The organism is Pedobacter suwonensis (assembly GCF_044762335.1).
Classification (GTDB): domain Bacteria; phylum Bacteroidota; class Bacteroidia; order Sphingobacteriales; family Sphingobacteriaceae; genus Pedobacter.
This window is the reverse complement of record NZ_JBIWEB010000013.1, coordinates 1-164,747: the sequence shown is the minus strand read 5'-3', so window position 1 is coordinate 164,747 and position 164,747 is coordinate 1. Positions and strand designations below refer to the sequence as shown.

Genomic DNA, 164,747 nt, shown 5'->3' with positions numbered 1-164,747 from the left:
TTTTGCACAACAACTTCTGCTTTTTTCAAGCAACAACTCTGGGGGTCAATTTGAAATTGGCGAAAGGGGGTCAAATTTATTGGTATATGCACTCATAGTTTAAATCCATGATTGGTTAAAGAGATATGTAGGCTTCCAAATTTTTCGATATCTACATATCTCAATATGCTTATTTCTCAACCTTGGCTGTTTCACACCACCAGACCAAACTCCCCTTCTTTGGATGATAGGAAGGCTTATATTGGATATAACCATAAGCAATAAGCTGTTGCATGCACTTATGGTAGGTCGCAATTGAGGCAACTTTCGAGAATGCCATCAGTTTTCTCCTTGTAACTGAAAATGGCTCCCGATACTGATTATTCTGCCAGCATAGACAGATTGCTGTCAGCATACTGATATGAGTTGGAAGCAATCTGCCGTCCAATTCTAATCGTAAAACAATGACCTCAAAACCTCCCCTTAGGTGGGTTTCATCGTTAATCATTGATTTCCCTCAAGCAGCTTTGTGATATCCTCCATTTTGTAATACATCATTCCTCCAATCTTGGTGTAATGCAGCGTTCCGTTGATTCGCAGATTCTGCAATGTACCAGGCGAGATACCCAGCAGTTTACGTACATCAGCGCTCTTTAACCATTGTTTGTTTTCGGGTTGTCCGGGCTTCAGGAGCTGCCTAATCTCGCTGAGCATTTCGGTTTTCAGATTTTTTAGATCATCCTTTGTGATTAATTCTACATTCATTTTCCTTGATTTATTTTATCATAACACTATTTGTCAGCTCACAATACCACTAAGAAGGCCCTTTATTGAAAAGGCAAACTCAAACTTCCGTAGCTGTATTTTTTGAGCTGGGACAAAGAAAAATAAAGGAAATTGCATTTCGCTACCATACAAAATTGTATGGTAATGGATTGGTTAATAATAAAATGTATTATTCAGGAATTGGATAAGTATCGAATGATATTCTTATCAATCTTTTGGATGTATTTGTAGATTTTTAGCTATCGCTATTTTCTTATAATGCTCTTAATCTCGAAAAGATGTTGGTCCGCCGGAATGGATGAAGAGCGGGTACCTGGATTGCGCCTGTCCTTGGGGAAATATCTCCGAACACGGTTAAAGTCAATTTCTTTGTTGTCTTCCCGGAAATATTTGCAAATCATTTTTACCCACACAATTTGGAATTCCGCAAAAACTAGTTGTTTGTCAGAAGGTAATTTTATCTCTTCCATTTGGATAACTAAATCTACAAAGCTTAGAAACCCTCCTTTAGGAATATTGATGAATTGAGTAGTTTCTAATTCGGTTGCATTCTTAAGTTCAGCCTTAAGTGAATTTATTTGTCGCTTAAGCGTTAAAATATGAGATTCCTGATTGGCAACTATGTCATCGAAGGATTTATGAATATTCCATCTATCAAACGATACAAGCAGAATTTTTAGCTGTGAAAGATGAGCAATTTCACGCTGCGTTTTGGGATGGTTTTTGGCGTAAACATCCCTGCTATTTAGTACTTTTAATTGTCTATCGACTATCTCGAAAAGGTTTTTGAAGAATAATTTTTCAGTACTATCGATAACATTTTTTTGGTAGTAATCCCAATGATGTCTATAGAATTCCTCAAATCTTGTTGGTGGTATTGCGAAAATTCTTTTAAAGAGATGCTTTAAAAAGTGTGATTGGTTCCATGTTATTGGGTTTCCAATATCCAAAGTACTGAGAGAAAAATCAAAGCGATCACGGGGCTTGAAATAAATGATGCTCATAATGTATCGATTTAATCAAAGATAACATTTCCATTCGATAGTTTAATTTGATAATAAATAAGACATGAAGTTGAATAAGGAGGGGCAATTGAAATAGATGGCTGGGACGGGCCTACAATGCATACAAAATTTATAACTTGATGCGATCACCTTCTGAAATGCCAGCGGTTCAGATGTTGGGTCATAACTCCTTTAATTTAATTCTATTGATGATGTCTTGTCTAAGATATATTAATACGCGATTTTGGTAAAATATTGTTACAAAGCTCTTTACAACAAATTTAAGTTTGGTTAAACCAATTTTCGCCTTTACGATGATAGCAAAGAGCACAAAATCGTAGAGCTAACCTAAAAAAATCTTATGAGAAAACTGTTATTATCCCTGGCGGTCATGGCCATAATTGCCTCAAACGCCTGTAAACAAGAGCAGATCAACCCAGAGCCCGCTCTAACTAATCAAAAAACCGAGGTCAACCAGCAAAACACCTCCGCTGCTTTAGTCACCAACCCAACAGTGACCATTGGGGGCAACAAATTTTATGTCGAAGGCAAAGAAATCTTTTTCAACGGCATTAACACGGCATGGCAAAAGCAGGCCGATTACACTCTGGACTTCCTCGGTCGTAACTTTGACCGAAACTGGTGGATAAATGAATTCCAGCGATATAAAGATAACCGTATCAACCTGGCCCGTGTCTGGATACATGGTGCAGGTGAATACAGCCCAAGCCTCAATGGCGGTGGTGTTACTACAGGTGCAAGTCCGCAATTCTGGAAAGATATGGACAGTCTGGTAGCCATCGCCACCCGCAAAAAGATCTACATTATGCCAACCCTGTGGTCATTTGACATGGTCAAAGACAACCACCCCAAATACAATCAATATCGACAGATTATCAATGATGTTAATAAGACCCAGTGGTATACAGAATATTTCTTAATCCCATTTGTGCAACGATACGCCAATAGTCCTTATGTGATGGGTTACGACATTTGCAATGAGCCGGAACATATGTGGCGGGATGCCAATTGCGGCAACTTATCAAGGAATAACGTTGTTCGGTTCGTAGCCTGGTGCGCAGCTGCCATAAATCAATATACCTCAAAACCCGTTACTCTAGGTTCTATGTGGATAATTTTCAACAGTAACCGTTTCCCTGGATGGGATACCAACGCAGGTAATAACTACAGTGACGCTTCGCTCCAGACCCAGTATAATAACAGCAATGCCAAACTGGATTTTTATTCCCCGCATTGGTACCAATGGCAAACCTCCGGTGGTCCTTTTAATACGTCCATCGGATACTGGCTAGACAATGGCAATAAACCCGCTCTAATCGGCGAAACTTACGGAGGCAACGTAACCGGATCCAGCTCAGCTAATAATATCACCATGGAAAACTTTTACAAAAATTCCTACCTTAATGGTTATGCTGGTGTCTGCGCTTGGAAAAACCCGCGGGAGAATGACGGTTACGGAACTTTCAACGGTATTATCCAAGGAACAAATGCTTTTTACAATGCTTATCCAAATTTGGTGTACCCGTAAATTCGTTATTGCCCAAATAAAGCTAGACCGTGGATTCTACTCCATACGCGAATTTCCTTTTTTCAAAGGGAGCGGTCTTGCGGAATAGTGATGATATACTAAGCAAATTGATTTGCCTGCTATTCACCTTGGAAGCAAGGCTGTTCGCCTTTTTTATGCCCTTGCGCTATATTTAATAATATAGCCAACATATTCTAATCTACTAGAGATCAGTATCTTTATTCTTTCTATTCACAAAATAATATATATTCGAAAGATTCATCTACAAAACTAACCAAACCGCGTGTACTGCAGCAGTTGTGAAAAAGTACTCAATTAAAAAGAATGAGGGCAGCTACTAACAACGTCTGTCTCAGATGGCCACAGCAAGTATATAATTTTGGTAAAATAATATTGATGAGAGTAACATTCCCTACCAACATATTATTCAGTTTGTTAAAATACCATAGCCTGAATAAATCCCAGGAATATGAGTTTTTGCATCTTGTATGCATCTTATTTCCGTAGCCGTAAAGTATAAGTATGCTTTTAAAATACAAGCATTAGATAAAATAGTATTAACATACTATTCTTTTCAAGACTACTTTTGATACATAAACAAGCAGTAACGAATCTTATATTCGCCATGTACTAACCAACCATTATATGAGACACATTCCAGTTTTAATTGAGGACTGTTTTAATCTTCAATTTCCAATATCAACCCTAATTACCCTAACTAAACAAGCGATAAACGACTAAGATGAAGCTGCACCTAATCGATATTTTAATCTTGGTCTTTTATTTAATCATGATGGTCTTCATTGGCTGGTATTACCGCAATAAAGCCCGTTTAAATAAAGAAAGCTACCTGATGGGCGGCAAAAAATTGCCATGGTATATGCTCGGCTTAAGTGATGCTTCAGACATGTTCGATATCAGCGGAACCATGTGGATGGTATCGCTTTGCTTTGTGTATGGACTCAAAAGCATCTGGATTCCGTGGTTATGGCCTGTTTTCAATCAGGTTTTCAACATGATGTTTCTTGCAAAATGGTTAAGACGATCAAATGCTGATACTGGTGCGGAATGGTTGGCCACACGTTTTGGTTTAAAGGGCCGCGGTGTTAAGGCATCACATAACGTTACGGTCGTTTTCGCTCTAATCGGTTGCTTGGGGTTTTTAGCATACGGTTTCATTGGTCTTGGTAAATTTGTCGAAATTTTCATACCATGGAATATAGTAGAGCCCTACGTACCCTTTAATGTCAGCACACAATATGTTCCTCATTTTTATGGTATTTTGTTCACCTTATTTGCAACTTTTTATTCCATACTCGGGGGAATGCATAGTATTGTACTGGGAGATGTTATCAAATACATCATCATGACCATAGGCTGTATTGCCATTGGTTATATAGCCTTTACTCACCTGCAAAGCCAGTCCATCCAGACTCCGAAAGGTTGGGCGAATCCTTTTTTTGGATGGAAACTTGAGCTGGACTGGTCAAATATTGTGGCTGATGCCAATAAAAAGATTGCCGATGACGGTTATGGTTTATTTGGCTTATTCTTTATGATGATGCTATTTAAAGGTGTCTTTGCAAGTCTGGCCGGGCCCGCACCAAACTATGACATGCAAAAAGTACTTTCAACCAGCTCTCCCAAAGACGCCTCGAAAATGACAGGTTTCGTTTCTATAATACTTCTTCCTGTCCGATATACTATGGTTATTGGGCTCACAGTGCTAGCACTTTTATATTACAAACAACTGGACTTAAGTTCACCAACAGGAACTGATTTTGAGCGCATACTGCCAGCAGCCATCAATTCATTTTTGCCAGTAGGCGTGTTGGGTATTGTACTTACAGGTCTTATGGGGGCCTTTATGGGGACTTTCTCAGGAACTTTAAATGCCGCCCAAGCTTACATCGTAAACGACATTTACCTAAAATATGTAAGGCCTGAAGCTTCGACTAAGCAAATCATGACTATGAATTATTTAACAGGACTAGTGGTGGTTGTGGTTGGTGTTTTTTTGGGTTTTTTTGCCAAAGATGTCAACAGCATTTTGCAATGGATAGTCTCAGGGCTATATGGCGGTTATATCGCGGCGAATATGTTAAAATGGTATTGGTGGAGATTCAATGCAAACGGCTTTTTCTGGGGGATGCTTTCAGGTATCGCTGGTGCCTTGGTCTTTTCGCACTTCTTTAGTGGTATTGAATTTCTTTACTATTTTCCCGTGCTATTTATCATCTCCATCGTCGGCGCCCTTGCGGGCACCTATAGCGCTCCTCCAACGGATGAGCAGGTTCTGAAAAGCTTCTACCGCACCGTTAGGCCTTGGGGGTTTTGGAAACCGATTCATGAACTGGTTTTAATAGAAAGCCCTGATTTTAAAGGTAACAAGCGCTTCAAGCTCGACATGTTCAACGTGGCTCTGGGCATTGTAGCCCAGCTCTGCCTGACTGTCCTTCCTATGTATTTTATCCTTTGGATGAAAACGCCATTAATCATCACCATTGTTCTTATTGTCCTAATTGCGGCGATATTAAAACGCACCTGGTGGAATAAATTAGAAAATTAGATTTTTAGACTTTAACATAAAATGAATTTTAACAGCAGACTGGAAAAAATAATAGCGCAATATGAATCGCTCATCCGTCAAAAAAACGAAGCAATAGATTACACCAATGGTATTTTTCAGCGTTACCTAAATCCAGTGCTTACCGCCGGCCACGCGCCTTATAAATGGAAGTATGATTTGGATGAGAACAGTAACCCGCTTTTATTGGAAAGGATCGGCATCAACGCGGTATTCAACTCCGCGGCCATCAAATTTGAAGGGAAATACATTCTTATGGCCAGAGTAGAAGGCGGCGATAGGAAATCTTTTTTTGCCATCGCAGAAAGTGATAACGGTATTGATAACTTTAGATTTTGGGACAAACCAGCTATCATTCCACACCTTGAAGGGGAAACAAATCTATATGATATGCGCCTTGTTCAGCACGAAGATGGATGGATTTACGGTGTGTTTTGTACCGAAAGCCGCGATGCTTCGGCGCCTGAAGCGGACCAGTCTTCTGCTGTTGCGCAATGTGGGATCGTTCGTACCAAGGACCTTATTCATTGGGATAGATTAGCGGATTTCAAAACCCACTCCGCCCAGCAGCGAAATGTAGTTTTGCATCCGGAATTTGTGGATGGCAAATATGCATTCTATACCCGTCCACAGGACAGTTTCATTGAGGCAGGTAAGGGTGGAGGTATTGCATTTGGGCTTGCAGATGATATTGAGCATGCAACAGTAGATGTGGAAACTGTCATCGATAAGAGAATATACCATACAATTTATGAGGCTAAAAATGGTCTTGGCCCCGCTCCGATAAAAACTGAAAAGGGCTGGTTGCAGATGGCCCACGGGGTGCGTAATACTGCCGCCGGTCTTCGTTATGTTTTGTATTTATTTTTGAGCGATGCAAATGATCTCACCAAAGTCACTCACAAGCCTGCAGGTTATTTTCTTGCACCAGAGGGCGAGGAGCGGGTGGGTGATGTATCAAATGTTGTTTTTTGCAACGGCTGGATAGCAGATAATGACGGAAAGGTATTTATTTATTACGCATCTTCAGATACAAGAATGCATGTGGCAACCTCCAGCATTGATAGCTTATTGGATTACACCATGAATAGTCCACAGGATGGATTTAACAGCGCCGCATCAGTACAGCAAATTTGCAAAATGGTTGAAAAAAATGACCAATTGGAATTAATTGAAAAGCGTTAGGAAGCTAGTTAATCTATATCTAATTCGTTATTAAAACATTAAATTAGGTTAAAATACTATTAGCCTTATGTTAACTTGCAAAAGCTGTTAGCGAATTAGCCGAAATGAATTTTCTAATTGGTTTAGCGGTTGGAGGGCCCTTAATAAAGTGGGTCCTCTTTCTTTTTTTTTCGCAAATTACCATTTAAATTATAGGTGGTATAAACGATGTTTATCAGTCTAAAATTGTGTCTATGAGGCTGAGACTTCTCATCATCTAAAAAAAAATATTTTACCATATTCTGCAATAAAACACCTAGCCATCAGTGATGCTGAAATCGATTCATGCCACTAAAGAAATAATGCTGGAAAGCGTTTGACTTCGCGTATTATCTATACGAATTATACCATATTTTGTTAAAATACCATTAATTAACAGGCAATATTTTAACTAATATTGCTTATACAATTTGCACCCTGCAAATCAACTAACCAAAATAATCTTTATGAAAAGTTTTTTACACACAACAGCGGTGTGCCTAATCTTTTTACTAGCCTTTACTTACCAACTCTTTGCCCAGCAAAGAAACATAAAAGGCGTAGTCAACGACGATAGTGGACAACCCCTGCCTGGCGTTTCGGTGATGATAAAAGGTACCCAGCAAGGCACCTCGACTAACGGGGAAGGGCAATATTCCCTAAATGTATCTTCATCTTCTGCTATTCTGATTTTTAGGGCAGTGGGTTACGCAACACGTGAACTAGAAGCCAGCAGTTCAACAATCAATGTATCACTAAAATCAACCACAGGCGATTTGGATGAAGTTGTGGTAAAAGGATTTGGAGCCCAGCAGAAAAAAATTACCGTAACGGGTTCGGTCTCTACCATTGGCGGAAAAGAACTGGTATCTACCTCTGTATCCAATATATCCAATATGCTTATCGGTAATGCTCCAGGAGTTTCAGGTTTGCAACAAAGTGGAGAGCCTGGTCGAAATAATGCAGCCATTAACATCCGCGGAGTATCCACTTATGCTGGGTCAACAGATCCGCTTATCGTTATCGACGGAGTGCCAGAACCGCCTGAGCAGACCTACTCGAGGTTAAACTCAATGGATGCCAATGAAATTGAAAGTATTAATATTCTCAAAGATGCATCTTCCACTGCAGTTTATGGCGTAAGGGGTGCAAACGGTGTTATTATCGTGACCACAAAAAGAGGTAAACTTGGTAAGCCTGTTTTAAGCGCATCAACAAATTTCGGATTCACCACAGCAGCCAACTTGCCGAAGAATGTAAGCTCCTATGATTTCGCTTTAATGCGCAATGAGGCGATTCGCACCGAGCAGAGCACTTATGGCGTGTCTGCTTACAATGATTACCTTTTCGATAGCAACGATTTATGGAAGTTTGCCAACAACCGCGACTATACCCCGGCTGAAGTCGCGAATTATCCAGGGCTCACCAGTGCCCAGAGGGATGCGCTAAACGCCAGTCCTGCGCTGTATTATTCCAGCCGCGATCTCTTTAAAGATCAGTTTGGTGGTAAGGGTCCACAGCAGCAGTTTAACTTAAACATTGCGGGGGGTACTGAAAAAGTAAAGTATTATACCTCATTAGGCTATTTTTCCCAAGGCTCCATCCTTCAGAATACAGATTACTATGGCGCAAATACAAAATCAACCTACGACCGGTACAACTTTTTATCCAACTTTGACATCAACGCTGTAAAAAACCTGGCCATCTCGGTTAATCTATCCGGACAGTTCGGCACCATCGTTGGACCTGGTATCGATGGCGGAACTTCGCTCACTGACCGCTACAAAATTATTATGCAATACCTTTATGATACCAATGCCATGATGGCGCCAGGTATTATAGACAATAAACTCATCAACAGTATTGCAGGTAACCCAGGTACCGCATCGAATCCACTGGGACGTAAAATTGGAAGTTTACTGGGTAACCAGAATTCCATCAGAAATTTACTTGCCAGCGGAACAGAAACCACATACGATTCAAGATTAACCGGACGCATCGGGGCCAAATATACTATGGACTATTTAACTAAGGGTCTATCCCTTAGAGCTAATGTGAATTATGAAAACAATTATTCAAAAGCAACGACTTACCGGGTAACTCTTCCGGAGTTTTCTGTCCGCCGAAATCCAATTGATCCAAATATACTTGATTTTTTTGGTGGGGAGCGTACCTCTTCAGGTACGTTTAATCCTAATCCCAATCATAATAGTGTGAACCGTACTTTTTACGTGGACGCAGGTATTGACTATGCACGTACCTTTGGTAACCATAGCGTTACCGCCCTTGTGCTTGCAAATGCACAAAAATATTATCTGCCTATAGATAACTTCAACACGCCGTCAGGAAATATGGGACTTGTAGGTAATGTGGCCTATAACTACAAAGAGCGTTACCTGGCAGAAATCAGCGTTGGGTACAATGGTACTGAACAGTTCGCTGAAGATAAAAGGTTTGGCCTTTTTCCTGCATATTCAGTGGGATGGGTCGCTTCAAATGAATCCTTCTTTCCTAAGAATGACTGGATAACTTTCTTAAAATTCCGGGGCTCATATGGACTGAGCGGGTATGATAAAATTGGTGGCGACCGCTATGTATATCTTCCCAGTACTTTTGTGATCAATCAGCCAGGGTATTATTTTGGCAATAGTGACGGGTCAACCCCAAATACGCTAACTACTGGAACAAATGAAAGTAAACTTGGTAACCCGGCGGTAACCTGGGAAGAGGAAACCAAAAGAAACATAGGCCTGGAGGCAAAATTTTTCAAAAATAAACTCTCGTTAATCATTGAAGGGTTTAAAAATGACAGGACCAATATTTTCACCCAGCCTGGTACCATCCCGGCAAGTTATGGAGTGGCAGCAGCGAACGTACCCAGAGCAAACCTGGGCATCATGAACAACAAAGGTTATGAAGTAAGCTTAGGCTGGTCAGAAACCAGGGGACAGGTTGGTTATAACATCAACGCTTACCTGAGTTATGCAAAAAATAAAATTGTTTACAATGCCGAGGCCCTCAACCCATACCCTTGGATGAATACCTCCGGTTATAGTTTTGGTCAGTACAAAGGCTTTGTTTCGGATGGTTTTTATAATACCCAGGCAGAACTTAACAACCGTCCTGTATTAACCTATAATGGCAATCAGGCTGCCCTTGGAGATATCCGCTATAAAGACATTAATGGTGATGGTCTAATAGATGCATCAGATAGGGTGCCTATAGGATACACCAACCGGGCATTATATGATTTTAGCCTGAAGACCGGCATCAATTATAAGGGCTTTGATTTAAACGTACTTTTCATTGGCAAAAGCAAAGGTTCATTTAACATCAATAATGGCATGAATCACCCATTTGTAAAAAATGCAGGAAACGCATTCCAATGGCAGTTTGACGGTCGATGGACACCAGAGAAGGTAGCCAATGGGGAGAAGATAACTTTTCCAAGAGCTACCATCGCAGGTTCAGCCAGTGAGGCAAATAATTATCAGAATTCTGATTTCTGGTTAGTCTCTACAGCTTTCAAGAAGTTAAAAAATATAGAACTCGGTTATACTTTCAATACTTACGGATTCATGAAAAAAGCGCGCATCAGTTCCCTTAGGATTTATGCAAATGGCAATAACCTTTTCACTTGGGACAATGATTTTGATGAGATTGACCCTGAGCAAACCGATAGCGGAACTTCTTACCTTTTCCCGCTAACCAGGGCTTTCGTTTTCGGCGCCAATATTCGTTTTTAAACCTGATTATCAAAAAATATGAAAAAGATAATTTACTTCATCTCCGCAATAATAGGCGCAACTGGCCTTTATTCTTGCCAGAAAGAATTTTTAGAAAAACCTGAAACTACAGGGAACACGACTATAGAGACGGTTTTCGCCTCCTCTGTTGAGTCTACCAAGGCGCTCGCCAATGCCTACAGGACTTCTCTTTGTCAGGGTCTTTTTGATAATGGTGGCACCAATATCGGAAACGGCACACTGTCTGGCATTTCTGGCGAAGCGATGCCTGGAGAAAGCTGGGCAGATATTTATGCTGCTTATAGTTTAGCAGGACTTACCTCAGAACGCAGTACCGATAACTTTGCGAATAACTTTGTAGCCATCAGGCGTAACTATATCATTTCTGAAAACATTGATAAAGTGCCCGATATGGATGGCGCCACAAAAGCTTACGTAAAAGCCGAAATGGCTGGCTTAACCGCCTACCGTTATATGGGCATGTTCATCCGTTATGGCGGTGTGCCGATTGTGAATAAAACTTTTATCTCTTCAGATGATTTAGCTGTTCCCCGCGCTACCCTGCAGGCAACCCTTGATAACATTATTCAGCTAAGCGATGCCGCTTATGCCGGGCTTCCAGATAGCTGGCCGGATAAGTCTGTGGGCAGGTTGACTAAAGGCGCCGCACTGGCGATAAAAGCCAGAGCATTGCAATATGCTGCAAGACCCTTATTTAATTCGGCAACACCTTATTTAAGTTTAGGTGCAAACAACAATATGATATGTTTTGGTAATGTAAGCCAGCAAAGGTGGACGGATGCAGTGACCGCCAACGAAGCGGTCATTGCCTGGGGAAAAAGCCATGCTACCGACATCATCAATAGCGGAGGCGGTGCAAATACCCCTAATCCTAACGCACTTGATGACTACGGGACTGCAACCTCAACACCCAATAATAAAGAAGTATTACTGGCCTATAAAGTGGATAATAATGCCAATAACGTTAAAATGTTCAAATTCTATATTCCTGTCCGAGGATCTTCAGGAAGAGGGGGCAATGACATTAACAACGAAAGATACCTCACTGATAATGCAGGGATGATCACAAATTTTCTTCGCATTTATTATAAAGCAGATGGTACTGATCAGGACTGGCCAAAGGTAGGAGATCCGGCAAGACCATATACTGACTATAATACGCGCATGCAGCAGATGGAGCCAAGATTTAAGGCAGACAACTATGCGCATGGAATTGATGCATGGAATAACCCTGGGAACTCAGTCTGGTCATATGATAACATCAATTCAGGTGTGAATATCTCAGGATCTGGAAAAGGCGATGCACAAAGCACTAAATTTTATTACAAGGCCGGCACCCGTTCCTGGTTTGAATGGCCACTGTTCCGTATGTCTGAATTCTACCTGAATTTAGCTGAAGCCTATAACGAACTGGGCAATACGGCCAAAGCGCTTCAAAACTTAAATATTGTGCACAATAGAGCAGGTCTTCCAAGTATTACCGAAAGCGAGCAGTCAAGGCTTCGCCTGTTAATACAGCGGGAATGGAGCATCGAGTTTTATAAAGAAAACCGCAGGTATTTCGATGTTAAACATTGGAAACGTTCTGATATCGCCAGCGGTGTGATCGGCGGGCAGTATGAGGAGTTCAGGTTTACTTTCGCACCTGGCAAAAGCAATCCTGCCATAACCTCTGATATATCATCCTACACCAATAACAATACTTTGAGTCCGTACTGGAATGCAAAGATGTATTTAGAACCCATTCCACTTTCGGAGATTAATAAACGCATACTGGTGCAAAACCCAGGTTATTAAACGCTGAAAACAAACTAAGTAATTACAGGAAATATGACTAACCAATATATAAAAAGCACTGTTCTTTCCGCCTGTCTGCTTTTGGGCCTGGCGATGAATGTTGCCGCACAAAATAAGAGCCTAAGTGATAGCGCGGCAAGGGATACCGCGCGTATAGAGCCGGGGAGACTGCTTAATATCAAAAAAATTAACTCGACAGCTGCCATCTCCTCCGTGAGCGGTGAGGCTTTGTATCAAACGCCGACCATGAATTTAACCAATACTTTATACGGCAGATTGAATGGCCTGAGTGTCAACCTTGGCTCAGGTGAGCCAGGTTATGATAATGCAGCGCTTGGGATCAGAGGCGTGGGATCGCTATCCTCGACCTCTGCTGGTGGCTATAATACCTACAAAGTATTTGTTGACGGCTTTGAAACCAATCTCAATTACCTCGCTTACCTCTCCGCTGCAGAGATTGAAAGCATCTCTATTTTAAAAGATGCTGCAGCGCTCGCCACCTTCGGGATGCGCGGGGCCAATGGGGTGATTTATGTAACCACAAAGAGAGGAAAAATTGGTAAGCCGACCATTTCTTTTCAGGTAAGGACCGGCATTCAGAAAGCTATCAATATCAATAAACCCCTTGATGCTTTCGGCTATGCTAGCATGTATAATCAGGCCATCAGTAATGACAGGGGCAGGGTCTGGTCCCCTCTTTATTCGCCTGCACAGTTGCAGGGCTACAGAAACGGCACTGGAACCAATGTTGATTGGTTTGCTGAGGTGTTAAAAAACCATGCGCCATATACTGATGGTGACCTGAGTTTTACCGGCGGGGATGATAATGCCAGGTACAATATTGTGCTGGATTACGCCAGGCAACAAGCTTTATATAATGTCAAGCAAACCGATGCCACTTCGAATTCGATGGTGAAACGTTACAACCTTAGGTCAAACCTGGACTTTAAAATGTTTGACATATTTGAAGCGAAGGTAGACATTGGCGCTAGGATTGAAGACCGTAAAGCGCCAAACTATAGCGGAGCCAACCTTTGGCAAAACCTTTCGCGGTATCCATCCAATATTTATCAGGTAAGGGATGCCGCTACCGGAAACTACTCTGGTACTTCGCTTTTTCCCGATAACCCCGTAGCATCTATCAATTCGCTGGGCTGGTTTTCTTCCCACAGGCGCATCCTTCAGGGAAATTTTACACTCAAAGAGCGTCTGGATGAGCTCACACCAGGCTTATATTTAAGCCAGGCATATTCCTTCAATAGCTATTCGCAAAGTAATTACTCTAAAACGGCAGATTATCCCCGCTTCTTTAATGGTCAGCCCGGCGGCCCGACAAATGTACTCACTCCGCTCCGGGCAACGGGCATGATTCCCGGAGGACAGGAAGACTGGAAACAGCTAATGGGTACAATCGGTTATGAGAGAAGTTTTGGAAAACACCAGATTTTATCTGCACTAAATTACCATCAGTCTGATTTTAAAACCGATGGCGGCGCCAATGCTTATATTTACCGTTACCAAAATATAAGTGGACGGGCTAACTATAGCTATGATAACCGTTATGTTGCTGAACTTGGTTTTTCTTATTTCGGCGCTGATGGTTATGCGCCTGGTAACCGGTGGGGATTTTATCCCGCGATTTCTGCCAGCTGGATAGTTTCCAATGAGGCATTCTTAAAAGATAGCAAATCCATCACGCTGTTGAAATTACGCGCATCTGCCGGAAAGACCGGAAGCATGGATTCAGAAACCCAGAATAGCGGACGCTTTCTCTATCAGCAGTACTATAATAACAGTGGAACTTTTTACACCGGAAACTCCAGCATCACGGGTAACTCAGGCCTGAATCAGAACATTTTAGCCAATCCCGATATTTTTGCTGAACAAAGCCTAAAATACAACATTGGGGCAGAAGTGAATTTCTTTAAAAAACTAAGCCTGTCTGCAGATGTATTTTTAGATAAGCGTAGTGGAATCCTTACCCGGGACAATACCATTACCGGAATTTATGGCACTATAAATAGCTTTGCCAATCTTGGAAAAGTAACCAATAAAGGCTTTGAACTTTCCGCCAATTTCTCAGATAAAAAAGGAGATTTTGGTTATGGCATTTGGGGACAGGTGGCTTACAATAAAAACAAAATCGACTATTTTGCTGAAATTCCCCAGCCATATGAATACAACCAGCAAACCGGGCGATCAATAGCCCAGAATTATGGCCTTGTTTCAAAGGGATTTTATCAACTCGAAGATTTCAATGCCAATGGTACTTTAAAAGGTGGCGCGCTCCCTGCCTTTGGGCTTGTTCAGCCTGGAGACTTAAAATACCAGGATTTAAACGGAGATAATATTATTGATGAAAAGGACATTACCTCAGTGGGCAAATCCCTATTTCCGGAAATGACCTATTCTTTTGGTGCAAACTTTAGCTATAAAGGTTTTGACTTAAGTGCACTATTCCAAGGTATTGGCGGTTCATCAGTGAACATTTTAAGTGCTGCCCCTAATCAGATTCAAGCCTTCGTTGGCAATGGAAATGTATTTCCTGTTGCACAAAATGCATGGGCTTATTACCCGGACCAGGGCATTGATACCAGGGCTAGCGCGAATTATCCACGCTTAACCACCGCTGCGAACAATAATAATTACCGCTCGAGTGACTTTTGGGTGAAAAGCAGGGATTTCCTTCGCCTGCGTAACGTAGAATTAGGATATACTTTTAGTCCGGCTTTTGTTAAAAAGCTTTCGCTTTCTAACCTTCGCTTTTATGTAAATGCTGTCAATCCATTAACCTGGAGCAGGCTGGAAAAAGACTACGGATTAGACCCAGAAACGCTAAGCGCTTATCCAGGCATTAAATCATTCAATACCGGACTGTCGGTTACTTTTTAATTCTAAAAATAAAATGATGAAAATCAGAGCACCATATTTGACCCTCTTTTTCGCTGGCCTGCTGCTAATCAGTGCCTGTAAAAAAGATTTTTTGGATACCAGGATGGATACACTTCCAACGCCTGAAACCATTCAGACCACCAGAAGCTCACTGACCGGCTTTGCGAATGCATTTTATGCACCGATTAGTTTTGCTATAGGATTTACTACTTTAGACAATAGCTTTTTTGAAGCTGCCAGCGATGATGCCCAGCAAACCCTAACCTTCGCGCAAGGGGTAATTCCTTTTAATCAGGCGACTTTGAGTGAGGCTAATCCTTCGACAGAGGCTAACAAGTATTATGCCTGCTATGAAGGCATCCGCGCGGCGAATTTCTTTTTGGATTATTCTAAAAACTGGAAAGCAATGATCAGCCAGAATCGCGATACCCTGACGGACGTGACGAATTATAACCGCGATAAACTATTCATCAGTGCTTACCGTGGTGAGGCGCATGTGGCAAGGGCCTATTATTATTCTGAACTTATTAAACGCTATGGCGGGGTACCTATTGTTACCAAAACGCTGCAGCAGGCTGGTGGAGACTTAGCAGTGGCAAAGTCCAGTTATGATCAGGTGGTTGATTATATTGTTTCGGAAATCGACACCTACAAAGACTCTTTGGTTGTGAGCTGGAAAACTAACGGTTTTTCAGACCAGGACGGACGTTTCTCTAAAGGCTCAGCGCTGGCGATAAAAGCACGTGTACTTCTATACGCGGCAAGTCCTTTACATAACCCATCGAATGATCCCGCCAAATGGGCCAGGGCAGCGGCCGCCGCTAGGGAAATTATCAGTACCCCTGCATTTGGTTACGCGCTTCATACCGGTGGTTATGGGAATTATTTTCAGGGAAATAATTCACTTAACAGCGCCGAAACTATTCTTGCTATTCGCAGGCCTGCATCTAATGATTTGGAGCGAGCCAATTATCCCATTACAACTACTGGTGGCGCAAGTGGGGTGACCCCATCGCATAATCTTGTGGCCGAGTATGAACTCAAAGGCAGCGCCGATGCTGCCAACATTTATGCGAACCGCGACCCAAGACTTTCAGAAACGGTGGTATTAAACGGCAGTAGTTGGAACGGTCGTACCATTGATCAGTCCCCGGGTGCTGGTGATGATATGGCTAAAACCAATACTTCTCGCACAGGCTATTATTTAAAAAAATTCCTGGCGCCAAATCTGGATTTAGTAAACAATGCCACCGCCCAACATCAGTGGGTAGCCATTCGTTACGCTGAGGTGTTGCTTAATTACGCCGAGGCGATGAATGAGGCTTACGGTCCGGATGGCACAGCACCTGATGCGCCATCAGCGATGACCTCCAGAACAGCACTCAATATGGTGCGTTCAAGGGTAGGAGTGGCGATGCCAGCAGTTTCGACAGGCGGAAAAGATGCTTTCCGCGCAGCAATCAAACATGAACGCAGAATTGAGCTGGCCTTTGAAGATCACCGCTACTGGGATCTGCTTCGATGGAACGATGCCGCCACATTATTAAATCAGCCTATCAAGGGGGTTAATGTAAGTAAAAATGCAAATGGCAGCTTCAATTATACCATTGTTGATGTTGCTACACGGACCTTCAGGGCTCCGGCGATGTATTACTTGCCATTTCCAAGAGCGGAAGTTGTGCGCTCAAACGGATCAATTACCCAAAACCCAGGTTATTAACTCTAAAAGCAATGAAAAAAATATTTTATAATTCCGCCATTGTGCTTGCGCTGTGCGCCGTGGCGCTTTTGATATCCTGCGAAAAAAACGATCAGGACTTAGATTATGGTGATGCTAAAATTTATATCCCCCAGGGTTTAAGTTCAAACCTTAATTACCTGGTGCCAAAGGGCCTGGATTCTGCTTCTAGGAACTACACTTTGGATACAAAGACTAACCAGCTCAAGGTGATACTCGGTGTGGCTAGAAGTGGAAAGACCACTGATGAGGGCTACTCGGTAAATATCAGCACCAGGGCAGATACCATCAACACTTTGATAGCATCAAACCTGCTAACTAATACAGTACTCCTCCCGGACGGACTCTACAGGCTTCCTGGAAGTATTTCCGTGCCTGAGGGGCAGAGCGCAGGCACCTTTTTGCTGAGTATTGATGCCGCGCAGCTTAAATCGGGCTATACCGGAAAAAAAGTAGCGCTTGCGGTAGCGATTTCCTCGCCAAGTAAATTTTCATTAAGTGCAGTGAACAACAAGGTTATCGTAATTATCGACGTGAATGCGTTGAAACTTTGATAAAAGACTCGCTTACATCCCTAAAAATTGAGTAAAAACAAAATAAATATAATGATTATCACCATTGCGCTTTTTAGCGCGATGGTTTTTTATATCCTTGGTAAATCAAACCTTAAAACTCCGAAACAAAACTTAAATTTTAGTACAGCAGATGAGCAGCGTGGTGAGTTGCTGGCTAAAAGATACTGCAGCTCCTGCCATCAATTTCCCGAGCCTGCCCTGCTGCCGAAAAACAGCTGGCGAGCTGCGGTACTTCCCGCAATGGGCATGTTTTTAGGAGTGGAAACCCCAAGCGTTTCGCTAAAGGCAGAGGGAGGGAATCTCATTCCCTCCACACCGCTATTATCCATAAAGGAGTGGCAGGCTATCAAAGGGTATTATATTGATTCCGCCCCGGAAAGATTTGCTGAAGAGGAAAGAGAGGAAATTACGTTTGGCCTTCCATCTTTTGAAGTACTCTTGCCAAAGCAAGATATTTTCTATAGTAATCTTGCTTTAGCAACTTACGTGAAAATTAGTCCGGAATCCAACCATTGTCTGCTTATCCAAAACGGCATATCAAACCAGTTGTACCAAATCAATGCCCGGCTAGATACTTTGAAATCTTCAAAGCTGCCAGGAACCTTAGTGGATATGGATTTATCTGCCAGGCCTAATCTTGCCACTTTCATTGGGGAAAATTATATGGCTAGCCAAAGCAGTGGCGGGCGCGTTTACGAGCTCAGCCCTGCTGCACTTCATCAGCTTTCAGGCAGGAAACCGATATTTTCTTCACTTTCAAGGCCAGTTAAAAGTCTCAAAGCGGACTTAAATGGCGACGGGTTAAAAGATATTTTAATAGGTGAGTTTGGAAGACTCACTGGTCAGCTCTCATGGGCGCAGGCGAGTAAGAATGGTACTTACAAAAAGCACATTTTGAGGCCGATGCCTGGCATAATAGATTTTATGATAACCGACGTGAATGGTGATAATAAAGCGGACATTTATGCTTTATTTGCGCAAGGCGATGAAGGGATTTTTCTGTTTAGAAATCTTGGCAACGGTAAATTCGATACTGAAAAAGTATTAAGCTTCCCCCCGGTTTATGGATCGAGCAGTTTTGAACTCGTTGATTTTAACCAGGACGGCTTTAAAGACCTTTTGTATACCTGCGGGGATAACGCAGACCTCTCTCCGGTACTAAAACCCTACCATGGCATTTATATTTTTTTCGGTGATGAAAAAGGGAAGTTTAGAAAATCATTTTTTTATCCAATGAACGGCTGCTATAAAGCTATTGCCCACGATTTCGATTTAGACGGGGACTTGGATATAGCTTCTATCAGCGCATTTCCTGCCGCATCGAGCCCTTGGGAAGCGTTCATCTATCTCCAAAATCAAGGCAATCTATCCTTTAAGGGATTTACTTTAGCTAAAAACGTCCCTTTTCAAAAAGGACTAACGATGGATAGTGGAGATTTTAACGGGGATGGTAAAATAGACCTTTTAATTGGGAACAAATATTACAGCTCGGATAAAACTGCTGAAAGTCAGCCCTTATTTATGCTACTAAGAAATACTTCATCGGTAACTAAAAAGACCAAATGAAAACCAACCAGAATTTTTTAAAGTCAGCCAGTTTATCTATAAACCTCAGCGCAGTGGAGACTTGTGCACATGCGCTGGGTAATACTTTCAAATGGCTTATAAAGCGCATTTAAGCTGAAGACCGGCACATTACAATCCATGAAGATGAGGCCAGGATTTTATCGGAAAACATTTTTTATACTAAACAACTTTAAATACAGATATGAAAAATATATTTACTTTACTCCTTTGCATTAGCCTGAGTTTATTAGCCAGCGCCCAGAAAAGAGTATTGATCTTTTCAAAAACAGCGCGTTACCACCATGAATCAATTGATGCAGGTATCAAAGCGATAAAAAAACTTGGCCTGTTAAACCATTTTTCTGTAGATCAGACTACAGATTCCTGCGCACTAAACGAGAAAAATCTAAAGCAATACGCTGCTATAATCTTTTTAAGCCCCTCTGGAAATATTATCGACAGCGCAGGAAAAGCAGCAATCCAGAAATTTATTCGTTCGGGCAAAGGATTAGTCGGTATTCACGCGGCTTCCACGATAGAGAAAAACTGGAGTTGGTATGGAAAGCTTGTTGGCGGGGTATTCACCGGTCACCCCGAGCCTCAAACTGCAACCCTTCACCTAGAGGATAGCAACCATCCCGCTACTAAATTTTTTCCGCCTTCCTTCTCCAGAAGAGATGAGTGGTATAACTTTCGGGACTTGCAACGGGGGCTGCACGTATTGCTCAGCGTAGATGAAAAAAGCTATAAGGGAGGCGAAAATGGCCCCCATCATCCTATCGCCTGGTACCATGACTTTGAAGGGGGAAGGAGTTTTTATACTGCGCTTGGCCATTTCCCGGAACATTATAAAGACCCTTTATTTTTAAAACACCTGCTCGCTGGTATACAGTATGCCTTGCGGGATTAATCCAGTTGGTACGATAAAACTTCAATGATGAACAATTCACTACAAATAAAATATTTTACGCTTCTAATAAGCCTGCTCCTTTTTTTTGTTGAGGCCTTTCAGGCGCCAAAGTCAAAACCAGCCTTGCTTATTTTTTCTAAAACTGCTGGCTGGCACCACAGCTCGATTGCTTCAGCAATCGCTGCAATAAAAAAGATAGCGAACCAAAAAGGATATAGCGTAGATACTACGACGAACGCAGCTTATTTTAATGAGCAAAAGCTCTCTGCTTACAACGCTGTAATTTTTAACTCTACAACTGGCAATGTGCTTAACTCAGAACAGCAAACGGCCTTCGAACGCTACATTCAGGCCGGCGGAGGCTATGTAGGCATCCACTCCGCGGCTGATACCGAATACGATTGGAGCTGGTATGGACAACTCATCGGCGCTTACTTTGATTCCCATCCGCATAATCCAAATGTGCGTGAAGCTTCAATCCGGGTCAGCGATAAAAGCCATCCGGCAAGCAGCAACTTGCCGGAAAGCTGGACAAGAAGCGATGAGTGGTATAACTACAGGTCTTTCTATCCCGGCATCAAGGTCCTGGCGAGCCTGGATGAGGATAGTTACGATGGAGGAACAAATGGCACCGGACACCCTATCATCTGGTATCATGAATATGATGGCGGACGTGCTTTTTACACCGGTTTGGGGCATACCGAAGAAAGTTATTCAGAACCTTTATTTTTAGCTCAGCTTGCCGGCGGCATTGAGTATGCGCTTGGAAATGGGGCAAAGTTAGACTATGCTAAAGCCTATGCCAAACCAATCCCGGAGCAAAACCGCTTTACCAAGACTATCCTGTCTACCAACCTAAATTCCCCGATGGAACTCGCTGTGAGCGAAGATGGCCGGATATTCTACACTGAACTTTTTGGTAACCTGTATCTCTATGATACCAGAAAACATAAAAACACCCTGGTTGAAAAATTAGCGACCACCAATATCGGGGGTACCGGGCTCATTGGCATAACGCTCGATCCTGACTTTGATAAAAATAACTTTATCTATCTTTATTATGCGCCAGCAGGTCAGAGCCAGGAACCACTTTATTTTAACCTATCCAGGTTTAGCTTATCAAAAATGAGTGTCTTGGACTTATCGAGTGAAAAAATACTACTGCGTGTTCCGGTTGAAAAAAACAGCGGCTCCCACCATGGCGGCTCGCTCGCCTTCGATAAGGAGGGAAATTTATACCTTTCAACGGGTGATAGCAGCAGCCCTTTTTCTTCCGAAGGTTACGCTCCGCTGGATGAGCGCCCGGGTGAAGTTAATTTTAGCGGCGATGCTCAACGCAGCGCCGGGAATACCAATGATTTCAAGGGAAAAATTTTGCGCATACATCCCGAGGCTGATGGAACCTATAGCATTCCACAAGGTAATTTATTCAAGCCAGGGACACCAAAAACAAAGCCTGAAATTTACGTGATGGGAACCAGGAACCCCTACCGGATTGCTCTGAATCCAAAATCCTCGACCCTTTATTGGGGCGACATTGGCCCGGATGCGGGGCAGGAAAGCGAGCGGGGTCCAATGGGCTTTGATGAGGTGAACCAGGCTAAGTCCGCGGGCAACTACGGATGGCCCTATTTTGCTGGCGATAATCAGGCCTATGCGCATTGGGACTTTGCAAAAAAGACCGCCGGAGGCAAATTTTATCCTGAAAAACCAGTGAACCATTCGCCAAACAATACCGGGTTAAGCCAGCTGCCGCCGGCCAGGCCTGCGATGATCTGGTATCCTTACCTTGCTTCCAAGGAATTTCCTGAACTTGGGCTTGGAGGCAGATGCATCATAGGCGGAACTTTCTATAGCTATAAGCAAACTGGCGCTGTAAACCGCTTTCCGGAGTATTATGATGGCAAATTTTTTATTGCCGACTGGATGCGGAACTGGGTATTCGCCTTGAGTTTTGATGAAAAAGAAAACTATGTGCGAAATGAGCCTTTCATGGCGGCCAATGGAAATTTCAAAAGGCCCATTGATATGGCTTTTTCCAGCGATGGTATACTCTACATGCTCGAATATGGCTCTGTATATGGAGCGGCCAATGCGGATGCTTCCCTTGTGAAAATTGAATATAACACCGGAAACCGAGCACCTGTTGCCAAAGCAGAAATTATAAATGAAAAAGAACACCAGCGGTTGGACAAAACAGTATTTTTAACTTCAGAGCGAAAAAATTTCCCTTCCCATCGGAGCATTGCAGGTAAAGCGCCACTACTGGTAAACTTTCGTGGGCAAAAAAGCTATGATTTAGATGACGATGAGCAGCTCAGCTACCAGTGGCAATTCGAGGGCAAGGTTTTTGCGTCCAATAAAATTAACCCTGTATATACCTATAAAAAGCCGGGAACTTATAAGTCGATTTTAACGGTACGTGATAAAAGCGGCGCCAGCGCAAAAGACACTTTAATCATAAAAGTCGGTAATACCCCGCCAGTGGTCTCTATTTCTAGCGCTGAGAATAAATCATTTTTCTGGACTGATAAACCCTTTACTTATGCGGTCCAGGCCAGTGATAAGGAAGATCTAAAAATTGTACCTAAGCGCTTGAAGGCTTTTTACACATACCTTTCGGCTGGTCAAAAAAATCAATCACAGCAGGCCAGTTATTCAGGTAAAGCGCTAATGGCGGCCAGCGACTGTAAATCCTGCCATCTGGCGAATGCTAAGGCCATAGGACCAAGTTACTTTGATATCGCAGCGCGCTACAGTTCCCAAAACGGCACAATAGAAAAACTTGCGGAAAAAATTATCAAAGGGGGTGGGGGAAGCTGGGGGCAAACAAGCGTGATGAGCGCCCATCCGCAACTTTCCACCAGCGATGCAAAAGAAATCGTAAACTATATTTTCTCCATGCCGCTGGAGAAAACCGCCCAGCGCATCGCGCTTGCCAAAACCGGCACACTGAAGTTAAATTCAATTAAAGATGAGCCTGAAGGTGGATACCTGTTTCAAGTAAGCTATACCGATGGCGGAAGAAAGCCTATTGGGCCGCTTTCCAGTACCGAAGAATTTTTCTTAAGAAGCCCGGTTATTAACCCCGCGCTGGCGGACGCCCACAAGGGTTTTGAGCGCTTCCGAAATAGCCTATCTGAAGGAGATAATAAGGCTTATATTTTATTAAAACAGACGGACCTAAATGGCATTAAAAATTTCACATTTAACTATGCCTCCACCATGGATGGAGAAATCGAGGTTAGGCGGGATTCGCGTGCAGGACCCTTAATCTCAAAAATTAGCTACAATTCAACCGGCTCGTTTGATAAATATGCCGATATCCTCAGTCCAGTCAACTCTCCCATCAAAGGCAGGCATGATTTGTATTTTATTATGCGGCGCAGACAAAGTCCGTATAAAGGCATTATAAAGCTTGGCAGGATAACTTTTGGAAGATAATCCTTTTTGTTGTATCATTTATGTGAAGAAAATTTGAGTACAGGATTTTGTTAAAATACTATTAACGCTTAATACATCCACTCTTGTAGATTTGAATCTAACACTAATGCTAACCAAATCCAATTTCCGGGGAAATTCCCGAATGAAACCTATGAAAAAAAATATCTCTTTTTGTTTTGCCTTTGTTATTTTGATGAGTTTCTCTGTGCAGGCGCAAAATCCTATTATAAAAACAACCCAGATTAATCCGGTTGTGAAAACCTATCAAAAAGCAGAATGGACCATCGAATTGCAGGCAGATTTTGATAATCCATATTTTCAGGAAGATTTAGCCCTTGACATGCAGCTTACTTCTCCTACTGGTAAAAAAATTAACCTGCCATGTTACTATGAATCCGGGCAAACTGGAAAGCGCTCGCTTTGGAAGGCGCGCTTCAGTGCCCAGGAAAGTGGAAGCTATAAGTACAGGTTCGCACTGCGGAAAAACAGCAAAGAGGTTGCTTTAAGCAAACCCTCTTCATTTAAAGTGTCAGCATCTAGGCTTAAAGGCATTTTGCATAAGGGCAATGACTGGACATTCAGGTTCGATAATGGAGATGCTTTCAGGGGCATCGGAGAAAATATTTGCTGGGAATCAAGAGATGATGATGATTCAAAATATTTTAAAGCCCTTCATGAAAATCCGAAGTATAACTATGAGTACATGCTCCCTTCGCTGGCTAAACATGGCGGAAATTATTTTCGAACCTGGATTTGTTCGTGGAATTTGCCATTAGACTGGAAAAGTGGAATAAATAACAGGCGATACAGCAATTCCCCGGCCTACTTTAATCCAAGCGCAATAGAAAAAATGGACCGAATGGTTAATTTATCTGATTCACTGGGCCTGTACATTATGCTCACTTTAGGTCCGGGATCTCATGATGGTAAAAACGGGCGTTATGGGGTTTCTTCTGCCAATTTTTTTATAGACGCGAAGGCTAAGGAGGAATACCGAAACCGCCTGAGGTTCATTATTGCGCGCTGGGGTTACAGCAGCGCGATAGGAGCATGGGAGTTTTTTAACGAAATAGACAATGTTCAGTTCAGGGATAAAAACAATCCAATCCCAGCTGAACATATCGTGCAATGGCACCAGGAAATGGCGGACTACGTCAAAAAAATAGACCCCTTTAAACACCTGGTGACCACAAGCATTTCTCACCGGGATTTAAAGGGACTTAATTCTATTGATGCCATAGATTTTAACCAAAAACACATCTACAAAAATAACCGCGCCCTGCCTACCACCATTGTAAGCTATACCAAAACCTATGGTAAACCATATGTGATTGGCGAATATGGCTATGAGTATGACTGGTCTAAAAACTTCGATGATTTCGCTGAGGGCATGGATTCAGATTTTAAACGTGGATTGTGGTATGGCCTTTTCTCGCCGACCCCCATCTTGCCGCTTTCCTGGTGGTGGGAGTATTTTGATAACCGTGGCACAGATAAATATATTGCCAATGTTCGCCGCATCCAGGACGAAATGATGCAGTCTGGAAAAGGCAGTTTTGATAGCCTGAGGGTCAAGAGTTCTAACACGGCTATTGAAGTATTTAGCGTAAAATGCGGGGCTGATATTTTTATCTACCTGTATAACCCTAAAGCTGAAATCCAGAAAACTGATATTAGCTTACCTGTTACCTTGTCAAATTACAAGCTTACTAGATATAACTGTGAAACGCAGCGTTTTGATGCAGATCTGAAATTTGCGGCAAAAGGTGATAGCCTGGACATCAATAGCTTAGCGCTTGCCCCTAATACAGATTTTGTTTACATTTTAAAGAAACCTTAAAGATGAAAAATAGCCGATACGGTTTAATTTTAATAATGCTTTTTAGCTTTAGCCATTCCGCTTTCGCGCAAAATCTTGCTCCGCAGCAAGGGAAGAAAGACGTAAAAACGACTAAAGTTCCCACCCGGTTTAAATCACTGAATTACCTTTACTCGGTATTGGGAAGATATACCATTTCTGGTATACATAATCGGGAGCCAAATGCAGAACCAAAAAAATGGACGCAGGAAGTATTCAACACGACCGGGAAATATCCTGGGCTTTGGAGCGGGGATTTTCTATTCCAGTCTGAAAATATTCAAAACAGACAAACGATGATAAATGAAGCTGCGGAGCAGTGGAGGAAAGGAAGTCTTATCAATATCATGTGGCACGCATGTAATCCTGCGCTGGAGCAGCCATGCGGCTGGGATAAGCAAGGGGTCTTGAGTAAATTAAGTGATCAGCAGTGGAAGGAGCTTTTGACCGATGGAACTTTGATAAATACCAGGTGGAAGTCAATGATGGATGAGATCGCTTTATATTTAAGCCAACTCAAAGAAAAAAATGTGGAAGTGCTGTTCAGACCTTTGCATGAAATGAACCAGGGCGTTTTCTGGTGGGGCGGCAGGCCTGGTGCGGCGGGTACCAGAAAACTCTATCAGCTGACCCACGATTACTTAAGCAAAACCAAAAAGCTAGATAACCTGATTTGGGTATGGGACATACAGGATTTTAAAACCCTGGAAAAAGATGCAGTGGATTATAATCCCGGTGATGGTTACTGGGACGTTGCTGCGCTGGATATTTATGATGATAAAACAGGATTCAGCCAGCAAAAATATGATATCATGGTAAAAGCTGGTGGCAAAAAGCCTATAGCCATTGGTGAATGTCAGGTGCTTCCTACTGCCCAGATAATGGCAAAACAGCCAAAATGGACTTTTTTTATGGGGTGGTCAGAATTAGTATTCTCTCATAATACCCCTGCTCAATTAAACGCTTTAATGAAAGCTGAAAACATCATCTCTTTGGATGAGATGCATGGCTGGTAAAATATACATATGATGAAAAAAATTCTCTTTCTTCTTTTAAGCCTGGTTTCTTGCTCAATCCTGGCGCAAAAACCTACTAATACTTACAGCGTTCAGGGATGGTGGGGTCCGGCATCTCCGCCATATTCTCCGGTAGTGGAAAATGATAAAAGCATTGTTTTCAGGTTTAAAGCGAAATCTGCCAAATCGGTTAAACTGCTTTTTGGTGAATGGGACATTAAGCCTATAGAGATGCAAAAAGACACTGCAGGAAATTGGGAAATTAAGATTGGCCCGCAAAAGCCCGGGATTTATTCCTATGTGTTTTCTGTAGATGGAATTCAGACGCTCGATCCTAAAAACCCAGTTGTAAAATCCGGTACTGAGCTTTACGGGAGTATCGTGGAAGTGCCTGGTGATAGGGCAAGGTTTGATGAGCATCAAAACGTCCCACATGGAATTTTGCAATCCATTAAATATCAGTCTTCGGCTTTAGGTAAACCTAGAGGGATGTGCATTTTTCTGCCTGCAGAATACCAGACTAGTCCAAAGCAAATTTTCCCTGTTTTATACCTGCGCCACGGTGGGGGAGACAATGAAAACAGCTGGACGCAGAGCGCGGGGAAAGCGGATGTAATTTTAGAAAACCTTATCGCTGAAAATAAAGCAAAACCGATGCTTATTGTGATGACCAACGGACTCACAGACGGCAGCTGGGCAGGAGGGAGCAGCAAAGAAGGAGTCGAGCAGTTGGAACAGGAACTTTTAAAGGACGTCATTCCATATGTAGAAAAAAATTACCGTGTCATAGCGGATAGAAAATCCAGAGCCATCGCAGGGCTTTCTATGGGCGGCGGGCAGGCTTACTTGATTGGGCTCAAAAACCCTGATAAATTCAGCTACATTGGCGAATTTAGTGCCGGTTTGTTAAGTGATGCTAAATTTGATATCAATGAACGGGTACCTGGAGCTTTTGCTAATCCAGCTAAACTGAACAAAGAAATTAGCCTGCTTTACCTCGCCTGCGGAAAAGAGGACCCAAGATACCAGGGACACCTGGCGTTAGATTATGATCTAAAAACGAAGGGAATCAACCATGAATTTCACGATAGTTCAGGCGGACATGAATGGAGATTCTGGCGCGAGCAGCTACATAGTTTCATGCAAAAAATCTTTTAACTTAAATAAATACGCGCTTGCCTACATAGTTTTCTCGGAACTCTTTTGGCGTGCAGCCTTTTTTATTTTTGAAGGTCCGGTTAAAGTTGGCCATATTATTAAAGCCGCAAATAAAGGCAATTTCAGCAACAGACTGGGTCGTGTCAATAAGCATTCTGCTGACATGCCCCAGTCTGATTTCGTTCAGCGAATCAATAAAATTATAACCGGTGCGTTTTTTAATAAACCGGCTGAAGGATGCTTCTGGCATGTTGGCTATCTTTGCTACTTCAGACAGGGTGATAAGCCTGTTGAAGTTATTATTCATATACTCAAATACCTTTTCAATCCGTCTGCTATTATAATTATAATCTTCCTTAGTAAAACTGGAATCCGAAAGCAGTTTGGTATCCCTGGATATCGAGAGATCATGCAATATCGATAGTAGCTCTAATATCGAATCAAAGCCACTTTTCTTACTCAAAGCCAAAAGACGCGGAGAAATGCGTTCAATGGTTTCCTTAGAAAAAAGCACTCCACGCTTACTTTGCTCAAACATATTACGAATGAAAGACAGCTGATTGCGCTTTAAAAACTTTTCATCCAATAAGTCCTTATGGAACTGAATAGTGACCTCTCTAATGTCCTCACTTACGCAATTATGAGTAAACCAGCCGTGCGATAAATTGGAGCCTACCAGCACGAGTTCCTGCTGCTCTATTTCTGCTATGTGATCACCCACAATCCGTTTCGCCCCGGCCGCATTGAGCACTAAGTTGAGCTCCATGTCCTCATGGTTGTGCAGCGGGAAATCAAATTCTTGCTTAGTTCTGGAAAAAATGGTAAAACAGTCGTTCGGCGTCAAAGGGGTGATTTCCCTGATTACATTTTTAGACATATCATATTTGGTTATAGAGGACAATATAGTTAAAAAAACACTACATGTTTAGCTCTCACGCTTAGCTGATATTTTCATTAAAATTCGGAGAAAAGCTTAAACGAGGGCTATAGAGGCATACAGCTATACTTTTCTAGGAAAATCCTGCAACTTGATTTACTTAAAGTGGTAAAATAATATCAAAAAATGCTCAAATAGTACAAGCGCTGTAGCCATAATGCGTTAGTACCAGTTTATGTTAAAAAAATATTAGTTTTATCAGCTCAGTCCAGTTAGTTTTAGCCAAATTAAAATTTTCAGATTATGCCAGCTACATCCCTTCCAAGCGCTTCAGAAATTGAGGTCGAACTACAAGCCATACTCCGTTACTGGAAACAGCGCAGCATAGATAATGAGTATGGTGGTTTTGTCGGGCAGATTGATGAATCAGAGCAGATTATCTCTAGGGCTGATAAAGGTTCAGTTTTAAATGCAAGGATTCTCTGGAGTTTTTCTGCCGCCTATTTAAGGACCAGCTCAAAGGAGGATTTAGAAGTCGCTGAGCGGAGCTACCTATACATAAAAAACCATTTCATTGATTACAGTTTTGGCGGGGTGTACTGGACAGTTGATTTTAAGGGAAACTCGAAAGATAAAAAAAAACAAATCTATGCCATTGCATTTACCATTTATGGCCTTGCCGCCTATTCTAAGGCCAGTGGTGATGAAAATGCTTTGACTCTCGCTAAATCCTTATATGCTGATATCGAAAAATATAGTTATGATATAAATGAGCTGGGATATTTTGAAGCTTTTGCCAGGGACTGGACGCAGTTAGATGATCTGCGCCTGAGTGATAAGGATGCGAATGAAAAAAAAACAATGAACACCCATCTGCATATTCTGGAGGCCTACAGTTTGCTATATACCTTGTGGCCTGACGAAGGCCTTAAAATAAAGATCATAAAGCTACTGGAGGTTTTTCGCAGGCATATTTTAAAACCTAACGGCCATTTAGGACTGTTCTTCAATGAATATTGGGAGTCTAAGTCCGAGGCTATTTCTTACGGGCATGATATTGAAGCTTCCTGGTTATTGCTCGAAGCAGCTGAAGCGATAAAAGAGGTTGAACTTATTACCGAATTTGAGCAGTTGGCCCTTAAAATCAGTACAGCAGCGATAGAGGGTATTGATAAAGATGCTATGGTATATGAATTTAATCCAGAAAGCCATCACCTGATTGCAGAAAAACATTGGTGGGTACAAGCCGAAGCCATGGTAGGGTTATATAACGCTTTCCAGATTTCTAAAGATGAAAGATTTCTTGAGCATTTTAATAAAATCTGGAACTATACCACTACTCACCTCATCGATAAAACCAACGGCGAATGGTTTTGGGGCAGAAAAGAAGATGGCAGTTTGATGGCTGGAGAAGACAAAGCCGGATTATGGAAATGCCCATATCATAATAGCAGGGCCTGTTTAGAGCTGCTCAATAGATTTGAAATGATAGCTTAAGTTCGATGAGGGCGGCCAGAGAAAAATAATAATTGCATCAGGCTAATTGCTAAATTCAAATATGCAGGGGCGCAGTTTAATTAGGTCCTTGAGAGTGAGTGTATATTAAAAAGTTAATCCCAGCTGAAACAATCTAAGCTCGGCCTTAAGAGAGAACTAATTGTCAAGGCTTATCCTGGAAATCCCGGAACTGGAAAGTTTGCAAAAGGAATAACCGTTTTGATGATTACTAAGGGGTTAGGATTTGTTGGTTAAATTGGTGGTCTTCGGACTCAAAACATTATAAATTGTTAAAATCCTATTAAAAAAAGGATAACCTGGAGCTTAAATTTGTGTAAACCAAGTATACCTTTATGTCCAGATACCCCCAGTCTATTAATGCGTTTAAGCTTGCGCTTCTTCTAATTTTAATCAATACTTTTCCCTTTTTGCTTCATGCACAACTCAAAGCCGAAGGTTGGGAGACCAGCAATGATAAAATGATGCTGTTATCAAAAATGAACAATTTTGAGCGAGGAGCTGGGCAAGCAGAAATCATTAACATCAATGCAGCAAAAAAATATCAATCTGTTGATGGGTTTGGTTTTGCGCTGACAGGTGGTAGTGCGCAGCACATCATTCGCATGTCTGCTCCGCAAAGAAAGAAGCTTCTCAGTGAACTTTTTGGAAATGGACCTGGGCAGGTGGGGATTAGTTATCTTCGAGTGAGCATCGGGGCATCAGATCTGAATGAATATGTCTTTTCCTACGATGACCTCAAAGTAGGGGAAACTGATGCGGAGTTAAAGCATTTTTCCTTGTCGCAGGATGAAAAAGATGTAGTGCCTGTCTTAAAGGAAATTTTAGCGATATCCCCAAAAATAAAAATTATGGGTTCTCCATGGTCCGCCCCGGTATGGATGAAGTCAAACCAGAATGTTCAGGGTGGAAGATTAATGGATAAGTATTATAGCACTTATGCTAATTACTTTGTGAAATACATCCAGGCGATGAAAAGCCACGGAATTGCGATTGACGCGGTGACCATTCAAAATGAACCATTCAATGATGGCAATACCCCCAGTATGCAGTTTTTGGCCAAAGAAGCGCTTCGTTTTATCCGCGATCATCTTGGACCTGCCTTTAAACGAGCAGGTATAAAAACTAAAATTGTTCTTTACGACCATAATTGTGATGCCCCGGAATATCCCATTTCAATATTGGCAGACAGACAAGCAGCAAGCTACATTGATGGTTCAGGATTTCATTTATATGCCGGTCAGACTTCTGCGATGGGCAAAGTACATGATGCCTTCCCCGATAAAAACATATATTTTACTGAAATGATGGCTGTAAGCAAGGATGGTGGTTTCAATACCGCTTATCCTGTTGGAAGGATCCTCATCGGTGCTTTACGGAATTGGAGTAAAAATGTGATTCTTTGGAACCTCGCGGCGGATCCTAAATATAACCCGCATACAGACAATGGCGGCTGTTCAATATGTCAGGGAGCGGTGACCATAGATGGAGATAAAGTCGAGCGGAACCTTGCCTATTATGTTATTGCGCATGCATCCAAATTTATTCCCTTTGGATCATCGAGAATCGAGAGCACCCTAACCTCAAAGGTTAGTAATGTAGCCTTTTTAACCCCGGAGGGAAAACGGGTGCTTATCGTCTCTAACAATTCGACTGAACCACAAACGGTCAAAGTCGTTGAGGGAGGTCAGTCTTTTTCTTACACTGTAAATAAAGGGTCTTCAACGACCCATATCTGGTGATTATGATTACAATAAAAAAATATACTACGCTGCTGCTGCTCTTATTTTCAGTAAGCCACGCTTTCGCTCAGAGCAAAATTGTAAAAGGTGATGAAACTTTGGTCACCCTTAAGGAAGGGAAAATCAGGGGCGCTATTTTGTCCGGCTCTGTGGTAGCTTTCAAGGGTATTCCTTACGCCGAAGCCCCCCTTGGTGGGCTCAGATGGCGTTCACCAGTTCCAAAAAAGAAGTGGGACGGGATAAAAAACGCGGTGGCTTTTGGTTCCAGGTCTCCTCAGCGCAACAGTTATGATGACATGGTTTTTAGAAGCGCCGAAGAAAGTGAAGATTGCCTGTATCTTAATATCTGGAAACCTCAGGTAGCGGATGGTAAGTCCTTGCCAATAGTGGTGTACTTTCATGGAGGAGGGTTTTCCAGCGGGGATGGATCAGAGCCTAGGTATGATGGAGAAAGCATGGCGAGCAAGGGAGTTATTTTTATCACTATAAATTACAGGTTAAGTGTTTTTGGATTCTTAGCGCATCCCAGCCTGTCCAAAGAAAGTAAACGAGGAAGCTCTGGTAACTACGGTTTGCAGGATCAGAATGAAGCGCTGCGCTGGGTGAAGCGCAATATTTCAGCTTTTGGAGGAAATCCAGATCAGATCACCATTGCTGGAGAATCTGCGGGTTCTATGTCGGTTTCTGCCCAAATGTGTTCACCACTTTCAAAAGGACTTTTTCATGGGGCAATAGGACAAAGCGGGTCAGTGTTAGGGTTTGAGCCACCTGTGAGTTTAGCAAATGCGGAGAAGATAGGGGAGGAATTCGCCAAAGCTTGCGGAGCAAGTAGCATTGATGAGTTGCGAAAAATTCCCACTAATGAGCTTTTAAAGCGCTCAAAAGATTACTGGTTTCCCCTAACAATAGACGGTTACTTTTTTGTAGAACAACCACTTATTACCTACAGCTACGGTCGTCAGATGGATGTACCACTTCTGGCTGGATGGAATACAGCAGAGCGAAGTATGAATACTATTCTTTCCAATCAGAAACCTACAGCTGAAAATTATAAGGCCGGAGTGGAAAAGCTCTTTACTTCCAAGAGCAAAGAAATAGTGGCACTGTATCCGGCAACTGCAGATGAACAGGTCGCACAGTTGGCGACTGAACTTGCTAGTGATCGCTTTATTTCCTATTCTACATGGAAATGGATTGATGTGCATAGTAAAACAAACGGGTATCCTGTTTATCGATATTTGTTCTCTAGAAAACGTCCAACTTTTATCGGACAGGGGGCTCACAATGCAGATGTCATGGGCGCGGTACATGCTTCGGATATTGAGTATGCCCTTGGAAATCTCAATCTAAATAAGAGTTATAAATGGGAGAGTGAAGATTTTGAAACTTCAAAAGTCTTTCAGTCTTACCTGGTAAACTTTATAAAAAGCGGTAATCCAAATGGAGACGGTCTTCCCAGGTGGTTTGGCCTTCAAAGCAGTATTCCCAAAGTTATGGTTATTGATAATGATAGTAAATCTATACCTGAAAAGAACGGGAAAAGGTACATGCAGCTAGACGGTATAATAAATCCTTAGTGTGATTTTTTTTCCTCTGGATACCATTAAGGCAATGCAATACAAATATTGTTAGGGTTGGGTTGGTCGATCTATTTACTAAAAAGCAAATATTGTCAGTGGATAAACCAGAATAGACTGACAGTTTAGCTAATGAGATACAAGGTCAATTAATTATAGTGCTATGAGAGCATGAACTACCAACATCCTAATTTTATTTACCTCCTATAAAAGCGATAACACTATTGCACCACATATGCAACTAAAATTTTGTTGAACCAAAATGCATTAAGAATATTACAGTAGAGCAAAATTGCAGAACGATTAAATTTGCGTTATACCTTAAAGCAGAGTTTTGAGGGCTGTGAATTAAATTGTTAAAATCATAAAGGCCTTTTGCATCAACCTTTAAAGTTTTTGCTTAGGTCGCCACATTGGATAACCAGCCTAGAATGGCCCCGTTCCAGCGGAAATAAAATTGTTGTGAAGTTTGCTTGTTTTTATTTAGTGAATTGGCGGAAGCGTTCAAATGAATTGGTTTGTGCACCAGTGATGGGAATGAAATTCTGGAACTTTAAGAGCACTCCAACATTAGTCCAAACGTATATCTTACCGATTTGAGAATGCCTAATATGCATGGACTTCAACTCACGGTTGAAATCAGTATGAGATAGTTAGAGGTTGTTATTTTTTCTTTGGAAGTTGAATTGTTTTATATTGGGGAGTTTAAAAGAGCGGGAGCGTTCGCGGTTTTGCATATAATATAATAATAGATCATAATTACCTTGTGGAAGCATTTATCGACATTGCCAAACAGGAACGACTAATCACGGAGGTTTTAAAAAAACTGGGATTCGAGTCGGAACCCAACTTCCTTTAGGCAGAGGGTAAAAATTAATCTTTCGTGCAATACCGGCCTATCAAGTCGATATCACAAAATATTTTGCAAAGTTTGCATAAAATTTGCACATTAATCATCTGTTAAATTAGTTAATTTTAGTAGCACCTTATGATTATATATTTATATAGTTCTTATATTTGATTGTCAATTACAGTCAAATAGTTGCAAAATATTGGTGAGCATTTAGTGAGCTAGCTGTTGTTAAATTTTTTAAAAACCTTATTATCAAAGATATATGGCAGGTTTTCGAGTCCCGTCCATTCCGCAAAAAAAAAAGTTTATTCAAGTAAAGCCTGTAAATTAAATGTTTACAGGCTTTTTCATTTTCTGGAAAGCTCAAAATTGGCATATTAAAAAAAAGATGACGGATAAGAATTTAGGAATAGCATTCAATAGTGCGCTCTATAAGACCGTCAAACATCGTTCACCTGCTTGCTGCTTTCTTTTTTAACAATTCCTCGTATGCAGGGCTGTTCTGTTTTTCCATTGCATTAGAAATCTTGATGCCGGCTTTTTCAAACTCGCCGATCAATCTTTTGTCGAAATCGGCGATGTATAATGCAAATGATAAAGAATCCTTTTCTTCAGGGATGGCTTTAAAAGGAATATCCGGTTCTTTAAATCGGTGCAAAACGGCTTGCGTGCCATCATTTCCATCTAAAAGAAGAGAGTCGCCATAATTTGTAATCTTGGCTTCATAATCTTTGGTAAGGTATTTTAAAGAATCATTTTCTATTTTATAAGGAAGCTTGAAGCGGCCAACTTTCTGGTTATAGAAAACTACAGATTGCGAATCGATATCAAATTCACTATAGCCATTCGCGGTCGAAAACCGATGCCATTTTCCGTTTATTGAATTTTTATTTCCATTCCCACTTTTAGGTTTTGACGAATTGCAGGCGGATAGGATGGAAATGCAGACAGCAAAGCAAAGTATGGTTCTCATGATAATCTTTGTTAAATAATATTTAAGCGTCATCAATCCACGTAAGTGGACAAAAATAGCTGTACAATATACTGCCCGATTTACAGTCGGGCAGTATGTTACATAAAGTGATTAAACAAATATTTTATTGTGCCCAAATGGTGCAATTAATGTTACCATTTGTATTTGAGCCCCATGTTTCCGAAACCATAATAGCTGGAATGTTTAACTGACCAAGGGTATATCCTAAACTTTGCCATTTGTTATAGTGATTGGCAAAAGTAATGGTATGATTTTGTCCGGTAGATGTCTTTGTAACCCTTGAGCTGTAAATCTGCCTGAAACCGTCGCCACCGTCGATATTTTTACCTGTCATCCATCTGGTCCATACGTTATAACCTGCACCATCCGTTTCAAATGTGCCTAAATAAGTACCATCGTGTGGTGAAACTGCACCCCAGGTTTCATTTACATAATACTCATAATAAGGGCTTCTGCTCCATCCGTACCAGCCAAAAGTGCCGCCACCCGAATTTGAATAGGCGCCCAGGTTATATCCTATCTTGTAGGTTGGCGATCCTACTGAATAACCTTTACCGCAGGTAAAATTACCGTTAAATCCATTCCAGTTCACACTGTAATTTCCACCGCTACCATTGGCATAGTTAACGGTGCCGGTTGCGCCGTCACTCTTCCAAAGAGACCAGAAAAAGCCGTTATTTGTGCCTGATTGATAGGATTCTACCGTGGTGACAGCTTTATTTGAAGGAGGTAAAGCACTGACAGCCTCTGGCTCCATCTTTTCATTTTTTTTACAGCCTGTTAAACCTGCAATGCCTGCAAACAACAAGGTTGCAGCTGCAATAAAAGTAACCTTCCTGGTTACACCTGTTAATGAATTTTGTTTTTTCATAATGAAATATATATTGGTTAGGAAAGCAAAATAAGTGTATCCAGATGCGATAGATAGCTAATAATCAGCAAATTTATTATACAAATGTTTATACTTGTTTGTATTCTTAGTTTTGTGTTTTTGTAGTTTTTAATTGTGTTGCTGTTTCTTTTTGTATATGCTCATCCTAACGTACCCTGTAGCGTTTTAATAAGTTTTGTCGTTTTTGCTTAAAAAAATATATGATGAAAAAAATAATGCTCGTATTGTTGGTAAGCATTGCCTTACTAAACTGTAAAAAAAATAAAGCAACATCTGATTATGGGTCTAAAATCTGTACTGAGGAATTTGTTTCGGTAATGATTAAATTTGTAGATAATAAAGGTGCTGGTGCTGAGGTAAAGGATTTCAATGTAATCAACCAGCGAACAGGAAAGCGGATAACGGCTAATTCTAGTATCTCCACGAGCACTACGAAAGGTGTATTTATTGTTGTCGATGACTTAAATAAACCTGACTTATCTGAACAGGGCGATGATTTAAAAATAACAGGTACTTCTGTAGATACTCAGCAAACAAAATCTGTTGTTATTAAAGTAACTGGAGGTAAATGTGCATGTCATATTGGTAAAATCTCAGGGGCAGATCAAGTTGCTTTCGATTAGGCCTGCTGAGTTTAAGTCAATAAAAAAGCTGTACCCAATTTAAGGGGTACAGCTCCGTTCTAAAATTTACTCCGAGAAATATTTTAATCCAGCAATGTCCAGGTTTTTCTGGCCTGTACCTGTTGTACCACTTGCTGTTCGGCAACCACGATATTTTCCTTACGCTGGCCAATGTATTCTAATCCACTTAATTTATTCCAAAGTGCTACCAATACGTTCATAAACTCGCTAACCATTACCATGCTGTTGTTAATCTGTTTGTGATCATAAACCAACTCGATGGTTTTGGCCAAAAGCTCTTCAAAATTTCCAGGCGTAACATCTTTCCACTCGTAAAAATATTTGAGCAGTTCTTCCCGTTCACGCGGATCAATCAGTTTGATGGCGGTAAAAAAGATATGTGCCAGACTGGAGAAATAACCGGTTAAAACAACGGGCGATTCACGGTGTGCAATGTTTCTGTATTCGTAAAATAAGCCGGCAATGTAATCCACAATTTTTTCAGAAATCAGACGGATGTTTTTGCCCAGCGGAGTAATATTATCACGCCCTCCTGTCTTGTCGACAATTTTGAAAGCCGCCAGCTGCAGATCGTTTAATAAAACACTGAAAGATTCGTAATATCGAATTAATGCCGGGTGACTGGTTATGGTTGAGCTCGGCGGGATATAACTATTATTGATGGACAATCTTCCATTCTCGTAATAAACCTGACCGATCGTTAAAAAATAGCTGTCGGCGGTTTGCGAACGCACTTCGCTTTCTGGTAAAACGGTAATCGAATAACTTTTAGTAAGCTCCGGATAGCGGATCGGGCTTTCTTCAGGGTTTGGCGTGCCTGTTGGTACCCGGTTAAAAGGACTCACAACCAACAGAATAACATAGTTGCGTGGTTCTGACTGGCCAAAATAATGGTTGTGCACCAGCGTATCCATATTATCAGATTGTGTAATATCAATGTGGCAGCCCTCGGGGGTAACCGCATTACAATACCTCACTCTGATTTCGATATGATTGGTTGCTTTTTCGATAATTTCGATGTCGTGCGAACTTTTATAACCAGCAAATGGAGGTAAAAATCCGTAATTGCTGTTATTGAGCTGTAGCGATACGGCATCTCTCACAAAATCCTGCAAATAGAGATCACTTACTGTAAAATGATCACTGGACAGCTTCATGCCATTAATCCAGTTGATGGATTTATATTTAAGCGGCTTTATCATGGTAGATGTTTTTTATAGATTAGATAAAGATAGCACTTTCGCCAACTTCGTTAGGCTTATTTACGTTTTCTGATACGCGTTTAGCGTAAATGGTCATTTTCTCTGTAATGCCGTTTTCAATGATATCCAGATCGGGATCTATGAAGATATTGCGTTTAAAAAAGGAAGTTTTAATAAAAAAAATCCATTTATAATTCTCCTGGTCTTCGCTTCTGAACTCCACCGGACTTTTGGCAAACTTCAGGTTGTAATCGTCAATAAACTTATGAAACCAGATGCCAAAGTTCATGTTTTCTACAGCTTTAACCTTCACTTTTAATGGTTCAGGATCGGTGCTTCTTTTATAGAGCTCTAACTCCAGCACCAAAAGTCTGTTGAAATCTACATGGTCCATATTGATGTCCAGCGGGGTATCAGGATACTTCCATATTTTGTAGATTTCTGAAGGAATGCTCAACAGCGAAACATAGGCCCACCAGAAAAGAAGCGGTACAAAGAAACAGGCAATGCTGCCCGCACCAAACCAGCCAAAATTTACTGAGCTTAACCAATTAAAGGCGAGCTGATATAAATAGACTGATAAAATGGCCGCAACCAAGGTGGCGAAAAAGATAAATAATTTACGTTCCAGCAAATCCTTCGGATAATACTTCGTCAGTAAATAAACAAACACTACACCCATTAAAATATAGAAAATGCAGCATATAATGTAGCCCCAGGGCATAAAATTAAAATTGAGGAAGCCCAAAAAGCCCGGAATGGCTAAAATAATGCCGATGATCAGAACACTTACAATGAGTTTTTTGTTATTTAGAAACTGGTTCTTTTTGTTGATGACAGAGAGTACCGCCGTTGAGACCATAAAGATCAGCGGAAACAGAAGAAAGCGAATAAAAAATGATTTAACGTCCATTAATTTTTTATAGATGTGATGTACTACAAATATAGTATCTTTCGTATTTGATATGGTTCTTATTTTTTTCGATACTAAAAATCAATCCTATAACAAAACTGCAAGCTTAAAGTTTACATGAAAAACGAAACTTTTATTAATAACGAACTCTTTACGGATTACAAGGCGGTGGCTCATGCCGCCGATTTGATAGAACGTGATGTTATTGCAGCCGATCGTCTTGAAATTATCCCCTTAGGACCTGATAAACGGGCTTTTGCAAAAGACATTGAAAATACCAGCGTTTATTATTCCGAAAAAAGAAGGCAAGATCGTATCCGTATCAGCACCAATAGGGAAGGTTTATACGATATGCTTCCCGAAGGGCTTTTCCACCGGCCGCCAACGGGTAGTGCGGGTATGGATGAAGAATCCATGATTAAGGATATCAGAGAACGGAGGGAGGAAGAAAAACAGGCACGGTTATTTTTTACGCCATTTGATGCCGAAATTAACCATGTAAGAATCATGACCGAGCTGTATGAAAACATGCTCGATAAAAAAACAACCTATTCTGATTTAAGCCGGATCTTTGAATTCGGATGGGACGAATTTAACCTGCTAAACAAGGAGCAGAGCATCATTTGGATGCACCTGTTGCCTGAAATTCAACAGAAGAGAAACGATATCGATTTTGTTTCCAAGGTGCTTACCGCATTATTTAATTTGCCAATCGCTATTGTAAATGCCACAGCTCATGTTAAGCCGATAAAAATTGCAGACCACCTACAGGTTGAATTGGGTTCGGGGGCATTGGGTATCGATACCATTATAGGAGATAGTTTTACGCCGGAAAATGAATCTTTTAATATTAATATCGGCCCAACTTCTCCACAAGAGTTGGTCAGTTTTATTCCAGGACAAAAAAACAGGGCCATTTTGGATATGGCCATAAGCTATTTAATGCCTGTAGATGCTGAGGTTGATGTTGAACTCCTTACTGCACCTGATTTACAGGAAACGGTATTGAGTGCAGATGGTGAACGTGCTTATTTAGGTTACACGGTTTATCTTTAAAAATATATTAAAACTGCCGGAGGTCGTCATTGATGAGTACAAAGCCGTTCTATACGATCGATGCCTTCGCAATGCATAAATATCAAGTGGGATGTAATTCGGAAGCGAGATCCATCTATGCAAACCTCTCCGTTACACGGCGTTCAATCCGATTGCAATCGGATAGAAATGTGGCACCTATTATTACAACGCCCTATACAATGCCGGCTTCAACATTAACCGATAATGCACATTCATCGTACTTCTTAATTTTAATTTCGCCAGGGTAAGACTTAAAAGTTCGTCCCAATCTTGTGTACTAAGTTGAAGGTTGTCTGCAGGTTCGATGATAATATCTGTCGTTTTAATAAAGCCTGCATTTGGCTTGTTATCCATAATAATGCCTTTAGCCAGGGTAACGGCTTTTAACTTATTGCCCAGTTCGTAACGGCAAAAATTAATCACATCTGCTTTCGTAATAATCCGGTCTGCCGTGGTTAACCCGTATTTATAGGCCTGCACGCTGTTCGTGGCATTTAACTTCGATCGGCCTCCTTTGGTCTGACTCAGCAAAAAAATACTTTCTGCATTTACCTTATTGTTTTCGTATAGTGCTAGTCGGCTGCCAGCATTGATGTGGTTGGCTTCTTCCGCCTGTGTTACCCATATATCCAGAAATAAAATATCGGCATCGTCAATTGGTTTTAATACAATATAGCTAGGTAACTCTTTGATGTCTTTTAAAGCCGAACGGCTCTTTTGTTCGATAAGGGCTATATTTTGTTCTAAATTTTTAAGAATTGTACTTAAAAAATCAGGTCCATAGGCAGAGAATGAGGCTTTCTCATCCCGGAGCAGTTCAAACAGATAATCGACCAGTTCTTTTGCATTTCTGGTATCGAAACGCTCCGTGCCGCCGTATCTGATCGAGAACGAACCATCCCCCTTATCATTCTCATTGGTGTAAGGGATTTCATTATAGCTTTTGCCTTTGTTGTCTTTCAGATTTTCTACGGCAAGCATCTGGTCCATTGCCTCGGTTTTAATCGGAATGATATTATTCATGGTTTTAAGCCGGTGTTTAATCTGGCTTAGCTTTTTATTCACCACCGGAAAAGCATTAATATAGATATGAAGTTCGTTCAGCATTTCCTGGTTAATGCCGGCGGGGAAAACCACCTTTAGCCATTTCACTTTTGGGTCAATCTGGTTTAGCGCATTTGGTTGAAAAACGTGTGAAAAAGCAACTGGTAATTCCTGGCTGTCATCAATATTGAAATCATTAAGATCGCCAAGCGTAATAAATCTATTGTTGTAAAACTGTAAAACATCTGCCTTAACCAGATTAAGCAACTGTTTGTGATGAAATGGTGCTTCTATTTTACCTGTTAAAGGCTCATCCATAAACCTTTCCGTATAAGCCGTAATTTCGTTGTCTTTATAGAACCATTTACCCAGCGATAACAGGTCGTAAGTGTTTTCTGGTACTGAATAATTCTTCCAATCGAAAAATAAGTTCAGTTTATTAAAATCCATCCAGTTCTTTATCCCGGTAAAACCAATGTACAGGGTATTTTTTTCTAATGAAAAACCAGGCAATGTATTGAGCACAGGCTGTTTGCTCATGTGTTCTACATTAAAGAGTGTAGTTCCGGTGGCAATGTATTTTATAGCTGCATTTTTAACTTTTACAGTGTGTAAAGGGCTAAAGAAAATATCTGTTTTTTTAGCCTTATCGTTTTCCTGCAGGATATTTTTCTTAAAAGCAAACTGGGTATATGGCGATAGATAGTCCTCTTCTTCAATAGCACGGGCATGGATGATGGCATGGGCGGGTAACGATGAGGTTAAATGATCCGGCGCAAGGATGCGGCTAATTTTATCGAAGATTCTATTCTCCAGGTTTTTTACATCATTGGATACATTAAAAAGCTCATTGCTTAGGGCATCAATGATCAGCTTTACAAGTGGATCAAAATCGTTACTGTCTTTAACATTCCAAAAATCTTCGGCATTTTTTAGAATTCTATTCCTGATTTCATCTTTTGATGAATAAAAAACTGGTTTCATGTGTAGAATATTTTGAGCGTTTTAATTTTAGGTTGATAATGGACTAAGAAATAAAGCGGTATTAAAAAAGTATTTTTCTCCAGTGGTTTTTATTAGTGCCCTTACACTAATATCTACTTTCTTTTTGATCTCGGTTATCTTACGTAACGGATATACATTTTCTACCTCGGTAATGTGCACTTCAACGGAAGTGTTATATATTCTAAACTCATAGTCGGTAATCGATTTTAGTAACGATTTGCGGAATTTTTCCTCCCAGATACTTTCGCTTACAATTAATTCAAAGTCAAGGTCCCATATCTCGCACCCAAAATCGTTGTTGAACCTATGTTCTCCAAACCGAGTAAAAATAATTAGCTCTATGTGGTTAGAAATCGATTTACCCAGGTCGGTTGGCTGAAGGCCACTGCCCGAAAAAACGGACTTAAATCTGAAGGGTTTGTGATAAAAATTTTCAGACATAGACGATTTGGCTTAAAGTTTGTTAAAAATAAAAGAAATAAAATCGTTTTTATTACCAAACAACGAATATTGAAAATTGTTATAGTACGGTGATAATTTGAGAAGAAATGTGTGATTTTAAGTGAATTTGATGTCAGATTAATCATTAGACTATTGTTATGCGAAACTATTAACCTTCTATGAAACCTATTAACGCCGTCGAAATTAGGAGTGCTTATACGAAGTTTATCTTAGACTTTGTGCTACTTGCATTATTCTCAATATTGTGTGTCTATCTTTTCTTTGCAGCTTCTGATTACGAGTACAGTTTACTCGATAAAAAGGTAAAAGAAACCGATAAACTCTCTTACTTAAGAAAAGATATAAATACAAATTTTGATCTTATTCAGGTTCGTTTTAAGGAGCTTGCACAATATCGCGACTATAATGCAAACGAAATGAGCAAGCAAAGTATCCTGCTTAGTGATATCCAGAGCGCCAATAACCGGATCAAAGAATTGATTTCCAAAAAAACTGAATCCAGTCCGAGTTTTGATCTGTATGAGAAATTAAACAAAAATGTTGGTGCAATGGCCGATCTGCAGGATTCGCTCTTCCAATCAAGGAGCGATATACAGCGGTATAAAGAGCGGATAAACGAATGCCAAAGGGCAAATCAATCTGCGGCACAAAAAATAAGAAGTGGTAGATACGGCAGGTAATTAATACGATATGATAAAATTAAGCATAAAAGAAAGGCGCGAACAATTCCTGTTTTTTACAGCGTTGTTCGTTTTTACGGTAGGGCTTTTAAGCTTCGGGATTTTCTATAGCGATAAATCGCGGTATGAAATTTCTAAAGAAGAACTCGAAGTAAAGATTAATGAGAACGAGGCCTTCGAAAATATGGTTAAGGAAACCATGCCTACTATTGATACTACTTTTAAACAAATTACCCGTTATAACCCGAATGTACAGGCCGTTTTTCTAAAAAATGATATCCAGCTTTCATTAGGTTCAATCAAAGCTGCATTTGACCGTAAGGCATCAGATTCCCGCTATAAAATCTTTGTCCATACTGCACAGTTATACGACAGATTATTTTACGATAGACAGGAACAAAACAGAAATATTTCAGATATCGAGCTGCATAAAAGACAGTTAGATGATTGTATCACCAACAGACGTCAATTACAGCAAACCATATCTGCAAGATAAACATCACCAAAAACAACCTATAAAAACGCTACCTATGTCTGAAACAAACACCAAGCAAGTTAATTCAAATTCGCAGGGCTATGTTATTCTCTACATCCTGTTGGCTGTACTGCTCTTAACAGGCCTGATTTTCTTATTTAAGAGCTCATTGTTCGAAAAAAGGACAATTGATGCGAGAATCCTGAAGGATGAAATTTATTTAAATGAAGATCTGGTTTTCACCGATAATACCCCAAAGGCCTCCAAATGGTTATGGGAGTTTGGTAATGGAGAAAAAGCGACAACAAAAACAGGAACTTACCATTATACCAAGCCCGACACCTATATTGTGCGCTTAACCGTTGACGGTGAACTCCGTCAGGAATTTCCGGTTACCGTGCGCGATACCGTGCATACACCTGTTTTGGATAGTATACTTACCATTAGCGGGCCAACAGCCGGTTTGGTTAATGAAGAGATCAGGCTTGAAGGCGATGGCCCCGGAAAAGATTTTGAATGGTCTTTTGGCGAAACCGGCCGTGTTGACGTTAAGGGGAAAACAGCCTTGTATACCTACCGTAGCCCCGGAAAATATGTAGTCCGTCTTCGGTCAGATAAAACCCGTAAGCCTGCCTTTCTAACCGTTTTAATTACCGATCCAAATGCCGAAATCGTTGAAGATTTAGTTGCACCTGGTGATGGAGAACGTAAAACCATTGATGATATCAGGGCCCGCTTACAAGCCATAGCCAACGGTGCAGATTTTAATTCAAACTATTACTACCTCATTAACAAATACATGTGCAACAACGAAAAAGTAACGGTAAATGTTGAAATGAATGGTAAGAAAAAACAGACTGATATTTATTCGTACTGTATGGGCTTAACATTTGGAGGCGAAATAGCGGTGGATGAGGCGCAGTTAACGATTAAGCCAAACTCTACCTGTGCGAGTTTATTAAATATTAAACAACACTCGGCAACGGCCCAGCCCGCAACAACAGCAACCACTGATGCTCAGCCGGCAAAAACGAAATAGATTAACATCTTCACCTAATTTTAAGCTCATCTACATAGAATATGAAAAAATATTATGCCTTAACCATCCTATTTTTAGGAATATCGTTTGCCTATGCACAATCACCGGCATCCTTTGGCAAAAAAGTAAAATATATGCCTAAATCTTACGAGAGGCCGGCAGAAACCATAGATATTAACGATAATACCGGCAGAAGCAGCCTACCATGGATTGTTTTTTCCGACCGTGAAGATAATTATACCACAACGGCGCCTGGTGGAAGCCTTATCATGAAAAAAATCAGCTTTATGGAACCTTTTTATGTTTCTAAAGAAGAGAATGGCTATTTGAAACTGATCAAATATAAACCGGGCATGATCAGGGGGAGGAAAATCAATGATAAAAAGAGCGCCATCAGCTACGGATGGATAGCAAAATCAAAATTGCTTTTATGGCAACGTGCATTCTCTAACCAAAAAACAGGTTATGCTGAGAAAGCCATTGGTATTGTAAATGGCAAAAATGCCTTAACCGAACCAAAATTTTATTTCGATACTACCGATTCCATTTTGGTTTACAATACGCCTGAACTTAAAGACAGAAGAGCAAAAGTGAGGTTGCACGAAATTGCCTACATCTATAAAAAATCAGAAGATGGTAAAAAATACCTGATCGGTTCTGATGACCAGTTGGTTGCAGATAGTGCGCTGAAAAGTGTTTATGGATGGGTTTCAGCTGAGGCAGTACACCACTGGGGCGATCGTTTATACATCACCTCCATTAAACCTGGCGATTACGACAAGGATGATTCTACCTCAATGGCCATTAAAAACGGAATCGATAACGGAACTGCTTTTGTAATAGACCCCTTATTACCAAGAGAAAACCTGATTCTGCGTAGTGTACCTGTTGTTTCAAATGATGATGGCGCAAACACAGTTGGCATTGCCACCGATGTTTACAACAAAAAAGATAATAAGCTATTAACCATTAACGGTTCATCCCTTTCTTATCAGGATTATTTGAATCTGCGCAAAAATCGAACAAAGGTAAATGTTGTTTTTGTAGTGGATGGAGGAAGTCCAATGACCAAATATCTTTCCGGGATGACCAATACCATTGGTTCATTCGAAAACCTTATGGGCGATTTTGGTAAGGGTACAAAGGTAAACTATGGCGGTGTAGTGTACCGGGGCGAAACCGGCTGTGGACAGCAGGGTATTTTTGTTAGTCCCATTCAGGATGATTACAGGAAATTCATGAACTTCCTGTCAAACCAGGCAAAAAATACCATGAGGTGTAACGGAGAGATTACTGAAAGCCCTGTTTTTAGCGCTTTAAAAGCAGGAATAAATCTATTTAAAGCGAAAAAGAACGAAACCAACTTAATTATTTTAGTGGGCAGTACCGGAAACACAGGCGGGACCAATAATTACCTCATCAATGAGTTGAGTGAGCAGGTGGCCCTTGCCGATGCCCGAATTTTAGCCTTACAGGTATATAGCGATTTCAACCAGTCGTTTAACGATTTTGTTATCCAGTCTCGCAAACTGGTTTCAGAATCAGCCATCCGTGCGGCCGAGTACAGAAAAAATACTATGGTTAAAGGAGAAGGATTGAAAAGCTTTCAGCCTTACAACACCAGCCTGCAAGACTCTATTTCATACTATCTGGACTATCCTAAAAATAGTTTGATACAAGGCGGTGTGGTTTTCCCGACCAAAGGATCGGTAAACTCAAACCAGAGTATGACGATTGCCTTGCGTCGTTTTATAAAAGAAACCAATATGGATATCGTAAACCAGATCAGCTCTTTAGATAGTGCTTTCCGTTTAACAGGTATTTCACGTAAAAACCTGTCAGCCGATGTGGAAGCTTTATTACCTCAGCCTGTCGGTATGGAAGTGGCCGATCGCATGCCGCACAATGCTTTTAAATATTATACCACTGCCAGTATATCTGCTGATGTAGTAAAAAATAATCCGACCACTTTACAATATGCAATTGTACTGAACAATATGGAGTACAAACAGATTGTAGATGTTTTTTCGATTATGTTAGGGCAAAACCTGCAGGCAGATCAATCTTCTTTCAGGAGAAAGCTGGTTAAAAACTATGTAAGGATGCCTAAGCAGTTGTTGGGTATGAAGATGTCATCGGGTGATATCAAGGCCATGACGCTAACAAACTACATTAAGTTGGTTACAGGTTTACCTCTAAAAAATGAGTTTTTATCGAAATATACGGTAAGCGATTTAAAGAATACCTCTAAAATGCCGCTTGATCAGTTTGAAGCCTATATTAAATTATTGGATCAGTCGGTTCAGCAGATTAAAAGAGCTACGCAGATTGAACAACAGTTCATTTCGAACGGCAAAATCTACTATTACATTACCGAAAATAATTTTAACCCGGCAGTATTGCCTGCAACCAACTAAAGGCTATGGCAGTTATAAATTTAAGTGAATCGGTAAAAACAGCGTTGCATATTGCGCAGTCGCTGGCAAAGGAATACAGAAACGAAGTGTTTTCTGCAGCTCATTTGTTAAAGGGATTAATGCATAAAGATGTAGGTTTAAGATCGTTTATCACTTCCATCGGTAAAGATGAGGAGTATATCAGCGAATGGGCTGAAGTTCGGATAGATGAACAACCAAAAGCGGCAAGCCTTAGTGATACCGTTAGCGGTGCCCCGGAAATTGCGGTGATTTTTGAAGAAGCCGATAATGTGCGTATTAAACTCGGATTAGATTTAATTACTCCGGTTTGTGTATTAACCGCACTGGCAAAACCGGGCATCGGCTTTCAGCCCGATCAGTTAAAATCATTTCCGGTCAAAGAACGCGAAATTTTGGATCTCTATGTAAAGGATGAAGAAATTTCGAAGGTAGTTTCGCCGGATAAAACAACTGCTGGTCCGGAAAATAAAAGTACAGGCAATGCGCTATATAAATATTGCTTGGACCGCTTGCAAATGGTTAGAGATGGCAAAACAGACCCCATAATTGGTCGTGACAAGGAAACCCGGCAAATGATGGAAATTCTTTGCCGCAGAACCAAGCCTAATGTAATTTTAACTGGCGATGCCGGTGTGGGCAAAACCGCTCTGGTAGATGGATTTGCGATTGATATTGTAAACCAGAACGTGCCTGATCGTCTAAAACCGGTTCAGCTTTTCGAATTGGATTTAGGATCGTTAATTGCAGGTGCATCTTATAAAGGAGAAATTGAGGACCGTTTAAAAAACATCATTAAAGAAATAAAACAGTTTGAAAAAGCGGTACTCTTTATTGATGAAATCCATACCTTATTAGATAGTAAAGGTCCTTTGGGGGCTGGGATTGGTAATTTACTGAAACCAGAACTTGCCCGTGGCGAAATTACTGTGATCGGGGCGACCACTATTGATGAATATCGTAAGATTATCGAGCCTGAGCAGGCTTTTAGCAGGCGTTTTGAAGTGCTTCAGGTAAATGAACCAAATGAAGAAACTACCATAAAAATGTTGCAGAGACTGGCTGTTAAATATGAAGAACACCATGATTTAACCATTGAGCCGGATGCTCTGGGCGAATGTGTACGGCTGGCCAAACGTTATATGAAAGACAGAAGGCTACCTGATTCGGCTTTTGATCTGTTAGACAGGACTATGGCGGCCATGAAAATGATGAACGATACCTCCGATCAGGCCATTGATAGTTTAGAAACGGAACTGGAAACCTTGAATGCAGATACGGAGCAATCTGAAGCTGATCAATTTGCAGATTATAAATGGCTTTATTCATTACTCCAAAATAAACTAAGTCCGGTTTTATTGGGGCGTTTAACGGATGAAACACAGACTGACGCCTTTGAAACCGCTGATGAATACCAGGGTTATATCAACAGCAGCCTACAAGAATTAAAAAAATATGCTGCAGAAAAAAGTGACCGCATCTCTAAACAGGATATCGCTTCGATAGTGGCCTATAAAACAGGCATCCCAATGGGAAAACTGCAGGCTGGTGAAAAAGAAAAACTGCTCAATATGGAACAATACCTTAAAAAACGGGTAGTAGGTCAGGATCAGGCTTTAAAAGCTGTTTCTGATGCCATATTGGAATCGCGTAGTGGCTTAAACAAAAAAGGACAGCCAATTGGGTCTTTCTTTTTATTGGGCCCAACGGGTACAGGTAAAACCGAACTGGCCAAATCAATTGCTGAGTTTTTATTTAATGATGAAAAGGCAATGATCAGGTTCGATATGTCAGAATTTAAAGAAGAACACAGTGCCGCCCTGCTTTATGGCGCGCCCCCGGGCTATGTGGGCTATGAAGAAGGTGGTTTGTTGGTGAATAAGATCAGGCAGCAGCCTTACTCGGTACTATTGTTCGATGAGATTGAAAAAGCACACCCTTCGGTTTTCGATACTTTTCTGCAGATTCTGGATGAAGGCCATATGCACGATCGTTTAGGTAAAGAGGGAGATTTTAGTAATTCGCTTATTCTTTTTACCTCAAATATTGGCAGCGAATGGATCGCAGAACAGATAGGAAAAGGCGTGGTTCCGGCTTCAAACCAATTAATGGAGGTTATGGCCGGGCATTTCCGTCCTGAATTTTTAGCGCGGATCTCTGAAATTGTTCCGTTTGCACCAATTAGCGAAAGTAATGTGGTGCGCATTTTTGAAATTCAGTTAAACAGTTTGGTACAGTCGCTGAACAAAATGGGTATCGAATTTGAAATAGCAGAAGATGCGAAGAAAATGATTGCTTTAGATGGCTTTACGCCCAAATATGGAGCAAGACAATTATCAGCAGTGATCAGAAATCTATTGCGCAGGCCGATTTCCAAATACATCATTTCTGGCGAGCTTAAAAAAGGATCGAAGATTAAAGTAAGCAAACATGCTGAAGAAGATAAAATAGAGTGGAATATTATTCAGCCATAAGCCATTATATTGGAACAAAAATTGAGTTAAAATGTTAACTATTATATTATTAGTATAAATTAATCGTAAATCTAAATCTACATATTATGTTTAACTATGAAATTGGAGGTAACGAGCGGAAAATTGATACCTCAGAAGCCTTCGCAGAGATTGCCCATAATAAAACGCTTTTTGTACAAAAACTTACCGATAACGAACCTATAAAACCAGAAAAGGTAGAAGGACTAAAAACCGTTAAGGAAGTATTTGCCCATTATAAACCAAATGTAAAAGTAGCTTTTGAAAAGCAGGATGGATCTACCGTTGGCGAAACCTTAAATTTTAATGATCTGAGCGATTTCGGCGTCAAAAATATCATCAATCAAAGCAACTACCTCACCAATGTGAACATTGAGCGGGAGATGTCGCTTAATGTGATTAAACAGTTAAAATCGAACAAAACCTTAAAAGCTACATTGGATGATGAAGAAACTAAATCGGCCTTCATCAGTGCTTTGAAGAACTTTGTTGATGAATTGGAGCAAAATAAATAATCTTAACGCTGAGAAAACATGTCAAATCCTCAAGAATTAAAAGCAGACCAAAATATATCCGAAGCAGGTTTTAAACCCGCAGAAGGTAATACCATAGAAAAAACATCACTTAAAGATAACTTAGAAAAACTGGCCAGGGTTGGCGGTTTCGATTTGTTGGAAGCAACAGTTGATGGCCTTCAGAATTTAAATCCGGAAAGAAAAGCACGGAAACAGATTTTTTTAACCGGCGACGAAAAGAAGAAAGAACGCGAAGAGCTGAAAAAGAAAATCCAGCTTTGGATAGAAGTTCTTGAGTCTTCCGGCTCGGTGGCCGATATGGTTGAAAGAAGTACTGAAAAACTGAACGCTGCAGAAGAAAACTTAAATAAGAACATTGCTACTGCGTTAGAAAGTACTAGGGAACTGGAACAGGCTTATCGTTCGGTGCATTTATTTTATAAAAATACCGAGTCAGACAAACTGAAAAACGTGGTATTGTTAAACGCTTCAATGGATCAGATCAAAGATCTTGACAATCCGCGTTTCATAGAATATGTAGATGATGAATTAAAGCAGAATTACGATCGTTTGGATCTTCGTAATAACTATTCATTGATGGTTGTTCCGGGGTATATGGGGTCTAATAAAGTACTGGAAAGATGGGCTAAGATCGCACACAACAATAAAGCGATGCTGGTAACTGATTTTGCCGATTTGGATCAGCCGGATGATGTGCTTGATTTATTTACCGCCGCCAACTTCACTGGCGGAGATGCCTTTAGATCGAACGTAATCATGACCTGTAACTGGCTGGTAGGCCGTGGTAAAGTAGCTGAGGTAGGAGAGGAAGATGATCTTACCGTGCCAGGATCGGCAGCTTTAGCCGGTAAAATGTACTATACCCTGATGTCGCAGGTTACTGCGGGTAAAAAACATGGTGCTATCAATGAAGTTGATGGTGTGAAATTCGATTTAAAGAAAAGTGAAATCTCTCATTTAGAGCGGGTAGGTTTAGTGCCAATGGTTAATGAGTACGGTAAAGTAATGGCTTTCTCAGCTAAAACACTATTCAACGGCGATAATATTGGTTTACAAACCTATTCAGTAGTGCGTGTATTCGATTATATTACCAAAGTATTGTTTGATTTCCTGAACAGAAGGGCTTTCGAAAACTGGACTTCCAAAACCGAACAGGATCTTCGCGGACAGATTGTCAAATTTTTGGATGGTATCCAGGGTGCCGACCGCTTGATTGAGCGTTTCAAGATTATGCGTTTTGAACGGGATGAGCAGCAAAAAGACAGGATCCACCTTGATATCCACATTACACCATATTTCCCGGCCAAAAGTTTTGTGGTAAAACTAGACGGACACAAAGGTGAAGATGAAAGTACCACCTGGAGTTCAGAATATAATCAGCAATAGTTTTTGATAGCTGAAATAAAAACCCAACCCTGGCGTTGGGTTTTTTTATGGGGTATGCATAACACTTAACAAATTCTTTATAATTTTGTAATGCATCAGCCCAATCAGATTAATCAAAAAAAATGAAGCAAGTACTTATCCTGAATGGGGATATCGAAAAAAACGCGTCTACAAATTTCCTGATTAACGCTTATAAGCAAGGTGCAGAAAGTGCTGGTGCTACCGTTAGGGAATTGGCCATTATCGATCTGATATTTAACTCGAACAAGCTATTTAACAATAGACAGATTGCCGAGCTAGAGCCTGATTTGCAGAGAGCCTTAACCTCAATCAGGCAAAGCAACCATATTGTACTTTTTTGTCCGGTGTATGTGGATCATATTCCGGCAAAGATTAAAGGCTTTTTTGACCGTTTGTTTATGCCTGATCAGGTTTTTGCTACGCAGCAACAAAACGTAAATAATAACTTCAGTGGCCGCTCGGCGAGAATTGTATCCATTTTAGATGAAGCCACTTTTAAGGAGTGGAAAGCAAATAAAAAAACTACTTACCTTTCTATCAAAAAAGTGGTTTTTGAAAAATGCAAAATGAGTCCGGTATTGACCAATACTATAGGCGAACTACATTCGCTTGAAAATCACTACAGCCAGAAATGGTTGGCTAAAATGGAGAAATTTGGGTCGCAGCTGATTTAAGAATACTACAGTCTATTTCTAATAAGTTTAGCCTTTCATTTTGGCAACAACTTGTCCTAAAATGCTACACTTTGTGTATAATCGCTACATTTTTGTTGTGCGTTTAACTACTCTAATGTATTTGTTACAATAGATATAGTTTAGGTTTTTCCATAGTTTTTCCACAAAACACGATTCATAACTGCGTTTTTAGGCGATAAACGCCAATCCGGTATGTTAAAAACTTTGCTTGCTTATAACTGATAGGCAATATATGGCACGTTTGGCCTGATATTTGGTTAATATTAAACAGTAGCGGAGGCTGCTGATAATCAAATTTTTAACCTTTAAATTTTAAAACTATGGCTTTCAAAGCTAGATTAAATTTTTCGGGCAAGGAGTACGATGTGCTTCACTGTGCCTATGCGTTAAACCGTGATGTAGATGCAAAAGGAAGACCCTCTTCCGGAGTTTACGGCGGTACCATCGACATTGAGATCGAATCAACCGAAGACACCTCAATTATCGAGGCGATGGTGAACAACCAGTACAAACCTATTACAGGAACCCTTCTGATCAAGAAAACAGAGGAAGATGCCAAAATGAAAGAAGTTCATTTCGAAGATGGCTACATTGTTAAATATTCCGAAGGGATAAACATTGTGGGCGATCATCCGATGACGCTTAAGTTCCAGATTTCGGCCCGCAAGCTAAAATTAGGAAATGCAGAACACCTTAACGACTGGCCGAAGGCCTAATTGAGGTTGAGGGTAGGAAGGTAGAAGGTGTAAGGTTTAAACGCCTAACGCCATGCTCTTTGCTCCACGCCAACCACTCAGCGCAATTCATTCATTTTAAAACATTTAAATTTTACTACAATGGCATTCAAAACCCGTTTAAACTTAGGATCAAAAGAATTTGATGTACTACAGTGCAGCTTTTCATTAAATAGAGATGTGGACGCAAAAGGCCGTCCATCGTCAGGTGTTTATGGTGGTACCATCCACATCGAAATCGAATCTACCGAAGATACTTCAGTAATAGAATCGATGGTGAACAACCAGTACAAGCCGCTTTCAGGCAATATCATTTTCAAAAAAGGAGAAGAAGATGCAAAAATGAAGGAACTGTCTTTCGAAGATGGTTACATCATTCAATATAACGAGGGTATTGCGGTAAACGACAATACACCGATGACTTTAAGTTTTGTGGTATCGGCACGTAAGCTAAAACTAGGCAACGCCGAACACGAAAATGATTGGCCAAAGGCATAATCATTTTATGTATATCAATTAAATTGATGCGCCCCGTTTTTGTCGGGGCGTATTAGTTCACTAGCGCTTCATCTGCTATAGCAATCTAAATTATCATCGCAAGGTTGTAGGGTTATCCCGTCAGCTATTTTTACATTAAAGCTCAATGATGTCTGGCCAACGCAAAAATATTGCAGTAAAAAACACTCGCCACCCCGGTAAAATGTTTGGTTTGGCATCCGCACACAAAGATCATCAAAACAGTCCCGTTATAAAAATGGAATCATTTTTATTAGGAAAGTTATGCACTAAAACCCGGCAGCCGGATTTAGCTTAGGGTAATTTTTGTGATCAAGATTAATCAATATGGAAAAGAAACTCATTGCAGAAATCAATATAGAGGATAAGGAAATTACCCATTTTGCTTCCTTTAGTCTCACACAGGCTTTTAACGAACACCATTATTTTGAGCTGCGTTTCAACCACGATCAGATGGGCGCACCCGGGCTGATCACTTTGGATGATAGTCGCGATTTTGTGGGTAAAACTTTAACTGCATCTTTTGGCCATTCGCCAGAAAGTATGCAGAATTTTAAAGGTTTGGTTTCTAAAGTCGAACTATCACAAAACCATGGTTACCATGGTGTTTTAATCGTTAGTGGTTATAGCCCGACTATTTTAATTGATCGTGGACCCGATCTGGGTTCTTATCTGGATAAAGATCTGAATGAGATTGTAAAACTGGCAACTAAAGATACGCCTGCAAATGATTTAAAAGTAGTGGCAAACGCTGCCAGGAGTACATCTATTGACTATATTATTCAATATAGGGAAAGCGATTTTGCTTTTTTAAACCGTCTTTCTGCCGAATACCATGAGTGGTTTTTTTACGATGGTAAACAGCTTAATTTTGGTAAACCCAACATTCAGAAAGAAATATCGCTTTTTTATGGTAGGGACGTGCAGGAAATGCAGTATGCCATGGAAATTGCACCGATAAAAAATAAACGGTTTTCCTACAATCCTAAGCAGAACGAAATGCTGCAAAGCGAGAGTACAGGAAAGGTAGAAGGGCCCCCTGATCTGTCACATGCGGTTAAAGCTTCCAACTTAACTTTTAGCAAAACTTTTAATCAACCTGCTTTAATCCGGGTTGACAATAACAACGATATCAAAAACCTGGTTGAAAATGAAGAAAAGGCTAATACCAGTGAACTTTTAAAAGTTACGGCCCGGGGTGATAATGCAGGATTGAGCATCGGAAGTATCGCTGAAATTACGATGAGCCTTAGAAAGGAGATGGCGTTCACTACCGAAAGTTTAGGTAAGTTTCTGATTACCAGTATTAAGCATCACATCGATGAGAATGGTAAATACCATAATAATTTTGAGGGAAGAATATCCACTACCGAACGTATCCTGGTAAAAAGCTTTGAAAAACCGCAGCCCGATATGCAGTTGGCAGACGTAATCGATAATAATGATCCACAGGGCCAGGGCCGGATAAAAGTGAAATTTAAATGGGAATGTTTAACCAATGATGTTACGGAATGGCTGCGTGTAGTTACTCCAAGTGCAGGTATCGGAGATAGGGGCAATAACAGGGGTTACTTCGCCATCCCGGAAATAGATGATCAGGTGATGATTGCTTTCGAAGAAGGCAATATTGCGCGGCCGGTAGTAATGGGAAGTGTTTACCATAGTTCCAGCGTAGACAGTAGCCCTTTAATTAAAAACCACCTTAAAAGCATTATTACCCGAAGCGGTCACCTGGTTGAGTTTGATGATGATGCAGCCACACAGGGGATAAAAATTACCGATATCCATAATAACATCATCCATATCGATACCAAAGGCAATAATATCACCATTACTGCATTGGAGAACATGACCCTGAACTGTAAAAATATGCAGATTAATGTAGGGGAGAATATGGATGTGAGCGTTGGACAAGATCAGAGTATAAGTGTTGGGAATAATCAAAGTACTTCAGTTAATAAGGATATTTCAACTGTTGCAGGAAGTAATTATTTACTGAGCGCTACTGGCGAAATCCGTGAAAACTCAGATGTCCGCTCAGAATTTGTTACCAAAGATTTTATCAGACAGGCGGAAACATCTAATGAGCTTGCTGGGGAGATTACGTTATTTAGCCAGAAAGAAAACATGACATTACAAAGTGCTAAAACAGTTGAAGTTAACAGTGCAGAGAAATCAAAACTATTTTAAGCGATGGCAATTAAAAAACAATGCACCAGTATGAGGATTTATGTAAGCACAAATTATAATCTTTTAGTGGGAAGTAGCTTTAAAAAAATTGCTGACAGGATAAATGTTGAAGCAAAAAGTAATAACCTTTTTCTTGTAAGTAATAAAAAAGTAGTTGGCGAGGGGGGTAAATCAAGTTAATTATGGCAAACGTCACATTTGGAAACTATAACCCACAGGAAGATCCTAAGGATGCCTTACGATACGTTTATTATACACGTGAGGGAGAGTACCTTGGTGGGATTACAGGAAGTGCGAAAATATTTACGACAACCAAAGACAAATATGATCAGGCTGTAGCTGCAAAAAATTGGGAGTCTTTAAATGTGGATGCAAACCTGGTTAAATATGATGGTAAAGCTCTCTCACATTCAGATTTCCGCTACATTGCCTACATTGTGAGTCATGAATCTGGTAATGCTGATATTAAGGAACTCAGGTGTGTAGCCTTTACTAGTCGAAATAGGGCTGTTTCCACAAAAAAAACTTGGCGATCACTACTCGCTTCAGGTTACTCTTCCGTGCCTAATAAGAAAGAGCTACCTGATAAAAATGATGAAAAGTCAAAACTCGCCAGATATGCAGTGCTAGATGTTTGTTTCGGTGTAAAGGATATTACAGACGGAGCCGAATTTTGGGATGGAACAGACTTTCTTGCTTGGGGCAATTCTGAAACAAACCCTTACAATAAATTGGGGCAAAATAAATTTGATGAATATAAATTCGTCGAAATTCCAAAAGCCATTTACGATGATTTTGTTGCTGCTAATGGTACTTCAGCCAGATATAAGGATAAAGGTAACCATGATGCCAATACAGACCAGGGTACACATGAGCATTTGAAAAAGAAAGTTAAAAAACCGGTACTAGGTCCGGATGGCAAGCAGATAAAAGGACCTGATGGCAAACCACAATTTAAAGAAGTTGAAGTGCCTGACAGAATTAAATATGCCGTTCCATCAGCCGATTTTCAAGATCAGCAATACTGGACGAGTGGAAATTTTTATTACGAAACTAATGTAAAGGCTACAAACGGTATTTCTGCTACCATTACTGCCGGGAAAAGTATATTCTGGAAATTAACACCTAACCGTTTAACTGCTGAAACTGCAAAATAAAATATGAATAATATTATATTAGTATTTATACTCCATTTTTTTATTGTTTTTTCTGTAACTGCACAGCAATCACAGAAGAAAGAAAATTCCTATGATGGAACTTTATTAACGCGAGTAACAGAAGTTAAATCTGAGCAAAGCAATGAAAGGGATACCACTAAAATATTATACCTTCAAAACAGTTCAAAAGACAGTCTTTTTGTTTATAAAATTGCTGAAGGTGTAATCTCGGAAGCCACGGCTTATATTTTAACAGGTAATAGTAAAGGCCTTTATTTAACTGCTACGCCTATTTTTGGTGATGCAGAAACCCTTAATAAGCTGCAAATTAAGTTCTCTGACACTGAACATGTTGTTCTCATCAATCAACAAGATAAATATCTATTATATCCGAAGTTTTATGCTTCGGCTAAACAGGAAATAAATACCAAACATGCTGTTATTGGTTTATTTGATCTTTTAGAAGACTATCTTGAGGATTATTCTATTCTTGATATTTATCCGATCTTATTGTCTGAAAATAAGGCAAGATGGAGTAAAATTATTCAGCATGCGAAAATTATAACCCAGCGGAGCCAATCAGACTTAAAAGATACCTGGGATTCAAGATATCAATACAACAGCCAAGGCAAACTGCTATCGGTTGAAGCTACCTCAGCAGAGGAAATTCATTTTAGTAAGAAAATGAGTTATATCAACCCAAGCACAATCAAAATGGATATTTATAGGAATACAGAAGATCGTCAGATTTTATCTAGAAAGGTTATCTATAATCCTTTGAAAAATAACCGGCTTAATATTACCGATCAGGTTGAAGAAACAGGTCAGAATAAAGAAACAATACTGATCACGAATATTCATAAAAAAAACATAGGAAAAGTAAAATCGCTATACCTATCTCAGTTAGAGATAAAGAAGTTAATAAAGCAATTAAAATAAATGTAAATGATTTGATGTAAGTAATCTGCGGCTAGAATTTGCTTCAATTAATTAACATTTCTTTTAAATCTAATCAGTTTATAACGGCGACAATATGGACATCTCAAATAAAAAAATATATTACTCAGGTGTAAATGCGCTTCGTTTAGAGTGGCCTGTCGATTTGTCTGCACATTATGGTGTTGTGATCGCCTTCAACGAAAGGGAGGAAAATGCTAATGAAGTAAAGTATGAATTAAGGGTAACTCGGCTAAAACCAGGTAATGCAGGGCAGCCGTTGTTTCAGATTGAAAGAATAAGTGACGTTTTTATTAATGAAATACCACCTGACCTCATAGCCGATAAGTTGGCATATGCTCTGGGAAAAGTATTTTATCCTTTGGTGATAGCAGTTGATTATAATGGAGGCTTCCAGAGCGTTTACAACCATGATGAAATTTTAAAAAGATGGCAATTGGTTAAAAAAAACGTGCTTGATAATTTTGAAGGTCATCTGGTAGATGATTATATCTGCCGTATGGAAAAACAGCTTTCCAATCCTGATCAAATTACCCTTGCGTTTTATAATAACGATTGGTTTGTACATACTTTTTTTAAACCTATTTATAAAGAATATGGACCCAACTATGCTACAGAAAGCTTGTTTAAGTTTCCGATAGCAAGAGATTTTATTGTAGAGGGTTATTTAACTCAAGAGAAAATAAGCAGCGAGACTAACCATTTTGGTGCAATAGAACTAACGCACAATGGTAAGGTAATGTCTGTAGCCGATGAAATGGCTATAGCCAGTAGCAAAGAAGGAAATTACGAGGGATATTATCTTTTACATCCTAAATTTAAGCGGATCCTGTCGGTTGTTTCTGATTTTAGTTATGAACAGAAGAAAGTAAAAGTGAAAATAACACTTATTCCAGAAAAAGGGCAGGAATTTGACCACGATTTTGAGCTTGATCGTCATGTTAAAGGTATTCCGGTAACAGAAATGGTTATCATTGACGGCTATACTAAAAAGAAGTTTTGGAATCGCATATTAAATAAGTAAAGATGGCAGAGAAACATGTAGTAGTTCAAGGTGCGCAATGTTTGTGCAAATTTGGATCAGCTCCAGATAAGTTAAAGGTGCTGACGCATACTAAAGAATATGCCAATGATAAAGACGGAAGTCAAAAAATGATCGCTACCACTATGGATATCGGTTCTACTTTTGAGAAAAACATGTTCGGATCTTGCTCAAAAATGAACAACAAACCATGCAATGCAATAGTAACGAAATGGTCGGGTTTTTATGAAGATACGGTATTGACAAATGGTGGGAAAATTTTGCTCGAAGATAGTAAAGCGACCTGTCCGATAGGAGGCGCCGATTGCATTGAGATTATCCAACACGGTCAAAAGGCAGAGGCCTCAAAACAGAACTTTGATAATGCAAATAAAGATGTACAATCACAGCTCAACCCTTTGTCAGAATCTTTAAATGAATCTGCAGATAATTTTAACGGTTTAGAAGCGAGTGTTAAAGCATAACTTATGGCAAAGGGAATAAAGAAAATTGTTTGGACCGGCGAAGGTAAAGTATATAATGCCAAGAAAGGATCTATACCCGGTCAGTTAATGGTAGTAGCCCCTAGTGAGCGTATTTGGTTTAAAATTGGCGAATGGGAGGCTGGAACAACAGAGCAGGATAAAAAGAAAGATATAAAATGGGGAATTTTTAATCAAAAAGGAGTTATTGATTTTCAAAAAACAATTCCCAGCCATTTTAAATATGGCTTTAAAATTCCCAGAAAACTCTGCGGTCCTTATTTATGGTATGTTGAAGCAAGCTGGAGTGGAAACTTTGATGGCAAATCAGGGCTGAAAGTCAGGGGCGAATCACCGGCAAAAATAGTAGACAGTAGATGGAGCCAGAATGAAGGCGGACCTGATGTACGCAAAACTTACCAGTTTTCTTATGGAGAACTTATTTGGCTCCGGCTTTTCACCGAAGGTTTAAACGGCTATGACAACGTAGAACTAAGGGTTTTCAGAAGGTTGAGGTCGGCAATGGGTTTATGGCCAAAAGATGATGAAGTAACCCGTAAAATTTACAGGGTTAGTGTAATTAATGGCGAAATTAATTTGAAAATTCCTAATACTTATTCATGGTACCAGTCTATGAACGACAGGGCTGAAGTGGAGGAATTTTATGTTCGTGTGGTACATCCGGTAACTGGTAAATATATTGAAGATACCAGAAAGGAACCCGATACGGCCCATGCCCGTTTTTTAAGGATAAAAGACAAGGTGAAATCGCAGGTAGTGGAAAAGCCTCAAAACAGAACACCTGTTACCATTTACCAACCGGATAAAAATGAAGCAAGGTTTGAATTATGTAAGTTTGAGCAGATCCTTTTAACCGAAGAGGGAGGGAAACCTGAACTTATTTTTGATAATGGAAAAGGAATTAAGAATACTGTCGATAGAAGAGAAAAAATAGTTGAATCTATTCATTTTAAGTTTGATAGTACAGAATTATTACCTGAAAGTTTAAAACAGCTCAATAACATTTTGAGGTTTTTATTGGAGCATCGTCATAGCACCATTCATCTCGATGGTTTTGCCTGTGTAATTGGGAAACAAAATCACAATAATGTATTGTCGCAGAATAGAGCAATAACCGTTAGGGAATTTTTTGTAAAGGGAAAGTTAGATGCTAACCGGATTAAAACCACTGGCCATGGAGAGGTTAGTCCTACTGATGATAAAATGGGTCGGGATAATATCAAATATAAAAATGAATACGAATACGTAAATAACAGACGGGTAGATATTGCATTTGAATATTACGGTCATAATGCCGAAACTATTATTTACGAAACAATAGCGGGCAATAAACCCAAAAAAATTACAATAGAACCAATAAATTTTGATACCAAAGCTTGTTTCGAACGCAAAAAACATAGCAAAACCATCAAGTTGATCAATGTTGATGTAAATGCTGAAAGCGAAGGTAAAATTACGGTGCCGTCAGTATCTACAATGAGTAAATTTAACGTTGTACCTTTGAATTATATCTGGCCGAGACGGGATGGTATAATGAATATCTATTCCGTTCATATTCATACCTGCAGATATTATTCTGTGTTAAATAACGCAACACTTGCCATACATGTTTACTCAGACATTAAATGGACGTTAGAATTTAAATGGTCTCATACGCAGCCTTTCGCCTATTCATATGGTAATAAACTATACGGTTATGAGTTAAAAAATGCCCAAGATAAAGCCATTGGTTCTGCTATTGATGCAGAGTGGTCTAAACGATACGGGGAAATGGCGCAAAAGTTTGAGTTATCTCTAATAGGAGAATGGACTTCGGCAAGTGGCAGCAAACAGAAGATAGAATTTGGGAAGGAGTGGGCAGAGCGTATTGCAAAAACATTGAAAGTTATCAATCAGGTTAAGCAGATGGCTGATCGTGTATCAAATTCCAGTTTAGCCAAAGGACGTTTTATGTTTGAAGTTAAAGCACCTGTTTTGGCCGTTTCTGCTCAGTGGTACCTTAAAAAAGCAAATCGTGTCGTCGGCGAGATCGTTGAGATTGGAGCAGATACTAGTCCTTTGATTGAGGCAGATATAAGTATCGATCTCATAGATATTGTGCTTAAATATGGTGGTAATGCAATATGCCCGGGAGCTGGAGAAGTGCTGGCATGGGTAAAAGATAAAATGAACAAATATGTCAAAATTACGTTTATAGTAACACTTGGCGGTGCAATTAACGTTTCGGGCAAGACGATAATTAATATCCGGTTTCCAAAAGAAACAACTGGTGAAGTAAAAATCACTGGCGAAATAAAAGTGAGTATTGAATTTAAAGCTACTGCAAAAGCCGAAACAGCAAGTATGGGTATTTCAGGAATTTTAAAGGCTGATGCTAAAACCAGTGTTACTGGTGGTGTAAAAGTTGGCGCAGATAATGATGGTGTATATGTTGCTCCTGTAGCAGAATTTGGAGGGATCAAAGCAACTTTTGTTGCTGCGACAACTATTAAGTTTGGCTTTATTAAGCGAACTTTCAGTTATGATGGAGAAGCAGTGCTTGTAGAAAAGGATGAGGTTAATTTTAAAAAGCATTATCTAATTTAATTTTTATTTATGAAAAAAAATACGGTCATTTTATTTTGTTTGGCTCTGTGGAGTTGTAGTCAAAAGAAAATCGATTTAAAAGATCTTATAGTAGGTCAAAAGCCAAATATTGATCTTTCAGCTTTTACCGATAATATCAAAGAACAGCGTGGACGTTTTGAAATGCCAACAGAAAATGGTGTTCAACTAGTTGATAAAGGCGAAAAAGTAGTATATTATTATTTTGCAGGTAAAAAAAACATAACTTTCTATAAGGCTAAAATTGCAGATGTTTTAGAAACCAAAGTTGTGACCTATAATGGTTTAGTGAGCTTTATAAGCGTGCATCCAGATAACAGAGATGCTGTAAGTTTGCTTAAAGATTTGCTTAAAACTTACGGCGCCCCCGATTCGATTTCCTATGATACAAGAAAATTCATAGGCTCAGATAGCGAAACCGCTAATGTTTTAAAAAATGCATTACCACGCTATGTAAAGGAGGTAGCAGATGAATTTGATAATAAGTCAACACAATATCCTCAGCAGTTTTTTTGGAGCAAAAATGATATACTTACCCACATAACAATAGATCCGACAAATGCAAATCTCAATATGTCTGTTAAGATTGTAACCAAACGAGCTTATATGGACCACATTGTTCAAGAATATGCAAAACCACTATTAAAAGAATATGATAGTCCCTTTGCCCACCTTTTTAAAAAATAGTGGATCACCCAATTTGGGTATCCGACGAACAAAGACTAATAGTTAGTTTGTACATAAATTACTAATGATGAAAGAACCTTATTACTTAGTAGACTTTAATGTCTCACTAGCAAATTTTGATATTTTGATCAATGATGTGCTTGCCTTTTCTTATAACGATGGGGGAGGCATTTACTCAAATTATCCTATTAACCATTTTATCCTAAGCAGTGGTGTACAGCAGGTTAAAGTGAGGTTCAAACCTTTAAAAAATTCACAAACCATACATCATGAAGCCGAAGCCATTATCAAAATCCAATACCTTGATGCTTCTACAATGGATCAGGAGCAGCTGACAACCGTATATGAGTATAAAATGCCAAAGGCTAAAAGGGATACATTACCGATGTTAGAATCAACAGGCGAATTTAAGGCAGAAGTACCCTACCGGTTAATAGGCTGGAGTGATGCCGGTATAATCGATATTAAAAATGAAGCTGCTCTTGAACGGATACATAACTATTACCGCCGTATTTATACACTTTTTAAAGATAAGGATGTAAACAGTCTTACCTTGCTCTTAAAAAAAAGATATGAAGAAACAGATGCATCCATGTACCTCGACGAAGATAATATAGCTGGATTAAATAATATCTTTAAGATGCTGGAAGCTGAGGGCTATATCATGCAGGATTTTCCTGAAACGCCACAGATATCTTGGTATGCGAAAAATAGAATAGTGAATTTAGTTAGGGAGAATACATCACCTGTTATTTTTTATCTAAAAAAGGAGACGAATGAAGAATTTGGGTTTCCTTTCTACATTCATCTGCCTAAAGGCAAAAATTCTTTTGAAATTATCCGATAGATAGCTTGTATTAACGCATATCCAGCGTATAAAACGTCGTTTGTAGTTGATGAGAAAGATGTTAACTGGAAAATTTTGGGCTGGAGCAAAAGTAAAAAGTTAAATAACGATCCAAACCTTCGCAAAGAAGTTGATGAATTTTATAACAATTACAAAAAGGTATTGGAAGAGGGTGATAGAAATAAATTTCTTTCATTAGTAAGAACTGAAATTGATGAAGAAGCAGCATCAAAACCCTTGGACAAAGAGATTGAAAATCAGCTTACCAAGAATATGATTGATTATGCTGCTGAAAAAAGAAATTTTATATATCCCTGTACAAAAGCAGAATTAAAATTTTTTGGAGATGGGAGAGTGGTAACTTTGGTATGTGCAGATACACTTACATTCGGATATGCTCCGCTGATTTCTAAGACTGCTAAAAGTATGGTGCCAAAATCTCACACCTTTTATCTTCACAAACCAGCAGGTACCAATAAACTCGAAATTATCAGATGATAAAAGAAAGGTTGTTTTATCTTTTTCTTAAAATAGGCCCTTAACTTTTTATTTCTGGTATCGAACTTAAATAATAAGACTTTGGAAGCACTTTTAATAAGATAATTTATATTGTAAAATATGTTTTATAAAATCTATTTAGAAAATAACGAGCTGATTATTCAAACATTCTTTTTAAAGGAGAAAATTGCTATTGATTCAATTGATGACATCATTATTTTCTATAATCGAAGTTTTAATAAGCATAAACTATTTACTTACTTTAATAAGCCAGTACAATATGAACTAACCAGGAAATCCTGGTTTTATCAAATGTTATTTCAAATATTTTTAGTTTTTAATACAGAAAAGTTTAGAATTTACCGGGTTTATGAAAACGAAATCATTACCCTAATGTTAAGCTTGTTAAAGCCGTACTTTCCTACGCTCATTGAAACCAAAGATCTGGATTTAGACAATAGTTTTATATGGATGACTGAGGATGAGGGTGGCCACTTTAAGAAAACGAAACTTGTTTATAGTAGGGAAGGCTTAGGTTTAAAAAGAGTAATGTTGAAGCATAAGATATTGACGCAGAAATAGCTAAGTATTATCTTTCAACAGCAATTTAATCACATTTTTTAAAGCAGGGTTTCGGTTAGATTCTTTCCAGATCATATACAGCTCTGTCCGCTGCGGAATATGGGTGAGTTCTACAAATTTTACGTTTTCCTGGTAGCCATATTGCAGGCCGGTAGGCACAATGGCGATACCCAAACCTTCTTCTACCAGTTTGAAAATGGTTAACGCATTAACCGATTTATGATAGGTTTTAGGTTTAAAGCCATGATCTTCGCAAATGCTCATCATCAGGTCGTAATAAAATGGACTATCGTCACTCGAGAAAAAGATAAAAGGTTCATCGCCCAGCTTTTTTACCGCTTCGGAACTGGCCTTTTTCATCGGGTGACTCTTAGGCAATACCAGCGAAAAGGTATCCTGATGGATCATGTGTTTAGAAGTGCCAGGATTAAACTGCTGCATTCTTACAAAACCGATGTCGAGCATATCTTTTTCCAGTAATTCGATCTGTAACTTGTTGGGCATTTCATCCAGATTAGTGCTGATTTCCGGAAAATCTTTGTTCAGTTTAAAAATCACTTCAGGAACAATTTTTTGCGCTGCAGACCCTAAAAAGCCGATGCGAAGTTCGCCCTGTTTACCCTCATTAATATTGCTGATCTGTTTTTTAATGTTTTCGATATGGCTGAATAGAAAATCTACCTCCGCTTTAAGGTAAACACCTGCTTCGGTTAGGGTTACTTTTTTCTTGTTCCGGTCAAATAGCGGTGCATTAAAAATCTCTTCCATTTGCTTAATCTGCCGGCTTAGTCCAGGTTGCGAAATAAATAAGCGGTCTGCAGCCTTTCTAAACTTCAGTTCCTCAGCCAAAACCTGAAAATATTTCAAATGCCTAAGCTCTATCTGATAACTCATGGTTATTACATGATGATGTAATTGGTATTTATAGGTATCAAATATAGCGCTTATTTTTGTTTAAAGCCTTCATCGTTATGACCCAACAAGAGATTTTTAATTATGGAACCGATCATTTAACCGCTAAATTGGCTTTAGCCATCAGTAAGGGTGAGGTAAAAGGCATATTAAGCGAAAGCACAAAGGAGAGAGTGCTTAAAAGCAGCGAAGTGGTTGAGCGGATTGCGGGTTCCGGGCAGGCTGTTTATGGTATCAATACAGGTTTTGGTCCGCTTTGTACTTCCATGATCTCGGCTGTTAATACGCGAAAGCTACAGGAAAATATCCTGAAAAGCCATGCTGTGGGTGTTGGTGAACCGATAGATGATGAAATATCAAAGCTAATGCTGGTATTAAAATTACAAGCACTGGCTCAAGGTTGTTCGGGCATTAAGATCGAAACGCTTGAACGAATGATCTGGTTTCTGGAAACCGGTGCCATACCTCTAGTTCCCAAGCAAGGCTCTGTTGGTGCTTCGGGCGATCTTGCCCCTCTTTCTCATCTCTTTTTGCCTTTGATTGGTTTGGGTAAGGTTCATTATAAAGGAGAAACTAAAGCTACAGCTGAACTTTTAAAGGAACACCAGATGCAGCCTTTACAATTAGGACCCAAAGAAGGCCTGGCTTTAATTAATGGTACACAGTTTATTGCTGCGCATGCCGTTAAAGTAGTGCAACGTTTAGAGAATGTGCTGGCATCAGCAGATATTATAGCGGCAATGATGATTGAGGGCTTACAGGGCTCACAAAAACCTTTTCATGCAGAGCTCCATGAGCTGAGGCCATATCCTGCAAATATTTTCGTGGCAGAACAGGTGCGCAAACTCCTGGAGGGATCTGAAATTATGAAATCGCATGCCGACTGTGCTAAAGTACAGGATCCGTATTCTTTAAGATGCATTCCGCAGGTACACGGCGCTTCCAGAACGGCCTGGTTACATTTAAAGGAGGCCTTAGAAATCGAACTGAATTCGGTAACCGATAACCCTGTGATATTTAATGATGATTTAACGATTAGTGGAGGCAATTTTCATGGTCAGCCATTGGCTTTACCGCTTGATTATGCTTGTTTAGCTGCTGCTGAAATCGGAAATATAAGCGACCGGAGAATTTATCTCTCGCTTGAGGGAAATACTCCCGGTGTGCCGAAATTGCTGATGAAAGAGACCGGATTAAATTCGGGTTTCATGATTGTCCAATATACTTCCGCAGCTTTGGCCAGCGAGAATAAAGGTCTCTGTTTCCCGGCCAGTGCGGATAGCATCCCAACTTCTTTAGGTCAGGAGGATCACGTGAGTATGGGTTCGATCAGCGGACGTAAAGCGCTTCAGGTGATCGAGAACGTGGAGAAAATTTTGGGTATAGAATTATTTTGTGCTGCACAGGCTGTTGACTACCACGATCCACTAAAGCCTGGTAAAATATTGGCTGCGGTACATGATTTCGTGCGTGCTGAAATTGATCATTTTGAAGAAGACCAAATCATGTATGATAGGATGGAAAATGCCATCGAAATGGTGCAGAAGGGTAAAATTGTAGCCATTGCCAATAAAGACGCATCTATATTGAATTAACAATTTAATTTTCAGATTATGGATTTTAAAGCACAGCTATTAGCTGGTATTCCTGCTACCTTGCCAGCAAAAAAGAATCGGAATCCGGTATTGAACCATGCTCCCGTAAGGAGAGCTGTCTTAAATACTGAAGAGAAAAAGCTAAGCATTAAAAATGCTTTACGTTATTTTCCAGAGGCATGGCATCTGGAACTGGCACAGGACTTTTTGGGCGAGCTGGAAAGTTACGGGCATATTTATATGTATCGTTTTATGCCCGATTATGCCATTTACGCCAGACCAATAAGCGAATATCCCTACCGTACACTACATGCAGCCGCAATTATGCTTATGATCCAGAATAACTTAGATCCGGCAATAGCGCAGCATCCTGAAGAGTTGATTACTTATGGGGGTAATGGCAGCGTGTTCCAAAACTGGGCCCAATATCTTTTAACCATGCAGTACCTCGCCACCATGACCGATCAGCAAACGCTTAATATCTATAGTGGGCATCCGCAGGGGTTATTTCCATCTAATGCCGCGGCGCCCCGTGTTGTGGTGACGAATGGCATGATGATTCCTAATTATTCCTCACCGGAAGATTTTGAAAAGTTTAATGCCTTGGGGGTTACGCAATATGGTCAAATGACTGCGGGTTCATATATGTATATCGGTCCTCAGGGTATTGTACATGGTACGGCCATTACCCTAATGAATGCTTTCCGTAAACAGGGATTTTTTGGAAAAGAGGTGGCAGGTAAAATCTTTTTAACGGCCGGTTTGGGCGGCATGAGCGGAGCCCAAACCAAAGCCGGGAATATTGTTGGTTGTATCACAGTGTGTGCCGAAGTCAACCCAAAGGCCGCAATTAAAAGACATCAACAAGGCTGGGTAGATGAGCTTTTTGAACATTTGGATGAACTGGTGAAAAGGGTTCTATTGGCCCAAAACGAAAAACAAGCGGTTTCATTGACTTATATTGGTAATGTAGTGGATGTTTGGGAACGCTTTGATCAGGATAATATTGAAGTTGCGATCGGTTCTGACCAAACTTCGCTGCATAATCCATACGCCGGGGGGTATTATCCGGTAGGTTTCAACTTTACCAAGGCTAATGAAATGATGGCTGAAGCGCCGGATCAATTTAGAGTTTATGTACAGGAATCGTTAAAAAGACAGGCAAAAAGCATTAACAACCATACAGCTAAAGGAACTTATTTTTTTGACTATGGAAATGCCTTTTTGTTGGAGTGCAACAGGGCAGGTGCCGATGTAATGGCTCCAAATGGTATAGATTTCAGGTATCCATCCTATGTGGAAGATATTTTAGGTCCCCTTTGTTTCGATTATGGCTTTGGCCCGTTTAGATGGGTTTGTACTTCAGGAAATGAAAAGGATCTGGATTTAACTGACTGTATGGCTCAAGAAGTAATGGAAGAGCTAAAGCGAAATGCTCCGGAAGAAATACAACGACAATTGCAGGATAATATCAACTGGATTACTGCCGCCAAAGCAAACAGGTTAGTAGTCGGTTCAAAAGCCCGAATTTTATATGCCGATGCTGAAGGCAGAGCAAAAATTGCGTTGAGATTTAATGAGGCCATTAAAACAGGTAAATTATCAGCGCCCGTAATTTTGGGAAGAGATCATCACGATGTAAGCGGAACGGATTCGCCTTTTCGCGAAACCAGCAATATCTACGACGGAAGCAGGTTTACGGCCGATATGGCCATTCATAACGTGATTGGCGACAGCTTTAGGGGTGCCACCTGGGTTTCGATCCATAATGGCGGCGGTGTAGGCTGGGGCGAAGTAATAAACGGCGGTTTTGGGTTGGTACTGGATGGAACCGAACAGGCTGCCGAAAAATTGCAGAACATGCTCTTTTACGATGTAAACAATGGAATTGCCAGAAGGAGCTGGGCCCGTAATAAAGAAGCCCGCTTTGCTATTGAACGTGAGATGGCACGAACGGCTAATTTGAAGATTACTTTGCCAAATCTGGTTGATGAAGAGATTTTAAACGGGTTAGAAATCTGTTAAATTTTTGTCGGCAAGAAATACACCATATCATCTGAACGCAGTGAAGAATCTTTCAAGCCTATAGAGAAAGATTCTTCGTTTCACTCAAAATGACAACTCTGTAAACGCTGCGCCTCTGCGAAAACCTTCGCGTCCTTCGCGGTAAAAAAGCACCTACTTCAATGGCAAAGTAAAATGGAAAACCGAACCCTTACCTTCTTCACTTTCAGCCCATATTCTGCCACCATGCCTCTCTACAATTTCTGCACTTAGGTAAAGCCCAATACCAAAACCCGAAATGGTGTGATTGCCCTGTACCCGGTAATAACGTTCAAAAAGTTTTTCAATGTCTTCAGGCCTTATCCCTATGCCTTCATCTTTAATCTGAACTTCAACCTCTGTGTCACTTAAATTACAGCTTATTTCGATCGATGTACCATTGTCGGAATATTTTATTCCGTTACTGATCAGGTTAGAAATTACGTTGCCGATTTTATCCCTATCTGCATAAATGTCGACCCCACAGGTAGGGTGTAAGATAATCTGATGAGAAGATTGTGAAATATAAGTTTCCTCAATGGTTTCTTTCAACAGGTCATCTAAATTAAAGTTTGTTTTTTCGATCAGTAGTTTGCTGGATTCCAAACGCGATACATTCAAGAAGCCGTTGATCATGGTTGTCATTTTTCTGATCTGGCTGTTTGTTTTTTCCAAAGCCACTATCGCATAATTGTCTTCATCTTTTTTAGCCTTGCGTTGCAAAACCTGTACAAAGCCGTTAATGGCTGTTAATGGAGTTTTTAGTTCATGACTAACCATTCCGATGAAATCATTCTTTCTGAGTTCATCCAATTTTTGCTCCGTGATATCGATAAAGAGTCCGGAATATTCTGTTATATGGCCATGCTGATCTACAAATACCCTTCCTGTTGTCCTAATCCATTTTTCTTCGCCTGTAGTTAAATTGGTTATCGGATATTCATTGTCGCTTGAAGAATGAGTGTTTAATGCATTTGCAAAAGACTTTTTCAATTCATTATGATAGTCGGCATGGATTGCGCTCATAATGTCGCTCGTTTTAGCAGGCTCATCAAGTGGTAGGCCGAGCAGGCTTTTCACAAATCCCGATACCGTAATTTCAAGTGTTTTAGGATCGATGCTCCAGGTACCCATTTTTCCGGTATCAATGGCTTGAAGCAACCGTTCCTCGCTATCGGCTAATTTTTGGGTATATTGAATCAGGTCTTCATGTGTTTGTGCGAGTTCTTCATTGGTTGCTGCCAATTCCTCATTTGCCGCTGCCATTTCGATGTTGATATCCTGCAGCTCTTCCTGATGGAGTTTTCGTTCGGTAATATCCGGACTTACCGTAGCAATCGCCGTTATTTGACCTGTTTCCTGATCTTTTATGGCAAAACCACTCCATTCAATCCAAAAAGGATTTCCTGTTATTTCGTTCCAGAAGCGGATTTCCTGTTTAAAATCAATTCCTTGTAAAACTCCCGATAAAAGTTCTTCAGCTGTGGGGCTGTCAGCAGGGAAAATAACCTCAAGCATATTTCGGTTGGTAATGTTTGCCCAACCTAACTTTCTTAATCCTGCAGGATTTAAGTATTGGATAGACATATCTAAACCAATCAAAGCGATAAATTCTGAACTGGCTTCGATGAGTTTATTCAAATTTAAACGCTCCAGTTCGATTAATTTTCTTTCTGTAATATCAATACACGAACTGATATAACCTGCAAAAGATCCATCGGCGTGGAAACGTGGTGGACCACTGGTAAGCAGCCATCGGTAATCGCCTTTTTGAGTCAGGACCCTAAACTCTCCGGTAAACGGCTTTTTATCGCGAAGGGCTGAAAGATAAATATCTAGATACCGGTCACGATCTTCGGGATGGATCAGGTCAGCCCAGCCAAAGGCGAGCAGCGCCTCCATCGATCTACCGGTTAAGTTTGTCCAGGGTTTGTTAAAATAGACCGCATTACCAAACTCATCACCAACAGTGATGAAAATATCGGTTCCCTCTGCCATGGTTTTGAAGCGTTTTTCGCTTTCAGACAGTTGGTTAAACCTTTCTGCAACCCTTAATTCCAGTTCGTTATTTAACGCATGTAATGTTTCCTGTGTTTCCTGTAACTCTTCGTTTGTGGCTACCAGTTCTTCATTGGTTGCCGCGAGTTCTTCTACTGTGGCCGCAAGCTCCTCGTTTAGCACCTGTTCCCGCTGCAAGGCTTCTTCTTTCTCCTGCTCTCGTTCTATGGCTTCACGCCTTAATACCCGCTCACTTACATCAACCGCGGTATGTAGAATACAGATGGTCCTGCCTTCGTCATTTTTGATAGCACGGTATTCAAAATCAAAATAAAAGGTCTTTAACTCCCCGTCAATAACCAGGTCTGCAGCAGTATCCTTCCCCGAAATCACAAGGCCTTCCAGCCAAACTTTCCTGAACATCTCAATAAAAGGCTGCCCCTTTAATTCTGGCAGGGCATCTTCAAGCGATCTGCCGATTACGCTCCTATCTTTACCCCAAATTCTGAGCATTGCATCATTTGCAGTCTGTATGATGGCTGTTTCGCCAATGTGAATTGCGGTCGCGGTATGAGTGTAATTAAAAACTTCTACTAATTGATCATTACTTAAAAAAGGACTGGACGGGCTCATTCTGAATTTTTACGGAGTGATCTAAAATAATTATTATACTTAAGTTTCAAAATAAAGGAACTAAGTAAAATTTCTTTAATACAAACTATATACTAACCATAACCTCTTTAAAAAGGTTTTTGATTAGGTGAATTTCTGACGCATATTGCGTGTTTTTTCTGCAGCCAAAGTACAACGTGTTGGTGAGCTTTGAAGTGCCCTCCCAAATTAACTTTATTTTTTCATCCTCAACTTCTTTTTTGCAGAGAAAATCGGGAATAATAGCCAGGCCTTTTCCTGCTGATAAGCAACGTACTATCGAATTGAGATTAGGTACAATGTAGTTTGGTCTAAAATCGGCATGTTTGCCAAAGTTAAGTTGCCAAAAACGTAACAGATGCTCCATATCACCCGCGGTTCCATACCATTTTTGCTGTTTTAACCAGGTCTCCATTGCTGAAACATCTTTATTTTTAACCAGCGTATCAAAAAACCGCGTATCGGTTTCTATTCCACCTACCAAAACAATGGTTTCAGAAGAAAAAGCTTCATGCGCTATATTCGGCGAATTTCCTTTTTGAGGGGTAATAATGAGGTCTAAAATCCCTTTATCCAATTGATCTAACATCTCTGGATACTCCCCAAAACGGATGATAACATTGAAAGGCAGGGTTGAGATATATTGCTCAAGCGTAATCTGGAAAGTTTCAAAACACATGCCTACACTAATGGTTGGGGTATGTTTCTCCGTACTTTTCTGGAAATGCTTTTCTGCGTCTTCGAGTTTGGTCAAAGGATCTACAATAAAATTGTACAATACCTTTCCTTTTTCCGTAGGAATCATTCTCCTTGCCGTCCGCTCGAAAAGCTTATAGCCCACGTAGCTTTCCAACGAACTCAAATGTAAACTTACTCCGGGCTGAGAAATGAAAAGGCTTTCTGCTGCACCAGTCAATGTTCCGGTTTTATATACCGCTTTAAAACTTCTGTACCACTCAAGGTTAACCATTAATTATTATAATTATAATACAAAGCTATAATTTAAATTATTTTAATGATACTTTATATTGTGATAATTTTGTGTCAGTAAATAGCAAAGACAAAATGACAAAAATATTCATCATCAACGGCGGACAAAAATTTGGTCATTCCGGTGGCAGATTTAACGAAACGGTAGCCAATGCTACTGCAGATTTCTTCTCTTTACAAGAGGGATTTGAAATCAAAACAACCAATATTAATAATGAGTATAATCCGAAAGAAGAAGTAGCGAAGTATGTTTGGGCAGACACTGTAATTTATCACACCCCAATCTGGTGGTTCCAGTTGCCGCATGGGTTTAAAAAATACATCGATGTGGTATTTACCGAAGGGCATAAAAATGGGATTTACAATAGTGACGGACGCAAAGCTGATCATCCAACCCGCAATTATGGAACCGGTGGCACGTTGCTCGGCCGGAAATACATGGTTACATCATCATGGAATGCGCCCAAGGAAGCATTTACCTTGCCCGGAGAATTTTTTAAGGAAACGAGTGTGGATGATGGTGTCTTGTTCGGTTTTCACAGGATGAATGCCTTTACCGGGATGGAACAAATACCAGGAATTCATTTTCATGATGTAGAAAAGAATGCAGATATTAGGACTGCACTTAAATTGTACCAGGAACATTTAAATCAGATTTTTTAAATACAGTAATATATGAGCATTTATTTAACAGCGATAGTTAAAAGCAAAAAAGAAACCGTGGATGAACTAAGAGCTATGCTGCTGAATATGGTTGCAAATTCGCGTACCGAGGAAGCTTGCATTCAGTACGACCTGCATGAGGCAGGAGATACTAATACGTTTATTTTTCAGGAGGAATGGAAAGACCAGGCAGGTTTGGATCTGCATAATAAGCAGCCTTACCTCTTAGGTTTTGTCGCGCAAGCCAGTTGGTTAACCGATGATATTGTGATCTATAAAACAGAAAAATTAGCCTGATTATCTTTTACTATACTTAGTAGTTAAGGAAGAGCCTACGGAAGCAATTACAACAAAAGCAACAGCAAAACACTCTTTTAAGCTGAGGTATTCCTGTAAAAATACCAGTGCTGCTAAAGAGGCCATAGCAGGTTCAACACTCATTAAAATACTAAAAGTGCGAGGCGGAAGCTGCTTAAATGCTTTCATTTCTAAGGTGAAGGGTATGGCGCTTGAAAGTAATGCAAGTGCCGCTCCCAACCCAATTAATTTAGGATTTAGCGTGCTCAAACCACCGCCATAAATGCCGAAAGGCAAAATGACCAGGGTAGCAAACAACATCCCGATAGCAACGGCATCGCCTCCTTTCATCATTTTGGAAATTCTACCGCCCAAAATGATATAAAACGCCCAGAAAACACCAGCCAAAAGCGCCAGCAGTACGCCCGCTAAATTAAGTCCTGTGCCCGTCCATGGGGTGATTAATACAATGCCTGTTGCAGCAAGTACCACCCATAGAAAATCAATAGGTTTTTTCGAACCAAAAATAGCAAGTCCCAGTGGGCCAACAAATTCTAAAGTTACCCCTAAACCGATCGGAATCCGGGCGATGGCCATATAAAAAACCATATTCATTACCCCTAAACAAACACCATATAGGATCACGTATTTCCATTGTTTAGCATTAAGTTTAAATAGGTTTGGCCTAAAGGCAATTATTAAGATTACAGCTGATAAGCCGATCCGTAAAGATGCTGTTGCAGCTGCCCCGATTTGTGGAAAAAGCCCTTTTGCAATTGCCGCCCCACATTGCACACTAATAATGGATAGTAAAACAGCAGGTATGGGCGGAATATTAATTTTGCTTTTCATCTGGGGCTCGTAAATGAGGCGCAAAATTAGGGAATTATAGACCGATACTCATTTAAAATAAAAAAAGGAGAATCAGATTACGCTGCTTCTCCTTTATATTATAAGCTGAGGTTATTAAGAGAACAGTTCCTGTTCGTCCCTGTTTTCTGTTGGAATTTTCTTTAAAAAATCATCAAATGCCGGACCTTCATTATCAGAATATGTTCCGTAAGCATCTAATACATATCCAATATTTTTTTCTTTATCTTCTATCAGATACAATACTGAATTGTCTGCAGGGTCTGAATCTCCTTCAAAGCGGTAGGTTTTAACAATAGTTAAATCCTCTGGTTTGTAAATCTTACCCAACGATTTACTTTGCATCTTACCGTGATCAGATATTTTTAGTTCGTTATCTTTTCCTTTCAGCCTCAATTTTTCTAAAATTTGACTTAAAGTGTTCATTTCATTTGGCTGTTCCATAGTTGTACTATTTTATAGTGATTAAACAAGTGGCGTGCAAAATGGTTTTGCCATCATTCTTTTTAAACCAAACTAAATGATGGCCCGTCTGTTCTTCATTAAACTAAAATCTAATCATATGAAAAAATACTTTTTAAGCTTAGCGATTGCTGGTATTGCGATTGTAGGTGCTTGTACTAAAACCGATAAAGAAATTGCCCGGGCCACCTTGACTGAAACAGCAGACAATACGAAAACCATCGGAACAGCAAAGTTTTATGAATTGAGCGATGGGAAAATTAAGATGGATATTGAAATGAATTTTGCGGCACGCGCCGACAGCAATGTGGCGGTACACTTTCACGAACATGGCGATTGTGGCAACATGGGCGAAAATACACACGGCCACTGGAACCCAACTAAAGAGGCCCACGGCAAATGGGGATCGGCAGCGTACCACAGTGGCGATATTGGCAACATCAAGTTAGACGGTAAAGGCCATGCCACACTTTCGGTTACTACGGATAGATGGAGTATTAAAGATGGCGATATTAAAAATATTATTGGCAGGGGAATTATCGTGCATGGGGGTACGGATGATTATACCACGCAACCAACGGGTAACTCAGGACCACGGGTGGGCTGTGGGGTTATCGAAGCGGTGAAATAATTTGCGTTAAAAAATCGGTCATTACTGACCTTTCTCAAGCGGTTAAATTTTTAGCCGCTTTTTTTGTGCAATTTGGCGAGCCTTGTCATCATTATTAAAAAACCTAAATCATATGGCAACGCTAAACGAATCTCAAAGCGGCAAGGCTGCAAAAGGAAGAACCAAAAAAGTAACACCAAGGGTAGATCTTACAGCAATGGTAGATCTCATGTTTTTATTGACCACATTTTTTATGCTCACCACAACGCTGAGCCAGTTAAATGCTGCCGATATTGCTAAGCCAGATAAGACGGATATTAATATCAAAGCAAATTTTCCTGAATCGCGCACCATGACTATTGTATTGGGTAAAGGTAATAGGGCCATTTCTTACATGGGTACTATTGAAAAGGCCAATATGAAAGTAATGCCTGTTGCAGATCTACCAAAGGAAATTATGGCGAATAAGCTATTGGTTGCAGCTACCCATCAGAACAATCCATCGAAGCATATGATCGTAATCATCAAACCAGGTAAAACTGCCAGATTTCAAAATTTTGTTGATGCAGTTGATGAGATGAAAATCGCAGATATTAAATCATATAGTATTGATGATGAGCATTTCGATGATAAAGAGTTATTGTTTATGAAAAATAATGGACTTTAATGTTTTAGCGTAGTTTTGGATATTTGTGGCGTTGGATGTGGCCATCCGACCCAAAATCGGCATAGTAAAGGGAAAAAGTTAAATGTTGTTTGTTGATTTTTGGAAAGCAATTGCAGTGAATCTTATTAATGTCCGTCCTGCTTTTTGCTTGTAGTCCCGATTAGAAAAAAATCGGGAGCTACCCGCTTCAATCAGGTTTGGATAAGTCAGATTTTTGCAAGTATTATTTGGTGTTGGATGTTGGCATCCGACCCAAGATCGGCATAGTAAAGAGAAAAAGTTACATATTGTATGTTGGTTTTTGGAAAGCAATTGCAGTAGCTTTTTTAATGTCCGTCCTGCTTTTTGCTTCAATCTTTTTTCCCTTCACTTTAACTGCGGTAAAAGCTAATTGTGGGTGGCAAAAAAGGATTTTCGTGTCAATCAGGTTTAGATCGGTGATTTTTTTGCTCCTATTGTCGGAAAGCTTCAGTGCTCCAGGTATCTACTTGTGAGGGGAGATTTCTTCCTAAGAACCACCTGCCTAACTTAACTAAACCTGACAGGAGCAGGCATCCCGACTTAAAGTCGGGATAAAGCGGGTGGCAGGACTTTCGGAACCGATAGATGCGGAACCCTGCTTTTCCAAAAAAAACATAGTGGTTTTTCTACTGTTTGATGGACCACCAAACAGGAAAACAAAAAAGGCGTTCTGCAATGTCGCAAAAACGCCTTTTTATATCATTTTATTAGAAGGATTAAATACCGAAAGCAGCTTTAACCTGATCTACGTAATCTAATTTCTCCCAGGTAAACAACTCAACTGATACGGTTTTTTCTTCGCCGTTTGGTGTTCTGAAAGTTTTGGTAACCGTTTCTGGCGTACGGCCCATGTGTCCGTAAGCTGCGGTTTCGCTATAAATCGGGTTTCTTAATTTTAAACGTTGCTCAATAAAGTAAGGACGCATATCAAAAATCGACTCCACGATTTTAGCAATTTCACCGTCGGTTTTACCTACTTTACCCGTTCCGTAAGTATTGATATAAATACCCATTGGCTTAGCCACACCGATTGCGTAAGATACCTGAACTAAAATTTCATCAGCAATGCCGGCAGCCACTAAATTTTTAGCAATATGGCGGGTAGCATAAGCCGCACTTCGATCTACTTTACTTGGATCTTTACCCGAGAAAGCCCCACCTCCATGTGCACCTTTACCGCCGTAAGTATCAACGATGATTTTTCTACCGGTTAAACCCGTATCCCCATGCGGACCACCAATTACAAATTTACCGGTTGGGTTAATATGGTACTCAATCTGATCATTAAATAAATGCGCATACTGCGGATTGTTTTTGATGATGCGCGGAATTAAAATATTAACCAGGTCAGTTTTGATTTTGGCCAGCATGCTTGCTTCTTCATCAAAATCATCATGTTGTGTAGAGATTACAATGGCATCAATGCGAACAGGTTTATTGTTATCATCGTATTCTAAAGTCACCTGACTTTTTGCATCCGGGCGTAAATAAGTGATTTCATTATTTTCGCGGCGTAAAACAGCAAGTTCCTGTAATAATTTATGAGAAAGGTTTAATGCCAAAGGCATATAATCTTCAGTTTCGTTGGTTGCATAACCAAACATCATACCCTGATCGCCCGCGCCCTGTTCTTCTTTGCTGCTTCTATCTACACCCTGGTTGATATCTTGCGACTGCTCGTGTATGGCAGATAAAATACCGCAGGAGTTGGCCTCGAACATGTATTCGCTTTTGGTGTAACCAATTTTCTTGATTACATCGCGCGCAATCTGCTGTACATCTAAATATGTTTTAGATTTCACCTCACCCGCCAAAATAACCTGACCCGTAGTAACCAAAGTTTCGCAAGCTACTTTTGATTCTGGATCGAAAGCCAGAAAGTTGTCAATTAACGCATCCGAAATTTGATCGGCGATTTTATCTGGGTGACCTTCAGAAACAGATTCTGATGTAAATAAATATGACATTTATTAAATAATTAATGATAAATAAACAAATTTATGATTGCCAAACCCCTTGGAAACAGGTGTTGAAATGATTGAAAGGAGGCATTAGCAATTTTTTTAAGTGGTTGCAATCCGGTCCCGCGGTATCGGGATAGCAAATCAATCCACTTTTTACTGTGGCAAAATTAGCATATTTTCTTTATTTCAAAAATTATAGATTATTTTGTGCACTCAATCTTACACTTTGCACACAAAGATCAATATTCTCTTTATCATAAACCCTATCTCCGGTGGGAGAGGGAAACGGCGTATCCCCGATTTTATAGATAAATATTTAAATAAGGAAAAGTTTAGTCCAAACTTCGTTTTTAGTGAATATGTGGGGCATGCCAGCGAATTGGCAGATGAAGCGGCTACCAAAAACTTTGATGTAATTGTTGCTGCGGGTGGCGATGGTACCATAAATGAAGTGGCTACAAAAGTATTAAAGCACCAGAAAATTTTAGGAATTTTACCGCTGGGATCAGGCAATGGCCTTGCCCGCTTTCTGAATATTTCCAAAAACTTAAGGTACGCGCTTTCCATCATCAATGATTTTAAGATCGATAAAATTGATACGGCCGAGTTTAATAAAAAATGTTTTTTCAACCTGGCCGGAATGGGATTTGATGCTCACCTGAGTGCTGTTTTTTCGAAGGATAAAAAACGCGGTTTATCAGGCTATGTAAAACTGGGCTTTAAGGAGGTTTTCAATTATAAACCGCAAATTTATCAGCTGGATATTGATGATAAAACTTATACCCGGAAAGCCTTTGCTATTAGTATTGCCAATTCATCTCAATATGGAAATGATGTGTACATCGCACCAAATGCATCGGTAAAAGATGGATTATTGGATGTTTGCATTATCAAACCTTTCCCCATAATAAAATTACCATTATTGGGTTATGTAATGTTAAATGGGAAAGCCGAAACATCTGATATGATCGAGATTATTAAAGGGAAAAACATTAAAATCATAAGAGAAATGGCCGGTGCGGTGCATGTTGACGGGGAGCCTTTGCAGATGGGCGCTGAGATTGAAGCGGTGGTTAAGCCACTTTCTTTAAAAGTGATCGTTCCGTAGTTAAGTTTGGAGCTTGGAGTTGCGAGTTAATTAACCGATTAAAACAATTAACCATCTATCATCATCCATTTTACATCTCCCATATTACAATTATAACCATGAAATCGAAGAAAAATAGTTTAAGCGACCTTGGTGGAATTATGTATTCTACCAATCCGGAGTTCGAATACGAAGAAGAAGTTGATGATACCGTTACTTTGCCAAACAATCAGCAGGATTTAAGGGTGATGCTGGATAAAAAGAACCGTGGAGGTAAGGCCGTAACGTTAATTACCGGTTTTCGAGGGCGTTCAGAAGATTTAGAGGTGTTGGGCAAAATGCTGAAGACCAAATGTGGTGTAGGCGGATCGGTTAAAGATGGCGAAATCATGATTCAGGGTGATGTTCGCGATAAGGTGATGGGTATTTTGCAAAAAGATGGTTATAAAGTGAAAAAGGCCGGGGGATAACAGAAAAAGCTGTCATCCTGAGGATAATTTATTGGATAAAATCGATATGATTGACAGTAATTAATCTTCATTTAAAAATTCCCTCGTGTTACTTTCATTTCGAGCGCAGTACAACGCAGTCGAGAACCCGAAGGCTCTGCGAAGCAAAATCTAACTAAATAGATCTCTCCACTTCCCGTAGCTCCGGTCACGATGACGACCACTCTATTGGAGTCTGTCAATGGTAGTGCAACGAAGGATCTTTTTTAGCTAGACATTGGATTCTTCGACTATGCTCAGAGGACGATGCTTTTAATCTTTTGTGTCATTCCCAACACTATTTCGAATCGTAATCTCTTATTGGAGTCTTTATCTTGCATTAAGATCCCCGCCTGCGCGGGAATGACGACCGTTCTTTTGAATCTTTTTATATGGATATTATGGTTTACAATTCTATCATTAAATGTGGCGCTCAGATTTAAATACTGGTTCAACAAACTCTTTTACTAGTTCATCCAGACTATATCCTGTTTTAATATTTCTTAAGCAGATTTTTTGCAAGATGTTTATGAAAAATTAAACGCATGAAAAAGATAATCTTTTCCCTTTCGCTAATACTACTGGCCATTGTAGCCCATGCACAGAAAAGTAAATATTTGGTTGATGAGTATGGTAATCCAATGCACTATTCAGTTGCGGCAAAATTTTCTAAATGCAATGTATTTCTTGTAGTAGATAGTGGTACGAAAAAAGTTACACCCTTTGAATATTTGAATTCTGCTTTAAACAATATTGTTTTATTGAATGGGGCAACATCAATTGAGCTTGAAAGTAGAATACAAAAGGATAGTCTAAGTTTTTATAGATATTCAATTATAGAAAATGACTCAATAATACTTAAAAAAGATGCTATTCCAATAAAAGTAAAATATAAGTGGGGCCGGGGCAGTATATTACCAAATTATGTTGCTGTTGATTTAGGTGTATTTAATATTGTAAATAAGAAAATTGAAATCCAAATTTTCAATATTGTTGGAAAAAAAAGAGTCAGTTCAGTAATCATATATAATAAATCGCTTGTAGCACCAAGATCACTATCCTTTGAATTATTACGTGGAAATTCATCCGAAAAAATTAAAGCCAACAGGCATCTAATTATTGATGAAAACCTAAAAGGCATGAGGATTTCCATGAAAAACACAGATTTTAATATTCTATATGCTGTAGATGTTGATCATATTGACACTCACTCGTCTGCTTTGCTCGAGCCTAAATGGAAATTGATTGAGGGTACTGATATGATAATTGGAGATGTTGATGTTGCAAACTTTGTTAAACCCGGCAAATACGTGGTTTCGGTATATCCAAAAACTAAAGCGTTTGGTTATTGGAAAAATAAGGCATTAACGCAAAGTCTTCGATTCATAGTAGAAAAACCAAAAGAAAGTTTCTTCACGTCAAAAGACTTTTTAAAGGGGGGGATTATAGGTGGTTTCTGCGGGCTCATATTGGTTTTAATTCTCAATAACCGTAAAAAAAGAGCTGCCAAAATAATTGCTCAGAAATTGCAGGAAAAAGAAATTGCCAAACTCCAGTTAGATTCTGTTCGTTCGCAGTTAAACCCACACTTTTTGTTTAATGCACTTGCTGGCATCCAAAACCTGATGAACAAAAATGAAATCGACAATGCCAACCGTTACCTTAGCAAATTTGCCCGATTAACGCGTAATGTTTTAGACCATAAGGAACTCATCAGCTTAACAGCAGAAAAAACGTTATTAGATGATTACCTGCAGATGGAGCAGTTACGTTTTGGCTGTCAGTATATTATCACTGCTTCGTCTGATCTGGATGTGGAGAATATCGAAATTCCGGCGATGCTTTTACAGCCTTTTGTAGAAAATGCGGTGAAACATGGCATTGCCGGAAAAGGGAATGACGGAAAGATTGAAATCAGTTTTATAAAACAAGAAACGGATTTGATATTAAGTGTAAAAGATAACGGCAATGGTTTCGATGTAGAAAAAGATTATGCCGGCTTGGGTTTGGCTTTGACCAAAAACAGAATATCTTTACTGAATTCGATTTACAAAGAAACCACCTTTTTGTTGGAGATGAAAGCAGATGCAAATGGAACTTTAATCCGGATCACAATTAATCAATGGTTATAAAATGCGGACAATTTTAGTAGATGATGAAGTCGCCAATTTAGAAAATCTAAAGATTTTACTGGATAAACACTGTCCCGATATCAAAGTGGTAGCCAGTGCATCCAATATTGACAATGCTTTTGCACAGGTTAACCTGCATCATCCTGATCTGCTTTTCCTGGATATCCAGATGGGTAAAACAACAGGTTTTGATCTGTTGAACCTGCTCAATGAGAAAACTTTTGAGGTTGTTTTTGTAACCGCTTACGATCATTATGGCATCCAGGCAGTAAAATTTGCGGCCCTTGATTATCTGCTTAAACCAGTTGATCCTGAAGAGCTGAAAGCTGCGGTAGAAAAGGCTGAAATCAGGTTCAGGAATAAAATAAATGGTGAGCAGCTTAATTTTTTGTTGAGCCAGATTAAAAAAAGTGAATCGAGCAGCCCGAAAATTGCCTTGCCTCAACAGCACGAAATCCGGTATGTTCCTGTTGATAATATTATCCGTTGCGTAGCCGATAATACCTATACTTTTTTCTTTTTAAGCAATGGTGATAAAATCCTGATCTCGAAACCACTGAAGGAGTATTCAGATCTACTAAAACCGCATGGCTTTGTACGGGCGCACCAAAGTCACCTGGTAAATCCAAAATTTGTTAAAAGCTGGTTAAAAGAAGATGGCGGAACGCTATTGATGAATAATGGCGATAAAATCCCGGTATCTAAACCGAACAGGGAAATGGTGAAAGAAGTATTGGGGAAATGATTTTTCAGACCTCGCAGGTTTTAAAAACCTGCGAGGTTTAGACATTACCTTACATTTTTGTACTTTTGCGGCTATGTCAGTTATTAAACCCTCATTAGCAAAAGGTACCCGCGATTTTTCTCCGGTTGAAATGGTTAAACGCAACTTTATTTATGATACCATTAAAACGGTTTTCAGGAAATATGGTTATGCCGAAATCCAGACACCAAGTTTCGAAAACCTGTCTACCCTGACTGGCAAATATGGCGATGAAGGGGATAAGCTGATTTTTAAAATTTTAAACAGCGGGGATTATCTTAAAGATCCGAAAAAAAAAGCGTTCGATTTTACTGAAGAAGATAATAGTAACAAGCTGATTCCTTTAATCTCCGAAAAAGCATTACGTTACGATTTAACTGTACCTTTTGCCCGTTATGTGGTGATGCACCAGCACGAAATTACCTTGCCTTTTAAACGCTTTCAGGTACAGCCGGTTTGGCGTGCCGATCGTCCCCAAAAAGGCAGGTACCGTGAGTTTTACCAGTGTGATGTGGATGTGGTAGGTTCTGAAAGTTTATTGAACGAAGCCGAATTTATTTTGATTTACAATGAGGCCTTAAGCAAATTGGGCTTGAAAGATTTCACCGTCAAGATTAATAACCGTAAAATTTTATCAGGTATTGCCGAAATTATCGGTAAGCCGGAATTGATCATTGATATGACGGTAGCCATCGATAAGCTGGATAAAATTGGCCTAGATGGTGTAAGTAAAGAATTGTTAGAACGGGGTTTTACAGAACAGGATTTGGAAAAACTCCGTCCGGTAATTTTGTTAGAAGGTTTTAATGAGGAGAAACTGGCCAGCCTGAAAGAAGTTTTAGCTGAATCTGAAACCGGTTTAAAAGGTATTGCAGAAATAGAACAGGTTTTTGACTATGTAGAGAGCCTTATTGCTTATGGTTTACCTTTAACTGCGAAATTAGAATTAGACATTACTTTAGCCCGTGGATTAAATTATTATACGGGTTGTATTTTCGAAGTTAAAACCAACGAAGTGGCCATGGGCAGCATTGGTGGCGGTGGCAGATATGATGATTTAACCGGTATGTTTGGCTTGAAAGGTTTAACCGGCGTAGGTGTTTCTTTTGGCGCAGACCGCATTTATGATGTACTGGAAGAACTGAACCTTTTCCCTGCCTCAGCAGAAGTGGGAACGAAAGTTTTGATCAGCAATTTCGATGAAGCAGCGGAGAAATATGCCTTGCCGATTGTTCAGCAGCTTAGAAATGCCGGAATTGCAGCAGAGTTATACCCAAGTTCAGCGAAGCTCAAAAAACAAATGGCTTATGCCGATGCCAAAAACATACCTTATGTTATTTTAGTTGGTGGAGATGAAATTTCCAGCGGAGAGCTGACCTTAAAAGATATGCAAAGCGGCGAACAGAAAAAACTGACAGTTTTAGGTATACTGGAGTTGTTGAAATAGAAGTTTAATTAACCACAGAGATCTCTGAGTTTTCACAGAGTAAACAGAGCAACTTTAGTCGCTTAAAAATTTACTCAGTGTGCTCTGTGCCTTTTCTCTGTTGACTCTGTGGTTAAATTTATCGCCCAACCCGCAATAAAATCGGGAAATGGACATCCTTTTCTGCATCATCCCCCCAGGCTTCTTTTAGTTCGGTAAACATGTACTCTAATGGATTGCGTTCGTTAGCTTTTTTATAATGTTGTAATGCAGACCAGGTATTCAAATAACCGATTAACTGTTTAAAATTCCAGGTAGTTTTGATCTGGAAATGCGGCGCAATAATTTCTTCGAAAGGAAATGGAATGGTTTTATAACCTTCTTCAATATAACGGCGTTCACTATCCCAGTATTTTCCCAAAATATCTTCATATAGCTTATGGACTGCTGCATCTACTTTTTTATCAATAACCATTAAACCATAACCTATTACCGCGAAAAGACCATCTGGCTTTAGTGTTCTTTTTACTTCCCCATAAAACGCTTCGAAATTAAACCAATGGATGGCCTGCGCCACCGTAATTAAATCGAAGCTATTATTCTCCACCGAGATTTGTTCTGCTGGTTCTACTTTATAAGTAATGTTGGGCAGCTTTAAAGCATTTTTTAACTGATTTTCGCTAATGTCTGTGGCATAAACCGCATCAAAGTGCTGTGCCAGTACCCGTGCAACCTGGCCATTTCCTGTAGCACAATCCCATGCCGTTTCCTTATTTTTTACCATGTCGAACAAATAATCATATAACGCTTGTGGATAAGTGGGCCGGTAAATGGCATAATCGGCAGATTGGGTTGAAAAATTATCTTTCATTGTTATTATGATTCAATTTTGAACGATGAAGGAGTGAAAGGGTAAGGGCGGATATGACTTCGCACTTTCTTTATAAAATTATTATATTTTTGATAAACAAGTGTTATTAATTTAAGTTTCATATTCGGCAATTACTCATTCAAAATTCTCTCAATCAATCATTTTATTGCTCATTCATTCAATAATTCTACACCATGGAAAAAACAGTACAAAAAGACGAAATTAAGGATGTAGAATACCGGTTAAAATCTATATTTGGTGGTTCGGTAGGGAACCTGGTTGAATGGTACGACTGGTATACCTACTCTGCTTTTGCATTATATTTTTCTCCTGCCTTTTTCCCGAACAGCAATCCCACGGCACAATTGTTAAACACGGCTGGAATTTTCGCGGTAGGGTTTTTAATGCGCCCTATTGGTGGCTGGTTATTTGGAAGTATTGCCGATAAACTGGGCAGAAAACGTTCCATGACACTTTCTGTGCTGATTATGGCTATAGGGTCTTTAATTATCGGTTTAACTCCTGGCTACAAAAGGATCGGCATCGCTGCTCCGTTATTGCTTGTTTTTGCCAGATTGATTCAGGGTTTGAGTACCGGAGGCGAATATGGAACTTCCGCTACCTATCTGAGCGAAATGGCCACCAAAAAACACCGTGGATTTTATTCAAGCTTTCAATATGTAACGTTAATTGGCGGACAGTTGCTGGCTTTAGGCATCCAGCTGATCCTGCAGAACTGGTTGCTTAGTCCTGAAGAATTACATGCATGGGGTTGGCGGATTCCCTTTTTTATAGGTGCTGTCCTCTCGTTTTTTGCACTGTATCTGCGGAGGCATATTGATGAAACGGCTGCTTTTAAAAGTAAGAATACCGGAGGCAAAAAAGGCGGAATGGCTGCGCTGTTAAAGTATCCGAAAGAGGTTTTTACCGTAGTGGGCCTAACATTGGGCGGAACCATCGCTTTTTATACCTTTAGTACCTATATGCAAAAGTTTCTCGTGAACACGGTTCACCTGAGTAAAGAAACTTCTACAACTTTATCCTTTGTTTCGTTGTTTGTTTTTGCCATTATGCAGCCTTTATTCGGCTTGCTGTCTGATAAAATCGGGAGAAAGCCGCTCTTAATCGGGTTTGGGATATTGGGTACCTTATTTACCTATCCTATATTAACGGGCTTAGCCGGCGAGACCAACACGACCATCATCTTTTTATTGATGATTGGAGCATTAATTATCGTCAGCGGGTATACGAGTATTAATGCGGTAGTGAAAGCTGAATTATTCCCCGCTGAAATCAGGGCTTTGGGTGTGGGTTTACCTTATGCTTTAACCGTTGCTGTTTTCGGTGGAACGGCAGAATATTTTGCACTTTGGTTTAAAAATATCGGTCACGAAAATTATTTTTATTGGTATGTAACCGGATGTATTTTAATCTCGCTGATTTTATACGCTACGATGAAAGATACCAAGCATCACTCCAGGATAGAGGATTAGACTTTAGCTCTTTTTGATATGCGATCGTCACCCTGATATTTATCTCAAATGGTCCTCATTTGTAATGAGGATTATTGAGATTTTGCATTTATAATGCAGATAAATAAAACTTGGCGATACAATCGCCGCTCTCTATTGTCCGCGTTACAAACGCGGAAGAAACACTTTTACTGATAAGTTACCTCTTTATTAATCTATGACTCTGTAGCAAACTTATGCCGCTCCTGTTTGGTTGGTAAATTATCGGCAAACAAAATATTCAATTTTTATATATTTACCATTATGCAAAACCTACCTCCTTTAGCCGAACGTATGCGTCCTCAAAACCTCAATGAATATGTTGGCCAGCGGCATTTGGTAGGAGAGGGGGCAGTATTGCGCAAAGCGATTGAAAGTGGTCAGCTGCCATCCATGATTTTCTGGGGGCCGCCCGGAGTTGGTAAAACCACATTGGCCTATATTATTTCGCAAGCTTTAGACCGGCCTTTTTTTAATTTGAGTGCCATAAACAGCGGCGTGAAAGATATTCGTGAGGTGATTGACCGTGCCGCACAGTTAAAAGATAGCTTTTTGGGTTTGCCTATTTTGTTTATTGATGAGATTCACCGTTTCAGTAAGTCGCAGCAAGATAGTTTGTTGGGAGCTGTAGAGCGGGGCCTAGTTACTTTGATTGGCGCTACGACAGAAAATCCATCTTTCGAAGTTATTTCCGCTTTACTTTCCCGTTGTCAGGTTTACATTTTGAAATCACTTACTGAAGAGGAATTGGTGGGCTTATTGCAAACAGCCATTAAAAAAGATACTGTTCTTGTAGAGAAGAAAATTTCGATTAAAGCACATGAGGCTTTAATCCGTTTATCAGGTGGTGATGCAAGGAAATTATTAAACGTACTCGAAATTGCCATCAATGGTATAGGCGGTGATAAAATTGTGCTCACCAATGAGAATGTTCTGGCTCATGCGCAACAGAACCTGGCACTTTATGATAAAGCCGGAGAACAGCATTACGATATCATTTCGGCATTCATTAAATCAATCCGTGGCAGCGATCCGAATGCGGCAGTTTATTGGTTGGCCAGGATGATAGAAGGTGGAGAAGATCCATTGTTCATCGCCCGCAGGTTGTTGATTTTATCTTCAGAAGATATCGGCAATGCCAATCCAAATGCACTGTTATTGGCGAATAATTGTTTCACGGCTGTCAATGTAATCGGCTATCCGGAGGCACGGATTATTTTATCGCAATGTGTAACCTATCTGGCCAGTTCGCCAAAAAGTAATGCGGCTTACGAAGCCATTAACAAGGCACAAGCTTTGGTTAAGCAAACGGGTAATCTGCCTGTGCCGTTACACATCCGCAATGCACCTACCAAACTGATGAAAAATATCGGCTATGGTAAAGATTACCAATATTCGCATGGATATGAAGGTAATTTTTCGCCACAGGAATACTTTCCTGAAGAATTAAGCGGCACAAAACTCTACGATCCGGGTAAAAACCCCGCAGAAGATAAACTGCGCGAAAAGCTTAGGCAAAACTGGAGAGACAAATACAGATATTAGTGTAACATTTTGTACCTAATGTATACTAATAGATAAACTGACTAAAATCAAACACCTAAACTAAATATGCTGAGTACTTTTTTAAGCCATCAAAGAAAATCTTTCTGGCGTTCGCGGAACCGGGGCAGTAGTATTGCCGGCCAGATTGTTTTGGGTTTCTTTATGTTGTACTTTTTTACGCTGGCCCTGGGAGCCGGACTAGGTATGTCTCATTTATTGACCTACTTTTTTCCAAATCAGGATGTAGTTAAAAGTTTCAACGGCATCATTCTTTATTATTTCGCATTCGATTTTATCATGCGTCTGCAGTTTCAGGAGCTCCCGACCTTAAGCATCATCCCTTATTTGCATTTAAGGATTTCCAGAAGCCAGATCATTAGGTTTTTAAATGTAAAAGCATTGTTTTCAGCATTTAACCTTTGGCCGTTTTTTATTTTTCTGCCCTTCTGTTTTATTAAAATAGCCCCCACACTAGGTGCCATTACCACCATTATGTATATGGTTTCGATATTTTCAATGATGGTTTTTAACAATTACCTGGTGTTATACATTAAGCGAAAATCCATTACCAATACACTTTATACCTTTATCGGATTAGTGATCATTGCAGCATTTGCCGCTTTGGAATATTATAAGGTTATTTCAATTATGGCCGGCTCCGATTTTGTGTTCCGTGCCATTGCTGCCCATCCTTATTATGCGTTCGCATTTACCTTTGCGGCGATAGCTATATTTTATTTCAACTCCGGTTTCCTGCGTAAAAACCTTTACGTGGAAGAGTTAAGCAGTAAACAAGAGAAAAAGGGCAGTACCGATTATGCTTTCCTTAACCGCTTTGGAAAAGTTGGCGAGCTGGCTGCTTTAGAGTTAAAATTAATTCTCCGTCATAAACGTCCACGCTCTGCAGTAATTATGGGCTTTTTTTTTCTTTTTTATGGATTTATTTTTTATAAGGAAAAAGCGATAAATAGCGATGCTTTTGGCCAGATGATGTTTGGCGCCATATTTATGACCGGTATTTCGATCATTATTTATGGGCAGTTTATGTTTGCCTGGCAAAGCGCCCAATTTGATGGTATATTGGCCAATAAAATCAATTTTAGAGATTATATAAAGGCCAAATTTTTGCTTTTCACTATTGGTTGTACCATTATTACGGTGTTGGCAAGTTTTTATGGGTTTTTGAGCCCAAAATTATTGCTGCTGCATTTGGCTGCCTATTTTTATAACATCGGGTTTGGAACAGTGGTAGTGCTTTACCTGGCTACCTTAAATTATAAAAGATTAGATATTACCAAAGCCGCAAGTTTTAACTACCAGGGAACCGGTGCTACGCAATGGCTTTTAATGTTCCCTTACGCACTTACCCCCATTATCATGTACGTTCCATTTGGCATATTAAATAAACCTTACTGGGGATTGGCCGTGGTGGGTGTATTTGGTTTAGCCATGCTCTTGTTAAGAGGCTTTTGGGTAAATTACATTGCAAAACGACTTGAAAAACAACGATATAAAATAGCCGAAGGCTTTAGAGAATAATTATGATTTTAGAAGTTAAGAAATTACAAAAAGTTTATGGCGATAAAACCGTTGTAAACATCGAAGATCTGCAGATTGCGGCCGGCGAAACCGTTGGTTTAGTAGGGAATAACGGTGCTGGTAAAACTACTTTCTTTAGGATGCTTTTAGATCTTATCCGCCCAACTTCAGGCGAGGTTTTATCCAAAGGCGAAAATGTAATGCAAAACGATAACTGGAAAAATTATACCGCATCTTTTTTGGATGAAGGTTTCCTGATCGATTATTTGACACCTGAAGAGTATTTTATTTTTATCGGAAGTTTACACAATTTAAGTGTTGCCGATGTTTCTGCATACCTTAACCAATATAGTGAGTTTTTTAATGGTGAAATCCTGAACAGTGGTAAGTACATCCGTGATTTCAGTAAGGGAAACCAGGTAAAAGTAGGTATTGCTGCTGCCTTGATGCAAAAGCCCGAAATATTGATTTTGGATGAACCTTTTGCCAACCTTGATCCAACCACCCAAATTCGTTTGAAGAACTTGTTAAAGGCACAGGCGGGTAACATGACAACCTTTATCTCTAGTCACGATTTAAATCACGTTACCGATGTCTGTAATCGCATCGTGTTGGTAGAAAAAGGGCAGGTAATTAAAGATTTTAAAACAGACGAAAACACGTTAAAAGAGCTGGAGAGTTATTTCTCTGCTTAGTTTTGTACTAAGATTGATACAATGTATGCCAAGAGTCCTGATTTATCAGGACTCTTTTTTTGTGAAAAGAATTGCGGTTTATCAGGGGTAGTGGTAAAAATGTATTGAAAACCGGGCGTTATATATTTTTGGCATTGTGTTTGAATATATTGGTGGAAATTATAAATCTAGCATATCATGAGTATTTCAAAAGTAAGAATAGCCACATTAAGTATAGGATTAGCCGTAGGATCGATAGCATTCCAAAGTTGTGATAGTTTAACTAAAACACAAAAAGGTGCTGGTATTGGCGCAGCGGCCGGCGGTGTAGTTGGCGCATTAATCGGTAAAAAAGCTGGTAATACAGCAGTTGGTGCTTTAATCGGTGGGGCAATAGGTGGTACAGCCGGAGCTTTTATCGGTCGCAGAATGGACAGACAGGCTGCTGAAATTCAAAAAGCTATTCCTAATGCAGAGGTGATCCGTGAGGGGGAAGGTATCATCGTAAAATTTGATAGTGGTATTTTATTCGATTTTGATAAAACTGCTTTAAAAGACGCAGCGAAAACCAATATTCAGAGTTTAGCTTCTTCGTTAAACCAATACCCTGATACAGATATCAAAATTATTGGCCATACCGATAGCCGTGGTACCGAACAATATAACATGGGGCTTTCAGAGAGAAGAGCGGCTGCAGTTAAAGCTTATGCGGTTTCTCAAGGTGTTCCATCTTCACGATTAGTTACCATTGGTAAAGGTTTTTCTGAGCCAATTGCAGATAACAGCACTGATGCAGGCCGTGCAGCTAACCGTCGTGTAGAAATCGTAATTGTTGCAAATGATGCCTTAAAATCTACCGCACAAAAACAAGGTTAATATCAAAAATTCCCTCTACCTATGAGGTCAATATATATTCACCCCAGTGTACAACCACTGGGGTTTTTTCATTTAGGGACGCTTATCTCAGGTTACCTAGGCGATGTCTGATGTTGCCATCTAACTAAGTAGATCTGTGTCATGTAGAAATATCTGACACCACGGATAAGTTTTCTAGCACACCCTGCAACCCTAAATAGTTGTACGAACAAATGTTCTTAAACGGGATTAAAGCGGCATCCTCTGATCTGATTTTACATCAGCATCGGAGATATAGCGAGCCCGACTGACATTAAAAAATGCAGATGGCCTTGCTTTCCAAGTTTTTAATAAGCTTGTTCCGGATGGTAAAATCCAGCACCACGATGCATGCTGCGCAGTCTGATGTTAGCTTTTGGTTGAGTAAAACAGTGTCAGATAGAAATATCTGACACCACGGAGTTCCAAGTTTTTAATAAGCTTGTTCCGGATGGGAACATCCAACACCACTATAAATTAATCTGCAGGATAAATATCCTCAAAATAACTTACGATCAAGGATTTCATCAACATTTCCTGCTCCAGCATGGTGTAGGGCGGAATGGCTTTAATTAATTTCCAGTGTGGCCAGCCATCCTGGTCTAAGCCCTCGAGTTCATAAAATCCCATTTCGCTTAGTAAACGACAGGTGGCAATATGCATCAGTTCTTCTTTCTGGCGCTTACTGTATTTCTTCGGGCCTTTGCCCAGTTCCTGAACGCCGATTAGAAAAAGCATCACCTTTAAATCAGGAAAATCTGATTCAAATTCAGTTGAAATTCTTTCCTGTAAAACTTTCCACTTGGCATTAATCTCCGATGGCTTCATAAGCGCAAAGATAGTGCAAAAACGTGTAAGCCTTAAGTAAAACGTTTAGGCTTTTTAACACGGGGGCTTGAATGGTAACGGTATTTTTGGTTACATTTATAACCTATGGATACAAATAGCAACAAAACAATTAGTGCGGGTTTATTAGCTTATGGCATGTCGGGTAAAGTGTTTCATGCCCCTTTTTTGCAGGCACACAGCGGCTTTACCTTAAGGGCTGTAGTAGAACGCAGCCATAAAAACGCAGTAAATGAATATCCGGCTATTATAAGCTACAATAGTGTTGAGGAACTATTAAATGATGACGAAATAGAACTGGTGGTAGTTAATACCCCAAACAATCTTCATTACGAACATTCAAAAGCAGCTTTAACTAAACACAAACATATTTTGGTGGAGAAGCCTTTCACTGCAACAACGGCACAGGCACAGGAACTTTTCGAGCTGGCTGATAGCGTAGGCAAACAGATATTCTTTTACCAGAACCGCCGCTGGGACAGCGATTTTACATCCGTACGTAAGGTGATAGAAAGTGGTAAGCTGGGTAAGCTGGTCGAAATGCATTTACGTTACGATCGTTACCGCAACGTAATCGGGCCAAAGAAATTTAAAGAGAACCCCGTTGAGGCCAGCGGACTCCTATATGATTTAGGTCCTCATCTTTTAGATCAGGTAATCAGCCTGTTTGGCAAACCTTTAAATTACCATAAAATTTTGGGTAAAAACAGGGAAGGTACTTTGGTAGATGATTACTTTTCAATTCAGCTGACTTACCCTGATAGCCAGCATGTTTTTGTTACTTCGAGCATGTTGGTGGTAAACCCACAGCCAGGATTTGTTTTACATGGCGTAAACGGCAGCTTCATTAAACAAAGAACCGATATTCAGGAAGAACAGTTGCTGGCAGGCATGAAATTAACTGATCCGGGTTATGGTATTGAGCCTGCAAATAAAGATGGTTTATTAACGACCATTGATACTGATGGAAAGAAAACCGAGGAGAACATTCCATCGGAGGTAGGGAGTTATCTACCACTTTTCGAAGCCATTTATCAGGGTATAATCAATAATAAACGCTACCCGGTAACAAGAGCGGACGTTTTAACGCAAATTGAAATTATAGAAAGTCCGGCAACAGCATAATCCTGATCATGAATTCTCTCCCTTTTATATACCTGATTCCAATTTTTCTGATTGCCCTGTATTTAATCCTGAAGAAAAAAAAGATAGCGGTAACGCCTCTAACCGATGTAGACAAGAAAATACTGGATGATTATGTGGGTTATTACCATAACCTTGATTCGACAGATAAACTTAGGTTTGAAGAAAAGGTAGCTACGTTTTTCAGTACGGTTAAAATCGAACCGGTTGGTCTAGAAATGACCACATTAGATGAATTGCTGATTGCTTCTAGTGCAGTAATCCCCATTTTTGGTTTTGACGATTGGCAATACAAAAACCTAACCAGCGTTTTGTTGTATCCGGATACGTTTAATAAGGATTTTCAGTTTGATAGTGGCGAAAGAAATATCATGGGCATGGTGGGTACAGGTTATATGAACGGACAGATGATTTTATCGCGTTCGGCATTGCGCCATGGTTTTTCTAAAAGTGCAGGCAAAGAAAATACTGCCATACACGAATTTGTACACCTTTTGGATAAATCTGATGGGGCAACAGATGGTGTTCCGGAAAATTTACTGGCACATGAGTACACTTTACCGTGGATTAAAATGATGCATGAGGAAATGGAAAAGATTGAAGATAATAAGTCAGATATTAATCCTTACGCCATCACCAACCAGGCAGAATTTTTTGCGGTGGTATCGGAATATTTCTTCGAAAAACCCGAGCAGCTAAAAGATAAACACCCTGAATTGTATTTTCAGTTAAGTCGCATTTTTGCCCAGCAACCTGCCGGATAGTTTGATCAATAAAAAAGATGAAAATAATATTCACTTTACTCTTCAGTTTAACTTCGCTCGTTGTATGCGCGCAAAAAACCTATGTGCTTAAGCAGAATTATCCGGTAGGTAACAGGTATGATTTTTCGTTTGTTTCAGATCAGATTATCAATCAAAAAATTACCGGGAAAAGCATTAATTCCACACAAACCATCGGCACAGATTACATTTTTGATATTACTGCGGGACATAATGGCGATAAAGATCTAAAGGTAACCTATAACAGGCTGTATATGAAGTCGAATGCAATGGGGAATGCCATGACATTAAGCTCTGATGATCAGGATAGCACAAAAAAGAATTCTTTTAGCGGTTTGAAAGGGGCGTCATTTTATATGACGATCAGCCCAATCGGTACTATTAAAACTGTTGCTGGCATCGATCAGATGTTGGATAATATGGCAATAAGGATGACTAACGATACCAGCCAGGTTAAGCAAATTAAAAATGCGCTGGGTAAACAGTTTAGCAATGAAATTGTGAAGCAAACGATGGAATCGTCATTTAAAATTTATCCTGATAAGGCAGTTAAAATAGGCGATAGCTGGACCGTTGACACTAAAATGCAAATGAGTATGCCTATTGAAACGATTACGCAATACACGCTGAAAGAAGTGAAAAACGGCATTGCCATCCTCAGCGTAAAAGGAACATTGGTTTCAAAAGGTAATTTTGAAGCAATGGGGAACAAAATGGAAACAGATTTACAAGGAACCAATTCCGGAGAGGCCTCTTTAGATATCAAAACCGGTATTGTGTTGAACAGCCACCTGCGTGTGGAATTGTATGGAAAGATGAAATCGATGGGTCAGGATATCGATTTTGAAATGCAGGGCATTAATAAAATTACCGGGAAAGAGATTAATTAATTTATTCAGACCTCGCAGGTTTCAAAAACCTGCGAGGTCTTTTAAAGACTATAAACTACCCGTTAGCGCCACCAAAAACTCCGTAGGAATCTCGATATGAGGGATATGCCCACAAGCATCAAACTCAATAATTTTAGCGCCGATAATTTTGGCTGCGGTTTGCTTCCCTAAAAACTTATATTGCCCGTGTAAAGCTTGTTGATCTGGTGTAAGTAAGCTTTTTCCCACAATGGTTTTGTCTTCCTTACCGATGAATAGAACAGTGGGCACTTTTAAATTCTGAAATTCATATACCACAGGTTGCTCATAAATCATCGTGTAAGTCAATGCAGCAACTTTAGCCCAGCGTGGATAATCTGAACTATTGGTAACTCCGCCGGCAATGCTGACCAAATATTCATATTCTGGTTTCCAGTAAGTAAAATAAGAACCCTGATAATATTTTCTAACACTTTCTGCTGTAGTTTTAAGCTCGGTTTGATATTGTTGTGCTGTGGTAATGTAGGGGATAAAAGTTTTATAATCCTCTAATCCGATCGGATTTTCAAGTAAAAGCTTTTCTGTTCTTTCAGGATACATTAGAGCGAAACGGGTAGCCAGCATACCGCCCATACTGTGGCCTAAAACTACGGTTTTTTGGACGCCCAGCTTATCTAAAAGCCTTTTGTTCCAGGTAGCCATTTGATGGAAACTGTAATGGATAAATGCTTTTGATGATTTACCAAAGCCAATCTGATCAGGAACAATTACCCGATAGCCGATATTAGTGAGGGCTTTGATGACGTTGGTCCAATAGTAGCCGCCAAAATTTTTTCCATGAAAAAGGATAGCTGTTTTGCCATTGGCATTTGAAGTGGGGGCAACATCCATATATGCCATTTTAATATCCTGTCCTTCGGTATTGATCGGGAAATATTTAACCGGATAGGGATATTTTACATTATCCAGTGTGATGGATAATGTATCTGTTTTTTGTGCTTTAAGCTGGCCAAAAACGAATAAAAAAATGGCAAATAAAAGGAAAAACTTCTTCACAGGTCTGGTTTTGATCTAAAAACTAAACTAATTGGCCCAAGTTAAACTTTTGCCAATTAGTTAGCTTAAAAATCATGTCTTTTTTACATGTGCTAAATAAAAAGTAGGGAGATCAGGATGATTACTTAAAAAGCTGTTTAAGCAGTGGCGTCGGGATTTGTAATGTGGTCGCGTCGGAAAAATTAGCTGAAAAACTTTTTAAACTGACATTCTGCAGTTTTACACTTGAAGTATCTGTTGTTTTAATATTCAGGAGATCGAATGAGAAAGGTTTTTGATTATTCTCATCCATATTTCCAATTTCAATTTCTGATTTATTAGCAGTAAGATTAAGCTCCTTAAAGCCATTGGTAAAGCCACTAAACTTAGCTTTGTTCAGGGTAAGATAAAGTTTTCCAATTTGGGTTGGAGTAACTTCCGTTGTTTTTCCTGTTGCATCAGTGTTGGTAATGGCTCCACTTAAAAATAGATCCTCTGCATGATCCACATTTAATGTTATAGAATCGGCATGGACACTAAACTCAAAAATACCCAAATTTGATGCTGAAACCTGGCTAATCTTCGGGCAATAAACCACTACTGGAATTTTTTCTGTCATTGTGCCTGATTCTGCATTAACGATAATTTGGAGCACCCCGTTTGCATCAACTTCAAATTTCAAACCGTTCTTAGCATTTTCCGGGATTTTAAGGCCATAATTATTTTCCTTTTTAACAAAAAGCTGTATACTAAAACCTTTAGCGTCTTTAATCTGTATGGCGTGAAACGGCGATTGCAATGGAATGGTTATTCTGCCTTTTGATTTCTGCTCAAAAGTTTCATTATTGATCACCTGTGTCCCTAAATACGAATCTTCGATCCCTCTATCTTTAAAATTTATCTTTGCGTTTATCGCTACCGCTATAATTGGTATAGCGATAAGAAGTATCGCTAAGCTTATCAATAATTTATTGCTTGTTTTCATGTCTTTAAGCGTTAAAATTTTCCTTTACAAATGTGTGATATTTTTGTTCCAGTTCATCAAATCCAATATTCAGTAAGTAGACATTTCTAAATACCACTGGAAGTTCATCTTCCATAAATATGGCTTTTCTATAGTTTTTTATTTGAGCTGTCGCGTCATCGGTGATGAAAAATCCGATGCCCCTTTTATTGTTAATGATGTTTTTGTTTTGTAACAATTCGTAGGTACGCATTACCGTGTTGGGGTTTACTTCCATTTCTACAGCCAGTTCCCTTACCGAAGGGACTTTCTTATCAGCCTTCCATTTTCCGAGCAAAATGTTTTCACAAACATATTCTGCTATTTGAAGGTATATCGCCTTATTATCTCTAAATTCCATATGAATACCTTTAAAACTTTAAACTTCTTTTTCTTTAAGACGCAGATAGGTAATCGTCCATACAATGATCGTTACGACGCTTGTTATCAGCAAAAGCAGGAGTAAGACCCAGTCTTTTTCGTGGTTTTGTCCAATATGGTGGTAAGGTACTTTGTCCTTCATAATCCACATCGAAAATTTGACTACCATATAGACAGTAAGACCGATAAATATCATCACAGAAAGCGCGGTTTTAATGTAATGAAAGCGGTTAAAGTAGATTGATCCCAGTAAAAATATACTGGTGATCAGGAAAGGAAAGGCGAAAAAGTAGCCACAATATTTTCGATAGCCTTCATCAGTAAATACCTCGTAGGTAATAGATTCCACTTTCCTAATGTCTTGATGGTTAAAAGCATTGAGATGGCCATTTAGGTATTTTACGAAGGTAAGGTCTGTCAGATAAAAGATTAATAGATAGCTAAACAGACTTATTAGTGCCGTATAAATTACCCCCGCCAGAAATTTTTCAAATACCGATGCGGGCGTCATTAGCTCTAAAATGGCCCTTGATTTATGTGCTAGAATATTGAAATAGCTGCTAGCCACTATACTGATAAACACAAATCCCAAAATCAGGAAAAGTGGATAACGGAAACGCATATCAAGGTTTCCGTTATAGTCAAAATTACTTTCTTTAAATGGCGAAGGTATATTGTAACTATAAAATCCTACTACAATTCCCAACAGTACCACCAGACTGATTAGGTAAATTTTTCCAAATTCCAGCCATTGTCTTTTAAGCAATAAGCCAAATCGATTCATATTAAAAGTGTTGTTCATCGCTTAACTGAATAAAGGTTTAAATTTGATTTTTTCTGCGAGTATGGCATTAAAAAGTAGCTCCATATCTAATTTGCTTTCTTCCTGGTGGTAATTTGGCATCACGGCATTGTAACCAGAGAGGGATGGCTCAGCATAAAAGATGCTGTCATCAACCTCCTTTACTTTTTTAAAGGTCAGTTTTTCAGTAATTTCTTCTACTGTGGCTTTAAGGGCGATATCGTTTTCATCCAGCATGATCACTGTGTCGATCAGGTTATCCAAGTCTCTAACCTGGTGGGTAGATATGATGATGCAACGCTCATCCGTCATGGCTGATGCCATAATTTTCCTGAACTGCGCCTTTGATGGAATATCCAGGCCATTGGTAGGCTCATCCATAATCACCAGTTTGGCCTGTGTAGCCAATCCAAAAGCAATAATTACTTTTTTCTTTTGGCCGTAACTCATATGGATGAGTTTCTGTTCAACCGGAATATCAAATTCTTTGATCAGATCATTGAAATAACCATGATCGAAGTTTTTGTAGAAAGGAGCGTTGGCTTTTAGGTAGGTACCAATTTTTACCGAAGGCAGGTAAAATTCTTCTGGTATAAAACAGATCTGTTCCAATAGTGCGGGCTGCCTTTTTGCCGGATCGTAACCCATCACATCCAGGGTGCCACCCTGTGCGTATACCAAACCTGCAAGATTTTTTAATAAAGTTGATTTGCCGGCGCCATTTTTACCCAGCAAACCATAAATATGGCCATTGCTTAACCGCATGCTCATATTTTTAAATAATGGCTTATGCTTATTATAGCCAAAATTAAGATTGTTAATATTGATCATATCTACTGTATTAGTTAAATAATACACTAAATTATCATCTTGTTTTGTCATCTCCAAATTTTTGGAGAAAAAGTTTAACGCTGAGCGAACGGCGTGGACGTTTTAGTCGTAAGTTCCACGGCTCCGCTTATCACCTTTCCCTTGGGCTCCGCCATTGAAAGGTAAAATATTAGTTTAATCATTGAGGCAATAAAACATCCTTAAGACCGAGATTGTATGTTTGTAGTACATCAATGTTGTATGGATAAAAAATGGGCATATCTGCTTGGTCGATTAGCAATCGGTTTAAGTTTTTTCGGACATGGTTTGGTTCGCTTACCAAAACTTGCCGGTTTTAGCCATTGGATGGTAGGGCAATTTTCTAGATCATATTTGCCCGATGCACTCGTTGTTCCCTTTAGTTATATTTTGCCGTTTGCAGAATTGATAGCAGGACTGATGATTTTAATGGGTTTATTTACCAGGCAAGGGCTATTATTGGCAGGAGCAGTTTCATTGATGTTGATTTTCGGAACCACCCTCATTGAAAACTGGGAAGCTTTGCCTTCGCAACTTATTCATGTGGCGTTTTTATCCGTACTACTCGTTTACTTACCGTATAATAGTTGTGCGGTGGATCAAATCATTAAAAAATAATTATGGAATACAGAAAAATTGGAAATTCAGATTTATCATTATCAGTAATCACGTTTGGTGCATGGGCCGCTGGGGGCTGGATGTGGGGAAGCACAGACAGAAACGATGCAGTTAATGCCATTAAAGCCAGTTATGATTTAGGAGTTACTTCAATTGATACCGCACCCATTTATGGTCAGGGAGATAGTGAAGAAATTGTAGGTGATGCCATAAAAGGCATTTCACGCGATAAACTGCAAGTGGTAACTAAATTCGGGATGCGTTGGGATTTAACCAAAGGCGATTTTGGTTTTAAGAGTAAAAACAATGATGGCGCAGCCATTGATATTTATAAATATGCCGGAAAAGAAAGTGTAATTTATGAGTGCGAACAATCTTTAAAGCGTTTGGGTACCGATTATATAGATCTTTACCAGATCCACTGGCCAGACTCTACTACCCCGATCAGCGAAACTTTCGAAGCGGTGAGCAGGTTAATTGAGCAGGGTAAGGTTCGCTACGCAGGGGTGTGCAATTATGATATAGCGCAACTAAAAGAGGCAGATCAGACCCTGGAAATTATTTCCAACCAAATTCCATTTAGCATGGTAAACCGTAGTGTTGAAGAGGAAACGGTTCCATATTGCATCGAAAATAATAAATCTGTTTTGGCGTACAGCCCAATGGAGCGAGGTTTATTAACCGGGAAAATGACCGCTGATTACAAGTTTGAAGAGGGCGATCATCGTCAGGGGAATAAATTTTTCTCACCTGAAAGTATCGAAAAAACGAATGCATTTCTGGCCAAAATAAAGCCGTTGGCTGATGAAAAAAATGCGACCTTATCTCAGTTGGTTTTGCGTTGGACGATTGAACGCCCGGGTATCACCATTGCGTTAGTTGGTGCAAGAAATGAAAAACAGGCTGTACAAAACGCAAAAGCGGTAAACGTAAAATTAAACGCTGAGGAAATTCAGTTCATCAATACCGAATTAGAGAAAGCTGGTTTTTAACTTCAACCGCAAAGAAAAGAAGGAATACGCAAAGGATACAGAGGTTAATCCTTTTGATTTCTTTGCGAGAAAACTTTGCGTCCTTTGCGGTTAAACAAAAAAAGATATGTCGAAATTATTTTCTCCTTTTACTATAAAGGATGTAACCTTAAAAAATAGAATTGTGATTTCGCCGATGTGCCAATATTCTGCTGTTGATGGCTTTGCGAACGATTGGCATCTGGTACATTTAGGGAGCCGAGCCGTTGGCGGTGCCGGATTGATAATCCAGGAAGCTTCTGCGGTTACTGCCGATGGAAGAATTACTTATGCCGATTTAGGCATCTGGAAAGATGAACATGTAGAAAAACTGAAGCAGATTGTCTCCTTTATTCATGATCATGGTGCTGTTGCAGGCATCCAGTTGGCGCATGCCGGCAGAAAAGCCAGCTGTGAGGTTCCGTGGGATGGTGGTGAGCAAATTGCTGCTGGTGAAAATAGCTGGAAACCGGTTGGGCCTTCGCCAATTCCTTTTAAATCCGGCCAGGTGGAGCCACACGAATTAAGCATTTCAGAAATTCAGGATATTGTTTTTGCTTTCAGGGCAGCTGCGAAACGTGCACTTGATGCGGGCTATAAAGTTGTAGAAATACATGCTGCACATGGTTATTTATTGCACCAGTTTTTTAGTCCGCTGAGCAATAAACGTACGGATGTTTACGGGGGAAGTTTCGAAAACCGTATTCGTTTGGTTATTGATGTGGTTGAAGCCGTACAGTCGGTATGGCCAGCTAAGCTACCGTTATTCGTCCGAATTTCGGCAACGGATTGGACAGAGGGCGGCTGGAATGAAAATGATTCTTTGCAGTTGGCTGCGGTGCTAAAAGATCGTGGCGTGGATTTAATTGATACTTCATCTGGTGGAAATGTACCTGATGCCTTTATCCCAGCCGGACCAAATTATCAGGTTCCTTTTGCTGATAAAATCAGGAATGAGATCGGTATTTATACCGGTGCAGTTGGGGTGATTGTTGAAGCCCGCCAGGCTGAAGAGATTTTGGAACAGGGAAAAGCCGATTTGATTTTTATTGCGCGTGAATCATTACGTGATCCTTATTTCCCAACGCATGCTGCACAGGTTCTCGGAGATGACGTGGAATGGCCAAACCAGTATGTGAGGGCGAAAAGGGAAAAGTTTAAGAAGTAGTTTGAGGTGGCAATACTCTCCCTCAGTTACCGTCATTTCGGGCGGAGTGACGATTCATCTTAAATGTAATAAATAAAAAGCGGAGTGATCTCATCGATCAACTCCGCTTTTTGTCTTTAGTGATGATTATCTACTTAGCCACCGTAAAAGGAATATACAATCCGAAAGTAATGTTTCTACCTGGGTTGTAAACACCTAAATTAAGGTTTTCCGAATCTAAACGGCCCGGTTTTAATCTGCTCAGTGCATCGTAATACTTATGATCTAACAAGTTATTTGCAGAAACTGAAAGTTTAACTGGTTGTTTGCCCAGGTTAAAAGTTGCTCCTATTCCTGCGTTTAATAAAGTATAGCCGCTGGTTGGCGTTTCAAAAACTTCATCTACACGGGTTTGTTTAAATGCTGAATTAATTCCTACAGAAAGGTATGCATCATTTGTACCTTTAAGTTTGGGTTCAAAACGCAGTTCATTTCTCAATGTTCCGGCAGGTATGAAAGCAAGTGGCCTATCTAAGCTATTGTTGTGTGCATGAACATAGCCAAAAGTATTTTCAAAATGGATAAACGGAACAGGGTGGATGGTTAAGCTGGCTTCGGCTCCATAAAGATTGGCATTTACCTGTCCATAACGGTAAACCGGATAATTACTACCTTCAGCATCTATTCTTTCTCCATTTGTTGATGCATAAATAAAGTTGTGTACATAATTATTATATACACTTGCGCTGGCACTCACAATTTTGCCTTCGTATTCTAAGGCCGCATCTACCTGGTAACTGCGTTCCGGGCTTAAATTAGGATTGCCTATTTCATAACGGAATGTTCCTTCATGTACACCATTTGAAGCTAATTCAGCAGGGTTTGGCGCACGGAAAGCAGAACCTGCATTGGCTTTAAAGTTTAATTCTTCATTAAATTGATGAGTAAAACCTAATGCACCACTCACGTTAGAAAATTTATTCTCAAAAGGTGCGAACTGTTCTTCATTATCTACAAATAATTGTTTTCCATTATTCTTTCTGTAATCATAACGCGCACCAATACTAAAAGTGCTATTATCCAAGTTTTTCTTGGCATAAGCAAAAACACCAATACCATAAGTATCATAATCCGGGATTAAAAACTCATCATTTGCCCTGTTTTCGCTGTGACCTGCATCAGCGCTTACGCCAAATACAGGTTGCCATCCGTTTGTTTCATGGATGTAGTATTTTAAATCAGCATTATAAGTTTTAAGATCAAAAAATAGTGATGGATCCGGGCCGTCTTCCAGTTCGCGGCGCTGATTCTGTTGATAACCAAAATCGGCCTTTAAGTTGCCGTTACCGATAATGAAATTGTTATTTAAGGCGATTTTGAAGTGCCTGATGTCCTGGCGTGGATATTCTAAGCTACGGCTTTTATAGTCATCGTTAGTGAAAGCACTACCATCTTCTCTTACAAAATTCCCGTTGTCATCTAAATGAGGATCATAAAAACCGATGTTATTGTGAAAATTGGAAACATTTAAATGAGTATAACCCCAGCTTTTGTTTAAACCGATCATTCCGCTTAAATCAGTTTCGTTAAAACCCGAATTAGCGAAATAACCTGTAGGTGTTTTAAAAGAATAAGCATTTTTATAGGTTCCACGGGCTCTCCAAACAAAGCCGTTTTCGTTACCGTTCAACATTAATGAGTTGGCGGTAAGTCCGTTGTTGGTAGCGTAGTTGGTGATGAATTCTCCTTTTACCTGGCCCTCAGGTGCCGTAGTCGGCTCTAGCAGATTAATTACACCTCCAAGTGCATCAGAACCGTACATTAGCGATGCGGCGCCACGTAAGATCTCCACTCGGTCTGATTTAAACTGGTCAATTTCGATACCGTGCTCATCGCCCCATTGCTGGCCCTGTTGTTTAATACCATCATCTAAAGTTACAATTCTGTTATAACCTAAGCCTCTAATTACTGGTTTTGAAATAGATGGGCCGGTAGTGATCTGAGATACACCAGGTACTTTAGCCAATGCGTCGATTAAGTTGGTGGAAGGCTGCAATAACTGATCCTTACCTACTATGGCTGATGAAGCACTATTCCGCTTACTTGTGCTGCTGATTAAACTTCCGGTAATTACGATTTCCTTTGTTTCTATAGCGGTGGGTTGTAAGGCAAATTCCAACCCGGCTGCGTTGGCAAGATTGACAACTTGTACAGCCGTTTTATAGCCCACATAATGTACCTCAATTAGGTAACTTCCTCTAGCGGGCAGGTTATTTAATGTGAATTCTCCATCGTTATTGGTTACTGACGAAACCTTTAAATCAGGAATAAAAATAGTAGCACCTGGTAATGTCTGTTTTGTACTGGCATCAATAACCTTACCTTTTATATCTTTAAGTAGGGCAGCAAAAGCGGTATTGCTTAATAATGTATATAGAATTACCAGGCCAATAAGCTGTAATTTTTTCATGTGTTGTGTGTAATAAAATGAACGAAACGCCAAAACAATAGCTTAAATGAAGCCGGTTTTAGTTTGTCGGATAAATAATTTGACTAGTGCGAATGCGCTATAAGAAAAAATTAAGCCAAAGGGGGGCCACGTAAACAAGTGCGCTTTACTTCGGTAAAGGCATTCTTGAATGTGGGTTCGGTACGGTTGAAAATTTTGGCTGATAAAAAGATTCTGTAAATGTGATGCGTTTGCACATAGTTTTTTTCAAAACTTGCGTTACAGATCAAACAAGTATCGCCATGGGCTTGAACGTGACTAACATGTTTGCAATTAACTTCCTTTTCAACAACAGGAAGTGGATTATGATGGTGAAGCACGCTCCACGGAGTTAAAGCAATAGCAAATACGATCAGCATGAATACTGATAGATATTGATGAATGTTTTGTCTATGCTTTTTCAACGGGTCAAAAATAATAATTCCGAAGCAATTAAATGTATTTGAACGGTAAGATTGTTTTTATATGTTTTTGACTGGATATTTGATCATTGGTTTAATGTAATTATCTATTTTCCAGTGTGGTAATAAGTTTAATGCGGTAAAGGCGAGATTTTTCAAAAAGTAATATTTTAGTGATTTTGCCGTCGGTCGATTGAGTTGGACAGCGCTTAACACGATGTTTTGTATTTACGGCTGATGTTTTGAAAAATTATTTTGTAGGTTAAATGCGCGTATATTTATAATAAAAAGCCCAGTTTACATCCGGAAGTTTTCCTTTGTCCATTTTAGCTGATTGTATCCCCTCAAAAATTTCAGTCTCAATTCTAACAGTTTTTCTTGAACTTCGATAAGCTTGGTCTCCCGGGCGTTGATCAGGAAAAGCGAACTTTCCCCGTTATTATATTTCGTTTGTTCCGCCTGGAGTAGCCGCTGGTAATTACCGGTATTTTGAAATGCAAGACTGATTTGCTGGTTATAGTTAATGACCAGATATTTATAGCTATTGATTTTTGTGTTTATTTCTTGCTTTTTATAATCAGTATCAAGCTGGTTTTGCCGGATCTTGAATTTAGCTATTCGGTAATCTGCCCTTGCTTGTCTCAAAAAAATCGGAATCTCCAGCTTTAACCCATATTGATAATTGTTTTGAAACAAGGGTAAAAAATTGGAAGCGTATTTTTCTTTGTTGAGGAAGTTATAGGTGAGGTCTATTTTAGGCAAAAGGCTCTGAAATTTTAGCCTGCGTTCACTCTCCAATATGTTTAGCTTGCTTGAATACATCAAAATGGATGCATGGTTAGACAAAGATAAATCATCTATTTCTTTAATGAGCGACAGATAGTTTTGGTAAGCTGCATTGTCAGTAAGAGACTCTTTAGGAATAATCAGTTGCGATATATCGTAGGGCTGTTGGTTTTCCTGCCAAAGAAATAAAACTAATTGTTGATTGGCTTTTACAAATTCCAGGTAGGCATCTTTTTGTTTAACCTGGAAACTCTGTAGCTGCGAGAGTGCTTCAGTTGTATCAATCGCTGCTTTTTCGCCATACTGATATGTTTTTTTGATCAGCGACAGCCTGTCTTCGTTGATTTTTATTGCCTTGTTTTGCAAATTTAATACCTCATGCGCTTTAACCAGTTCCCAATAGGTATTTTCGGCATCCAGCATTAAGTCATTCGTAAGCAGTATTTGTTCTGCTTCTGTTAACTGAGTGGCAAACCTGGCTTGTTCCAGTAAGGCCCTGCGTTTATCGTAAAGTAAGTTTTTGGCCAGCGGTAAAGTAATACCGAATTGATATAGTCCACCCGGTGTCTGGCTATTGTTTAATTTCTGTCCTTCAAGGTAATTATAGCTCCCGTTAAATGATATTCCATACCAGGTTGGTATGTCGAGTTCAACAGTACTTTCTTTATAATATTCTGTTCCATTTATGGTTTTCAAGCCATTTTTCGCTGCCAAAACGGGGTCGAAATTACCTCTTGCACCTTGAACCTCTGCTTTTGCAATTTGATTTTGTAAGCGGTAGCGAAAAGCCAGTGGGTGATATTTTTTTACCACTGCTATAAATTCCTGATGCGAGAGTTTTAGTGTGTCCTGCGCCCTGGCAAATTGTACCAGACCAGCGAGCATCAGCAATAAAACAAGGCTACTTAGTCTTTTCATCACTTTTTGAAGTTTTAACTGTATAATAATCAGGAGGGAAACCATTTATATTCCGCCATAATTCATACCAAACAGGTACATCGTTTAAAATGGCTATGCCCTGAACGCCAGTACCCATTTTGATCTGCGGAGGCCAGGGCCTGTCTGCCGAATCTTCGATTACTAATGCTTTAAAAAGACCGTTTGAACTAATATTGCTTTCGACTGCAACCACTTTGCCCTTAAATGTTCCATAGCTGGAATTTGGCCACCCAGAAAATATGATTGCTGGAAAGCCGTCGAAGATGCACATAACATTCTGGCCTTCTTTGATCAGTGGGAGATCAACGGGTTTTATATATATTTCCACGGCATATTTTACTTTATTTGGCACGATGGTTCCTATGCTTTCTGTATCTTTAAGAATCTCGCCAATACCAGCTTTATTTAATGACACGACTTGGCCATCCTGGGAGGCCAGGACAAAGTATAGTCCCTGCCGTGCTTTGTAATTCGCTATCTGGTTTTGCAGTTTGGCAATATCACCGTTGCTGCCCTCTATTTGTCCCAGATTTTGAAAGCGTTCGCCTTCAGTTTTACTTACTTTTTCCGCATAGTCCTGTATCGCCGCATCCTGCTCAATATTTACCGTTCTGATTTCTTGCCGTGTTTGAGCCAGCTTATTTTCTATGACAGTTTTTTTAGCCAATACATTTTGAAACGATACGCTTCGTTGTTGAAACTGTGTAAGCGAGACCAAGCCATCGTCGTACATCTTCTTCTGGCGGTTATACTGGTCTTCGCTTAGCTTTAATTCATTGTTTGCCGCTGCAAGTTCTGCTTCTTCGGCAGCAAGCTTATTGTTTAACTGGCCAATTTTTACCTTTAGCTGGGTTAACTTTAGCACTCTGGAAGCATTTAACGCGTTGAGTTGACTGTTGGTGGTGCCCACCTTGGCCTGATAATAATCACGCACTCCGATTTTTGCCTGTACTTGCTGTTGGGTACGCTCAACTAATAGCGGGTCCAGGTAATCTTCTTTCACCTCAGCCAATTGAAGAAGCGTATCTCCTTTTTTTACATAGTCGCCGTTTTTGACGTACCACTTTAAAATTCTACCGGGAATAGGTGAATTAAGTTGCTGGGGGCGTTGGCCTTGATAAAGTGTGCTTACCGTGCCCCTTGCTTTAATATTTTGAGTCCAGGGTAACAACAATACGATGAAACAAAGGCCTATGAAAATGAAAAACCAACGTTTTACACGAGAGTCTCTGTGGATGTGATAAATATGGTCTACTGATTTAAGCTTCATTACTTACGAAATTAGATTTTTTGAATGGTACCATTATCAAGATGTAATTGCTGATCTGCAATTTGCGTAAGCTCTGGCGCATCTGATACAATTACTATTGTAACGCGCGCCTTAAGTTTCTGTAAATGTTCTGCCATTTTGGTGCGGAAATCGGCATTCATCCCGTCCAATGGATCTTCCAGCAATAATAGACGGTTATCTCCAAGTAATGCCCTGAGCAGCAGGATTTTCTTTTTAGAACTAAATGAAATCTCGGTATCCGTTTCGCTCAATTGGGTGTTGAAGCCATTGGTGAAATTTCCCGATAAATTATCTATGCCGATGGCTTCAGAAAGTTCAAGTATATCTTCGGTGCCCTTATTTTCTCTGCCTAACAAGATATTCTCTTGTAGTGTACCTTTAATGATTTGCATATCATCCATGTACATTCCGAAGTGCTCTCTTAAAGATGTCTTTTCCAGATTCTTTAATGGGATTTTGTCGAAAAATACAGTTCCGCCCGTGGGTTCGTAAAACCCTGCAATCATGTTCATGAGCAAAGATTTGCCGGCACCAAGGCTCCCCGTAATGAGGGTAATGGTATTTGGCCGGACGTTAAAGTTGATGTTCGACAGAATCGGCTTTTGGTCCCCGAATGAAAACACCACATCTTTAAAGCTGATCTCCATTCCGTCCGGCTTGGGTTCCAATGCCAGGTTTTCGGTAGGCTCTTCTGCCAGATCGGTAACTTTTTCGAGCTTTACCAGCGCCGCGACTACATCATAATAGCTTTCAAGACTTTTAATCAGTTTTTCAACGGCGGCCATGATGGTTAATACTACGATTTCGGTAGCAATAAAAGCGCCGATATTCAGTTTCTGGTTCACTAGAAGATAAGTGCCAATCGCAAGCATTACTAAAGTAATAACAACTTTAAAGCCGATAATGGCCTTGTACTGGAATACCAGTACTTTAAAATGTTCGGTCCTGCTATCCAGATATTCTACTACACGTTCGTCTGTACCCGAAAGGTGCATTTCGGTTTTAGAGTTGATCTTGAAGGTTTTAATCGATCCTGCAATGTCTTCAAGCCAGGAAGCTACGTTATATTTATGGGTACTTTCGTCGAGGCTGGATTGAATGCCGGAAGCCATGGTAAACCGAAAGATGATGATCACGATCACGACCACGATTGATCCAAATACCAGAAACCAGGGATGGTAAAAAGAAAGCAGCAGTATCCCAAAAAGAATCTGGATCAACGCAGTGGGAATTTCGAGCAGAATCTTTGAAATACCCTTTTGGAGATTCTGGGTGTCAAAAAACCTATTCACCAGTTCTGGCAAATAATACTTCTTATTGGCCGATAGGTCAACCTTGGGAAGTTTTTCGGCAAATGCAAGCGAATATTCCACAAAAATCTTCTGCTGGATTTTTTCAATAATCTGCATCACTTTCAACCTGAAAAAGCCTGCAAGAAAAGTACCAAGCACTACAAAGCCAATAAGTATGTATAACGATGTCACCATGGTGGCACCCATTACAAAACCTACAATGGCCTGAATACCTAAAGGAATGCTCAGCTGTACCAAGCCACTTAGTATAGCATAGATATAAATCGCCGTTACGTCCTTTTTTTCTTTTGTAATATATTTAAATAGTGCTCGACTACTTTTGGTATAATCCTGATCGTGTGCCATTATTGATAAGAGTTAATTGCAGAAAATGCCAGAAAATTCAAATAATTTAATACATATTTCTTGTGCGTAATTTTCGATTTGTTATCTGCGAGTTTGGGAAGGTGCTCACTAAAAAAATGCTGATCATGGGCTGTTTCCAATAACGTACTTGCCAATGCATTTGGATAGGCAAATTTTGGATTGACCTGTAAGATGATCTGCCCTACAAACTGGCAGAAACTTTTTAACGGACTAAATACAAGCTCCTGGTTGATCTCATCAACCTCTTTGACCAGATAGGCCTTACTGCTTTCGGAAATTACGATGCCATGGAGCTTTTCCAGGTCATAATCTACAATCTGAGAGTCGCTGTCGAAGTTATGGGTAATGATTTCCAAAATCAGCTTGAGTTTCTGGGTGGAATCGCCTAATTCTTGTAAACTCATCTTTGACACGAACTCCAGGTAACACCAATACCAATTCAATATATAGATTAATAATCGATACTTGGAAGCAAAGTACCGATAGATGGTCGCTTCCGTTGAATTTATCTTTTCAGCAAGTTTTTTAAATGTAAAGTGCTCAAATCCTACTTCACGGATCAGATCGATCCCTTTTTCTACGATCAGTTTTCCAACCTCGCTGGATTCTGGATCACGAAGAAACAGGCTTTCATTAATTTTAAACTTCAATAGGATTTGCATATAGGTATTTTGGATAAAGTCTTTTCGTATACAATTATATGTAAAACATTGATGGGTAATAGTCATTATAAAGTAAATAATTGTTTTGCAATCTACAAAGATAGTATTACTATTATTTGTTTAAATTTTACTTTTTTATGGTGATGGATATTAATGGGGTATAAAAAGTATTTCTGAAAGGAATAGCAGAAGCCTGATATAGAGAATGTAGATGGCTTAGCTAAAGATGCAGTATTTATTCCCGAAAGTGTTTGGCTCATACAAATTGCGGTTTAGAATGCCTGCCTAAATGTATCGTAAAGGTAGATGGCTACTTGTAAAATTTATTTTCATTATCATTGTTGCATTTGAAATAAAATCAATGAAATTTATCCAAAAAAATATATTCAATGCACTATTGATCATTCTCCTTTTGTTAATTGTTCTTGTGCCTGACACAAAGGCATTTTTTATCAAAGGCTTAATGGAGATCGATTTTTACAAACCCAATGTTGAGATACCAAAAGAAAATGTTGATGGTCTCAAGGGAATCAGGTTTAAAGATGTTAACGGAAATCTGGTTGATCTTGGGGATTTAAAGGGGAAAGTTATTTTTCTAAACTTTTGGGCAACCTGGTGTCCGCCATGTAGAGCCGAAATGCCTTCGATCAATAAGTTATACGATCAATTTAAAATTGACAAGGATATCATTTTCATTTTTGCAGATGCTGATGGCGAACTTACTAAATCATCCCGGTTTATGGCTGACCGTAAATATACCCTGCCAGTTTATAAAGTAGAAAGTAACATTCCCGAGCAGCTATTTCCGGGTGCGTTACCTACCACTGTTATTTTCGATAAGCAGGGCCGGCTGTCCTTCAGACATGAAGGTGTGGCCAATTATGCCGATCAAAAGATTGTTAATTTCTTAAATCAGTTAAAAAGCGCAAACTAACTCAAAGCCAGAAGCAACCGAATGCTGGTCCCAAGTAAAAGAAAATTGAAATGGAGACAAGAAAGGATGACGAATTTTGGAGATGGGGTAACCAATGATTTTGCTATTTTTGCGCCTATGATTTCATTTTTCGAGGCTTCTCTTAAGCAAATTTCCATCCATCATACGGGTAATAAACTGGTTGAAGAATATTATAAACTATCAGATGCACCGTTGAAGATAGATGATGAATTGTTGGGAAACCTGTTGCTGCAGTATTTCTTAAAACCTTTCGAAAAGGTGAATGAAGTTTACCGCTTTTACCATCCTAACGATAATTTGGAATTGAACGAAGTATTCCATTTCGTCCATGAAATTTTCGAAAATAACGAACTTTTTCACGAAGATTCGCAGCAACTGGCCAAACATTTATATGATGTGGTCAATCATCCAAAAATTAAATCCGGAGAATTGTATGTTGCCTATTTTGAAAAAGTGCAGATAGAGGGTGAACAATTGGATGTAGTTGGGGTTTTTAAATCTGAAACGAAAGATACTTACCTAAAAGTGTATCCGGAGCAGGATGGCTTTAATGTAAGTTATGAACAGGAAGCGATTAACATTAATAAGTTGGATAAAGGCTGTTTGATTTTTAATGTAGAAAGAGAAGAAGGTTATAAGGTTGTGGTATTGGATCAATCTAAAAGTAGCAACGATTCTGCCGTTTATTGGAAAGATGAATTCTTAAAGCTGAAAATCAGGAATGATAGCTATAACCAGACCAATAATGTTTTAGGCGTTTATAAAAATTTTGTCACGCAGAAGCTTGATGATGAGTATGAAATCAGCAAAGCAGATAAGATTGATCTCTTAAACCGCTCTATGAAGTATTTCAAAGAAAAAGAAACCTTTGATATGGAGGAGTTTGGAAATGAGGTGATTGGCAATGCCGAAGGAATAGAGTCATTCAAAAACTATAAGAAAAACTACGAAGAAGAGTATGAAAGTCCGATAGCTGATCATTTTGAGATTGCAGAATCAGCCGTAAAAAAGCAGGCAAGAGCCTATAAAAGTGTGTTAAAACTGGACAAAAATTTCCATATCTACATTCACGGTAATAAAGACATGATCGAGAAAGGTTACGACGATGATAAATCGATGAACTTCTATAAGGTATATTTTAGAGAAGAAGAGTAGGGGTAGTCCTAAGTCTTTAGTCAAATTCCTCGGTCTGTGTCCTCACAGACCGAAATAAAAGATTTAGCCGTTAAATATAACAGTACATTGGTCTGTGGGGACACAGACCAAGGATAATATAGCATGATTAAATTAAGGCTAATTTTCTAATTCCTCGGTATGTGTCCTCACAGATCGAAACAAAGATTTTAGCTCAATAAATCTTAAAGTAAATTGGCCTGTGAGGCCAGCGCTCAAGGCTCTTATTTAGTAATTATACATCCAAACTCACAACTGTTAACCTCAAACTAGATCTAATTCCTCGGTCTGTGTCCTCACAGACCGAAACAAAAGATTTAGTCGTTAAATCTAACAGTACATTGGTCTGTGGAGACACAGACCAAGGATAATATGGTATGATTAAATTACGCTGAGGTTAATTTTCTAATTCCTCGGTCTGTGTCCTCACAGACCGAAACAAAAGAATTTAGCCATTAAATATAACAGTACCTTAGTCTGTGGGGACACAGGCCAAGGATAATATAGCATGTTTAAATTACATTGAGGTTAATTTTCTATTTTTAATAATGGAAAATAATCTATTCAGACAAGATCGTAATTCAAAAATGCTTTTAGGTGAAGTATATTTTTGGACAGACACAGTTAAGGATTGGAACCAAGTATTTTCTTCCGAAAAGTATAAACACATTATCATTAAAACCTTAGAAGAATTGGTTAAGAGAAAAAAGATTGAGGTTTATGCTTTTGTGATTATGCCAAATCACCTGCACTTAGTATGGCAAATGATTGAGGTAAATGGAAAAGAGATGCCTCATGCAAGCTTTAATAAATTTACTTCCCATCAGATTTTTCAGGATATCAAACTTCAGCATCCAGAGAAACTATCAGATTTTAAAGTAACAGATACAGAAAGAAATTTTCGTTTATGGCAACGGGATCCCTTAGCCATTCTTATGGATACGCAAGATAAACTTGAACAGAAAATAGACTACATCCATCTCAACCCTTTACAAGAAAGATGGCAATTATGCGAAAAACCTGAAGATTATGATTGGTCATCAGCCAGATTTTATGAAACGGGGACAGATAATTTTGGATTTTTAACCGATTATAGAAATCTTTTGTAATGTTTTGGACTGTGCACAGACCAAGGATGCCGTGATAAGTCGACTACATACTTTAGACTGCAGACTCAGGACTAAATCCGCTGTTGTGACTTTAGTGCGAGATATTGATTAATTACATTTACGCTAAGCTTCTGTGGTGGGGTAAGAATAGCCAAAATGCCATGTTTGTTCAATTCTTTAACCATCAGCTTTTTCTCGTAGATGAATTTCTCTGCGATGGTTTTGTGATAAATGCCTTCTACATCTTTAGCCGGTTCTGTACTTAATCCTTTTAATTCGGTATTTTCGAAAAATACAACCAGCAATAAGTGGTATTTAGCAATTCTTTTTAAAAAAGGTAACTGACGTTGCAAGGCTGATAAACTCTCAAAATTGGTAAAGAAGACCAGAAGACCACGCTGTTTTACAACAGAACGGACTGTAGTGTACAGGGCTTCGAGATTGCTTTCAAGATACCTTGTTTTTTCTTTATAAAGTACATTCATAATGTTGCCCAGCTGCGAGGCCTTTCGGTCAGCTTGTACGATCGATCCGATCGTTTCGGATAAGGTAATCAGGCCAGCTTTATCTTCTTTAAGCATGGCTACTTTCGAAAGCGCCACGGTAGCATTGATAGCATAATCAAGTAAGCTTAATCCTTCAAAAGGCATGCGCATCACACGCGATTTATCAATGATACAATAAATATGTTGTGATTTTTCATCGACATAGGTGTTCACCATCAAACTGCTTTTTCTTGCAGTGGCTTTCCAGTTAATAGTACGGATATCGTCGCCCCCAACGTAATTTTTAATTTGATCAAATTCACTGCTTTGCCCGATCTTTCTGATCTTTTTAATCCCAAATTCAGTTAAATAACGAGAGGCTGCCATTAGTTCGTATTGGCCGAGGTTGATAAACGATGGAAAAACAGGTAAAATCCTGGCGCCATCAAAATTGTAACGCCTGCTAATCAAACCTAACGGCGAACTGATATAGGCCCTGATAAATCCGAAATCATATTCACCACGTTTAGTTGGACGTAAATTATAGTGGATTGATTTTACTTCTGCAGGTTTTAAATGGAGCTTAAAATCTTTATCACGGATCTGGAACTGAAAAGGTATCTCGTCAATTACCCTTGCATTTACCACAAAGCCATAATCATTTTTTATTTCGATCTGTATCGGGTTTTCATCGCCGTTACTTAACCGTTTAGAAGTTAGTCTTCTGGCTTCAATGCCAATGTTATTACGGTATAGAATAAAAATATCAATAAAAAATAATAGGATAACCGCACCTGTTGCAATTTCAGGAATATCGCCTAGCCACTGAAAAAAGAACTTCAACAAAAAAAGTAAAATGCAGCATCCTAAAGCCGCGAATAAACGATCGGTCAGGAATAGGTTGCTATAATATCGCTGAAAGAATTTTTTCAATGTTGTTTAGTCGGTAAATTGTTTAAATCGGTTAACTGTAAACTGGCAACTGCAAACTGGCCTACCTCGGTACTTCAATCTTTTTAATGATCTGATGTATAATGTCGCTTGTTGTTAATCCCTCCATTTCCTTTTCGGGCGATAATAATACCCTGTGCGCCAATACGGGGATAGCAACAGCAATGATATCATCAGGTGTAATAAAATCGCGGCCCTGGATAGCAGCAAAAGCTTTTGCGCTATATACGATGGCTAATGATGCCCTGGGCGAAGCACCTAAGTAAAGCGATGAGTTGTTACGGGTTTCGCTTACAATTCTGGCAATAAATTCCAGTAACTTTGGTTCTACAAACAAACTGCGGATTACGCTTCTGGCTTCCAGTATCTGCTGAATCGACAATACCGGTTTTACTTCATTCAGCAATGTTTTATTAACCAGGCTATGTTGTGCCATTAAAATTTCGGTTTCTTCTTCCAGTGAAGGATATTTGACTTCAATTTTAAATAAAAACCGATCTAATTGCGCTTCGGGTAAACGGTAAGTGCCTTCCTGCTCAATAGGATTTTGGGTAGCCAAAACCATAAAAGGCTCATCCATAAGGTAGGTTTCTCCATCAATAGTTACCTGGCGTTCTTCCATCACTTCGAAAAGTGCAGACTGGGTTTTGGCCGGTGCACGGTTAATCTCATCAACCAAAATAATATTACCGAAAATCGGCCCTTTTCTAAATTCAAAATCTCCTGTTTTGGTATTAAATATCGGAGTTCCTAAAACGTCAGAAGGCATTAAATCAGGGGTAAACTGTACCCTCGAAAATTGTGCTTCTATGGATTTGGCAAGCAATTTTGCACTAAGTGTTTTCGCTACTCCGGGTACGCCTTCAATTAAGATGTGCCCGTCGGCAAGCAAACCAACAATTAAGAAATCAATAACTTGTTTTTGTCCGATAATGATATTTCCAAGTACATTTCTGATCTGATTTACCGCTTCATTTAAGGCGCTTAAATCGGTACGTGGGTTAAACTGTTCTTGTTCCATTGCTTTGCGTATTTTTATAAAACTGTTCTATGCTTTCGTTTAAATAAATCAATTGGGTATCACTTAAGTTGCCCATGGTTGGTGTCTTTGCAATATGATTGGTAATGGTTTTGGCCAATGCTTCGTTAATACCTGTTTTTTCCATTAGTATTTGCACAAATTTGCCGTCAATTTCGTTGGTTTTTATATGATATCTGGTTCTTAAATATTCCAGAAAATAGTTAATCTTTTTTAAGGCGATATCGAGGTTGTTGCGTTCGTGGTAATAAACGCTGCCTACTACATGAACAAAAGCCAATGAAGAATTGGTAAGCGGATCGGCAATTGGAATTATTCTCTGACGGCGCTTCATATCGTAAAGCACGAAGATGATCAGGCTGAATATGGCCAGGTAGTAGGCATATTTGAGCTCAGGATGTTGGAAAAATACCCTGAGCATATCGGTAGTGGTGGTTTTTTGTGCGGTGAAATACTCATCAATAATGAGCTGCTGAGTTCCTTGTAAATAACTTAAGGTTTTAGCGGCATATTCTGCACCGTATTTATCCAGCAGATTAAAATTAGTGTAAAAACCTGGCTCCGCAATCAGGTACAGACTTCCTTTACCATAGCTGTAACGGACAAAGTTGGGATTGCCATCTCCGTTCACACCGAGTACAGTAGCCTTATTGGTATCGATTTTATCATAATATTGGCTGCCAATTCCTCTTGCAAAGCCATAGTTTGCCTCCGTTTTTAGGTTTTGATTGGTGAAGTTCAGCGTGCGGCCCTCTGCTGACATAGCGCTAAGTGCTTGAAGCTTTAGGTTTTTTGCTGTTTTTCCCAGGTCATAGCTGGCGATAAAAACGTCATTACCGGTCTGCATGTATTTAACCAGCTGATCGAAATCTGTTTTGTTGATTTCTGTTTGTTGTGCAATAATTAAATATGCGGTTTTGTTAAAATTTTTGCCTTTTAATGTATTGTAAATAGCAGTTTTAGATCGCTTTATTGTTGCCTTTGGTAAAATATCTTTTATCCGGTGGTATAAAATGTAGGTTCCATAAGGAATTTTATCCTTTACAGCATAGGTTGGAGCCCAGTTTGTTGGGGTGGGTTTGTTGTATTGGGCAACCAGGTACAAGAGGATCAGTATGGAACCAATAATCAGATATATTTTATAACCTTTCATTTGATCTGGCTGTTAAACTGATTAAACGATCGGTTAATAGGCTCAAATTTTACTTCATCAATAGGGAAATCGCCATACCAGATGTAATCAAACTGTATGGTGAGTTTACTAAAATCATTTCTTAGTTCGGGCTTATCGATTTCCATTAAATAATGGTAATTGGTTTTATCAGGCTGCCAATGGATAATTTCGGCATCACTCAGTTTTTTTAATGCCCTTAAATATAGAAGCCTAACTGCCAGGCGGAATTTTCTCTCTGCAACCAGCCTTTGCAATTCCTGTTCATAATCTATGTCATGGATATTTTCGGTAATTACATCGTACGGAAGGATTGTGGCTTTAGATTTTTTCCTGAATATGTTCTCGGCCCCGATGGTTTTGATTACGATAAACAAAATAAGTGCTACCCCTAATCCGATAAAAATATACCTCGAAATTAAATTAGAGGTTGCACCCTGAATAAATGAGCCAATCAAATGCCAGAACCACATCCAGAATTTATCCCACCACGACAATTGCTGTTCGCCGATTTCATCATATTGAAATTCTTTCTGTTCTTTATAACTACCAATGGAATCTTTATCGAATTTTAGAGGAGTAAGTTGAGTACTATCTATCCTGATCTCTTTAACAATAGATTTAGGCTTAACGGTTTGCGCTTTGCTGATTACCGGAATAAAGAACAAAAGTGAAGCGAGAAGGTATCGGAGTATTACGCGTTGCATTCTAATATTCTTCAGGTCTGGTATCAATAGGTTTTTCGGTATCGCCGAAATTAGAAATCCTTTCCATTAAGCCGGTACTTTCTTTTTGTTCAACCAAACTGAAATAGGACAATGATATGGTAATAATGGGGATAATGGTAAACACCTGGCATAATGACTGCAGAACTGTTGTGATCATGGTAAGTGTTAACGACATGTGCGGGCTTTCATGCGTAAACATCCCAATCATATTAAATAGGCTGGTAGGTAAAATAATCATGCTCATACAGGCATAAACAATAATCCATACCACGATCAGCGTGCCAAACGTAACCCAGAAATTGTCTTTAATGATATTGAAACTTCTACCGAAGGAATAGCCCAGTGAACCATTTTCAATCACCATTATGGGAAACATCATGGCCACATATGGGAATAACCAAAAGCCGGGCACGAGGCAAAATACAAAAGCGATGATCAACATCATGATTAACAAAAAAGAACTGCCAAAAATCCTGAAGAAGTAATATTTAAAGTAACCCCATACCTCATCAATAGTAGGTGTTTGGTTGCCTTTTTTTACATAAATGGCTATATAGGAAAGTATGGCAACGCTCATACTGGTATAAGAGGCCAGAGAAAATAAAATAGAAAGAAAATACTCTATTCCGTATAATCCAGAAAAGCCTAAGCCATTGCTGTTTCTTCCATTGCCAATAGTATTGATAATATTAACCATTTTATATTGCTGCAATAACATGGTTAACATGCTGGCCAATACAAACAGACCACAAAAGGTAAAGTATATTTTAATGAGTGGCTTAAAATTTTGGCGTATAAAGGTAAAAGTATCATTGATCACTTGTCCGAAATCCCTTCTTTTCTTAAATTCAATTTTCCCTAGCATATTAATATTGCTTATTATGATGGATTTTAATGGGGTAAATAAATATATACCAGATAATAAAAGCTGCAGAAGACAGTAAAATCAGTACACTTAACCATAAAGGCATCCCGGTATGTCGGGTAACGAAGCTTTCAAAAAACGCAGCCACGAAAAAAACGGGAATCAGGCCTATTACGATTTTTAACCCATCTTTTGCACCTTTTAATACAGAAGCCATTCGGGTATAGGTTTTTGGGAACAAAAGACTGTTGCCTAAAACTAAACCTGCTGCACCTGCCAAAACAATAGCCGAAATTTCCAATGTCCCATGAATCCAGATCACCAGAACTGATTGAAAGCCCAGGCCTTTGCTAAAAAAGAAATATTGGAACGAGCCGAGCATGATACCATTTCTGAATAGGGAAACAACAGATCCGAAAGAAAATATGATACCCAAAACAAAAGTGTATAGTGCAACAAAAATATTGTTAAACCCAATTTGCATAAACATCATGAATTCATTACTCTGCTTATACACGCCAAAAGGATCACCTTTTGCAATATTCTCGTTCGTCATATTTACATAGGCATCGCCCATAATCAAACGAACAAAAGTATCGTCGTATTTAGCCGATAAGGCGCCAATGGCGCAGGAAACCAAGAAAAATACCAGGGCATAAAGTACCTGTTTTCGATGTTCGAAGAATATTAAGGGAAGTTCGGTTTTCCAGAAATGGATAAAGCGGTTCGATTTTTCTTTTTTATTTTTATAAACAGATTGGTGTAATTTCGAAGCCAGGCCATTGAGGTAGGCCGTAGTTTTCGAATTTGGATAAAACGTTTTTGAGTAAGCCAGATCATTGGTAATCTCGATAAACTGATTGGCCACTTCATCAGGACTTGCCTGTTGCAACGAATCGTAATGCTGCCACTTCTTCGAATTTTGTTTAACAAATAATGCTTCTCTCATTTAAAGGCGTTACCAAATCTTGGGTTAAAATAGCTAAATTTTTATGGAAATAAAACCCGATTTATTTCCATATGTTTTACCCAGCAAATAAATATACATAGCTAAACCAGCGCTATTGAAAATATAATAAATCTTTAGTTTCAAAAAATAAAGATTTCCCTGCAGCTATTATCTTAAAAAAAATTATGTTTGAATATGGATACCATCAGAATTAGCACGGCTCAGAATGTTGATATTGATTACGAGATTGCCGGCCTTGGAGAACGTATAGCTGCAAGGTGTATAGACTTGGCCGGATTTGCAATTCTTGCTGTAATTACCCTGGTAGTTATGGGCGCTGCCCAGATGGCGATGTCTGGAATTGCTGCAATAATTATCTTTTTTATTTTCCTGGCCATTTTTGTTTTTTACGATCTGGTTTGCGAAATCACCATGGATGGACAAACTTTTGGAAAAAAAGCGCTAAAGATCAAGGTGATCAGCATAGACGGTACACAGCCAACCTTGGGGCAGTATATTTTTAGGTGGTTATTCCGGATGATTGATTTTGGCTTTCCTTTTGGCTGGGGTGTCGTTGCGCTGGTATCGGTAGCAGTAACTAAAAATCACCAGCGATTGGGAGATTTACTGGCTAAAACCACATTAATTAAAACCAAACCACGCACCGAATTGACCAATGTAGCATTCAGCTTTAGTCTGCCTGAAGAATATGAACCGCATTTTAAAGAAGTACTGCATTTAAATGATCGGGATATAGAGCTTGTTCATGAAGTATTAACCAGCTATTATCAAACAGGGAATGCCGATTTAATTTATGCCATGGCGGCAAAAACCAAAGCCCATATTTTGGTAAACATTCCGGCAGGAATGAACGAATTGCAGTTTTTAGAAACGGTATTAAAGGATTATAACCACCTTACAGCTAATATAAGTGTTTAGCTAAAAAACATTTCTTGCAAATAGCAGATCATTACAAAATTACCGACAAGGATAACCAATATTTGAAAGATAAAGGAACGTTGTCTAAACTGAAATTTATACAATAATGCAGTTGAGATAAATAAAAACAGTAAAGGAATAGTAGGTGGATAAAGCGACCAGCTTTTGGATAAATCGCCTTGGATCAGTGCAATAAAAGATCTTTGAAAGCCACAACCCGGACAATCGATTCCTGTTAAAGCTTTAAAAGGACAGGGGATTAAATGATTTTGCAGCCAATCAACCAGGTTGATTAAGCTGCAAAATATAAATATGATAAACATCCTAAAATTATACTACTGGTGGAGTATCATTGGGGTTATTTTGATGATCAGTTGGTTTGTTGAAAGGATTGTTTGTGCTGTTAAAAGGGTTATTTGGATTGTTAAAAGGATTATTTCCAAAACCTCCATTTTGTGCTTCTGCCGCTGACGGGCCTAAGTATTTAGCATCTCCAAAACCTAAGATTGGCCAGAAAATGTAGGGGAAAATAACCATACCAACCGTAAAACCTTCTGATTTTCCAAAACTTTTGCTAACTAAGTTGTAAAGCCAGATGGCAAATACAACGTTAACGCAAGGAATGATCAACCATAAAATCCAAATCATGGGTTTGCCAACAATTTCTAATAAAATAATTAAATTGTAGATAGGGATAATAGCTGCCCAGCCTGGTTTGCCCGCTTTTTCGAACACTTTCCACATGCCCACAATCATTACTACGATTATTGCAAGATATAAGATTGCAATACCGCCTCCAATGCCCGCGGCTACTCCGCTTGATTCATACTCATTCATAGATTTCTGTTTTTAATAGGTGATTAATTTAAATTGTCGAACTAAAATAAATTTTTTAATTTAAAAACAGTATAAATGAGCGTTGAATTATTTCAACACAGCAGATACTTTGGGGAATAAAGCGCTAGCCCATTCGGCATACATTTTACCGCTTGGGTGCAATCCATCGTCTGCTACCAGCGATGGATCAGTCGATGCATTTCTGGATGCAGGTGTGATATTGGTGTAGCTCACGCCGGCTGCAAGTGTTATTTCCTGATTGGCGGCGTTAAAACTATCAATTTCGCTTGCAATGGTTTGTGTACTTCTTCCGGAGTTTTTGCCAAAAGGGGTAGCACCCCAATCGGGTATGGAAACCACAAAAACCCTAGATTTATTCCCCCCTGCATAAGTAATTGCCGTTTGTAATAATTCTGAAAATTCCTTTTTATAGGTATTTAACGGGTAGCCCCGGTACTGATTGTTTACACCAATTAAAAGCGTAACAAAACTAAAGGTACCAGTTAAATTTTCGCTTTTAATGGCCGCCTGAAGCTCATTGGTGGTCCAGCCTGTAACCGCAATAATTTTAGGATTGGCTACAGTGAGGTTTTGAGCCCGTAATAAACCCTGAAGCTGATAAGGAAATGATTCTGCTTGCTTCACCGATTCGCCGATTGTATAAGAATCACCGAGGGCTAAATAAGTAAAATTTCCTGTTCCTTTTGAAGGATTTGTAGCTGGATTAGTTGTTGGCTCGTTAATCATCGGGGCTTTTTTAGTACAGCCCGAAGTTAAGAAAGAAAATAAAATAGCGCTTAATAAAATCTTCATCACTTGATTTACGAAGTAACCTCCAACTTGGTTTTATCGCTACTAAACCAGCTTCATCTTAAATAATTTAGCAATATGGTTTTTCAGTTTGCCTTTCACTTCTTCCATATCCAGCTGATATCCTAATTCTTTGGCCAAAGAGGTTACCGCTTTATCATCAATGCCACAGGGGACAATATTTTTGAAATAATCTAAATCTACATTTACATTAAAGGCAAACCCATGCATGGTCACCCAGCGGCTGCAACGCACGCCCATAGCACATATCTTGCGTGCCTTTTCATTGTCCGCATCTAACCAGACCCCCGTAAAGCCAGGATAACGACCCGCTTCTATTCCATAATCTTTTAAGGTAAGGATAACGGCTTCCTCCAGGGTGCGCAGATATAAATGGATATCGGTAAAGAAGTTATCAAGATCAAGGATCGGGTAGCCTACAATCTGCCCTGGCCCATGGTAAGTAATGTCGCCACCCCGGTTTATTTTATAGTAGGTGGCTTGTTTATCTTTTAATCCCTGTTCATCCAATAGCAAGTTTTCGGGATGCCCGCTTTTGCCTAACGTATAAACATGTGGATGCTCGCAAAATATAAGATGGTTTGGCGTAGGCTTATTGGTGTTGTTTATCCGGTTTTCTGTTTTAATGGCCACTGTTTTATTGAGCAGATCTTCCTGTTTATCCCATGCCTGCTGGTAGTCTGTTAAGCCCCAGTCTGCAAAAATGGTTGGTTTTAAATCCTTGGCAATTGCTTTATCTGCTATCTCATTCATCTCTATGTATATTAAGAATTGCCGGCTACATAGCCCAACATGTATCCGTCTTTTGTTTTAAAGTAATTAATGGTCAACTCCCGCATACCCGAAGGCAGTTCTACAAGTGCATTTAATGAGCCTTCGTTTTTTAGCTTAAAAGGTTTAATATGGATATGTTGCTTAAATTCCAGTCCTTTTTTTCCATGCCACTTATAAATAGCCTCTTTGGCACACCAGGCTACATATAAGCCATCTGTGTTATCGCCAATCTGTTTTTGGGCAAGCTCCAAATCGCTTAAAAACTTGTGTTTAATGCTTTTTATTTTGTGTTTAATAAGTTCAATATCAATACCAACAGGGTGGTCCTTGCTAATCATTACGGCAGCATAATCATACGAATGGCTTAACGAAATATGGTAGTCAAAATTAACCAGATAAGGTTTACCATGTTCATCAAACTGGCAGTCGATATATTCTGTTGTATTCAACATGGTTCTCAAAAGCAACCTCGTGCTTAACCAGTGCAATAGCCTTTTGCCACTGTTTAGCGATGAAATAATATCATGTTCATGCTGCTTAAGCTGCAGTCCGGCCAACAACTCTTCTTCTGTTTCCTCAATTTTCCAAATGGCTAAAACAGAATGCTGATCAATTTTTTTGTGGTAAATTATTGGCATTGATTAAATTGGAGATTACATGCAAAATTATCTTAAATAAATGATAATTTAGGCCAAAAATACGTATAAAAATGATATTATCTGATAGCAGGATATTAGAAGAAATGGAGAAGGGAACAATCATCATTGAGCCTTTTAAACGCGAGTGTTTAGGAACCAACTCATATGATGTGCATTTAGGGAAATATCTGGCTACCTATAAAAGTCGCGTGCTTGATGCGAAGGCGCATAACGAAATCGAACATTTCGAAATTCCTAAAGATGGTTACGTTCTTTACCCGGGTACCTTATACCTTGGTGTTACGGTAGAATATACCGAAACGCATGTGCATGTACCTTTTTTAGAAGGGAAAAGCAGTACCGGGCGATTAGGTATTGATATCCATGCCACAGCAGGGAAGGGAGATGTTGGATTTTGCAATACCTGGACATTGGAAATATCGGTAGCACAACCGGTAAAAGTTTATGCCGGGATGCCTATTGGCCAATTGATTTATTTTGTTGTTGAAGGTAATATTGAAACCATGTACAACTCAAAGGGTAACGCGAAATATAATAATAAAACCACCAGGCCGGTAGAAAGCATGATGTGGAAGAATAAATTCTAAACTATATTCGAATAAAATACTTAATGTAAAAGCGGAAAACTTTAATGCAAAAAGCAGACTTTAAACGAGTGGTCTTAAGCGGGATTGAAGCTGCCATGCAACACTGCATGTTCATTTCCTAAAAATAACATTTCTATTAAAGGGAGCGCAGAGCTTGTACAAAACACAAATTTCTTCCCGTTTTCCGCTTATACGCTTCGCTGCCTCGTGCCTCGTTGCCGCAGGGTACCGCTGCAACCGGGTCTATTTGGCTACACCCGTATTTCATTTTGAGGGTTGCCAGTTGCACAAACCTTTGTTCCTAAACCCTATTGAGCGGAATAGCCCGGAGCGCAGCGAGGATATAAGCGAAGCGGGACTAGCGTCTCCTGGGAATCAGGAACCGCTCGTTTCCTAATAAAAAAATGCAGCATTTTTTGGAGCGTAGGTTTAGTACAAAACACTGAGTTTCCTCCCGTTTTCCGCTTCGCTGCCTCGTGCCTCGTTGCTGTAGGGTACCGCTGCAACCGGGGCTATATTTCATTTGTAGGAGCCCGAGGACTTAAAATGTGCTGGATTACCTGCCGCCAAAGATCACTGAATGTTCATTTCCTAATCCTGTTTTACGCTGTGAGAACCAACCGATATGATATGTCTGGTAATCCTGCTATTTGATAAATAAAGCAATCAACTAAAAAATTAGAAGTAAAACTAAATTTCATGCTTACTTCATAAAAGTATGCCTTAGGTTTTGTACCTTGACACGTATTTAATTGTACCCTAACCACATGAAACTCAAAATTACTCTCGCCATTAGTTTTCTATCTCTGCTTATCGTTTTTGGCGCATTTAAAATGGATGATGATCCGTTTAGTCAGCTTTTAAAGAAACTGGATGATTACACTTCTAAATATCCTCAGGAAAAAGTCCATCTTCATTTAGATAAGCCCTATTATGCCATTGGAGATGATATCTGGTTTAAGGCTTATGTGGTCAATACCAAAACTTCGACTCCTTCTGACATCAGCAAAATCCTGTATGTAGAGCTGATTAATGAAAAAGATTCGTTAAAAAAACAGGTTAAATTACCGATCATGGGTGGTATCACATGGGGCGATTTTAAGTTAACAGATTCACTTGCTGAAGGGAATTACAGAATCAGGGCCTACACTAACTACATGCGAAATTTTGGCACCGAATTCTTTTATGATAAGACCATTAAGATTGGAAATAGCTGGGCTAACAAAGTTTTTACAAAAACAGCTTACAATTTTACGAAAGAGAACAACGCAGATAAGGTTACCGCAACCATTCATTTTGAAGATAAAAATGGTATTGCTTATAGCCAGAACGAAGTAAGTTATGATGTGCAGTTAGATTACCGCTCAGTTAGCAAAGGTAAAGTTAAAACCAATTTAACGGGGGATGCTGTAATTAATTTCACCAATAACCAGCCTTTTCAAAATAAATCAGGAAAAATTATCGCGACCATAACGCTCGATAATAAACAAAAAGTAATTAAATCTATCCCGATTACTTCAACCTCTAACGATGTAGATGTACAGTTTATGCCCGAAGGAGGTACGCTTGTTGAAGAGTTGCCGCAAAAGGTAGCCATCAAAGCGATTGGCTCCAATGGCCGTGGTGAGGATGCTCAAGGTAGTATTATAGATGAAACGGGAAATGAAGTGACCACTTTTTCTACCGATTTCCTGGGTATGGGAAATTTCGTGTTCAATAGTCAGCCAGGCAGATCATATTCTGCAAAAGTTAAGTTTAAAGACGGTTCAGAGAAAATAATCAAACTTCCGGTAGCGGTTAAGAGCGGTTATGCACTTTCGGTAAATGCTTTAGATACGGGTAAAGTAGTGGTTAAGATTATGGCTAGTGCCGATCTTACTAATGGGACTGAATTAAAAGTTGTTGCCCAGCAAGGCGGAAATGTATGTTATGGCTCCAAAGCCAAAATGGATAAACAAGTTCTGATGGCGAGTATCCCAAAAAAGAATCTGCCAACAGGAATTGTTCAGTTTACTTTGTTTTCAGGCAGCAATCAGCCTTTAGCAGAACGTTTGGTATTTATCAATAACAAGTCGGAGTTAATAGATGTATCGCTTAATTCATCCGGTGTATCAAGCTCAAAAAGAGGAAAAGCAGCTTTTACTTTCAATGCAGATAATGATCATAAGCCTGTGTTAGGCAGCTTTTCGGTAGCCGTTACCAATGCCACAAAGGTTGCACCAGATGAAAACAACGAATCAAATATTCTTGCGTCATTGTTACTGACCTCTGATTTGACAGGATATGTAGAGCAGCCCAACCATTATTTCTTAAAAGATGATCTTCAAACACAAAAAGAACTCGATAACCTAATGCTTACGCAGGGCTGGAGAAGGTTTCTTTGGAAAAATATCATCAATAATGTTGGTCCGAATATTACCTATAAGCCTGAACAGTCTATCACCATCAGTGGAACGGTGACGAAAGGCAATAAGCCTGTGCCTGGTGGTAAGGTAATGCTCATGGCCACAAAAGGAACGATGTACATTTTGGACACGGTAACCAATGCCGAAGGAAAATTTGTTTTTGACAATTTAAGTTTTGGCGATAGTACAAAGTTTGTGGTGCAGGCCAGAACGAAAACAGAACGGAAATTTGTAGACATTAATCTTGATATTGTTCCCGGGCAGATTGTGACGAAGAATAAAAATGGCGCAGATGTCGACATCAACGTAAACAATACTTTAATGAAGTATATTAAAGAAAGTGATAACTATTTTAATGAGATGACCCGTTTGGGCCTGCTGGAGCGGACCATTAAACTTGAGGAGGTAACCATTACAGAAAAGAAAAATCCGGCTAAAAATTCATCCAACCTCAATGGAGCCGGCAGAGCAGATTTTATCATGACGGCCGACCAGTTGTCTACATGTGTTACCTTATCCCAATGTTTGCAGGGACGTTTGCCAGGGGTAATATTTAAAGGGAATGTGCCATACCTGATGCGTAGTCAGGATACGCCTATGGGAATTATTGTTGATGGAATGCAAATGGAGGCCGATTTCCTGGATAATGTTGTGCCTATGGACGTAGAATCTATCGAGTTGCTGAAAAGTATTGGCAATACGGCTATCTACGGTTCACGAGGGGGAGGAGGTTTAATTATTATCACCACTAAACGTGGTGACGGAGGCAGAAGTGTAAATAAATATGCACCAGGCATTCTAACGCTTAATCCTAAGGGATTTACGGTTTCAAGAGAATTTTACTCGCCAAAATACGATACTGCAAGCCCTGAAAACAAGCCCGATTTAAGAACAACTATTTATTGGAACCCACAGGTTGTTACAGATAAAGATGGAAAAGCACAATTTGATTTTTATAATGCGGATGAGCCTGGAACCTATCGCGTATTAATAGAAGGAATAGATGCGGCGGGGCATTTGGCCAGAAAAGTTTATACTTATGATGTTAAATAGAGAAAAATAGATAAATTTGAATTAGTATGCATGCATAGTTTATGCCGAGATATTTGTCTTGATACTGGATTCTTAAATCTTGATACTATTTAAATATGAATACAATAAAAGTAAGTGTTAAAGATCGCCTGGCAACCATCACATTAGATAGAGGGAAATCAAATGCCTTAAACCGGGAGTTGATTACTGAGTTAAATGATATGCTTAAAAATATTTCAGCTGATGATAATGTTGGCGGGGTAATATTAACCGGTACGGCACCTTTTTTTTCTGCCGGATTGGATCTGGTAGAACTTTATCACTATAACGAAGAAGAGGCTAAATCTTTCTGGCAGTTGTTTTTGGATTTTACGGCAAATATGGTCTCATTTAAAAAACCAATGGTTGCTGCCATTAGCGGACATAGTCCGGCCGGCGGTTGCGTAATGGCATTGGCATGCGATTACCGGGTAATGGCAGAAGGGCAATACATTATTGGCTTAAATGAAGTGCCGGTAGGTATCATCGTACCTAATAGTATTTTCCAGTTATATGCTTTTTGGATCGGTAAAGCCGAAGCCACCCGCAGTTTACTTTCTGGTAAGTTGTATAATCCGGAAGAAGCCTTAAAAGTTGGCCTGGTAGATGAATTGGTGAAAAACGAGAGTTTATTAACAGCAGCCGAACGTAAGATTAAAAAATACATGGAGCTTGAAAGCAATACCTGGTCGCAAAGTAAAGTAAATATCCGTGAAGAACTGATTGCTGCGGTATCTGCCGACCAATCGGCCACTTTAGAAAAAGTGCTGGCACAATGGTGGTCGCCTGCAACGCGCCATATTTTAAAAACCATTTTAGCTAACTTGCAAAGGAAATAGTTTTCAATTTACGGGTGGGAGTTTCCAGTTGGCGACCTGCTGTATACAGTTACTGGTTTCAACAAAATAATCCTTCCGGCAATTAACCGATTTAAACAGTTAACCAATTAACCAAATTAATGATGTTCAATTATAATTCACCAATGCTCAGAGAAGATGCTTTAAAAGGAAAAACTATCGTGATTACAGGTGGCGGAACTGGACTTGGGAAAGCGATGGGTGTTTATTTTTTGAAATTAGGGGCTAATCTGGTTATTACCAGCCGTAAGCAGGATGTATTACAAAAAACTGCCGATGAAATGGAAGAAAAAACCGGTGGCAAAGTTTTGGCGGTAGCTTGCGATGTGCGGGAAATTGAACAGGTAGAAAACGTACTGGCAAAAACCTTGGAGCGCTTTGGCACTGTTGATATATTATTGAACAATGCCGCAGGTAATTTTATCTCACCCACAGAACGGTTATCAGCCAATGCCTTTTCGTCCATTATCGATATCGTTTTAAAAGGAACGGTTAATTGTACACTTACCTTTGGTAAACATTGGATTAAGGAAAAGCAGCCAGCAACAGTTTTAAATATAATCACCACCTATGCTTTTACAGGTTCAGCTTATGTTGTCCCATCAGCTTGTGCAAAAGGTGGGGTGTTAGCATTAACGAGATCTTTAGCTGTGGAATGGGGTAAATATGGAATTCGAACCAATGCCATTGCGCCTGGTCCATTTCCCACTAAAGGTGCATGGGAGCGTTTGTTACCAGGCGATTTGGCCAAAAAATTCGATTTTAAAAACCGGGTTCCCCTAAAAAGAGTAGGTGATCATCAGGAACTGGCCAACCTGGCCGCATTTCTGGTAAGCGATTTTTCTGGCTATATTAATGGTGAAGTGATTACCATTGATGGTGGTGAGTGGTTGCAGGGTGCAGGCCAGATGAATGGTTTAGAAGCAATCCCGAATGAAATGTGGGAGATGCTGGAGCAAATGACAAGAAACGCGAAGTAAGATAAGATATGAAATGGATAATGTTAGATGTATAATGTAGGCCTGGAATAGAGCGACTGCTCAGTACATCATCCATCTTACCTTTTCCATCTTACATTTTTATTTATCTTTGCCGGTATGAATATCTTACTTTTAGGTTCAGGCGGCAGAGAAAGCGCATTCGCTTGGAAATTAAGCCAGTCTTCGCACTGCGATAAACTAATTATTGCCCCAGGTAACGGTGGTACAGGGGCTTATGGTACGAACATCAACATCAGTGTAAACGATTTTGATGCCATAAAAAAAGTAGTGCTTACCGAAAACATCGGACTCGTTGTTGTGGGCCCTGAAGAACCTTTGGTAAATGGTATTCATGATTTTTTCCTCGCTGATCAAGCCATTGCCCAAATTCCCGTTATAGGACCTAAAAAAGAAGGAGCCATTTTAGAAGGGAGTAAAGATTTCTCTAAACAATTTATGGAGCGTCATGGTATTCCTACCGCGGCTTCAAAATCTTTCACGCCCGAAACTTTGGAAGATGGATTGGCTTACCTGCAAAACCATGCTTTGCCAGTTGTTTTAAAAGCAGATGGTTTGGCAGCTGGTAAAGGAGTATTGATTTGCACCGAGACTATCGAAGCTCAGGAAGAATTAAAACTGATGCTTGGCGGTAAATTTGGTGCAGCCGGCGCAACAGTTGTTATCGAAGAATTTTTAAGCGGAATAGAACTTTCAGTGTTTATTTTAACTGATGGTGAAAACTACATTACACTGCCTTCTGCTAAAGATTATAAAAGAATTGGTCAGGGCGATACTGGCTTAAATACGGGCGGTATGGGTTCCGTTTCTCCGGTTCCGTTTGCCACACCAGAATTTTTGACCAAAGTAGAAGAACGTATCATTAAACCAACGGTTGAAGGTTTAAAGAAAGATAGTATAGATTATACAGGTTTTATCTTTTTCGGACTGATTAAAGTAGGGGAAGAGCCATTTGTAATTGAGTATAACGCACGGATGGGCGATCCTGAAACAGAGAGCGTCATTCCTAGAATTGAAAATGATTTGGTAGAACTGTTTTTAGCTACCGCTAACAAACAATTAAACGAGGTTAATCTGGTTATTTCAGAACAAACAGCTGCTACTGTAATGATTGTTGCAGGTGGCTATCCAGGCGATTACCTGAAAGGTAAAGCCATTACCGGAATCGAAAATCTCCGCCATTCCAATGCATTCCATGCCGGTACCTTGTTAGAAAATGATGTAGTGAAAACAAATGGAGGCAGGGTAATTGCCATTACCAGCTTACAAAAAGATTTGTTTACTGCTTTACAATCGGCAACTGCTGATGCTGGCCGGATTTATTTCGATGGGAAATATTTCAGGGAAGATATCGGGTTCGATTTGATTTAATAGAAGATGAGTTGGAAAAAAATATGAATAAGTTGAGTTCAGTTTTTTCCAATAAAATAAAGAAAGTCCCAATTTTTAGTTGGGACTTTCTCATTTAAGGCATATTTCTTATTTCGATTTACTTCCTAATAATTCCTGAAGTTTATCTTGTAAAGCCTGTTCTCTTAAGCCTTTTGCAATAATTTTACCTGTTGGATCAATTAAGAAATTGGCCGGGATTGATTGGATGCCATACATTTGAGCCACTTCGTTATTCCAGCCGTTCAAATCAGATACATGTGTCCAGGTTAACTTGTCGGCGTCAATGGCTTTTTGCCATGCTGCTTTAGTTGTTTTAGTATTTCCTCCATCCAACGAAACACCCAATACCGTAAAACCCTTATCTTTAAATTTGTTGTAGGCGGCTACCACATTTGGGTTTTCCTGACGGCATGGGCCACACCATGATGCCCAAAAATCAACCAAAACATATTTACCTTTAAAATCAGATAATTTAACTGGTTTCCCAGCAGTATCAGCCTGTGTAAAATCCATCGCCATTGCACCTACAGCAGTCTTTCTTCCTGCTTCAAATATCTGCGCAATTTTTTTACCTGTGTAAGTCGCCTTAAGCTCAGGTGACAGTGCTTCAAAAGCTTTCTGCGCTGCGGCTGCCTGGTCAGGATCTGAAGCCAGCTGGTTTATTGAATTAAGGCTTACAAATGATTTAGGATTGCTATTGGCAAACTGTAATAGTAATGGAGGCATCGCTGCAGCTTCTTTTTCATAACGTGCACTTAAAGCTTCCATTACTGCTTTGTCTTGTTTTTGCTCTGGTGTATAACCAGCATATTCAGCATTAATTGCCGCAAGTTTGTCTGCTACAGGTTTAGTTAATGTTCTTAACTTTTTCGCATCATCATTAACAGGAGAACCCGTAATTGTTGCTTTCTTTAAAGAATCTGCCGCAGCCAGTTTTATATTTCCAGGCTCCACATAAAGTGATAAGGCATCTATTTTCTCACCCTGTGCCGGGCGGTTTACATAAGGGTTTTTGTTTAAGAAAAGACTTCCCCCGGTTGGGCTCGCCAGCGTTCCTTTAAAAGTAAAAGCACCGTTTGTTACAATTGCCGAGTCGGTAATGTTTTTACCATCTGTTTGATAGATAAGGTAAATCTTATCTCCGGTTTTTAGGCCTTTTATGTCGCCATTAACCGTAAATGGCTTCTGCGCCATTGCTGCAAATGGCAATAAAGCCATTGCTGATAATAATATTTTTTTCATGAAGTTGGTTTATTCCTATTCAAATATAGAAATCTGTATCGCTAAAACGTAAATAGCTGTGTAAAATTATGGTATACTGTTTGTAATGGCTTAAACGTCTACTTTATCTATTGGCAACTTAATACTTTACACTGGCTGCGTTTTTGGTTTTCCGATCCTCCGTAAATTAACGTTTTTTCCACTTTTTGAGAACTTGCCGTAACTTCAAACTTATTCAGATTTTTAAAAAGATCAGGAGTAAAACACTAAAGCCCCCCCCTGTTGGTTGAAGTAGATCTATTTCATATCTGTAATTACTAAATAAATTCTTTAGCAATGTAGTTTTTCCCGATTGCCTTGGGCCAGTAATGGCGATAATAGGAAATTTATTTGATGTTCTAATGTTTACTTATATGCCTTTTAACTAACTGTTGCATAGTTGCTTGTTTTAGTCAAAAGTACTAAAAAAGATAAGGGTATACGACTTCCACTTTGAAATTACACAGCTTCTACTTTGAAATTACACAGTTCCAACTTTGAAATTACACAACTTCTAATTCAGCTTTTGATAGGTCCTCCACCACAAATCGGGCATCTCGCCATTAACCGCAATCTGGTAATCATCATATCTGCAGGGTACCAAATGGTAACGCTCGTTTTTGGATTGGCCCGACGGATAAGGAACCTGCATCCACCAACGGTCTGATTTTTTACTTTTTACAAAAGTCATTTCTCCCGAACCGTCTTTTAAACTGGTTCTATAGATGATGTACTGCGATTTCGGTGTGAGCGGGAAATCCTTTTTACGTGCGTAATATCCATCCACAAAATACCATACCATTTGGGCAAGTAAGAAGGCTGTTTGTCCGTTATTGTCGTAAGCTGGGTTAAACTCATAAAATCCTATTGACGTTAATTTATCGTTCATACCGGCGTATCGGGCAATCCGACAGGCCTCTTCACCGTCAAAACCATTTGGAGTGGTATTGGCATTTGCTGCAGCATCAGCTGAGCGGATAGCACTGATATCAAAACTAATCATGTTGGCATTGCGGATGATAGGCTCAGTTAGCGTAATATCCTGAGCAAATTCACCTAACCGGTGTACGTCAAAATACAACTTGTCCATTACGCTCAAACTTTCCTGATTCACAAAATAAGTTTGATAACCCAAATTGCTGAAATTGAACAGGTAATTGGGTTGATGTAAGAAAATTTTATTCAGGTAACAATCCGATCGGGTGGCAATTCCCTCATGGTCATCATCGCCAATATCGAATTGGTTATCAATAATCACCAGATCAACTTTTTGCTCCAAGTCTTCATAACCCAGGTATTGGCCATAGGTTAAGTCTTGTCCGCCGCCAATAATAATTGGAATAATGTCTTTTTTAATCAACTCAGATACCGCCATTTTGATGGCGATATAGGTATCAGCAATGGTTGCACCATGTTTAATGTTACCTAAATCAACAATCCGGCTTTTAAAAGCACCTTCATTCAATCTGTAAAATTTCTCTCTGAAATAGTCGGGAGCCAGGGCACAGCCTTCATTATTAATGGCGCCTCTTCCATCAAGTACCCCAAAAATGGCCAGGTCGTAGGTCTGTTCCTCAAAATCCGGAAAAGATTCGGTATAGATCTGCGCTTTTAAACCTAACTGACTTGTAAAAAAACCTTGTTTGGGCGTAAAACTTTCGGGGTTGATGGGTGAAAAGAAATCCGTTAATGACATATATTTAAAACTCTCGGCTCAAATATCTATTTTTGAATGCGTATTTTCACATATAGCCCGAAAAAAATAAAATGATACTGGTAACCGGAGGAACTGGATTTTTAGGATCTGAATTGATTAAGCAGTTAACCAACGGTGGTTTATCTGTTCGGGCGCTCAAACGAGAACAATCTAAAATACCCGCATTGCTTGAAAACATTCGTTTAATTGAATGGTTTGAAGCCGATATTAATGATCCTGCTACTTTAGAGGACGCTTTTACAGGTGTTACCAAAGTTTATCATTGCGCTGCATTCGTATCCTTTAACCCTAAAGATAAAAAACAGCTTTTTCATGTAAATATTAAAGGTACATCGAACATGGTTAACCTTTGCGCCGAAAATAATTGCAGGCTATTGCATGTCAGTTCGGTTGCCGCACTGGGCAATGCAAAAAAGGGTCATAAAATTACCGAAACAGATTTTTGGGAGTATGATGCAAAAGCGCATGCTTACGGTTTGTCCAAATACGAAGGAGAAATGGAGGTTTGGCGGGGAATTAATGAAGGGGTGGATGCTGTTATTGTTAACCCCTCTGTAATTATTGGTAAAAATGCCGGATTCGAAGGAAGTGGCGCAATTTTTAAATTGGTAAAGGATGGTTTTCCGTTTTATACCAACGGAGCTTCGGGTTTTGTAGATGTTGAAGATGTGGCCAAAGCAATGATAATGTTAATGGATGCCGAAGTATCAGGAGAACGATATATTATTTCTGCAGATGACTACCATTATAAAGAATTGTTTGGTGATATTGCTAAAGGCTTCGGTGTTAAAGCACCATCAAAGGAAGCAAAACCATGGATGCTTGGAATAGCCTGGAGGGCACTAAAATTGATATCTATATTTACTGGTAAACAGCCGTCAATCACTAAGGATGCTGCCAAAAGCAGTTTAACCCTAAGTTATTATAATAATGATAAAGTAAAGACGGTAACAGGCATTAGTTTTAAGCCAGTTGCCGAAAGTATAAAAGAAATTACCCAACATTTAAGATAATGCCCAAACAAAAAGCTTATTACATCATCGATTTTGATAGTACCTTTACGCAGGTAGAAGCCCTTGATGAACTTGCCCGGATTTCGCTAAAGAACCACCCAGATAAAGAAGCGATTTTTCAAAAGATTGAAGATTATACCAATTTTGCCATGGAAGGAAAACTTTCCTTCTCCGAAAGTTTAGCACAACGTGTTAAGCTGCTCGAAGCGAATGAAGATCATTTAAAGCAGCTCATTAAACATTTAAAAAAGAAAGTATCTACATCTTTTTCACGTAATGCCGAATTTTTTAAAAAGCATGCAGATGACGTTTTGATTGTTTCCGGAGGTTTTAAGGAATTTATTACCCCGGTGGTTAGCCAGTACCATATTAAAAAGGAAAATATTTATGCCAATACTTTTGTAACCACGGGTGATGGCAAAATTATAGATTACGATCATGCCAATCCTTTGAGCGAAGAAGGTGGCAAAGTAAAATTGCTTCAGCATTTGAAGCTGGAAGGCGAGTTATTTGGTATAGGTGATGGTTATTCTGATTTCCAGTTACGCGAAAGCGGGATCATTAATAAGTTTTTTGCCTTTACAGAAAATATTGCCCGTGAAAGTATTGTTTCCAAAGCAGACCATGTTACACCAAGTTTCGACGAGTTTCTTTACGTAAATGATCTGCCGCGTGCAATTTCCTATCCTAAAAATAGAATCCTATGCCTGGTGATTGGTGAGGTTGACCCCTTAACAATTTCCATTCTAAAAAATGATGGTCTATCCATCAGGCACAAAGCTTCATTTGAAGATAAATATGTAAAAGACGTTGGAATTATCGTTTTGGCAGATGGTGAAAAAATCAGCAAAGAGCAAATAAAAAACGCCGCTAAGCTAAAAACTATCGGATATCTGGGAAGCGCAAAAAACAAATTAGATTTAGGTTTGTGTACCAAACAAGGTATTGTGGTTTTTGACGATCCAAAAAACAACCCTCGTAACATTAGTTTTATCCCGAAAAGAGTGGCCGATTTTATGAACACAGGTGCAACCTATTTAAGTGCTAATTTTCCAAATCTGCAATTGCCGAAAATCGATAAATCGCACCGTTTAATTCATATCCACAAAAACGTTCCGGGCATCATGGCCAAAATCAATACCGTTTTTGCCAAACACGATATTAATATTGTGAGCCAGTTTTTAATGACTAATCCTGAAATCGGATATGCCATTACAGATATTAATACAGAATACGACAAGCAATTGTTTAAATCGCTTAAAAAGATTGAACAAACGATAAAATTTAGGGTGCTGTATTAGATGTAAAAGGGATGATGGAATACCTAAAAATCGTCATTTCGAGCGTAGTGCAACGAATTCTGGAAATCTGCTTGACGGATCTCTCTGTTTCGAGGAGCTTCAGTCTAGAGGACGATTTTTTTTTATTTTCAATATGCTAAAGGCTGTGAAGTGTAAAGCAGCCACTAACACGATCGTCCGGTGAAGCAGGCACTATGCTTAAAGATATCTTTGTTTTACCGCTCTTAGTCAATATAGATTTTATAGCATTCTGTCATTCTGAGCAACGAAGAATTTTTAACTTTCTTCTGTTTACATTGAAATGTTTCCTCGGTCAGTATCTTGTGAGTAAGATTTGCTTCGCAGAGCATCCGCGTTCTTCACCGCGTTCACAATTACAGGATATGGCGCCCTACGCTCCACGCTCTCTGCTACCTCAAAAACTGATGCCTTTTCAACAACAAATGCTTTGGCGCTCCGATTGTCTGCGATTTATAAATACCGGTATGGCCAGAAAATAGGTAAGCCGTAATGCAGGCCAGGGCAATATAATTTCCCGATGACGCACCAAATAATTCTATTCCCATAAAAATACAGGACAAAGGTGTGTTCGCTGCCCCCGCAAAAACAGCCACGAAACCCATACCTGCCAGCAGGCTAATCGGTAAGGGGATAAAAAAACTTAAAAAGCTACCCAGTGTGGCGCCTATAAAGAACAGTGGCGTAACCTCGCCGCCCTTAAACCCTGCACTTAATGTAAATGCAGTTAAAAATAACTTGATTGCAAAGGTGTAATAGGCTTCTTGCTTTATAAAGGATTCTGAAATAACCGGAATGCCCAAACCAATATATCGTGTATTCCCAATGAGGTATACAATTCCAATCAAAATGATGCCCCCGATAAAAGGCCGTAAGGGCGGATAGTTAATTTTAGCGAAAAGACGAGATAGCCCATGGTTTAAGGTAGAGAAAGTTCTTGCTGCAAGGCCAAATAATATCCCTGCACCTAAAGATAACAATAGGTTTATCGAATCTATTTCGGGTACAGCAGCTATGGAGTAATGGGTATGCCCAACACCCCAGGCTTTACAGGCATAATCAGCAATAATTGCCGTGACAAATGAAGGAAGGATTGAGCTGTAACTTAAGCTTCCAATTACAAAAACCTCTAATCCGAATACTGCACCTGCCAGCGGAGTTCCAAAAACAGAGGCAAAACCAGCACTGATACCACAGATGAGAATCACTTTGCGGTCTCTTGCTTTAAGCTTAAACAGTTTCGTAAACTGGTCTGCAAAGGCTCCGCCAATTTGTACAGCTGTACCCTCTCTGCCAGCTGATCCGCCAAATAAATGGGTGATAATCGTACCTGCAAAAATAAGCGGCGCCATAATCAGCGGAATTATATTTTTTGGTGATTGTAACTCCTCAATCAAAAGATTGTTTCCTTTAACAACCTTTGCGCCCCAGTAATGGTACGAAAGGCCAATAACTAAACCAGCGACGGGTAAAAGGGCAATCATCCACAGGTTTTGTTCACGGTAATTGGTTGCCCAGTTCAATGTTTCTAAAAACAGGGCAGAGGCAGAGCCGATAACTACACCCAGTATGGAAGAGATGAACAGCCATTTTACGGTACTCGTTAAGAGTAATCCGAAGTCGAGTTTAATAAAGTTTTTGGTAGACAGAAGAAATCCTTCTGTTAGTTTTTTAACAGGCATTTGTATTCAATTTTATCTAAAATCGTAGGAGTCATCAGCCTGTTTGGGCGGTTTTGGCGGTACCCCATCGCCATGTTTCAAATGTATAAAATTTAGTTATTTGTTGCAAAATCTTTATCACCTTTGTGCAACTAACTTTAAACCATGGATTTTACACCCGAAATAAAAGACAAACTACACCGCCTACAGGAAAAATACACGGCAATGGGTCAGGATATGGCATCGTATCTTGATGGACTTCTATATGCTGATTTCCTGACCTATTGGGATTACATCCACTTAGATACGCTGCTAAGCCTGCAGAACCCCAAAACACCAATTCCTGATGAAGAGATTTTCATCATGTACCACCAGATTACCGAACTCTATTTTAAACTTGCCCTGCACGAGTGCCGGCAGATTGCGGAACATGAGAATTTAACCGTCGAATTTTTTACGGCGCGCGTAAAACGGATCAATGCTTATTTTAATGCCTTAACCAGTTCATTTGAGGTGATGGTTGACGGTATGGAAAAAGAACAGTTTTTGAAATTCCGGATGTCATTATTACCAGCAAGTGGATTCCAATCTGGCCAGTACCGGATGATCGAAATCTGCGCTACGGATTTTATCCGACTCGTAGATAAATCCAAACGTGAAGAACTAAGCACTGCAACAATAGAAGAACAGTTTGAAAATATTTATTGGAAATTCGGTGCAACGGAACTGGCGTCAGGTAAACAGACCTTAACTTTAAAGCAATTTATCGATAAGTACGCGGTTCAGTTTTTGCAATTGGCCAAAAACCGCACTTCAACTAATTTCTCAGCGCTATACCACAAATTGCAGGCTAATGGAGCGGATGTTTCTGCACTTGCTGATGAATTGCGTAAACTCGACCTGTATGTTAATGTAGAATGGCCTCTGTCACATTATAAATCGGCTGTACGTTATTTGGAGAAAGACCCGGTTGATATTGCGGCAACTGGTGGAACCAACTGGCAAAAGTATCTACCGCCGCGTTTTCAGAAGCGAATCTTTTATCCGTTTTTATGGAGTGATGAGCAAACGGAAGAGTGGGGTAAAAGTTGGGTACTTAGTGTACTTAAAACACTCAAAAACAAAGATTAATATTGCAAAAAGCTATTAAAAAAGGCTGTTTTTTCTTAATTTGCGCAAATAATTAATGATTGAATTAGAGAATGATAGAATGATGAATTGCAAGATACACTCATTCAACCCATTCAAAAATCACTCATTCAAAATTCAATAATATGACCGAGACATTAGATATAAAAATCACCAAAACAGATCAAACAAGATTAACGGTTACTGATTTTTCACAATTACCTTTCGGTAAGGTTTTTACCGATCACATGTTTACTGCCGATTACGAAGATGGCGAATGGAAGAACTTGCAAATTCTTCCTTATGGCCCCATCCCGATGAGCCCTGCAATTTCTGCCCTTCATTATGGGCAAGCAATTTTTGAAGGATTAAAGGCTTATCGTCAACCAGACGGGAAAATCAGTGTGTTTCGTGCCGATAAAAATTTCGAACGCTTTAACAAATCAGCAGCAAGAATGTCGATGCCGGCTGTTCCTGAAGAAATTTTTATGCAGGGTTTGGCTGCGTTGATCAATGTTGATGAAAAGTGGGTGCCAAATCAGGAAGATTACGCTTTATATATCCGTCCGGTAATGTTCGCCATGGATCCTTATCTGGGTGTTAAGGCTTCAGATACCTATAAATTCGTTCTGTTAACCACACCAACAGGTCCATATTATAGCAATGCATTAAAAGTTAAAGTTGAAACTGAATTTACACGCGCAGACGAAGGTGGTGTTGGCTTTGCCAAAACAGCCGGAAATTATGCCCGTTCATTATATCCTTTTGAGCAAGCTAAAAAAGAAGGTTACGATCAATTGATCTGGACAGATTCGGTAACGCATGAGTTTATTGAAGAAGCTGGAACCGCCAATTTGCTTTTTGTAATTAATGGTAAATTGGTTACGCCATCAGTACGCAGTACCGTTTTAGATGGTGTAACGCGTGATACAATTATTAAGCTGGCTAAAGAGGCCGGAGTAGAGGTTGAAGAACGTAGGGTTTCTGTTAAGGAAGTGATTGAAGGAATAGAAAACGGAAGCTTAACTGAAGCATTTGCTGCCGGAACTGCGGCTACCGTAACACACGTGGGCGAAATGGGCTATAATGGACAGATTTATAAATTAACTGATCCTGCTACTAGACATATTTCAAATGGCATTGCTAAAAAACTAAATGATATTCGTTATGGTTTAGCGCCTGATGAGTTTGGCTGGAACTGGGTTTTGTAAGCCGAAATCCCATTAAAGATAAAACCCCGATGCAGCATCTGCATCGGGGTTTCTTGTTTTCTATTATCGTCATGCTGAATTTATTTTATAAGTATAGATAGTATTTCAATTATCTTGTCGCTACTACGTGGTCAGCATCTTTATGCTATAAATATCCTGAAATGAAATACTTCGGTGAGCTCGGTAAAGCTCGGTTCAAGGTGACGAACAGATATAAAAGGATGTTCTTATTTATCTAAAATCACTACCCCTTTAGCTTCAAAAGCCAGTTCTTTTTTAGGATCAGTAATTTTTGCTACTTCTTCAGGAGATTTTTTAGCATCTTCCGCATAATGGCGCAAGGTTTCTACTGAGATAGTCTGTTTCTTCGCCAGGCCATCTAAAACTACTTTTTTGCCTACGATGTCCATTGGCATAAAGAAAGCGTAATCTTTAAAAGTTACCCGCATAGGATCGCCATTAGGCATTTCCAATGTGATCCAGCAGCCCTTTTTCTTACATACATCTACCACTTTGCCTTCGATTTTCATATCAACCGTTTTTTCGTCGCCCATTGCTGCTTCCATCTTGGCGGCCGGTTTTACGTTCCCTGGTTTAACTTCTTCTCCAAATTTTTGACCGTTATATGCTGTTTGAGCAAATGTCAATACTGTAAATAAGCAAAAACTTAAGCTTAGGATAATTTTTTTCATGGTTTTGTAATTGATTTGGTTATAGCCTAGTCAAAGTTATCTAAATTTTTTCTAAATATTGAAAACAAAAACACCCCGCTAACATCCGTTAGCGGGGAAAATCATCCCTAATATTATGTAAATCAAACGCTATGATTTACTTGTATTATTTTTTAAGGCAAACTAACAACCAAAACTTTAGTTTTCGTGATTATTTACTATAACGATATTATATTCAGGTAGTTATATTTTTGGATTTGTATCTATTATTCGTTGCTATAAGTACAAAATGTGGAAAATTATCTCCTATATGAGGAATGTTGTTGAGTTATTTCCACAATACTATTTTTTACCCAAAAACCAGACTGAACACCTCTTCTATTTTAGAAACAGCCTTAATCTCCATGTTATATTTTTCTATTGAAATCCCTTTCAAATTGTATTTAGAGATATAAATGGTTTCGAAGCCCAGTTTGTCTGCTTCGGCAATGCGTTGTTCTATACGGTTAACGGCCCTGATTTCGCCTGATAGTCCCACTTCTGCAGCAAAACAAATTTTTGAAGAAACGGAAATATCCTGCTGAGATGATATGATGGCAATCAATACCGCCAGGTCTATCGCCGGATCTTCAACTCTTATTCCGCCCGCGATATTCAAGAAAACATCCTGTGTACTTAACCTAAAGCCACAGCGTTTTTCTAAAACAGCTAAGAGCATATTCATTCTTTTGGTGTCGAAACCTGTTGCGGAACGTTGTGGAGTTCCATATGCTGCCGAACTTACCAGGGCCTGCGTTTCAATCAGCATCGGTCTGGCGCCTTCTAATGTTGCAGCTATAGCTATTCCGCTCAGCTCTTCATCACGCTGTGATAATAAAATTTCAGAAGGATTGGAAACTTCTCTTAATCCACTTCCCTGCATTTCATATATCCCCAGTTCTGCAGCTGCTCCAAAGCGGTTTTTGATGGATCTCAGAATACGATAAACGTGATGCCTGTCGCCTTCGAACTGCAAAACCGTATCAACCATATGTTCGAGTATTTTAGGTCCTGCAATGGCGCCGTCTTTAGTAATGTGGCCAATAAGGAAAACGGGTACACCGGTTTCTTTTGCAAAACGTAATAGCTCAGCAGTACATTCCCTCACCTGTGATACACTGCCGGGAGTGGAATCGATATGAGCTGAATGGAGTGTTTGGATAGAATCGACCACCAGGATCTCCGGTTCTAAAATTTCGATTTGTTTAAAGATATTTTGCGTTGATGTCTCGGTCAGGATGTAACAGTTAGACGATGGGCTTTTCTGAATCCTTTCTGCCCGCATTTTTATCTGCTGTTCGCTTTCTTCTCCGGATATGTAAAGTAATTTTTTACCTTCTAAATTTAAGGCCAGTTGCAGCATCAGGGTCGATTTCCCGATGCCTGGTTCGCCACCGATTAATACCAATGAGCCTTCTACCACGCCACCTCCCAATACGCGATCCAATTCTTTATCACCCGTAAATATCCTACGCTCCGTTGACGATTGTATTTCGCTGACTTTGCTCGGCTTGCTTAGTTTGCGACTTGCGGTATCACTTTTCCAGGTTGGAACTGATGGCGGACTTTTTTCTACAATTTCTTCTACAAAGGTATTCCATTGATTGCAGGAAGGACATTTGCCTAGCCATTTTGCTGATTCGTATCCACAGCTCTGACAGAAGTATGCGGTTTTTGATTTTGCCAATTGATTAAAATTTAGATTACGAATTTAGTTTTTCTCGTTGAGGTTTGAATACCACTGGTCGAGATTTATCTCAACCATATGAATGATGGATTTACAATCAACCAAAGCATCCGTTATTTTGAAATGGGGAATACAAATCGCTACCGTTAAAAACAAAAAAGCCTGGATTTGACCCAGGCTTTCAGTTAATTTTTTCAGTTACAATTTGATCTCTTCGTCTTTAGCAGAGATAAAGTGAAACTCAGTTAAGTGATACGATGATTGCGCTTTAACTTTAATCCACTGGCCGTATTTAAAGAACCAGCGGCGTTGAAGGTTGAAAATGCCTTTTGTAATATAAGCTTCAATGTAAGGGTGCACACAAAGCGTTACCCCTTTTTCATTCTGTTCTCTTAAAATATAATTAAGGTTGTTTTCAATATCATCCATTAAAACGATACTCGCTTTAATTTCCCCGGTCCCATCGCAGGTCGGGCATTTTTCTACCGTAACAATATTCATTTCCGGACGAACACGCTGTCTGGTAATTTGTACCAAACCAAATTTGCTTGGAGGCAAGATAGTGTGTTTGGCTCTATCCAATAACATCAGCTCACGCAAATAGTCGAATAGTATTTTACGGTTTGTTGGTTTGTGCATGTCGATAAAATCGATTACCACAATACCGCCCATATCGCGCAAGCGCAATTGACGGGCAATTTCTTTAGCCGCCTCTTTATTTACCTGTAAAGCATTTTCTTCTTGATTTTCTTTACTGGCAGTACGGTTTCCACTGTTCACGTCTATTACGTGGAGTGCTTCAGTATGCTCAACAACCAGGTAGGCACCACCCGGCAAGTTTACTGTTTTTCCGAAAGCATTTTTAATCTGCTTTTCTATACCAAAATGATCAAATATCGGTTCTTTCTGTTTGTAAAGTTTTACGATTTTTTCCATTTCAGGAGAAATATCGTGAACATAAGAACGGATATCATCGTACAGATCAGGAGTACTAACATAAACGTTTGTAAAATCAGGATTCAGAATATCACGGATTAACGTTGATGATCTGTCCATTTCTCCCCAAACTCTTTTTGAAGGTTCGGTAGATGGCATCTTTTTAACGAAGTTTTCCCACTTGGCAATTAAATCTAAAAGATCTTTTTGCATTTCGGCAACCCCTCTGCCCTCAGAAACGGTCCTGATAATGACCCCAAAATTTTGAGGTTTAATACTTTCGATAATCTTTTTTAAACGATTACGTTCGGTATTACTTTTAATTTTTTTTGATACGGATATGGTATTGGAGAATGGCACCAGTACCACATACCTGCCGGCAATCGAAATGTCGGAACTTAAACGCGGACCTTTTGTAGAAATTGGTTCTTTAGCAATTTGTACAGGTAGGAGCATGTTTTTACTCAGCACATCAGAAATTTTGCCTGCCTTATTAATATCGGCTTCCAGCTTTAAATTATCTAATAATGTGCCTGTAACCGAGCCATTACGCTTGATCTTCGTTAGCTTAATTAAAGATTGCACCTGAGGGCCCAAATCAAAGTAATGCAAAAAAGCATCTTTTTCATAACCAACATCCACGAAAGCAGCATTCAGGCCCGGCATAATTTTTTTAATGCGGCCTAAATAAATATCGCCTACGGCGTAATTAGTATTGATTTGTTCTTTGTGAAGCTCAACAAGTTGTTTGTCTTCAATCAACGCTATGGTAACTCCGGCAGGAGTCGAATTGATAATTAATTCTTTTACCAACAGCTACAGATTTAAGGCTTTCGCCCATTAACAAATGGATAGTAAATAAAAACAGTGACGTAGCCAGAAAGATATACAATTTAAAAATCATATAAATTGTTTAAACCTCATAGCGTTTGCTATGAGGTTTAACTGGCTCAATCAAAATAAGAAACTATTTTTTCTTATGTCTGTTTTTTCTTAAACGTTTTTTACGTTTGTGGGTAGCCATTTTATGTCTTTTTCTTTTTTTACCGCTTGGCATAGTTTTAAGTTTTAAATGTTTTTATTAATCTGTTAATTAATTTTTATTCTTTAGTTCAGCCACCTTCTTATCAATAAAAGAAGATAAGGTTGGGTTAGCCGCTAATTTTTTGCTTGATAGGTAAGCATCAACTGCTTCTTTATTTCTGCCTAAATTTTCTAAAGCTGTTCCTAAATAAAAATAGGCTTCAGGGGTCGGAGCTGTAGCAATTACCGTATTAAAACGGGGAATTGCTTTGTCAAACTGACCTGATTTTATCGAGAACAACCCTAAATTCATATTGGCCTTTACATTTTTAGGTTCTTTAGCCACAACTTCCAACAACATTGCAATACCTTGCATTGGTGCGCCCAAGCCGTTTACTATGGTTACACCTAAGCCTGTTTTAGCTTCAATGTTTGTAGAGTCCTTTTCTAATGCTTTTTTGTAAGACATATTCGCTTTTTGCAGTAAAGCAGGCTGCGCTAAGCTGTCTTGTGTGCTCTCAAAAGCTTTTATAAATTGATTTCCGGCAGCTAACCACGATTTTGTGGATGGTTCGCCTTCGGCTACAACTTCTAAATACAGGGCAGATGGGGTAATTTGTTCAACATCGTCCCATTTCTGGGCCAATTGTTTGGCAAATTGAATCTTTTCTGTGCCATTTGCGCCTTTGTAGCTGTTTTCTAAAGCTGTAATATCTGTAGCCAAATTTTTATTGATTACATTCTTTGCAGCTGTAGAGGAAGTTTCGAGGTTTAGTACCGATGCTGATGGAGATGCCGCTCCGGCCATTTGGCCACTTGAAGGCATTTTTCCATTTTCTTCCGTTGGTTTAACCAAACCCTTAATGTCTCTGGTAAATAAGAACGCAACAAGCAATACAATCGCTCCAATAACAATGGTTTGTTTTGATCTGATGTTGCTATTCATATATTAAGACTTAGGCTTCTACTTTAATTTTTTTTGAATTACTTTTCACTTTATCAACAAATACTTTTGCTGGTTTAAAGCTAGGAACGAAGTGTTCAGGGATGATTATTGCAGTGTTTTTTGAGATATTTCTCGCAGTTTTTTGCGCTCTCTTTTTAACAACAAAGCTCCCGAAGCCTCTAACGTATACATTTTCACCGCCAATCATGCTGGTTTTGATAACCTTGAAAAATGCCTCAACTGTTTCCTGTACATCAACCTTCTCAATTCCGGTTTTTGTTGATATTTCTGAAATAATATCTGCCTTAGTCATATTTTATTATTTATTATATATTATGTTTTAATATTACTACTGTTTTGGGGTTGCAAAAGTATTGCTTTTTAATGAGATAGGGAAATAAAAGATGATTTTTTTATCGGCAGACTTATCAGGCTATTGCAAGTTTTTTTTTAATTGGATAAATAGACCGTAATTTGCGGTAATGACATTTCAAAATGAACTCATCAATTGGTACCTGATCAATAAAAGGGACCTGCCATGGCGGCACACTAATGATGCTTATACCATCTGGTTATCAGAGGTTATATTACAACAAACCAGAGTAGAGCAGGGGCTTCCATACTTCAATCGGTTTTTGGAAAATTTCCCTACAGTTACCGACTTTGCCCATGCAACAGAAGCCAAAGTTCTAAAGCTTTGGCAGGGTTTGGGTTATTATTCCAGAGGAAGGAATATGCATGCAACAGCCCGTATTGTGGTGCAGGATTATGGTGGAATCTTCCCGAATCTGCATGATGAGCTCATAAAATTGAAAGGAATTGGTGAGTATACTGCTGCAGCAATCTCTTCATTTTCCTCAGGAGAAGCACGGGCTGTGGTAGATGGAAATGTGTTTAGGGTGCTGTCCAGGTTTTATGGTTTGGCTACTCCAATAAATAGCCCTTCAGGTAAAAAAGAGTTTTATGCTTTGGCGAACGATTTGTTATATAGAGAAGATCCTGCCCTTTACAACCAGGCTATTATGGAGTTTGGGGCAATACAGTGTAAACCAAAATCGCCCAATTGTGGCATTTGTCCCCTCAGTCAGGATTGTTATGCTTTCAATTATGATCAGGTAAATGCGTTACCGGTTAAAATCCGTAAAGCCGCACAGAAACATCGATACATCAATTATTTTATTTGTTTTGAAGACGATAGGGTGTTGATCAGAGAGAGGCAGGCGGGTGATGTTTGGCAGCATTTATATGATTTCCCAAGTATAGAAACGACTCAACAATATGAATGGAAAGATTCATTATTCATTGATCAGGTAAAATCGGTATTTGGCAATCATGCCGAATTTAGTTTGATAAGTGCTAAAAAACACGTTTTAACACACCAAATAATCCATGTGCAATTTTTTGCATTAAAAAATTATATATTTAACTTTAATAAACAAAAGGAACTTAATTGGGTTTCTTTGAATAAATTAGATGAGTTGCCGCAGCCAAAAGTAATCCATGATTTTGTTCAGGAATATTTTTATAAGGACAAAATGGAATAATAACCATTTTACATGGCGCATTTGTAAAAGAAAACAACTAACCAAAAATATTTATGTCTGGGATTAACAAAGTTATTTTAGTAGGCCATTTAGGCAAAGACCCTGAAGTACGGCATTTAGACGGTGGCGTAACAGTAGCCAGCTTTCCATTAGCTACATCGGAAACATACAACAAAGACGGTAAGAGAGTAGAGCAAACAGAATGGCACAATATTGTATTATGGCGTGGATTGGCCGAGGTCGCCTCCAAATACCTGCAAAAAGGCAAACTGGTTTACATAGAGGGCAAACTAAGAACACGATCCTTTGAAGATAAAGAAAAGGTAAAAAAATATGTAACTGAAATCGTTGCAGAGAACTTTACCATGTTGGGTAGAAAAAGCGATTTTGAGCAAAATCCGACAACGCCTGCCCATCAACACACTGAAACTAAAATTGATGATGAATTTACAATTGGCCCTTCAGATGAAAACGGTGATCTTCCGTTTTAATCAGGAATTTAAAGTGATTTTTAAAGGCTACCTGATGAGAGGTAGCTTTTTTTATGCGCTTAATTTTAATTTAAAACAAAAAAACTCCTGCCGGTTTACAGACAGGAGTTCTGATGATCTCATGAAAATTATCAATTAATCTTAGTATAATAAATATTTAACTTGATCTTATTTGGGGTTGTACTGCCAGCACCTATAACCGATCTTTCAGCAGATGTGGCACTTGGCACAATCTGAAAATCAGTATAAGATGTAGGCGCCAGGAATGTGCCATAGTCTTCCATGTTTTTGTCGATCAGGCTTTGTACGTAACTGGTTACAATAAAGATGTAACGTTTCTTTAACGAATCGAAATAACCTCCAAAAAGTGCAGCACCGCCAGAAGTGCTACTTGAAAATGTTGTGTAATCAGGTATGTTCGCAGGCTGCTGTGCAATGTCCCAACGGTATAAAGAAAGCCGTTGTGCTGCATTAAAAGGATATGCAGGTGCACTCTCTCCAATTTCTACAACCAATTCTGCCTTATTGATAACTGCTTTCCCGTAAGTACCCCTAAAGTTTGCCAGTTCAGGGAAATTCAATTTGGTTTTTACACCAACTAAGCCCTGTAAATAAGTGACATTATATTGCTGTTTTGGATCAGTTGGAGTTGGGATAGCAATTTGTTTCTCTATTTCTGTGCCTGTATAATCGTGTTTAATATTGGCGGCTATACCCGAAATAAAAGAACCACCAGTACCGTTTGAAACCATTTTTCCAATAGGGAAATTTACAGTTGCAGTATCTACGCCATTGGAAGTATTCGTCTTTTTCCAAACCAGTTGCAGGTACGAGTCAGTTCCCGAAAAGTTAAAGAATGCAATCCCGCCAACGCCTGTAGAAGATGTTTTATTAACCTGTGCATACAAACCTTTAAAAGATTCTATAAACTTGCTTTCTGTCGCTGTTCCTGCGGTACCCTGATTAAGTATGGCGTTTTGTATAAATGCCTTGTTTAGCGGTATTCTGATCTGAGCTGGTACGGTTTTTAAAGTATCGGCTTTGCCGCTAACAATATCATATACCTTTCGTTTTGTATTTGGAGCCAGTTTGCCGGTAAAATTGCCTAATAAAGTATTATTGATAGACTGAACATCAGAACTTTTATAATTGGTTATCTTATTGGCCAATTGGAATACATCTATGCTATATTTAGAATTTGTGGTGTCACCATAAAATTTGGTCACCGTGCTCGTTTCGTCAAACTTTAATACTAAAACGGCTGAGTCAAGTTGAGGTGCCGTTCCAAAATCATAACTAGTGCTTGCCGGATAAACAGTCATCGCTATACCTGCCTCTGTTTTACCAAAAACAGGATCGGTCATGTAACCTAACGGATAGCGGTTCAGCCCTGAAGTATTAGCGGCCGCTTCTGGTACAAGTTGTGTGGTAATAGGAGATACTACCAAAGTTCCGGTAATAGCCGTATTAGGGTCAACATCTAAGCCAACGCCATCTGGGTTTTTACATGATGCAAAAAGAAAAAGACTTATCAACAGGGTTAATAAGTCTTGTTTTGTAAATTTCATATTTAAAATAATAATACCTGATTAAGCTACTGAAACCAATTCATCATTTGAAATCTCTTCATAGAAGTTATAGAAGTTTTCAAAATTCTCGGTTAAGTTAAAAGCTAATGTTGGCTTATTGGAATCTTTAACAAATTTTAACACATCCTGGTTTAGGTTTTCGTCTCCTAAAACCACTGCATCTGAGTGGGTTATAGCACCGATGTGCATGCTGTCACAGTCAGATGGCAAAAATGCTTTAGTGTCATCTTCCGTCATATTGGCCATCACTGCTTTGGTAGCAAAATTTGCATTCAATTTTTCTGTAAAACCATCCTCATAAACAGAATAAACTACTTTTGAATTCTTAAAGGTAGGATCGTTTTTGTAAGTGGTTTTAATGTAAGCAGGAACCAAAGCACTCATCCAGCCATGGCAGTGAACAATATCTGGTGCCCAACCTAATTTTTTAACCGTCTCTAATGCGCCTTTGCAGAAGAAAATCGTGCGTTCATCATTGTCATCGAAAAATTTTCCGCTGGCATCTCTGAATACCTGTTTGCGTTGGAAATATTCTTCGTTGTCTAAGAAATAAACCTGCATGCGTGCAGCGGGGATGGAGGCTACCTTGATGATTAAAGGGTTATCGTTGTCATCAATAATGATGTTCATTCCCGATAAGCGGATTACTTCGTGTAAACGATTTCTTCTTTCGTTGATATTACCGAATTTTGGCATCAAGATGCGGATTTCGAATCCTTTTTCTTGCATAGCCTGTGGCAATTGGCGCGTAATTTCAGAAATTTTAGTAAGCTCGAGGAAAGGCGACATCTCGTGTGTAACAATCAGCAGCTTCGTTTTTGCCATCTCCATATTTTAAGAAAATATTAAGTTAAATAAAAGATAATGAGCTGCAAAGGTAAGCATAATAATACTATTTATCAATATAGCAAGCATTTGTTTGGTTTCATTTAGATTAATTTACACCTTTACAGCTTTAATTTAGATTGTCCAAAATTGGAAATATTTAAAACCAAAGCAGCGCTTAAGGCTTTTTTGCAGCCATTAAAAGCTTCAGCTAAAAAAATAGCGTTGGTGCCCACCATGGGCGCTCTGCACAACGGCCATATCTCACTGATCAAACTGGCCCAGCAAAATGCAGATGTTATCATCTGCAGTATTTTTGTAAATCCTACACAGTTTACCGATCCTAAAGATCTGGAAAAATACCCACGGCCGATCGAGCATGATCTGGCGATGCTGGCCGATGCCGGCTGTAACGCTGTGTTTATGCCAAATGTTGAAGAGATGTATCCGAATGGTGCTGATGAGGCATGGCATATAGATTTAGGTAAAGCCGAATTTTTATTGGAAGGCGAGTTTAGAAAAGGCCATTACCAGGGCGTAACGCAGATTGTAAAAAAATTGTTTGATGCGGTAGAACCCGATGTGGCAATGTTCGGACAAAAAGATTTCCAGCAGGTATTGATGATTAAAAATATGCTGTCTTATTTTAAATTGCCTATTACCATTATTACCTGTCCTATTATCCGCGAAGATGATGGTTTAGCGATGAGCAGCAGGAATATCCATTTATCAACCGATGAACGCCTGCATTCACTTGTCTTGAGTAAATCGCTGCAGTTCGTTGTTGATCATTTTGATGAATATCCACTTGCAGAACTGGTAGATAAGGCAAAAGCATGCTATCAGGGCATAGAAGTGGTTGAACTCGATTATTTTACCATTGCCGATGGCAATACACTGGAGCCGGCCAAATCAAAAGATGAAGATAACTTGGTCGCCCTGGTTGCTGCAAAGGTGGGTTCAACGAGATTGATTGATAATATGATTATAAAGTGATGGAAAATAGGCGCGGTAAGATGAAAGAGGTGTAAGATAATTGCTCATCGTCTTATGGTTAACGGCAGGGGCCCTGAAGCTATTTACTATGAACGATCATGTATGACTCTTTTCATGACGTATATAACCAACCATCATCCATTTTCCATATTACGTCTTCCTTTAGTGTGAAACTCCAAACTGATTACTAACTTTGCCAAATGGTTATCACAATATTAAAATCGAAAATACACCGTGTTAGGGTAACACAAGCCGAATTGAATTATGTAGGCAGTATTACGATAGATGAGGATTTGATGGATGCGGCTAACATTATTGCTAATGAAAAGGTGCAGATTGTAAATAATAATAATGGTGCACGTTTCGAAACTTACGTAATAAAAGGTGAGCGCGGAACGGGAACCATTTGTTTAAATGGTGCAACAGCCCGTTTGGCTCAACTAGGTGATGTGCTCATTATTATGTCATACGGTGCATTGCCAATAGAAGAGGCCAAAAAATATAATCCAATATTGGTTTTCCCTGATGATAATAATCATTTGCTAAAATAACCTTGTGACATTCGACCTTAAAACAGCGCTAAAATTTATCATCCTGTTTTTAATAGGAATAGGGGTGTTGTATTTAGCTTTTCGGGGTCAGGATTTAGAAAAGATTTGGCAGGAAATTAAAACAGCTAATTACTTTTGGGTAATTATTTCTGCCATTGCGGTTTTAATTGCCCACGTGTTGCGGGCTTTGCGCTGGCAAATGTTATATCAATCTATTCATTATAATGTAGGCTTTTGGCATGCGTACCACGCAGTAATGATCGGTTACCTGGCCAATCTGGCTTTGCCGCGTTTTGGCGAAATTGGTCGCTGTTCCGTTATTCGTAAAGCAGCAAAGGTACCTATGTTTGCCTCTATTGGAACTGTAATTACCGAGCGGCTGTTTGATGTAGTGATGCTTTTTCTGACTAGTTTGGCGATGCTGATCTTTCAATATGATATCGTAGCCGACTTCCTTTATCAAACCATATATCTCAATCTGGCTAAAAAATTAAATGCGGTTAACTATTGGTGGTTGGTTGGTTTTAGTGCCGTTATATTGCTGCTCATTGTTATTTCAATCTATTTTCTCCGTCAAAAATTTGGTAAAAAATTCTTACGCATTTTTGTAAATCTTCGTCAGGGTTTTGGCTCTTACAGCAAGTTGAAAAAAAAAGGTTTGTTCCTAACCTACACCCTTGGTATTTGGGCTTTCTACTTGCTTTCTATGTATTTTGCTTTTTCTTCCATTCCAAGTACTTCAGATTTACATTTAAATGCTGCATTTACAGCAATTGTATTTTCTGGTTTTGCTATGGCGGCACCTGTTCAAGGCGGTATCGGTGTTTTTCATTGGATGGTTGCCCAGTCACTGGTATTGTATGGCATATCTTTTAAAGATGGCTTAGCTTACTCAACCATTATTCATTCCTCACAGTTTTTGCTAATTCTGGTTTTAGGGAGTTTAAGTTTGTTTTTCATCTTAACCAAAAGGGATGCCGTTTCCCTTGTGAACGCAGTCCATAACACTAAATAAAAAACAAATCTTTTATTGCTGCTATATGGTTTTCGTTGGCTTAATAGTACAGCTGCCTTTTTGTTAATAAACCTGACCGGCAGCGTTGTCCCGGTTTATGCACTATTCTTTTACTTTTTTGTGTGCATGTTTGTTTCACAGGTTTCACCGGTAAAGCAAAGGGAAGGGCTATCGGAGCCCCTTAATTCCTGCTCTTGCTTTTCAAAAAATAAAAGAAACATCTGGTTAAAGCAATAGATCTTTACTAATATACCATTACAACATCCAATGAGTTTAAAAATAAATTACTATGCAGCCATAGTAATTTCAATCAGAAATGCTACATTTGATTTACTAACCTTTTATACATAAATGTTATGCATTTTGAATTAAGTGAAGAGCAATTAATGATTCAGCAAGCTGCCCGCGATTTTGCGCAGCAAGAATTAAAGCCTGGCGTAATTGAAAGAGATGAGCATCAGAAATTTCCGGCCGAGCAGATAAAAAAACTTGGAGAACTCGGCTTCTTAGGGATGATGGTGAATGAAAAATATAACGGAAGCGGACTTGATGCCATTTCTTACGTGCTGGTTATGGAAGAGCTTTCAAAAATAGATGCGTCTGCATCTGTTGTGGTTTCGGTAAATAATTCATTGGTTTGTTACGGTTTAGAAGCCTACGGTACTGAAGCCCAAAAGGAAAAATATCTAAAGCCGCTGGCTGCCGGCGAAAAAATAGGCGCTTTTTGCTTGTCAGAGCCCGAAGCCGGATCTGATGCCACATCGCAACGTACAACAGCCGAAGATAAAGGAGATTATTATCTGCTTAATGGTACCAAAAACTGGATCACAAACGGAAGTACCGCATCAACTTACCTGGTTATTGCACAAACCCATCCCGAATTAAGACATAAAGGTATAAATGCTTTTATCGTAGAAAAAGGAATGGAGGGGTTTACTGTTGGGCCAAAGGAGAATAAGCTGGGCATCCGTGGCTCTGATACGCATTCGTTGATGTTTAACGATGTTAAAGTGCCAAAAGAAAATAGAATTGGTGACGACGGTTTTGGGTTCAAATTTGCCATGAAAACATTAGAAGGAGGAAGGATTGGTATTGCGGCCCAGGCTTTGGGTATTGCACAAGGCGCTTTCGAATTGGCAACGCAGTATGCAAAAGAGCGTAAATCATTTGGGAAACCCATTGCTGAGCATCAGGCTATTGCTTTTAAACTTGCTGATATGGCGACGCAGATTGAAGCCGCCAGGTTGTTGGTTTATAAGGCTGCCTGGCTAAAAGATCAGGGTTTGCCCTATACACAGGAGGGGTCCATGGCGAAGTTGTTTGCTTCGAAAGTGGCTATGGATGTAACTGTAGAAGCTGTACAGGTATACGGCGGTTATGGTTTTGTTAAAGAATATCACGTAGAACGGTTGATGCGAGACGCAAAAATTACCCAGATTTACGAAGGTACCTCTGAGATCCAGAAAATGGTGATATCAAGAGAGGTTATTCGTTAGTTTTGAGTTTGAGGTTGGGAGCTTGGAGTTACTTGTCCAAACTCTCAACTCCAAACTCTCAACTTATTCCTTCTCTCCCGCAATGGCACTAAATACAGCCTTAATCAAAGCAACCACAACCGCTAAAAATGCTGCAGCAATAAAGCCTGATGTATTGAAAGAGGTCATCATGTTATCAACCAGTAAAATCATTAAAACGGTGATGATAAATGATACCAATCCCAGGGTTAAAAAATTGATTGGGAAAGTTAATAGCCTTAGGATGAACCCAATTGTTGCATTTGCAAGTGCAATCAGCACTGAAGCGATAATGGCATTTCCGAAGCCATCAATACTTACCCCCGGCACTAGTTTTGCGCCTATAAAAAACGCCAGTCCTGTTAGCAGGATTTCAATAATAAATCTCATAATTGTTATTTTTGTAAATGTATAAACGCTATTTTACCTATTCGGCTATACTTTGGGTTTCCATATCCCTGTTTTCATGTTCGAATAGAAACAATAAACCGGTGATTAAGTTTTCTGGAGATAGCACTTCGATCATCATTAAGAATATTGATGAGGCGAGCCTTTTGCAGGTTAGAAATGCTTATAGGAGCAAAACTGATACCGTCAATTTGATCTCGGTTTTGATCAGGCCAGGCGATCTGGATAGTATTCAGGATGAGCGGGAAGTGCCTGGAGAGATCAGAATATTAGGCGATTCGCTTGTGTTTAGTCCTGACCGGCCTTTTTCAAAGGGTAAGGAGTACCTGGTAGAAAGTTACATTGGGGTAAAATTTGCGACTGTTAGCGATCTTATTAAGGGAAAGGGTAAGCAGAACTTAAAAGCACAGCAGCAAACACTTAAACGGTAATAATCAGCATAATAATTCGTGCAGGTGTTTGATTTTTTACAAAAAATTACTACATTTGCATCGTAATCGAAGAAAAGAGAAGGGGACAATGTCCCCTTTTTCTATGAAATCAGGTTGAAATATGCAGGTAGAAAAGAGAGTTGCAGCCCTCGTAGAGGAAAAAATTGCAGATCGGCCAGAACTGTTTTTGGTTGATGTGAAAATGTTGCCAAACAATAAATTGATTATTCATGTTGATGGCGACGAAGGTATTAGCATACAGGATTGTGTAGCCATAAGCAGGCATGTTGGTTTTCATCTCGAAGAAGAGAATGCAATAGAGCAGGCTTATAATTTAGAAGTTTCTTCCCCGGGCGTTGGCGAGCCTTTAAAATTAATCCGTCAGTACAATAAAAATGTTGGCCGTACAGTAAGTATTAAGTTTAAAGAAGGGTCAAAAAAAGAAGGGAAACTGCTAGTGGTTACAGAAAATAATCTGCTGATTGAAGAATCGGTTAAAGAAAAAGGGAAAAAGGCGGTAGCAATTCAGACAGATGTTCCGTTTAATGATATATTAGAAACAAGTGTGTTAATTTCATTTAAGTAAAATGAGTACTACAACAATTAATTTGATCGACTCTTTTCAAGAGTTCAAAGATTTCAAAAATATAGATCGCCCAACGGTGATCAGTGTGCTGGAAGAAGTTTTTCGTAGCATGTTGCGTAAAAAATACGGAACAGACGAGAACTGTGATGTAATTGTGAATCCTGATAACGGGGATTTGGAGATCTGGAGAACGAGAAAAGTAATGGAGGATGGATTTTCTGAGGATGATGATTTAGAGATCGAACTTGCTGATGTACACAAACTTGATCCGACCTTAGAAGTTGGCGATGATTATATTGAGCAGATTACGCTGGAAAGCTTCGGTCGCAGAGCGATTTTAGCTGCACGCCAAACACTCGTTTCTAAAGTTTTGGAATTAGAGAAAGATGAAATTTTCAAGAAATATAAAGATCGTGTTGGTGAAATTGTAACCGGCGAGGTTTATCAGGTTTGGAAAAAAGAAACTTTGGTTTTAGATGATGAAGGTAACGAACTTTTAATGCCTAAAACCGAGCAGATTCCTGCTGATTATTTCAAAAAAGGTGATTCTGTAAGAGCAGTGATTTCTAAAGTTGAAATGATCAATGCCAATCCAAAAATTATTATTTCGAGAACGGCACCAGAATTTTTACAACGCTTGTTCGAGCAGGAAGTTCCGGAAATTTTCGATGGTTTGATTACCATCAAGAAAATTGTTCGTGAACCGGGAGAGCGTGCTAAAGTTGCGGTTGAATCGTACGATGACCGTATTGATCCGGTTGGAGCATGCGTGGGTATGAAAGGATCACGTATCCACGGGATCGTTCGGGAGTTGAAAAACGAAAATATTGACGTGATTAACTTCACTAATAATATTTCATTATACATTACCCGTGCTTTAAGCCCGGCTAAAATCACATCTATCAAATTGGATGATGAAACCAAACATGCATCGGTTTACTTAAAACCAGATCAGGTTTCATTGGCCATCGGACGTGGCGGACATAACATTAAACTGGCGGGTAAATTAACTGGTTATGAAATTGATGTTTACCGTGAAGCAGGTGAAGAAAGTGACGAGGATGTGGATTTAGAAGAATTCTCAGATGAGATTGATAGCTGGATCATTGATGAATTAAAGGCTATCGGGTGCGATACTGCTAAGAGTGTTTTAGCACTTACAGTAGAAGATTTGGTAAAACGCACCGACTTAGAAGAAGAAACCATTAAAGAAGTGGTTCAGATTTTACAGTCAGAATTTGAATAAGTGGTGTAATTGCCAAATAAACACTACTTTTGTTTTATTATAAAAAATAACAGGAGCTAAATGTCAGACGACAAACCAATCATTTTAATTAAAGCTATTAAAGAACTTAATATAGGCATGGGTACAGCCGTTGAGTTTTTAAACAAAAAAGGCTTCTCTGCCGAGAAGAGCCCTATGTTTAAACTTACGGGTGAGATGTATAATGCCTTATTGAAAGAGTATCAGGGAGATAAGATCGTAAGAGAAGAAGCCAAACAAATAGTGATTGGTAAAATACGTCGCGACGAGCCTGAAACTGAGAAGCCAGTAGAAGCGCCGAAAAAAAATGCCGATTTTGAGAAAAATGAGGAGATTTTAATTAAAAATGCTCAATCATTTACCCCGCCGGTAGAAAAACCTAAGGCGGTAGAAACGCCTAAAGCTGAAGCGCCAACACCAGCACCTGCGGCAGCAGTAGAACCAGTAAAAGAAAATAAAGCTGAAGAAACCGGATTACCTGGGGTTAAAATTGTAGGAAAGATCGATTTAAATGATCTTAACCCAAAAACACGCCCGGCTAAAAAAGATGAAACACCTGTTGCATCACCGCCTGTTGCAGAACAAGCAGCAGTTAAAGCGCCAGAACCTGTAAAGCCGGTTGAACAACCCAAAGTGGAAGAAAAACCAGTTGAGGTTAAAAAAGAAGAAGCTCCTGTTGTATCAGCACCAGTTGCGGAAACACCAGTAGCCAAAGCAGCTGAGCCTGTGAAACCGGTTGAACAGCCTAAAGCCGAGGAGAAACCAGCTGAAGCAAAACCGGTAAGCAACGAGCCTGAAGTAATTAAAGCACGTACTGTTAAATTAACAGGTCCGAATATTATTGGTAAAATTGTTTTACCAACAACGCCGGATAGGAGAAACGGTCCGGTAGCATCATCTAGTGATAGTGAAGCTGCTAAACGTAAGCGTAAACGTAAGAAAACCCCGGGAGCACCCGGACAACCAGGTCAACAAGGTGGTCAGGGCCAGCAAGGCCAGCATAACCCTGCAGGTCAGGGGGGGGCACCAGGTCAGCCTCGCCAGCCTTATCAGGGCAACAGGCAAGGTGGCGGTACACCGTACCAGGGTAACAGACCAGCCGGACAGGGTGGAACGCCTTATCAGGGAAATAGAAATAACAATAACAGACCAGGTTTCCAAAATAGAAACGCTACACCAAGCGGGCCTAAAGAAGAACCTACTGAGAAAGAAATTCAAGATCAGATCAAAGCAACTCTTGCCCGTTTAAGTGGTGCGGGTAAATCTGGTAAATTTGCACAACGTGCTAAATTGCGTCGTCAGAAACGTGATGACGTAGCATTTAATGCAGAGGAAGCGGCAAATGAGCTTGAATCGCAGTCGAAAATATTAAAAGTAACAGAGTTTGTTACAGCTAATGAGTTAGCGAACATGATGGATGTACCGGTTACCAAAATTATTGGTACTTGTATGAGTCTTGGTATGTTTGTTTCCATTAATCAACGCTTAGATGCTGAAACCTTAACCATCGTGGCCGATGAGTTTGGTTATGAAATTCAATTCATAAAACCAGATGAAGAGGAGGACAATGTAATTGAGGAAGAAGATAATGAGGCCGATTTAATTGAAAGAGCTCCGGTTGTAACGATTATGGGGCACGTCGATCACGGTAAAACTTCATTGCTGGATTATATCCGTAAAGCAAATGTGGTGGCTGGTGAGGCCGGTGGTATCACCCAGCACATTGGTGCTTACATGGTAACTACACCTTCAGGTAAAAAAGTAACTTTTCTGGATACTCCGGGTCACGAAGCCTTTACGGCGATGCGTGCACGTGGTGCCAAGGCAGCCGATATTGCCATTATTGTTATTGCAGCGGATGATGCAGTGATGCCTCAAACAAAAGAGGCTATCAACCACGCACAGGCAGCGGGCGTACCATTGGTATTTGCTTTCACAAAAGTAGACAAACCAGGTGCCAATGCAGATAAGGTACGTGAGCAATTATCGGTGATGAATATCCTGGTTGAGGATTGGGGTGGTAAGTATCAATCGCAGGAAATCTCAAGCAAAAGCGGCTTAAATGTCGATTTGCTTTTAGATAAGGTCTTATTAGAAGCTGAGTTATTAGAGCTGAAAGCCAATCCGAATAAACGTGCTACAGGTACGGTAATCGAATCGGCCTTAGATAAAGGACGTGGTATTGTAACTACCGTATTGGTTCAGGGCGGTACCTTAAAAGTTGGAGATCCAATCTTAGCAGGTAGCTACAGTGGACGTGTAAAAGCGTTAACCAATGAACGTGGTGCTAAGGTTCATTCAGCAGGTCCATCACAACCGGTACAGGTTTTGGGTATGCAGGGTGCGCCTACAGCAGGTGATCGTTTCAATGCTTTAGAAAGTGAAACCGAAGCACGTGATATTGCAAACAAACGGATGCAGTTACAGCGTGAGCAGGGCTTACGTACGCAGAAACACATTACTTTGGATGAGATTGGTCGTCGTTTAGCAATCGGTAACTTTAAAGAACTTAATATCATTGTTAAAGGTGATGTGGATGGTTCTATCGAGGCGTTATCAGATTCATTACTGAAATTATCTACAGAGCAGATCCAGATCAATATCATCAGTAAAGGTGTTGGTCAGATTTCAGAATCTGATGTATTGCTGGCTTCCGCTTCAGATGCAATTATTATCGGTTTCCAGGTTCGTCCGTCAACAGGTGCACGTAAACTGGCTGAGGCTGAACAGATAGATATCCGCTTATATTCTATCATTTACGATGCGATCAATGAGATTAAATCGGCAATGGAAGGTATGTTGGATCCAGAATTTGAAGAGAAAATTGTGGCTAACGTGGAGATTCGCGAAACATTCAAAATTACAAAAGTCGGTACCATTGCAGGTTGTATGGTATTGGATGGTAAGATTACCCGTAACAGCAAAATCCGTATCGTTAGAGATGGTGTTGTAGTGTATACAGGTGAGTTGGCATCTTTAAAACGCTATAAGGATGATGTGAAAGAAGTATCTAAAGGATATGAGTGTGGTTTAAATATTCAAAACTTTAATAACATCGAAGTTGGTGATATTGTAGAAGCTTACGAACAAGTTGAAGTAGCAAGAAAGCTTTAATTAGTTTAAAACATATGATTTAAAGTGGCCTCAAAAGGGCCACTTTTTTTATGCTAACAAATTAATTAACTTAAAAATATCGGATAATTTTTAGTTTTCAACTTAAAAATATCGTATAATTTTAATTTGTTATCTTAAAATTATCGATATTTGTATTTTTGATATTTATCATTATGGAGAGATCAGCGGCTTTAAAATCGTTAAAAAATCACTTAGTCAAACCTCAGCATACCATTATTATAGGTTCAAGGCAGATAGGGAAGACTACACTTGTTAAGCAATTGGCAGAACAGCTAGAAAGAGATAAAGAAGTGGTTTATTTTCTTACATTTGAAGATCCTACCATTTTAGAGGCTGTAAATCAGCATGCCGAAAATATTTTTAACTATACACTGTTACCAGCTGATTTACCAGCAGATAAACGATTGTATATTATTATTGATGAAGTTCAGTATGCAAAAGACCCCAGTAAATTTTTAAAGCTTTTATACGATAAATACTCGCCAAAATTAAAAATCATTGCGACGGGAAGTAGCGCCTTTTACATTGATAAAAGTTTTAAAGATAGCCTGGCCGGTAGGAAAAAAGTATTCGAATTTTTTCCTTTGGCCTTTGATGAGTTTCTCCATTTTAAAGGTGAAGATGGATTAATTACTGAGTGGGAACAAATGAAAAAACGAGTTACTTACCAGGGACTACAGCGTAGCCGTATAAATGCGCTTTTCGATGAATATTTGATTTACGGTGGTTATCCGGCTGTTGTTTTGGCTGATACAGAACAAGAAAAGCAGGAAATGCTTAAAGAGCTCGTAAACAGTTATATGAAAAAAGATGCTTTGGAAGCAGGAATCAAGGAAGAACTCAAGTTTTTTCAGCTGGCAAGGTTGTTAGCCGATCAAACCGGCAATTTGGTGAATAACCATGAGTTGGGTAATACCCTGCAGATGGCAAGTTCTACGGCAGAGAATTACATTTACCTGATGCAAAAAACGTTTATTGTTCGGTTGCTTTCTCCATTTTACGGCAATGTGCGGAAAGAACTAACCAAAATGCCAAAGGTTTATTTTAACGATAACGGCTTGCGTAATGCCTTGTTAAATAATTTTTCGAAGTTAAACGATAGGTCTGATAAAGGTGAATTGCTGGAAAATTATGTTTATTGCAGGTTAAGGCAATTGTATGATGCCGATCATCTGCATTTCTGGCGCACGGCTGATGGTAATGAAGTAGATTTTGTGGTAGAAGAGCAGCTCAACAAAGGATTGGCCTATGAAGTAAAATACAACGATGTAAAGTTTAAGCCTAATAAGTATAAGAAATTTTTAGAAGCATATTGCGACTTCAATTTGGCTTGTGTTTGTAAACTGATTACCAAAGATGATTCAATAGAAGCGATTCGATTATAACTCGCTGACCTTAAAGTGAAATGCTATATCAAAAATATTGGTGCGCTTTCTTTTTTTGGGAAATTACTCTAGCCTTTTTAAATCCTGATTGGATGATAATATCCTGAATGGAAATTTCATAAAGTTCGGCTATTTTACCAAGCTGTGAAAGAGAAAAATCAACTTCATTGTTTTCCCATTTTCTGTAAGCAACCCTGCTTATTCCGATTACATCAGCTGCGCATTGCTGTGTGTACTTATATTTATTTCTATACTTTCTTAAAGTAATCCCTATATCCAACATCCCTGAGAAGCAGTAATAAACTGTATTTTTACTTGATATAATTATTATGTATTAATAAATACATTGTGATAATACAGGATTGTCAAAATTAACAAATTAAATATGTTTATTTGCCTTGGATTTAATTTATGGAAAAAAAATAATGTTTCTTATAAATGGTTTTAATTTATTCAAATCTCGCGCTTATAAAATTGAAAACTTATAATAATAAACATCCATTTTTTAGGATATCAATAAAATTCATCATCTTTTTATTAATGGTGTCATTTTATTCCTCTTGCAAAAAGGAATTAGCTACTGTTAAAAACGAAGATGAGATTGTGTCTCCAACTACTGGGACAAGAACAGAGTTTACACTCGATTCTATTTTTTTGTACGCTAAACAGATTTATTTATGGAATGACGCACTGCCCGATTACACTACTTTTAGGCCAAGAGAAAGGTATAACGATGTACAATCTGAAATAAGTGCATTTAGAAGCGAACTTTACGATATTTCCCAATTTAAAATTAATCAGGCAACAGGTAAGCCATTTGAACTTTCGACTTATAATAAATTACCGAAATACTCATACCTCCAGCCAGGTAGAACGACTGGCGGAGGGAATCGGGGCGGGTTAATAAATGGAGAAGCCGTTTTAGCTAAACGTCTTATTCATTTAAACGAAAAAGTAATTGCTTATGTAGCCTTAGGTTCATTCCCATCTTTAAGCAATGCCGAATCCAAATTAGATCAGGTCTTTGATGAAATAGCTACGGATAAGCCAAAATACCTGGTTTTAGATTTACGTGCTAATGGCGGCGGCTATGTAGAAACAGCGGAGTATGTTGCTAATTTAATCGCTCCCATTACATTAAATGGTAAAGTAATGTATTCAGAACAGTTTAATCAAACACTCCAAAGTGCGAAGGCAACAATTCTTCGTCATCAGCCTTATCTGGATGAAAACGGAAGAACCGTTATACATAATGGTCGCCTGGCAACACTTGCCGACGTTGATTATACAGAAAGTGGCAATACGTATAAATTCAGTAAAAAAGGAAGTTTGCAATCAATACAAGAAGTGTATATTATCGTGTCCGGTCAGACAGCTTCAGCCAGCGAATTATTGATCAGTTGTCTTAAACCTTATTTCAACGTTAGGTTAATAGGTGAAAAGACATACGGAAAACCAGTTGGCTTCTTTGCAGTTAATATTGATCAATATAATGTTTACCTAAGTAGCTTTCTCATTAAAAATGCCCAGGGATGGTCTGATTACTTTAATGGAATGGAACCTGATCTCAATATTATTATGCCTGACAATCCGATATTAGGTGATACGGAAGAACCCTGTTTAAAGGCCACAATTGCTTTGATTAATGGAAAAATCCAAGCGCAGTCTCAGAAAAGTGCCAGTATCTTAAAACAGAGATTAAATGCAATGCCAGTATTAATTAATCGGAAGGATTCTATTGGAATGATCGAAAATAGGCTGAAGTTAAGGTATTAATGTCTTTTTAGATTTGATGATATATAATCATATGTTTTATGCTCCAGACTATTTAATTCTATTCTAAAATAATAATAATTGGAAATATGATAATCTGGCCTTATCATAATTGATTTTTCTTGTCGGTAGTTTTGTAAAAAAAAATAACAAATACTTACATGAAAAACAATTACAAATTAAAGGCTATTTGCATGCTGTGTGTGATTACAGCGGCATTTAGCAGTTGCAAGAAAAATGAACTTGCCGAAGAGAAAGGGCTAAAAAATAATCACGGCAAAATAGCATATTCAGGTGATAAAAAATATGATGTTTTAGGATATGGTTATGATGTAACTGATCTGTTTGCGGAAAAAGAATCGACAAGATTTCAGGTTATTGACATTGAAAAATTTGTGGCTCAGGATCCAGGCAGTTATTTACCTAAACTGGGTGTAGTTGATTATTATGATTATACATTTGGAGAAAATGGTTCCAGTTATTCAAAGAGGTTATCACAAAAATATTCTGCTTCACCAGACGTTTTTGGATTATTCAAAGGAGAATTAAACTTATCTTTTGCTGGAAAAGATAGCTCTTCATCTAAATATATTTATGCTTCAGCTAGAAAAATAATTGAACAAAAGAGTATGCAGATATTCTCGACGGCTGCTAATATAAGAGAAAATTATCTTACAGACAAGTTTAAATCAGACGTATCTAGCCTATCTGCTCAACAATTGATCGCGAAATATGGTACCCATGTACTAACGGATATTACCCTTGGTGCCAGATTTGATTTTAACTACCAAAGTCAAACAAATAATTCAAAAAGAGAGGAAGCTTCCAAAGCCGGTCTAAAATATAATGGATTATTATCTATTGTTAATGTTACAGCGGATATTGAAGTTAATAAGGTTGAAGCAAATTCTAATTTTAATCAAACTGTACATTATAGATCTATTGGGGGTGATGGAACAAAAGGTTTGATCGGCGATATTACATTAGATAATTCACCTCAAAAGTTAACAGTTGCTGCTTGGCAGAGTAGTTGCAATATTGATAATGCTGTATTAATTAAAATTGGGAAAAATGGTTTAATACCTATAGAAGATTTAATTGGTGATCCAGTTAAAAAGGCAGAGGTTAAGAATTATATTGCCCAATATTATATTGAACATGAATATAAGTTAACACCAGATCCTGTAACTGTATTTTATAGTGCTAAAGATAATAATCATGTTTATACCATTAATAAAAATGATTATCCTTACGCTCAAAACGGCTTTTCTGATTTTGGTACAGGTTTTCGTGCATTTACCTCTCAAGTTCCTGGTTCATTGCCTGTTCATGTATTTTATCATTCTGTTAATAGAAATCATACTTATACAATTAATCGCTATGATTACCCTTATGAACAAAACGGATATACATATTTAGGTGTAAACTTTTACGCATACCCTTCTCAGGTAGCGGGCTCTTCACCTGTTCATGTATATTATACCAACGCTGGTGGTGGAGATCACGTATATACTATTAACAAAAATGATTATCCTTACTTACAGCATGGATTTTCATATCTTGGAGTTAATTTTTATGCAATCAAATAATAATAATTAAGTGATTTCTGAATCTTAAATGATGAAGTTACTATTATAATGTTTATATATAAGTTAAAGGGGGTGTCTAAAAAGGCTCCCTCTTTTTGTTTATAGCAAAAGTTGATTTTTTTCAGCTTCTTATGAATAGCTTTAATTTATGCTTATTTA

The 164,747-nt window shown here is 39.3% G+C and carries 139 protein-coding genes and 1 riboswitch; of the genes, 88 read left to right on the top strand and 51 right to left on the bottom strand.

What is annotated here, in order from left to right; genetic code table 11:
* Positions 1-483: 483 nt before the first annotated feature.
* Both ACIQXP_RS18715 and ACIQXP_RS18710 read right to left on the bottom strand, forming a co-directional pair.
* Complete coding sequence (locus ACIQXP_RS18715) at positions 484-744, bottom strand: helix-turn-helix domain-containing protein (protein WP_131538299.1); 261 nt, start codon at positions 742-744, stop codon at positions 484-486.
* A 266-nt stretch (positions 745-1,010) separates the two neighbouring features.
* Entirely contained in the window at positions 1,011-1,769 is a 759-nt protein-coding gene (locus ACIQXP_RS18710) for a hypothetical protein (protein ID WP_131538300.1), read from the bottom strand.
* A gap of 361 nt (positions 1,770-2,130) precedes the next feature.
* Here ACIQXP_RS18710 and ACIQXP_RS18705 point away from each other — a divergent pair, with 361 nt between their 5' ends.
* The 14 genes from ACIQXP_RS18705 (at position 2,131) to ACIQXP_RS18640 (ending at position 27,829) form a co-directional block, all read left to right on the top strand.
* The gene (locus ACIQXP_RS18705; RefSeq protein WP_387506702.1) at positions 2,131-3,318 is read left to right on the top strand and encodes a glycoside hydrolase family protein; all 1,188 of its coding nucleotides are present in this window, start codon (positions 2,131-2,133) and stop codon (positions 3,316-3,318) included.
* Between the two features lie 853 nt (positions 3,319-4,171).
* Complete coding sequence (locus ACIQXP_RS18700) at positions 4,172-5,887, top strand: sodium:solute symporter family protein (RefSeq protein ID WP_391527793.1); 1,716 nt, start codon at positions 4,172-4,174, stop codon at positions 5,885-5,887.
* Between the two features lie 21 nt (positions 5,888-5,908).
* Positions 5,909-7,090: a glycoside hydrolase family 130 protein gene (locus ACIQXP_RS18695; RefSeq protein WP_131538303.1), complete on the top strand. Its 1,182-nt coding sequence runs from the start codon at positions 5,909-5,911 to the stop codon at positions 7,088-7,090.
* Between the two features lie 485 nt (positions 7,091-7,575).
* Positions 7,576-10,854: a SusC/RagA family TonB-linked outer membrane protein gene (locus ACIQXP_RS18690; RefSeq protein WP_387506696.1), complete on the top strand. Its 3,279-nt coding sequence runs from the start codon at positions 7,576-7,578 to the stop codon at positions 10,852-10,854.
* An 18-nt stretch (positions 10,855-10,872) separates the two neighbouring features.
* Positions 10,873-12,672 carry a RagB/SusD family nutrient uptake outer membrane protein gene (locus tag ACIQXP_RS18685; RefSeq protein ID WP_131538305.1) on the top strand — a complete coding sequence of 600 codons (1,800 nt, stop codon included), beginning with the start codon at positions 10,873-10,875 and terminating at the stop codon, positions 12,670-12,672.
* Positions 12,673-12,705: 33 nt separating this feature from the next.
* On the top strand, positions 12,706-15,564 hold the full coding sequence (locus ACIQXP_RS18680; protein WP_131538306.1) for a SusC/RagA family TonB-linked outer membrane protein: 2,859 nt from the start codon (positions 12,706-12,708) through the stop codon (positions 15,562-15,564).
* Between the two features lie 13 nt (positions 15,565-15,577).
* The gene (locus ACIQXP_RS18675) at positions 15,578-17,284 is read left to right on the top strand and encodes a RagB/SusD family nutrient uptake outer membrane protein (protein ID WP_246029427.1); all 1,707 of its coding nucleotides are present in this window, start codon (positions 15,578-15,580) and stop codon (positions 17,282-17,284) included.
* 11 nt (positions 17,285-17,295) lie between these two features.
* Positions 17,296-17,856 carry a DUF1735 domain-containing protein gene (locus ACIQXP_RS18670; RefSeq protein WP_131538307.1) on the top strand — a complete coding sequence of 187 codons (561 nt, stop codon included), beginning with the start codon at positions 17,296-17,298 and terminating at the stop codon, positions 17,854-17,856.
* A 51-nt stretch (positions 17,857-17,907) separates the two neighbouring features.
* Positions 17,908-19,443 carry an FG-GAP repeat domain-containing protein gene (locus ACIQXP_RS18665; RefSeq protein WP_131538308.1) on the top strand — a complete coding sequence of 512 codons (1,536 nt, stop codon included), beginning with the start codon at positions 17,908-17,910 and terminating at the stop codon, positions 19,441-19,443.
* A 202-nt stretch (positions 19,444-19,645) separates the two neighbouring features.
* Positions 19,646-20,353, top strand: coding sequence for a ThuA domain-containing protein (locus ACIQXP_RS18660; RefSeq protein ID WP_131538309.1), 708 nt, complete (start codon positions 19,646-19,648; stop codon positions 20,351-20,353).
* 24 nt (positions 20,354-20,377) lie between these two features.
* Positions 20,378-23,797 carry a ThuA domain-containing protein gene (locus ACIQXP_RS18655; protein WP_131538310.1) on the top strand — a complete coding sequence of 1,140 codons (3,420 nt, stop codon included), beginning with the start codon at positions 20,378-20,380 and terminating at the stop codon, positions 23,795-23,797.
* 151 nt (positions 23,798-23,948) lie between these two features.
* On the top strand, positions 23,949-25,637 hold the full coding sequence (locus ACIQXP_RS18650) for a DUF5060 domain-containing protein (RefSeq protein WP_165585832.1): 1,689 nt from the start codon (positions 23,949-23,951) through the stop codon (positions 25,635-25,637).
* Positions 25,638-25,639: 2 nt separating this feature from the next.
* The gene (locus ACIQXP_RS18645) at positions 25,640-26,671 is read left to right on the top strand and encodes a glycoside hydrolase family 26 protein (RefSeq protein ID WP_211660314.1); all 1,032 of its coding nucleotides are present in this window, start codon (positions 25,640-25,642) and stop codon (positions 26,669-26,671) included.
* A gap of 9 nt (positions 26,672-26,680) precedes the next feature.
* Positions 26,681-27,829 carry an esterase gene (locus tag ACIQXP_RS18640; protein WP_131538312.1) on the top strand — a complete coding sequence of 383 codons (1,149 nt, stop codon included), beginning with the start codon at positions 26,681-26,683 and terminating at the stop codon, positions 27,827-27,829.
* Between the two features lies 1 nt (position 27,830).
* On the opposite strand, the gene ACIQXP_RS18635 is transcribed toward ACIQXP_RS18640, so the two are convergent.
* On the bottom strand, positions 27,831-28,706 hold the full coding sequence (locus ACIQXP_RS18635; RefSeq protein WP_131538313.1) for an AraC family transcriptional regulator: 876 nt from the start codon (positions 28,704-28,706) through the stop codon (positions 27,831-27,833).
* Between the two features lie 303 nt (positions 28,707-29,009).
* Here ACIQXP_RS18635 and ACIQXP_RS18630 point away from each other — a divergent pair, with 303 nt between their 5' ends.
* From ACIQXP_RS18630 to ACIQXP_RS18620, 3 genes are all read left to right on the top strand, one after another.
* Positions 29,010-30,203: an AGE family epimerase/isomerase gene (locus tag ACIQXP_RS18630; RefSeq protein WP_131538314.1), complete on the top strand. Its 1,194-nt coding sequence runs from the start codon at positions 29,010-29,012 to the stop codon at positions 30,201-30,203.
* 428 nt (positions 30,204-30,631) lie between these two features.
* Positions 30,632-31,963 carry a glycoside hydrolase family 30 protein gene (locus ACIQXP_RS18625; protein ID WP_387506688.1) on the top strand — a complete coding sequence of 444 codons (1,332 nt, stop codon included), beginning with the start codon at positions 30,632-30,634 and terminating at the stop codon, positions 31,961-31,963.
* 2 nt (positions 31,964-31,965) lie between these two features.
* On the top strand, positions 31,966-33,540 hold the full coding sequence (locus ACIQXP_RS18620) for a carboxylesterase/lipase family protein (protein ID WP_211660315.1): 1,575 nt from the start codon (positions 31,966-31,968) through the stop codon (positions 33,538-33,540).
* 1,304 nt (positions 33,541-34,844) lie between these two features.
* On the opposite strand, the gene ACIQXP_RS18615 is transcribed toward ACIQXP_RS18620, so the two are convergent.
* Positions 34,845-35,366: a hypothetical protein gene (locus tag ACIQXP_RS18615; RefSeq protein ID WP_387506686.1), complete on the bottom strand. Its 522-nt coding sequence runs from the start codon at positions 35,364-35,366 to the stop codon at positions 34,845-34,847.
* A gap of 124 nt (positions 35,367-35,490) precedes the next feature.
* Positions 35,491-36,258: a glycoside hydrolase family 11 protein gene (locus ACIQXP_RS18610; RefSeq protein WP_387506683.1), complete on the bottom strand. Its 768-nt coding sequence runs from the start codon at positions 36,256-36,258 to the stop codon at positions 35,491-35,493.
* A 221-nt stretch (positions 36,259-36,479) separates the two neighbouring features.
* On the opposite strand from ACIQXP_RS18610, the gene ACIQXP_RS18605 reads away from it, so the two are divergent.
* Positions 36,480-36,902, top strand: a complete 423-nt coding sequence (locus ACIQXP_RS18605) for a hypothetical protein (protein ID WP_387506681.1) — start codon at positions 36,480-36,482, stop codon at positions 36,900-36,902.
* Positions 36,903-36,985: 83 nt separating this feature from the next.
* On the opposite strand, the gene ACIQXP_RS18600 is transcribed toward ACIQXP_RS18605, so the two are convergent.
* Together ACIQXP_RS18600 and ACIQXP_RS18595 are read right to left on the bottom strand one after the other, a co-directional pair.
* Positions 36,986-38,125: a hypothetical protein gene (locus ACIQXP_RS18600; protein ID WP_387506678.1), complete on the bottom strand. Its 1,140-nt coding sequence runs from the start codon at positions 38,123-38,125 to the stop codon at positions 36,986-36,988.
* 19 nt (positions 38,126-38,144) lie between these two features.
* Positions 38,145-39,038, bottom strand: coding sequence for a TssN family type VI secretion system protein (locus ACIQXP_RS18595; protein WP_145857868.1), 894 nt, complete (start codon positions 39,036-39,038; stop codon positions 38,145-38,147).
* 117 nt (positions 39,039-39,155) lie between these two features.
* On the opposite strand from ACIQXP_RS18595, the gene ACIQXP_RS18590 reads away from it, so the two are divergent.
* Entirely contained in the window at positions 39,156-40,094 is a 939-nt protein-coding gene (locus tag ACIQXP_RS18590; protein ID WP_387506674.1) for a type VI secretion system baseplate subunit TssG, read from the top strand.
* A 183-nt stretch (positions 40,095-40,277) separates the two neighbouring features.
* Here the strand turns inward: ACIQXP_RS18590 and ACIQXP_RS18585 are convergent, their stop codons facing one another.
* Positions 40,278-42,143, bottom strand: coding sequence for a hypothetical protein (locus tag ACIQXP_RS18585; RefSeq protein WP_387506672.1), 1,866 nt, complete (start codon positions 42,141-42,143; stop codon positions 40,278-40,280).
* Between the two features lie 27 nt (positions 42,144-42,170).
* On the bottom strand, positions 42,171-42,605 hold the full coding sequence (locus tag ACIQXP_RS18580) for a GPW/gp25 family protein (protein WP_145857863.1): 435 nt from the start codon (positions 42,603-42,605) through the stop codon (positions 42,171-42,173).
* A gap of 179 nt (positions 42,606-42,784) precedes the next feature.
* Here ACIQXP_RS18580 and ACIQXP_RS18575 point away from each other — a divergent pair, with 179 nt between their 5' ends.
* From ACIQXP_RS18575 to ACIQXP_RS18475, 21 genes are all read left to right on the top strand, one after another.
* Positions 42,785-43,306 carry a type VI secretion system TssO gene (locus ACIQXP_RS18575; protein ID WP_090983648.1) on the top strand — a complete coding sequence of 174 codons (522 nt, stop codon included), beginning with the start codon at positions 42,785-42,787 and terminating at the stop codon, positions 43,304-43,306.
* A gap of 10 nt (positions 43,307-43,316) precedes the next feature.
* Positions 43,317-43,802 carry a type VI secretion system transmembrane protein TssO gene (locus ACIQXP_RS18570; RefSeq protein WP_159435233.1) on the top strand — a complete coding sequence of 162 codons (486 nt, stop codon included), beginning with the start codon at positions 43,317-43,319 and terminating at the stop codon, positions 43,800-43,802.
* Positions 43,803-43,836: 34 nt separating this feature from the next.
* Complete coding sequence (locus tag ACIQXP_RS18565) at positions 43,837-44,820, top strand: PKD domain-containing protein (RefSeq protein ID WP_387506670.1); 984 nt, start codon at positions 43,837-43,839, stop codon at positions 44,818-44,820.
* A 41-nt stretch (positions 44,821-44,861) separates the two neighbouring features.
* Complete coding sequence (gene tssR, locus ACIQXP_RS18560) at positions 44,862-47,237, top strand: type VI secretion system protein TssR domain-containing protein (protein WP_387506667.1); 2,376 nt, start codon at positions 44,862-44,864, stop codon at positions 47,235-47,237.
* 5 nt (positions 47,238-47,242) lie between these two features.
* On the top strand, positions 47,243-49,729 hold the full coding sequence (locus tag ACIQXP_RS18555; protein WP_387506665.1) for an ATP-dependent Clp protease ATP-binding subunit: 2,487 nt from the start codon (positions 47,243-47,245) through the stop codon (positions 49,727-49,729).
* Between the two features lie 86 nt (positions 49,730-49,815).
* Positions 49,816-50,262: a hypothetical protein gene (locus ACIQXP_RS18550; RefSeq protein ID WP_387506662.1), complete on the top strand. Its 447-nt coding sequence runs from the start codon at positions 49,816-49,818 to the stop codon at positions 50,260-50,262.
* Positions 50,263-50,280: 18 nt separating this feature from the next.
* The gene (locus tag ACIQXP_RS18545) at positions 50,281-51,669 is read left to right on the top strand and encodes a DUF5458 family protein (RefSeq protein ID WP_387506659.1); all 1,389 of its coding nucleotides are present in this window, start codon (positions 50,281-50,283) and stop codon (positions 51,667-51,669) included.
* Positions 51,670-51,791: 122 nt separating this feature from the next.
* Positions 51,792-52,364, top strand: coding sequence for an NAD(P)H-dependent oxidoreductase (locus ACIQXP_RS18540; protein ID WP_387506657.1), 573 nt, complete (start codon positions 51,792-51,794; stop codon positions 52,362-52,364).
* Between the two features lie 341 nt (positions 52,365-52,705).
* Positions 52,706-53,101, top strand: coding sequence for a type VI secretion system tube protein TssD (tssD, locus tag ACIQXP_RS18535; protein ID WP_090496868.1), 396 nt, complete (start codon positions 52,706-52,708; stop codon positions 53,099-53,101).
* A 120-nt stretch (positions 53,102-53,221) separates the two neighbouring features.
* The gene (gene tssD, locus ACIQXP_RS18530; RefSeq protein ID WP_090983662.1) at positions 53,222-53,617 is read left to right on the top strand and encodes a type VI secretion system tube protein TssD; all 396 of its coding nucleotides are present in this window, start codon (positions 53,222-53,224) and stop codon (positions 53,615-53,617) included.
* A 345-nt stretch (positions 53,618-53,962) separates the two neighbouring features.
* Entirely contained in the window at positions 53,963-55,825 is a 1,863-nt protein-coding gene (locus tag ACIQXP_RS18525; RefSeq protein WP_387506652.1) for a type VI secretion system Vgr family protein, read from the top strand.
* A gap of 3 nt (positions 55,826-55,828) precedes the next feature.
* A complete protein-coding gene (locus tag ACIQXP_RS18520; RefSeq protein WP_387506650.1) occupies positions 55,829-56,005 on the top strand; it encodes a hypothetical protein in 177 nt (58 codons plus the stop codon).
* Between the two features lie 2 nt (positions 56,006-56,007).
* Positions 56,008-56,982 carry a hypothetical protein gene (locus ACIQXP_RS18515; RefSeq protein ID WP_387506647.1) on the top strand — a complete coding sequence of 325 codons (975 nt, stop codon included), beginning with the start codon at positions 56,008-56,010 and terminating at the stop codon, positions 56,980-56,982.
* 3 nt (positions 56,983-56,985) lie between these two features.
* A complete protein-coding gene (locus tag ACIQXP_RS18510; protein ID WP_387506645.1) occupies positions 56,986-57,921 on the top strand; it encodes a hypothetical protein in 936 nt (311 codons plus the stop codon).
* A gap of 94 nt (positions 57,922-58,015) precedes the next feature.
* Positions 58,016-58,963, top strand: a complete 948-nt coding sequence (locus ACIQXP_RS18505) for a hypothetical protein (RefSeq protein ID WP_387506642.1) — start codon at positions 58,016-58,018, stop codon at positions 58,961-58,963.
* Between the two features lie 2 nt (positions 58,964-58,965).
* On the top strand, positions 58,966-59,445 hold the full coding sequence (locus ACIQXP_RS18500; protein WP_293742401.1) for a DUF4280 domain-containing protein: 480 nt from the start codon (positions 58,966-58,968) through the stop codon (positions 59,443-59,445).
* A gap of 3 nt (positions 59,446-59,448) precedes the next feature.
* Entirely contained in the window at positions 59,449-62,049 is a 2,601-nt protein-coding gene (locus tag ACIQXP_RS18495; RefSeq protein WP_293742402.1) for an OmpA family protein, read from the top strand.
* A gap of 9 nt (positions 62,050-62,058) precedes the next feature.
* A complete protein-coding gene (locus ACIQXP_RS18490) occupies positions 62,059-62,754 on the top strand; it encodes a hypothetical protein (protein WP_387506640.1) in 696 nt (231 codons plus the stop codon).
* A gap of 64 nt (positions 62,755-62,818) precedes the next feature.
* Positions 62,819-63,601 (top strand): hypothetical protein, encoded by a 783-nt coding sequence (locus tag ACIQXP_RS18485; protein WP_293742404.1) that lies wholly within the window; start codon positions 62,819-62,821, stop codon positions 63,599-63,601.
* 75 nt (positions 63,602-63,676) lie between these two features.
* Complete coding sequence (locus tag ACIQXP_RS18480; RefSeq protein WP_293742405.1) at positions 63,677-64,099, top strand: hypothetical protein; 423 nt, start codon at positions 63,677-63,679, stop codon at positions 64,097-64,099.
* A gap of 120 nt (positions 64,100-64,219) precedes the next feature.
* A complete protein-coding gene (locus ACIQXP_RS18475) occupies positions 64,220-64,681 on the top strand; it encodes a hypothetical protein (RefSeq protein WP_293742406.1) in 462 nt (153 codons plus the stop codon).
* Here ACIQXP_RS18475 and ACIQXP_RS18470 read toward each other — a convergent pair whose 3' ends face one another.
* Complete coding sequence (locus ACIQXP_RS18470) at positions 64,682-65,575, bottom strand: LysR family transcriptional regulator (protein ID WP_387506638.1); 894 nt, start codon at positions 65,573-65,575, stop codon at positions 64,682-64,684.
* 77 nt (positions 65,576-65,652) lie between these two features.
* Here ACIQXP_RS18470 and hutH point away from each other — a divergent pair, with 77 nt between their 5' ends.
* On the top strand, positions 65,653-67,188 hold the full coding sequence (gene hutH, locus ACIQXP_RS18465; RefSeq protein ID WP_387506635.1) for a histidine ammonia-lyase: 1,536 nt from the start codon (positions 65,653-65,655) through the stop codon (positions 67,186-67,188).
* 18 nt (positions 67,189-67,206) lie between these two features.
* Complete coding sequence (locus ACIQXP_RS18460) at positions 67,207-69,213, top strand: urocanate hydratase (RefSeq protein ID WP_387506632.1); 2,007 nt, start codon at positions 67,207-67,209, stop codon at positions 69,211-69,213.
* Between the two features lie 153 nt (positions 69,214-69,366).
* Here ACIQXP_RS18460 and ACIQXP_RS18455 read toward each other — a convergent pair whose 3' ends face one another.
* Both ACIQXP_RS18455 and ACIQXP_RS18450 read right to left on the bottom strand, forming a co-directional pair.
* On the bottom strand, positions 69,367-71,862 hold the full coding sequence (locus ACIQXP_RS18455; protein ID WP_293742410.1) for a PAS domain S-box protein: 2,496 nt from the start codon (positions 71,860-71,862) through the stop codon (positions 69,367-69,369).
* A gap of 85 nt (positions 71,863-71,947) precedes the next feature.
* Entirely contained in the window at positions 71,948-72,850 is a 903-nt protein-coding gene (locus ACIQXP_RS18450; RefSeq protein ID WP_293742411.1) for a LysR family transcriptional regulator, read from the bottom strand.
* Between the two features lie 95 nt (positions 72,851-72,945).
* Here ACIQXP_RS18450 and ACIQXP_RS18445 point away from each other — a divergent pair, with 95 nt between their 5' ends.
* Both ACIQXP_RS18445 and ACIQXP_RS18440 read left to right on the top strand, forming a co-directional pair.
* A complete protein-coding gene (locus tag ACIQXP_RS18445; protein WP_293742412.1) occupies positions 72,946-73,533 on the top strand; it encodes an NAD(P)H-dependent oxidoreductase in 588 nt (195 codons plus the stop codon).
* Positions 73,534-73,545: 12 nt separating this feature from the next.
* Positions 73,546-73,830, top strand: coding sequence for a putative quinol monooxygenase (locus tag ACIQXP_RS18440; protein WP_387506628.1), 285 nt, complete (start codon positions 73,546-73,548; stop codon positions 73,828-73,830).
* Here ACIQXP_RS18440 and ACIQXP_RS18435 read toward each other — a convergent pair whose 3' ends face one another.
* On the bottom strand, positions 73,831-74,682 hold the full coding sequence (locus tag ACIQXP_RS18435; RefSeq protein ID WP_387506626.1) for an EamA family transporter: 852 nt from the start codon (positions 74,680-74,682) through the stop codon (positions 73,831-73,833).
* Positions 74,683-74,796: 114 nt separating this feature from the next.
* Complete coding sequence (locus ACIQXP_RS18430; protein ID WP_387506625.1) at positions 74,797-75,144, bottom strand: hypothetical protein; 348 nt, start codon at positions 75,142-75,144, stop codon at positions 74,797-74,799.
* Between the two features lie 118 nt (positions 75,145-75,262).
* Here ACIQXP_RS18430 and ACIQXP_RS18425 point away from each other — a divergent pair, with 118 nt between their 5' ends.
* Both ACIQXP_RS18425 and ACIQXP_RS18420 read left to right on the top strand, forming a co-directional pair.
* Positions 75,263-75,793 (top strand): superoxide dismutase family protein, encoded by a 531-nt coding sequence (locus ACIQXP_RS18425; RefSeq protein ID WP_387506621.1) that lies wholly within the window; start codon positions 75,263-75,265, stop codon positions 75,791-75,793.
* Between the two features lie 112 nt (positions 75,794-75,905).
* Positions 75,906-76,439, top strand: coding sequence for a biopolymer transporter ExbD (locus tag ACIQXP_RS18420; RefSeq protein ID WP_293742686.1), 534 nt, complete (start codon positions 75,906-75,908; stop codon positions 76,437-76,439).
* 737 nt (positions 76,440-77,176) lie between these two features.
* Here ACIQXP_RS18420 and metK read toward each other — a convergent pair.
* Positions 77,177-78,427: a methionine adenosyltransferase gene (gene metK / locus ACIQXP_RS18415; RefSeq protein ID WP_293742687.1), complete on the bottom strand. Its 1,251-nt coding sequence runs from the start codon at positions 78,425-78,427 to the stop codon at positions 77,177-77,179.
* Positions 78,428-78,650: 223 nt separating this feature from the next.
* Here metK and ACIQXP_RS18410 point away from each other — a divergent pair, with 223 nt between their 5' ends.
* The 5 genes from ACIQXP_RS18410 (at position 78,651) to hisS (ending at position 84,341) form a co-directional block, all read left to right on the top strand.
* Positions 78,651-79,532: a diacylglycerol/lipid kinase family protein gene (locus ACIQXP_RS18410; RefSeq protein ID WP_293742688.1), complete on the top strand. Its 882-nt coding sequence runs from the start codon at positions 78,651-78,653 to the stop codon at positions 79,530-79,532.
* A 98-nt stretch (positions 79,533-79,630) separates the two neighbouring features.
* Positions 79,631-79,981: a translation initiation factor gene (locus ACIQXP_RS18405; protein ID WP_145857810.1), complete on the top strand. Its 351-nt coding sequence runs from the start codon at positions 79,631-79,633 to the stop codon at positions 79,979-79,981.
* Between the two features lie 563 nt (positions 79,982-80,544).
* On the top strand, positions 80,545-82,131 hold the full coding sequence (locus ACIQXP_RS18400) for a sensor histidine kinase (RefSeq protein WP_387506617.1): 1,587 nt from the start codon (positions 80,545-80,547) through the stop codon (positions 82,129-82,131).
* 1 nt (position 82,132) lies between these two features.
* Positions 82,133-82,876, top strand: coding sequence for a LytR/AlgR family response regulator transcription factor (locus tag ACIQXP_RS18395; RefSeq protein WP_387506615.1), 744 nt, complete (start codon positions 82,133-82,135; stop codon positions 82,874-82,876).
* A 73-nt stretch (positions 82,877-82,949) separates the two neighbouring features.
* The gene (gene hisS, locus ACIQXP_RS18390; RefSeq protein WP_387506612.1) at positions 82,950-84,341 is read left to right on the top strand and encodes a histidine--tRNA ligase; all 1,392 of its coding nucleotides are present in this window, start codon (positions 82,950-82,952) and stop codon (positions 84,339-84,341) included.
* A 118-nt stretch (positions 84,342-84,459) separates the two neighbouring features.
* Here hisS and ACIQXP_RS18385 read toward each other — a convergent pair whose 3' ends face one another.
* The gene (locus tag ACIQXP_RS18385; protein WP_387506609.1) at positions 84,460-85,191 is read right to left on the bottom strand and encodes a class I SAM-dependent methyltransferase; all 732 of its coding nucleotides are present in this window, start codon (positions 85,189-85,191) and stop codon (positions 84,460-84,462) included.
* Between the two features lie 194 nt (positions 85,192-85,385).
* Here ACIQXP_RS18385 and ACIQXP_RS18380 point away from each other — a divergent pair, with 194 nt between their 5' ends.
* The 5 genes from ACIQXP_RS18380 to ACIQXP_RS18360 all read left to right on the top strand — a co-directional run bounded on the left by ACIQXP_RS18380 (position 85,386) and on the right by ACIQXP_RS18360 (position 91,336).
* Positions 85,386-86,684: an MFS transporter gene (locus ACIQXP_RS18380; RefSeq protein ID WP_293742693.1), complete on the top strand. Its 1,299-nt coding sequence runs from the start codon at positions 85,386-85,388 to the stop codon at positions 86,682-86,684.
* Positions 86,685-86,966: 282 nt separating this feature from the next.
* Positions 86,967-88,247 carry a replication-associated recombination protein A gene (locus tag ACIQXP_RS18375; protein WP_387506606.1) on the top strand — a complete coding sequence of 427 codons (1,281 nt, stop codon included), beginning with the start codon at positions 86,967-86,969 and terminating at the stop codon, positions 88,245-88,247.
* A gap of 66 nt (positions 88,248-88,313) precedes the next feature.
* Positions 88,314-89,786, top strand: coding sequence for a DUF5687 family protein (locus tag ACIQXP_RS18370; protein WP_387506605.1), 1,473 nt, complete (start codon positions 88,314-88,316; stop codon positions 89,784-89,786).
* A gap of 2 nt (positions 89,787-89,788) precedes the next feature.
* Entirely contained in the window at positions 89,789-90,481 is a 693-nt protein-coding gene (locus ACIQXP_RS18365) for an ABC transporter ATP-binding protein (protein ID WP_293742696.1), read from the top strand.
* A 177-nt stretch (positions 90,482-90,658) separates the two neighbouring features.
* A complete protein-coding gene (locus ACIQXP_RS18360; protein ID WP_293742697.1) occupies positions 90,659-91,336 on the top strand; it encodes a YiaD family glycine zipper/OmpA-like lipoprotein in 678 nt (225 codons plus the stop codon).
* Positions 91,337-91,831: 495 nt separating this feature from the next.
* Here ACIQXP_RS18360 and ACIQXP_RS18355 read toward each other — a convergent pair whose 3' ends face one another.
* Entirely contained in the window at positions 91,832-92,182 is a 351-nt protein-coding gene (locus tag ACIQXP_RS18355; RefSeq protein ID WP_145857791.1) for a hypothetical protein, read from the bottom strand.
* Positions 92,183-92,287: 105 nt separating this feature from the next.
* Between ACIQXP_RS18355 and ACIQXP_RS18350 the strand changes: the two genes are divergently transcribed.
* Genes ACIQXP_RS18350 through ACIQXP_RS18340 form a run of 3 tightly spaced genes read left to right on the top strand, consistent with a single transcriptional unit; the run spans position 92,288 to position 95,015 of the window.
* Positions 92,288-93,325 carry a Gfo/Idh/MocA family oxidoreductase gene (locus tag ACIQXP_RS18350; RefSeq protein ID WP_387506602.1) on the top strand — a complete coding sequence of 346 codons (1,038 nt, stop codon included), beginning with the start codon at positions 92,288-92,290 and terminating at the stop codon, positions 93,323-93,325.
* 8 nt (positions 93,326-93,333) lie between these two features.
* Positions 93,334-94,107 (top strand): M90 family metallopeptidase, encoded by a 774-nt coding sequence (locus ACIQXP_RS18345; RefSeq protein WP_090983729.1) that lies wholly within the window; start codon positions 93,334-93,336, stop codon positions 94,105-94,107.
* Positions 94,108-94,124: 17 nt separating this feature from the next.
* Positions 94,125-95,015: a DUF6263 family protein gene (locus ACIQXP_RS18340; protein ID WP_387506599.1), complete on the top strand. Its 891-nt coding sequence runs from the start codon at positions 94,125-94,127 to the stop codon at positions 95,013-95,015.
* A gap of 48 nt (positions 95,016-95,063) precedes the next feature.
* On the opposite strand, the gene ACIQXP_RS18335 is transcribed toward ACIQXP_RS18340, so the two are convergent.
* From ACIQXP_RS18335 to ACIQXP_RS18315, 5 genes are all read right to left on the bottom strand, one after another.
* Positions 95,064-96,050, bottom strand: coding sequence for an alpha/beta fold hydrolase (locus ACIQXP_RS18335; RefSeq protein ID WP_387506596.1), 987 nt, complete (start codon positions 96,048-96,050; stop codon positions 95,064-95,066).
* A 121-nt stretch (positions 96,051-96,171) separates the two neighbouring features.
* Positions 96,172-97,014 carry a hypothetical protein gene (locus tag ACIQXP_RS18330; protein ID WP_293742702.1) on the bottom strand — a complete coding sequence of 281 codons (843 nt, stop codon included), beginning with the start codon at positions 97,012-97,014 and terminating at the stop codon, positions 96,172-96,174.
* Positions 97,015-97,018: 4 nt separating this feature from the next.
* A complete protein-coding gene (locus ACIQXP_RS18325) occupies positions 97,019-97,393 on the bottom strand; it encodes a GntR family transcriptional regulator (RefSeq protein WP_293742703.1) in 375 nt (124 codons plus the stop codon).
* 18 nt (positions 97,394-97,411) lie between these two features.
* Positions 97,412-98,215, bottom strand: a complete 804-nt coding sequence (locus ACIQXP_RS18320) for a hypothetical protein (protein ID WP_293742704.1) — start codon at positions 98,213-98,215, stop codon at positions 97,412-97,414.
* Positions 98,216-98,218: 3 nt separating this feature from the next.
* Positions 98,219-99,097, bottom strand: coding sequence for an ABC transporter ATP-binding protein (locus tag ACIQXP_RS18315; RefSeq protein ID WP_293742705.1), 879 nt, complete (start codon positions 99,095-99,097; stop codon positions 98,219-98,221).
* A 165-nt stretch (positions 99,098-99,262) separates the two neighbouring features.
* Here ACIQXP_RS18315 and ACIQXP_RS18310 point away from each other — a divergent pair, with 165 nt between their 5' ends.
* The 3 genes from ACIQXP_RS18310 (at position 99,263) to namA (ending at position 101,860) form a co-directional block, all read left to right on the top strand.
* Positions 99,263-99,682, top strand: coding sequence for a DoxX family protein (locus ACIQXP_RS18310; protein ID WP_293742706.1), 420 nt, complete (start codon positions 99,263-99,265; stop codon positions 99,680-99,682).
* 2 nt (positions 99,683-99,684) lie between these two features.
* On the top strand, positions 99,685-100,674 hold the full coding sequence (locus ACIQXP_RS18305; RefSeq protein ID WP_293742707.1) for an aldo/keto reductase: 990 nt from the start codon (positions 99,685-99,687) through the stop codon (positions 100,672-100,674).
* Between the two features lie 106 nt (positions 100,675-100,780).
* Complete coding sequence (gene namA / locus ACIQXP_RS18300) at positions 100,781-101,860, top strand: NADPH dehydrogenase NamA (RefSeq protein ID WP_293742708.1); 1,080 nt, start codon at positions 100,781-100,783, stop codon at positions 101,858-101,860.
* A 130-nt stretch (positions 101,861-101,990) separates the two neighbouring features.
* Here the strand turns inward: namA and ACIQXP_RS18295 are convergent, their stop codons facing one another.
* From ACIQXP_RS18295 to ACIQXP_RS18275, 5 genes are all read right to left on the bottom strand, one after another.
* The gene (locus tag ACIQXP_RS18295; RefSeq protein WP_387506589.1) at positions 101,991-104,309 is read right to left on the bottom strand and encodes a TonB-dependent receptor; all 2,319 of its coding nucleotides are present in this window, start codon (positions 104,307-104,309) and stop codon (positions 101,991-101,993) included.
* Positions 104,310-105,046: 737 nt separating this feature from the next.
* The gene (locus ACIQXP_RS18290) at positions 105,047-106,453 is read right to left on the bottom strand and encodes a TolC family protein (protein WP_387506587.1); all 1,407 of its coding nucleotides are present in this window, start codon (positions 106,451-106,453) and stop codon (positions 105,047-105,049) included.
* Positions 106,437-107,744 (bottom strand): HlyD family secretion protein, encoded by a 1,308-nt coding sequence (locus ACIQXP_RS18285; RefSeq protein ID WP_090983757.1) that lies wholly within the window; start codon positions 107,742-107,744, stop codon positions 106,437-106,439. Before ACIQXP_RS18285 ends, ACIQXP_RS18290 begins: the two co-directional genes overlap by 17 nt.
* 11 nt (positions 107,745-107,755) lie before the next feature.
* On the bottom strand, positions 107,756-109,423 hold the full coding sequence (locus ACIQXP_RS18280; protein ID WP_387506584.1) for a peptidase domain-containing ABC transporter: 1,668 nt from the start codon (positions 109,421-109,423) through the stop codon (positions 107,756-107,758).
* Complete coding sequence (locus ACIQXP_RS18275) at positions 109,423-110,106, bottom strand: TetR/AcrR family transcriptional regulator (protein WP_293742712.1); 684 nt, start codon at positions 110,104-110,106, stop codon at positions 109,423-109,425. Before ACIQXP_RS18275 ends, ACIQXP_RS18280 begins: the two co-directional genes overlap by 1 nt.
* A 361-nt stretch (positions 110,107-110,467) precedes the next feature.
* On the opposite strand from ACIQXP_RS18275, the gene ACIQXP_RS18270 reads away from it, so the two are divergent.
* The 3 genes from ACIQXP_RS18270 to ACIQXP_RS18260 all read left to right on the top strand — a co-directional run bounded on the left by ACIQXP_RS18270 (position 110,468) and on the right by ACIQXP_RS18260 (position 113,343).
* Complete coding sequence (locus ACIQXP_RS18270; RefSeq protein WP_387506582.1) at positions 110,468-111,040, top strand: TlpA family protein disulfide reductase; 573 nt, start codon at positions 110,468-110,470, stop codon at positions 111,038-111,040.
* A gap of 117 nt (positions 111,041-111,157) precedes the next feature.
* Positions 111,158-112,216 (top strand): nucleoid-associated protein, encoded by a 1,059-nt coding sequence (locus ACIQXP_RS18265; protein ID WP_387506710.1) that lies wholly within the window; start codon positions 111,158-111,160, stop codon positions 112,214-112,216.
* Positions 112,217-112,782: 566 nt separating this feature from the next.
* The gene (locus ACIQXP_RS18260) at positions 112,783-113,343 is read left to right on the top strand and encodes a transposase (RefSeq protein WP_387506580.1); all 561 of its coding nucleotides are present in this window, start codon (positions 112,783-112,785) and stop codon (positions 113,341-113,343) included.
* A gap of 71 nt (positions 113,344-113,414) precedes the next feature.
* On the opposite strand, the gene ACIQXP_RS18255 is transcribed toward ACIQXP_RS18260, so the two are convergent.
* From ACIQXP_RS18255 to ACIQXP_RS18230, 6 genes are all read right to left on the bottom strand, one after another.
* The gene (locus ACIQXP_RS18255; RefSeq protein ID WP_387506578.1) at positions 113,415-114,761 is read right to left on the bottom strand and encodes a DUF58 domain-containing protein; all 1,347 of its coding nucleotides are present in this window, start codon (positions 114,759-114,761) and stop codon (positions 113,415-113,417) included.
* A 61-nt stretch (positions 114,762-114,822) separates the two neighbouring features.
* Positions 114,823-115,800, bottom strand: a complete 978-nt coding sequence (locus ACIQXP_RS18250) for an AAA family ATPase (protein ID WP_387506576.1) — start codon at positions 115,798-115,800, stop codon at positions 114,823-114,825.
* Positions 115,781-116,971 (bottom strand): DUF4350 domain-containing protein, encoded by a 1,191-nt coding sequence (locus ACIQXP_RS18245; protein WP_387506574.1) that lies wholly within the window; start codon positions 116,969-116,971, stop codon positions 115,781-115,783. The genes ACIQXP_RS18250 and ACIQXP_RS18245 overlap by 20 nt, the downstream gene beginning before the upstream one ends.
* Positions 116,968-117,696 carry a DUF4129 domain-containing protein gene (locus ACIQXP_RS18240; RefSeq protein WP_387506571.1) on the bottom strand — a complete coding sequence of 243 codons (729 nt, stop codon included), beginning with the start codon at positions 117,694-117,696 and terminating at the stop codon, positions 116,968-116,970. Before ACIQXP_RS18240 ends, ACIQXP_RS18245 begins: the two co-directional genes overlap by 4 nt.
* Before the next feature lies 1 nt (position 117,697).
* Positions 117,698-118,582: a hypothetical protein gene (locus ACIQXP_RS18235; RefSeq protein WP_387506569.1), complete on the bottom strand. Its 885-nt coding sequence runs from the start codon at positions 118,580-118,582 to the stop codon at positions 117,698-117,700.
* Between the two features lies 1 nt (position 118,583).
* A complete protein-coding gene (locus ACIQXP_RS18230; protein WP_387506566.1) occupies positions 118,584-119,531 on the bottom strand; it encodes a stage II sporulation protein M in 948 nt (315 codons plus the stop codon).
* Positions 119,532-119,726: 195 nt separating this feature from the next.
* Between ACIQXP_RS18230 and ACIQXP_RS18225 the strand changes: the two genes are divergently transcribed.
* On the top strand, positions 119,727-120,470 hold the full coding sequence (locus ACIQXP_RS18225; RefSeq protein ID WP_293742720.1) for an RDD family protein: 744 nt from the start codon (positions 119,727-119,729) through the stop codon (positions 120,468-120,470).
* On the opposite strand, the gene ACIQXP_RS18220 is transcribed toward ACIQXP_RS18225, so the two are convergent.
* The 5 genes from ACIQXP_RS18220 to ACIQXP_RS18200 form a co-directional block, all read right to left on the bottom strand.
* Positions 120,467-120,793 (bottom strand): DUF2752 domain-containing protein, encoded by a 327-nt coding sequence (locus ACIQXP_RS18220; protein WP_387506564.1) that lies wholly within the window; start codon positions 120,791-120,793, stop codon positions 120,467-120,469. The genes ACIQXP_RS18225 and ACIQXP_RS18220 overlap by 4 nt on opposite strands.
* A gap of 7 nt (positions 120,794-120,800) precedes the next feature.
* The gene (locus ACIQXP_RS18215) at positions 120,801-121,307 is read right to left on the bottom strand and encodes a DUF5684 domain-containing protein (protein ID WP_090983779.1); all 507 of its coding nucleotides are present in this window, start codon (positions 121,305-121,307) and stop codon (positions 120,801-120,803) included.
* Positions 121,308-121,394: 87 nt separating this feature from the next.
* On the bottom strand, positions 121,395-122,120 hold the full coding sequence (locus ACIQXP_RS18210; protein WP_387506561.1) for an SGNH/GDSL hydrolase family protein: 726 nt from the start codon (positions 122,118-122,120) through the stop codon (positions 121,395-121,397).
* A gap of 42 nt (positions 122,121-122,162) precedes the next feature.
* Positions 122,163-122,891 carry a lipoyl(octanoyl) transferase LipB gene (lipB, locus tag ACIQXP_RS18205; RefSeq protein ID WP_145857736.1) on the bottom strand — a complete coding sequence of 243 codons (729 nt, stop codon included), beginning with the start codon at positions 122,889-122,891 and terminating at the stop codon, positions 122,163-122,165.
* 11 nt (positions 122,892-122,902) lie between these two features.
* The gene (locus ACIQXP_RS18200) at positions 122,903-123,550 is read right to left on the bottom strand and encodes a 4'-phosphopantetheinyl transferase family protein (protein WP_293742725.1); all 648 of its coding nucleotides are present in this window, start codon (positions 123,548-123,550) and stop codon (positions 122,903-122,905) included.
* Between the two features lie 71 nt (positions 123,551-123,621).
* Between ACIQXP_RS18200 and dcd the strand changes: the two genes are divergently transcribed.
* From dcd to purD, 5 genes are all read left to right on the top strand, one after another.
* Positions 123,622-124,158 (top strand): dCTP deaminase, encoded by a 537-nt coding sequence (gene dcd / locus ACIQXP_RS18195; protein WP_293742726.1) that lies wholly within the window; start codon positions 123,622-123,624, stop codon positions 124,156-124,158.
* A 767-nt stretch (positions 124,159-124,925) separates the two neighbouring features.
* Positions 124,926-127,616, top strand: a complete 2,691-nt coding sequence (locus tag ACIQXP_RS18190; protein WP_293742727.1) for a carboxypeptidase-like regulatory domain-containing protein — start codon at positions 124,926-124,928, stop codon at positions 127,614-127,616.
* Positions 127,617-127,711: 95 nt separating this feature from the next.
* Positions 127,712-128,473 (top strand): enoyl-CoA hydratase/isomerase family protein, encoded by a 762-nt coding sequence (locus ACIQXP_RS18185; RefSeq protein WP_293742728.1) that lies wholly within the window; start codon positions 127,712-127,714, stop codon positions 128,471-128,473.
* 122 nt (positions 128,474-128,595) lie between these two features.
* Positions 128,596-129,471 carry an SDR family oxidoreductase gene (locus tag ACIQXP_RS18180; RefSeq protein WP_293742916.1) on the top strand — a complete coding sequence of 292 codons (876 nt, stop codon included), beginning with the start codon at positions 128,596-128,598 and terminating at the stop codon, positions 129,469-129,471.
* 117 nt (positions 129,472-129,588) lie between these two features.
* Positions 129,589-130,860, top strand: coding sequence for a phosphoribosylamine--glycine ligase (gene purD, locus ACIQXP_RS18175; RefSeq protein ID WP_293742729.1), 1,272 nt, complete (start codon positions 129,589-129,591; stop codon positions 130,858-130,860).
* Between the two features lie 108 nt (positions 130,861-130,968).
* Here purD and ACIQXP_RS18170 read toward each other — a convergent pair whose 3' ends face one another.
* The 3 genes from ACIQXP_RS18170 to ACIQXP_RS18160 form a co-directional block, all read right to left on the bottom strand.
* On the bottom strand, positions 130,969-132,123 hold the full coding sequence (locus ACIQXP_RS18170) for a TlpA disulfide reductase family protein (RefSeq protein WP_293742730.1): 1,155 nt from the start codon (positions 132,121-132,123) through the stop codon (positions 130,969-130,971).
* A gap of 214 nt (positions 132,124-132,337) precedes the next feature.
* A complete protein-coding gene (locus ACIQXP_RS18165) occupies positions 132,338-132,478 on the bottom strand; it encodes an AAA family ATPase (RefSeq protein ID WP_387506706.1) in 141 nt (46 codons plus the stop codon).
* Between the two features lie 177 nt (positions 132,479-132,655).
* Positions 132,656-133,837, bottom strand: a complete 1,182-nt coding sequence (locus tag ACIQXP_RS18160; RefSeq protein ID WP_293742731.1) for a formimidoylglutamase — start codon at positions 133,835-133,837, stop codon at positions 132,656-132,658.
* 71 nt (positions 133,838-133,908) lie between these two features.
* On the opposite strand from ACIQXP_RS18160, the gene ACIQXP_RS18155 reads away from it, so the two are divergent.
* Positions 133,909-134,871 carry an SDR family NAD(P)-dependent oxidoreductase gene (locus tag ACIQXP_RS18155; RefSeq protein WP_293742732.1) on the top strand — a complete coding sequence of 321 codons (963 nt, stop codon included), beginning with the start codon at positions 133,909-133,911 and terminating at the stop codon, positions 134,869-134,871.
* Positions 134,871-136,172, top strand: a complete 1,302-nt coding sequence (locus ACIQXP_RS18150; protein WP_293742733.1) for an HAD-IB family phosphatase — start codon at positions 134,871-134,873, stop codon at positions 136,170-136,172. Before ACIQXP_RS18155 ends, ACIQXP_RS18150 begins: the two co-directional genes overlap by 1 nt.
* 410 nt (positions 136,173-136,582) lie before the next feature.
* Here the strand turns inward: ACIQXP_RS18150 and ACIQXP_RS18145 are convergent, their stop codons facing one another.
* Positions 136,583-137,872: a voltage-gated chloride channel family protein gene (locus ACIQXP_RS18145; protein WP_387506552.1), complete on the bottom strand. Its 1,290-nt coding sequence runs from the start codon at positions 137,870-137,872 to the stop codon at positions 136,583-136,585.
* An 18-nt stretch (positions 137,873-137,890) separates the two neighbouring features.
* Positions 137,891-137,953, bottom strand: a riboswitch (Fluoride riboswitch).
* A 63-nt stretch (positions 137,954-138,016) separates the two neighbouring features.
* On the opposite strand from ACIQXP_RS18145, the gene ACIQXP_RS18140 reads away from it, so the two are divergent.
* Complete coding sequence (locus tag ACIQXP_RS18140) at positions 138,017-138,982, top strand: tryptophan 2,3-dioxygenase family protein (RefSeq protein WP_387506550.1); 966 nt, start codon at positions 138,017-138,019, stop codon at positions 138,980-138,982.
* A gap of 143 nt (positions 138,983-139,125) precedes the next feature.
* Positions 139,126-140,190 (top strand): branched-chain amino acid aminotransferase, encoded by a 1,065-nt coding sequence (locus ACIQXP_RS18135; RefSeq protein ID WP_134204347.1) that lies wholly within the window; start codon positions 139,126-139,128, stop codon positions 140,188-140,190.
* A 227-nt stretch (positions 140,191-140,417) separates the two neighbouring features.
* Here the strand turns inward: ACIQXP_RS18135 and ACIQXP_RS18130 are convergent, their stop codons facing one another.
* The 5 genes from ACIQXP_RS18130 to ACIQXP_RS18110 all read right to left on the bottom strand — a co-directional run bounded on the left by ACIQXP_RS18130 (position 140,418) and on the right by ACIQXP_RS18110 (position 145,805).
* Complete coding sequence (locus ACIQXP_RS18130; RefSeq protein ID WP_293742736.1) at positions 140,418-140,882, bottom strand: DUF4920 domain-containing protein; 465 nt, start codon at positions 140,880-140,882, stop codon at positions 140,418-140,420.
* A gap of 328 nt (positions 140,883-141,210) precedes the next feature.
* On the bottom strand, positions 141,211-142,587 hold the full coding sequence (gene radA / locus ACIQXP_RS18125) for a DNA repair protein RadA (protein WP_387506547.1): 1,377 nt from the start codon (positions 142,585-142,587) through the stop codon (positions 141,211-141,213).
* Between the two features lie 198 nt (positions 142,588-142,785).
* Positions 142,786-144,336: an Rne/Rng family ribonuclease gene (locus ACIQXP_RS18120; RefSeq protein ID WP_134204339.1), complete on the bottom strand. Its 1,551-nt coding sequence runs from the start codon at positions 144,334-144,336 to the stop codon at positions 142,786-142,788.
* Between the two features lie 280 nt (positions 144,337-144,616).
* Entirely contained in the window at positions 144,617-145,492 is an 876-nt protein-coding gene (locus ACIQXP_RS18115) for a tetratricopeptide repeat protein (protein ID WP_293742738.1), read from the bottom strand.
* Positions 145,493-145,502: 10 nt separating this feature from the next.
* Positions 145,503-145,805 (bottom strand): HU family DNA-binding protein, encoded by a 303-nt coding sequence (locus ACIQXP_RS18110; protein ID WP_055909222.1) that lies wholly within the window; start codon positions 145,803-145,805, stop codon positions 145,503-145,505.
* A 169-nt stretch (positions 145,806-145,974) separates the two neighbouring features.
* On the opposite strand from ACIQXP_RS18110, the gene mutY reads away from it, so the two are divergent.
* Both mutY and ACIQXP_RS18100 read left to right on the top strand, forming a co-directional pair.
* The gene (gene mutY / locus ACIQXP_RS18105) at positions 145,975-147,036 is read left to right on the top strand and encodes an A/G-specific adenine glycosylase (protein WP_387506544.1); all 1,062 of its coding nucleotides are present in this window, start codon (positions 145,975-145,977) and stop codon (positions 147,034-147,036) included.
* 53 nt (positions 147,037-147,089) lie between these two features.
* The gene (locus ACIQXP_RS18100) at positions 147,090-147,527 is read left to right on the top strand and encodes a single-stranded DNA-binding protein (protein WP_134204333.1); all 438 of its coding nucleotides are present in this window, start codon (positions 147,090-147,092) and stop codon (positions 147,525-147,527) included.
* A gap of 131 nt (positions 147,528-147,658) precedes the next feature.
* Here the strand turns inward: ACIQXP_RS18100 and ACIQXP_RS18095 are convergent, their stop codons facing one another.
* On the bottom strand, positions 147,659-149,095 hold the full coding sequence (locus tag ACIQXP_RS18095; RefSeq protein WP_387506540.1) for a DUF4270 domain-containing protein: 1,437 nt from the start codon (positions 149,093-149,095) through the stop codon (positions 147,659-147,661).
* A gap of 21 nt (positions 149,096-149,116) precedes the next feature.
* Entirely contained in the window at positions 149,117-149,941 is an 825-nt protein-coding gene (locus tag ACIQXP_RS18090; protein ID WP_293742742.1) for a glycogen/starch synthase, read from the bottom strand.
* 150 nt (positions 149,942-150,091) lie between these two features.
* On the opposite strand from ACIQXP_RS18090, the gene panC reads away from it, so the two are divergent.
* From panC to ACIQXP_RS18070, 4 genes are all read left to right on the top strand, one after another.
* Positions 150,092-150,937 (top strand): pantoate--beta-alanine ligase, encoded by an 846-nt coding sequence (gene panC / locus ACIQXP_RS18085; RefSeq protein WP_293742743.1) that lies wholly within the window; start codon positions 150,092-150,094, stop codon positions 150,935-150,937.
* Between the two features lie 200 nt (positions 150,938-151,137).
* Positions 151,138-151,488 carry an aspartate 1-decarboxylase gene (gene panD, locus ACIQXP_RS18080; protein WP_134204325.1) on the top strand — a complete coding sequence of 117 codons (351 nt, stop codon included), beginning with the start codon at positions 151,138-151,140 and terminating at the stop codon, positions 151,486-151,488.
* A 4-nt stretch (positions 151,489-151,492) separates the two neighbouring features.
* Positions 151,493-152,503, top strand: a complete 1,011-nt coding sequence (locus ACIQXP_RS18075) for a lysylphosphatidylglycerol synthase transmembrane domain-containing protein (protein ID WP_293742744.1) — start codon at positions 151,493-151,495, stop codon at positions 152,501-152,503.
* Positions 152,504-152,859: 356 nt separating this feature from the next.
* Positions 152,860-153,999 carry an acyl-CoA dehydrogenase gene (locus ACIQXP_RS18070; protein ID WP_387506537.1) on the top strand — a complete coding sequence of 380 codons (1,140 nt, stop codon included), beginning with the start codon at positions 152,860-152,862 and terminating at the stop codon, positions 153,997-153,999.
* 63 nt (positions 154,000-154,062) lie between these two features.
* Here ACIQXP_RS18070 and ACIQXP_RS18065 read toward each other — a convergent pair whose 3' ends face one another.
* Positions 154,063-154,407: a phage holin family protein gene (locus ACIQXP_RS18065; RefSeq protein ID WP_134204319.1), complete on the bottom strand. Its 345-nt coding sequence runs from the start codon at positions 154,405-154,407 to the stop codon at positions 154,063-154,065.
* A gap of 17 nt (positions 154,408-154,424) precedes the next feature.
* Here ACIQXP_RS18065 and ACIQXP_RS18060 point away from each other — a divergent pair, with 17 nt between their 5' ends.
* The 5 genes from ACIQXP_RS18060 (at position 154,425) to ACIQXP_RS18040 (ending at position 161,226) form a co-directional block, all read left to right on the top strand.
* Complete coding sequence (locus ACIQXP_RS18060) at positions 154,425-154,856, top strand: hypothetical protein (protein WP_293742746.1); 432 nt, start codon at positions 154,425-154,427, stop codon at positions 154,854-154,856.
* Between the two features lie 121 nt (positions 154,857-154,977).
* On the top strand, positions 154,978-155,442 hold the full coding sequence (rimP, locus tag ACIQXP_RS18055; RefSeq protein ID WP_293742747.1) for a ribosome assembly cofactor RimP: 465 nt from the start codon (positions 154,978-154,980) through the stop codon (positions 155,440-155,442).
* Between the two features lies 1 nt (position 155,443).
* The gene (nusA, locus tag ACIQXP_RS18050) at positions 155,444-156,688 is read left to right on the top strand and encodes a transcription termination factor NusA (RefSeq protein WP_090503332.1); all 1,245 of its coding nucleotides are present in this window, start codon (positions 155,444-155,446) and stop codon (positions 156,686-156,688) included.
* A gap of 60 nt (positions 156,689-156,748) precedes the next feature.
* Positions 156,749-159,820 carry a translation initiation factor IF-2 gene (gene infB, locus ACIQXP_RS18045; protein WP_293742748.1) on the top strand — a complete coding sequence of 1,024 codons (3,072 nt, stop codon included), beginning with the start codon at positions 156,749-156,751 and terminating at the stop codon, positions 159,818-159,820.
* A 173-nt stretch (positions 159,821-159,993) separates the two neighbouring features.
* A complete protein-coding gene (locus ACIQXP_RS18040) occupies positions 159,994-161,226 on the top strand; it encodes an ATP-binding protein (RefSeq protein ID WP_387506533.1) in 1,233 nt (410 codons plus the stop codon).
* Between the two features lie 28 nt (positions 161,227-161,254).
* Here ACIQXP_RS18040 and ACIQXP_RS18035 read toward each other — a convergent pair whose 3' ends face one another.
* Positions 161,255-161,509: a helix-turn-helix transcriptional regulator gene (locus ACIQXP_RS18035; RefSeq protein WP_387506531.1), complete on the bottom strand. Its 255-nt coding sequence runs from the start codon at positions 161,507-161,509 to the stop codon at positions 161,255-161,257.
* Between the two features lie 257 nt (positions 161,510-161,766).
* Between ACIQXP_RS18035 and ACIQXP_RS18030 the strand changes: the two genes are divergently transcribed.
* Both ACIQXP_RS18030 and ACIQXP_RS18025 read left to right on the top strand, forming a co-directional pair.
* The gene (locus tag ACIQXP_RS18030; protein ID WP_387506529.1) at positions 161,767-163,002 is read left to right on the top strand and encodes a S41 family peptidase; all 1,236 of its coding nucleotides are present in this window, start codon (positions 161,767-161,769) and stop codon (positions 163,000-163,002) included.
* 158 nt (positions 163,003-163,160) lie between these two features.
* The gene (locus ACIQXP_RS18025) at positions 163,161-164,588 is read left to right on the top strand and encodes an MAC/perforin domain-containing protein (RefSeq protein WP_387506526.1); all 1,428 of its coding nucleotides are present in this window, start codon (positions 163,161-163,163) and stop codon (positions 164,586-164,588) included.
* The last annotated feature ends 159 nt before the right edge of the window (positions 164,589-164,747 follow it).

What these genes read in the sequence shown, in the direction of transcription:
- ACIQXP_RS18565 (WP_387506670.1), top strand. Translation starts at nt 43,837, where the DNA reads ATGTCTGAAACAAACACCAAGCAAGTTAATTCAAATTCGCAGGGCTAT.
- ACIQXP_RS18135 (WP_134204347.1), top strand. Translation starts at nt 139,126, where the DNA reads ATGACCGAGACATTAGATATAAAAATCACCAAAACAGATCAAACAAGA.
- ACIQXP_RS18280 (WP_387506584.1), bottom strand. Translation starts at nt 109,423, where the DNA reads ATGGCACACGATCAGGATTATACCAAAAGTAGTCGAGCACTATTTAAA.
- ACIQXP_RS18655 (WP_131538310.1), top strand. Translation starts at nt 20,378, where the DNA reads ATGATGAACAATTCACTACAAATAAAATATTTTACGCTTCTAATAAGC.
- ACIQXP_RS18185 (WP_293742728.1), top strand. Translation starts at nt 127,712, where the DNA reads ATGAATACAATAAAAGTAAGTGTTAAAGATCGCCTGGCAACCATCACA.
- ACIQXP_RS18170 (WP_293742730.1), bottom strand. Translation starts at nt 132,123, where the DNA reads ATGAAAAAAATATTATTATCAGCAATGGCTTTATTGCCATTTGCAGCA.
- ACIQXP_RS18610 (WP_387506683.1), bottom strand. Translation starts at nt 36,258, where the DNA reads ATGAAAAAACAAAATTCATTAACAGGTGTAACCAGGAAGGTTACTTTT.
- ACIQXP_RS18520 (WP_387506650.1), top strand. Translation starts at nt 55,829, where the DNA reads ATGGCAATTAAAAAACAATGCACCAGTATGAGGATTTATGTAAGCACA.
- ACIQXP_RS18510 (WP_387506645.1), top strand. Translation starts at nt 56,986, where the DNA reads ATGAATAATATTATATTAGTATTTATACTCCATTTTTTTATTGTTTTT.
- ACIQXP_RS18350 (WP_387506602.1), top strand. Translation starts at nt 92,288, where the DNA reads ATGGATACAAATAGCAACAAAACAATTAGTGCGGGTTTATTAGCTTAT.
- ACIQXP_RS18220 (WP_387506564.1), bottom strand. Translation starts at nt 120,793, where the DNA reads ATGTTTATCATATTTATATTTTGCAGCTTAATCAACCTGGTTGATTGG.
- ACIQXP_RS18025 (WP_387506526.1), top strand. Translation starts at nt 163,161, where the DNA reads ATGAAAAACAATTACAAATTAAAGGCTATTTGCATGCTGTGTGTGATT.
- ACIQXP_RS18710 (WP_131538300.1), bottom strand. Translation starts at nt 1,769, where the DNA reads ATGAGCATCATTTATTTCAAGCCCCGTGATCGCTTTGATTTTTCTCTC.
- ACIQXP_RS18340 (WP_387506599.1), top strand. Translation starts at nt 94,125, where the DNA reads ATGAAAATAATATTCACTTTACTCTTCAGTTTAACTTCGCTCGTTGTA.
- ACIQXP_RS18470 (WP_387506638.1), bottom strand. Translation starts at nt 65,575, where the DNA reads ATGAGTTATCAGATAGAGCTTAGGCATTTGAAATATTTTCAGGTTTTG.
- tssD (WP_090496868.1), top strand. Translation starts at nt 52,706, where the DNA reads ATGGCTTTCAAAGCTAGATTAAATTTTTCGGGCAAGGAGTACGATGTG.
- ACIQXP_RS18555 (WP_387506665.1), top strand. Translation starts at nt 47,243, where the DNA reads ATGGCAGTTATAAATTTAAGTGAATCGGTAAAAACAGCGTTGCATATT.
- ACIQXP_RS18540 (WP_387506657.1), top strand. Translation starts at nt 51,792, where the DNA reads ATGAAGCAAGTACTTATCCTGAATGGGGATATCGAAAAAAACGCGTCT.
- namA (WP_293742708.1), top strand. Translation starts at nt 100,781, where the DNA reads ATGTCGAAATTATTTTCTCCTTTTACTATAAAGGATGTAACCTTAAAA.
- rimP (WP_293742747.1), top strand. Translation starts at nt 154,978, where the DNA reads ATGCAGGTAGAAAAGAGAGTTGCAGCCCTCGTAGAGGAAAAAATTGCA.
- ACIQXP_RS18430 (WP_387506625.1), bottom strand. Translation starts at nt 75,144, where the DNA reads ATGGAACAGCCAAATGAAATGAACACTTTAAGTCAAATTTTAGAAAAA.
- infB (WP_293742748.1), top strand. Translation starts at nt 156,749, where the DNA reads ATGTCAGACGACAAACCAATCATTTTAATTAAAGCTATTAAAGAACTT.
- ACIQXP_RS18500 (WP_293742401.1), top strand. Translation starts at nt 58,966, where the DNA reads ATGGCAGAGAAACATGTAGTAGTTCAAGGTGCGCAATGTTTGTGCAAA.
- lipB (WP_145857736.1), bottom strand. Translation starts at nt 122,891, where the DNA reads ATGAATGAGATAGCAGATAAAGCAATTGCCAAGGATTTAAAACCAACC.
- ACIQXP_RS18385 (WP_387506609.1), bottom strand. Translation starts at nt 85,191, where the DNA reads ATGAAAGATAATTTTTCAACCCAATCTGCCGATTATGCCATTTACCGG.
- ACIQXP_RS18685 (WP_131538305.1), top strand. Translation starts at nt 10,873, where the DNA reads ATGAAAAAGATAATTTACTTCATCTCCGCAATAATAGGCGCAACTGGC.
- ACIQXP_RS18160 (WP_293742731.1), bottom strand. Translation starts at nt 133,837, where the DNA reads ATGTCATTAACGGATTTCTTTTCACCCATCAACCCCGAAAGTTTTACG.
- nusA (WP_090503332.1), top strand. Translation starts at nt 155,444, where the DNA reads ATGAGTACTACAACAATTAATTTGATCGACTCTTTTCAAGAGTTCAAA.
- ACIQXP_RS18715 (WP_131538299.1), bottom strand. Translation starts at nt 744, where the DNA reads ATGAATGTAGAATTAATCACAAAGGATGATCTAAAAAATCTGAAAACC.
- ACIQXP_RS18550 (WP_387506662.1), top strand. Translation starts at nt 49,816, where the DNA reads ATGTTTAACTATGAAATTGGAGGTAACGAGCGGAAAATTGATACCTCA.
- ACIQXP_RS18515 (WP_387506647.1), top strand. Translation starts at nt 56,008, where the DNA reads ATGGCAAACGTCACATTTGGAAACTATAACCCACAGGAAGATCCTAAG.
- ACIQXP_RS18130 (WP_293742736.1), bottom strand. Translation starts at nt 140,882, where the DNA reads ATGAAAAAAATTATCCTAAGCTTAAGTTTTTGCTTATTTACAGTATTG.
- ACIQXP_RS18225 (WP_293742720.1), top strand. Translation starts at nt 119,727, where the DNA reads ATGGATACCATCAGAATTAGCACGGCTCAGAATGTTGATATTGATTAC.
- ACIQXP_RS18325 (WP_293742703.1), bottom strand. Translation starts at nt 97,393, where the DNA reads ATGGAATTTAGAGATAATAAGGCGATATACCTTCAAATAGCAGAATAT.
- ACIQXP_RS18245 (WP_387506574.1), bottom strand. Translation starts at nt 116,971, where the DNA reads ATGAAAGGTTATAAAATATATCTGATTATTGGTTCCATACTGATCCTC.
- ACIQXP_RS18605 (WP_387506681.1), top strand. Translation starts at nt 36,480, where the DNA reads ATGATGAAAAAAATAATGCTCGTATTGTTGGTAAGCATTGCCTTACTA.
- ACIQXP_RS18270 (WP_387506582.1), top strand. Translation starts at nt 110,468, where the DNA reads ATGAAATTTATCCAAAAAAATATATTCAATGCACTATTGATCATTCTC.
- tssD (WP_090983662.1), top strand. Translation starts at nt 53,222, where the DNA reads ATGGCATTCAAAACCCGTTTAAACTTAGGATCAAAAGAATTTGATGTA.
- ACIQXP_RS18310 (WP_293742706.1), top strand. Translation starts at nt 99,263, where the DNA reads ATGTTTGTAGTACATCAATGTTGTATGGATAAAAAATGGGCATATCTG.
- ACIQXP_RS18635 (WP_131538313.1), bottom strand. Translation starts at nt 28,706, where the DNA reads ATGTCTAAAAATGTAATCAGGGAAATCACCCCTTTGACGCCGAACGAC.
- ACIQXP_RS18525 (WP_387506652.1), top strand. Translation starts at nt 53,963, where the DNA reads ATGGAAAAGAAACTCATTGCAGAAATCAATATAGAGGATAAGGAAATT.
- ACIQXP_RS18695 (WP_131538303.1), top strand. Translation starts at nt 5,909, where the DNA reads ATGAATTTTAACAGCAGACTGGAAAAAATAATAGCGCAATATGAATCG.
- ACIQXP_RS18360 (WP_293742697.1), top strand. Translation starts at nt 90,659, where the DNA reads ATGAGTATTTCAAAAGTAAGAATAGCCACATTAAGTATAGGATTAGCC.
- ACIQXP_RS18190 (WP_293742727.1), top strand. Translation starts at nt 124,926, where the DNA reads ATGAAACTCAAAATTACTCTCGCCATTAGTTTTCTATCTCTGCTTATC.
- ACIQXP_RS18240 (WP_387506571.1), bottom strand. Translation starts at nt 117,696, where the DNA reads ATGCAACGCGTAATACTCCGATACCTTCTCGCTTCACTTTTGTTCTTT.
- ACIQXP_RS18150 (WP_293742733.1), top strand. Translation starts at nt 134,871, where the DNA reads ATGCCCAAACAAAAAGCTTATTACATCATCGATTTTGATAGTACCTTT.
- ACIQXP_RS18645 (WP_211660314.1), top strand. Translation starts at nt 25,640, where the DNA reads ATGAAAAATAGCCGATACGGTTTAATTTTAATAATGCTTTTTAGCTTT.
- ACIQXP_RS18230 (WP_387506566.1), bottom strand. Translation starts at nt 119,531, where the DNA reads ATGAGAGAAGCATTATTTGTTAAACAAAATTCGAAGAAGTGGCAGCAT.
- ACIQXP_RS18670 (WP_131538307.1), top strand. Translation starts at nt 17,296, where the DNA reads ATGAAAAAAATATTTTATAATTCCGCCATTGTGCTTGCGCTGTGCGCC.
- ACIQXP_RS18100 (WP_134204333.1), top strand. Translation starts at nt 147,090, where the DNA reads ATGTCTGGGATTAACAAAGTTATTTTAGTAGGCCATTTAGGCAAAGAC.
- ACIQXP_RS18620 (WP_211660315.1), top strand. Translation starts at nt 31,966, where the DNA reads ATGATTACAATAAAAAAATATACTACGCTGCTGCTGCTCTTATTTTCA.
- ACIQXP_RS18095 (WP_387506540.1), bottom strand. Translation starts at nt 149,095, where the DNA reads ATGAAATTTACAAAACAAGACTTATTAACCCTGTTGATAAGTCTTTTT.
- ACIQXP_RS18060 (WP_293742746.1), top strand. Translation starts at nt 154,425, where the DNA reads ATGTATAAACGCTATTTTACCTATTCGGCTATACTTTGGGTTTCCATA.
- ACIQXP_RS18110 (WP_055909222.1), bottom strand. Translation starts at nt 145,805, where the DNA reads ATGACTAAGGCAGATATTATTTCAGAAATATCAACAAAAACCGGAATT.
- ACIQXP_RS18475 (WP_293742406.1), top strand. Translation starts at nt 64,220, where the DNA reads ATGTTTTATAAAATCTATTTAGAAAATAACGAGCTGATTATTCAAACA.
- ACIQXP_RS18705 (WP_387506702.1), top strand. Translation starts at nt 2,131, where the DNA reads ATGAGAAAACTGTTATTATCCCTGGCGGTCATGGCCATAATTGCCTCA.
- ACIQXP_RS18375 (WP_387506606.1), top strand. Translation starts at nt 86,967, where the DNA reads ATGCAAAACCTACCTCCTTTAGCCGAACGTATGCGTCCTCAAAACCTC.
- ACIQXP_RS18030 (WP_387506529.1), top strand. Translation starts at nt 161,767, where the DNA reads ATGGTGTCATTTTATTCCTCTTGCAAAAAGGAATTAGCTACTGTTAAA.
- ACIQXP_RS18600 (WP_387506678.1), bottom strand. Translation starts at nt 38,125, where the DNA reads ATGATAAAGCCGCTTAAATATAAATCCATCAACTGGATTAATGGCATG.
- tssR (WP_387506667.1), top strand. Translation starts at nt 44,862, where the DNA reads ATGAAAAAATATTATGCCTTAACCATCCTATTTTTAGGAATATCGTTT.
- ACIQXP_RS18680 (WP_131538306.1), top strand. Translation starts at nt 12,706, where the DNA reads ATGACTAACCAATATATAAAAAGCACTGTTCTTTCCGCCTGTCTGCTT.
- ACIQXP_RS18425 (WP_387506621.1), top strand. Translation starts at nt 75,263, where the DNA reads ATGAAAAAATACTTTTTAAGCTTAGCGATTGCTGGTATTGCGATTGTA.
- ACIQXP_RS18235 (WP_387506569.1), bottom strand. Translation starts at nt 118,582, where the DNA reads ATGCTAGGGAAAATTGAATTTAAGAAAAGAAGGGATTTCGGACAAGTG.
- hisS (WP_387506612.1), top strand. Translation starts at nt 82,950, where the DNA reads ATGTCAGTTATTAAACCCTCATTAGCAAAAGGTACCCGCGATTTTTCT.
- ACIQXP_RS18450 (WP_293742411.1), bottom strand. Translation starts at nt 72,850, where the DNA reads ATGGTTAACCTTGAGTGGTACAGAAGTTTTAAAGCGGTATATAAAACC.
- ACIQXP_RS18285 (WP_090983757.1), bottom strand. Translation starts at nt 107,744, where the DNA reads ATGAAGCTTAAATCAGTAGACCATATTTATCACATCCACAGAGACTCT.
- ACIQXP_RS18305 (WP_293742707.1), top strand. Translation starts at nt 99,685, where the DNA reads ATGGAATACAGAAAAATTGGAAATTCAGATTTATCATTATCAGTAATC.
- ACIQXP_RS18650 (WP_165585832.1), top strand. Translation starts at nt 23,949, where the DNA reads ATGAAAAAAAATATCTCTTTTTGTTTTGCCTTTGTTATTTTGATGAGT.
- ACIQXP_RS18485 (WP_293742404.1), top strand. Translation starts at nt 62,819, where the DNA reads ATGATGAAAGAACCTTATTACTTAGTAGACTTTAATGTCTCACTAGCA.
- metK (WP_293742687.1), bottom strand. Translation starts at nt 78,427, where the DNA reads ATGTCATATTTATTTACATCAGAATCTGTTTCTGAAGGTCACCCAGAT.
- ACIQXP_RS18690 (WP_387506696.1), top strand. Translation starts at nt 7,576, where the DNA reads ATGAAAAGTTTTTTACACACAACAGCGGTGTGCCTAATCTTTTTACTA.
- ACIQXP_RS18345 (WP_090983729.1), top strand. Translation starts at nt 93,334, where the DNA reads ATGAATTCTCTCCCTTTTATATACCTGATTCCAATTTTTCTGATTGCC.
- mutY (WP_387506544.1), top strand. Translation starts at nt 145,975, where the DNA reads ATGACATTTCAAAATGAACTCATCAATTGGTACCTGATCAATAAAAGG.
- ACIQXP_RS18330 (WP_293742702.1), bottom strand. Translation starts at nt 97,014, where the DNA reads ATGAAAACAAGCAATAAATTATTGATAAGCTTAGCGATACTTCTTATC.
- ACIQXP_RS18200 (WP_293742725.1), bottom strand. Translation starts at nt 123,550, where the DNA reads ATGCCAATAATTTACCACAAAAAAATTGATCAGCATTCTGTTTTAGCC.
- panD (WP_134204325.1), top strand. Translation starts at nt 151,138, where the DNA reads ATGGTTATCACAATATTAAAATCGAAAATACACCGTGTTAGGGTAACA.
- ACIQXP_RS18435 (WP_387506626.1), bottom strand. Translation starts at nt 74,682, where the DNA reads ATGAAAAGCAAAATTAATATTCCGCCCATACCTGCTGTTTTACTATCC.
- ACIQXP_RS18355 (WP_145857791.1), bottom strand. Translation starts at nt 92,182, where the DNA reads ATGAAGCCATCGGAGATTAATGCCAAGTGGAAAGTTTTACAGGAAAGA.
- ACIQXP_RS18180 (WP_293742916.1), top strand. Translation starts at nt 128,596, where the DNA reads ATGTTCAATTATAATTCACCAATGCTCAGAGAAGATGCTTTAAAAGGA.
- ACIQXP_RS18585 (WP_387506672.1), bottom strand. Translation starts at nt 42,143, where the DNA reads ATGAAACCAGTTTTTTATTCATCAAAAGATGAAATCAGGAATAGAATT.
- ACIQXP_RS18070 (WP_387506537.1), top strand. Translation starts at nt 152,860, where the DNA reads ATGCATTTTGAATTAAGTGAAGAGCAATTAATGATTCAGCAAGCTGCC.
- ACIQXP_RS18615 (WP_387506686.1), bottom strand. Translation starts at nt 35,366, where the DNA reads ATGAGAACCATACTTTGCTTTGCTGTCTGCATTTCCATCCTATCCGCC.
- ACIQXP_RS18065 (WP_134204319.1), bottom strand. Translation starts at nt 154,407, where the DNA reads ATGAGATTTATTATTGAAATCCTGCTAACAGGACTGGCGTTTTTTATA.
- ACIQXP_RS18265 (WP_387506710.1), top strand. Translation starts at nt 111,158, where the DNA reads ATGATTTCATTTTTCGAGGCTTCTCTTAAGCAAATTTCCATCCATCAT.
- ACIQXP_RS18210 (WP_387506561.1), bottom strand. Translation starts at nt 122,120, where the DNA reads ATGAAGATTTTATTAAGCGCTATTTTATTTTCTTTCTTAACTTCGGGC.
- ACIQXP_RS18395 (WP_387506615.1), top strand. Translation starts at nt 82,133, where the DNA reads ATGCGGACAATTTTAGTAGATGATGAAGTCGCCAATTTAGAAAATCTA.
- ACIQXP_RS18665 (WP_131538308.1), top strand. Translation starts at nt 17,908, where the DNA reads ATGATTATCACCATTGCGCTTTTTAGCGCGATGGTTTTTTATATCCTT.
- dcd (WP_293742726.1), top strand. Translation starts at nt 123,622, where the DNA reads ATGATATTATCTGATAGCAGGATATTAGAAGAAATGGAGAAGGGAACA.
- ACIQXP_RS18315 (WP_293742705.1), bottom strand. Translation starts at nt 99,097, where the DNA reads ATGACAAAACAAGATGATAATTTAGTGTATTATTTAACTAATACAGTA.
- ACIQXP_RS18155 (WP_293742732.1), top strand. Translation starts at nt 133,909, where the DNA reads ATGATACTGGTAACCGGAGGAACTGGATTTTTAGGATCTGAATTGATT.
- ACIQXP_RS18140 (WP_387506550.1), top strand. Translation starts at nt 138,017, where the DNA reads ATGGATTTTACACCCGAAATAAAAGACAAACTACACCGCCTACAGGAA.
- ACIQXP_RS18495 (WP_293742402.1), top strand. Translation starts at nt 59,449, where the DNA reads ATGGCAAAGGGAATAAAGAAAATTGTTTGGACCGGCGAAGGTAAAGTA.
- ACIQXP_RS18640 (WP_131538312.1), top strand. Translation starts at nt 26,681, where the DNA reads ATGATGAAAAAAATTCTCTTTCTTCTTTTAAGCCTGGTTTCTTGCTCA.
- ACIQXP_RS18630 (WP_131538314.1), top strand. Translation starts at nt 29,010, where the DNA reads ATGCCAGCTACATCCCTTCCAAGCGCTTCAGAAATTGAGGTCGAACTA.
- ACIQXP_RS18365 (WP_293742696.1), top strand. Translation starts at nt 89,789, where the DNA reads ATGATTTTAGAAGTTAAGAAATTACAAAAAGTTTATGGCGATAAAACC.
- ACIQXP_RS18370 (WP_387506605.1), top strand. Translation starts at nt 88,314, where the DNA reads ATGCTGAGTACTTTTTTAAGCCATCAAAGAAAATCTTTCTGGCGTTCG.
- ACIQXP_RS18040 (WP_387506533.1), top strand. Translation starts at nt 159,994, where the DNA reads ATGGAGAGATCAGCGGCTTTAAAATCGTTAAAAAATCACTTAGTCAAA.
- ACIQXP_RS18400 (WP_387506617.1), top strand. Translation starts at nt 80,545, where the DNA reads ATGAAAAAGATAATCTTTTCCCTTTCGCTAATACTACTGGCCATTGTA.
- ACIQXP_RS18580 (WP_145857863.1), bottom strand. Translation starts at nt 42,605, where the DNA reads ATGTCTGAAAATTTTTATCACAAACCCTTCAGATTTAAGTCCGTTTTT.
- ACIQXP_RS18660 (WP_131538309.1), top strand. Translation starts at nt 19,646, where the DNA reads ATGAAAAATATATTTACTTTACTCCTTTGCATTAGCCTGAGTTTATTA.
- ACIQXP_RS18290 (WP_387506587.1), bottom strand. Translation starts at nt 106,453, where the DNA reads ATGAAAAGACTAAGTAGCCTTGTTTTATTGCTGATGCTCGCTGGTCTG.
- ACIQXP_RS18675 (WP_246029427.1), top strand. Translation starts at nt 15,578, where the DNA reads ATGATGAAAATCAGAGCACCATATTTGACCCTCTTTTTCGCTGGCCTG.
- ACIQXP_RS18380 (WP_293742693.1), top strand. Translation starts at nt 85,386, where the DNA reads ATGGAAAAAACAGTACAAAAAGACGAAATTAAGGATGTAGAATACCGG.
- ACIQXP_RS18295 (WP_387506589.1), bottom strand. Translation starts at nt 104,309, where the DNA reads ATGAAAAAATTACAGCTTATTGGCCTGGTAATTCTATATACATTATTA.
- ACIQXP_RS18595 (WP_145857868.1), bottom strand. Translation starts at nt 39,038, where the DNA reads ATGGACGTTAAATCATTTTTTATTCGCTTTCTTCTGTTTCCGCTGATC.
- hutH (WP_387506635.1), top strand. Translation starts at nt 65,653, where the DNA reads ATGACCCAACAAGAGATTTTTAATTATGGAACCGATCATTTAACCGCT.
- ACIQXP_RS18405 (WP_145857810.1), top strand. Translation starts at nt 79,631, where the DNA reads ATGAAATCGAAGAAAAATAGTTTAAGCGACCTTGGTGGAATTATGTAT.
- ACIQXP_RS18115 (WP_293742738.1), bottom strand. Translation starts at nt 145,492, where the DNA reads ATGAATAGCAACATCAGATCAAAACAAACCATTGTTATTGGAGCGATT.
- ACIQXP_RS18320 (WP_293742704.1), bottom strand. Translation starts at nt 98,215, where the DNA reads ATGAACAACACTTTTAATATGAATCGATTTGGCTTATTGCTTAAAAGA.
- ACIQXP_RS18090 (WP_293742742.1), bottom strand. Translation starts at nt 149,941, where the DNA reads ATGGCAAAAACGAAGCTGCTGATTGTTACACACGAGATGTCGCCTTTC.
- ACIQXP_RS18700 (WP_391527793.1), top strand. Translation starts at nt 4,172, where the DNA reads ATGGGCGGCAAAAAATTGCCATGGTATATGCTCGGCTTAAGTGATGCT.
- ACIQXP_RS18460 (WP_387506632.1), top strand. Translation starts at nt 67,207, where the DNA reads ATGGATTTTAAAGCACAGCTATTAGCTGGTATTCCTGCTACCTTGCCA.
- ACIQXP_RS18260 (WP_387506580.1), top strand. Translation starts at nt 112,783, where the DNA reads ATGGAAAATAATCTATTCAGACAAGATCGTAATTCAAAAATGCTTTTA.
- ACIQXP_RS18420 (WP_293742686.1), top strand. Translation starts at nt 75,906, where the DNA reads ATGGCAACGCTAAACGAATCTCAAAGCGGCAAGGCTGCAAAAGGAAGA.
- ACIQXP_RS18575 (WP_090983648.1), top strand. Translation starts at nt 42,785, where the DNA reads ATGAAACCTATTAACGCCGTCGAAATTAGGAGTGCTTATACGAAGTTT.
- ACIQXP_RS18215 (WP_090983779.1), bottom strand. Translation starts at nt 121,307, where the DNA reads ATGAATGAGTATGAATCAAGCGGAGTAGCCGCGGGCATTGGAGGCGGT.
- ACIQXP_RS18505 (WP_387506642.1), top strand. Translation starts at nt 58,016, where the DNA reads ATGGACATCTCAAATAAAAAAATATATTACTCAGGTGTAAATGCGCTT.
- ACIQXP_RS18035 (WP_387506531.1), bottom strand. Translation starts at nt 161,509, where the DNA reads ATGTTGGATATAGGGATTACTTTAAGAAAGTATAGAAATAAATATAAG.
- ACIQXP_RS18145 (WP_387506552.1), bottom strand. Translation starts at nt 137,872, where the DNA reads ATGCCTGTTAAAAAACTAACAGAAGGATTTCTTCTGTCTACCAAAAAC.
- ACIQXP_RS18250 (WP_387506576.1), bottom strand. Translation starts at nt 115,800, where the DNA reads ATGGAACAAGAACAGTTTAACCCACGTACCGATTTAAGCGCCTTAAAT.
- ACIQXP_RS18445 (WP_293742412.1), top strand. Translation starts at nt 72,946, where the DNA reads ATGACAAAAATATTCATCATCAACGGCGGACAAAAATTTGGTCATTCC.
- purD (WP_293742729.1), top strand. Translation starts at nt 129,589, where the DNA reads ATGAATATCTTACTTTTAGGTTCAGGCGGCAGAGAAAGCGCATTCGCT.
- ACIQXP_RS18545 (WP_387506659.1), top strand. Translation starts at nt 50,281, where the DNA reads ATGTCAAATCCTCAAGAATTAAAAGCAGACCAAAATATATCCGAAGCA.
- ACIQXP_RS18455 (WP_293742410.1), bottom strand. Translation starts at nt 71,862, where the DNA reads ATGAGCCCGTCCAGTCCTTTTTTAAGTAATGATCAATTAGTAGAAGTT.
- ACIQXP_RS18440 (WP_387506628.1), top strand. Translation starts at nt 73,546, where the DNA reads ATGAGCATTTATTTAACAGCGATAGTTAAAAGCAAAAAAGAAACCGTG.
- ACIQXP_RS18590 (WP_387506674.1), top strand. Translation starts at nt 39,156, where the DNA reads ATGAAAAACGAAACTTTTATTAATAACGAACTCTTTACGGATTACAAG.
- ACIQXP_RS18570 (WP_159435233.1), top strand. Translation starts at nt 43,317, where the DNA reads ATGATAAAATTAAGCATAAAAGAAAGGCGCGAACAATTCCTGTTTTTT.
- ACIQXP_RS18490 (WP_387506640.1), top strand. Translation starts at nt 62,059, where the DNA reads ATGAAAAAAAATACGGTCATTTTATTTTGTTTGGCTCTGTGGAGTTGT.
- ACIQXP_RS18275 (WP_293742712.1), bottom strand. Translation starts at nt 110,106, where the DNA reads ATGCAAATCCTATTGAAGTTTAAAATTAATGAAAGCCTGTTTCTTCGT.